A 226,127-nucleotide genomic window follows, 5' to 3' on the forward strand; every position below is an offset into this window, starting at 1 on the left:
CTTCTTCTACCCCGCTCGCCTCAAGGGCGCGGCGCTGGGCCTCAACGCGGCGGGCGGCAACCTGGGTGTCGCGATCATCCAGCTCTTCTTGCCGGTCCTCGTCGGCGGCGCCGGCATCTTCGGCCTGGTCAAGGCCGCCGAGGGCGGTATCCACCTCGAGCGTGCCGCCTGGGTGTACGCCGCACTGGCCGTCGTCGCGGTGCTCGCCGCCTTCTTCTTCATGGACAACCTGTCCAACGCCCGCACCGACACCAAGCAGCAGCTGAGCGTCCTGCGGCACAAGCACACGTGGGTGCTGTCGTTCCTCTACATCGGTACCTTCGGTTCCTTCATCGGCTACTCCGCCGCGATGCCGCTGCTGATCAAGCTCAACTTCTGGCACCAGGCGAGCCCGCAGGTGCCGGGGATCGGCATCAACTTCGCCTACTACGCGTTCCTCGGCGCCCTCGTCGGCTCGGTCACCCGTCCGCTCGGCGGTCACCTGGCCGACCGGTTCGGCGGCGCCCGGGTCACGCTGGTCGCGTTCACCGGGCTCGTGCTCGGCACCCTCGGCATCCTCGGCACGCTCTCGATGCTCACCCCGATCCCGGCAGCGGCCGGCGCGCCGCAGACCGCGGCGGTCGACGCCAACGCCGACGTGTTCCCGCTGTTCCTGGGGGTCTTCCTGGTGATCTTCGCCTGCACCGGCATCGGCAACGGGTCGACGTACAAGATGATCCCGGCGATCCACCGCACCGACGCCGTCCTCGCCACGGCCGCGGACACGCCCGAGCGGGAGCTCGCGCTGCTCGACGGCACGAAGAAGTCCTCGGCCGCGGTCGGCATCATCGGCGCCGTCGGCGCGATCGGCGGCTTCCTCATCCCGATCACGTTCAACAGTCCGTGGGTCAGCGAGCCGCTCGCCGCGACGAGGAGCGCGTTCACCGTGTTCGCCGTGTTCTACGTCGGGTGCCTCGCGGTCACCTGGACCGTCTACTGCCGACGTGGCCGCACCTACGCCGACGCGGGCATCTGATGGTGGAATGGGGCGATGCGCACCCTCGCACTCGTCCTGACGCTCCTCCTGCTGCCCACGTCCGCGGCCACCGCGACCGCTGACCGCGCCGCTGGGCCGCTGCCCTCAGCGGCCCAGTGGCAGGCCGACGTCCGGGCCGTCTACGCGAAGAAGCGCCCGGGCGCCTACCTCACGGAGCGGGCGGCGAGCGGCCAGAAGCGCCTGGCCGTCGTACTCGACATCGACAACACGTCGCTGGCCACCCACTACGCCTGGCCGCAGGCCATCAAGCGGACTCTCAAGCTCACCAGGAAGGCCGAGAGCCGCGGCATGGCGGTCGTCTTCGTCACCGGCCGCTTCGAGGACAGCCTCGCGAACGTGACGAAGGCCCTCGACGCCGCCGGCTACCACCACGACGGGATCTGCGGGCGCCGGCACGGGGAGGCGCTCGCCGACGGCAAGCAGCGCTGCCGCGCCCAGTACGCCGACCAGGGCTGGACTTTCGTGCTCAACGTCGGCAACCGCTCGACCGACTTCGTCGGCGGCGACTACGAGCGCAGGCTCAAGCTGCCCAGCTACGGCGGCGCCCTCAGCTGACCCTGCGCTCGGTTCAACTACCGGATTCGTCGTCAGATCGGCCCGATCGCGACAAATCCGGTAGTTGAACCGTCGACCGCTCAGATGACGCCGAGCGCCAGCATCGCGTCGGCCACCTGGATGAACCCCGCGATGTTGGCACCGGCGACGTAGTTGCCGGGAGCGCCGTAGGTGTCGGCGGTCTCGAGGCAGCGGGCGTGGATGCCGACCATGATCTCCTCGAGGCGCGCCTCGGTGTGCGCGAAGGACCAGGAGTCGCGCGAGGCGTTCTGCTGCATCTCCAGGGCGCTGGTCGCCACACCGCCGGCGTTGGCGGCCTTGCCGGGAGCGAACGCGACACCGGCCTCGGCGAACACCTTCACGGCCTCGGGGGTGCAGGGCATGTTGGCGCCCTCGGCGACCACCGTGCAGCCGCCCCGGACCAGCGTGAGCGCGTGGCCGCCGTCCAGCTCGTTCTGGGTGGCGCACGGCAGTGCGATGTCGCACGGCACGTCCCACACCGCGCCGCCCGACGTCGTGGCGACGAAGCGGGCCGACTCCCGGGCCTCGGCGTACGACGACAGCCGCTCGCGGCGCACCTCCTTGACCTCCTTCAGCAGGTCGAGGTCGAGCCCCTTCTCGTCGACGACGTACCCGCTCGAGTCGGAGCACGCGACCACGGTCGCGCCGAGCGCGGCGGCCTTCTCGGCGGCGTAGATCGCGACGTTGCCGGAGCCGGAGACGATGACCGTCTTGCCCTCGAAGGAGCTCCCGCGGGCCTTGAGGATCTCGCCAGCGAAGAAGACCGTGCCGTAGCCGGTGGCCTCGGTACGGACCAGCGAGCCGCCCCAGCCGATGCCCTTGCCGGTCAGCACGCCCGACTCGTAGCGGTTGGTGATCCGCTTGTACTGCCCGAACAGGTAGCCGATCTCGCGGCCGCCGACACCGATGTCACCGGCGGGGACGTCGGTGTACTCGCCGATGTGGCGGTACAGCTCGGTCATGAACGACTGGCAGAAGCGCATGATCTCGGCGTCGCTGCGGCCCTTCGGGTCGAAGTCCGAGCCGCCCTTGCCGCCGCCGATCGGCATGCCGGTGAGGGCGTTCTTGAAGATCTGCTCGAAGCCGAGGAACTTGACGATGCCGAGGTAGACCGACGGGTGGAAGCGCAGGCCGCCCTTGTAGGGCCCGAGCGCGGAGTTGAACTCGACCCGGAACCCGCGGTTGAGCTGGACCTGGCCGGCGTCGTCGACCCACGGCACCCGGAAGATGATCTGCCGCTCCGGCTCGCAGACGCGACGGATGATCGCGGCGTCGGTGTACTCGGGGTGACGGGCGACGACCGGACCCAGGCTGTCCAGCAGCTCGCGCGTCGCCTGGTGGAACTCGGCCTCGCCGGGGTTCCGGGCCAGGATCTCGTCGAAGACCGGCTGCAGGGTCGGGTTCAGGTCGTTCACAGGGGTCACTCCTCCAGACGTTCACAGGAGAGGCCCCCGCAAGTGGTGGAGCCTCTCCGACAAGCTCCCACGGTCTCATCACCCCCGCGGTACGGCGGACGCGGGCCCGGTCCGTGAGACCGTGAGGACTCGTTGACCCCGGCGTGCCCCGCCCGGTCCCGACGTGCAACGCAGGTCCTCTGGAATGGGGTCATGACGCAGACCCACTGCCCGTACTGCAGCCTGCAGTGCGGCATGCAGATCTCCCGGGTCCCGACAGGCTCGGCCGGCAGAGGCCGCGGCATCGAGATCGCTGCCTGGGAGGAGTTCCCGGTCAACGAGGGCGCGTTGTGCCGCAAGGGCTGGACCGCGGGCGGGCTGCGCGGCAGCCGGGAGCGGCTCACCTCGCCGCTGGTGCGCGACCGTGCGAGCGGTGAGCTGCGCGCCGCCGGGTGGGACGAGGCGCTCGACCTGGTCGCGTCCCGGCTGCGCGCTCTCCAGGACGCCCACGGCAAGGACGCGGTCGCCGTCTTCGGCGGTGGCGGTCTGACCAACGAGAAGGCCTACCAGCTGGGCAAGTTCGCCCGGGTCGCCCTCGGCACCAGCCAGATCGACTACAACGGCCGCTGGTGCATGAGCTCGGCGGCCAGCGCCGGCAACCAGGCCTTCGGCGTGGACCGCGGCCTGCCCTTCCCGCTCGCCGACATCGAGCAGGCCGACCTGGTCGTCCTCGTCGGCTCGAACCTCGCCGAGACGATGCCGCCGGCCGCGCGCCACCTCGACCGGCTGCGCGAGAACGGGGGGCGGGTCGTCGTCATCGACCCGCGCCTCACCCCGACCGGCGAGCGCGCCGACCTCTTCCTCCAACCGGTGCCCGGCACCGACCTCGCCCTCGCCCTCGGTGTGCTGCACCTGCTCGACGCGCAGGGTGCCGTGGACGAGGCCTACGTGGCGGAGCGGACCACCGGCTTCGACGACGTACGACGCGCCGCCGCCGCGTGGTGGCCCGAGCGCGTCGAGCGGACCACCGGCATCGCCACCGACGAGCTGCGCGCCCTCGTCACGCTGCTCGCCGGTGCCGACCGGGTGATGGTGCTGACCGCCCGCGGTGCCGAGCAGCACGCCCAGGGGACCGCCACCGTGCTCGGCTGGATCGACGTCGCCCTCGCGCTGGGCATGCCCGGGAAGCCGTACTCCGGCTACGGCTGCCTCACCGGCCAGGGCAACGGCCAGGGCGGGCGCGAGCACGGGCAGAAGGCCGACCAGCTGCCCGGGTACCGGATGATCGACGACCCCGCTGCCCGGGCCCACGTCGCGCAGGTGTGGGGCGTCCCCCCGGAGTCCCTGCCCGGCAAGGGACGCTCGGCGTACGAGCTCCTCTCGGCGCTGGGCACCGACGACGGTCCGAAGGCGCTGCTCGTGCACGCCTCCAACATCGTGGTCAGCGCACCCAACGCCACCTCGATCACCCGCCGGCTGGAGGCGCTCGACCTCCTCGTGGTCTGCGACATCGTCATGTCGGAGACCGCCGCGCTCGCCGACGTCGTCCTCCCCGTCACGCAGTGGGCCGAGGAGACCGGCACGATGACCAACCTCGAGGGACGGGTGATCCTGCGCCAGCAGGCGATCGCCCCGCCCAAGGGGGCGCGCAGCGACCTGGACGTGATCGCCGCCCTCGCGTCCCGACTGGGCTCTCCGGTCGAGTTCGAGACCGAGCCCGAGGCGATCTTCGAGGAGCTCGGGCGTGCGTCCGCCGGTGGGAAGGCCGACTACGCGGGCATCTCGTACGAGCGCATCGTCCGTGAGAAGGGGGTGTTCTGGCCGTGCCCGGCACCCGAGCACCCCGGGACCCCGCGGATGTTCGCCGACGGGTTCCCCACCCCCGACGGCCGGGCCCGCTTCGTCGTGCCGGAGTACGTCGGCCCCGCGGAGGCGCCTGATCCGTCGTACCCGTTGCACCTGACGACCGGGCGCGTGCTCGCGCAGTACCAGTCCGGCGCGCAGACCCGGCGGATCCGCGAGCTCACCGACGACGGCGCGTTCGTCGAGCTGCACCCGATGCTGGCAGACCGGATCGGCGCGGTCGAGGGGCAGCCGGTTCTCGTCCGCACCCGCCGCGGCGAGATGAAGGCGCCCGCCCGGATCGTCACCACCATCCGGCCGGACACGGTCTTCGTGCCGTTCCACTGGGTCGGTGCCAACCGGCTCACCAACGACGCGCTGGACCCGTCGAGCCGGATGCCTGAGTTCAAGGTGTGTGCGGCGGAGGTACTGGTCTGAGCGCGGGGTGGGCGGCCTGCAGCTCTGCCCATCGCCAGCGAGCGACCAGCACCGCCGCCTCGCGCGCCACGTCGACGGTCATCTTCGACGCGCCGGCGACCCGCTCGGTGAACGTGATGGGGTGCTCGACGACGCGTAGGCCGCGACGCTCGGCGCGCCAGGTGTTCTCGACCTGGAAGCCGTAGCCGTTGGACTCCGTGCGCAGCACGTCGCAGCGCAGCAGAGCGCCCACCCGCCAGGCCCGGAAGCCCGAGGTCGCGTCGCGGGTGCGCAGCCGCAGGGTGCGCCGGGCATAGGTGTTGGCGCCCAGGGACAGCAGCCGTCGGCGTGCCGGCCAGCCCTCGGCGCCGCCGCCGGGGACGTAGCGCGACCCGACGACGAGGTCGTGGTCGGCGAGCAGGGCCAGCATCGCGGGGATCTCCTCGACGGGGTGCGAGCCGTCGGCGTCGAGCTGGATCACGGCGTGGTAGCCGTCGTCGACGGCGTAGGAGAAACCCGCGCGGTACGCCGCCCCGAGGCCGTCCTTGGCGAGCCGGGTGACCAGGTGCACCCAGTCGCCGTGCCCGGGGTGGGCGCGCACCAGGTCGCCGGTGCCGTCGGGGCTGCTGTCGTCGACGACGAGGACGTCGAGGTGCGGCGCGCCCGGGCCGGAGCGCACGGCCGACAGCCGGTCGAGCAGCGGGAGGATCGTCGCCGCCTCGTCGTACGTCGGCACGACGGCGACGCAGCGCAAGGACGCGGGCGCGGGCAGGAAGGTGCTCATCGTCGGCTCCAGACGTGCAGGTCGCCGAACGACGCCTGCTCGGTGTAGTGGTGTTCGAACCAGGTCTGCAGCTCTGCAGGGGCGGTGATCCCCCATCCGGAGATGCTGCGGCCGGACACGACGACCCAGCGCGGTGCGTCGGCACCGGCCAGCACGGCCTGCAGGTCGCGCAGCTGAGGGTCGCGGACCCGGGCGGGCAGACTCCACAGGTACTGGTAGGGGCTGTCGAGGCCGGCGGCGGCGACGATGTCGGGGCGCCCGAAGGCCACCACGACGCCGTCGCCGGGATCGCTGTGGGTGCGCAGGTAGTCGGCCACCTCGGCGTCGCGGCCGATCGCGTCGTCGACGGGTACGGCGAGCTCGTGGCTCCACGCGCCGAGGGTGCCGAGCACGGTGAGGCCGAGGCACGTGGCGAGCGCCCAGCGTCGCCAGCCGGTCGGCCGGACCAGGCTGGCGAGCAGCACCACGCCGGGGATCAGGCCGGTCAGGTAGTGCAGCCAGTAGCTGCCGCCGGCGGCCACGCCGACCAGCTCCCAGGCCACCATGGCGAGCGCGGCGACGCGCAGGGGTGCGGACCGGGGGCCGCGCCGCCAGGCGGTGCGGGCGGCGAGGAAGCCGGTCACGGCCAGGGTCAGCGCGGCCCCGCTGGCGAGGAAGGCCAGCAGGACGGCGAAGAAGCGTTGCGAGGTGGCCGGCGACGCGGAGGACCGGATCACCGCCGAGGCCTCGACCCGGAAGGTCACCACGGCGTCCCAGAGCTCGGCCGGGGAGGTCCCGAGCCCGGCCGAGCTCGTGACGACGACCGCGAGCACCGCGGCGGCCCCACCGGCGAAGGCCGCCGCCCGCCGCCGCAGGTGCGGGACCCGCCCCCTCGAGAGTGGCAGCAGCACGACGGCGAGCACGAAGACGTCGACCATGTTCTGCTTGACCAGCGCGGCGGACGCGGCCGCCGCTCCGGCCCCTGTCGCCAGCAGCAGCGCCCGCCGGTCCGCCTCGCCGGTCAGCGACGTGACGAGGGCGAGGACACCCAGCAGCACGAAGGGGACCGCCAGCACCTCGCCATCGGTCTCCGGCATCCCCAGCAGCGGGCTGGCGAGGAGCGCCGCCGCGAGCACCGGCGCCAGGTGAGCGGTCCAGTGCGAGTTCCGGGGCGCCACCCGCGCCGCCAGCATGCCCGCCAACAGCACCGTGGCCGCGCTGGCCACCGCCCCCAGCAGCTTCACCCCCGGCGCGATCAGCCCGTCGGGGTGCAGGGTCTCGGGACCGAGGTCGGCGAGCTGGAACAGCCACATCAGGAGCGGTGGCCGGTCGACCCAGTAGTCGCCGTACAGCGAGCCGCCCGGCGACCACTGCCGCGCCAGCATGAGGAAACCGGCCTCGTCCGAGGCCAGCGGTACCCACAGGAACGGAAGCCATGCGAGGAACGCGACCGCACCGGCGACGTACGTCGTCGGGGTGGGCCGAGTGCGGCGCGGGGTGGGCTTCAGCACGTCATCGACGCTAGGTCGGGGTCCATGAAGGGACAATGAAGCCGTGATGCCGTGCGGTCGGTGAGGCCGTGAGGACTCGTTGACATCGGCGTGCAACACGAGCACATGACCGCGAAACCTCGGTGTCCTTCGATGGTCACATGACCAGCCGACCGCACCCCGACCCGCCGCGACCGCGGCTCGTCGTGGTCGGTTCCGGCATGGCCGCGACCCGGCTCGTCGAGGAGCTGGTCGCCCGCGGCGCGCCCGCGCGGATGGAGATCACGGTCCTCGGCGACGAGGACACCGCGCCCTACAACCGGATCCTGCTCTCCGCCGTCCTCGAGGGCAGCCACCGGCCGGAGGCGCTGACCCTGCGCGACCCCGCCTGGTACGCCGACAACGGCGTCGACCTGCGTCTGGGTGCCCGCGTCCTCGGCGTCGACCGGGAGCGCAAGGACGTCATGCTCGTCGACGGCACCCTGGTGGAGTACGACGTCCTGGTGCTCGCCACCGGCAGCATCCCGTCGCTGCCGCCGATCCGCGGCCTGGTCCGGATGGACGGCTCGCTGCACGAGGCGGTGCACGCGTTCCGCTCGCTGGCCGACTGCCGGCGCCTGCTCTCCGCGCTGCCCTACAGCCGCCGCGCCGTCGTCGTCGGTGGCGGCCTGCTCGGCCTCCAGGTCGCCCGCGCACTCGGCGTGCGCGGCATCGAGACCGAGGTGGTCGAGGGCGCCGACCACCTGCTCCACCAGCAGCTGAGCGCCCCGGCCGCCAGGATCCTGGCCCGCGACCTGAAGAAGCTCGGCGTCGCCGTCTACACCGGCGCCCGCGCGGTCCGCCTCGTCGAGGGCGCCACCGGACCTGCGCTGCGCCTCGACAACGGCTTCACCCTCGACACCGACCTCGTCGTGCTCACCGCCGGCGGCCGGCCCTCGACGGCCCTGGCGCGAGGTGCGGGGCTCGAGGTCCGTCGCGGCATCGTCGTCGACGACCGGCTCGCCAGCGTCACCGATCCCTCGGTCCACGCGCTCGGCGACTGCGTCGAGCACGACGGCCGCACGACCGGGTTCGTCCCGCCCGCCTGGGAGCAGGCCGGCATCCTCGCCGGGCTGCTGTGCGACGAGCAGGTGTTGTACGACGGCGCCCGGATCGTCGCGCGGCTGCGGGCCACCGACCTGGACGTCGCCGTGCTCGGCGACGCCGAGGCCGAGCTCGCCGCCGGCGGCGAGGTGGTCGAGGTCGCCAACCCCGTCTCGGGGTCGCACCGCCGTCTGGTCGTCCGCGACGGCCGGATCGTGGCCGCCACCCTCGTCGGCGACCTGTCCCGGGTCGGCCTGATCACCCAGCACTTCGACCGGCAGACCGTCCTCGGGCCCCACGAGCCCGGCGACCTCCTCCTGCCCGAGCGCACGCCCGGGAGCACGAGGACCGTCGTCCTGCCCGACGACGCCGAGGTGTGCGCCTGTGCCGGCGTCACCGCCGGCCGGATCCGCGCCTGCTCCTCGCTCGAGCAGGTCCGCGGCACCACCCGCGCGACCACCGGATGCGGTGGCTGCGCCAGCACCGTCCGACAGCTGCTCAGCAGCCGCCCCGACAACGCCGTCCTCGTCACGAAAGGCTCATGAGACATGAACCAGCGCAAGCAACTGGTGGTCGTCGGCCACGGCATGGTCGGCCACCGTTTCGTGCAGGCGGCGATCGAGCGCGGACTCACCGAGACCCACGACATCACCATCCTCGGCGAGGAGCCGCGCCCGGCGTACGACCGCGTCGCCCTCACCTCCTTCTTCGAGCGCGGCGCGGAGGCGCTGTCCTTCCTCCCCGGCGGTGCGTACGACGACCCGCGGGTCTCCCTGCGCCTGGGCGCCGAGGTCGTGGCGATCTCCCCGCGGCAGCGGGTGATCACGCTCGCGGACGGCAAGGACCTGCACTACGACGAGCTGGTGCTCGCGACCGGTGCGTTCCCGTTCGTGCCGCCGGTGCCGGGCAAGGACCTCAAGAACGTCTTCGTCTACCGCACCATCGAGGACCTCGAGGCGATCCGCGCGGCATCGAGGAAGGCGAAGGTCGGCGCGGTCATCGGCGGTGGCCTGCTCGGCCTGGAGGCTGCCAACGCGCTGCACCAGCTGGGCCTGGAGACCCACGTCGTCGAGCTCGCGCCGCGGCTGATGGCCGTGCAGATCGACGACGCCGCAGGCTCCACGCTCAACCGCCACATCGAGACCCTCGGCCTGACCGTGCACACCGGTGCGATGACCGAGGCCGTGCTCGGGAAGGACAAGGTCACCGGCCTCGCGCTCAAGGACCGCAACCCGCTCGACGTCGACCTCGTCGTCTTCTCGGCCGGCATCCGGCCCCGCGACGCGCTGGCCCGGGCCGCCGACCTCGAAATCGCCGAGCGCGGCGGTGTCCTGGTCGACGAGCACTGCCGCACCAGCGACGAGCACATCTGGGCGATCGGCGAGTGCGCCGCCCCCGGCGGCCGCATGTACGGCCTGGTCGCGCCGGGCTACACGATGGCCGAGGTCGTCGTCGACGCGCTGCTCGGTGGCGAGGCCGGCGCCTTCACCGGCGCCGACATGTCGACCAAGCTCAAGCTGCTCGGCGTCGACGTCGCGTCCTTCGGAGACGCGTTCGCGACCGACGAGGACGCCCTCGAGGTCGTGTACGCCGACGCGGTGGCCGGCATCTACAAGAAGCTCGTCGTCAAGGAGCTCGCGAGCGGCGGCTACGAGCTGCTGGGCGGCATCCTGGTCGGCGACGCGTCGTCGTACGGCGTGCTGCGGCCGCTCGTCGGCTCCGGCATCGAGCTGCCCGACAACCCCGAGGACCTGATCCTCCCGGCGGCCCGCGGAGGTGGGGTTTCGACAGGCTCAACCACCGACATGCTGCCCGACGACGCGCAGGTCTGCTCGTGCAACAACGTCACCAAGGCCGAGATCGTGGCGGCGGTGTCCGAGGGCGGCACCTGCGACAGCCCGTCCTGCGTGACCGCCTGCACCAAGGCCGGCTCCACCTGCGGCTCGTGCAAGACCGTCGTGAAGAAGATCGTCGAGGACCACTTCGCCTCCGTCGGCAAGGTCGTCGACAAGTCGCTGTGCGAGCACTTCGCGATGACCCGCCAGGAGCTGTTCGAGGTCGTCGCGGTGCACGGCTACAACCGGTTCGACGACATCATCGAGGGCCACGGCCGCGGCCGCGGCTGTGACATCTGCAAGCCGGCCGTCGCCTCCATCCTCGCCAGCCTGCTCAACCACCACGTCCTCGACGGCGCCAACGCGACCCTGCAGGACACGAACGACGCGTACCTCGCCAACCTGCAGAAGAACGGCACCTACTCGGTCGTCCCCCGCATCCCCGGCGGCGAGATCACCCCCGACAAGCTGATCGTGATCGGCGAGGTGGCCCGCGACTACGGCCTCTACACGAAGATCACCGGCGGCCAGCGCATCGACCTGTTCGGTGCCCGGATGGAGGACCTGCCGGCGATCTGGCAGCGGCTGGTCGACGCGGGCATGGAGTCCGGCCACGCCTACGGGAAGTCGCTGCGGACCGTGAAGTCGTGCGTCGGCTCGACCTGGTGCCGCTACGGCGTGCAGGACTCCGTCGGTCTCGCGATCGAGCTCGAGCTGCGCTACCGCGGCCTGCGCTCGCCCCACAAGCTCAAGGGCGGCGTGTCCGGCTGCGCCCGTGAGTGCGCCGAGGCCCGCGGCAAGGACTTCGGCGTGATCGCCACCGAGAAGGGCTGGAACCTCTACGTCGGCGGCAACGGCGGCGCCGTCCCCGCGCACGCGCAGCTGCTCGCCGGAGACCTGTCCCGCGAGGAGCTGATCCGCTACCTCGACCGGTTCCTCATGTACTACATCCGCACCGCCGACCGGCTCCAGCGCACGGCCACCTGGGTCGACGAGATCGGCGGCCTGGAGCGGGTCCGCGAGGTCGTGGTCGACGACGCGCTCGGGCTCGCCGCCGAGCTGGAGAGCAGCATGGAGCGCCACGTCGACTCCTACTTCGACGAGTGGCGGGCCACCATCGAGGACCCTGAGAAGCTCAGCCGCTTCGTGTCCTTCGTCAACGCTCCCGGGATGCCCGAGCCCGCGGTCGCCTTCCAGGAGGAGGCGCGCACCGCGACGCCCACGCTCACCCTCGGCACCGCCGTGTGCCGCCTCGACCAGGTGCAGCGCGAGTCCGGCGTGGTCGCGCTCGTCGGCGGCGAGGAGGTCGCCGTCTTCCGGACGTACGACGACGAGGTGTTCGCCCTCGCCAACCTCGACCCGTTCGGGCAGGCGTCCGTGCTCTCGCGCGGCATCGTCGGCACCACGACCCGCGGCGACGACGAGGTGCCGTTCGTCGCGAGCCCGCTGCTCAAGCAGCGCTTCGACCTGCGGACCGGGGTCTGCCTCGACGACCCGGCGGTCGTCGTACCGCGCTGGGACGTCCGTGTCGTCGACGGCATGGTGGTCGTCGGCGCGCGGCACGAGACAATCGATTCGTGAGCGACCAGCCCCTGTCCGGTTTCAGGATCGGCGTGACCGCGGCGCGACGTGCGGAGGAGCAGGTCGCGCTGCTCGAGCGGCGCGGCGCGAGCGTGGTGCACGCGCCCGCCCTGTCCGTCGATCCCAACCGGATCGACGAGACCGCGCTGCTCGCCGCGACCAAGCAGGTGCTCGACCAGCCCGTCGACATCTTCGTCGCCACGACCGGCATCGGCCTGAAATCCTGGTTCGGGGCGGCGGAGCGGTGGGGCCTGCTGGCCGACCTGACCGAGCACCTGGGCGGTGCCGAGATCCTGGCCCGCGGCCCCAAGAGCGTCGGTGCGCTGCGCAGGTTCGGTCTGCGCGAGCTGTGGTCGCCGGAGTCGGAGGAGTTCGAGGACGTCCTCGCCCACCTGCGCGGCCGCGACCTGTCCGGCCTGCGGATCGTCGTCCAGGAGCACGGTCAGTCGCTGTCCATGGCCGCCCACGCACTGCGGCGCCTCGGCGCCGAGGTCACCACGGTCGCCGTCTACCGGGTCGAGGGTGCCGCCGATCCCGAGCCGATGTTCGGGCTGATCGAGGACATCGCCGAGCGCCGGGTCGACGCGGTCACCTTCACCGCGGCCCCCGCGATCGCCGCGATGATGGAGGCCGCGGTCTCGACCGGGCACCGCGACGAGGTCGTCAGCGCGTTCCAGGCCGACGTGATCGCCGCCTGCGTGGGGCCGGTCACGGCCGCCGCCTTCGAGATGTGGGGCGTGCCGTCGATCTACCCCGAGCGCTCCCGTCTCGCCGCGATGGTCAAGCAGCTCGAGGTCGAGCTGCCTTCGCGCGCCGGCGGCACCAGCCTCGACGTCGCCGGCCACACGCTGCTCCTGCACGGCGACACCGTGCTCCTCGACGGGGTCGAGGTGAAGCTCTCGCCCGCGCCGTACGCCGTCCTCCAGGCGCTGCTCGTCAACCCCGGGACCGTCGTCTCCCGCCGTGACCTGCTGGCCGCGCTGCCCTCGGGCACCGCCGGCTCCGAGCACGCCGTCGAGATGGCGGTCGCCCGGCTGCGCGCCGCGCTCGGCACCCGCTGCGTCCAGACCGTCGTGAAGCGCGGCTACCGCCTGGCGGTCGCCCCGTGACGCCGCACCTGGTCACCGTCGCCCACGGCACCCGCACCGCCGCCGGCAACGAGGTCGCCCGCGCCCTGACCTCTGCCGCCGCGGAGCGCCTCGGATGGGCCGCGACGACGTCGTACGTCGAGCTGTGCGCACCGCTGCTCGCCGACGTCGTCGCCGTCGTCGACACACCGGCCGTGGCGGTGCCGCTGCTGCTGTCGACCGGCTACCACCTGCGCCAGGACCTGCCGGCCGTGCTCGCCGACGTCGACCGGGAGGTCCGCCTCGGCCGCTCTCTCGGCCCCGACCGGCTGCTCGCCGCCGCCCAGGTCGACCGCCTCCGCGCCGCCGGAGCCACCCCCGGCCAGCCCGTCGTCCTGGTCGCCGCGGGCTCCACCGACCCCGCCGCGTCCGCCGACCTCGACGCCGCCACTCACCTGCTCGCCCACGCCTGGGGCGCGCCGGTCCGCCTCGCCACGCTCTCCGGACGCGGCCCCCGGCCCGACGAGGTCGTGCGCCCGGGGGACGCCGTGTCGCCGTACCTCCTCGCCACGGGGCACTTCCACCGCAAGGCCCGCCATGACGCCCTCGCCGCCGGTGCGGGTGTCGTCGCCGACGTGATCGGGCCGCACCCGCTGGTCGTCGACCTGCTCGTCGAGCGGGCGCTCGCACTGGCGCCGCTGGACGCCCGGGTCTCCGCCTGAGTCAGGTCAGTCGTCGAACGTGAGCCGGACCACCGTGCGCTGACGCTCGCCCGCGGCACTCACCGTGATGCCGGCTGCATCGAGCGGCGCCAGGTCGGCACGGGACAGCTGGCCCGCGGCGAGCTGCTCGACCCAGTCACCGCGGTCGAAGTCGATGTAGGTGATGGTCAGCGCATCCCCGGCGTCAGGCACGACCTTCGCGAACCGGTCGCTGCCGCTCAGCGCCCCCTTCGCCTTCGCGACCTCCTCGACGAAGGCCCGGTCGGCGCCGATGACCACGGCGTCGCCGGACCGCGCGGACGGGAGCGGGTCCTTGCCGCCCACGGCGGTGCGGACCTTCGACAGCGCGGCCTCGACCTTCGCCGCGTCGCCGGTGATCCGGACCGCGACGGGGAAGTCGTCGCTGGTGCCCTCGAAGTCGAAGGCGTCCTCGAAGCCGGGCCCGGCGATCACGGCGAGGCCGTCGCCGCCGAGGTCCTCCAGCTCCTTCGCGGTCAGGCCGGTGGACTTCTCGAAGTCGGCCAGCAGCTGCTTCGGCTCCGCGCCGAAGGACAGGGGCCCGTGGGTGATCGCCCGCTCCGCCCAGCCGTCGCTGAAGCCACCGCCGAAGGCGAGGGCGGCGGTGTCCGGCAGGGCCGAGATCCCAGCCAGGGCATCGGTGCCGTCGTACCGCTCCGGATCGCCGGAGACGATCGGGTCGGCCACGACCTCCAGCTCCAGGGCGCCGTCGTCGAAGCGCGCGACACCGCCGAGGCCGGTGAAGTCCTCCAACCGGCGCCGTACGTCGTCCGGGATCGGGACGGAGAAGTCGCCCATCATCTCGTCCTCGTCGATCTCGGGCAGCCCGTCCTCGGACACCACACTGCCTGTGCCCGACTGGTCGGCGTACAGCTCGTCCATCTCCTTCATGAGCTGGTCCTGCTCGGCGGGGGAGAGCTCGTCGAACCGGTCAATCCGCTTCCACAGCCGCCGTTCCTCGGGCGACATCTCCGCCATGAAGTCATCCTCGGCCCCAGCCCCGTAGCTGTGGATGGTCGAGAGGCTGAGCAACGTGTCCACCGGGTCCCCCGAGAGGCCGGACGGCGAGCTGATGACGACGGAGAGGTACGGGTGGTCCTCGACCGCGTCGAGCAGTGCCTGTCCTGCCTCGGGGGCGGCGTAGAGCGTGACGACGCCGGCATCGCCGGCAGCCGAGGTCAGCTCCTGGAAGTCGGCGTCCTCGCCGAGCTGGGTGCGACGGCCGTCCGCGACCACCTTCCGGGCGACCTCGTCGGTGCGCGCGAGCACCGCCCAGCCGTCGCCGAGCGCGTACCCGACCTCGTCCCCACAGCTCGCCAGCAGGTCGTCGAGTCCGGCCCGCGCCGCGTCCGGGTCACTGACCTGGACCACCGCGACCACCTCCGGCTCCGGGCCGGCCGACGGCACCACCGCCAGCCCGGCGCGGTCGCCCACCCAGGCCGCCAGGTCGTCGTACCCGATGTGGCAGCCGCTCTCGGCGGCCACCTGGTCCAGCAGCGAGCGCCGCAGGTCGTCCTGGTCGGTGATGCCGAGGTGCTCGGCCAGACGGGGGAACCTCTTCAGCGCCTGGTAGGCCTCGATCTTCTGGCCACCCGGCGGGTCGAGGTCGATGCCGACGTACGCGAGCGTGTCGCCCGGCAGCGCCTGCGCGGCCTGCGGTCCCTGGGCCATCCAGCCCTGCCAGGCCCACCCGCCCGCTCCGATCGCCGCTACTGCCCCAACGACGCCGGCGATCGCGGCCGCGCGGCGCTTCCGGCCGTTGCTGGTCGGGCTCGACGGGCTGGGTGGCCTGGATGGGGAGAGCTCGGTCATGGGAGGACCGTAAGCGGCCGCGCGGAGTTCCGAGGAGGGTTCTACGGAAGTCGGGACCCGGTCGGCTACGGTCGAGGCATGTCAGAGACCTGGGAAGGTGTTGTGGTCAAGAAGTCCCGCGGCCTGTACGACGGCGCGAACATGTACCGCCGCCTGAAGGTCCGCACCACCGGTGGATCGATCGTGAAGGCCCGGGTCGACCGCCGGCTCTGGGAGGCCGTCGCCGTCGGTGACGCCGTACGCCGGGCCGAGGACGGGTCGATCAGCCGACGGGACTGACCGTCCCGACGAAGCGGACCAGGCCGGCGAGCTCGGGGACCTCGCCCGCCTCGTCCAGCGTGGTGCGCAGGACCTCGTCGTGCACGGGGCGCGCCTTCTTCAGCAGCGCCCGGCCGGCGGGCGTGAGCTCGGTGTAGATCCCGCGCCGGTCGTCGGCGCAGAGGATCCGCGTGAGCAGGCCGCGGTTCTCGAGGCGCGTCACCAGCCGGGTCGTGGCGGACGCGGACAACGCGGCCGCGCGGGCCAGCTGCTGCATCCGCATGTGCCAGCCGTCCTGGCGGCTCAGCGCGTCGAGCACGGTGAACTCGACGACCGAGAGGTCGTGGTCGCGCTGCAGCGCCTTCTCCAGGGCGGCCTCGATCAGCCCGTGCAGCGCGGCGAGCGTGCGCCAGCCCTGGGTGCGGATCTCGACGGCGTCGTCGGCGATGCCCATGGTGTTCCTCCTGTCGACACCACCAGCATACCTGAGTTGCGCGGATAGTGCGCGTGTGCAACTATCAATACGACGCGTGTGCAACTAATGCACGCGCCGACTATCGTCACACGCACCCAGGAAGACACATGCCTGTCGCACTTCTCGCCCTCGCCATCGGCGGGTTCGGTATCGGCCTCACCGAGTTCGTGATCATGGGCCTGCTGCCCGAGGTCGCGGACGACTTCGCCGTCTCCGAGACCACCGCCGGCTACCTCATCTCCGGCTACGCCCTCAGCGTCGCCGTCGGCGCCATCGCGCTGACCCTCGCCCTCACCCGGGTGCCGCGCAAGACCGCCCTGCTCGGCCTGATGGTCCTGTTCATCCTCGGCAACCTGATCTCCGCCGTCGCTCCGTCGTACGGCGTGATGATGACCGGCCGCGTCGTCGCGGCCCTGTGCCACGGCGCCTTCTTCGGCATCGGCTCGGTCGTGGCCGCCGGGCTCGTCGCCGCCGGCCGCAGGGCGAGCGCGATCGCGTTCATGTTCGGCGGGCTCACCCTCGCCAACGTCCTCGGCGTCCCGCTCGGCACCTTCCTCGGCCAGGCCGCCGGCTGGCGCTCCACCTTCTGGGCGATCACCGTCATCGGCGTCCTCGCGTTCATCGGCATCGCCGCCCTGGTCCCCGCCGCCCGCGGGACCGACGCCGCCCGGATGTCCGGTACGACGAGCGCCCGCACCGAGCTGGCCGCCTTCCGCAGCCCCCAGGTGTGGTTGTCGATCGCGGTCACCGTCCTCGGGTACGGCGGCATGTTCGGCGGCTTCACCTACATCGCGTTCACCCTCACCGAGGTGACCGGCTTCGCCGCCGGCGCGGTGCCGTGGCTGCTCGTCCTGTTCGGCGTCGGCCTGTTCGTCGGCAACGTGGCGGGCGGCCGTGCCGCCGACCGCAACCTGGTCCGCACCCTGCTGGTCGTGCTCGCCGCGCTCACCGTCGTGCTCGCCGCCTTCGCGCTCACCGCCGGCAGCAAGCCGCTGACGATCGTCGCGCTGCTGCTCATGGGCGGCGTCGGGTTCGCCACCGTCCCCGGCCTGCAGATGCGCGTGATGCACTACGCCAGCAGCGCGCCCACCCTCGCCTCCGGCGCCAACATCGCCGCCTTCAACGTCGGCAACGCCCTCGGTGCCTGGCTCGGTGGGGTCACCCTCGCCGCCGGCCTCGGCTACACCTCGCCGCTGTGGGCCGGCGCCGCCATCACCGTGGTCGGCCTGGTCGTGCTCGCGGTCGCCGCGAAGGCGCCCGGCGGCGAGCTCCACCCGGCTGTCGCCGTACCGACCCCGGCTGCTGTCGCGGCTTGAGATCCCCACACCCGAGGAGAGACCATGTCCATCCCCACCATCACCCTCAACAACGGCGTCGTCATGCCCCAGGTCGGCTTCGGTTTCTTCCAGGTGCCGAACGACGAGACCGAGGCCGCCGTGAGCAGCGCCCTCGAGGCCGGGTACCGCAGCATCGACACCGCCTCGATCTACGGCAACGCGGACCCGCTCAAACCGTTCGATCGAACGGTTTGAGCGGGACCGGGCGCCGAAATGTCCCCCAATCCGTTCGATCGAACGGATTGGGGGACTAGCGACCGAGCGACTCCGGTGTGTGCAGCCGGACGAGGAACCGGCGGGCGTGCGCCGGCTCCCGGTCGGCGGTCGCCAGCGAGACGCTCACCATCACGAGCACCGCGACCGGCACACTCCACGCGGCGGGCTGGGCCAGCAGGGCGCCGGTCCAGCCGCCGGGGGCGTAGCCGGCGAGGGTAGCGATCGCCGCGCCGCCGGCGCCGAGGCCGCCCGCCGCGAGTCCCGCGAGCGCCCCGGCGTCGGTCAGCCGCCGCCACCAGATGCCCAGCACCAGCAGCGGGCAGAAGGTCGATGCGGCCACCGCGAACGCCAGGCCCACCGACTGGGCGACGCCGACGTTGCGGACCAGGAGTGCCGCCAGCACGGGCACCACGACGGCCACCATCGCCGCGAGCCGGAACGCCGCGACGCCCCGCTGCTCGTTGACCATGCCACTGGTGACGTCCTGGGTGAGCACGCCGGACACGGCGATCGCCAGGCCCGAGGACGTCGACAGGAAGGCCGCGAACGCGCCCGCCGTGACCAGCCCGGTCAGCACGTCGCCGCCGACGCCGTCGAGCATCGCCCGCGGCAGCTCCAGCACGAGCACGTCCGAGCGGCCCTCGGCGACCAGCCCCTCGCCGTACACATGGCCCAGCCCGGCGTACACCGGGGGCAGGAGGTAGAACAGCCCCAGCAGCGCGAGCACGGCGACCGTCGTACGACGCGCGGCCCGGCCGTCGGGGTTCGTGTAGAACCGCACGACCACGTGGGGCAGGCCCATGGTGCCGAGGAACAGCCCGGCGATGAGGGAGTACGTCGTGTAGAGGCCGACCCCACCGTCGCCCGCGACCGGGTTCGACCAGTCGCCGCCACCGCCACCGACCCCGGCGGGACGGCCGTCGCCCCACCAGACCGCGACCAGCACGGCGGCGGGGACGAGGAGCGCGGTGAGCTTGAGCCAGTACTGGAAGGCCTGGACGAAGGTCACCGACCGCATCCCGCCCGACGTCACGTTGGCCAGCACGATCCCGGCCACGACGAGGGACCCGGCCCACTCGGGGGCGCCGATCGCCGAGCGCAGCGTGATGCCCGCACCCTCGAACTGGGGGATCATGTAGAGCCAGCCGATGCCGACGACGAGCAGCGAGCAGGCCGCCCGCACGGTGCGCGATCCCAGCCGGGCCTCGGCGAAGTCGGGCAGCGTGTAGGCGCCGGATCGCCGCAGCGGCGCGGCGACCAGGACGAGCAGCACGAGGTAGCCGGCGGTCCAGCCGACGGGGTACCAGAGCATGTCGGCGCCGCCCACGAGCAGCAGCCCGGCGATGCCGAGGAAGGACGCGGCGGAGAGGTACTCGCCGCCGATCGCGCTCGCGTTCAGGCCGGGCCGCACGGTGCGGGAGGCGACGAAGAAGTCGCTGGTGGTGCGGGAGAAGCGCAGGCCCCAGGTGCCGATCGCCAGGGTCGCCAGGGTGACGAGCACGACCGCGACCAGCCCGGGTACGTCGGCGCGCTCCATCAGGCGCCGTCCTCGTCCGGGTCCGGGTCGCTCACCAGGTCGGCGAAGACCCGCTCGTTGCGCTCCGCGCTGCGCACGTAGCGCCAGGCGAGCAGCAGCAGGAACGGGTGCACGAGCACGCCCAGCAGCAGCCAGGGCAGCGGGATCCCGAGCAGCTCGATGCCGGAGAGGGACGGCCACAGGTGGAACGCCAGCGGCAGTACGCCGAGGCTCACCCCGAGCAGCAGGAGCAGCCGCACGGCCAGGCCGACCTGGGCGCGCAGCAGGGAGCGGAGGTAGACGTCACCGAGCGCGGTCTGCTCGTGCACGTCCCCGAGCCGGCTCGCCGCCCGCCCGGACGGTGTGTGCCGCGGTGGGCCGGTGACCCGCACCCGCTCATTCACGGTGGCCGCTCATCTCAGCCTCCCGCGCGGGCCCGGCGGACCAGGACGTCGCGCAGTGCCCGGGTGTGGCGCCGGCTGACGGGGAGCTCGGTGCCGCCGTCCGCGCTGCCGACCACGACGGACGTGCGGCCGGCTTCGCTGCGCACCTCGGTCACGTGCGCGAGCGCGACCAGCAGGGAGCGGTGGATCCGGTGGAACCCGGCCTCGGCCCAGTCCTCCTCGAGCGTCGTGAGCGGCACCCGGACCAGGTAGTTGTCGCCCGCTGCGGTGTGCAGCCGGGCGTAGTCGCCCTGCGCCTCCACGTGGGTGATGTCGCCGCGGTCCACGAACCGGGTGACGCCGCCCCGCTCGACCGCGATCTGGGCGTCCGTCGCCGCCGGGGCCGGGGAGGTGCCGCCGAGGACGCGTCGTACGGCTTCGGCCAGGCGCTCGGGCCGCACCGGCTTGAGGACGTAGTCGACGGCGTGCAGGTCGAAGGCGTCGACCGCGTGCTGCTCGTGGGCGGTCACGAACACCACCGGCGGCGGCTGCTTGAACCGGCCGAGCACCTCCGCCAGCTCGAGCCCGGTCAGGCCGGGCATCTGGATGTCGAGGAAGACGCAGTCGACCTCGCGCTCGCGCAGGATCCGCAGCCCGTCGGTCGCGGACTGGCAGGCGATCACCTCGCCGACCCGGTCGTCGGCGTCGAGGAGGTAGGTCAGCTCGTCGAGCGCCGGGCGCTCGTCGTCGACGACGAGGACGCGCAGTCGCCTGAGCTGGTCGAGCTTGTCGAGACCCGTCACGCCGTGACCCCCGGCGCGAACTTCGGCACCCGCACGATCACCTTGGTCCCGGCCCCCGGAGCGGTCTCCACGACCAGACCGTAGTCGTCGCCGAAGCTCGCGCGCAGCCTCGCGTCCACGTTGCCCAGGCCGACCGAGTCGAGCTCGGTGTCGCCGGCGAGAGCCCGGCGTACCTTCTCCGGGTCCTCGCCGACCCCGTTGTCCTCGACCTCCAGCACCGCCTCGTGCCCGCGGTCGTGGGCCACGATCGACAGGTGCCCGGTCTGGTCGACGCTCTCGAGGCCGTGGCGCACGGCGTTCTCGACGAGGGGCTGGATGCAGAGGAACGGTACGACGACCGGCAGCACCTCGGGCGCGATGTTGAGCGTCACCTGCAGCCGGTCGCCGAAGCGCGCCTGCTCGAGGAGGAGGTAGCGCTCGATGGAGCGCAGCTCCTCGGCCAGGGTCGTGTACTCGCCGTGGCGACGGAACGAGTAGCGCGTGAAGTCGGCGAACTCCAGCAACAGCTCGCGGGCCCGGTCGGGGTCGGTGCGCACGAAGCTCGCGATCGCGTTGAGCGAGTTGTAGACGAAGTGCGGGCTGATCTGGGCCCGCAGCGCGCGCACCTCGGCCTCGATCAGCCGGTTGCGGTGGGCGTCGAGCTCGGCCAGTTCGAGCTGGCCCGACACCCACTCGGCGACCTCCTCGGTCGCACGGACCAGGCCGGCCGTCGGAGTCGGCGCGAACGCCTGCACGGTCCCGAGCACCCGGCCCTCCACCACCAGCGGGCTCACCACGCCGGTGCGGACCGGGCAGCCGCCGACCGAGCAGCCGAGCTGGTCGCGATCGACCGTGCGGGTGCTTCCCTTCTCGATCGCCAGCAGGCCCACGACCGCCGCCTGGTCGAGGTGGTGGTCGCCCACCCCGTCCCACGCGAGGACGGCCTCCGTGTCGGAGATCGCCAGGGCCGGCGTACCGAGCAGCGCCCGCAGGTGCCGGATCGCCCGCTCCGCACTGGCCGTCGTCAGGCCCTCGCGCAGCGCGGGCGAGGCCAGGGAGGCCTGGTGCAGCGCCCGGAACGCCGCCCGGTCGGCATCGCTGCCGAGATGGTCGCGCCGCCAGAATCGTCCGCCCCTCACGCGACCATCGTGCCGCACGGGCGCGTTGGTCAGCGGAAGTCGATGAGCAGCATGCCCGAGTCGTCGTCGGCCGGCGGCTCGACGGCCGGGGCCAGGGCGACCGGGACGGTGTCCTCGCCGACGAGCTCCTCCGGTGCAGCCTCGACGGCAGGCTCCGCGGCCGGCGTACCGCTGGCAGGGGTGGGCTCCTGCCGGATCGTCTTGGGCTGGATCCCGACCACCGCGCGGAAGCACTCGGTGACCCAGGGCAGCTGCATGCCGTCCATGCCACGGCCGAAGTCGTCGTAGAACGCCAGCACCTCGCCGACCTTCGCGTCCTGGCCGGCGCGGTCGAGGGCGGCGATGTCCGGCAGCGAGCGCGCGAGGTCCTGCACCGACGAGCGGTCGATGACCTGCCAGTGCTTGACGGCCGTCTCGTCGGCCGGCCCGAAGTACGGCGACGAGTCGATCGCCTCGCCCACCCCCGCGCCGGTCGCGTGGTGCCCGATCAGGTTGCCGAGCCGCTTGACCCACGGGATCCGCTCGTCGCGGACATTGCGCACGACCGCGAACGTGCCGCCGCGCTTGAGCACGCGCGCGATCTCCGGCAGCGCCTTGTCGGTGTCGAACCAGGCGTCGGCGTCCGCCGCGATCACCAGGTCGTACGTCGCGTCCGCCGCCGGGATGTCCTCGGCCGAGGTCTGCGAGACCCGCAGCTCGGGCAGCCGGGTCCCGAGCCGGTCGAGCATCCGCGGGTCCGGGTCGGTCGCGTGCACGTCGTGGCCGAGCGCGACGAGGTGCTCGGTGAGCTTCCCCGTCCCGGCACCCAGCTCCAGCACCGACAGCGGCTGCTCGCCGGCCAGCCACGCCACCGCCGCGCGCGGGTAGCCGGGGCGGCCGCGGTCGTAGGCCTCGGCCACACTGCCGAAGCAGAGGCCCGGTGCGTCGGGGGTGGAGTCGGTAGCCATCGGGGCGAGCCTACGGCCGTCGGGGCTCCGCATGGCGGAGGCACGCTGCTGCTCGCCCTGGTGGCGGACAGCGCGTGGCGAAGCAGTCGCCGAGGTCGAGCTCGGCCCTGGGAAGACGTCGATGAGCCGGTCGAGGTCATTCGTCGCTCGGCGGCAGCCGCTCTTAGGCTGCCCCGGTGACCACCGACCCCCACGCCTGGCTGATCTCCCTCGAAGGCGTCCCGTCCGGCTTCGCCGGCGCCCGCGACGGCATCGACGTCGTGCTGCGTGACCGCGGCCTGCGCCGGACCAGCCCCGAGCTGACCGCAGAGTCGCTGCTGCGCGGCGCGCACGCCAGTGCCGTCCTCGAGGGCTCGGGCTCGACGCTGGCCGAGGTGCGCGCCGGTGCGGGCGACGAGATCGCCGCGGACGCCGTACGCCTGGCCACCGAGCTGCTCTCCCTCGTCCCCGTCCTGCGTCGCCAGCCGCTGCAGGCGCTGGCCCGGATGCACACCGTCGCGGCCCGCGGCACGCTGCCCGACGAGCTGCTCGGGCGCCCGCGCGACGGGGAGTCCGCCTCGCGGCTGCGTGGCATCGCCGAGCTGATCACCGCCCCGACCGAGGCGCCGGCACTCGCCGTCGCGGCGGTCGTCCACGCCGAGCTGGTCACCGCCGCGCCGTTCGGCTCCCACAACGGGATCGTGGCGCGCGCGACCGAGCGGCTCGTCGCGGCCGCTCGCGGGGTCGACGAGAAGTCGCTCGTCGTCCCCGAGGCCGCGCACCTCGCCCTGCGTCCCGAGTACGAGTCCAACCTGCGCGGCTGGGCCAGCGGCGGCCAGGCCGGCATGCACTCCTGGCTGCTGTACGCCGTCGAGGCCTGGTCGGCCGCCGCCGAGGCCAGTCCGCTGGTGCGCGACGCGGAGTAGCCCAAAAGCAGGTGGCACCCGAGCCATCGAGTGTCTCGGGTGCCACCGCTGACACGTGAACCTTGGTTACCAGGCGTGCACCATCAACAACTGCCCCGGAAGTCTTCCGGATGCAAGCGCCCAATTCAGAAGGGTAGATCGCCGCGTGGGTACCTGGATCACGTGTTGCTCTTGAGTTCTTGGTGTCCTTTGTACGCCGCTGCCGGGACACCTTCAAGGGTTGTCTTTTGGCCGGGGACGGGGAACGCTGGCCGGTTGGGGGCAGGCCCCGGTCCAGCGGCGGTCAGGCGCTGAGCGTGCGGCGCCGGGCGCCGATCCACACCGCCGCACCGACCGCGACGACACCGCCGACCGCGAGCGCCGCAAGCGTCGGCTTCGGTGGCGGCAGGTGCAGCCGCGACTGCAGCGCGACCGGGCGCGTGAAGACGAGGACCGGCCAGCCGCGGGACGCCGCGATCTTGCGCAGCTCCTTGTCCGGGTTGACGGCGTGCGGGTGCCCGACCGCCTCCAGCATGGGTACGTCGGTCACCGAGTCGGAGTAGCCGTAGCTGTTCTCCAGGTCGTACCCGACGCTCTGCGCCAGGTCCCGGATCGCGTTCGCCTTCTCCTCCGCGTACGCGTAGTACTCGATCTCGCCCGTGTAGCGCCCGTCCTCGACCTTGAGCCGGGTCGCGACGACGCGGTCCGCGTTGAGGAGCGCGCCGATCGGCTCGACGACCTCGCTGCCGGACGTCGAGACGATGACCACGTCCCGGCCCGCGGCGTGGTGCTCGTCGATGAGCCGGACCGCTTCGTCGTACACGAGGGGGTCGACGATGTTGTGCAGCGTGTCCGCCACGATCTCTCGGACCGTCGCCACGTCCCAGCCGGCCGTCAGCTGCGACATGAACTGCCGCATCTTCTCTACCTGGTCGTGGTCGGCTCCGCCGACCATGAAGACGAACTGGGCGTACGCCGAGCGCAGCACGGCCCGGCGTGAGATGAGCCCGCCGGCCTGGAACGGCTTGCTGAAGGCCAGCACGCTCGACTTGGCGATGATCGTCTTGTCGAGGTCGAAGAACGCGGCGGTGGGCGGCGTACCCGCGGAGGCCATGGCTCCATCGTAGGGAAACGCTGGTCCCGCCTGTTGCAGATGCGGCCGCTCGGTGTCCACAACCGCCGTCGGCGAGGGCGTCCTCCACAGCCGGGTGCGGCGCCCGCATGGTCGTGTCGGACGGCGGCGACAACCTCCTCATGACACGCAACCGACCCTTCCCGTCCCCGCACGCCCGCCCCGCGGACGTGCCTCCCCTGGTGGTGACCGCCGATGACGACCTGCTGGCCGAGCTGCTGCCGCTCGCCGCCGCGGCCGACGTGGCCCCGACGATCGCGCGCGACCCGCTGACCGCCCTGGTCACGTGGAGCCGGGCGCCGGTCGTCCTCGTCGGCGCCGACCTCGCGACCGCGATGGTCCGGGCCGCCCCCGAGCCCCGTGCGCGCAGCTATGTCGTCAGCGGACCGCGCCCGCCCGACGAGCTGTTCCGCACGACCCTGGACCTCGGCGCCGAGAACGTCCTCGAGCTGCCCGCGTGCACGGGCTGGCTGGTGGAGCTGCTCGCCGACCTCACCGAGCACCAGCCCGACCGCGCCCGGGTGATCGGGGTGATCGGTGGCACCGGCGGCGCCGGGACGACCACCTTCGCCTGCGCCCTCGGCCAGTGGGCCGCGCGCTCCGGCGACGCGGTCGTCATCGACTGCGACCCGCAGGGCCCTGGGTTGGACCGGATGCTCGGCCTGGAGCGCAGCGACGGCTTCCGCTGGGACGCGCTGTGCCAGACCACCGGACGGCTCTCCGCCCGCTCGTTGCGGGAGGCGCTGCCGCGGCGGGGGAGCCTGGGCGTGCTGTCCTGGTACGTCGACGGGCGCGCCCAGAGCCTGCAGGCGTTCGCCGTGCGGGAGGCCCTGTCCGCCGCGCGCCGCGGGCACCGGGTGGTCGTCGTCGACCTGCCGCGCTCGCCCGACCCGTTGGTCGACGAGGTCGCCGCGCGTTGCGACGAGCTGCTCGTGGTCACGCACGGCAGCGTCGTCGGGGTGGCGGGTGCCGCCCGGATGCGGGCCCGGTTCGCCGGGCACTCCGCACCCGGGGTGGTGCTGCGCGGCGACGCCTTCACGGCCGACGAGGTGGCGCGGGCGGTGGGCCTGCCGGTCCGCACGCAGATGCGGGACCAGCGCGGGCTCGCGGAGGCGGTCGACCTGGGCTTCGGGCCGTTGCGCTCGCTGCGGGGACCCCTCGCCCGAGCGGCTGCCAGGATCCTCGACGACCAGGTCGCCGAGGCGGCGGCATGACCCCGGATGCCGGAGTCCCCGCGCTCGTCGAGGAGGTCCGGGCGCACCTGGCCCGCACGCCCGGCGACCTCAGCCCGCACCGGGTGGCCGAGGCTCTGCGCACGGCGGGGCGGCCGGTCGGCGACGCGACGGTGCTCGCGGTGTACGAGGCCCTGCGCCGCGACGTCATCGGCGCCGGTCCGCTCGAGCCCCTGCTCGCGTTGCCCGGCGTCACCGACGTCCTCGTCAACGGACCCGGTCCGGTCCGGATCGACCGCGGCGACGGGGTGGAGGAGACCGACGTCGTGCTGCCGAGCGAGGAGTCCTGTCGCCGACTGGCCCAGCGGCTGGTCGCGAGCGGGGGCCGGCGGCTGGACGACGCCGCGCCGTGGGCCGACGTACGGCTGCCCGACGGCACGCGCTGCCACGCCCTGCTCGCGCCCCTCGCCCAGCCGGGGACGGCGATCTCGCTGCGGGTCCCGCGCCGCGGCGGGTTCAGCCTGGCCGCGCTGAGGGAGGCCGGAGCGCTGACCGACGCCGGCCTGGAGCTGGTCCGGCGGGTGGTCGAGGCGCGGCTGGCCTTCCTGGTGACGGGCGGGACGGGCGGCGGCAAGACGACCCTGCTGTCGGCCCTGCTCGCCGCGGTCGACCCCGCCGAGCGGATCGTGGTCGTCGAGGACGCCGCCGAGCTCCGCCCCGAGCATCCCCAGGTGGTCGGGCTCGAGGCGCGCCCGGCCAACCTGGAGGGCGCCGGCGCCGTCGTGCTGCGCGACCTGGTGCGCCAGGCGCTGCGGATGCGGCCGGACCGGCTCGTCGTCGGGGAGGTCCGCGACGCGGCGGTCGTCGACCTCCTCGCCGCCATGAACACCGGCCACGAGGGCGGCTGCGGGACGCTGCACGCCAACTCCGCGGCCGACGTACCGGCCCGCATCGAGGCGCTCGCCCTCGGCGCCGGCCTGGCCCGCGAGGCCGCCCACAGCCAGCTCGTCGCGGGCCTCGACGCCGTCCTCCACGTCCGTCGCGACCGGCACTCTGGCCGCCGACGCCTCAGCGAGGTCGCCGTGGTCGTCGGCGGACCCGACGGACTGGCCCGCACCGAGGTCGCGGTCGCCTTCGACGGCGCCGGGACGCCGACCGCGGGCCCCGGCTCGCAGCGGCTCCTCGCCCTCCTCGACGGGAGGGCGTGATGGGCCTGCTCGTGCTCGCCGCGGCCGTCACGGCGGCGCTGCTGCTCGTCGTACCCGCGCCGCTCCGGCTCCTCGGCGCCGAGCCCGCTCCCGGCCGCGGGTCCAGGTCGCCGGCACTGCTGGTCGGCGCGGCCGCCGGGCTGGTGGCCCTGCTGGCCCACGGATCGGTTCCGGGCCTGGTGCTCCCGTTGCTGGGGCTCGCGCTCGCCACCGCGGTCGTGCGGGCGTTCGCGGCCCGGCGCCGGGACCGGGCCGCGAACGACGTACGCCGCCGCGTCGTCGACCTCTGCGACGGGCTGGGCGCCGAGCTCGCTGCGGGGCAGACGCCCGTCGCCGCGCTCGACCGCGCGGCCGTCGAGTGGCCGCTGGTCGCCCCCATTGCCCGGGCGGCGCGGACCGGCGGGGACGTCGTGGCGGCCTTCCGCTCGCTGGCGACGACGCCGGGTGGCGAGGCGCTGCGGGTGGTCGGCGGCGCGTGGCACGTGTCCCACCGCACCGGCCACGGCCTCGCCGACACCCTCGGACGAGTGGCTGCAGACCTGCGGGCGGGGGAGCGTACCCGCCGGGTCGTGAGCGGCGAGCTCGCGTCGGCGCGGGCGACCGCTCGGCTGCTCGCCGCCCTGCCCGTGCTCGCCCTGCTGATGGGGTCCGGAGCCGGTGCCGACCCGCTGCGGTTCCTGCTCGGCCAACCCGTCGGCCTCGCCTGCCTCGCCGGCGGACTGGCCGCCGGGTACGCCGGACTCGTCTGGATCGAGGCCCTCGCCCGGGACGTCGAGCGCCATGGCTGAGGCCGTCCTGGTCGGCCTGCTCGTCGGGCTGGGCGTGCTCCTCGGCCCGGGCAGGTCCCGGCCGGCCGGAGCCTCGGCTGGAGCCCCGGACGCGTCTGTCGCGGGCCGGGACGGTGGCGAGGGGCTGCTGCGTCGCGGCCGGATCCTCTGGGCGCTCCTGGCGGGCGGCGGTGCGGCGGTCGTCCTCGGCGGCCCGCTGGCCCTGCCGGCCGGCATCGTCGCCGGTGTCGTCGTCGCGATGACCGCGGGCCGGCTCGAGCCGCGTACGGTCCGCCGGCGCCGCGAGGAGGTGCGCCGCGACCTCCCGCACGTCGTCACCCTCCTCGCGGCGGCGCTGCGCTCGGGCCAGGCTCCCGTCGAGGCGATCGAGCTGGTCTGCCGTGCGCTGCCCGGCGCGGCGTCCGAGCGTCTCGCTCCTGTCGCGGCGCGGTTGCGGCTCGGCGGTGACGCCGAGGCGATCTGGGGCCGTCTGGCCGACGACCCCGATCTCGCCCCGCTGGGCCGGGCGCTCGGCCGCGCCCACCGGACCGGGTCCCCGGTGGTCGCCGCGGTCGAGGGACTTGCCGCAGAGCTCGGTGTCCGGGCCCGGGCCGAGGTGGAGGACCGGGCCCGGGCGGTCGGCGTGCGTGCCGCCGTACCCCTCGGCGTGTGCCTGCTGCCGTCGTTCCTGCTCCTGGGCATCGTCCCGCTGGCCGTGTCGCTGGCGGCGGGCATCGTGCGATGAGCCTTGCTCAACCGCCTCATCCGTGCTGTCGGGAGCCATCGGCCGTCCCCAGGCCGGTCACCGGCCGGGCCCTGTCCACAGGCCGGAGCGGGACGGACCGCCAGGGCCGGCCGGGGCGCGCAGTCTCGGATCCGACAGTCGCACCGGGCGGCTGCTGACGAACGGAGAGAACCTTGGCACCACGCACCTCGCGCCGCGCCCCGAGCTCGACCTCGCGTCCCTCGGAGCGCGGGGTCACCACCGCGGAGTACGCCGTCGCGACCGCCGCCGGCGCCGGCTTCGCCGGCCTGCTCTACAAGCTGCTCAGCGGCGGCTTCGGCGACAAGCTCATCAAGACGCTGTTCGACCATGTCCTCAACCTGCTCGGGCTCGGCTGACCGCCGCACCCGGGCGGGCGAGCGGGGTGTGGTGACCGCCGAGCTCGCCCTCGCCCTGCCGGTCCTGCTCGCCGTGACCGCGGGCCTGGTGTGGCTGCTCGCGGTTGCCGTCGCCCAGGTCCGCACGGTCGACGCCGCCCGGGAGGTGGCCCGCGCCCTGGCCCGCGGCGACGACGCCGGCGAGGCCGTGGCACTGGGCGAGCAGGTGGCACCCGACGGGGTCCGGCTGTCGGTCTCCCGGTCCGGCGACCGGGTCGTGGTCCGGGCCCGGGGCCGGATCTCGGGTCCGGGCGGGCTGTTCGGCGCGATCCCGGGCGCGAGGGTCCACGCGGAGGCGGTCGCGATCACCGAGGGCGGCCAGGAAGGAGGAGGTCCGTGAGCCACCGCGGTGCCGCGACGGTCCTGGCCGCGGCGATGGCGGGCGTGCTCCTGCTCGTCGGGGCGGCGACGGGCGTCGTCGGCGCGATCGTGGTCGCCCACCGGCGGGCACAGGCCGCGGCCGACCTGGCCGCCCTCGCCGGCGCCACCGCGCTGGGGCACTCGGGACGCGATCCGTGCTCGGCCGCGGCGGAGGTCGCCGAGGCCAACGGCGCCCTGATGGAGACGTGCCAGGTCGACGGCGCCGACGTCCTCGTCGAGGTGCGGGTCGATGGTCCCCGATGGCTCGGCCAGGACCGTGACCTGCGCGCGGTCGCGCGGGCCGGGCCCGACGGAGAGGAGCCGCCGCCGGGGTGAATCGAGGCTGAAGGGCGCGGTCAGCCCTCGTCGTCGGCGAGCTCGTTGCGCCGACGCTCTAGCTCGACCTGGTCGAGCTTGTCGGACAGCTCGGTGAGCCGCTTCTGCTCCTTGCGACGCCTCCAGCCCTGCTTGGCGCCTGCCTTCATCATCCACAGGCCGGCCACGACGAGGAGGGTGGAGACGGCGCCCCACAGCACGAGGGTCCCGGGTGCGACGTCCCAGTTCATGATCTCGGCGGACCGGTGCTTGTAGTCGATGCTGGCGCCGAAGAAGCTGAGCACCAGCCCGATGACACCGACGACCAGGATGACCAGTCCGAGAAGCAGCATGGCGGCAGGATAGTCCGGAGGAGTCGAGGGCGGACGTCGGCGCGCTGCCGGGCGGTCGCCCGAAGGCGGCCGCCCGGCAGGTGTCGGTCGGCGTCAGCTCACTCGCTCACGCCGGCGGTGAAGGCGCCGGACCCGGCGTACGCCTTGACGACGAGCCGGTAGGTGCCGGCGCTGTTGTCGTAGCTCAGGGACTCGTCGGGGCCGGAGCCGGTCGAGGAGGCCACGGTGATCCAGTACCCGGAGTAGGACCGCTGGAGGTAGAGGTCGAAGTCCGTTCCGGTCGGGCCGTCGAGGCAGGCCTTCAGCTGGCCGGCGTCGGAGTCGGTGAACGAGGCGAGGTTCTTCGACTGACCGGCGCTGAGGGTGCCGGAGTAGGCCAGTGCTCCGGTGCAGGTGCTGCCCCCGCCCCCGCTGGGGTTGACCGTCCAGGTGAAGGAGGCCGTGCCGGTCTTGCCGGCGGCGTCGGTCACCTTCGCGGTCACCGAGGACGAGCCCGCCGTGGTCGGGGTGCCGCTGATGACGCCGGCCGAGGTCGCGCTGAGCCCTGCAGGGAGACCGGTCACGGTCCAGGTGTACGGCGCCGTGCCACCCGTGGCGCGCAGGGTGAGCTGGGTGATCGCGGTGCCCTGCGTGGCGGTCTGGTTGCCCGGGCTGCTGACGGTGGGGCTGCCCGCGGGCGGCGTCGCCGAACAGGCCTCCGTGCCGGCCGCCACCGCGATCGCCGAGAACGCGTTCGCGATGCCCTCGCAGATCGACGGGTCGTTCGGGTAGAGGTCCTTGGCCGACTTGATGGCGCCGTTGCGGGCGTCGGCGTACCTGCTGTTGGAGGTCAGGTAGACGCTCAGCGTGCGGTACCAGATCTTCTCGGCCGCGTCCCGGCCCACGCCGGTGACGGTCGAGTTGTTGCAGGTCGGGCTGTTGTAGGACACCCCGTTGATGGTCTTGGCTCCCGATCCCTCCGAGGCCAGGTAGAACCAGTGGTTGAGCGGACCCGAGGAGTAGTGCGGGTCGAGGTTGCCCAGGGTGGAGGACCAGCAGTCGCGCGACTGGCCGTCCTTGGACGGCTTGTCCATGTACCGCAGCGGGGTGCCGTTGCCGCGCAGGTCGAGCTCCTCGCCGATCAGGTAGTCGGCGACGTCGTTGCTGTTGTTGGTGTGCCACTCGACGGCGGTTCCGAAGATGTCGGAGGTGGCCTCGTTCAGGCCACCGGCGTCGCCGGAGTAGACCAGTCCGGCGGTGTTCTCGGTGACGCCGTGGGACATCTCGTGGCCGGCGACGTCGAGCTCGACCAGCGGCGCCGCGTTGCCGGCACCGTCGCCGTACGACATCTGCTCGCCGTCCCAGAAGGCGTTCTGCATCGCGTTCGCGAAGTGCACCCGCGAGCGGGCGCCGCGGCCGTCGCCCCAGATGCCCGCCCGGCCCTGCACGTCGTTGTAGTAGTCGAAGGTCATCTCGGCGCCGTACTGCGCGTCGACCGCCGCCGAGGCCCGGTCGCTGGAGCTGCCGTTACCCCAGATGTCGTCCGCGTCGACGAACACGTCGCCGGCTGGTCCCTGCCCGGTGTTGGGGTCGCCCTGGTTGTGTACGTCGGTGGCGTAGTTGCCGTGCTCGTCGCGGATCTCGTAGCCGCCGCCGGTGTGGGCCTGCGTGCCGATGTCGACCGTCCCGACGTAGATGCCGTGGCCCTCCCCGGTCTGGATCTCGTCGTATGACGTCAGCACCTTGCCCGAGTCGCCGTCGACGATCGTGTGCAGGCGAGAGGGCACGCCGTCGCCGCGCACGCCCTCGGTCAGCACGTCGTAGGCCAGCGTCCGCTCGCCGCGCACGGCGTAGACCACGACATCGCTGCTCTGGTCGTCCTTGGTCGCGTTCTGCGCCGCGAAGGCCTTGTTGGCCTTGGTGGTGGCCTTCTTGCGCGCGATGCCCGTTGTGATCGAGGGGACGGTGACCTTCTTGGCGTTCCAGGTCACCCCGACCTGCTTGCCGGAAGCGTTGAAGTGGACCACGAGGTCGCCGCCGAGGACCGGCAGTCCGCGGAAGGTGCGCTCGTACCTGACGTGCTTCGCGCCGGAGGGATCGCGGACGACGTCCTTGACGATCAGCTTCTGCTGACCGCCCAGGCCGATGGCCGACCGGACCGCACCGGCCTGCTTGCGCGCCTGCTTCAGGTCGCGGTCGCGGTTGCCTGCGGCCGCCGACGGTGTGGCCGACGGTGTGGCCGCCGACGGCGAGGCTGCCGTGGTGTGGGCAGTGGCGGCCGATGCGTCGGAGATCGCCGCGGCGAGTCCTGACGTGGCCAGCACCGCGGCGGCGAGACCGCCGATGACGTGTCGATTCATGCTGTGTGCTCCCGAGTTCGACAGACCCTGACCGGGTCCCGATCCCCTCCCGGACGAGAGGGACGGTGAGCAGATTCACAGCGTCCGAGAACGACGGTCAATCACTTCGCGGTGGCCGGAAACGGGCGCTGTCCGGAACTGGACAGGCGACCGGGCCGATCGCAGCCGGGCCGATCAGAGCCAGCCGTTGCGTGCGGCCTGCACCCCGAGCTGGAACCGGCTGGCCGCGCCGAGCACCTCCTGCAGGTGGGCCAGGCGCCGGCGTACGGTGCGGTCGCTGACGCCGAGCTCACGAGCGATCGCATCGTCGGTCAGGCCCGCGGCCAGCAGGGTCAGCAGGGAGCGGTAGGCCTCGACCGGTTCCTCGGTGTCGAGGCCGTGGGGGTGGACGGTCAGCGGCGACGACTGGCGCCAGTAGGACCAGAAGATCGACGACAGCACCTCCAGCAGGCTGGACGGGTGGACGACGAGCATGTCGCGCCGCCGGTCGCCCAGCCGTGGCAGGGTGACCAGCCCCAGGTGGTCGTCGGCGATCGTCAGGTTGACCGGGACCTCCGGGAACAGCCGCGCCTCCTCACCGGCATCGATGCACGAGCGGACCACGCTGATCGCGACCGGGTGCTGCACGATCGCCGCCCCGTAGACGATCTTGTAGCTGACGCCGCGCGCGATCGACTCGTAGAACCCGGCCATGGCGGTCGGCTCCGGCCGCACGCGCTCGTCGCCCACCGGCCCGATCGAGAGGGCACGAACCTCCCGGGTGGCGCCGGCGATCAACGCGTCCTGGGCGGCGTCGCAGGCCGCGTCCGACTGGAGGACCTGGAGATAGCTGGCGTCGTCGTGGTGTTGCCGCCACAGCTCGGACAGCGTCTGCGCCATCTGGTGGGCGCGGGCCGCCTCGGCGGCGCGCTCGGTCGCCAGCAGGTCGAGCACGGGGTACGGCGGGCGTGCCACCGCGTGGTCCCGGTCCCGCTCGGCGAGGCCGATCAGCTCGAGCTCGTCCAGGGTGACCTCGACCTCGAAGGCCGGGAGTCCGACGCGGGCGCTGAGCGTCTCGACGGTGGTCGGCCCCCCGGCGACCAGGTTGCGGTAGAGGTCTTCTGCCTGCATCGACATGCGGCGAGCGGCAGGCGCGGGCCTGGGCAGGTCAGCGGTCGTCACGAATCGCCCCCGATGGCAGTCGCAGCGATGATCTGGTCAGCGAGCCACACTACTGATCATCCGGCGTCAGGTCACCGGGTGTCGGCGTCAGGTGCCTCGCGGAGCAGCACGTCGAGCAGGGCGACGGCGCCGGCCTTGTCGAGCGGGTCGTTGCCGTTGCCGCACTTCGGCGACTGGATGCACGACGGGCAGCCGGTGGCGCACTCGCAGGCCGCGATCGTCGCCCGGGTGGCCCGCAGCCAGGCCGCGGCGGTGCGGTACCCGCGCTCGGCGAAGCCCGCCCCACCCGGGTGGCCGTCGTGGACGAACACGGTGAGCACGCCGGTGTCAGGGTGCCGGGCGGTGGACACGCCGCCGATGTCCCAGCGGTCGCAGGTCGCGAACAGGGGAAGCAGGCCGATCGAGCAGTGCTCGGCGGCGTGGGCCGCGCCGGGCAGGTCCGCGGGCACCAGCCCGGCGCCGGTCAGGAGGTCGCGGACGACGTCGTCCGGCACCGTCCACCAGACCGCTGCGGTCGACAGGGTCCGCGCCGGCAGGTCGAGCGGCTTCTCGTCGATCACCTCTCCGGTGCGGGTGCGCCGACGGAGGTACGACGTGACCCGGCTGGTCACCTCGACCGTCCCGAACGAGACCCGGCACGGTCCCCAGTCGGCGTGCTCGCGCTCCGCGACGATCTCGATGTCGGTGACGTCGCGGGCGGTCGTGGTGTGGTCGACGTCGGCACGGCGCAGGGTGGCGACGTGCTCCTCGAGGTCGAGCGACTCGACGAGCCAGGTCTCGCCGCGGTGCAGGTAGACCGCGCCCTCGTGGGCGGTGCTGTGGGCGCGGGCGCCGTCGACGGTGCCGACCACGCGGCCGGTCACCGCCTCGACGAGCTGCACCTGGGCGCCGCCGGTGGATCGGATGTCGGCGAGGTCGGCGGCGCGGGCGCGGTCGGTCCAGTACCAGCCGGCCGCCCGGCGGCGCAGCAGCCCGCGCTCGACGAGCGAGCCGAGCACCTCCCGCATCCGGGGCCCGAACAGCGCCGCGTCCGCGACGGTGACCGGGCTCTCCTGGGCGGCGGCGCACAGGTGCGGCCCCAGGATGTAGGGGTTGTCGGTGTCGAAGACGGTGCCCTCGACCGGCCGGCCGAGCAGCGCCTCGGGATGGTGGACGAGGTAGGTGTCGAGCGGGTCGTCGCGCGCCACGAACAGCCCGAGCGCCCCGCCGCCGTCTCGTCCCGCGCGGCCGACCTGTTGCCAGAACGCGGCCCGGGTGCCGGGGTACCCGGTCACCACGACCGCGTCGAGGCCGCTGATGTCGATGCCGAGCTCGAGCGCGTTGGTGGCAGCCATGCCGAGCAGCCGCCCGCTGCGCAGGTCCTGCTCGAGGGCGCGGCGCTCCTCGGGCAGGTAGCCGCCGCGGTAGGAGTCGACACGCCCGGCCAGGGACGGATCCACCTCCTCGACCAGCTCGGCCGCCCGGCGGGCCACGGTCTCGACGCCGTGCCGGGAGCGCACGAACGCCAGGGTGCGGACGTCCTCGACCACGAGGTCGGCGAGCAGGTCGGCGGTCTCGGCGGTGGCCGGTCGGCGTACGGGCGCGCCGTTCTCGCCCTGGTACGACGTCAACGGCGGCTCCCACAGCCCGAGGGCCAGGGCACCGCGGGGCGAGCCGTCCTCGGTCACCGCGGTCACGTCGAGCCCGGTCATCCGGCGCGCCGTCACGTCGGGGTCGGCGACCGTGGCGGACGCCAGCACGAACACCGGCGACGCGCCGTGGAGCTCGCAGATCCGCCGGAGCCGGCGCACGACCTGGGCGACGTGGGCGCCGAACACGCCGCGGTAGTGGTGGCACTCGTCGATCACGACGTAGCGCAACGACCGGAAGAACGAGGTCCACCGCTCATGGCCGGGTAGCAGGGAGCGGTGCAGCATGTCGGGGTTCGAGAGGACGTACTCCGCGTGGTCGCGGGTCCACTCCCGCTCCTCGGCGGTGCTGTCGCCGTCGTGGGTCGCCACCCTCACGTCGAGCCCGAGGTCGCGGATCGCCGTCCACTGGTCGTGGGCCAGCGCCTTGGTGGGGGCGAGGTAGAGCACCGACGCGCCGCGCTGCCCGCGGGGGCCGCGGGCGGCGCGGATGTCGGAGAGCGCGGGCAGGAGGTACGCCAGCGACTTCCCGGACGCCGTACCGGTCGCCAGGACGACGTGCTCGCCCCGGTGGGCCGCCTCGGCCGCCGCCACCTGGTGCTGCCAGGGACGCCCGACCCCGCGAGCGGCGTACGCCGTGACCACCGCAGGATCGGCCCACGCCGGCCAGTCCGTGAGGGCCGCGGGCCGCGCCGCAACTCGTTGGCGGTGGGTCAGCCGGTCCGCCCGCGAGGGCAGCGCGACCAGCCGGTCGAGCAGGGCCTCGGGGTCGCGTCGCCGGGCCGGGGCGACGTCGAGATCGGGCTGGGCACTCACCCTCCGATTGTCCCCCGGACCCCCGACACGAGCCGAAGGCATACCGACAGGATGTCCGCTCCTTGCGCGTGCGCGCGCTCGGCATGGTTTGATAAGTGCCACCAGACGGAGAACTGCTATCCCGGGGTGAGGGTCGTGAATCTGACACTGTCGACGCGCGAGGTCGGTGGGCGCACCGTCGTTGCCGTGGGTGGCGAGATCGACGTCTACACCGCCCCCAAGCTCCGCGACACCATCACCGAGCTCGTCGCCGGCGGCACGTACGACATCGTCGTCGACATGCAGGCGGTCGAGTTCCTCGACTCCACGGGCCTCGGCGTCCTGGTCGGCGGCCTGAAGAAGGTCCGCGCCCACGACGGCTCCCTCGAGCTGGTCTGCAACGCCGACCGGCTGCTCAAGATCTTCAAGATCACCGGCCTGGCCAAGGTCTTCGTCATCCACGACTCGGCAGACGCCGCCCTCGCCTGAGTCGGGTTTCGGCGCTGGGCTGATGCGCTGCGTGAGCGACTCACGGTGTTTGTTTGGCGCTCGCTTCGCTCGCGCATGTCGCGCCGCCTTCTGACGCCGTTTCTTCCTCCCCCGCGCGCTTCCTCGTTCCTCGGTCGCGCGCTCCTCCGTGCAGAAACGGCGGGCGGCGCGACGGAACCCCCGTCAGCGGCCCGTCGCTCGTAGTCCATCGCTGTGACGCGCGTCACAACCTCCATGTGTTCTGCGCCACACTCTGCGTAGACTCCGGGCACGATCTCAGACCTGGCCCCCGTGGCCGACCCTGAACCCCCCGCAGGAGGCAGTCGTATGCCCCATCCGTTCGTCGTCCCGCAGGTAGCAGATGTCGACGTCACCGGGGGCGATCTCGCCCTCGTGGCGATCGTCGCCGCGATCGCTCTCGGCTCGCTGGGCATGGCCGTGCTGTTCAGATCGGAGGTCCTCCGCGCCGGCGAGGGCACCCCGAACATGCAGCGGATCGCCCAGGCCGTCCAGGAGGGGGCGAACGCCTACCTCACCCGCCAGTTCCGGACCCTGACGATCTTCGCGGCCATCGCGTTCGTCGTCCTGCTCGCGCTCCCGGCCCATACGGCCGACGGCGCGACCGGGCTCCAGTCGGAGTGGGCGGTCCGGATCTCCCGGTCGATCTTCTTCCTGGTCGGAGCCGGGTTCTCGGGGGCGGTGGGCTACCTCGGCATGTCGCTGGCGGTGCGCGCCAACCTCCGGGTCGCGGCGGCGGCCAACGAGCAGGGACGCGACCCGGCGATGAACATCGGGTTCCGCACGGGTGCCTTCGTCGGCATGTTCACGGTGGGCCTGGGCCTGCTCGGCGCGAGCGTCGTGGTGATTGTCTTCCAGGAGACGGCGCCCAACGTGCTCGAGGGCTTCGGGTTCGGCGCCGCGCTGCTCGCGATGTTCATGCGCGTCGGCGGCGGCATCTTCACGAAGGCGGCCGACGTCGGCGCCGACCTGGTCGGCAAGGTCGAGCAGAACATCCCCGAGGACGACCCGCGCAACGCGGCGACGATCGCCGACAACGTGGGCGACAACGTCGGTGACTGCGCCGGCATGGCGGCCGACCTGTTCGAGTCGTACGCCGTCACCCTGGTCGCGGCACTCATCCTCGGTTCGCAGGCGTTCGGCGACAAGGGCCTGGTGTTCCCGCTGATCGTCCCGGCGATCGGCGCCCTGTCCGCGATCGCGGGCGTCTACCTCACCAAGCCGCGCGCCGGCGAGAGCGGGCTGAAGACCATCAACCGGGCCTTCTACATGTCGGCCGCGTTCGGGGCGGTCGCGAGCGCGATCGCTGCGTTCGTCTACCTGCCGGGTGAGTGGAGCGAGCTGGGGTCCGGAGCCTCGGCCGACCTGTCGCCTCCGGTGTTCGCGGCCGGCGCTGTCGCGATCGGCATCGTGCTGGCGGCCGCGATCCTCGCGCTCACGGGCTACTTCACCGGAACGGAGCACCGGCCGGTCAAGGACGTCGCCCGGACCTCGCTGACCGGCCATGCCACGGTCATCCTGTCCGGCCTCTCGGTCGGCTTCGAGTCCGCGGTCTACACGGCGATGGTCATCGGCGCCGCGGTCTTCGGGGCCGCGCTGCTGGCGGGCGGCTCGACGGGTCTCGCCCTGTTCGCGGTCGCCCTGGCCGGCTGCGGCCTGCTGACGACGGTCGGCGTCATCGTCGCGATGGACACCTTCGGGCCGGTCTCCGACAACGCGCAGGGCATCGCGGAGATGTCGGGGGACGTCAGCGAGAACGGCGCGCAGATCCTCACCGAGCTGGACGCGGTCGGCAACACCACCAAGGCGATCACCAAGGGCATCGCGATCGCCACCGCCGTGCTCGCCGCGAGCGCACTGTTCGCGTCGTACACGCAGAGCGCCTACGACGAGGTGGGCCCAGCGCTCGACAAGGAGTTCCTCGTCTACGACGCGAAGCTGATCGTCGGCGCGCTCCTCGGCGCCTGTGCCGTGTTCCTCTTCTCCGGCCTGGCGATCAACGCCGTCGGCCGGGCGGCGGGCGCCGTGGTGATGGAGGTGCGACGCCAGTTCCGCGACATCGCCGGGATCATGGAGGGCACCGCCCGCCCGGAGTACGGCCGGGTCGTCGACATCGTCACCCGAGACTCGCTGCGCGAGCTGGCCACGCCGGGGATCCTGGCGATCCTCGCCCCGGTGGCGGTGGGCTTCGGTCTGGGGGTCGGTCCGCTGGCCGGCTTCCTGGTCGGTGCGATCGCGACCGGCACCCTGATGGCGGTGTTCCTCGCCAACGCAGGTGGCGCCTGGGACAACGCGAAGAAGCTGGTCGAGGACGGGCACCACGGCGGCAAGGGGTCCGAGGCACACGCCGCGACCGTCACCGGCGACACCGTGGGCGACCCGTTCAAGGACACCGCGGGCCCGTCGATCAACCCGCTGCTCAAGGTGATGAACCTGGTGTCGCTGCTGATCGTCGGCGCGGTCGTCAGCCTGTCCTACGGCGAGAACGAGAACGACGTCGTGCGGATCCTCATCGCGGTGGCTGCCGCTGCCGGGATCTTCGCCGCGGTGTTCGTGTCCAAGCAGCGGGTCTCGACGATCGGGGACGACGCACCGGAGCCGGCGAACGCCGAGTCCGCCTGATCGTGGGCCGTCTGCTGGCCGCGCTGGCGGCGACCCTCGTGGTCGTCGCCGGCGCGGCCGTCGTCGTCCCGGCCCACGCGGCGACCACCCGAGTGACCGCATCGGCGTACGTCGAGACCTCCGTCGTCATCGGTACGTCGGCCCGCGGCCGCCCGATCCGCGCGTACTACCGCGGCGAGGAGGGCGCGCCGTACGTCCTGCTCGTGCTCGGCCAGATGCACGGTGACGAGAAGGACGGCATCGCCACCGCCCGCTGGATCCGCGACCACGCCCACCCGCGCCCCGGCACCGGCGTCTGGGTGGTGCCGACGCTGAACCCGGACGGCAACGCCCGCGGCACCCGCACCAACGGCCGCGGCGTCGACCTCAACCGCAACTGGCCCACCAGCGGCTGGTCGGGTGCGGGGCGCGGATCCCGCTACTGGGGCGGTCCGCGGCCCGGAAGCGAGCCCGAGACCAAGGCGATGATCGCCTTCCTGACCCAGGTCCGGCCCGACCGGATCGCCTCGATCCACCAGCCCCTGCGGGCGATCGGCCGCGGCGGGCACGGGAAGTGGGAGAAGCGGCTGGCCCGGTTCCTCCACCTGCCGCGCCGCCACCTCGGCGTCGGCAACCCGTCCGGGACCGACTCCCCGACGCTCACCGCCTGGTACGACACCGCCCTCGGCGAGCACGGCGCCGCCACCACGATCGAGTACGGCGCCCGCACCAGCCACCGCTACCGCACCAAGGTCGCCGGCCGCGGCATCCTGCGCGCCGCCCGCATCCACTGACACGCTCACTGTCGCCCGATTTTTGGTGAGGGGTGGTTTGGTGAGGGTTGGGTCGGGTAGGAGCCGCGCCCGATTGTCTTCCCGGGCGCTGGCAGGGCCTGCGCCCTCCCCCTGAGGAGCGCGATGACGAAGAGACGTGCGCGGTTGCGCCGGGCGATGGCAGTACTCGCAGGGGCGTTGGTCCTTCCCGCCCTCGCGATCAGCGGAACAGGTCTCCCCACTGCCGCGGCTGACGACTCGGAGGCGCGCCCGGCCAAGGCCGGCGGCTTCCAGGTCTTCCCGGTGCCGACCCCCGCGGCCGGGCTCGGCCGAATCGTCACTGCACCTAACGGTGACATGTGGTTCGTGGAGAAGGAGACCACCAAGTTGGGCCGGATCACGCCGTCCGGAGCCTTCACCGAGATCGGCGTCGACGCCGGTCTCGGCGCGCTCAACGACCTCGACATCGATGCCGCGGGCAACATCTGGCTGGCGTACGCCGGCGGCGTCGCCCGCGTGCACCCGAGCGACGTGAGCGCGGGCGTGTCCTACCCGACCCCGTTGCGGTTCGTGCGCGAGGTTCGAGTGGGCCCTACCGCGACCTGGGGTTCGGGCTCGATCGCCAACCCGGGGGTGGTACGGATCGCCGGCGGTGGCTGGACCTCGGACGCCGTGCCCGAGTGCTCCGGGGCGCTGGGCCGCGGACGCGATGGCCTGATGTGGTGTGCGGAGTGGGACCGACTGATCCAGCTCAACGACGCCGGGACCAGTGGTGTGACCTACCCGCTGCCGGCCAATGCGACCTACCCCTACTCGGTGGCCACAGGTCCGAACGGCAAGATCTGGTTCGGTCGTGACGACGGCGGATCGATGTTCACCTCGCCGGCCAACGGCAACATCGGTTGGGTCGCCGACAACGGCCAGGTCGGCACGATCCGCACCGGCGACCGCACCGCCCCGCGCAGCCTGGTCACCGGTCCCGACGGCAACGTCTGGTTCACCAGCGTCGGTGCCGCGAAGGGGATCGGCCACGTCGATGCGGCTGGCGTGGGTGCCGTCGTACAGGTCGGCAACTACGAGCCCACCGCGCTGACCTACGGCGCCGACGGCGCGATCTGGTTCACCGACAAGGCCAACAACTCGATCGTGCGGGTCGCGCGCGAGAGCCTGTGGGTCACCAACGTGAACGTCGGGCCCAACTCGCAGCTCATCCCGCACGCGCAGCCGGCCACGTCCGCGAAGAAGAAGGTGAAGGCGGACAAGAAGCGGAAGAAGGCCACGCTCACCATCAGCTGCGCCAGTGGCGTGACGGCCTGCTCCGGCGCGATCGTGGTCAAGGCGGGCAAGTTGAAGGTCGCGGCCGGCGCGTACGCCGTCCCCGCGAGCAGCACCGCCAAGGTCAAGATCAAGCTGACCAAGGCCGGCCGCAAGCTCCTGCAGCGCAGCAAGGCCGTCAAGGTGAAGGTCGTGCTCACCGCCGCGACCGGTGCCCAGACGACCAGGAAGGCCAAGCTGACCCGCTGACCTCGGACGGGTCGGACCAAGGGCAGAGCGGTCCGACCCGTCCGGGATCAGGCGAGTCCGTCGAACGGCCGGACCTCGACCGTGCCCCGGCACACCCGCGACGCCTCAGCGGCCAACCTGAGCGCCACGTCGAGGTCGGGCACCTCGATCACCCAGAACCCGGCGATCGCCTCCTTGGTCTCCAGGTACGGCCCGTCGGTCATCACCGGCGTCTCGCCCTGCCCGTCGACCACGGTGGCGGTCGTCGCGGGGGCCAGGCCGCCGGCGAAGACCCAGTAGCCGTCGGCCTTCAGCTGCTCGTTGAACGCGCCCGTCTCGGCGAAGGACTGCTCCATCTCCTCCTTCGACCCGTAGCCGTAGAACTCGTCGGTCATCTCGGTGGGTCCGTGCACGGACATCAGGTACGTCGTCATCTCGTCGCTCCTCGTTCGGGCGGTCCCGATGACCGCCTCCTGTCCTCACCACGAACGCCACCACACGGATCCGACAGCCGCCACCCCGGAGATCGCCGGATCTTTTTCTGCGGCCTGTGTCGAACCGCGTCCTCGGCGTTCGTAGTACCGGTACAGGCAGGCCACCGGGCCCGCCGCTCACACCCCAGGAGCAGAGATGTCCACCACCGCCGCCCAGGTCACCGCCACCCCCGTCACCGCCACCCCGGTCCGCCGTACCGTCTGGAAGCACGGCGTCGCCGCCGCGGCCGCCGCCTCGGTCGTCACCACCGCCCTCGCCGCGATCGCCTCCGCGGCGGGCGTCTCCTTCGCCGACGAGTCCGGTGCCTCGATCCCGATCCTCGGGTTCACCCAGCTGACCTTCGTCTTCTCGCTGATCGGCGTCGGCCTCGCCGCCGTCCTCGCCCGCAAGGCCCGGCGTCCGCGTTCGACCTTCGTGCGCACGACCCTCGCCCTCACCGCGCTCTCCGTCGTGCCGGACGCGACCTTCGGCTTCGACGTCGCCTCGGCGCTCACCCTGATGACGCTGCACGTCGTCGCCGCCGCGGTCGTGATCCCGATCCTCGCCGGGCGCCTCGCCCGCGGGTGAGGCACGGTGGACTGACGCATCTGACGAATGGGCTGTGGAAGCGGCAGAATCACAGCCCATTCGTCAGATGCGCGGCGAGCACCGGGCCCAGCGCCGACTAGCGTTGTCCCGTGCTGCCGATCCCCCTCGCCGCCCCGCTGCGCGACGCCCTGCTCGCCGCCGACTTCACCTACGACGCGGTCAGCGAGCTGCTCGGCCCGCAGGCCCACCAGGCGCTGTCGCGCAACGAGACGACACCCGGACGCCGGCGTACGACGGACGGCGGCCCGCTCTCGACCCTGGTGCGGCTCTTCCTGCTGCAGACCTCGGTGCGCGTCGAGGAGGCCGAGCGGGCGCTGCCGGGGCTGGTCGACAGGCTCGCCAACGCGGGGGCGCTGGTGCAGAGCGTCGGGGAGGTGGCGGCCCGGCTGGACGTGCGGCCCTACGCCAGCGAGGAGGGCGACTTGTGGGTCGTCAGCGACCTGACGCCCGGGCTCGACGGCGTGGCGACGAAGGTGACCGGCGACTACGTCCTCGGCATCAGCCCCGCCTCCTCGAGCCTGGCCCAGCTGACCCTGCGCCACGACGTCGGCAGCGCCCTGGACCTCGGCACCGGCTGCGGCGTGCAGGCGCTGCACCTGGCCACCCACAGCGACCGGGTGGTCGCGACCGACGTCAACCAGCGGGCGCTCGCGATCGCGCGGTTCAACGCGGCCCTCAACGATGTCGACGACAAGGTCGACGTACGCGACGGGTCGTTCTTCGCGCCGGTGGCGGGGGAGCGGTTCGACCTGATCGCCACCAACCCGCCGTTCGTGATCTCGCCGGCGACCGGTGAGCGGCTGGTCTATCGCGACTCGGGCCTGCCGGGCGACCAGGTCGTCGAGCACATCGTGCGTACGGCGCCCGACCACCTCGCCGACGGCGGCTGGTGCCAGGTGCTCGCCAACTGGGTGATCGACCGCGACCGGCCGTGGGACGAGCGGCTCGCGACCTGGCTGCCCGACGAGTGCGACGCGCTGGTCGTCCAGCGCGAGGTGCTCGACCCGGCGTCGTACGTCGAGCTCTGGCTCAAGGACGCCGGCCACCACCCGGCCACGGGCGGCGACCCGGCGTCGTACTCCCACCGCTACGACACCTGGCTGTCCTGGCTCGAGGAGCAGGGCGTCGGCGGGATCGGCTTCGGCTGGATCAACCTGCGCCGCCGCGAGGGTGCGGCCACCCCGACCCTGCACCGCGACCTCCTCGAGTGGCCCTACGACGTCGAGCAGCCGATCGCGCCGGCCATCGCCGCGTGGGCGGAGTCCGCACAGGCGGCGAGCGCGCTCGACGCCGACACCAGGCTCGTGATCCGCGAGGACGTGGTCCAGGAGACCAGTGGCCCGGTCGGCGCCGAGGACCCGGCCACCATCGTGCTGCGCCAGCAGCGCGGCTTCCGGCGCGCGCGTCAGGTCGACACGGTCGCGGCCGCCGTCGCCGGCGCCTGTGACGGCGAGCTGCCGCTCGGCCAGCTCATCGACGCCGTGGGCCACCTGCTGGAGCGCGATCCCGCCAGCCTGCGGGAGGTCTACCTGCCCGAGCTGGCCGAGCTGGTCGCCGAGGGGTTCCTCGCTCCGGCCGACTCGTAGGCTGGTCCCCGTGACGAACGCAGGCTGGTACCCCGACCCCGCGGGAGCGCCCGACACCTACCGCTACTGGGACGGTCAGGCGTGGAGCCAGATGACCACCACCCAGCCCTCCGGCGGCGCCCGCCCGGCCGACACCCCGGCGACGCCGCCGCCGGCCGCGCCCACGCAGTACGGCGCCGTGCCGACCCCGCCGCCCGCGCCCGGCCCGGCCGGACCGCCGGCCCCTCCGGCCCCGCCCCCCGGGTACGGCGGCGGCTACTCGCAGCAGTGGAGCCCCGCGCCGGCCCCCGGTGGTGGTGGCGGCAACAAGACGGTCGTGATCGTGATCGCCGCGGTGGTGGCGCTCGTGCTGCTCGGTGTGGGCGGCTTCTTCGGCATCCGCGCCCTGACCGGCGACGACGACAACGGCGACCGCAAGGCCGACGACGACAGCTCGCAGAGCGAGAAGTCCGAGGGCTCCGAGCCGACCGACGGGTCCTCCAGCACCGTGAAGCCCACCGGCATCCAGTGCACCGGCGGCTCGCCGGAGCCGGCGACCGACCCCGACCCGGCCGCCCCGGAGCTGACCGGCGGCGGTCTGAGCATCCCGCGCAACCCGGCGTACGAGCTCGCCACCGGCGACCAGGTCTCGTTCGGGTTCGCGAACGCGTTCGTGCTGCAGTACACGAACGTCGAGGAGAAGTGGATCAGCCTGACCGGTGTCGGCGCCCTGCCGCGCGACAACGGCTTCGACGACCTCGCCACCGCGGCCGAGGTGATCATGCAGTGCCTGACGGGCAGCGAGAACGTCTACAGCGGCTTCACCGGGCGCACCGACAAGGTCAACGAGGAGACCACGGTCGACGGCAAGCCGGCGTACCGGATCACCGCCGAGGTGCGCGTCGACACCCCCGAGGTCCAGGCCGAGGGCGACCTCACCGACGTGATCGTCGTCGACACCGGCGACCCGGCCACCTACGGCATCTACATCGGCATGGCGGCGCTCGGTCACGACGACCTGATCAGCACCAACGAGGGCGTCATCGACCAGATCAAGGTCGGCTGACGCCCTCGGACGTCGAGGAGGTTGCGCAGCAACCGTCACGAGACGCCTGGCCGTGCTGCCGGGACTGTTTGCGGGTGGGTCCCGGCATCGGTGCGCGGGGGGTCTCGTGACGGCCGCGGGCGGCCTCCTCGACCTCCGGAGGACGACCACTCTGGACGCCACTGGCGACGGCGCTCGACACCACGCGCTACCGTGAACCGCCGAATCAGGCAGCGCACGAGTAGTAGAGAAGGTCCCTGTGTCCCACAAGTTGGTGATCGTCGAGTCGCCGGCCAAGGCCCGCACCATCGGCGGGTACCTCGGCGACGGCTATGTCGTCGAGTCCTCCATCGGCCACATCCGTGACCTCCCCAACAACGCGGCCGACACCCCGGCGAAGATCAAGGACAAGCCGTGGGGGCGGCTCGCGATCGACGTCGACAACGGGTTCGAGCCCTACTACGTCGTGCCCCGCGACAAGAAGAGCCACATCTCCAAGCTCAAGAGCCTGCTCAAGGACGCCGACGAGCTCTTCCTCGCCACCGATGAGGACCGCGAGGGAGAGGCGATCGCCTGGCACCTCCTCGACGAGCTGAAGCCGAAGAACATCCCCGTCAAGCGGATGGTCTTCCACGAGATCACCAAGGCCGCCATCCAGGAGGCCGCCGCCAACCCGCGCGAGCTCGACATGGACCTCGTCGAGGCCCAGGAGACCCGCCGGCTGCTCGACCGCCTCTACGGCTACGAGGTCTCGCCGGTGCTGTGGCGCAAGGTCATGTCCGGCCTGTCCGCCGGCCGTGTGCAGTCGGTCGCGACCCGGCTCGTGGTCGACCGCGAGAAGGAGCGGATGGCCTTCAAGGTCGCCTCCTACTGGGACCTCGAGGGCACCTTCGACGCCGGCAGCAAGCACGACCAGCGGATGTTCCCCGCCAAGGTCCACAGCGTCGACGGCACCCGCGTCGCGTCCGGCTCCAACTTCGGCCAGGACGGCCAGCTCAAGGCCAAGGCCGACGTGGTCCACCTCGACCAGCGCCGCGCCGAGGCACTCGTCGAGGCGCTCGCCGACACGACGTACGACGTCCGCTCGGTCGAGGCCAAGCCGTACCGTCGCTCGCCGTACCCGCCGTTCCGCACCACCACCCTCCAGCAGGAGGCCAGCCGCAAGCTCGGCATGAGCGCGTCGGTCACGATGAGCGTGGCCCAGCGGCTCTACGAGAACGGCTTCATCACCTACATGCGTACCGACAGCACCACGCTGTCGGGCAGTGCGATCGGCGCGGCCCGCTCGCAGGTGCAGGAGCTGTACGGCGCGGAGTACGTCCCCGACGCCCCGCGCACCTACACCAGCAAGGTCAAGAACGCCCAGGAGGCGCACGAGGCGATCCGTCCCGCGGGCGACTCGTTCCGCACCCCGGCGCAGACCGGGCTGACCGGCGACCAGTTCCGGCTCTACGAGCTGATCTGGATGCGCACCGTCGCCTCGCAGATGAAGGACGCCGTCGGCCAGTCGGTGACCATCCGCCTGGGCGGCGCCGCCACGACCGGCGAGGACGTCGTGTTCTCCGCGTCCGGCCGCGTGATCACCTTCCACGGATTCCTCAAGGCGTACGTCGAGGGCACCGACGACAACGCCGCCAAGGACGACCAGGAGACCCGGCTGCCCAACCTGGTCGAGGGCGACGCGGTCTCCGCCGCCTCGCTGTCCGCCAACGGGCACGAGACCAAGCCGCCGGCCCGCTACACCGAGGCCACGCTGATCAAGGAGCTCGAGGACCGCCAGATCGGCCGGCCCTCGACGTACGCCTCGATCATCGGCACCATCCTCAACCGCGGCTACGTCTACAAGAAGGGCACCGCGCTGGTGCCGGCGTGGATCGCGTTCTCCGTGGTCCGGCTGCTGACCGAGCACTTCACCCGGCTGATCGACTACCAGTTCACCGCCGGCATGGAGGACGTCCTCGACGACATCGCCCGGGGTGACAAGTCCCGGGTCGCCGAGCTCACCGAGTTCTACTACGGCTCGGACACCCTCGCCGGCCTCAAGCGGCTGGTGGACGACCTCGGCGACATCGACGCCAAGGAGCTCGCGACCTTCCCCGTCGGCACCGAGGAGGACGGGATCCACCTGCGGGTCGGCAAGTACGGCCCCTACCTCGAGGGGCCCGGCGACGACGGCGCCCCGTTCGCGAAGCGCGCCAACGTCCCCGACGACCTGCCGCCCGACGAGCTCACCGTCGCCAAGGCGATCGAGCTGCTCGCCAACCCGGCCGGCGAGGAGATCGACCTCGGCGTCCACCCGGAGACCGGCCTGCAGGTCGTGGCGAAGAACGGCCGGTTCGGCCCCTACGTCACCGAGGTGCTGCCCGAGGACGCGCCGAAGTCGGCGAAGCCCAGGACGGGCTCGCTGTTCAAGTCGATGTCGCTGGACACGGTCACCCTCGAGGACGCCACCAAGCTGCTCGCGCTGCCGCGCGTCGTCGGCGTCGGCGAGGACGGCGAGGAGATCACCGCCCAGAACGGCCGCTACGGCCCGTACCTCAAGAAGGGCACCGACTCCCGCTCGCTCACCAGCGAGGACCAGATCTTCGGGATCACCCTCGACGAGGCCCTGAAGATCTACAGCCAGCCCAAGCAGCGCGGCCGCGCCGCCGCGGCCCCGCCGCTCAAGGAGCTGGGCAACGACCCGGTGTCCGGGCAGCCGGTCGTGGTGAAGGCCGGCCGGTTCGGCGAGTACGTCACCGACGGTGAGTACAACGCCACCCTGCGCAAGGACGACTCGGTCGAGGCGATCACCATCGAGCGGGCCGCCGAGCTGCTGGCCGAGCGCCGGGCGAAGGGCCCGGCCAAGAAGGCCGCGAAGCGGGGCGCGAAGAAGACGGCCGCGAAGAAGACGCCGGCCAAGAAGGCGGCTGCCAAGAAGGCTCCGGCGAAGAAGACTGCGGCGAAGAAGGCGACCAAGAAGGCGTGACCGCCGCCCCCATATCGTTCGATCGAACGGTTTGGGGGAATTCTGCGCCCGAAAATCCCTCTATCCGTTCGATCGAACGGATAGAGGGATCGGGCGCTCGCCCCCGACCATGGCCCGTGTCGCCCCCGTCTCGTAAGTTGCTCCCGTGACGACCCCGAACCAGCGCTGGCCCGGCCAGTACGCCGACACCGGCGTCTTCGTCTGCTTCGAGGGCGGCGAGGGCGGCGGCAAGTCGACCCAGTCGCGGTTGCTGCACGACCGGCTCAACGGGGCGGGCTTCGCCGTACGTCTCACCCACGAGCCGGGTGACACCCCGGTCGGCAAGGAGATGCGCCGGATCGTGCTGTCGCCCGAGACCGGCGAGCTGGCCCACAAGACCGAGTTCCTGCTCTACCTCGCCGACAAGTCCGAGCACGTCGAGACCCTCGTGCGCCCGGCGCTCGGGCGCGGCGAGGTCGTCATCACCGATCGGTACGTCGACTCGACCCTCGCCTACCAGGGCGCCGGGCGGGCGCTGGACCGCGACGAGCTCGAGGACGTCTCGCGCTGGGCGACCGGCGACCTGCGTCCCCACCTGACCGTGGTCCTCGACCTCGAGCCGGCGGCGGGGCTGGCGCGGTTCGAGGGGCGCGACCGGATCGAGGGGGAGGGCCTGGAGTTCCACCAGCGGGTGCGCCGGTCCTTCCTCGACCTCGCCGCCCGCAACCCCGAGCACTACGCGGTGATCGACGCGCGCTCGCCGATCGAGGAGATCGCCGCGCAGGTCTGGGCACGCATCGAGCCGTTGCTCGGGCAGGCCGTCAGGAGCGCGTCGTGACCGTCTGGGACACCCTGGTCGGGCAGCGCCACGTCATCGCGGCGCTGGAGAAGGCCGTCTCCGGGCAGGGGATGACCCACGCCTGGTTGTTCACCGGACCGCCCGGGTCGGGCAGGTCCAACGCCGCGATCGCGTTCGCGGCGGCCCTGCAGTGCCGGCAGGGCGGGGTCGGTCCCGACTGCCCGGACGGGTGCCACGACTGCCATACCGTGCTCGCCGGCTCGCACGCCGACGTGTCCGTCGTCCGCACCGAGAAGCTCTCCATCGGCGTCGATGAGGTCCGCGACCTGGTACGACGCGCCTCGCTGAGCCCGATGGGCGACCGCTGGCAGATCCTCATCGTCGAGGACGCCGACCGCCTCACCGAGCAGGCCTGCAACGCGTTGCTCAAGGCGATCGAGGAGCCCAACGGGCGCACCATCTGGATGCTCTGCGCGCCCACCGTCGAGGACGTGCTGCCGACGATACGGTCGCGCTGCCGGCTGGTGACCCTCTCGACGCCGACGGCCGAGGAGGTCGCCGGCTTCCTGGTCGCCCGGGGCGTGGCGGAGCCGCTGGCGTCGTACGCCGCCCGGGCCAGCCAGGGACACATCGGCCGGGCCCGCGCGCTCGCCTTCGACGAGGCGGTGCGCACCCGGCGCCAGGAGGTCGTGTCGATGCCGGCGCGGCTGACCGGTCTCGGGCGCTGCATGGACGCCGCGACCCGGCTCGCCTCGAGTGCCAAGGAGGAGGCCGACGCGATCACCGCCGAGCTCGACGCCCGGGAGAAGACCGACCTCGACGCGGCGTACGGCGTGGTGGAGCGGGGACGCCGCCCGCGGGAGTACGGCCCCGCCCTGGCCGCGCTCGAGAAGGGCCAGCGCACCCGCGCCAAGCGGCGCCACCTCGACGTCGTCGACCGCGGGCTGACCGATCTGATGTCGGTCTACCGCGACGCGATCGCGGTCGCCAGCGGGGCACCCGGTGCGCTGGTCAACGAGGAGATCCGCGACCAGGTCGAGGCGATCGTCGCGAGCTCCTCGCCCGAGCTCAACCTGCGCCGGATCGGGTGGATCTTCGCCGCGCGGGAGCAGATGCTGGAGTTCAACGTGCCCGTGGCCTTGGCCCTGGAGTCGATGATGGTGGCATTGCAGGCGCCGCAGCGGTGACCTGACCCGAGACCGAGGAGCTGAGTTGTGAGCAAGCGGACCCTGATCGTCGCGGTCGTCACCGTGTGGGCGCTGGTGCTCGCCGGCGCGGTCGGCGTCGGCATCGTCCTGCTCAGGGGCGACTCCGACGAGCCTGCCGCGAAGGGCGACGAGAAGGGCTCCGACGCCACCAGCCCCGAGGGCCCGGACGGGCGCAGCCTCGAGGACTACTACGGCCAGAAGATCACCTGGACCCGCTGCGACCAGGACGAGTGCGGAACGCTCGACGTCCCGATCGACTACCAGAAGCCCGGCGACGGCTCGATTAAGCTCGCCGTCGAACGCACCCGCGCCACCGGCGACCGGATCGGCTCGCTCGTCGTCAACCCGGGCGGCCCCGGCGCTCCCGGCACCGACACCGCCAAGGACGCCGACTTCTACTTCGCCGACCAGCTGCGCTCGTCGTACGACATCGTGGGGTTCGACCCCCGCGGCACCGGCGACTCCGCGCCGGTCGACTGCCTGAGCGACGACGCCCTCGACGCGTACGTCGCCGCCGACCCCGACCCGGACACCCCCGACGAGGTGGAGACCGCGAAGGAGAACTCCCAGGAGTTCTGGTCCGGCTGCCAGGCCCGCTCCGGCGCCGTCGGCGGCCACGTCAGCACGGTCGAGGCGGCCCGCGACATGGACGTGCTGCGCGCGGCGCTCGGCGAGGACCAGCTCGACTACTTCGGCTTCTCCTACGGCACCCGCCTCGGTGCGACCTACGCCGAGCTGTTCCCCGACAAGGTCGGCCGGATGGTCCTCGACGGCGCCGTCGACCCGTCCCTGTCGCCGCGCGACGGCGCGCTGAGCCAGGCCAAGGGCTTCGAGACCGCGCTGCGCTCCTACATCCAGAACTGCGTCGACGACGGCGACTGCTTCCTCGGCGACTCCGTCGACGCGGGCCTGAAGACGATCAAGGACCTGCTCGACGGGATCGACAAGACGCCGCTGAAGACCAGCGACGCGGAGGGCCGCGACCTCACCGTCGGGCTGGCGTTCTACGGGCTGATCCTGCCGCTCTACAGCCAGGACAACTGGCCCTACCTCGACGACGGACTCAAGGAGGCGCTCGGCGGCGACGGCTCCACCCTGCTGCAGCTCGCCGACTTCTACGGCTCCCGCGAGAACGGCACCTACAAGGACAACAGCCTCGAGGCGATCTCGGTGATCAACTGCCTCGACGACCCGTGGTCGATCACCACCGACGAGGTGCCCGCCAACTTCCCCGACTTCGAGAAGGCCTCGCCGACGTTCGGCGACGTCTTCGCCTGGGGCCTGACCGCCTGCAACGGCATCCCGTTCACCTCCACCGACGAGCCGGACCTCAAGATCGACGGCTCCGGCGCCGCGCCGATCGTGGTGCTCGGGACGACGCGCGACCCCGCGACGCCGTACGCCGAGGCGGTGGCGATGGCCGACCAGCTCGAGTCCGGCGTCCTGGTCAGCCGCGACGGCGACGGGCACACCGCCTACAACAAGGGCAACAGCTGCGTCGACGACGCCGTCCATTCCTACCTGCTCGACGGCACCGTGCCGAAGGACGGGTTGAGCTGCTGAGGCTGCGCCCGGTGGTCAGACGGGCTCGATGATGCTCTGGATCCGCTGGGTCGCGAGCTCGATCATCAGTCGGGCGGCCGGCGACAGCGTCGCGCCCGCCCGGTGCACGATCGCCATCGTGTCGTAGACGCGCGGGCGCAGCGGCACCCACCCGGCGTTCGGCGCGAGCCGCGGCAGCAGCTGCACCGCGGCGCCCTTGTTGGTCACCGTGTCGGCCAGCCCGCGTCCGACGAGCTCGATCGCGGTCTCGACGTCCTCCACCTCGATCCGGGTGCTCGGGTTGTAGCCGGCCTCGTGCAGCATCCGGCGCAGCACGATCCGGCCCGAGTCGTAGTCGCGCAGGCTGCTCTCCGGCATCACCAGGTCCGCCTCGGCGAGCCGCTTCGCGGTCACCGGCGAGGTCAGCCGGCTCGGGTCGGCGGAGACGTAGACGAGCTCGTCGCGGGCGATCGGCGTGATCGACATGCCCTCGCTCGACAGCGCCGCGACCGCGATCATCGCGGCCTCCAGCCGTCCGCGGCGCAGGTTCTCCTGCACGTCCATCGAGTGCCGCCCCACCAGCTCCACCCGCACGCCCGGGTAGCGCTCCAGCACGTCGGCGACCAGGTCCGCCCCGCCGTACAGCCGCGCGACGCCGAACATCCCGAACCGGATCGTGCCCGTCTCCAGCGACCGGATGCTCGCCACCGCCCGCTGCGCGTCGTCGGCCGCCGCGAGCACCTTCTCCGCGTGGGGCCGGAAGGTGTCGGCGGCCGTGGTCGGTACGACGCCCCGCCCCACCCGCCGGAACAGCTGCACCCCGAGCGACTTCTCCAGCCCGCGCACCTGCTCCGACACCGACGGCTGCGCGTACCCGAGCTCCTCCGCCGCCCGGGTCAGCGAGCGGTGCTCGTAGGTCGCGAGGAAGCAGGTCAGCTGGTGCAGCGACAGCATGGCGCTCCGATCTGCCATAGGGGATCCCTAGAGATTGCTCAGGAAAGCGAGGCTACCCCTTGGTTCCCGTGCGGCCCACCATGGAGGAAGAAGACCGAAGGAGGACCGCCATGTTCGCCCACACCTGCACCGCCTGCCACCGCCGCGAGCTCATCTTCCCCAGCCAGATCACCGGCATGGAGAGCACCGAGCACGGCATCGTCGTCAGCTTCACCTGCTGGTGTGACGCCGAGCAGACGATGGTCACCGGCGTACGGGCCACCGAGGCTCCGGCCACCGCTCCCGCTGCCGCCGCCTGACCCCTCCGGGCCGATTCGCTCCCGGCTGACCCCGGTCGGTATGCTTCCGCGGTCACCGGTCACGACCGGTGGCGGCGCCGCCTTAGCTCAGTCGGTAGAGCGAATCACTCGTAATGATTAGGTCGTCGGTTCGATTCCGACAGGCGGCTCAGCGCAGATCAGGCCCGGATTCCCACAGGACATCCGGGCCTGATCGTTTGCCCAGGGCGTCGGCGGGCTCGGCAGCCGGTCAGCCGGTCGCCGGGACCGAGGAGATGGTGGCGAAGTGCGGCCCCTCCCCACCCGGTGCGCCGCGCAGGCCGCGGCCGGGGGTGCGGAGCGTGATCCGGACCCGGTCCGAGCGGAACAGGTCGTGGGAGAACTCGAACGGCGTGCCCGCCGTGTCGTAGGTGGTCCGCGTGATCAGGACCAACGGGTCGCCGACGGCGACGGTGAGCAGGGCGGCCTCCTCGTCGGTGGCGTGGACGACCTCGACCACTTCCTCGGCGTCGGCGATGGTGACGCCGTAGTCGTGCTCGATGAGCTCGTAGATCGAGCCGCCCAGCGGCTGCTCGAGCAGGCCGGGGAAGCGGTCGGCGGGCAGTCGGGCGTGGTCGAGCGAGAAGGGTGTGCCGTCGGCGAGCCGGAGGCGGCGTACGTCGACGACGAGGTCGCCCTCGGAGAGCTGGAGGGCGCGGCGGGTGGGGGCGTCGGCGACGCCCATCCGGGTCGCGACGACGCGGGTGCCGGCGGAGTAGCCCTGCCGGGCGAGGTACGCCGGGACGCCGACGACCTTGGTCAGGTCGTGCTCGACCTTGGCGTGGTTGATGAACGTTCCGCCACCGCGTCCGGCGACACGGCGGACCAGCCCCGCCTCCTCGAGCGCGGCGAGCACCTGGCGCAGCGTGGCCCGGCTGACGCCGTAGTGCTCGGAGAGCTCGCGCTCGCTGCCCAACCGCGCGCCCGGTGGCAGGGTGCCGGCGCCGATGTCGGTCAGCATCCGGCGGCGGAGGGTCTCCGCGACGGCGTGCTCCGTGGCCATGGTGCCGCTCCTTCCTTCCGGTCGCCTTCGGTCGGCCCGATCCGCCGAATGGTCTGACCAGATGCTTGCAACGCTACCTCAGCGCCGCGGCGGCGGCCCTCAGATCTCCTCGAGTGCCTGCAGCGACTCGGGGAGCACCTGGCCGCCGTCGACGATCAGCGTCTGCCCGGTGATGTACGACGCCTCCTCGGTCGCGAAGAACAGGGCGGCGTTGCCGATGTCCGCGACCCCGCCGAGCCGCTTCTGCGGCACGCTGGCGGCCATCGCGGCCAGGTAGTCCTCGCCGAGCCCGTCGAGACCCTCGGTGGCGATGTTGCCCGGGAGCACGGCGTTGATCGTGATGGCCCGGGGCGCGAGCTCGAGCGCGGCGGTCCGCACGAAGCCGAGCTGGGCAGCCTTGCTCGCTCCGTAGTGCGACCACCCGGGGTAGCCGGTGTGGGGACCGGTGATCGACGAGGTCACCACGACCCGCCCGCGACCGCTCGCCGTCAGGGCGTCCAGGCACGCCTGGACCGCGAACACGGTGCCGTTGAGGTTGGTCGCCATCACGCCGTTGAGGTCGTCGGCGGTCATCGCGTCGAGGCGTGCGGCCGGGAAGACGCCGGCGTTGGCGCACAGGACGTCGATGCCGCCGTGGCGCTCGGTCGCGGTCGCTGCCATCCGGTCGCAGTCCTCGCGCCGGCTCACGTCGGCGATGACGTAGGACGCCCCGTCGCCGAGCTCGGCGCACGCGGCTGCGAGCGAGGCCTCGTCACGCCCGGTGACCAGGACGCGGGCGCCGGCCCGGGCGAAGACGGTGGCGATGCCGCGGCCGATGCCCTTGCTGCCACCGGTGACGACGACGGAGCGTCCGGCGAGTGAGGTGAACATAGGTTCTCCGATCCAGGTTTCGCTACGAGAGGGAGGCGCCGTCCGACGCGACGTAGCGCCGCGCCAGCTCGACGGTGCCGGCGGTGTAGGCGGGGCCGAGGTCCTGGCACTCGCGGGAGTGCGCATGGGAGCCCATCCAGGCGACGAGCAGCAGCCGGCGCAGCATCACGAAGGTCGCCAGCATGGCCTCGTGCTCGGCGGACAGCTCGGTGACCGAGCGGTACCCGCGCAGCCAGGCGGCCTGCCAGTCCGGCAGCCGTGGGTCGTGCTCGATGAACGAGACCGCGGTACCGAAGTCGTACATGAACCACGAGTAGCCGCAGTCGTCGAAGTCGATCACGGTGACGAGGTCGCCCTCGACGAGGAGGTTCGCGAGCCGGAGGTCGGCGTGGACGAGGCCGAACCGGTCGGCACCCGTGCCGTACGACGACAGCCGCTCCCGCACCACCTCGACGGCCGCGCCGAGCGCGGCCTCCTCGACCGGTCCGACGCCGATGCCGTCCTGCCAGCGCCCCCAGCGCGGCTCGTCGCCCAGCGAGTGCTCCCAGTCCCAGCTGAACCTTTGGAAGCCGTGCGGTGGTCTCCAGCCCCGGGCGTGCAGGTGCATGCGGGCCGTGATCGCGCCGAGCGTCTCGAAGTCCGTGGTGCCGAGCGCGACGTCGTCCGGCTCGATGCCGGGCACGACGTGGAAGAGCACGGCGTGCCGCTCCTCGCCGTCGACGGAGACCGTGGTGACCCACTCGCCGTCGCTGGCGGGCACGACCTGGGACGTCGCGACGGCCGACTCGGCCCGCAGCGCGGCCAGCCAGGACAGCTCGCTCTCGATCTCCGAGCGCGAGTGGTAGCCGACGCGGTGCACCCGCAGGATCGCGCTGCGCTCGCCGTCCTCGACCAGGAAGGTCGCGTTCTCGGAGAGGTTGATCATCCGCAGCCTGCACTCCGGCCCGAAGCCGTACTGTGGCAGCACCAGCTCGGCGACCCGCGTGTCCGCGGCCGCGGTGGTGGCGCTCATCAGTGCTCCCGTCCCTCGATCGACTCCAGGACCTTCGTGATCCGGTCCCTGGCCACCTCGACGTCCTCGGTGCTGCCGCTGAGGTAGAGCCTGCCGGCCGCCCCGATGAACTGCACGTCGACCATGGTGATGCCGGGCGCCGCGCGCTCGGCCTCGTTGGCGGCGACGGCCGCGAAGAGGGCAGGAGCCATCTCGTAGACGAGGAGCGACTGTCCCGGCATGATCATCGACCCCGAACGGTTGCGGTTGAGGATCACCGCGTGCTGGTCGGTGATGCTCTCGATGATGTCGTGGTACAGCACGCGCGGACGCAGCTGGTCACTGGCCGAGCTGCCGATTCCGTCGAGGACCGCCTGGCCGGCGGCGACCACGTCCTCCAGCGACGAGGCGTGCAGCTCGAGCACCCCGAACTGCCGCTCGACGAAGAGGATGCCGGGCTCGACCGACGGGGCGGCCCGCAGGGCGAGGTCGATCACGCGCTCGATCGCGAGAGCGGGGGCGACCTCGATGATGAGGGCGTGGTCGCCGGCGTACGGCGGGTAGCCCCGGGCACGGGTCGGCGTGCCCAGGTAGGCGGCGAACTGCGGCTGCAGGTCCTCGACCATCAGGTAGACCCGCAGCTCCGCGCGGGCATCGGTGGCGGCCATCGGACCTCCTCTTCTTGAGCTGGCTGGTGGGGCGTCGGGACGTAGGGACTACTTCGCGCTGACGTCGAAGTGGTTGCCGAGCTCGGCGTGCGGGCGCGGGATGACGTGGACGCTGACGAGCTCGCCGACCTGCGAGGCCGTCTCCGCGCCGGCCTCGGTGGCCGCCTTGACCGCGCCGACCTCGCCGGCGATGACCACGGCGACGAGCCCGTCGCCCACCTCCTGGCGGTCGGTGATGGTGACGTTGGCGGCCTTGACCATGGCGTCCGCGGCGGCGAGCGCGGCAACGAAGCCCTTGGTCTCGATCATGCCGATGGCGGTGCTGGACATGTGGTGCTCCTTGGTTGTGCGGTGGGTGGTGCGAGGTGGTTGGCGGGGCCGAGCGGCGCCCGACATCAGGGGTCAGCCGGTGGGCTGGTTGTCGATCGAGCCGATCACGAGCGCGTCGACGGGCGGCGGCGTGCCGGGGAACCAGGCCGCGGCGACCGAGCCCTGGGCGACCAGGACGGTCTCGCCGACGCCGCTGCCCAGGACGTCGAAGGCGACCAGGCGGCTGCCGCCACCCTCGACCTCGACCTCCAGGAACGCGCCGTTGGGCAGGCCGTCGATCCTCTTGGTGGACCAGACATTGCCGGTCACGACTGCTCTCAGCATCAGCGCTCCTTCTCGATGGGAACCCCCAGCGCGCGAGCCCTCTCGCGCGCCAGGGGAGTCAGCACGGCACGACGGCCGAGGACCAGCCGGCGGCCCGCCTCGGCGGCCGCCTTGACCTGCCGCTCGGTCACCGCGCCGGTGTCGACCCGCTGGACCGGCCGGTCCGCCGCAACGGCGGCCGTAGAGCCGCCCTCGAGCCGGAAGCGCAGCCGTCCGGCGCGCAGGTCCTGGCGGTTCTTCGGGTTCTCGAACAGCGCGAGCAGGCGCCGGGCGAACCCGTCGAGGTCGGCGTCGTCCGCGATCCGTACGGCCTCCACGCGCTCGCGCAGCGGCGGCGGAGTGACGTGCTCGGACCCCGGCACGCCGACGGGCGCCGCGGCGACGGCGGGAGGGGCCGGCGCCGCGGGGGCCGGGGGTGCAGGCGCCGCCGAGCCGACCAGCTCGGCGACGACCTCGCGGACGACCTCGCGGACCTGGTCCGCGATCACCGCCCGCAGGTCGAGGGAGGTGCTCACGTCAGGCCCCGGAGCGCTTCCTCGGCGGCCTCCGCGGCCTGCCGCACGTCGGCCTCCTTGCCGGACAGGTAGACGCGGCCGGTGGCTCCGATCATGCGGTAGTCGACGACCTTGATGTCGGCCGCCTTCTCCGCCTCGTTGGTCGCCACGATCGCGTACGACGCGGGCTGCACCTCGAGCACGTACATCGACTCGCCCGGCAGCACCATCGACCCGATCTTGTTGCGGTTGATGAGGAACGCGTGCTGGTGGTCGATCGAGCTGATGATCTTGCTGGCCAGGATCTGCGGGCGCACGGCGCTCGAGGCCTCGGCGCCGAGCGCGTCGAGCACCCCCTCGGCGGCCGCCTTCACGGACCCGGTCTCGCCGTGGAACTCCAGGTAGCCGAACTGCCGCTCGACGACGAGCACGCCCGCGGCGACCTCGGCGTGCTTGAGGGCGACGTCGGTGATCGGTTCGATGTCGATGCCGGGTGCGACCTCGATGATCTGCGCGGCCATGTGGGCGCGGGGCAGGGTGCCCTTGATCCAGGTGCCGAGGTAGCACAGCGTCTGCGGCTGCAGCCGGTCGATGAAGATGAAGGAACGCAGTTCAGCCATGGGTCAGCCCTTGATGAGGTGGGAGAGTTCTTCGACGACGAGGCGCCGTACCTGCTCGCGGAAGGCCGCGTCGTCGCCCGACGTGGCACCGCCGGTGCGGGCGCCGATCCGGTCGACCAGCGCGTCGACGTGGGCGCCCCGCTGGTTGAGCCCGTCGAGACCCCGGTCGTCGTTCGACGCCAGCGGGTACGCCGGCACCGGATCGTGGTGGTCACGCCAGGGGCTCAGGCCGCCGTACGCCGGCATCGCCTCGGCGGGGTCGCTGTTGTAGGCGATCCGGGTCCAGTTCACGAGGTGCTTCGGCTGGAGGTTCTCGCCGAGGGCGCTGCGACCGACGAAGCCGGTGCCGATCGTCATGGTCGGCGCGAGGTTCGTGTCGAGCCCACTGCTGCCCGTGCTGTTGCCGACGTTGACCGACACGCGCAGCACGGGCACCTCGGCGGCGTACCGCATCACCGTGGCGGGGTCGGAGGAGTGGATCGCCGCACTGTGGCCGGCGCCGGCGATCCGCACGATCGCGCGGGCGGTGGCGATGCCGGTGACCGCGTCGGGCACCCGGATCATCCCGAGCACCGGCGACAGCTTCTCGTGGGTGAGCGGCTCCTCCGGCACGGCCACCTCGAACGGCGCGACGAGGACCTTCGTGCGCGGCCCGACCCGGATCCCGGCCTGCTGCGCGATCCACGACGCGTCCTTGCCGACGACGTCCACGTTGAGCCGGCCGTAGGGGAACATGTAGTCGCGCAGCCGCTGGGCGTCGTCGGGGCCGAGCACTGCCGCCCCGGCCCGCTCCATCTCGCGGACCAGTCTGTCCGCGACGGCCTGCTCGACCACGAGCACCGACTCGTTGGTGCAGAGCACCGAGTTGTCGAAGGCCTTGCTCTCGACCAGGCGCTGGGCGGCGGCGCGGACGTCGGCCGAGGCGTCCACCAGGACGGGGACGTTGCCCGGACCGACCCCGATGGCGGGGTTGCCGGAGCCGTAGGCGGCGCGGACCACGCCGGTCCCGCCGGTCGCGAGGATGACGTTGGTGCGCTGGTCGCCCATGAGCGACTCGACGAGAGGGATCGTCGGCTCCGCGACGCTCTGGACGATCCCGTCCGGCGCACCGGCCTCGACCGCTGCCCGCGCGAGGAGCTGTGCCGCGTCGTGGCAGCACTCCTTCGCCATCGGGTGCGGGCTGACCACGACAGCGTTGCGCGTCATCAGCGCGAGGATCACCTTGAAGAACACTGTCGCGACGGGGTTCGTCGACGGCGTGAGCGCCAGCACGACGCCGGCCGGCCGCGGCACCTCGACGATCTTGTCGTCGACGCGGACCCGGGGAGTGACGAAGTCCTGGCCGGCATAGGTGTCGAGCAGGCCGCGCGAGCAGGCCTGGTTCTTGCGGACCTTGTGCTCGACGACGCCGAAGCCGGTCTCCTTGACGGCCCACTCGGCGTACTTCTGGGCGCTCGCGTACGCCACGTCCGACACGGCGCGCACGATCCGGTCGACGTCGCCCTGCGAGTACGACGCGAACGCGCGCGCGGCCCAGCGGGCGCGTTCGAGCATGTGCCCGGCCTGCGCGGGTGCGCTCACGGGTCCGGTCGGCTGGTCGGCCATCAGCTTGCCCTCCGGCGGGAGACTGCGGGGTCGGCGGCCGCGCGGCCGATCGCCAGCGCGGTGCGGTCGAGGAGCTCCTCGACGAGGTCGGGCGTCATCAGGATCCCGGGCTTGTACTGCAGGACCCGCGGGTCGAGGGTGGAGAAGATCGCCCACACGCCCAGCGCGTAGAGCTCGCGCATGACGTACTTCGCGCCCTCGGGGTGCGCGAACTCGAGCCCGAGCACGACGCCGTTCTGACGGATCCCGACGAACCAGTCGGGATACTGGGCCTGCACCTGGCGCAGGCCGGTGCCGACGAGGTCCGCGATGTAGTGGACCATCGAGCGGACCTCGGGTCGGCGGCTGATCTCCAGCGTCTTCAGCGCGGCGACACAGCCGAGCTCGGCGCCTCCGAAGGTGGAGATGTGGCCGAATCCGTCCTCGCGCAGCCACGCGCCGGCCCGCTCGCTGAGGAGCACGGCGGCGATGGGGTAGATGCCGCCGGACAGGCCCTTGCCGCTGACCAGGATGTCGGGCTCGATGCCGTGCTTGGTGATGCCCCAGAGCTCACCGGTGCGCATCAGGCCGGTCTGCACCTCGTCGGCGATGTAGAGCGCGTCGTACTTCTCGCAGAGCTTCTTGACCGCTTCGAGGTAGCCGGGCTGGGGGAGCGGGAAGCCGTACGTCGCCGGGATCGTCTCCATGATCACCGCGGCGACGTCGTGGCCCTTGAGCGCCTGCTCCATGGCCTCGAGGTCGTTGAACGGGACCTGGGGGAACTCCTCGGGCCGGTCGGCGAGGAAGAGCTTGGAGAAGCGGTCGTCGCCCGTGGCGACCGCCAGACCGGTGTGGCCGTGGTAGGCCTTCACGATCGAGACGATCTTGCGCTTCTGCATGGCGTGACGGGCGCTCTTGAGGGCGATGTCGATCGCCTCGCCGCCGCCCGACGCGTAGGCGACCTTGGTCAGGTTCGCGGGGGCCGACTCGACCAGTGCCTCGGCGAGCGCGGTCCGTCCCAGCGACGGGAAGTGGTGGTTGCCGATGTCGAACCGGTCCATCGCGCGCTTCACCGCGGCGACCACCTCGGGGTTGCGGTGGCCGAGGTTGTAGGTGCCGCCGTTGAGGTGGACGTCGATCAGTCGCCGGCCGTCCATGTCCCAGAGCAGGTAGCCCTCGCGGCGGTCGATCACCAGGTCGATCCCGCTGTCGGACCAGAACCTCGTCTTGTCCGGGTTCCAGTAGTGCGCCGACTTCTCGAGCATCTCTGCCTTCGAGTCGAAGCTGAACGCGTCGTAGTCGTGCATCGCCATCCCTTGGTGTCGGCGGCCACGTCCGTGGCCACCGGAAGCCTTGTGTCGAGAAGCCTGTTTGGTCAGACCGAAAAAGTCAATGGTCTGGACCCAAGCAAAATTGTCTGACCTAAAACCTTGATTTGGTCTGTTCGGTAGTGCCAGCATGCCGAGGTCTGGTGTGAGCCAGGACACAACGGGACGTGCTGCGAGGCACGGGAGAGAGAGTCCGCATGTCTGCAGAGGAGACGCGTACCGCGTCCGAGGCCGAGACGGGGGTCCAGCGGCTGAAGCCGAACGCCGTCGGCCTGTTCGGGGTCATGTTCATGGCGGTGGCCACCGCTGCGCCGATCACCGCGATGGTCGGCAACGTCCCGATCGCGATCGGCTTCGGCAGCGGCGCGAACGCGCCCGCCGGCTACCTCGTCGCCACGATCGTCCTGGGGCTCTTCGCCCTCGGCTACTCCGCGATGGCCAAGCACATCGTGTCGACCGGAGCCTTCTACGGCTTCATCTCGCACGGCCTGGGCCGGGTGGTGGGCATGGGCGCCGGGGCGTTGACCACGCTGGCCTATGTCGTCTTCGAGGCCTCGCTCGTCGGCATCTTCTCGTTCTTCGCCGCGAGCTTCTTCTCGACACACACCTCGCTCGACATCTCGTGGGTCTGCTACGCGCTGCTGATGCTCGGCGTGAACGCGGTGCTGACCTACTACGACATCAACCTCACGGCCGTCGTGCTCGGCGGCTTCCTCGTGACCGAGATCGTCATGCTCGCCGCAATGACGATCTCGATCGTCGTCTCCGGCGGTGGCCCCCAGGGGTGGTCCCTGGGCTCGCTCAACCCGGTCAACGCCTTCTCCGGCCTCGACGGCTCCGTCCTCCACCCGGACACCGGCGCCACGCTCGCGGTCGCCGGGACCGCGGGCATCGGCCTGTTCTTCGCGTTCTGGTCGTGGGTCGGCTTCGAGTCCACCGCCATGTACGGCGAGGAGTCGCGCAACCCGAAGAGGATCATCCCGCTCGCGACCATGCTCTCGGTGCTCGGCATCGGCATCTTCTACGTCATCGTGTCGTGGTCCGCGATCGTCGGCACCGGCCCGGACAACGCCGTCGCCCTCGCCCAGGACAGCGCGACCGCCGGCCAGATCTTCTTCGGTCCCGTCGAGCAGCACCTCGGCCACTGGGCGGTCGTCGTCTTCGAGTTCCTGCTGATGAGCGGCTCGTTCGCCTGCGGCATGGCGTTCCACAACTGCGCGTCGCGCTACATCTACGCGATCGGCCGCGAGGACCTCGTCCCCGGCTTCGGCAGGACGCTCGGCGCTGCCCACCCGGTCCACGGCTCGCCGTACATCGCCGGCTTCGCGCAGACCACTGTCGCCACGCTGATCGTCGTGGGGTTCTACGTGACCGACCGCGACCCCTACGGCCAGCTCTACGCGCTCATGGCCATCCTCGGGACCACGGCGATCCTCATCGTCCAGGCACTGGCCGCCTTCTCCTGCATCGCCTACTTCCACGTGCAGGGCAAGCACCCCGAGACGGCCAACCTGTTCCGGACCTTCCTCGCTCCGCTCATCGGCGGCATCGGCATGGTCTACGTCATCTGGCTGTTGATGGAGAACGCCGGCTTCGCGGCAGGTGCCGCGGCCAGCGACGTCATCTTCAAGCTCTCGCCCTGGCTCGTCGGTCTGGTCGGACTCTCCGGCCTCGGCTTCGCCCTGTGGGCCAAGAAGTTCGCGCCCGAGCGGTACGACACGATCGGCCGCGTCGTCCTCGAAGACACCCAGGAACGTGCGGACTGAGACGTCCGCCTGCGTCGTGCCGGGGGAGCGGCGGAGGGCGTACGCTTCAGGGAACGCCAGCTGGGGGTCCCGATGAGCAGTCGTCCTTCGCCGCTCGACCTGGTGGCCGACGTGGCTGCCATCTGCGTCGAGCCCACGCCCGCCGCCGACCGGGCGGCCGCCGTCCTCCAGCGGATCGGGGAGGCCATCCCGCTCGAAGCTGCGGCCCTGTCCACCTTCGACCCGGTCGAAGGCCGGCACTTCACGGTCGCCGAGGTCGGTTACAGCGACCCGGTGCTCAGCTACCTCAACGACGGCTTCGTCAACGAGGACCCGGCCTTCCTCACGATGCGGTTCCGCAACCCGCGACCGCTGCGGTGGTGCGACATCCCCAACTACCGCAACATGTTCAGCGCCCACGAGGTGTTCATCCCCGGTGGCTTCGCCGAGGGGTCGACGACCTGTCTCTTCACGCGCGACGGGCGCTACACCGGGGCACTTCACCTGAGCTCCGACTCGCCACTGCCGATCAGCGACTCGGCCGTCGAGACGCTGATCGCGCTGCAGCGGGTGATCGCGCCGGTCATGGACGCCATGCGCCCGCCGGTGGGACACACCTGGACCGACCTGCTCGAGGAGGCCGGCGAGGCGGCGCTGATGACCGCCGACCGGCGCCTGGTCACCCTGCCCGGCCTGCGCCGGGACAAGTGGCTGGCCGACGACTCGCCCCTGGCGGCCGAGCTGCTGGCCAGCGCCGAGGGGGCCGTGCACGGATTCGCGTGGGTCTCCCCGACCGGTCGTTGCCACGAGGTGCGGAGGACCCGGTTGGCCGCGGGCGTCCTGGTGACGCTGCGCGAGGCCGCGGCGCCGTACCGGCTCTCGCCGAGGGAGGTGCAGGTCCTCACCCTCGTCGCGACGGGCCTCGGCAACCCCGACATCGGGCTCGCGCTGTCGCTCAGCCCGCGCACCGTCGCGACCCACGTGGAGCACATCCTCGCCAAGCTCGGCTGCGCGACGCGGGTCGCCGCGGCGAGCAAGGCGGTGGCGGAGGAGATCGTGCCGCTGCCGCCCACCACCCCCTTGCTCGTGCGCACCTGAGGCTCCTGTCGCCCGGTTCGTGAGGTCAGGCGCCGAGCTCGACCGGCGTGCCGATCGTCCAGCCGCCGTCGACCAGCAGGTTGTCGCCGACCACGTGGTCCGCGAGCGGGCTCGCCAGGAACAGCACGGCGTTGGCGACGTCCTGCGGGCTCGCCCAGCGTCCGCGCGGCGTCTGCGCGGCGAGCGCATCGTGCGTCGCCTGGTCGTAGAGCGCCGTCATGTGGGTGGTGACGAAGCCGGGCGCGACGGCGTTGACGTTGATGCCGTGCGCGGCATAGTCGAGCGCGACCTGGCGGGTGAAGTTGACGATCGCGCCCTTGGTGGCGCAGTACGCGGCGAAGCCGGGATTGCCCCGGAAGCCGCTGATCGAGCTGATGTTGACGATCTTGCCGGGGCTCTTGCGCGCCAGCAGCCCACGAACCATCTCGCGGGTGCAGTGGAAGGTGCCGTCGACGTTGACGAGGAACTGGGTCCGCCAGGTCTCGTCGTCGGTCTCGTGCACGCTGCCCTCGCGCAGGACCCCGGCGTTGTTGACGAGGATGTCGAGGCCGCCGAGGCGCTGGTCGAGATCGGCGAAGACCGAGGCGACATGCGCGCTGGCGGTGACGTCGAGCTTGACGAACTCGGCGGAGCCGCCGGCCGCGACGATGACGGCGGCCGTGGGATCGCCGCCCTCGCGGGCGTCCTCGGTCAGGTCGGCGACGACGACGTGCGCGCCGACCTTGGCGAGGGTGGTGGCGATGGCGCGGCCGATGCCGGAGGAGGCTCCGGTGACGACGGCCACCTTGTCGGTGAGGTCGATCATGATCGGGTCCTTTCGGTGGAGAGGGTGGTCACTCGGCGCCGCACCAGTCGAGGGCGAGCGAGGCGTAGGTCCGGGCCGCGAGGTGGACCTCGTCGATGAGGCAGTACTCGTCGTCGGCATGCGCGACGCGCAGGTCGCCCGGGCCGTAGCTGATCGCCGGGATCCCGGCGGCCGTGAGGAACGAGCAGTCCTCGACCGCACAGAACCCGGCGACCGGCGGCGGTCCCTGGTAGGCCGTCATGCCGGAGACGCGCTCGTGCGCGGCCGCCACGGCACCGGTGATCGCGGTCGCCGCCTCGCCGGGATCGTTGGCCGGCCAGTTCAGCTTCCAGTCCACGACCGGCGGGTGCTCGCGCAGCCAGCCGTCGGTCTGCGCGATCGCGCGGATCTGGGCCTCGACCTCTGCCTTCACGGTCTCCGGGTCGTCCTGGGGCGGGTACCAGATGCAGTACTCGATGGTCATGTACTCGGACAGGATGAACGGCACCAGGACGCCGTGCGGACCGCCCTGGACGACGCCCGGGTGGATGGTGAAGTGACCGGGAGCGAAGAGCGGGTGGGTCTTCGTGAAAGCCCACTCCTCCTCGAGGCGCTGCATCGCCTGGAAGACGAGCATCCCCTTGTCGATCGCGTTGACCCCGACGGCGCTGCCACCGCCGCCGGCGCGGATCGTCTGGCCGCGCATCGAGGAGTGCGTCGCCTTGCCCTGCACCGTCACCGAGAACCAGAGCAGGCCGGGCGTCACCGGGATGACGCCGAGGTTGGTCGGGCCGCTCGGCTCCGCGACGACGGCAGCGTCGGCGCGGTAGCCACGCTCGATCGTCGACGTCACGCCGCACTCGTGGTCCATCACCTCCTCGCCGACGACCGCCTCGACGATCAGGTCGCCGCCGAGGGTGACGCCGGCCCGCTGCAGAGCCTTGACGGCGAACGCCTGCGCCACCAGGCCGGCCTTCATGTCGCTGGCGCCGCGGCCCCAGACCCGGTCGCCGTCGACCTTGCCGGAGAAGGGGTCGCCGGACGTCCAGCGGTCCGGGTTGCCGGGCGGTACGACGTCCACGTGGCCGTTGAAGATCAGGGACCGTCCGCCGCCGGTTCCCTTCAGGGTGCCGACCGCGTTGTCGCGGCCCTTCTCCACCGCCCAGTACTCGACGTCGGCACCGGCGTCCTCGTAGATCTCGCCGACCAGGCGGGACACGCGGCCCTCCAGGCCGACCACCTCGTCGTACACCTGGCCGGGGTACTTGGGGTTCACGCTCGGGATCGAGATGACCTCGGACAGGGTGGAGACGAGGTCGTCCTTGAGGGCGTCCACCGCCGCCAGCACGCGGTCGTGGGTCTCCTGGGATGTCATGGCACAGCTCCGTTCGGGTGGGTCGGGATCAGTGGGTGGCGGACAGGGACGGCTCGGGCCGCGACTTCCCGGCCTCGAAGAGCTCGTCGATCCGGCGACGCTCCTGCTCGGCGTGCGGGAGCAGGTAGGCGAGCACGACGTACACGACGAGGTTGATCGCGAGGGCGAGGACGCCGCTGGTGAGGCTGCCGAGCCCGGGCATGTCGTCGGGGAACTTCCAGGTGAGCACGGCTGCGACCACGAAGCCGGTGCACATCGAGGCGAGCGCTGCGACCTTGGTGCCGCGCTTCCAGAACATGCCGAGGAACATCGGCACCGCGAGCTGCACGATGCCCTGGTAGGACATCTGGGCCAACAGCTGGAGCCGTGGGTAGTCGAACGCGATGTAGGCGACGATCGCCGAAGCGAGCATGTAGACGACCATCGAGCCCTTCGCGACGACCTTCAGCTGGAAGTCGGTGCGTGGGGAGATGACGTGCACGATGTCGTTGGCGATCTGCGCGCCGCAGACCTGGACGCAGCCGTCGATCCAGCCCATGCTCGCGGCCAGGACGACGACGAGCGCCATGCCGAGGAGCCACTGGCCACCACGGTCGTAGAGCAGCGTGAACCAACCGTCCTGCGGGGCGGCGGCGATGTCGGTCATCGACGCGGCGGCGAGCGCGACCAGGGTGAGCATCAGGTAGAAGCCGCCGGCGACGACCATCGTCTGCAGCGTGCCCTTCTTGACGCTGCGCACGCCCTTGGCGGTGTAGATGCGCTGGTAGCTGGTCGGCCAGCACAGCGAGCCGATCACGCCGGTGACGATGAGCGAGAAGAGGTACCAGGGGCCGTAGGTCCCGCCGTCGCCCGGGACGTGCAGCAGCGCCTTCGGGAGGTCGCCGATGGCGCTGAAGCCGGCCGAGTCCGCAGGACCGAACAGGATGCCGAGACAGACCAGGGCGGCGAGACCGTAGGCCACGATGCCCTGCACCAGGTCGGTGATGACCAGGCCGCGCATGCCCATCTGGACGGTCCAGATCTGCCGGACCGCGATCACCCCGACACCGACGACCAGGCAGGTGGTCACCGACCACTGACCGAAGCTGGCGAAGCGGAAGATCAGGCCCATCGCCTGCATGCCGAGGACGATCCACGGGAACAGGCACACGACGCCGATCGCGCTGGCGATCACGCGCACCGCCTGCGACTGGAAGCGCAGGCCGAGCATGTCGGGTTGGGTCTTCAGGTCGTAGCGCTTGCCCCACAGCCAAGCCCGCTCGGCCATCAGGTACATCGCCGTGACGCCGAGGAGTGAGTAGGCGAGGGCATAGAACCCGAGGACGCCGGCGCCGACGCTGAGGCCGAAGAAGGCGGTGTACGTCGCGCCCGGCCACCAGGAGTTGGTGTAGGACATCGCGATGTACCAGCTGCTGAAGGAGCGCCCGCCCACGGCGTAGTCGGAGAACGACTTGGCGCTGCGGTTGGTCGCGTAGAGCACGAAGACGATGAGGGCGAAGAACGCCGTCAGCATGCCGAGCGTCACGGCCATCGAACCGGTCATCGTGGACATCAGGCAGCCACCTCCTCGGGCTCCTCGCCCACCTCGCCGCGGATGTTCTCGAAGATCCAGAGCAGCCACACCGCGCCCGTGGCGAGGAGGGCGTCGAAGATCCAGTAGGCGACGCTGAACGGCACGCCGAGGATGGGGGTGTCGACGCCACTGCCCGCCAGGTACAGCGGCGGGAACACGGCGAGCAGGATGCTGCTGCCGAAGAGCAGCCAGAAGATCGTCATCTTGGTCCGTGACGACATCGCACGGATGGCGCTTGTCATGGGTCCTCCAGGGTTCGGTCTGACCGAGATGACCCGAAACTATGTGCGCCCGGTCACAGCCGGTATCGGGTCAGGTGCCCGATCTGGGGGACCCTGTGGGCTCGGGCATCCGTCAGTTGACGGATGCCCGAGCGCGGGAAACCCGGCCGACGGACCGACGTCCGTGGTCGGACCAAAAGCGGCATCAGTGTCCGCAAGATGAGGAGCAGCCGGACGGAGTTCCCGTCCGGCTGCGCTCTCGGTGCCCTGCTCGGTCTACTCGGCGGACCCCGCGGCGGCCAGGTCCCGGACCGCGAGGTGGCTGAACAGCATGCTCGCGCCGATCGGGTTGCCGCCACCGGGATAGACCGTGCCGCTCGGGGCCGCCATCGTGTTGCCGGCGGCGTACAGGCCAGGGATCGGTCGGTCGTCGGCGTCGAGGACCCGGGCGGCGGTGTCGGTCCGCAGGCCGCCCTTGGTGCCGAGGTCGGAGATGCCGAACGCCGCGGCATGGAAGGGGCCCTGCTCGACGGGCACCAGCGGGGAGCCGCCGCCGAAGAAGAAGCGGTCGTAGGCCTCGCCGCCGCGGTCGAAGTCCTCGTCGACGCCCGACGCTGCGAGCTCGTTGAAGCGCGCGACGGTCGCGACCAGCGCATCGGCCGGAACGCCGATCTTCTCGGCGAGCTCCTCGAGGGTGTCCGCCGTGTGCCACAGCCCCGCCTCGACGTACTTCTCGGGGTCGGTGATGGAGACGTTGGACGCCTTCACCGGCGGTACGACGCCGTCGCGGTCGTCGTAGACCATCCAGAACGGGAGCGTCATCTCGCCGGCGTCGAGGCGGGCGATCACGTCGCGGCCGAGGCGGTCGTAGGGGGCGGACTCGTTGACGAACCGCCGGCCTGACTGGTCCACGAAGATGCCGCCGGTGAACCACAGCGCGAACGCGGAGCGGCCGTCGGGGTGGGTCAGGCCGGGGGACCACCACGCCTCGCCCATCAGGTCGGTGTCCGCGCCCACGGCGATGCCCGCCTGGTGCGCGAGGCCGGTGTTGGTGGGTGGGCCCATGGTGTCGCGGGCGACGCCGGGAACCCCGTACTTCTGGCGCAGCTCGTCGTTGGACTCGAAGCCGCCGGCCGCCATGACGACGCCGCGGCGCGCGCGGATCGCGCGGCGCTCGCCGTCGTGCTCGACGATCGCGCCGACCACGGCGCCGTCCTCGACGACGAGATCGACCAGCGCGGTCTCCCGCACGGTGGCGGCGTGGTCGTACCTCGCGAGCGCCGTCAGGGCGCGGGCCACCAGGGCGCGGCCGCCGATGAACAGGTCCTCGGGCTGCGGCGTGCCGTAGCGGTCGTTGTCGAGCGGGCCGCGGACCAGGGTGCGCAGCTCGGGAGCCGCGCTGACCGGCAGCGGGGTCGGGATGATGTGGCGCTGGCCGTCGTTGCGGGCCTTGGGCGCCTTGCCGAAGTAGTCCGGCCACGGGAACGGCTCGAACGAGAAGTGATCGTCCTGCTCGAGGTACTCGATCAGTCCGGCCCCGCCGCGGATGTAGGTCTCCTGCAGCTCCGAGGGCGTCCGGTCGCCGACGACCGCGCGGTAGTAGGTGAGCGCGTCCTCGACCGTGTCGTCGGTGCCCGCCCGTTGCAGCACCGGGTTCACGGGGAACCAGGCCCCGCCCCCACCGGAATAGGCGGTGGTGCCGCCGAACTTGTCACTGGCCTCGACCAGCAGGACGCTCAGTCCCTCGCGAGCGGCGGTGTAGGCGCCGATCACCCCGCCGGCGCCTGATCCGGCTACCAGTACGTCGTACTCCTCGGCCCAGTCCATTTCCGTTTCCTCTCCTCGCGGACGCCCTTGCGGCTCCGGCGACGCTAGGAGCGCGGACCGGATCCGTCAGGGGACCTCCCGGCCAGCGGGAACGCCGAGGCCACCCGCAGCGCGTCGATCGAGTCGAGGTCGTTCTCGACGGCCGAGCGGGCCAGGGCGGTGCGGTTGGCGCAGCCGAGCTTGCCCATCGCGGACTCGACGTGGCTGCGCACCGTGCGCACCGCGATGCCCAGCGCTCGGGAGACCTGCTCGTTCGACCAGCCCCGCGCGACCAGGCCGACGACGTCGAGCTCGCGGCTGGTCAGGTCGCCGAACACGGAGGCGCGGCCCAACCGGACGACAGCGACCCGCGGACGGCGTACGCCGTGGACCCACCACCACGTGCCGTCGACGGCGCGGTGCGCGAAGCGCAGACCCTGGGGGCGCGTCGCGCTCAGGCGCGCGGTGAGGCGGAGGTCGCCGGGGCTCAGCGGCGATTCGTCGAGACTGCCGGCGCGGACCTCCACCTGGTCGCGCGCCACCGCCAGCACCAGGTCCGCGCGTCGGTCGTCGGCGCCGGGGTCGGCCAGCGCGGCGAGGTCGTACGCCAGCATCGCCAGCGCCATCAGGGAACGCTCGTCCAGCGGCCGGGCGTGCGTCGAGCTCAGGGCGACGAAGCCGCCGTCCGGCAGGGGCAGAGTCACGCCCTCGCGGAAGCGGTTGGGCGCGATGACGTCCTGGTAGGTGCGCGTCTCGTGCAGGTCGAACGGCACGTCGACGAAGCGCATCGGCACACCACGCCGGACGATGTGCTGGTGGACCGGGCAGGTCCGGCTGTAGGTCGACGCGAGGTAGTCGAAGGCCTCGCTGGGATAGCTGAGGTTGACCACCGGCCGGTGGTGGGCGACGAGCGCCGCGCAGTCGAAGCCGAGTCGGTCGCGCATCTCGAGGAGTGGTTCCTGGACGGCGAGATCGCCGCGACCGGCCGCGCGGACGTCGGCGGCGAGCCGGGGCCACCACTGCAGGTCAGCGGTCATGGACAACCTCTCGTTCGGGTACGAAGTTTTCGGCGCCGGCCCGGTCGGTGTCAAGGGAGGCCCCCCGCCGCGGGCGTATCGGCTTTTGCGCCGATGTGCGCCACGTCACGAGTTCCTAGGGTCGGGAGAAGGGTCGCCTCGACGTGCCGACCACCTCCCGTGACCGAAGGAATGCCCGATGAGAATCGATGAGTACGCCGACCTCGACGCCACCGCCCTGGCCGCTGTCATCGCTGCCGGCGACGTCACCGCGGAGGAGGTGGCGACGCTGGCCGCCGAGGCCATCAACGCCGTCTCCGAGCTGAACGCCGTCTGCGTCGGCCCGTTCGAGAAGCCCCTCGACCACGCCGCCGACGGCGTGCTCGGCGGTGTCCCGTTCGCGATCAAGGACCTCGTCATCCACGCCCGGGGAGTGCCGACCCGGATGGGCACCCGGCTTCTCGGCGATGGCATCGCGCCGCCGGCGGACACCTTCTTGATGGAGCGCTTCCGCGCCGCCGGCCTCGCGACGCTGGCGGTCACCACCACGCCGGAGCTGGGCTTCAACGGCAGCTCCGAGGCGCTCGCCTACGGCCCCACCCGGAACCCTTGGAACACGGCGCACAGTGCCGGCGGGTCCAGCGGCGGCTCGGCGGCACTGGTCGCCGCCGGTGCGGTGCCGGTGGCGCACGCGAACGACGGCGGTGGCTCGATCCGGATCCCCGCCGCCTGCAACGGCCTGGTCGGCCTCAAGCCCGGACGCGGCAGGGTCTCCGTCGGACCGGACTCGGGCGACGCGCTGTTCGGGATGGGCTGCGAGCTGGCCGTGACCCGCACCGTGCGTGACACCGCCGCACTTCTCGACGCCGTGGCCGGGGCCTGCCCGGGCGACCCGTTCGTGGTCGCGCCGCCGGAGCGGCCGTGGGCCGAGGAGGTCGGCGCGAACCCGGGCCGGCTGCGGATCGCCGTCCACACGGAGTCGTGGGCCGGCAGCTGGGTCGACCCCGAGGTCGCGCAGGTGGTCGAGGAGGTCGCGGCGACCCTCGAGGCAGCGGGGCACCACGTCGACCGGGCGACCCCGGTGATCGACTGGGACGTGCTGCTCGAGACCAACCTCGTGCTCTGGACCGCCTTCCTCGCACACGCTGTCGCCGGGATCGAGGCCATGACCGGGCGCACGGCGGGTCCGGACAACCTCGAGCGCACGTCCTGGGCGTGCGTCCGGCACGGTCGGACGCTCACCGGGCTCGACGTCTGCACGGCCCTCGACCGGGCCAACGCGCTGTCCCGCAGCATCGGCCGGTTCTTCGGCGACCACGACCTGCTGCTGACGCCCACGATGAACACCCCTGCGCTTCCCCTCGGGCAGCTCGACGCGAACGCCGACCTCACGGCCGCGGAGTGGACCACGCGAATCTTCGACGCCTGCTCGTTCACCTCGCCCTTCAACCAGAACGGCGCACCTGCGATCAGCCTGCCGCTCGGCCAGTCCTCGCAGGGCCTGCCGATCGGCGTCCAGCTGGCCGGGGACTCGAACTCGGAGGCGCTGCTCATCCGGGTCGCCGCGCAGCTCGAGGAGGCCATGCCGTGGAGTGGCCGCCGTCCCGGCCTCCACGTGGGCACGTTAGCCGCCGCTCGCTGACGGTGGAGTGCGCCTTGGCATGATCGCGCCATGAGCACGACGATCGCGTTCCTCGGCTGCGGCTCGATGAGCGAGGCCATCATGGCCGGGCTCCTGAGGAGCGGCTTCCCGGCGGGCCAGGTCCGCGCGACCGTCCGTACGACGGCCCGCGCGGCCTGGCTCGCCGACACCTACGGGGTCACCGCGACCGCCACCGAGGACACCGACGCCAACGTCCGTGCGGCGACCGGGGCCGGGATCGTCGTGCTCGGGGTGAAGCCGGGCCTGGTCCGGGAGGTGGCGGCCGAGATCGCGCCGGTGCTGGCGCCGGACACGGTGGTGGTGAGCGTGGCGGGCGCCGTACCGCTGGCGAACATCGAGGCGGTCCTGCCCGCCGGACAGCCGGTGGTCCGGTCGATGCCGAACACCCCCGCCCGGGTGGGGTACGGCGTCACGGCGCTCGTCGCCGGCGCCCACGCCACACCGCCCCACCTGCAGGCGGCCAAGGACGTCTTCGCCACCGTCGGGCTCGTGGTCGAGGTCGACGAGGACCAGATCGACGCCGTGGGTGCGGTGAGCGGGTCGGGGCCGGCGTACGTGTTCTACCTGGCCGAGGCGATGGCCGGGGCGGGGGAGCGGCTCGGCCTGCCCGCCGACCTGGCCCGCACCCTCGCTGCCCACACCGTCGCCGGGGCGGGCCGGCTGCTCGACGACCCGGACGCCGATCCGGCCGCGCTGCGGCGCGCGGTCAGCAGCCCGAACGGCAGCACAGAGCGGGCGATCGCGGCGTTCGAGGAGCGCGGGATGCGCGACGTCGTGGCCGCGGGCACGGCGGCCGCGGAGGCGCGGGCGAAGGAGATCACCCACGAGCTGGGGTAGCGGCGGGGGGCGCGGCTCCGCCGAGGAGCAGGTCGACCAGGTCGACCAGACGCTCCCGCAGCTCGAACGGTGGCCGCCCTGGACCGATCCAGGACCGCAGGATCGCGAAGTACCCGGTGGCCATGGTCATGCCGACGAGTGCCGGCTCGACGCCCGGGCGCAGCTCGGCGCGGCGTCGCTCGAGGACGTCGGTGAACTCGTGGGTCAGCGGGTGGTCGTCGAGGAGGTCGAGCGCGACCACGGCCGCCCCGATGAGCGCGGTGGTCTCGCGTCGGGACCCGCCGCTGATGGCGGCGAGCTCCTGCATGATCGCGACCAGCTCCTCGCGCAGGGAGCCTGAGGTCGCGTTCGTGGGAAGGGCGTGGAAGGCGCGCGCCCGGCGCCGCGCCGACCACTCGTCGAGGAATGCGGACTTGCGCTCGAAGTAGTTGAACACCGACGTGCGCGCGACGTCCGCGCGGGCCGCGATCGCGTCCATCGTGGTCGCCTCGTAGCCCTCCTCGACGAAGAGCTCGACGGCGGCGTCGAAGACCCGGTCGCGCCGCTGGCCGCGCCGGCGGGCGCGAGCGGTCTCGGCGGGAGCGGCCGCCGTCGAGGAGCGGGTGTGCGCGGCCATCGCTCTCGCTTCCTGGATGACAGACGAGGTGGTCGCAGCGTACGCTGCCAGAACTTGGACTCGGGTACAAACTTGGATGTGAATGCACCTTAGGGAGTCGTGCCGTGACCCTGGAAGCAATGTCGCCGCCGGTCGTGTCCGCCGAGCCCTACCTGCGCAGGCTGCTGGCCGCCAAGGACGTCACCCAGGCACTGCAGATCGCGACGGACCATGTGGCGCGGTCGATCGCGTGCCCCGTCTCTTGGGCGGGGCTCGTCGAGGGCGACTACCTCGTCATGGGTGCCCACCACGGGGTGGAGTCCACCGAGATGGCGGCGGCCTGGCGGCTCAAGGTCGGGGAGGGCATCGGCGGCCGGGTCGCGCTCGATCGCCGGCCGCAGATGAGTCGCGACTACCGCCACGACTCGCGGCGAGTGCCGTTGATGAAGCGGCTGATCGACAACGAGGGGATCCAGGCGACCCTCATCGTGCCGATCCTGCTCGCGGAGAACACGCTCGGCGTCCTGTACGCCGCGCACCGGAATCCGTATCCGTGGACGGAGGCCGAGCAGGAGATGCTCGAGCAGATCGCCCACGACCTCGGCGTCCGGCTGCGACAGCTGGACGTGGACGGTCGCCGGCAGCGGCTGGCCGACCGCGCGGAACACCGTTCGGAGCTCGCCCGGGACAACATGGAGACGGCTGCGCGCCTCGCCGGCAGTCTCACCCACCAGGCGGACCCGGGCCCCGCGCTGGACCTGCTGGCCCGGGAGGTGGGGGGACGGGTCGAGCTGCGGCAGGCCGACGGGACGCTGGTGCGTGCCTCGGGAGAGCTCGGCGACGGCAATGCGCGCGTCGTCGGCCGCACCGTGCTGCCCGACTGCGACGACCTCACGGTCGTGGTCGTCCACACCAGGGAGCCCGACGAGCACGCGCGGGCGTTCATCGACCTGTGCCTCGGGCTGTTCCGGCTCCAGTTCCTGCGCGTGAGCGAGCGTGAGCGGACCACGCAGCGGCTGCAGGGCGGCCTGTTCGACGACCTGCTCGGTGGACGGGTGAGCGACCCGGACGCCTTCCGCGAACGGATGGCCCTGATGGGGGTCGGTGCGCATCCCGGTGCGCAGGTCGTCGTGGCCGGCCTGCGCGACCACCCCGACGACCTGGTCCGTCCCGAGCGCCTCGAGCGGCACCTGCGCAGCGCCTTCCCCGCCGTCGTGACCGTGCGCCGGGCGAACCGGCTGGTCGCGATCATCGGTCCGTCCGGTCGGACGAGTCGTGAGGTGCGCGAGCAGCTGCGATCCGTCGTGGCCCGCGCCGAGGGCTCCTGGATCGCCGGCCTCGGGCGCGGGTGCGCCGAGCTGATCGACTACTCGACGTCGTACGACGAGGGCCGGGCCGCCTGCGAGCTGATGATCCGCGGCGACGTCGAGGGCCCCGTCGTCACCGCCCACGAGCTCGGGATCCTCGGGATGGCGAGCCTGCCGCCGGCGCACCTGCGGACCACCGTGCGCGACGTCCTCGGCCCGCTGCTCGACCTGGACGCGCAGCGCGGCACCGACTTCCTGCCCACCCTGCGCGCCTACCTCTCCTACGACCGGCACCTGCCCGACACGGCGGCGGCGCTGCACATCCACTACAACACCGTGCGGAACCGGATCGCCCGGATCGAGGCGACCCTCGGCGTCGACATGCGCGACGTCGACGACCGCTTCCGGCTGGAGACCGCGCTGCGGATGCACGCGCTCAGCGAGGCGCTGGGCCACACCGGTTGACGGCGCCGGGGCGGCCGCAACCGGCTCCACGGGGAGCTCAGCGAGCCTCGCTCGGCGCTGTCACGCCGTGACATCCGGCGGTCCGGTTTCTGTCGGGCGGCGCTCTAGGTGACGGCCGTCACGCGCCGTGAAGGTGGTCACACCGCGCCGGGAGCGACCAGGAAGGAGGCCGGATCACCATGAGGCTCGCCAGCTTCTCCGTGAAGGGCACGACGCACGTGGGCGTCGTCGACGGGACCGTCGTCGTGAGCCTCGGCCGGGCCTCCGCCGGTGATCCGCGGTTCCGCACCATGCTGGACCTGGTGCTCGCCGGGCCGGCCGCACTGGCCGACGTCCGCGACCTCGCCGAGTCGCACCCGACCGATGCGGCCCACGACGTCGAGGACGTCACGCTCCTCGCGCCGCTGGCCGTCCCGCCGCGGGTCCACGGCCGCCCCGCGACCGTCGTCGCCGCCGGCCCCGGTGCACCCGTCGCTCCGGCGGCCGACGGTGACCTCAGGGTCGGCATCGGCGGCGTCGTGGGCGTCGGCCCCGGCGCGCGCCTCTTCGGCGCCACCATCGTCGGAGGGGCGCAGGGCCCGGTGCTCGTGACCGCCGACGAGCTCGGCCCGGCGCTCGAGCCCGCGGTCCGGCTCGCGGTCCGGGTCAACGGCGTCACCCGCTGCCGGACCGCCGTCCCCGGCGTCCTCGACGAGCTCGAACGCCGTCTCGACGTCACGCGTCCCCACCAGCCCGGCGCTCTCGTCGTACTCGACCTGCCGACCCCCGCGGAGCCCGACGCCCGGCCGCTCCGCGACGGCGACGAGGTCGAGATCGAGGTGGCCGGCCTCGGCCTCCTCCGCAACCGCATCCGGCTGTAGTCCGTCCGCCCACCACCGAAAGGCAGCACCATGACCAGGCTCATCGACCTCTCCCGCACGCTCGACCCGGCCAACCGCGAGCTGGTGCCCGAGGCCTACAAGGCGCTCGAGACCGTCCTCGCGCCGAAGATCGAGTACCTCCACCCCAGCGACCGCGGCCGGGACCGGATGACCGACATCTTCGGCTGCGAGGGCCACGAGCTCCCCAACGGCGAGGGCTGGGGGGAGGACTGGCTCACCGAGATGAACACCCACTGCGGGACCCACGTCGACGCGCCGCTGCACAGCGGCAGCCTGATCGAGGGCAAGAAGGCCCGCACCATCAGCGACATCGACCTGTCCGAGCTCTACCGCCCCGGCATGGTCCTCGACGTGCGCGAGTGGGCACGGCCGGGCGAGGCGCTCCCGGTCGAGGCGCTGGAGAAGGCGATCGCCGCGACCGGCCGCGAGGTGCAGCAGGGCGACGCGCTGCTGCTGCGCACCGGTCAGGAGCGCTACACGCCCGCAGACCCGGAGTTCTTCAACTACCCGGGCATGAGCGGTGACGGCACCCGGTACCTGACGGGCCTCGGCGCCACGATCCTCGGCACCGACGCGATGGCCTGGGACCGGCCGTTCCCGGTGATGAAGGCGGCCTACGAGGCGAGCGGCGACCCCAAGGAGCTGTGGGACGGCCACTTCGCCATCGCCGACAAGGAGGCCTTCATCATCCAGCAGCTCGACAACCTCACGGCGCTGCCTGCGACCGGGTTCACCGTCGGGTTCTTCCCCATCAAGCTCCCCAAGACCAGCGCGTCGCCCTGCCGGGTCGTCGCCTTCCTCGACAGCTGAGCACCAGCGGAACCAGGAGACATCGATGTTCACCCTCTCGAAGAAGCCCGCGATGCGGGGCGTTGCGGTCGGCGCCTGCGCCGCTCTGCTGCTCTCCGCCTGCGGCGGCGTGGTCAAGGACGAGGACAAGAAGAGCGACCCGGTCGCCGACCTCCCCGACGCCGAGATCGTCTCGCCGATCGCCGGCATGGAGTGCACGCCCGACACCGAGCCGAGTGGCGACCCGATCGTCGTGGGTGGCTCGCTGAGCCTCACCGGTCCGCTCGCGCCGACCGCGACCCTGCACAACGCCGTCGCCGACCTCGTCGTCGACTGGGTCAACGAGTGCGGCGGCATCGACGGGCGGCCGCTGGAGTGGAAGGTCCTCGACGACCAGTCGACGCCCGGCACCGTCACCTCCAACTACGAGCGGCTGATCGGCGACAAGGTCGACTTCGTGATGGGTCCGTACGGCGGCGCCGCGGCGCTCGCCGGCGCAGGACCGGTCACCCGGGCCGGATACGCGTACCCCACCGCCACCAACGGCGCCCCGGACAAGCTCATCGGCGAGAACCACTTCCCGTCGTGGCAGATCGGTGGCGGTGTCGACGACCCGACGAAGATGTTCGACGCCGGTGCCGAGACCTTCGTCGACGCCCTGAAGTCCAGCGGGAACCCGCCGAAGTCCGTCTTCTACGCCACGGCGAAGTTCCCCACGACGCTCAGCTACACCGCTGCCGCCGAGCCCGCCCTCGAGGCGGCGGGCGCGAAGACGTCGGGCGACGTCGAGTACGACCTGGGCACGACCGACTTCAGCTCGATCGCGATCCGCATCCAGAACGCCGATCCCGACCTCGTGTACGTCGGCGGCCTCGGTGCCGACATCACCAACCTGTACCAGGCGTTCGACGCCATCGGGTACACCCCGAAGGGCATCTACGTCGCCCTGCCGGCGCCGGCAGCGGTGCAGGGCCTGGGGGACAAGGCGGACGGGCTCATGCTCTCGTCGATCTACGAGAACCACCCGCCGCTGGGCGACACCGACGTGGCGAGGTACTTCGCCAAGGAGTTCAGCAAGATCGCCGACGAGGAGAAGGTCTTCCCGCTCGTGGAGACGCAGGCCGCGGCCGGCTTCGCGGCCTGGCAGATCCTGCTCACCGGTATCAACGAGGCCGGCGTCGACAACAAGGCCGTGATCGAGTGGCTGAACGCGCACGACGTCGACACGATCGTCGGCACGGTGAACTTCGACGGCTTCAACAACTACGGCACCGACTTCACCCGGGTCGCGCAGATCCAGGACGGCAAGCGGGTGCTCGTGTGGCCCAAGGACGTCGCCGGCGCCGAGATCGCCTACTAGCCCTGACCATCGGCGCCGCGGTGGTGGTCCCGAGCCCCGGCTCGGGGCCACCCCTGGCCTGACCTGGAGACCGTCATGTCCGTTTCGTCGCTCGCGTTGGCCCAGACGCTGCTGAACGGCGCCCTGCTGGGGTGCCTGTTCGGGAGCATCGCCCTGGGCCTCAGCGTGAAGTGGGGCCACCTGGGGGTGGCCGACTTCTTCCACCTCTCCCTCACCCTGCTGGGTGCCTATGTCACCTACAGCCTGGTCTCGGAGCAGCTCTGGGACCCGTTCCTCACCCTCGTCGTGACGGTCCCGGTCTTCTTCGTCATCGGCGTCGTCCTCCAGTGGATCTTCCTGGTCCTCAGGGCCGAGGCGTTCACGTCACTGCTCATCACCTTCGCGCTGTTCATCGTGACGGAGAGCGCGGTCTCGATGATCTGGAGTCCGGACCTGCTCAACCTGCGCCCGATGCTCGCCGACAGCTTCACCACCAGCATCCGGCTGCCCGAGCCGCTTCCCCAGCTGGCGATCCAGCCGGTCGACCTGCTCGCCCTTGTGTGTGCCGTACTGATGGTCGGCGTCTCCGCCTTCGCCCTGGGCCGCACCCGCTCGGGTCGCGCGGTCCAGGCCATGCGCCAGGACGGCGAGATCGCCCAGACCCTGGGTGTCCGGGTCGTGCCGCTGACGCTCGCGGTCTCGGGTCTGGCCGCCGCGACCGCCGCGGTGGCCGGGATGGTCGTCGCCCTGCGGATGCCGCTGAGTCCCTCGCTCCCGTTGCAGTGGATCGGCGTCGTCGTGGTCGCCACCATGCTCGGTGGCCTCGGACGCCCCGTCGGCGCGCTGCTCGCCGCCGTCGCGGTGATGATGATCCAGAACGCCTGGTCCCTGTGGTTCCCGCCGCAGTGGTCGCCGGCCGTCGCCTTCGGCGTCCTCTTCCTCTTCCTCGCCGCACAGCCGGCACTGCGCCTCGTTCGCGAGTCGATGACCGCCAGGAGGCTCGCATGAACGCGCGTGTGGACCGCGCCCTCGCCGGCAACGTCGGCGCGATCGTGGCATGCACCCTGCTCGCCGTCGCGCTGGTCCCGACCCTCGGGTCCGACTACGTGATCGCCTTCGGGTTCCAGTTCGTCACCTGGATCGCGCTCGCGCTGAGCTGGAGCCTGTTCTCCGGCAACTCCGGCTACGCCAGCTTCGGGCACGGCGTGTTCTTCGGCATCGGCACCTACGCGACGGCGGCCGTGCTCCGGCACAGCGACGCCCCGTTCGTGGTGGCGCTCGTGGCCGCCGGCCTGTCGGCCGCGGTGCTCGCCGTCGTGGTCGGCCTCGCGGTCTTCTCCTCACCTCGGTTCGCCGGCGACCTGTTCGGCCTGATCACGCTGGCCATGGCGTTCATCGTGATCACCGTCGTGTCCAACCTCGCCTTCCTCGACGGCGGCACCGGCGTCTTCGTCCGGGAGCAGGCCGTCGGCTCCTGGATCGGGTCGTCGACCGGCCACCTGTTCATCGTCGGGACGCTCATCGCCGCGGGGACGGCGCTCGTCGGCCTCGTCGCCGCGAGCTCGCGATGGGGTGCCGCGCTCCGCTCGATCCGCGACGACGAGGCGGTGGCGGAGTCCCTCGGCGTACCGACCTACCGCTACAAGGTCTGGACCTTCGCCGCCAGCGCCGGTCTCGCCGGTCTCGCCGGTGCTCCCCAGGCGATCTTCCTGGGGTACGTCGAGGTGGGCGCGGTGTTCACCCTGAACATCCCGCTGCTGGTCATCATGATGACGATCCTGGGCGGCATCACCCGCTGGTGGGGGCCGCTCGTCGGCGCCGCCTCGGTGGTCGTGGTCCGTGAGCTGCTCCTCGACATCGGCTCGCCCGAGCTGTCGCAGATCATCCTGGGCGCCGTCTTCGTCCTGGTGATCGCGCTGCTGCCCCACGGCATCTCCGGATCGATCCCCAACCTGCTGCGCCGCAAGGCGCCCGCCACTGGAGGTGTGCACCGATGAGCCTGCTGCGCTGCACGGGCGTCACGAAGAGGTTCGGTGGCGTCACCGCCCTCGCCGAGGTCGACCTCGAGGTCCGGCAGGGCGAGATCGTGGGACTGGTCGGCCCCAACGGGTCGGGCAAGACCACCCTGCTGAGCACGATCGCCGGCTCGCTGCCGGTCACCGCCGGCACGATCGAGTTCACCGGACGCGACATCACCCGGTCAACGCCGCACCGACGTGCCCACGCCGGGATCTCGCGCACCTTCCAGGTGCCCCGCCCCCTGGCCTCGTTCACCGTCGAGGAGAACGTCGCGACCGGCTGCATGTTCGGGCGTGACTCGATGGGCCGCACCGCGGCCCTGGCCCGGGCGCGCGAGGTGCTGAGCATGGTCGGCCTGGCGGACCACGCCGGCAGCCAGGTCGGGAAGCTGACCCTGCACGAGCGGAAGTTCCTCGAGATCGCCCGCGCGATCGCGCTGGACCCTCAGCTGATCCTGCTCGACGAGGTCCTCGGCGGGCTCAACCCGAGCGAGGCCGCCCTCGGCATGGACCTGATCGCGTCCCTGCGCGAGCGGGGGATGTCCGTGATCTACATCGAGCACAACGTGCGAGCCGTCTCGACCCTCGCCGACCGGATGTACGTCCTCAACCAGGGCCGGAACCTGGCCGACGGACTACCGGCCGACGTGCTCGACGACGCGCGCGTGGTCGAGGCCTACCTGGGAGGTCCGGTCGATGCTTGAGGTCAAGGACCTGGTGGTCAACTACGGCGAGGCGGCCGCGCTGCGGGGAGTCGACCTCTCCGTCAGCGCCGGCGCCACGGTCTCCCTGATCGGCGCCAACGGCGCCGGCAAGAGCACGCTCGTCAAGGCGCTCATGGGCATGCAGCCGGTGACGTCGGGGACGATCACGCTCGACGGCGAGGACATCACGCGCCGCTCGGCCGCGGACCGGCCCCGGCTCGGGATGGCGATCGTCCCCGAGGGGCGCCGGCTCTTCAAGGAGATGTCCGTCAAGGACAACCTCCGTCTCGGGCTGCACGACGCCGCCGCCCGCAAGCGCAGCGTCGGTGGGCTGGACCTCGCGTACGACCTGTTCCCCATCCTGCGCAAGCGTTCGCGGCAGCTGTGCGGCACCATGTCCGGCGGCGAGCAGCAGATGGTCGCCCTGGGCCGGGCACTGGTGTCGCGGCCGCGACTGCTCATCCTCGACGAGCCCTCGCTCGGGCTGGCACCGATCGTCGTCGCCCAGGTCTTCGAGGTGATCGAGACCGTCGTCCAGCAGGACGTCACGGTGCTCCTGGCCGAGCAGAACATGCACCGTGCGCTCGGCCTCTCCGACCATGGCTACGTGCTGGCGGACGGATCGGTGGTCCTCGAGGGCGCGGGCAGCGAGCTGCTCCGGTCCGACCGCGTCCGTACGGCGTACCTGGGGGAGTCGTGAGCGCCCCGCACGTGCTCCTCGGCAGGGTGCCGTGGACCAGCGCCGGCCCGGTCACCGACGAGCAGCGCGCCTTCGTCGACACCGTCGCCGAGCGGTGGGGGGACGCCGGGCTGGGCGTCTCTCCGGTCGACGCCCAGGGGCGGCTCTCCGGCCCCTTCGACCTGATGGCCGCGTCGCCGGTGGTGGGGGCCGCGGTGCTGGCCCTCGCGAGCAGCTTCCGCGACGGGCAGCTGAGCCCGGCCGAGCGCGAGGTGGCGATCCTCGCCGTCGCCGACCTCGACGACAGCCCCTACATGCGCGCCGGACACGAGCCACTCCTCCGCGCGGCCGGGGTGGAGCGCATCCCGGCGGAGGGACCGTGCGCCGTCGTCCACGACGTCGCGGTCGAGCTGTGTCGTACCGGCGACCTCTGCGACGCCACCTTCGAGCGGGCCGTCGCCGAGCTCGGCTGGCCACGGCTGCAGGAGGTCGTCTGGCTGGTCGGTCATTACCGCTCGCTGGCCACCGCGCAGCGCGTCGCGAGGATCCCCGACCCGACGGCGCAGGGCGGGTGATCGCGATGTCCACGGACCTCGTGCTGCGCGACCTGCTCGGTCCCGCACTGGCGCGCCACGCCGCCCGGCCCGCGATCGTCACGGATGCACGCACCTGGACGTACGCCGACCTCGACGTCGCCGCCCGCTCCCTGGCGGCCGCGCTGCAGGCGAACGGCGTGACGCCGGGGACCGCGGTGGCGCTGATCCTCCCGAACGGCGCCGAGTACGTCGTCGCCGACCTGGCCGTCGCCCTGCTGGGAGCGGCCAAGGTGCCGCTCAACCTGATGCTGTCCGACGACGAGCAGGCGTACATGTTGACCGACTCCCGGGCCGTGGTGTGCGTGGTGACGCACGACCGGCTCGCGTCGGTGGAGCTCGCCCGCGATCGCGGAGCGGACCCGTTCGCGATCGTCGTGGGCGGCCCGGACGACGGGTGGCACGCGGCGCTCGCCACCGCACCGCTTCCGGAGCTGCCGCCCGTGCCGTCCGACGCGGCGGCGCTGATCATGTACACCGGCGGCACCACCGGCCTCCCCAAGGGCGTCGTCCACCAGCAGCGCGGCCTGGCGATGAACCTGGTCTCGCACCTCGTCGAGATGGAGCTGACCGCCGAGGACGTCCTGCTGCTCACCTCGCCTCTGCCGCACAGCGCCGGATTCCTGCTGCAGGCCGCTCTCGCCAAGGGCGCCCGCACCATGCTCGAGGACCGCTTCGACGTCGAGCAGGTCCTGGACCGGGTCGAGCGCGACGGGGTCAGCTACCTGTTCCTGGTGCCGACCATGATCTACCGGCTCCTCGACGCCGTCGTGGCCCGCGACTCCTTCGACGCCAGCGCGCTGCGCACCATCCTGTACGGCGCCGCGCCGATCACGCCCGACCGGCTCGAGCAGGGGCTCGCCCTGTTCGGCCCGGTGTTCGTGCAGCTCTACGCCCAGTCGGAGGCGCCGAACTTCCTCACCCGGCTGCGGCGCGACGACCACCGTGCCGACGGTGCGGGCGCGGGACGCCTCACCAGCTGTGGCCAGTCGGTGCTGATGGCCGAGGTGCGCGTGGTCCGGGAGGACGGGACCCCCTGCGACCCGGACGAGGTCGGGGAGGTGACCGCGCGGTCGCCGTACACGATGCAGGGCTATCTCGACCGGCCGGTCGAGACGGCGGAAGCGCTGCGGGACGGCTGGCTGCACACCGGCGACCTCGGCTTCCTGACCGCGGACGGCTACCTGCACCTCGTCGACCGCAAGAAGGACATGATCATCACCGGCGGGCTCAACGTCTACTCCAGCGAGGTCGAGCAGGTGCTCGCCCGACTGGCCGGGGTCAAGAGCGTCGCCGTCGCCGGGATCCCGCACCCCGATTGGGGCGAGGCCGTCGTCGCCTTCGTCGTCCCGGCCGACGCCGACGTCACCCGGGAGTCGATCCTCGCCGCCGCGCGGGCCGAGCTCACGACGTACAAGCGACCCAAGGACGTGGTCCTGGTCGACACGCTGCCGACGACCGCCGTCGGCAAGGTGGACAAGAAGGCCCTCCGGGCCCGGATGAGAAACGGAGACGACTCATGAAGTTCGCGACCTACACGGACGGCTCGGGTGCGGCACACGCCGCGGTGCTGCAGGACGGCCTGCTTTACACCGTGCCCGGCGCGGAGAGCGTCGGCGACCTGATCGGCGACGGGCTCGACGGCCTGCTCGCGCACGGCCGGGCCGCGCTGGAGGGCTCGACCCCGGTGCCGGTCGACTCGGTGCGCCTCGAGGCGCCGCTGCGCCCGCCGTCGATGCGGGACTCCATGTGCTTCCACGAGCACATCACCAACTGCATGGGCACGGTGGACCCGCTGCACCACAGGTTCCCGGCGTTCTACCTCTCCAACCACGCGGCGGTGCTGGGCCCCAGCGACGACGCGCCGATCTCGCCGGGATGCGAGGAGTTCGACTACGAGCTCGAGGTGGCCGCCGTCATCGGCCGTCCCGGCTCCAACATCCGGCCCGAGGACGCCCGCGACCACATCGTCGGCTACACGACCTACATCGACTGGAGCGCCCGGGACCTGCAGTTCGAGGAGATGACGTTGCGGCTCGGTCCCGCCAAGGGCAAGGACGGCGCCACCACCCTGGGCCCGGTGCTCGTCTCCGCCGACGAGCTCGAGCCGCTGCGCTCGGGCAAGGGATTCGACGTCGCCATGTCCGTCGCGATCGACGGGAAGCCCATCAGTGCCGGGAACTGGTCGACGATCGACTGGTCCTTCGACGACGTCGTGGCCTACACGTCGCGGGGCACGCACCTGGTCACCGGCGACGTGCTCGGGTCCGGCACGGTCGGCAAGGGCTGCCTGTTCGAGCAGCGCGCCCTCGACCCCGACGGCTTCCGCGGCTGGCTCCGCGAGGGCGAGGTGGTCACCTTCGAGGTCGACCTGATCGGGCGGATGGACATCCGGGTCGCGGCGCCCCTTCCGCGCCACCCGCTGAGCTCGGGCCACTGAGACCGACGAGAGAGGCGACACCCATGGCGACCGACGTCCCCTACACCCGCGGCCGGCACCAGCTCAGTGAGCATTGCCACGCCTGGCTCGTCCCTGACGGGACCTGGGGCTGGAGCAATGCCGGCCTCGTGGTCGGCGACGGAGCATCGCTCCTCGTCGACACGCTCTTCGACCTGGCGATGACCCGGGAGATGCTCGACGGACTGGCTCCGTTGACCGACCGGAGCCCGATCCGCCACGTAGTCAACACCCACTCCAACGGCGACCACTGGTTCGGCAACGAGCTCGTCGCCGGCGCGGAGATCATCGCGTCCGAGGAGACCGTCGCCGAGATGGCGAGTGCGGGTCCCGACCTGATCCTGGGCGCTCTCGGCCTTCCCGGACCGACCGGCGAGTTCGTCCGGCACATCTTCGCCCCCTTCGAGTTCGGCGACATCACCGCAACGCCCGCGACGCGGACCTTCTCCGACACGCTCGACCTGGACGTCGGCGGCCTGGACGTGCAGGTGATCAAGCTCGGGCCTGCCCACACCGAGGGGGACAGCGTCGTCTTCGTCCCGTCGGAGCGCGTGCTCTACGCCGGTGACCTGCTCTTCATCGGCGGTACGCCGATCACCTGGGCGGGCCCGATCGGGAACTGGGTCGCCGCCTGCGACCGGATGCTCGCGCTCGAGCCGGTCGCCGTCGTCCCCGGCCACGGGCCGGTGATCGCGCCGGAGCGGATCCACGAGGTGCGCGACTACCTGCTGTTCGTGCAGGAGGAGGCCAGGGTCCGCTTCGACAAGGGCATGTCGGCCGAGGACGCGATGCGGGACATCGCGCTCGGCCGGTTCGACGCCCTCGACGAGAAGGGCCGGCTCGCCCAGAACGTGCTGGCCGTCTACTACGACCTCGACCCCACCCTGGAGCGCGTCGGCACGATCGAGGTCTTCCACCGGATCGCGGAGCTCGAGGGGTGGCGCTGATGGCCTCGCCGCTCGTCCTCGGCTGGAGCCACACCGCCTTCGGCAAGCACCCCGACGCCACCCTCGAGTCGCTCGTCGTCGACGCGGGACGCGCCGCGCTCGACGACGCCGATGTGGCTCCGGACCAGGTCGACCTCGTGGTGGTCGGTCACTTCAACGCCGGCATGCATCCGCTCGGCTTCCCGTCGTCGCTCCCGCTCCAGATCGACGACGGCCTGTTCGGCGTCCCAGCGCTGCGCACCGAGAACGCCTGCGCCTCCGGCTCGGCCGCGGTCCACACGGGCCTCGCCCACCTGCTCGCCGGGCGGGCGCGCACGGTGCTGGTCGTCGGCGTGGAGAAGATGACCGGCATCCCCGCCGAGACGGTCGGCTCCGCCCTGCTGGGCGCCGACTACGACCTGGCCGGCGGCGAGTCCAGCACCGGCTTCGCGGGGATCTTCGCTGAGGTCGCGCTGGAGTACGAGCGCCGGTACGGGCCCGTCGGGGACACCCTTGGCGCGATCGCCGCGAAGAGCCACCGGCTCGGCGCGGCCAACCCCTTCGCCCACCTGCGCAAGGAGCTCGACGAGGAGTTCTGCTCGACCACCTCGGACCGCAACCCGATGGTCGCGCCGCCCCTTCGTCGTACCGACTGCTCGCCGGTCTCCGACGGCGCCGCCGCGCTGGTTCTCGGCCTCGAGCCCACCTCGTCGCGCCATGACGCGGTGCGGGTGGCCGGCTGGGGCTTCGCGAACGACCACCTGCCGGGGGCCCGCCGGGACCCGCTGGCCTTCGCCGCCACGGAGCTCGCCTGGCAGCGCGCGATGACGGACGCCGGCGTGACGACCGGCGACCTCGATGTCGTCGAGCTGCATGACTGCTTCACCATCGCCGAGCTCCAGATGTACGAGGTGCTCGGCCTGGCGCCGCGTGGCCAGGGGCGGCGTGCCCTCGCCGACGGCGTCGTCCTGCCGGACGGCACGCTGCCCGTCAACCCGTCCGGAGGCCTGAAGTCGAAGGGCCACCCGGTGGGCGCGACCGGCGTCTCGCAGCACGTCTCGATCGCCATGCAGCTCACCGGGACCTTCCCGGGTGTGCAGATCGCCGGCGCCCGGCTCGGTGCGGTGCACAACATGGGCGGCCTCGCGGTCGCCAACCACGTCACGGTCCTCGCGGCCCGATGAGCCCCGAGCGGCCGACGACGGACCTCGGGTGCAGCGACGTCGAGCGCCGATCTGCGTCGAGCGCGTCGGCGCCGATCAGCTCGCGGACCGGTCGAGGCGGCGGAGATCCCGTTCTCTCCGCGTGAAGTGACCCAGCAGGTCATCGCCCGTGGTGGTGGGCCCGGCCGAGGCCCCGGGCCCCCACCACGTGGCCGCCGAGGTAGCCGGCGACGGCCGCGCCGAGCGCAGCGGTGACGTGCAGTGCGACCGGCAGGACCACGCCCCTGCGCCGGCGCTCCTCCTCGCGGACCGAGTCCATGGCCGTCGTCCAGTACGCCACGGCCGGGTCGACGGCGGCTGCCTTCTGGGTGAGCGTGGCCAGCGCCGTGGGAGCGAGCGAGGAGTTCATGGCCGGGCGGTACCCGGAACCGGTCGCGCGAGACGTCAGGCGATCGCCAGCACGCCGACCAGCGACACCGTCGCGACCACCAGCGTCGACACCATGCCCAGCGCGAGCGGGCGGCCACCGCTGTGCAGCAGCTTGCCGAGGTGGACGCCGGTGCCGAGCGCGAACAGCGCGGCAGCCAGCGTGATCGTCTGCAGCGTGCTGATCACGTCGAGGAACCCCGCCGGCACGAGGCCGCTGGTGCGCAGCAGCACGCAGGCCAGGAAGCCGAGCACGAACAGCGGCACGATCGGCGGTCGGCCGGCACTGGCGCCGTCGCACGCCGGCTGGGTACGACGCCGGGTCGCGCTCACCACCGCGACGACGGGCGCGAGCAGCAGGACCCGGGTCAGCTTGACGACGACGGCCAGCGCGACGGCCGTGGCGCCGGCGGGTCCGGCCGCGGCGACCACCTGGCCGACCTCGTGCACGCTGGCGCCGGCCCAGATGCCGAGCTGGCGGTCCGAGAGGCCGAGAGGCGCCTGCAGCAGGGGGATCGCGATCATCGCGAGGGTGCCGCAGATCGTCACCATGGTGATCGCGGTCGCGACGTCGTCCTCGTCGCCGTCGGCGGTGCGCTCCATGCCGGCGATCGCCGAGGCGCCGCAGATCGAGAAGCCGGTGGCGATGAGCAGGCTGCGGGCGGGCCCGACCTTCATCCTCAGGCCGAGCCACCAGGTGAGGACCAGCGTGCTGACCAGCGTCGTCACGACCAGTGCGATCACCGGGGTGCCGAGGGCGCCGATCGCGGTCAGCGACAGCGAGAACCCGAGCAGCACGACGCCGGCACGGAGCAGCTTCCTGACCGCGATCCGCAGACCCGGCTGGGTCGCGATCGGGATCAGGTCGAGGTTCGCGACCACCGCGCCGATGAGCACAGCCCAGGTCAGCACGCCCACCGACGGCAGGAGGTGGTGGCCGGCGTACGCCACGACCACCCCACCGCCCGTCAGGACGAGGCCCGGCAGCAGCACGGATCGCTGCGTACGCCGGGCGCTCGTCGTCGTAGGGACCGGAACCGTTCTCGTGGCCATGTGCCCAACCCTCGTGGCGTGGGGCAGGCTTCGGTAGTGAGCAGCTGGGCATCACGTCATACGGAGAACGCATGAGCACCACCCGACGACCGGACCTCGACGACCTCGAGGTGCTCGCCCTCGTGGCGCGGACCGGGAGCATCGGCCAGGCCGCGCAGGAGCTGCGGCTCTCGCAGCCGAGCGTGTCGCGGCGGATGCTCGCGCTCGAACGCCGGCTCGGCGTGACCTTGCTGCGCCGCACCAAGCAGGGCACGACGCTGACCCCGCACGGCAGGCTGGTCGTCGACTGGGCCGGTGAGCTGCTCGATGCCGCCGAGCGGTTCACCCGGTCCGTCGCCACGCTGCGCGCCGAGGGCGAGCTGGTCGTCCGCGCGGCCGTGTCGATGACCATCGCCGAGCACTACGCACCGGCCTGGCTGGCGCGGTTGCACGCCGGAGCGCCCGACCTGCAGGTCTCGCTGAGCGTCGCCAACTCCACCGAGGTCGAGCGACTGGTCCGCACCGGCGCGGCCGAGCTGGGGTTCGTCGAGGTGCCGACGGTGCCCGACGGGCTGCGCCACCAGCAGGTCGGCGCCGACCGGCTCGTGGTCGCCGTCGCACCCGGTCACCCGTGGGCCGACCGGACCGAGCCGGTCGGTGCGGCCGAGCTCGCCGTCGGGGGCGTCCTGGTGCGCGAGGAGGGCTCCGGCACCCGGGTCACCCTGGAGGAGGCACTGGAGCGTGAGGGCCACACCCTGGTCCCGGGTCTCGTGATGGCGTCCAACAACGGCCTCACCCACGCGGCCATCGCCGGGATGGGCCCGGTCGCGCTGTCGGAGCGGGCGCTCGAGGCCGACCTCGAGCTCGGCGAGCTGCGCGCCGTACCGCTCGACGGGGTCTTCCTGCTGCGCCCGCTCACCGCGATCTGGTCGGCCGAGGCGAGACTGTCGGCCGCCGCCGTACGCTTGCTCGAGAGCGCCGATCAGGCTTTCGCCCGGCCGCACCACCCCTGACCCGAGGAGTCGTCATGCCCGAAGCCGTCATCGTCTCGACCGCCCGCTCGCCGATCGGCCGTGCCGGCAAGGGCTCGCTGAAGGACATGCGTCCCGACGAGCTGGCCGTGCAGATGGTGCAGGCCGCGCTGGCGAAGGTGCCCGGCCTGGACCCGGCCGAGATCACCGACCTGATCCTCGGTGTGGGCCAGCCGGCCGGTGAGGCGGGCAACAACCTGGGCCGCGCGGTCGCCGTGCTGTCCGGGATGGACCGCCTGCCCGGCGTGACGGTCAACCGCTACTGCTCGTCGTCGCTGCAGACCACCCGGATGGCGTTCCACGCGATCAAGGCCGGCGAGGGCGACGCGTTCATCTCCGCCGGCGTGGAGACCGTGAGCCGGTTCTTCAACGGCTGGTCGGACAACCCCGAGGGCCAGAACCCCGCGTTCGCCGACGCGCAGGCGGTGACCGACAAGCGGGCCCAGGGCGGCGCGGAGACGTGGGTCGACCCGCGCACCTCCGGTGAGCTGCCGGACCTCTACATCGCGATGGGCCAGACCGCCGAGAACGTCGCGCAGGTCCTCGGCATGTCGCGCGAGGAGCAGGACGTGTTCGCGGTCCGCAGCCAGAACCTCACCGAGCAGCGGATCGGTGAGGGCTTCTGGGCCCGCGAGATCACCCCGGTCACCTGCCCGACGGCACGACCGTCACCGCGGACGACGGCCCCCGTGCCGGTACGACGCTGGAGGCGGTCTCCGGTCTCAAGCCGGTGTTCCGCCCCGACGGGACGGTGACGGCGGGCAACGCATGCCCGCTCAACGACGGCGCCGCGGCGCTGGTGATCATGTCCGACACCCGTGCCAAGGAGCTGGGCCTGACCCCGCTCGCGCGGATCGTGTCGACCGCGGTGACCGGACTCTCGCCCGAGATCATGGGCCTCGGCCCGGTCGAGGCGATCCCCGCCGCGCTGAAGAACGCCGGCATGTCGTTGGGTGACATCGACCTGTTCGAGATCAACGAGGCGTTCGCGGTGCAGTCGCTGGGATCGGCGCAGCAGCTCGGGATCGACGTCGACAAGCTCAACGTCAACGGTGGTGCGATCGCGGTCGGTCACCCGTTCGGCATGACGGGAGCGCGGATCACCGCGACGCTGATCAACTCGCTGCAGTGGCACGACAAGCAGTTCGGTGTCGAGTCGATGTGCGTGGGTGGTGGCCAGGGCATGGCCATGGTCCTCGAGCGGCTCAGCTGAGTCACTCCCCGGTCAGGCGCGGGCGAGCTCCTCGTCGAGGATCGTGGTGATCCGGTCGCGCTCGTGGCGCAGCCCGAGGGGCTCGAGCCAGTCGAGCAGGGTGGCGCGGAAGAGCTGCCCGGACTCGATGACCCGCGGGTCGCAGTGGCCGGTCGACTCGAGCGTGACGACGCCGTACAGCGCCGACCACGCCCGCATGTAGATCCACAGCAGGCCACGTTCCTCGGGCGGGATGTGGTCGGCCTTGGCCGGGATCAGCGGGTCGAGCACGGCGTCGCGGATGACCGGGTCGAGGTCGTCGAGGGCCGGGTACGGGAACTGGTAGAGCTCCCAGATCTGCCACAGCAGGTCGGTGAAGTAGTGGCCCGACGTCGACAGGGTGAGCAGGTCGCGGCGATCGGTGTCGGCCTCGGCGACCGGGTTGGCGAACACGAGGGCGAACTCCCGCGGCTTCGCCAGCGCCCACTGCCGGAAGCGCGCACAGGCCACGGCCAGGCGTGCGGCCGGGTCGTCCTCCGGGAACCGGGCGGCGGCCTCGGCCCATTCGGCAGTCGCCGCCTTGTCGAGCTCGAAGGCGACGAGGTCGACGAGCTGCTGATAGCTCGCGACGTACCTGTACAGCGCTGGTGCGGTCATCCCCATCCCCGCGGCGACCGCCCGCAACGACAGGTCCGCTCCCTCGTCGAGCAGGCGGGCGGCGACCTCGACGATCTCGTCGTAGGTCGCCTCACGCTGACGTTCCCGGCGGCTGGGTGCGCGGAGGTGCGGCACAGGACTCCTCGAGATGGCCCGGATCACCGGGGTGAACACTTGACGACGAAAGTTTACACCGTTTACGGTTAACAGTGTTCACGAGACTGATAGAGGTTCACGCTGGCCTCCGGGAGGAGTCGACATGATCGAGCGATGGGGCGCCCTGGTCGTGCGCCGTGCGGTCGCGGTGCTGCTGGTCGGGCTCGGTGTGACCGCGCTCGCTGCGGTCGCGGGTGTCGGGCTGGAGGACAAGCTGTCCGCCGGTGGCTTCGACGACCCCGGCACGGAGTCGGCCCGCGAGCTCGCGCTCGAGCGCTCCACCTTCGGGAACCGCTCGATCGACGCCATCGTGATCTTCTCCAGCGACGAGGAGGAGGCCGCGGACCCGTCGTTCCAGGCCGAGGTGCAGCGCACGGTCGCGGCCATCCCGCAGGACAGCGTGGTCTCGGTGCTCACCTGGTACGACGTCCAGGACCCGGCCATGGTCAGCAAGGACGGTCACGCGACCGCGGTCTACGTCTCCCTCGCCGGGGACAGCCAGAACGACTTCATCGACTCCTTCGACGAGATGCGCCCGGCCGTCGAGAAGAGCTCGCTGCACACCGAGCTCGCCGGCCCGTACGCCGTCTACACCGACGTCAACGAGGAGACGAAGTCCGACCTGCTCCGCGCCGAGCTGGTGTCGATGCCGATCGTGCTGATCCTGTCGCTCATCATCTTCCGCAGCGTCGTCGCGGCCCTGATGCCGCTCCTGGTCGGCCTGGTCGCGGTCCTCGGTGCCCGGGCGACGATCGCCGGTCTCAACCACCTGGTCGACGTGTCGATCTTCGCGCCCAACATCATCACCCTGCTCGGGCTCGGCCTGGCGATCGACTACGCCCTCTTCGTGGTCTCCCGGTTCCGCGAGGAGATCGCCCGCGACCCCGACGACACCCGCGGAGCCGTGGTGCGCACCATGGCCACCGCCGGTCGCACCGTCGCGTTCTCGGCCCTGACCGTCGCCGCGGCGATGAGCTCGCTGCTGGTGTTCCCGCAGACGTTCCTCAAGTCGATCGGGTACGGCGGGATCGCGGCCGTGCTGATCGCGATGGTGGCCGCGCTCACCGTGCTGCCCGCGGTGCTGGCGCTGCTCGGCACCCGGATCGACGCGATCCGGATCCCGTTCCTGCAGCGGGCGACGCCGGTCGAGACCGGCCACGGCGCCTGGGCCCGGCTGGCCCGCGCCGTGATGCGGCGTCCGGTCGTCGTCGCCACCGCCGTCGTGGTGGTCCTGCTCGCCGTGGCCTCGCCCTTCCTCGGCGTGAAGTGGGGCAGCGTCGACTACCGCGTGCTGCCCTCGGACGCCCCGTCCCACCTGGCCTCCGAACGCCTCAACAGCGACTTCGGCCCGGAGCGCTCGACCGCCAACATCTTGGTGAGCGGTGCCGACGAGGCAGGCGTGGCGTCGTACACCCAGGCCCTGGAGCGGGTCGACGGGGTCGTCGACGTCCGGCCGGTGGCGAGCGAGGGCGAGACCACGCTGCTGCGCGCCGCGTGGGAGGGCAACAGCCAGACCGACCACTCCCAGCAGGTGGTCCGCGACCTGCGCGCCGTGGCCGCGCCGGACGGGTCCGAGGCCCTCGTCGGCGGCCTGACCGCCGACACCGTCGACCTCGCGGGCTCGGTCGGCGACCACCTGCCGCTGATGGGACTGATCGTCGTCGGCGTCATGCTGGTGCTGCTGTTCCTGGCGTTCGGCTCGGTGGTGCTGCCGCTGAAGGCGGTGCTGATGAACGGCTTCTCGATCACCGCCTCGTTCGGCGTGGTGACGTGGATCTTCAGCGACGGCCACCTCGCCGAGCTGCTCGGCTTCACGCCGCAGGGCTTCCTCGACCTCACCAACCCGATCGTGATGCTCGCGGTGCTGTTCGGCCTGTCGATGGACTACGAGGTGTTCCTCCTCTCCCGGGTCCGCGAGCAGTGGGACGCGACCGGCGACAACGACCTCGCCGTCCAGACCGGCGTGCAGAAGACCGGCAGGATCATCACCAGTGCCGCACTCCTGCTCGCCGTCGTGATCGGTGCGTTCAGCCTCAGCGGCGTGGTGTTCATGAAGATGCTCGGCCTCGGCATGCTGGTCGCGATCCTGGTCGACGCGACCGTCGTGCGCGCGCTGCTGGTCCCGGCCACCATGAAGCTCCTCGGCCGCTGGAACTGGTGGGCGCCGGCCCCGCTCGCCCGCTGGTGGGAGCGGCACGGGTTCCGCGAGGGCGGCGACGTACCGCCCACCTCGACGGACCGGGTGCTGGTCCAGGGAGGGCATCGGCATACGTAAAGTACGTCGCATTCCGGACCCGTCGTGCCGGACCCCTGCGGATAATCGCCACCGTGAGACGGGGGATCATCCGGGTAGGTGCCATCGACAACCACCCCGTGGTGCTGCTGGGGCTCGGCGCCGCGTTCGCCGAGACCGCCCCCGACATGGGCCTCGTGGCGATCGCGGGCTCGGCCGAGGAGCTGCTGGCGCGGGCGCCCGACGGGCTCGACGTCGTCCTGCTCGACATGCGGATCCCCGGGCAGCCACCGGCTGACGAGACGGTGGCGACCCTGGTCGCGCACGGGCTGGTCGTGGTGCTGTTCACCGCCGAGGAGCGACCGGTGCCCGTACGCCGCGCGATCGACGCCGGCGCCGCGGGCCTGATCCTCAAGGTCGACCCGGTCGAGTCGATCGCCCAGTCGATCCGCGACGCCGTCGCGGGCGAGCTGGCCTGCTCGAGCCAGCTCGCGACGATGCTGCTGTCCGACGAGGACGTCGGTGCCCGGCTCTCGCCGCGCCAGATCGAGATCCTCCGCGCGGTCAGCGCCGGCCTGCCCTACCGCCTCGTCGCCCGCCAGCTCGGGATCGGCGAGGTCACCGTCCGCGAGCACCTCGCCCGCGCCGCCCGGGCCTACCGCGAGGGCGGCGTCGAGACGGGCAACGTGCACGGCCTGATCAGCCGGGCAAGGGCTGACGGTCACCTCGAGGGCTGAGCCTGCCCCTCGACCTCGACCTCGACCTCGAGCTCGCCGGGCGGCCCGGTGAGCAGCGTCGCGTCGGGGTCGAAGGTCGCGACCCAGGTCCGCGGAAGTGCGGCGGTGACGGCATCGGCGGCGGCCGCCGCAACCGCGGGGACGACGACCAGGCTGGTCTGCAGGGCGGTCCCGGACAGCGTCACCCGGCCGGCGGCGACGGCCCGTAGCACCGCGACCGCGCTGGCCAGGGTCGCGCTCGCGGCCAGGTCCTGGTGGAGGGTGACGACGACCTGCGCACCGGTACGGCGCAGCTGGTGCAGCTCCTCGCGCAGGGCCAGGTGACCGGGGCCGGGCAGGTAGAGGCAGTCGCGCACGGAGTGGGCCAGCACGGCGGCGCCGGCGGCGGTCTCGGTGCAGGCCGGCTTCGCGAGCGTGCGCTCGACCTCGGGCAGCAGTGGGCCGAGGAGCCCGCGGGCGGCGCTGCCGCGATCCCCGGCGGGTGCGGCGCTGATGCCCGCGAGGACGAGCCCGGCCCGGCGACACACGCCGATGATCACGGCGACGAAGAAGGTGTTGAGCGGCTGGACGAAGAGCAGGTGCGGGAGTTCGGCGACCGGCAGGCCAGCCTGCAGGGCGACAACGGTGATCGCGACGCCGTTCGGCACGAGGAGCAGGGCCACCACCCGCAGCGAGGCGGTCCACGCGAGGACCATGGCGGGCAGCGCGGTGAACTCGACGATCCACGACTCCAGCCCGCCGAGACCGCCGACCGACACCGTGGGCAGGACCAGGGCGAGTACGGCGGCGGGCGCCAGGCCGCCCACGACGAGGGTCCCGGCCGAGACCGGTCCGCGGTCGATGCGCTGGGCGAGTCCGGCGACCAGGACCGCGACGACGGCGGCGCCGGCCCAGGTGGCGGGCTGACGAACGCCGTCGACGGCGAGCAGCAGCCCGGACACGGCGTACCCCGCCACGAGGATCCCGCACACCCGCAGCGCCGTCCTCCCGGGCCGGCCGACGGCGGCGCGGGCGAACGTGTCGGTATCGGGGGAGAGGCCGAGGAGGCGGGCGACCCGGTGGGCCCGCCAGCCGAGGGTGACGACCGTGCCCGCTCCCGGCGTGCTCGTGACCAGGGCGGTGCCGCCAGCGGCCTCGACCCGCCCGGTGACCGCCACCCGCAGTCCGACGCCCGGCGTCACCACGAAGCCGACGCCGTCGTCCTCCACCGTGAGCCGGACCCGGCCCGGGCGCTGGGTGAGTGTGATCGTCGCCCGGTGCTCGCCGCTGTGCCGGGCCACGTTGCGCAGGGCCTCCCGGACGGCGCCGACGAGCGCGTCGCGCACATCGTCCGGTACGGCGGTCCGCCGGCCCCGCACCACCAGGAGCACGTCGAGCCCGCTGCTGTCCGCGACCGTCCGCACCTGCGCGACCAGCTGCGCCCGGGACCAGGTCGGCGCCTGCGTCGTGAGCCCGTCCAGTGCGGCGGCCGCCGCAGCCAGGGTCGGCTCGGCGCGGGGCAGGCTCGCGACCGACAGCAGCGCCGGCACCAGGTCGTCGTGCACGAACGCCGTCGCCTCGACCTCGGCGCGGTCGTCCTCGGCCGCCAGCCGAGCACCCTCCGCGCGCAGCGCCTCCTCGGCCCGCGCCGAGGTACGCCGCATCAGGCCGACCAGCACGAACACCGCGAGCACGGTGCCGGTGATGAACGCGGCCTCCTGGACGCCGTAGTGCAGTGCCGTGGCGGTGCCGCCGGTCTCCCAGCGCAGCAGGACGTACAGGCCCGCCACAGCGAGGATCGTCGCGGCCGGCAGCCGCGCCGCCAGCACGAGCAGCATCGGCTCGACGAGGTGGATGATCGGCGAGTCCGCCGCGCCCGCCGGCGGCGTCGTCCCTTGGTGCAGCAGCGCTCCGGCGACCATCGCGAGCGTGCACAGCAGCACGTCGACGCGCCCGGGGCGTCCCAGCACGCAACGCACGCCGGCGGTGCCGACGCAGCCGACCACCGCCAGGGAGAGCAGCAGGTCGCGGGCGTCGTACGACGTGCGCTCGGTCAGCGCCGCGCCGAAGACCGTGGTCTTGGCGAGGATCACCACGCCGATGGCGATGTGGAGTCCGCGTTCGACGGACGCTGCGAAGTCGCGCGCCGGCCGCGTGATCCCCTCCACCCGTCGATGCTAGGGCGGCCGACGGGGTTCCGCTGGCGGATCGGACGTCCTCGGATCCGCTGGTTCCCCCCGGGTGCCAGGTGAAATCTCGACCGTTCGCGCCACCGTGGGGCCGGAGCAGCCCTACGGTGGCCTCGCTCAGAGCGGGAAGACACGATGGGGGACGTCTCGTGGGTCGACGGACCGCTGCACGCCGGACCCGGTGGGTCACCGGCGCTGCAGGGCTACTGGTCGTCGGCCTCCTGTGGGCGGCGCTGAGCCTGTCGCCGGTCCACCGCGTCCTCCGTGACGCGTCGATCACGCCCGTGCCGGGCTTCGTTCCGGGCGCGGTCGACGCGCTGGTGGCGGTCGTCAATGCCGTTCGTGACGTGTCGCCGTACGTCACCGTCGCCGCACTGGCCCTGTCGATCCTGTACGCCGTCGAGGGACGCACCTCGGAGCGCGGCCGGACGATCAACCGGCTCTCGCGGATCGAGTACGCCGGCATCGACCACCTGGACCGAACGCGGGGCGATCGGCGGGCAAGGGGCGAGGGTGTGCGCGCGTTCTTCAGCGGCACCGGCCTCGCGATCCTGGCCGTGGTCCTGGTCGGCGCCACGTCGGGCATCGAGCACGAGGTGACGAACGGGCCGCTCCGGCCGGTCGAGTCGCTGCAGGACTTCCTCGGCGTGGGGGACTCGGTGACCTACGTCCTCCAAGCACCGGATCTCACCTTCATGGACGACAGCTCGGTCCCGGAGGACCAGGTACGCCGGCTGGTCGCCGGCTCCTCGGCGGTCGTGGTCCCGTTCGGGAAGCACCTCTTCAACATCGATGAGACCTCGGCGCTCGAGGTCTCGGTGCCGGACGCGCTCTACGAGCGGGCGACGGGAGCGACCGGGGCGAGCAGCTGCGCCGACCGCACCGTGATCGTGGACGACACCGTCGGTGCGTCGGTGGGTGACAGCGTCCGGATCAACGGCGTCGCACTCACCGTCGCCGGCGTGCGGGAGGGCATCGCGCAGATGAACCGCAGCATCGCGATCCTCTCGGACTCGACCGTGCGTGAGTGCGTCCTGAAAGGCACGAGCACCGCCTACTTCGGGGCACTGGTCGCCACCGACGACGTCGACCGGGTCTCAGCTGACCTGGCCGGCGCGGGAGTCGATGCCGTGGCCGTGCCGGAGTCGACGTTCCGGGAGAACAACAGGGACTTCTGGCGCGCGAATGCGACGCCCCTGCTGCTGCAGCTGATCCTCTACATCGCGCTCTTCTCGGGCTTCGCTGCCGCGGGCGAGCGCCAGTCGTCCCTGCAACGGAACTCGCGCGAGATCGGCATGCTCAACGCCACCGGTGTCGACTTCGCGGCTCTTGCCGCGATCGAACGACGGCGAGCCCTGCGGGTGACGCTGACGGCCACGCTCGTGGCCGCACCGGTCATGGTGCCCGTCGCGGCAGCCTTCAACGCGAGCGAGCTCGGCGTCCACATCGGGATCGGGGCGACCGAGGTCGCGGTCGGCTTCAGCATCACGCTCCTGGCGATGCTCGTCGCGTCGCAACGCGCCCTGCGCCGGTTCCGGCGCACCCTCGACCTCCCGCTGGCGGTGAAGGGATGACGCCGGCTGTGCGAACTCGAGGTGTGACGAAGTCCTATCTCGGGACTCCCGTGCTCGTGGAGGTCGACGTCGAGGTGGCGGCCGGGTCCCTGACCGTGATCTCCGGCCCGTCAGGCTCGGGGAAGACGACCCTGCTCAACCTCGTGGCCGGCCTCGATCTGCCGGACGACGGCGAGATCGTCGTCGGTGGCACCGACGTCGTCGCGCTGCCTGCTCAGCAGCGTGAACGGTTCCGGGCACGTCACGGCCACGTGTTCCAGCGCTCCGGCCTTCTGGGCGGGCTCACGCTGAGGGAGAACATCGAGTCGCCCCACCTGCTGACGGGCCACCCGACCGACCCGGGTTGGGTCCGCCACCTCGTCGGATCGCTCGGGATCGCCGACGTGCTGGACAGCCGGGCCGGTCGGGTCTCCGGAGGCCAGGCACAGCGTGCCGCCCTGGTCCGTTGCCTGGCGCACCGCCCGGATGTCGTGTTCGCCGACGAGCCCACCGCATCCCTGGACACGGCCTCGAAGCACCTCATCCACGCCCTGTTGCGTGACATCAGCGAGCAGGAGGGCACGACCGTCCTCATGGTGTCCCATGACGAGATCTCGACGGGCTATGCCACCGCGCAGGTGCACCTGCTCGACGGCCGCATCCAGGACGGGGGGACCCCGTGACCGGAACCGACCGGGGCGCCGATGCCGGGCTGACCTCCCGCATGATCCGGTTCGCACACGCCGACCCGCACGCCGACCAGGACGCTGGACGGGTCCTGGCCGAGGTGCGCGAGCTCGAGGCGGTCGCCGCCGACTTCTACGGTGCCGATGCCGGCCACCGCCGCAAGCGCCTGAGCCGGATCGACCTCGAGAACCCTGCGACCGCCCGCCTTGTCGCCACGCATCCCTCCTTCTCCCACTGGATCTCGCAGGTCCCCACGGCGGCCGCCCTGCATCCGCTCTACGAGCCCGACGCGACGCACTATCCCTCGGGGGTCGCCGTGGACGACGAGATCAGGCAATGGTTCCGGAACCTGGCCGACGCCCGCGGCATCCGCTCGCGAGCGGCCGTGATGCAGCGCCTGCTCGTCGAGGCCACCGACGCGGCGCCCGGTGAGGTGCGGTGGCTGTCGCTCGCCTGCGGCGCGGCCCAACCCGTCTTCCGGGCGATGGAGCACCTCGTCGCGCTCGGGCGGCTCCCTCCACGCCCGACGCTCGCCGACCTCGACCGGGACGCGCTCCGCCTGGCGCAGAGGTACGCCGCCGACCGCGGCCTCCGGGCCGACACGGTCCGGGTGAACGTCCTCGACCGTCGGGGCTTCGACCGCCTGCCCACCTCCGTACCGGGCTGGCGTCGACGTACCGGCTGGCATGAGGCGTTCGACACCGTCGACGCGGTCGGGATCCTCGAGTACCTCAAGCCGGACGACTGGACCTACCGGTACGACGGGGTGGTCAGCACCCGGCGCAAGCAGGCCGGCGCCATCACCTTCCTACGCAATGCCTACGCCTGCGTCAGGCCGGGCGGTCTGCTCGTCACCGGCAACATGCTCGACACCCATCCCGAACTGGGCTTCACCATGGACGTCGTGCAGTGGCCGCACGTCCAGCCGCGGTCGGTCGAGGAGGTACTAGACATCGTCCGGGCGGCGGGGATCCTCGGCCACGTCGACGTCCACCTGCCAACGGACGGGGTCTACGCCGTCTACGCGATCCGGAAGCCCTGAGGCCCGCCGGCGGCCGCTGTCCTCCATTCCGCTGGTTCCGCCACGCCCGGAGGAGCCGGGAGAATCGTCTCCGGGTCGCACCGTGGGGGAGCGGCCCGGTCACGAGGAGCCGCGGCGCTCCGTCCCGCTCCGGTCCGTGTCTCTCGGGCAGCTGGGGGGTTGGTCGGTCCGGTGGGCAGCGCCGCGCTCCTCGTCGTCGCCCCTGTCCGGTAGAACAGAGGGTGTGTCCACGTACTCCGGCCCCGGTGACCCGGGCGCGCCCGCGGCCGTCGGGGCCCGGATCGGGCGGTTCCGGATCCTCGAGCAGCTCGGCCAGGGCGGCATGGGTGTCGTCTACCGGGCGATGGAGGAGAACCTCGGCCGCGAGGTGGCGCTGAAGGTCATCGCGCCGCTCTTCGCTCACGACCCCGAGTTCCGCGAGCGGTTCACCCGCGAGGCACGGGCGCAGGCGTCGCTCGAGTCGGCCCACGTGGTGGCGGTCTACGCCCACGGGGAGGAGGACGGGTACCTCTACATCGCCAGCCAGCTGATCCCCGGCGGCGACCTCGGACAGATGATCCGCAGCCAGGGCGTGCCGTCGCTGGTGGAGGCGCTCGAGATCATCGAGCAGGTCACCAGCGGGCTCGCCGACGCCCATGACGCGGGGCTGGTGCACCGCGACATCAAGCCCGGCAACGTGCTGGTACGCCGCCGGCCCGGCTCGGTGCGCGCCTACCTCGCCGACTTCGGCATCGCGCGCCGGATGAACGCCGACGCGACCCGCTTCAGCTCGTCGACGGCAGGTACGCCGTCCTACATGGCACCCGAGCTGCACGGAGGCGCGCGGGCCAGCGCGGTCAGCGACCTCTACGCCCTGGGCTGCCTGCTGTGGGTGACCCTGACCGGGCGGCCGCCGTACCGCGGGGACTCGGAGTACCAGCTGATCGCCGCGCACGTGCGCGACCCGGTCCCGCAGCTGGCCGGCACCAGCCCGATGGTGAACGCCACCAACCGGATCTTGCGCACCGCAATGGCCAAGGACCCCGCCGAGCGCTACCAGCGGGCCGGCGAGATGAGCGCCGACCTCCAGGCCGCGTTGCGGCTGCCGGTGACGCCCGGCGCCGCGCAGCCCGAGGAGAGGGGCGCCACCGCGCTGCGGCCGGCGCCCCGGCCTGTCGCCCCGACCTCGCCGACCCCGCCCACGCCGGCTCCGACGCCCGCTCCGGCGACCACGATGCCGCCGCCTCCGCCGCCCGCTCCCACGCCACTGCCGTTCGCGGCTGCTGCGTCACCACCCCGGCGTACCGGCCCCGGCGTGCGGACCTGGATCCTGCTCACCGTGCTCGCCGTCCTCGTCGCGGCCGGGATCGGCGTCGCCGTGGCCCTGCTGACCCGCGACGGCGGCACCGGCGGCAGCGACGACGGCTTCCTCGACCAGCCTGCCAAGGACATCGTCCGCGCGTCGGAGAAGGACATGGCGGTCGTCGAGACCGCCCGGATTCGCGGCGAGTTCGCCGACGGCGAGGACACGGTCGAGGTCGACGTCGTCTCCACCACCCGGGGCGACTGCAAGGGCAAGCTGACCTCGACCACGTCCGGTGGCAGCGCCGACGTCCTGCACGTCGGCGACACCACCTGGCTGCGCGCGGACGCCAAGTTCTGGGACGGCGTGGTCGGCGCGGGCACGGCGGCCTTCGTGCTGCCGCTCATCGGCGACAAGTGGGTCGTCGACGACTCCATGGCCGACAGCACCGAGGCCTTCTGCGATCTCGACGAGCTGCTCGAGCGCGACGGCCGGGAGGACGCGGTCGCCAAGAACCTCGGCACCACCACGGTCGGCGGTGAGAAGGGCGTCAGGATCGAGCAGACCGAGGGCACCGAGCGGGAGGTGCTCACCATCCGGGTCGCCGAGCCGCACTACGTGCTGCGCATCGACGAGTCCGAGGTCGACCACTTCGAGTTCTCCGAGATCGACAAGGACGCGACCATCGAGGCGCCCGACCCCGACCTGATCCTCGACCTCGACAAGCTGCTGGCCAGCCTGCCGGGCGGCACGGGCTGATCCGGGCCCGCGCCCCCGGCGTACGTCAGGCGTTCTCCTTCTTGAACACCGAGGTGCCCCACCACACGGCGAGACCGAACAGCACGACCGTCCAGCCGACACCCCACAGCATCGAGGCGTCGAAGTCCCCGAAGAATGCGGCCCGGACGGCGTCGACGACGTGACGGATCGGCATGAAGTCGCTGAGCCGCTCCAGCCAGCCGGCGCCGAAGCTCATCGGGAGCAGGATGCCGCTGAGCAGCAGCACCGGCATCATCACGACGTTGATGACCGGCGCCATCACGTCCTCGCTCTTGGTGGTCAGTGCGAGGGCGTTGGACGCGGCGGCGCACGCGCCGCCGAGCATCAGGGTGAGGACGACGCCGACGACGATGCCGCCGAACGACGCGTCCATGCCCATGATCAGACCCAGCCCGACCAGGATCACGGCCTGCACGAACAGCTGGAGCAGGTCGCGGTAGAGGCGGCCGAACAGCAGCGCCGAGCGGTGGGCGGGGGTGACCCGCTCCGCCTCGATGACGCCCTCGCGCCACTCGCCGATCAGCGAGAAGCCGGCGAAGAACGCCCCGAAGATGCCGAGCTGGACGAGCATGCCGGGCACGAACCAGGTGTACTTGTTGCCGCCGAGCTGGGCGATGACCGGCTCGAGCAGTGGCCCGAACAGCAGCAGGTAGAGGACGGGCTGCAGCATGCCGATGATGACCCACGCCGGGTTGCGCAGGTTCATCCGCAGCTGGCGGTTGAAGACGATCCAGGACTCGCGGAAGAAGGTGTTCACGCCCGGGCTCCTTCGGTGGTTGCGTCGGCAGCGGTCGCGTCCTTCGCCTCGGCCGCGGCCTCGGCGTCGCGCAGCGAGCGGCCGGTGAGGGTGAGGAAGACGTCGTCGAGGGTGGGGCGCACGACCTCGATCGACTCGAGTCCGACGCCGGAGTTCTCGAGGTCGCGCAGCAGTCCGGGCACGGCCTTGCCGGCCCGGGCCACCCGGCCCCGGACGTGGTGGCCCTCGACCTCGACCTCCGCGCTGATCGAGCCGAGCTTGTCGCGCGCGACGGCGACCTGCTCGTCGGTGCTGACCTCGAGGTCGACCAGGTCGCCGGCGACGGCGGCCTTCAGGTTGTCGGCGGTGTCGCTGGCGACGATCTCGCCCTTGTCGATGATCACGATCCGGTCGGCGAGCGCGTCGGCCTCGTCGAGGTAGTGGGTCGTGAGGAACACCGTCGCGCCCTGCTGGGTCCTCAGGTCGGCGATGTGGTGCCACAGGTTGATCCGCGCCTGCGGGTCCAGGCCGGTGGTGGGCTCGTCGAGGAACACCAGCGACGGCGAGTGGATCAGGGCCATCGCGATGTCGAGGCGCCGCTTCTGCCCGCCCGACATGTTCTTCGGCATCCGCCGCCACAGCCCTTCGAGCTGCAGCTTGTCGAAGAGCTCCTGGCCCTTGGCCACGGCCGCCTTCTTCGACATCCCGTAGAGCATCCCGTGGTCGACCACCTCGTCACCGGCGTAGGCGCCGGAGAAGGTGGAGCCCACCTGGGAGCAGTAGCCGATGCTGCGTCGTACGTCGACGGCTTGGGTCGCGACGTCGAAGCCGGCCACGCTCGCCGTACCGGCCGTCGGCTTGAGCAGCGTGGTCAGCATCCGCAGCGTGGTGGTCTTGCCGGCACCGTTGGGCCCGAGGAAGCCGACGACCTCGCCCTCCGCGACGTCGAGGTCGACGCCACGCACGGCGTGGACCTCCTTCTTCTGCTTGCCCTGTCCGCTGTGGAAGGTCTGCACGAGTCCTCGTGCTTCGATCATGCCCGTCCCCTCGTAGTCAACGTTGAATAGGTGGCAAGTGTTCAAGATTGAACAAGTGGTGTCAATCGCACCGGCGCCGCTCGTGCCTCGCCACTCCCTCTCAGACCATGCCACCCACGGCGATTCATCGGCGACGGGGTTTCCGCGCGATCGCGAGGTCGGGTGCCGCTGTCCCGCACCCGCTCCAGTCGGCTCCCAGTCGATCCCCAGCGGCGCACCCCACGCTGGCCGGGACGGGTGCCACGTGTGTGTCCGTCGACGACACCAAGGAGAGACATGTCCCCCATGACTGCGCCCGCCCGGGCGCGACGTCAGCCCTCCTCGCGACGCGCGAGCGTGGCGACCACGTGCACCCGGTGGCTCGCGACGCTAGCCCTCGCCGCCGGGGCCACCCTCGCCTCCGCGCCGCAGGCCCACGCGGTGCACGCCAACTCGGCGAGCGCACTGCAGGCCTGGGGCAACAACGACTACGGCCAGACCCAGCTGCCCGCCGACCTGCGCAGCGGGCTCAAGGTCGTCGACTCGATCTCGCTCGGCGAGCACCAGGGCGTCGCGGCGACGACCGACAAGAAGCTCTACGCCTGGGGCGACAACACCCATGGCGAGGGCTCGGTGCCGGACTACCTGCAGAACCTGGGCACGATCGACGTGGCCGCCGGCGACGGCTTCAACGTCGTCCTCGGCGACGACTACAACATCCGGGTGTGGGGCAACACGCCCTACAGCCTCGACAGCGTGCCGCAGGTCATCGTCGACGGCGACGTGTCCAAGGTCGCCGCCGGCCACGACCACGCGCTCGCGCTGATGTCGACCGGCAAGGTCGCGGGCTGGGGGCGCACCGCGACTGGTGCCACCTTGCCGCCGACCTCGGTCATCCTGGGCACGATGAAGGACATCGCGGCCGGCAACGGCTTCTCGGTGGCCCTCTCGACGTCGGGGAAGGTCTATGCCTGGGGCGACAACACCTACGGCGCAGCAAAGGTGCCGTCGTCCCTCGACAACCGCAAGGTGGTCCAGATCGCCGCCGGCGAGCACCACGCCCTCGCGCTGACCGAGGACGGCGAGATCGTCGGCTGGGGCAGCAACGCCGAGGGTGCGCTCAACATCCCCGCCCTTGCGCCGGGCGACAAGTGGCTCCAGATCACCGCGGGCGACGGCTTCTCCGCCGGCACGTCGCTGCAGTCGCCGGTCGCGGGCGTGTGGGGCTCCGGGGCCACCGGGGTCCGCCAGCCGCCGGCACCGTCCGGCTCCAACGCGGTCTCGGTCGTCGCGGGCGGCGACTTCCTGGTGCAGGGCTTCCGGCGTCTCGGCGTCGCCTCCGCGCCCACGGTCACCACCCAGCCCGGCGGCGTCTTCCGGGCCGGCACCCCGATCTACGCGACGCACGCGACGTTCGGACCCGTCACCGTCACCAAGACGGGGCAGTGGCTCAAGGTGACCAACGAGGTCGTCAGCACCGTCGGCGCCGGCCTGACCTACACGCCCACCAACGCCGACATCGGCTCCACGCTGGTGTTCCGCACCAACGCGGACAGCGGCAGCTACGGCACGGCGTTCAGCGACACCCCGCAGATCCAGGTCAAGGGCCGGCTCTTCACGTCGATCTCCAAGCCTCGCATCGCCGGCAACGCGTACGTCGGCTCGACCCTCACCGCGGTCGACGTGACGACCGTGCCGGCCACCACGACGTACCGCTACGACTGGTACGCCGACGGCATCTACCGCAAGACCAGCGACGCGCGCGGCGAGTACGTCGTGCAGGGCGCCGACCGCGGCAAGCGGATCACCGTCCTGGTCTACGCCGACAAGGAGGGCTACGAGCGCATCCAGGCGGAGACCTCCGACGCCACGCCGGCGGTCTCGGACCCCCCGGAGACCCCGGGCTTCCAGGTGCAGTCGCCGCCGCGGATCACCGGCACGCCCATGGTGGGCACGACACTGACGGTCACCGCGCCGGTCGTGCTGCCGAGCCCCGGCCGCACGACGTACCAGTGGTACCGCGACGGCGTCGCGATCAGTGGGGCGACCGGAGACCGCTACGCGGCGGGGCCTGCCGATGCCGGCCGGACCCTCGACGTCGTCGCGACCCTGAGCGGCGCCGGGCGCAAGGACGCCACGAGCCGCTCGGGCTCGGTCACGGTCGCCAACGCCTCGCCCGCGATCACCTGGAAGGCCAAGCAGGTCAGCCGCTCGGGCGCCAAGGGCAAGGTGCGGGTGAGCATCTCGATCAGCGCCCCCGGCGTCCCGGCGCTCGGCGGCCAGGTCACGATCCGTGACGGCGGCAAGGTCGTCAAGACGCTCACTCTCGTGAACGGCCAGGTCTCCGGCACCGTCAAGCTCAAGCGGGGCAAGCGGAAGGTCACGGTGACCTACGACGGGACCACGGGCGTCAGCCCGGCCTCGGCGGCCACGAAGGTCCGGGTGAAGTAGGCGGTTCAGGAGGTCACGGCACCGGGGGTGCTGCCGGTCAACGCCCGAGCAGGGCCCGGTAGCGCTCCCGGTCGGCGTTCATCTGCCAGCCGGGGTCGTCGGCGGGCGGGGCCCAGGTGGACGCGTCGAGAGCGAGGCTGCCGGCCTTCAGCTGGTCGATAGTCTCGCGCAGCCACGCCAGCTCGGCCACGGCGAGGTCGAGCCACATGACGACGGTGCGCAGCGCGTGGGGCGGCGCGGCGCCGGGCTCGGGCGGGGACGCGAGCCGGGCGACGACCTCCTCGAGCGCGACCCGGCGGCGTACCAGCGAGCGCAGCGCCCGGTCCGGCGGGACCAGGGGCAGCAGGCCGAACGCCGCGCTGAACGCCTTGCGGTCGACGACGCTGACCTCCTCGAGGCCCGCGGTCACCAGCCGCTCCAGCTCGGCCCGCCCGGACGGCGTCGACTCGTAGACCGCCACCTCGCGACCGCCGTCCGCGAGGTCGTGGCGCACCAGGAAGCCCTGCTTGGTCAGCGTCGCCAGCCCGTTGTAGATCGAGCCCGGGTTGAGGTGGGCCCAGTCGTCGACGCTCCACGAGAGCAGCTCGCGGCGGATCTGGTAGCCGTTGACCGGCTCGAACAGCGCGACGGCACCCAGCAGCAGCATCCGGGTGTCGTGGGCGGCCATGCCCGGATTCTATGAGCTGGTCTCGGCCGCCTCCTGATCGTTGCCAGCGACCAATGCTCAGGCGGGTTTTGTTGTGCTCGGGGACAACGACCGCCGATGTGACCCGCGAGTAGAGTCGCGGCCATGAAGCGTGAGATCTACGACGAGGACCACGAGGCCTTCCGCGCATCCGTCAAGGAGTTCGTGGACCGCTCGGTGCTGCCCCACACGGAGGAGCACATCAAGGCCAAGGCGCTGCCGCGCGAGTTCTGGCTCGAGGCCGGCAAGCAGGGCCTCCTCGGGCTGTGCATCCCCGAGGAGTACGGCGGCTCCGACGCCGGCGACTTCCGGTTCAACGCCGTGCTCCAGGAGGAGCTGGCCAAGGTCGGCGCGGCGTACCCCACCTGTCACGGCATCCACGCCGACATCACGGCGCCGTACATCGTCGAGCTCGGCACCGAGGAGCAGAAGCAGCGCTGGCTCCCGGGCGTCGCGTCCGGCGAGATCCTGCTCGGCATCGGCATGACCGAGCCGGGCGGCGGGTCCGACCTCGCCGCGCTGAAGACCACCGCCGTACGTGACGGCGACTCGTGGATCATCAACGGCTCGAAGACCTTCATCACCAACGGCTACTCCGGCGACCTGTTCGTCACCGCGGTGCGCACCGACCCGGAGAAGGGCCCCAAGGGCATCACACTGTTCGGCATCGAGGCCACCATGGAGGGCTTCTCGCGCGGGCGCAAGCTCGACAAGGTCGGCATGGAGGAGTCCGACACCGCCGAGCTGTTCTTCGAGAACCTCCGCGTCACCGACGCCGAGATCATCGGCGAGCTCAACATGGGCTTCATCCACATGATGCAGAAGCTCCCGCAGGAGCGCCTGGGCTGCGCGGTCGCCAACATCGCGCACGCCAAGCAGATCCTGCTCGAGACCATCGACTACGCCAAGGAGCGCCAGGCCTTCGGCGCCCCGATCGGCACCTTCCAGCACAACAAGTTCCTGCTGGCCGACCTCGTCACCCGGATCGAGGCCGCCGAGGCCTACATCGACAAGTGCGTGCTCAACCACTCGCAGAAGACGCTCACCGCGATCGACGCCGCCAAGGCCAAGTGGTTCTCCTCGCAGGTCCAGTCCGAGGTGCTCGACCACTGCGTCCAGCTGCACGGCGGCTACGGCTTCATGAACGAGTACCGCGTCGCCCGTGCCTGGCGCGACGCCCGGGTCACGAAGATCTGGGCCGGCTCGAACGAGATCATGAAGGAGCTCATCGGCCGCGACCTGGGCCTCTGAGCTCCCGAGCACGGAACCCCCGGCGCGCCAGGCGCGCCGGGGGTTCCGTGCGCATCGGCCCCGGGAACCGGGTCGCGGCCCGTCCGCTCCACAGGGGATCATGGATCCATGACTGGAGCTGACACCGAGTCCGACCTCCCTGCAGAGGCGCTCGGACCCCACGACGACGAGCCTCACCAGGAGGGCATCAACAACCGGCTCAACTGGCTGCGGGCCGGCGTCCTCGGCGCCAACGACGGCATCGTCTCGACCGCCGGCATCGTGCTCGGCGTCGCCGGCGCGACGTCGGACCGGACGGCCATCCTGATCGCCGGTGTCGCGGGCCTCGCGGCGGGCGCGATGAGCATGGCGGCGGGCGAGTACGTCTCGGTCAGCACCCAGCGCGACTCCGAGGAGGCCCTGCTCGCGAAGGAGCGGCGCGAGCTTCGCGAAGACCCCGAGGAGGAACTCGCCGAGCTCGCCGGACTGTACGTCGACAAGGGCCTCGAGCCTGACCTCGCCCTCGAGGTCGCCAAGCAGCTCACCGAGAAGGACGCCTTCGCCGCGCACGCCGAGGTCGAGCTCGGCATCGACCCGAACGACCTCACGAACCCGTGGAAGGCCGCGTTCGCGTCGATGCTGTCCTTCACACTGGGCGCGCTGCTGCCGCTGCTGACGATCCTGCTGTTCGACGTCGACCTGCGGGTGCCGGTGACGGTCGCCGCAGTCGTCGTCGCGCTCGCCCTCACCGGCTGGGCGAGCGCTCGGTTCGGCTACGGCTCGCCCGCCCGTGCGGTCGTCCGCAACGTCCTCGGCGGTCTGCTCGCCATGGGAGTCACCTACGGCATCGGCCAGCTGGTCGGCACCCAGGTCTGATGCGCCTGTTCACGGCGGTGGTCCCGCCGCCCGAGGCGGTCGAGCACCTCGACGCCTTCCTCGACCCGCGCCGCGCTGCCGCGTCCTTCCGCTGGACCCGGCCCGAGCAGCTCCACGTCACCCTCGCGTTCATGGCCGAGGCCGAGGAGCGCCGCGTCGATGCGTACGTCGACCGCCTGGCCGAGTCCCTCGACGGGCTCTCGCCCGTCGAGCTGACCCTCGCCGGTGCGGTCGTGTTCCCGAACGTCGCCGAGGGCCGGGTGCTCGCGACGGGCGTGACCGGCGGCGACGAGACGCTCGCGACGGCCTCGGTCCGCGCCCGCAACGCGGCCGTGGCCTGTGGGATCGAGGTCGACGGGCAGCGCTTCCGGCCCCACCTGACCGTCGCTCGCACGGGCGGTCACCCGACCGAGATGACCAGCTGGGTGCGACTCCTGGACACCTACGAGGGTCCGGCATGGCCATGCGCGTCGGTGCACGTGATCGCCTCGCACCTCGGGGAGGGGCCGCGCCGGTCGCCGCGCTACGAGCCGCTCGCCGAGATCGTGCTGTAGGGGCGAGCGCCACCACCGAATCGTTCGATCGCACGGTTTGGGGGGTTTCGGGGGCTCCTACACCCCTCGAACCGTTCGATCGAACGGTTTGAGGGGTGTACGTCGAAGGGCCGGCCCCGCAGTGCGGAACCGGCCCTTCGACGTACGCCTGGTGTCAGCCGAGCGCCTTGACGATGTCCTCGACGCGGTCCTTCGCGTCGCCGAACAGCATCTGGCTGTTGTCGCGGAAGAACAGCGGGTTCTGCACGCCCGCGTAGCCGGCGGCCATGGAGCGCTTGAAGACGATGACGTCCTTGGCGTTCCAGACCTCGAGGACCGGCATGCCCGCGATCGGGGAGGACGGGTCCTCGGACGCGGCCGGGTTGACCGTGTCGTTGGCGCCGATGACCAGGACGACGTCCGTGTCGGGGAAGTCGTCGTTGATCTCGTCCATCTCGAGCACGATGTCGTAGGGCAGCTTGGCCTCGGCGAGCAGCACGTTCATGTGGCCCGGGAGGCGGCCCGCGACGGGGTGGATGCCGAAGCGGACGTCGACGCCCTTGGCCCGCAGCTTCGCGGTCAGGTCGGCGACGGGGTACTGCGCCTGCGCCACGGCCATGCCGTAGCCCGGGGTGATGACCACCGAGGACGCGCCGGAGAGGAGCTCGGCGACGGCGTCGGCCTGGATCTCGCGGTGCTCGCCGTAGTCCACGTCGTCGCCCGCGGGAGCGGCGATGCCGAAGCCGCCCGCGATGACGGAGATGAACGAGCGGTTCATCGCCTTGCACATGATGTAGGACAGGTACGCACCGGAGGAGCCGACGAGGGCACCGGTGACGATGAGCAGGTCGTTGCCGAGCAGGAAGCCCGACGCGGCCGCGGCCCAGCCGGAGTACGAGTTGAGCATCGACACCACGACCGGCATGTCACCGCCGCCGATCGAGGCGACCAGGTGCCAGCCCAGCGCGAGCGCCAGCAGGGTCAGCACGCCCAGCAGGATGTCGGCCGAGGTGTTGTCGTGCGTGTCGAGCGAGACGTAGATCGCGGTCAGGATCGCGAACAGCACCAGCGAGCCGACGTTGATGAGGTTCTTGCCCGGCAGCATGAGCGGGGCGGACTTCATCTTCGCCGACAGCTTCAGGTTGGCGACGATCGAGCCGGTGAAGGTGACCGCACCGATGAAGATGCCGATCGCGACCTCGGCCTCGTGGATGTTGACCAGGCTGTCGAGCGACTCGTGGGAGCCGAGGACGTGGCCGTTCCAGCCGATCGCGACGGCCGCGAGGCCGACGAACGAGTGCAGCATGGCGATGAGCTCGGGCATGCCGGTCATCTCGACGATCCTCGCGCGCCACAGGCCGACCGCACCGCCGACGGCGATCGCGGCCAGCATGGCGATGATGACCACCGCGCGGTTGTCGACGAACTCGCTGCCGTCGATCACTGCGATGACGGTCGCGATGAGGGCGACCGCCATGCCGACGATGCCGAACGTCAGGCCGTTCTTGGCCGACTCGTGCTTCGAGAGACCTGCCAGGGACAGGATGAACAGCAGCGCGGCGACGATGTACGCCGCACCGGTGATGGAGATGATGTCCATGGATCAGGCTCCCTTGCTGAACATCGAGAGCATGCGGCGCGTGACCGCGAACCCACCGAACACGTTGATCGAGGCCAGCAGGATCGCGACCAGCGACAGTCCGAGGACGAGGTTGTCGTTGCTCGGAACCTGCAGCAGTGCTCCGACGACCACGACGCCGGAGATGGCGTTGGTGACCGACATCAGCGGCGTGTGCAGCGCGTGCGCGACCTTGCCGATGACGTAGTAGCCGATCACGATCGAGAGCATCAGCACGGTGAAGTGCGTGCGCAGCTCCTGGGTCGGGGCCAGTGCGTTGATGAGCCAGAACAGGGCGATCGCGCCCAGCACCAGGCCGACCTTCGTGCCCGCCGACATCGGCGGCTTCACCGGCTTCGGCTCGGCCACAGCAGCCGGTGCGGCGGCCGGGGCGGCCGAGACCTGCACGGCCGGCGGCGGCCACGTCGACTCACCGTCGCGCACGACGGTGATGCCGCGCTGCACGACGTCGTCGAAGTCCAGGCCCAGGTTGCCGTCCTTCTCGGGGGTCAGCAGCTTGAGCAGGTTGACGATGTTGGTGCCGTACAGCTGGGACGTCTGCGCGGCCAGGCGGCCGGCGAGGTCGGTGTAGCCGAGGATCGTCACGCCGTTGTCGGTGACGACCTTCTGGTCGGCCACGGTGCCGGCGGCGTTGCCGCCGTTGGCGGCCGCCATGTCGACGATCACGGAGCCGTTGCGCATGCCCGCGACGGTCTCGGCGGTGATCAGCGACGGAGCGGGACGTCCGGGGATCAGCGCGGTCGTGATGACGATGTCGGCGGCACGCGCCTCCTCGTCGTACATCGCGGCGGTCGCGGCGACCTGGGCCTCGGACATCTCCTTGGCGTAGCCGTCGGAGGAGACCTCCTGCTCCATGTCGACGTGGACGAACTCGGCACCCATCGACTCGACCTGCTCGGCGACCTCGGGACGCACGTCGAACGCGCGCACGATCGCGCCCATCGCGGAGGCCGCACCGATCGCGGCGAGGCCGGCGACACCGGCACCCACGACGAAGACGCGGGCCGGCGGGATCTTGCCCGCGGCGGTGACCTGGCCGGTGAACATCCGGCCGAACTCGTGGGCCGACTCGACGACGGCGCGGTAGCCCGCGACGTTCGCCATCGAGGACAGCACGTCCATCGACTGCGCACGCGAGATCCGCGGCACCGCGTCCATGGCCAGCGCGGTCACGCCCTGCGCCTGCAGCTTCTCGAGCAGTTCGGGGCTGCGGCCCGGCGCCATCATCGAGATGATCGTGGCGCCCCGGCGGAGCCGGCCGATCTCCTCATCCGTGGGGGCGTTGACCTTGACGACGACGTCGGCGGCCCACACCTCCGCACGTGAGCCGACCCGCACCTTGGCGTCCTCGAGCCCCGTGAAAGCACTGTCGGGCTGGTCGGCGAGGTCGCCGGCGCCCGACTCGACGATCACGTCGTAGCCGAGGTTGGTCAGTTGGGTTACGGTCTTTGCGGTCGCCGCGACCAGGGTTTCGCCCTGTTTCGACTCGCGCGGGATGCCGATGAGCATCGAGCCTCCAGCCATTCTGTGGATACAGCGCGAGCCAAACTACACAGACCTCACCCCCTCACGGGGGCCGTCTTACGTGTGACGTACATCTAGGGGATACGGGTTGCGCTGAGCGGGACGGCGCTGGACGCGCGGCGCTCAGCCCGCGGCGATCCCGTACATCCGGTCGCCGGCGTCGCCGAGACCCGGGACGATGTAGCCCTTCTCGTTGAGCCGCTCGTCCATCGCCGCGGTCACGATCGTCACCGGGATCTCCAGGTCGCCCAGCTCCTCCTCGAGGCGCGCGCAGCCCTCGGGAGCCGCCAGCAGGCACACGGCGGTGATGTGGTCGGCGCCCCGGTCGACGAGGAAGCGGATCGCCGCGGCGAGGGTGCCGCCGGTCGCGAGCATCGGGTCGACGACGTAGCACTGCCGCCCGGACAGGTCCTCGGGCAGGCGCTCGGCGTACGTCGTGGCCTCGAGGGTCTCCTCGTTGCGGACCATGCCCAGGAAGCCCACCTCGGCGGTCGGCAGCAGCCGGACCATGCCGTCGAGCATGCCGAGGCCGGCCCGCAGGATCGGTACGACGAGCGGGCGCGGCGTCGCGAGCCGGGTGCCCGTGGTGGGCGTGACAGGAGTCTCGATCTCGGTCGGCTCGACCCGGACGTCGCGGGTGGCCTCGTAGGCCAACAGGGTGACCAGCTCGTCGGCCAGCGACCGGAAGGTCGGGGAGTCGGTGTCCTTGTTGCGGAGCACGGTCAGCTTGTGGGCGACGAGGGGGTGATCCACGACCAGGGTGCGCATGGAGGAGACCCTAGTGGCTCAAGCGCGAAACCCTCTGGCCCTGCGCCCCGTCCCGTGCCACGCTTGACGCATGACCGCTAGCGGCACGGCCATCGAATCGGTCGACTTCGCCCTCGCCGCCTACCGCGAGGAGGGTGTGTGGCAGGTGGCCGAGCTGTCGCCCGACCACGCGACCGACGTCGAGACCCTCGCCGCCGCGCTGCGCCGGTTCCCCGGTGACGGTGGCGCCGTCGGCCTGGTCGCCGTCGAGGAGGACTTCTTCGTGGTGGTCCGCGTCGCCGGCCCGCGCACCCGCGTGATGCTCTCCGACATCACCGCCGCGACGGAGTGGGAGGTCGCCGCGGTGGTGCTCGAGCACCTCGGCCTGCCGCCCGTCGAGGACGAGGACGACCCCGAGCCCGCCGGCGACCTCGAGCTGCTCAGCGACCTCGGCGTCGACGCGATGGACCTCGCCGCGATCCTCGACGACGACGAGCTGTACCCCGACGAGATGCTCTCCGAGATCGCCCGCGGCCTCGGCTTCGGCGACCTCTTCGACGACACCGTCGGCCTCACCTCGGCGTGACCACGCCTCCGAGTTCTTCTCCCCCGGCCCGCTCCGCCGAACAACTCGCCGGGGACCCCGGATGAGCGCACCGCTCGCCCGCTGGGAGGAGCCGATGCGGTCCGCCCTCGCGGAGGCGTCCGCCGCGCTCGCCACCGGCGACGTGCCGATCGGTGCGGTGGTCGTCTCACCCGAGGGCGCCGTGATCGGCACCGGCCGCAACGTCCGCGAGCGCGACGCCGACCCGACCGGCCACGCCGAGGTGGTCGCCCTGCGCGAGGCGGCCGCCGCGCGCGGCGAGTGGCGCCTCACCGGATGCACCCTGGTCGTCACCCTCGAGCCGTGCACCATGTGCGCCGGCGCCGCCGTCCTGTCCCGGGTCGACCGCGTCGTCTTCGGTGCGTACGACGACAAGGCGGGCGCGGTCGGCTCGCTGTGGGACGTCGTACGCGACCGCCGGCTCAACCACCGCCCCGAGGTGCTCGCCGGGGTGCTGGCCGAGGAGTCGGCCGCCCTGCTCGACGGCTTCTTCTCCTCCCAGCGCCGATGATTCCGGCCGTGCTCCCTGGTCGGTACCGGTCATGACCCTCGATCTCGGACCGGCCACGACCACGCTCAGCGACCTGGTGGCGTCGGTGACCGACGACCAGCTCGCCCTCCCGACCCCGTGCACGGCGTACTCCGTCGGTGACCTCGTCGAGCACGTCGGCGGCCTCGCCCTCGCCTTCGCCGAGGCAGCCCGCAAGGCGCCGTCGCCGGGGTCGGGGCAGGGCGGCAGCGGCGACGCGTCCCGGCTGGAGGACGGCTGGCGCGAGCGGATCGCGTCGGACCTCGGGCAGCTGGCGCAGGCCTGGCGCGACCCGGCGGCGTACGACGGCATGACCGCCGCCGGCGGCGTCGACCTGCCCGGCGAGGTCGCGGCCGCGGTCGCGCTCAACGAGGTCGTCGTCCACGGCTGGGACCTGGCCACCGCGCTGGGCCGGCCGTTCGCGGTCACCGAGGCAGACGTCGCGGCCTGCCTGTCCTTCGCCCGCCCGTTCTCGAGCCCGGAGACCGCGGCCGACAGGGGCACGGCGTTCGGTGCGGTGCTGCCCGTCCCGGACGGCGCGACGCCGCTCGTCGAGCTGCTCGCGCTCCTCGGCCGCCGGGGTTGACGCGCGACCGGACCGTTCGATCGAACGATTCGATCGCGGAATGGGCCGGCGAGCCTGCTCAAACCGTTCGATCGAACGGTTTGGTCAACCCAGCGCGGCTGCCTCCGCGGCGAGCTTGCTGATCCGCTCCCAGTCCCCGGCGGCGACGGCGTCGGCGGGGGTGAGCCACGAGCCACCGACGCAGCCGACGTTCGGCAGGGCGAGGTAGCCGGGCGCGGAGGCGGGGGTGATGCCGCCGGTGGGGCAGAACCGGGCCTGGGGGAGGGGGCCGCCGACCGCGCGGAGGTACGCCGCTCCGCCGGCCGCCTCGGCGGGGAAGAACTTCATCTCGCTCACGCCGGCGTCGAGCACCGCCATCACCTCGGAGACGGTCGCCGTACCGGGCAGGAAGGGCACGCCGGTGTCCTGCATCGCGGCCAGCAGCGAAGGCGTGCAGCCCGGGGAGACGAGGAAGCCCGCCCCGGCGGCCACCGCGGCCGACGCCTGGCCGGGCGTGGCGATCGTCCCTGCGCCGAGGGCGATCTCGGGCACCTCGGCGGCGATCAGGCGGATCGCCTCGAGGGCCAGCGGGGTGCGCAGGGTGAGCTCGATGGCGGGCAGGCCGCCGTCGACGAGCGCCCGGGCGATGGGTACGGCGGTCGCGAGGTCGTCGATCACGACCACCGGCAGCACGGGGACCAGGTCAAGCGCGGACAAGGGGCACCTCCGGGGAAGCAGCAGCGGGGACGGGGAAGATCGAGGCGCCCTGGTCGGCCGGGCCGACGGTGGCGCGGAAGGCGGCGAACAGCTCTCGACCGGTCCCGGCCCAGGCGTCGCCGGCCGGAGCGGCCCCGACAGCAGGACGCCCGGCCAGGTCGGCGGCGACGGTCAGCACCCCGGCGTCGGCGTCGAGGGTGACCAGGTCGCCGTCGCGGATCCGGGAGAGCGGACCGCCCAGTGCGGCCTCGGGGGTGACGTGGATGGCGGCGGGGACCTTGCCCGAGGCACCGGACATCCGGCCGTCGGTGACGATCGCGACCCGCTGTCCCCGGTCCTGCAGCACCCCGAGCGCCGGGGTCAGCTTGTGCAGCTCGGGCATGCCGTTGGCGGCCGGCCCCTGGTAGCGGATCACCGCGACCAGGTCGATCCCGTCCAGCTCGCCGTTCGCGAACGCGAGGAGGAAGTCGTGCTGGTCGTCGAAGACCCGCGCCGGCGCGGACACCGTCCGGTGCTCGACCGCGACCGCGGAGGTCTTCACCACGCCCGTCCCGAGCGGCCCCCGCACGACCTTCACGCCGCCGTCGGCCGAGAAGGGCGCCGTGGCGGGCCGCAGCACCTCCAGGTCCAGGCTCTCTGCCGGACCGGGTCGCCACGACAGCTCGCCGTCGACCAGGACGGGCTCGGTGCTGTAGCGCCGCAGTCCGCGCCCCACGATCGTCTCGACGTCCTCGTGCAGCAGTCCGGCGTCCAGCAGGGTCCGCACCAGGAACCCGACCCCGCCGGCTGCGTGGAAGTGGTTCACGTCGGCCGCACCGTTGGGGTACACCCGTGCCAGCAGCGGTACGACGGCCGACAGGTCGGCGAGGTCGTCCCAGGTGAGCAGGATCCCGGCCGCGCGGGCGATCGCGACCAGGTGCAGCGTGTGGTTGGTCGACCCGCCGCTGGCGAGCAGCGCGACGCAGGCGTTGAGGATGACCTTCTCGTCGACCAGCTCACCGATCCCGGGCGCGGTACCCGCGGCCCGCCGCACGCCCACCGCGGCGGCCTCCCGGGTCAGCGCCTCGCGCAGCGGGGAGTCCGGGTTGACGAAGGACGAGCCCGGAAGGTGCAGGCCCATCACCTCCATCAGCAGCTGGTTGGAGTTGGCGGTGCCGTAGAACGTGCACGTCCCCCGGGAGTGGTACGACGCCGCCTCGGCCTCGAGCAGCTCCTCGCGCCCGACCTTCCCCTCGGCGTACGCCTGCCGGACGCGGGCCTTCTCGCCGTTGGGCAGCCCGGAGGCCATCGGCCCGGCGGGCACGAACACGGTCGGCAGGTGCCCGAAGGACAGCGCTCCGATCAGCAGGCCGGGCACGATCTTGTCGCACACGCCGAGCAGCAGTGCCGCGTCGAACATGTCGTGCGACAGCGCGATCGCGGTCGACATCGCGATGACGTCGCGGCTGTAGAGCGAGAGCTGCATGCCGTCGCGGCCCTGGGTGATCCCGTCACACATGGCGGGGACGCCGCCCGCGACCTGCGCGAGCCCGCCGGCGCGGATCACCGCGTCCTTGAGGACGGGTGGGTAGGCGCCGTACGGCTGGTGGGCGGAGAGCATGTCGTTGTAGCTGGTCACGATCGCCAGGTTGGGCTTGTGCCCGTGGGCGAGCTCGGCCTTGGCCGGACCCTCGGCGGCGGCGAAGCCGTGCGCGAGGTTGGCGCAGGCGAGCCGGCCGCGCGCGGGGCCGCGGACCGCGGCGGCCCGCACCCGGTCGAGGTAAGCCGACCGGGTGGCCGCGCTCCGCTCGACGAGGCGCCGGGTGACCTCGGCCAGGACGGGGTGGAGCTCCTCGGTCATCGCGAACCCTCCTGCCAGGTGCGACCGTCTCGAGCAAGCAACCGCTCGGCGGCTGCGGGTCCGTCGGTGCCGGGGTGGTAGCGGACCGGCTCGACGCCGCTCGCCCGCCACTGCTCGAGGATGGGTTCGACCCAGCCCCACGCGGCCTCCACCTCGTCGCGGCGCATGAACAGGGTGGGGACGCCGCGCATCACGTCGCGGAGCAAGCGCTCGTACGGCTCCGGGCTGCGCTCGTCGAAGGTGTCGGCCCAGGTCAGGTCGAGGGACGCCGGGTGCAGCCGGATCCCACCGGGGCCCGGGTGCTTGGCCGTCAGGTGCAGCTGCATGCCCTCGTCGGGCTGCATCCGGATGGTCAGCCGGTTGGGCGTCGTGACGCCCTCGCTGTCGGGGAACATCGCGTGCGGCGGCTCCTTGAAGACCACCTCGATCGTCGACTCCTGCCGGGCCAGGCGCTTGCCGGTGCGCAGGTAGAACGGCACGCCCGACCAGCGCCAGTTCTGTACCTCCGCGCGCAGCGCGACGAAGGTCTCGGTGGTGCTGGGGTGCCCGAGGTCGGCGCCGTACGACGTGTACTGGCCGCGGACCGTTGCCCGGTCGACCTCGGTGCCGGTGAGCGGCGCGAGGGCGCGCAGCACCTTGAGCTTCTCGTCGCGGACGGCGTCGTGCGCATCGCCGCCGACGTACGACGGCGGCTCCATCGCGACCAGGCAGAGCAGCTGCAGCAGGTGGTTCTGCACCATGTCGCGCAGCGCGCCGGCCCGGTCGTAGTAGTCGCCGCGCTCGCCGACGCCGAGGGTCTCGGCGACGGTGATCTGGACGTGATCGACCCAGCGGGAGTTCCAGATGGGCTCGAGGAAGACGTTGGCGAAGCGGGTGACGAGGAGGTTCTGCACGCTCTCCTTGCCGAGGTAGTGGTCGATCCGGAAGATCTGCCGCTCCTCGAAGACCCGGCCGACGGCGTCGTTGACCTGGCGCGAGGAGGCGAGGTCGGCGCCGATCGGCTTCTCGAGCACGACCCGGCACCGCGGGGTGACCAGGCCGAGGTCGTCGAGCCGGTCGCAGATCGTGCCGAACAGGTCGGAGCCGACCGCGAGGTAGTGGATCCGGGTGACCTCGGCCGTCTCGGTGGTTGAGGTGCGAGCGCCGGCGAGCCTCGAAACCGGCCGGTCCTTGAGCAGGCCATGGAGCCGGTCCCAGTCCTCGGCGGAGTCGATGTCGAGCGTGAGGTGGTGCAGGCGGGCGGTCAACCGGTGCAGGGCGCCGGCCTCGAGGTGGTCCTCGGCCACGTGGTCGAAGAGGGCGTGGGTGACGAGGTCGCGGTAGCCGGCGTCGTCGAGGGGCGTGCGGGAGACGCCGATGATCCGGGTGCCGGCGGGGAGCTGGCGACGGCGCTCCTGCTCGTAGAGCCCGGGCAGCAGCTTGCGCAGCGCCAGGTCGCCGGTGCCGCCGAACACGGTGAAGTCACAGGGGGGAAGCACGAGGTCGGGTGCGGTCACCTGCGCAACGGTAGTGCGCAAGAGTGTCTTGGGGAAGTCATACTTATGACTTTTTCAGGACAAAGTGACAGGGGTTTAGAGTTCGGAGGCATGACGGAGGTGCGGCAGCCGGTCGGCCGCGACACGGCGACGGCGGGCGAGCTGTTCGCGCTCGTCCGAGCGGGCCGGGCCGCCACCCGGGCCGACCTGGTCCGGCTCACCGGCCTGTCCCGCACCGCGGTGGTCGCCCGGGTGAGCGCGCTCGGCGAGGCCGGGCTGCTGCGGGTCGGCGCCGGGCTCGCCTCCACCGGCGGCCGCCCACCCGGCAGCCTCGAGCTCGCGGTCGACGCCGGTAGCGTCCTCGCGGTCGCGATCGGCCGCTCCCGCTCCCAGGTCGCCGTCTTCGACCTCGGCGGCACGGAGCTGGCCGCGTCCGCGGTCGACCACGAGATCGGCGCCGGACCCGGCGTGGTGATGCCGGGCGTGGCTGATCAACTGGCGCAACTGATCGGTCCGGTCACGCCACCCGTGCTCGGCATCGGGCTGTCGCTGCCGGGTGCGGTCGACGCCGGGCGCGGGGTCAGCGTCGACACGCCGGTCATGGCCGGCTGGGACGGCATCCCGCTGGCGCCGTACCTCACCGCGGTGGCGGACGCCCCGCTCTTCCTCGCCAACGACGCCGACATGCTGGCCCGCTCGGAGTACCTCGGCCACGTCGCCCAGGCGCGCGACCTGCTGGTGCTGAAGGCCTCCACCGGCCTCGGTCTCGGCGTCGTCGCCGACGGCCGGATCATCAGCGGAGCGCTCGGGGCCGCCGGGGAGCTCGGCCACACCAAGGTGTCCGAGGCTGCCGGCCGGCCCTGCCGCTGCGGTGACGTCGGCTGCCTCGAGACGATCGCCGCCGGCTGGGCTCTGGTCGCGCGGCTGCGGGAGGAGGGGCGCGAGGTCGAGCACGTCCGCGACCTGGTCGCCCACGCCCTGGCCGGCGACCCCGAGGCCAAGCAGCTGCTGCGCGAGAGCGGACGGATGGTCGGCGAGCTGCTGGCCGTCGCCATCAACCTGCTCAACCCGCGCGCCGTCGTCCTCGGCGGCGACATGGCCGCGGCGTACGACGTCTACGCGGCCGGCGTGCGCGAGGCGGTCTATGCCCGGTCGTCCGCGCTGGCGACCCGTGAGCTGCAGTTCCTCCCCGCGACGTACGGCGACCGGGCCGGCCTCGTCGGGTGCGCCGCCCTGGCGCTGGACGAGGTGCTCAGCCCGGCCGCCGTCGACGCCCGGTTGCGGAACGCGGTCCGCGTCGGTTGATCGTCAGTAGTTGATGTTGTCCTCGGTGATCTTGCGGGCCTGCGCCGCGTAGCTCTCGTTGACGTGCTCGTCGGACAGACCGATGTCGGCGGCCGCCGCCTGCAGGCTCTCCGCGGATCCGGTCAGCTCGGTCGCGGTGTCCTTGACCAGGTCGGCGACCCCGGTCTGCAGCTTCGAGTACGACGACCAGGGCCCGGTCGCCGACAGGCCGATGCCGGCCGGACGGGTCCAGCCCGACGCGCCAATGGTGAGCTCGGCGGTGCACGCGTTGAGGTCGCCGACGATCGACGGGATCCACAGCTCGGTGATCTTGGCGATCGTCTCCTTGTCGACCAGCACCTGGTGCGACTCGAGGACGGAGCTGCCGGTCTTGCCGATCAGCTCGGGCTTGGCGATGTTGAACGGGCCGGCCGCGGTCGCCGGGGCGGCGTCGGTGTAGGTGGCGTCGAGGAGGTCGACGAGCAGCTGCTCCTCGGTGCGGATCCGGGTGTTGATGTCCTTGAGGCCGTTGACCAGGTTGGTCAGCACCTTCGAGGGATGGTCCGCGCCCAGCGGGATCGGCTCGGGCTCGGGCGGCGGCTTGACGAGCGCGCCGAGCAGGCCGCCGCTGGCGCTGGCGCCGGCGCCGGTGAGTGAAGCGGCGACCTTCAGCGCCACGGGAACGGCGACGCCGCCCGCGGCGACGGCGCCGACCCCCGCACACACCGCGCCGACGACGATCAGGAAGATCTTCAGGCCGGTGATGTCGCCACCCTTGGGCCCCGATGCCTGCATCGCCTTGAGCGAGTCGTTGGCGACCTGGGCGATCTGCTCACGGGTACGCCGGAACAGCTCCTCCTCGCCGGCCAGCGAGTAGGCCAGCACCATGGTCAGTGCCTGCAGGTTGTCGAGCACGGGACGCAGCTTGGTGACATACTTCTCGTTGAACGCCTCGGCGTACTCCCCGTTGAGCTGGCCGGTGCGGGTCATCAGGTTGGAGATGTCGGAGTCGAGCCGCACGTTCGCGCCGGACGCCTCGCCGGTGTTGTCGTCGCTGTGTGCGTTGACCCTGATCTCGGCTGCGCCCTTGAGCACGGCGCCCTTGTCCCAGCCGAGCGGGTTCGCCGACGGGAAGTCCTCCCAGTCCACGAAGGCGTCGTCGATGGCCTTGTGCCAGTAGTCGAACACGTCAGCCTGGAGGTGGGAGTAGTCCTCGACCTTCGGCACGCTCGAGTCGGACTCGGAGCCGTAGATCATCTCGCGCTGCACCTTGCCGTCCGACACGGTGATCCGCCACACGACGGGGTTGGAGTCGTTGGCGTTGCTGCCGACCTCGACGAAGTTCCCGCCGCCGTAGTTGAGGAACCCGCGGTGCTCCATGTCGGCCGCGATGGCGGCCTCGGCGATCAGGGCCTTCATCCCGCTCCCGATCAGCGGTCCTTCCGGTGGCATGGGTCCTCCGTGCGTCGTGGTGTCTGGGCCAGTGCCCGCGTACCCGGTCGTCGAGGACGGCAAACGGCGACCTCGGCCCGTCGCGACGGCATCGCCGGGCGGGTGCCGGGATTCGGACCGTCGTCGCCGCTCCGGTAATGTCTCCCGCGGTGACGTGTCCGAGCGGCCTAAGGAGAACGCCTCGAAAGCGTTTGTGGGCGCAAGTCCACCGAGGGTTCAAATCCCTCCGTCACCGCCAGCCAGCGAAGAGCCCCCGTCGGATCGCGACGGGGGCTCTTCGGTTCCTGGCCGCCCGGCGACTTCACGGTTCCTTCATCTCCTCCGGCCTACCGTCGCGACATGACCGCGCTCGTCGAGCACCTCCTCGCTGTCCCGGCCTGGCTGGCCGTCGTGGTGGTGTTCCTGCTGCCTGCACTGGAGTCCTCGGTGTTCCTCGGCTTCGTCTTCCCCGGTGAGCTGGCGCTGCTGCTCGGCGGCGTGGTCGCTGGGCAGGGGCACGTGCCGGTCGCCGTCGTGGCGGCCGCGGGCATCGCCGGCGCGGCCGCGGGCGACACCGTCGGCTATCTCGTCGGCAAGCGGTGGGGGCGGCGGATCCTCGACTCCACGGTGGGCCGGTTCGTCCGCGCCGAGCGGCTCGACCGGGCCGAGCACGCGCTGTCGCGGCGCGGAGGTTGGGCGGTCCTGGTCGGCCGCTTCACCGTCGCGCTCCGGGTGCTGGTGCCGGGCCTGGCCGGGATGGGGCGGATGCCGTACCGCCGCTTCCTGCTCGCCAACCTCACCGGCGCCGTGCTGTGGGGCGGCATGATGGTGGCGGCCGGCTACCTCGCGGGCAGCAGCTGGCAACACGTCGCCCACCAGCTCTCGAACGCCGGCCTGGTGCTCACTGGAGTGGTCCTCGCGTTCCTCGTCGGTCGCCACGTGCTCGCTCGCCACCGCCGCGGCCGGATGAGCACTACCGTGGAGCCGTGATGCGGGTACTGGTCGCCGAGGACGATGTCCGCCTGGCCGACCTGCTCGACGAGTCGCTGAGCGAGGCCGGCTGGGACGTCGAGGTCGTCCACGACGGGCGTACGGCGTACGAGCGGCTCCTTGCCGGCACGGAGTACGACGTCGCGCTGCTCGACTGGATGCTGCCCGGCAAGGACGGGCTCAGCGTGGCGCGCCAGCTGCGTGGCCTCGGACTGGTGACGCCGATCCTGATGCTGACCGCGCGCGGCGAGGTGAGAGACCGGATCGAGGGCCTCGACGCCGGTGCCGACGACTACCTGCCCAAGCCGTTCGACCTCGACGAGCTCCTGGCCCGGCTGCGCGCGCTGTACCGCCGCAACAGCCTCACCGGCCTCGCGCCGGTCCAGGTCGGCGACCTCGTCGTCGACCCGGGGGCACGGAGGGTGACCCGGGCCGGCGAGGAGGTCACGCTGTCGGCGCGCGAGTTCGACATCCTCTTCCTGCTCGCGACGCACGCCGGCCAGGTCGTCAGCCGGCTGAGCATCCTCGACGAGGTGTGGGACGGCGAGACCGACCTGCGCAGCAACGTGATCGACGTCCACCTGGCCGCGATCCGGGCCAAGATCGACCGGCCCTTCGGGACCCGCACCATCACGACCCTGCGCGGAGTCGGCTACCGGCTCGACCCGCCCGACCCTCACCCGTGAACCGCGCGAACCTGGTGCGACCGCGCCGCTGGCCGCTGCGGGCACGCCTGGTCGCGGGCTTCTCGGTCGCGACGCTCGTCGTGCTGGTCGCGGCGGGCGCGTTCGTCTACTGGCGCGTCGACTTCGCGCTCGACCGGGCCCTGGACACCGAGCTCGCCCACGGCGTCAGCACCCTGGGGCCGATCGTCGGCGACGACGGGGTCGCCCGGGATCGCGACGCGGCCGAGGCGATCGGCCTGGCCTGGCAGGTGGTGGACGACGACGGGACGGTCGTCGACCACGGCGGACCGGCCGGTACGACGCCGATGCTGGTCACCAGCGGCTACGGCAAGCACGACGTCGAGGCGCGGCTCTCGACCGGGCGGGCGTCGTACCGGATCCGGGCGGTGGGACTCGCGCACCAACGCCGGCTGCTGGTCGGTGTCCGGCGGGACCGCGAGGACGAGGCGCTGCGTGAGCTGCTGCTGCAGCTGGTCGTCGCCGGCCTCGGCACCTTGCTGGTGACGGCGTTCGTCGGCGACCGACTGGCCCGCGCGGCGCTGCGTCCGGTGGAGCGGTACCGGCAGCAGGCCGCGGCGATCGCGACGGGGGCGGCCGACCTGCGCCTCGAGGTGCCGGCCGGGCGCGACGACGAGGTGACCCGGCTCGGCCACACCTTCAACGACATGCTCGCCGGCCTGGAGCGGGCACTGGAGCGCGAACGGCAGTTCGTCGCCGAGGCCAGCCACGAGCTGCGCACCCCGCTCACCCTGCTGACCGGCCGGATCCAGCTGGCCCGCCGGCGACGTCGTACGTCGGACGAGCACGAGCGGATCCTCGACGAGCTCGCCATCGACCTCGACCGGCTCGCACGCCTGGCCGACCAGCTCCTCCAGGTGGGCGCCGGGCCAGTGGGTGGCGGCGAGAGCGACCTCGCGCAGGTCGTCGCGCGGGTCGTCGAGGAGCGCCGGGTCGCCGATCCCGCCGGCGCCGCCGGCTGGGAGGTCGAGCTGCTCGCCACCACCACCCCCGTCGGCATCGCCGACCACGAGGCGGAGCGGGTTCTCGCCAACCTGCTCGACAACGCCGTCCGGCACGGCGCCCCGCCGGTTCGTCTGGTCGTCGACCGGCCGGGCCCCGGCTGGGTGCGGTTGACGGTCAGCGACGCGGGCGCCGGGATGCCGCCCGCCCTGCTTGCAACCGCCACCCAACGGTTCACGCGCGCCGAGGAGGCACGGTCCCGCACCGGCGCCGGCCTCGGCCTGGCGCTCGTCGCCGGGATCGCCGAGCGCGCCGGCGGTCAGCTGCGGCTGTGCCAGGACGGGCAGCACGTCGCTCGCCCGGACGGTGTCGTCGACCTCGACTGTGACCACGGCGCGGGCCTGACGGTGACCGTGCTGTTGCCCACGGCGGCTGAGGTCACGGATTGATCACACTTGGCCCCGCCCGCGCCCCTCGCCGGGGCTCGACCCGTCTCCCGCGCCCCGATCGGGCCTATTGTCCGCCCCATGTCGGAGAGTGTTGAACCGGAGGTCCGTCACGGCCGCCGCCGGATGATCGGCCGCGACCCCCACGACAGTCACCGGGTCTCCAGCCCGTTGGAGCTGCTGTTCGACCTCACCTTCGCCGTCGCCTTCGGTACGGCGGCCAACGAGCTCGCGCACGCCCTGGCCCACGAGCACGTGGTCCCCGGCGTCGTCGCCTTCTGCTTCGCTACCTTCGGCATCTCGTGGGCGTGGATCAACTTCAGCTGGTTCGCCTCGGCGTACGACACCGACGACTGGATCTACCGGCTGACCACCATGTTGCAGATGGTCGGCGTGCTGGTCTTCGCGCTCGGCATCAAGCCGATGTTCGACTCCGTCACGGAGCGCAAGGACACCCTCGACCTCGACGTCATGGTGTGGGGCTACGTCATGATGCGGGTTGCCATGGTCCTGCAGTGGTGGCGTGCCGGCTCCCACGACGCGGTCCGGCGCGACGTCGTGCGCACCTATCTCGTCTCGATCCTGCTCGCCCAGGTGCTCTGGATCGGGCTGGCGCTGGTGGACCTACCGGTCGGCGCCTCGTTCGCGCTGCTCGCGATCCCGTTCCTCGTCGAGGTCAGTGGCCCGGTGTACGCCGAGACCCGCCTCGCCGGAACTCCCTGGCACGCCCACCACATCGCCGAGCGCTACGGCCTGATGGTCATCATCGCCCTCGGCGAGGGGCTGATCGGCACCATGGCGTCGCTCAACGCGCTCGCGGCGGGGGGCCTGACATGGGAGATCGTCCTGCTCGCGATGGCCGGGACCGCGCTGACCTTCGGCATCTGGTGGAGCTACTTCGTCGTGCCGGCCGGGCAGATCCTGCACGCGCACCCGGAGCGCTCCTTCGGCTTCGGCTACGGCCACCTGCTGGTGTTCGGCAGCGTCGTCGCCGTCGGCGCCGGGCTGCACGGCGGCGCCACCTTTCTCGAGCACGAGACCCATCTGAGCCTGGTCGCCATCGTGCTCACCGTCGCGATCCCGGTGGCTGTCTACCTCGTGGTCTTCTACGCCGGCTACTCGTCGCTGACCCGCAGCTTCGACCGGCTGCACGTGCTGCTGTTGGTCGGCACCGCCGTCGTGATCGCCGCGGCGCTGCTGATGGCCGCCGCCGATGTAGGGCTGGTGTGGTGTCTGCTGGTGCTGTCCCTCGCGCCCTGGGTGACGGTGGTGGGCTATGAGACAACCGGGTTCCGCCATAACGCCGCTGTGCTGGAGAACCTGCCGCAGTGACCCCCGTTCGGGGGACAAATTCCGCCCAGTTGGGCACCTTCGCTCCGGTCGCCGGAACGTCCGGCCTACCGTGAAGTGGGACAGGTGCATCACCGCTGACGAGTGGCTCCCCGCGGGCAGTGGTGATGGAGCTGGTCAGTTCATCGAGTCATCCGGCCACGGGGCCGATCAGGTGGGGCGGTGAACCCTGCCGCTATGGAGCGGCCGGGTCACTGGTTTTTGGGGGAGTCATGGAGCTTCATTCCGAGGAAGAGCTGCTGGAGCAGGTCCGGCGGGGAGACGAGGCCGCGTTCGGCGTCCTGTTCGTCCGGCATCGCGCCTACGCGTTCGCCGTGGCCCGGCGTACCGTCGGCCAGCGTGACGCGGAGGACGTGGTTGCCGAGGCGTTCGAGAGGATCTTCGCGATCCTCAAGGGTGGGCGCGGACCGACGACCACCTTCCGGCCGTACCTCAGCGTCACGGTACACAACGTCGCCGTCAACAAGCTGCGCGGCCGCAGCCGTGAGGTGACCACTGAGCCGGGCGACCTGATCCCGCTGCTCGTCACCGACGACACGTCGGGCAATCACCTCACCACGGGGGTGGTGCGCGAGGCGTTCGCGACGCTGCCCGCCCGGTGGCAGCAGGTGCTATGGCTCTGCGAAGTCGACCGGGTGCCCCACGAAGAGGTCGGTGAGCTGCTCGGCATCAAGGCCAACGCGGTCGCGGCGCTGGCGCTGCGGGCCCGACGTGGCCTCGCCGACGCCTACCTGGCGCAGTACACCCAGGCCGCCGACTCGACCGAGTGCAAGAAGGTCGTCGGCTACCTGCCCGGGTACGTCAACGGCCACCTCACCCGGGCCCGCCAGGAGACGGTCGAGCGACACCTGCGCACCTGCAACAGCTGCCCGATCGCGATCCTCGAGCTCGGTGAAGCCCGCCGTGACGTGGGTGCGCTGCTCGCGCCCCTCGTGCTTTCGCTGGCTGCGACCGGAGCCGTCGGCGCGACGGCGGCCGGTGGGATCGGTGCGATCATCAGCGGCTCCTTCGGCAAGGCCCTCACCGGGGTGCTCGCTGCGACAGCGGTCGCCGGCGTGGTCGCCGGCGTCGCGCTGGTCGCGATCCGCTCGCCTGAGCCGAACGAGGCGGCGGCGTCGGTGACGCCAGCGCCGACCCGCTCCAGCGAGGCCGCGGACCCCGTCACGCCGGCCGCCCCGCGCGCCGCCAAGCACCGGGCGCCGCACACGAAGACCCCCGTCGTCGAGGAGACGCCGACGCCCGTCGAGGTCACCTCGGCCGCGCGCAAGCGCCCCGCCGACCAGCTGATATTCACCGAGGTCAAGGCGCCGCCCGTCGCGTCCACGCCCCCGCGGGCCGAGACCGCGCCGCAGCAGCGGGGCTCGGACCCTTCCCCGACCGACCCCACCACGTCGACCGATCCGACGACCCAGCCGGAGCGCGACCCGCGCCTCGGCACGCCGGTCCTGGCCGGCTCCCCGTCGGGCCCGGCCTGGCGCCGTGTCACCCTCCAGGTGGACGGTGACGGCCAGGCCGTCCAGGTCGCGCTCGGCGGCGTCGGCGCCACCAACTACTGCGTGAGCGCGGGCGGCGCGACCGACTGCGCCTCGCGGGCCCAGCACGGTCCGTGGTCCGACCTCGTCACGGTCGGCTCGGGGATCACCCAGGTGATCCTCGACGTGAAGGTCGCCCACACGACGTACCTGACCTTCGCGATCTCCGGCCTCGATGGGCGCGACGCCGACCTCGGCAACAACACGCGGGCGATCGCCGTACCGGCGCCGGGGCGGCAGGGCGACGGCTACTGAGGCCAGCGGGCCGAGTCGTCCAGCCACGCGCGGGCGGCCTCGGCCCGGATCCGGCTGGTCACGGCCTCGACGAGCCGCGCTTCGGCGCCTGCGCGGGGCAGCTGCGCGACGAGCTCGGCGTGCACGCGCAGCAGGGCATGCCGACGCTGGTGCCGCAGGCTCGGGCTCAGCAGCGCTGTCGTCGTCCGGGCGTGGGTCACGTCCAGGGCGTGGGCCAGCACGATGTCGTCGAGCAGCTCGGGCGCCTCGCTGAGCCGACGCAGCTGGAGCGCCGCCGGGTGGACGGCAAGCCGCTCCGCGGTCGCCACGGCCCGGTGCACCCAGCGCGGGTGGAGGACATCGACGGAGGTCTCGGCCTGCTGCATCACGCCTCGTAGACAGCGTCGCGGCCCGGATCTGACGCAAAAGTCTTCGGTCCGATCGCGTCATGGCAAGGATCCGAGCGTGTCTCCCTGGCATGGGAGCCGTCACAACGAACCGTGGGTCGGACGACTCGTCACCCGATCGGGTGACGAGTCGTCCGGTCAGAGAGACGCTGCAGCTGCTGGTCGACCACGTCATCGCCGAGAGCGTCGCCGACCTCGACCGTCCACATGTCCTGGCCATCACCGAGGGAGGCCTGACCTACGTGTCCGGGCCATACCTCGACGCCCAGGCCGCCCTGTGCGCCCTCGAGGACGACCGCAAGGTCAACGCCGAGGTGGCCGCCGACCGCAGTTACCGGGTCACACCGCTGCTGCCGCCGTTCTGCCCACACCTCGTGCCGCGGCCCGGTGGCGCGGATGGGTGACCTCGACATGTCCCCCAAAGGGGGGTCATTCGGCCCTGAGGCCGGCGCATTCGCTGTCCTGGGGCGTTTCAGTGCTTGCAAGATGCCCACAGCTGGGGTGGGGCCCCAGACCGGGCCGCGAGACGTGCAGATCCATGTTGACCGACCAGCCGGCGCAACGGTGCGTCGATGAGAACGAAGGGGACAGATCAGTGAGTAAGTCGACGTGGAGCCACCGCGGGTGGCGAGCCTGGGTGATGGGCTTGGCTCTCGCCCTTGGTGCAGTCGTGATGCCGTCGTTGGCGCCGTCGGCGTCGGCGACGACCCAGCCAGGAGCCGGCGACACCGTCTGGATCGGCACGCTGGTGCAGGGACACCCGGGCACGCGGTTGCACAGCGTGTACTCGCCCGTGCCGGCGGACACCAGCAACCCGGGAACCCCCGACTACTGGGCGTACTGCATCGAGCACAACGTGTCGGCGAAGACCGGTACGACCGGCGTCGCCGGCAACGTATCGGCCTTCCTGGGCACCAACTACTACGACACTGACCCCACCATCCCCGGCAAGGTGATGTGGATCGTCGCCAACAGCTACCCGGCGATCAGCCTGTCGGACTTCGCCACGGCCGCCGGCGTGCCCGGTCTCACGCCGAACGACGCGATCGAGGCGATCCAGTACGCCATCTGGCGCTACACGGACCTGACCTTCGACGCGAACTGGAACTGGGCGGGCTCCGACTCGACGGCGAACGCCGAGGCGGCGTACTGGTACCTGATCGGCAAGATCAACCAGGGCAACACCCTGACGCCCGGCTCGGCCTCGGTCACCGCGACCGTCACCGCTCCGGCCGGCGCGCAGCAGGCCGGCACGCTGGTCGGCCCGTTCACGGTCCACACCAACCAGCCGACCGTCAGCGTCACCGTCGCCCCGGGCGTCGCCGTGACCGATGCCGCGGGAACCCTGATCAACACCTCGGCCGTCACCGACGGCCAGCAGATCTACCTCGACCTGCGCGGCTCGACCACCGCCGGCTCCGCCACCGTCACCGTCACTGCGCAGGGCGCGGGTGGCACCGGCATGACCATCTCCGTGCCGACCACCAGCGGCGGCACCCCCACGACCGGCAACCACGCGCAGTCGCTGGTCCTGGTCGCGGCCAGCACCGCTACCACCACCGGCTCGGCCGCCGTCAGCTGGACCGCCGCTCCGGCTCCGTCGATCGGCACCACGTTGGTCGACAAGGCCGACGACGACCACACGATCCCCGCCGGTGGTGGGGTCGTGGTGGACACGATCGCCTACTCGAACCTGACTCCGGGTACGTCGTACACGGTGACCGGTGAGCTGCGGAAGAAGTCGGATGGTTCGGCGACTGGGATCACCGGCACCAAGACCTTCACCCCGGTCAGCGCCAACGGCACGGTCGAGGTCGAGTTCACGGTTCCGGCCGGCTACGCGGGTCAGTCGCTGGTTGCGTTCGAGGAGCTGACCGTGACCGGTCAGCCGGCCGTCGTCGCGGAGCACAAGGACATCAACGACACCGCGCAGACCGTGTCAGTCCAGAAGGGCGCCCCGACCGTCAACACCCAGGCCTCCGCGGCCACGGTGACGGTCGGCGCGAGCCTGCACGACGTCGTGACCATCACCGGGTTCGTCCCGGGTGGCAACGCCACCGGCACCGCGGTCCTCTACGGCCCGCTCTCCGCGGTCAACGACACCGTCTGCACCGAGGGCAACGTGGCCGGAACGGTCACGTTCACCCCGGCCAACGGCACCATCACGACCCCGACCGTCACGGTGACCCAGCCCGGGCTCTACACCTGGCAGGTCACGGTGAGCGCGGACGACCGCAACGACAAGGCCACCCACGCCTGCGGGCTCGCGGCCGAGACCACCACGGTGCAGCAGTCGGGCACCGGCTCGGGCGGCGAGTCCAAGGTGTCGCTGACGACGGAGACCTCGCACGACCAGGTCAAGCCCGGTGCCCAGGTGTTCGACAAGGTCACCATCACCGGCTTCGTCCCCGGGTACGGCGCCACCGGCTCGGCCACGCTGTACGGTCCGTTCGCCTCCCGCGACAAGATCGCCTGCACGCCGGCCAACGCCGTCGGCACGGTGAACTTCACGCCGGGCAACGGTGTCGTCCACACGCCGACCGTCCAGGTCAACCAGACCGGCTACTACACCTGGGTCGCGTCGACCACGGCCGACAGCCACAACACCGCCGCGTCGCACGCCTGCGGCCTGGTGTCGGAGACCACCCTGGTGCACAAGCCGGCCTACGCGACGCCGACCGTCAGCACGGGCTTCGCCAACGACGGATGGAAGCCGGCCGGACGTCGTACGGTCGACCGGATCCGGATCCCGTCGCTGGGCGTCAACGCCCGGACCTCGCTGGTCGGCATCAAGAGGGGCACCATGCAGGTGCCCGGCAATGTCGCCCGCACGGGCCAGCTCAGCCAGTCCGCCGCGGCGGACGATCTGATCGGTACCACGGTCATCGCGGGTCACGTGTCGGACCGGCACGACCGGCCGGGTGCGTTCTGGAAGTTGACCAAGATCCGCAAGGGCAAGGTCGTGACGCTCTGGCAGGGCGGCAAGAAGCTGCGTTACCGGGTCACCTCGATCCAGCGGTTCTCGCGGACCTCGAAGCTGCCCGACCGGTTCTTCTCGACCACCGGTGAGCACCAGCTGGTGCTGATCAGCTGCGCGGGCAAGGTGACGACGTCGAGCGGCGGGTTCCACTACCGCCAGAACGTCGTGGTCACCGCGGTTCCGCTGGGCTGACAGCGACATGACTCCGGCGGCGGTGGTGGTTCTTGTCCACCGCCGCCGTCGGGCGCATCTGCTCCATTTCACCTCCAGGAAGGAGCAGGCCATGCCACCACGTCCAGAGTCGGGGTATCTGGCCACCGTCTCGGGTGTCATGACGTTGGGAGTGTTGGCCGTGGGCTCCCAGGGTCAGGCCCAGGCCGAACCGGCTGCCGTGGCACAGGACGGTGTGACCTGCCTGCTGCCAAGCGCCGAGAACCGCTTCCTCACCGTCGAGCTGCTGACCGCGGACGGCCTCGACCGCCACCTCCTGGCGTCCGGCATTGCGATCACCGAGGTCGACGCTCGGCCGCGACCTGCGGTCCGCCAGGTGACCCGCTGCGGCGCCGGCACGACGAGGGGCGCGGGGCACCGCCTTACACCGACCTGCTGCAGACCACCGAGGAGCCGTGGTGGGGCGAGCCCGACGAGTCCAAGCGCAGCCCCGACGTGGTCGTCGACCGCTGGGTCCAGGATCTCCTCACCCGGATGGACCAGCCGTACGCGGTGATGGTCCGCAGCGTGTCGCTGACCGAGTACCTCGGCCCGTTCCCGCACGCCGTGGCCGCAGCCTGGGCGGCCGAGGACGAGCTGGCGGGGAACCACCTTCTGTCCGAGGACGAGCAGGTGAGCGTGCGGTTGCTCCCGCTGGTGCGGCCTGTCGAAGACGAGCTCTGAGGGGTGCGGGACTCAGGCCGGCACGTCGAGTAGGAGCTCCGCGACGTCCTGACCGCCCACCGACAGCACCTGGGCGCTCACTGCGATCGGCCCGCTCGCCGAGCGTATGCCGGCTGTGACGTGGGGGTGCGCGCCGACCAGGGTCATCCGGACGCCCTCGGGGGCCGGGAACAGGGTGACGGTGAGGTCCGTGCCGCGCGGGGTCTCGGCCACCGCCGCCAGCACGACATCGCCTACGCCGGCCGCCATCTCGGCGGGCAGGTCGGTGCCGCCGGCCCGCACCACCAGCCGGACGCCGCGTTCGTGGGCGTCGCTGAGCGCCCGGGCGAACCACTGGCCGACATGGACCAGGTCGGGATGGAGCAGGGTCAGCTGGCGCAGGTAGGCCTCCTCGCTGGCGCAGCGCTCGCGCAGCGCCGGGGCGCCGGGGTCGGTGGCGCCGTACACCGCCTCGAGGAGCTCCAGGGAGCGGTTCAGTCCGGCGACGCGCCAACGCGCTCGGGACCGGTCGGCTGCCTCCCGCTCCGCCAGCCGGGTGTCCGCGGCCCAGCCGGCCCGTTGGTCGGCCGCAGCCTGCGTGCCGATCGCGCCGATCGTGTGCTGGAACCGGGCCCAGCCAGCTACCAGTCCGAGCCCGGCCGCGCCCGCTATCAGGGTGATCGTCTCGGCCTGCTGGGAGGACTGTCCGACGGCCACCGCGACTGCGACGACCACGGCGCCGTACGACAACGCGGCCCACACCGCCATGGACCGGCGGGGACCGAGCTCGGTGATCACGATGAGCGGGCCCGTCGCGCCGATGGCCTGCCAGAGCACCGGATCCTCGCGTCCGTAGTCGACTGCCGCGGCGGAGAGCACGAACCCGACCGCCGCCGCGGCGGTGAGCAGGACCACCACCCACGTCGGCAGGCTCTCGCGACGCCGGGTGGTCCGCCAGGCCACCCCCGCGCCGAGAGCGGAGAGGCCTGCCATCAGGTACTCCGGCGTCGCCTCGCCCGGGTGGTTGGTGACGGCGAGGTAGAAGCCGATGATGGACACCCCGGCGGCGTACAGCAGGCAGGCGTCGCGGCGCAGCACCTGCACAATGCTGGCGATGTTCCGCTCCGTGCCGGACTTGGCGGGCGGTGCGCCGGTGGTCGGCACGGTCAGGGTGACCCGTGTCCCGGCGCCCGGCGCGGTGTCGAGATCGACCTCGATCCCGGCTTCCCGGGCGCGGTCCAGGACCGAGACGGCCAGGCCGCCGGAGGTGCCGACCTGCCCGTCGAAGCCGACGCCGTCGTCGGCGACGGTCACCACCAGGCGCCCGTCCCTCTCCTCAGCGCGTATGTCGACCTCGCCGACACCGGCGTGCTTGGCGGCGTTCTGGACCAGCTCGGTGGCGGCCCGGCGCAGCGCCCGGAGTCGGGCCGGGAGCAGGTCGTCCTCGAGCCGGGCCAACTCGTCGTCGTCGAGTCCGCGGTGGCGAACTCGTATCCGGGGGTCGAATGACGCCGCCCGTAGCCCACCGTTGTCGGTGGCCGGCTCGGCGCCATCGCGGAGCGCGCTGACGGTCGCGATGTCGCGCGCACAGCGCTCGCGCACCGCGTCGGCGTCGCGCACCGCGGCGCCGCCGCTGGCGAGGGCTGCGAGGGTGTTGATCACGGTGTCGTGCAGGACCCGGGCGTCCTCGGCGGAGGCCCGGCTGGCCGCCTCCTGGGTGGCGGCCGCGGCCCGCCGGCGTTGCGCGGCGATCGTGGTCGCGTCGGCACGTCCCGCGAAGTCGTAGAGATAGGTCTGGCAGATCCGGGTCGCCAGCACGATCGCGCAGCGGGTGACGAACACCGAGATCGGCAGAGTGGTGGGCAGCTCGGGTCGGGTCACCAGCATGGCTACCGGGACCAGCACCACGGTCGCGGCGGGCATCGCGAGGGCGAGGCGGCCGCGGAGCACGAACGCGGGCATGGCGCTGCTGAGGTTGAACATCCAGCAGGCCGCGAACAGCAGCGGGTCGTTCATCGACGCGGCGGCCCACCAGTCGGCCACGAACAGCAGGTCGACCCCCACGATCGGCAGCCACAGCGGCAGTCGGCCAGCTCGGACAACCAGCGTCGTGAACAGCACCGCGACGTGAGCCACAAGGAGGGGCAGCAGTGAGCCGATCGGCCGGTCGGAGGCGAAGATCGCGCCCAGCATCACCAGCTGACAGCCGACGGTGGCCAGCAGGAGCACCCGTCGTATCGAGTCGGCGAGGGTGTGCGTCGCCCAGCCGTCCTCGGCGGGGGTGAAGGGTGCCGCGCGACGGACCAGGTCGCGGACCAGGGGACCGAACCGGACCTGTGCTCGGAGTCTGGTCACGCGGGCATTCTCTCGCCTGCGACAGGGTGAGTTCGGGTAACCCGCCGACATCTCGACGCCGGACTGCGAGACTTGTCCTCGTGGGAGATGGAGGGTCGGAGGTCTGGCAGGTCGCCCTCGTTGAGGACCACCTGCTGCAACGTCGCCGTACCGAGGAGATCCTCGGACGCGAGTCGGGCCTGGTCGTGGTGGCGAGCTGCAGCACGCTGCCCGAGTTCCTCGCCTGGGTGCAGCGTGCACCGGTGAGCTCGCGCCCCCAGCTGCTCGTGCTCGACCTCAGCGTCGATCGTGGGCCCAGCGTCGACCCGGACGTCGTGGCTCGCCTCGTCGACGCCGGTCTGCGGATCCTGGTGCTGTCCGCGCTCGCCTCACCCGCCCTGGTCCGCGCCGTCATCAAGGCCGGAGTCGCCGGGATCGTCGGCAAGCGCGACTCCGAGCAGGACGTGGTCGACGCGGTGTGGACCGTGCTGCGCCGCGGCGAGTGGATGACCCCTGACCTCGCCGCCGTGATCGCCTCCGACGCCGACCGTCCGCAGCTCAGCGACCAGGAGGAGCGGGCTCTGGTGCTCTATGCCTCCGGGCTCACCCTCGGCGCGGTCGCCGAGGCCTTGGGGGTCAAGCCCGAGTCGGCGAAGACCTACATCGGCCGGGTGAAGGCCAAGTACGCCGCGGCGGGTCGGCCGGTGCGCTCGAAGGTCGAGCTCAGCCGGATCGCCGTGGACGACGGGTACGTCGGGCACGTGTGACGACGCCCCGCGCCGAGGGGCAACGCGCCCTCCGGTGTGTGGTCCACCTATTGGCGGAACCTCTAAGACGGAGGGGCCGCACCCGAACGGGTGCGGCCCCTCCGCCTTTCGACATCCAGCCTGGGGTGGTGCCTGGTCTGGCTCAGCGTCCGGAGAGGCTCCGGGCGCCAGTGGCAGGCGTACCCGCGACCTTCTTGGGCTGCTTGGGCGTCTTGACCTTGGCCTTCGACGGCAGCGACTGGACCGGGTTGCCGGCGGGGGTGGTGCCGGCGGCCGTTGCGACGTTGACCACCTTGCCGGCCACCAGGTCACGCTTGTGGACCTTGTAGGTGGCCGTGCAGGTGATCGAGGCCCCGGGGGCGAGGCCGGTGGCCGGGAGCGCCGGGCACTTCGGCGTCAGGCTGCCCTTGCCGCTGAACTGCTGCTCCGCGATCGTGACCGTCTTCAGCGCGATGTTGCCGGTGTTGGTCACCTTGAAGGTGTACTTGATCTTCTCGCCGAGCTTGGCGACCTTCTTGGGCGTCGCCTTCTTGACCAGCGCGACACCGGGAACGGCCGGCTGCACGGTGGCGGCCGCGGTGTTGTTCGCCGGGTTGCCGCGGTCGGTGACGCCCACGTTGTTCAGCACGGGTGCGTTGCCGGTGAGGACCTTGCTGTAGACCAGGGTCAGCTTCTCGCCGTTGTCGAGACCGCGGACGTCGCCGCCCACGGGCCGCGAGCAGTCGAGCTCGCCGTCGGCGGGGATCGCCGAGCCGACCGCGGTGTCACAGGAGAACGGCGTGCCGCTGCCGCTGGCCTGGACCGACACCAGGGTGCCGCCGCCGGCCTTGTCGTCGGTGACCGTGACCGTGTCGTCGATGCCCATCAGGTCGGGACCGTTGTTGGTGATCACCAGGGTGTAGGTGACCGGCGTGCCGGACTCGAACACCTCGGCCGCGGCCGTCTTGGTGACCGACAGGTCGTAGTTGCACGGCACCCACTCGATCTCGCCGGTGCCGTCGCGGCTCGGCTCGTCGTCGGCCAGCTTCTCGCCCTCTGCCTGGGGGATGAGAGCCGCACCGTGGGCGGTGTCGAAGTAGCTGGAGCCGCCGCCACCGCCGCCGCCGATGATCGCGCCGTTCGGGCCGGTCACGTCGCCGATGGTGGTGGCACCGCCGCCGCCGCCGAAGTAGCCGGCGCCGCCGCCGCCGCCCTGGTCGGCGCCGTTGGGACCGCCGCCCTCACCGCCGTTGCGGGCGTCGCCGGGGTGACCGTTGTTGTCGGTGTCGCTCGCGTGGACGCCGCCGGCGCCGGGTGCGCTGGTGTCGCCGCCCTGGCCGCCGCCGGGCGCGCCGGGCGTGTCAGCGGTGGCATCGTTGCCGGCCGCGCCTTCCTGGCCGGCCCACGTGCCTGCGCCGTCGACGACGCCGGCGTGACCGCCGCCGCCTGCGTCGCCGTTGTGGCCGCCGCCAGAGCCGCCGCCGCCGCCGACCAGCGCGACGAGGTCGCCGTTGACTGAGAAGCTGGTGTAGCCGCCGCCGCCACCACCAGTGTGGCCGCCGGGACCGCCGTTGCCGCCCTTGTCGTCGCCGGAGGCGCCACCGATGCCGCCGCCGGAACCGCCGTCGCCGACCACGCCGGTGAGCACGTCGCCCGGCGCTACCGGGATGCGGAACTGGATGCGGGCGCCCTGGCCGCCGCCGACCTGGATCGGGTCGTCCGGGTCCTCGGTCTCCGGGTCGTCGTCGCCGGTGGAGACGGCGGTGCCGCCGTTGGCGCCCTCGAGGGTGACCACTGCGGCGCAGGAGCCGGGAGCGGGGGTCTCCTCGAACGCGCCGACGCCGAGCACGGTCGGCTCCTCGGGCTCGGGGGCGGGATCGGCGTGCGAGCTGGGCACGCTTCCGAAGATGGTGATCGTGGCGGTCGCGGTGGCCAGCGCGGCGATGCCGGCGAGCCTCACGCGACGTCGGGGGGAGGTAGTCAATGCGGACATGCCCGGCTTTCTATCGGCCTCCCGGTGCGCGAATCCCCCTAAGTGGGGCAACTCGGCTCAAATGCCCCCCGAACAGGTGACAGGACGGCCGGCGCGATCGACGCCAGACGACGCGAGGGACCGCGTGCTGTCCAACGGCCTGGCGCGCCCGCCCGCAGTCCCCCCAGTCTTCCACCTGGTCGAGTCCGGGGCAGCGGAGATTCAGGAAGGCTCATATCCAGTGACACACGTGCAGGAGGGCGGGCCTGCGTACTGGCGCGTCGCGATCGTCGAGGACCATCGGTTGCAGCGGCTGCGCACCGAGGAGCTGGTCGGCCGGCAGCCCGGCCTGCGGGTGGTGTGCTCCTGCGAGACGCTCGACGAGCTGATGACCTGGATGGCGGGCCGGTCGTCGCACGAGCGGCCGCATGTCGTCGTCCTCGACCTCGTCGTCGACCGTGGCCGCGACGCGGACCCGGCCGTCGTCGAGCGGCTGGTGCGTTCCGGGCTGCGTGTCCTGGTGCTCTCCGCGATGGCGTCGGTCCCGCTCGTGCGCGCCATGATCCGCGCCGGAGTCACCGGTTTCGTGGGCAAGAGGGACACCGAGGAGGACATCGTCGCTGCGCTCTGGGCGGTGCTCCGGCGCCGTCAGTGGATCACCCCGGAGCTGGCGAGCGTGATGGCGGGGGACGCTCAGCGTCCCCGGCTCAGCGATCAGGAGGAGCGCGCCCTGGTTCTCTACGCGTCCGGCCTGACCCTCGACGCGGTCGCCGAGGCCTTGGGGGTGAAGCGCGACACCGTCAAGAAGTACATCGAGCGCGTGAAGGCCAAGTACGCCGACGTCGGGCGTCCGGTGCGGACGAAGATCGACCTCAACCGGGAGGCGATCCGAGACGGCCTGATGACCCCGTCGTCATGAGCGACGGATCGCTCGGGCTCCCATGACCCGGCTCTGCCCCCTCAACGGGGGACAATCCTCAACCAGCTCTGCCGAAGCGCGGAGTGGGCCTCGATCGCGCCGCTAGCGTCCAGGCAGGTGGAGGGGATCGACGGTTCGCGTCCTGCCTCCGTCGGAGACGCGAGGAACTCGGCGTGACGTAGCACCGTCGGTGCGCGCCCGTTCCGCGTCCGCGGACATCAGCTTCTTGGAGGTAGGGATGGCCCTCGAACGATCCGGGCCGCAGCGGGTCGTGCACACGCGTGGCCCGCTGCGCGCCGTCGCGCACGCAGGTGTCGCTGCGGCACTGACGGTCAGCCTCGCCGTGGTGCTGGGCGGGGCCGTCGTCCCCGGCGCGGACGCGACACCCGTGGAGCGGGTCCGCGCGACCGCGGCCTGCTCCACACCGGCAGGACCGTTCACCCCGGCGACGACCAGCATCCCCGCGATCGGCCGGTCGGTCAGCGTCGTGCGCGTGCGCCGTACCCCCTCGGGTGCGGTCGGCACGCCGCCGGTCACCAAGCGTGGCAAGTGGCTGATGGGCCTCGATCCGCAGGTCCGGCCGGGCGGCGGCAAGGGCAGCGTGATCATGGTGGCGCACACCTGGCCCGACGACTCGGCGCTCGGCAACGCGCTGCTCCGCTCGCTCGCCGTGGGTGACCGGCTCCAGCTCGCCAACGGCTCCGCGAATGCCTGCTACCAGGTCACCGGGCGCAAGAAGTACGGCGCCACCAAGGTCCCCCGCAAGAAGGCCTTCCGCTGGTGGGGGCCGGAGCAGCTGGTGATCGTGGTGTGCTCGGGCAAGCGGCTCGGCCCGGGGCGCTGGACTCACCGCACGATCTGGTACGCGACCCCCGTCGTCGATCCAGGCTGACCAGGACGGTCCACAGATCCCACGTCGGTGCGCAGAGTCGTCCCCTTGCCGCCCGGCGTGTGCAGCTGCAGGAGCAGCGGCCCCACGTGTGCACCCCACTGCGCACTGACCCCGAGACCCGGGTGGGCCGTCTCGTGCAGCCGCCGCAACCCTGTCGGGCGTCCGGCCCGGCAGGGTTGCGGATGGGACGAGCTCGGCACTGCACCATCGGGCATGCCGAGTCCGGCCAGCACCCCTGACGGGGTCAGCCGGCGTCGGCCGGGCCGAGGCAGACGGCGACCAGCTCGCCCGCGGCCTCGCCCAGGAACACGGCCCAGCCGCGGTCGAAGGACACCAGCTCGGTGGCGCCGTCCGGGGTGCGGATGATCGCCTTGCTCGGGATGACGTCGCGGTCGAAGCCGGTCGGCGAGCACCGGTTCTCCTGCATCAGCGAGTCGAGGGGACCCGACGACATGTCGATGCGGCGAGCCGGGTCGGTGGGCGGTCGCGTCGCGACCGAGCCGATCCCGCCGAAGGCGACCAGCAGGGTGAGGGCGGCCACGGTGGTCGACGTACGCGTGGCGTGGACGGCGACCCGAAGCCAGGTCGGGGCCGTGACGACAACGCTCATGAGCCCCCCTTGTCCAGTGTCCCGGTCAGCCCGTCGCCGGGTCTCTTCCCACTGCCCATCACAACGACGGGAGGGCGGCCGGGTCACGACCGCGTGACGTGACAGACACCGGCGCACGGCAGGATGGGGCCATGACCTGGTTCGACGCCCCGGCCGACGCGGCCACCCGGCTCGCGGCGGCGGGCTACCTCGCGGACGCCGCCACGGCGACCACCACCTATCTCGCCGGCGCGTTGGAGAAGCCGCTGCTGCTCGAGGGGCCGGCCGGCGTCGGGAAGACCGAGCTGGCGAAGGCGGTGTCCCGGGCGACGGGCGCCGAGCTGGTCCGGCTGCAGTGCTACGAGGGGCTCGACGAGGCGCGCGCGCTCTACGAGTGGAACTACAAGAAGCAGCTCCTGCGGATCCAGGCCGCCAACGCCGGCGACTCCGGTGTCGACTGGGATGCCACCCACGACGACATCTTCTCCGAGGAGTTCCTGCTCACCCGGCCCCTGCTCACCGCGATCCGGCGCGAGGAGCCGACGGTGCTGCTCATCGACGAGGTGGACAAGACCGACATCGAGGTCGAGGGCCTGTTGCTGGAGGTGCTCAGCGACTTCCAGGTGACCATCCCCGAGCTCGGCACCGTCGCCGCGACCCGCCGCCCGTTCGTCGTCCTGACCTCGAACGCCAGCCGCGAGCTGTCCGAGGCGGTCAAGCGCCGCTGCCTCTACCTCCACATCGACTATCCGGACGCCGCCCGCGAGCGGCAGATCCTGCAGCAGCAGGTCCCCGGCCTCGACGACCGGATCGCCGAGCAGCTGGTCACCACCGTCGGGCGGTTGCGCGAGCTGGAGCTGAAGAAGGCACCCTCGATCGCCGAGTCGGTCGACTGGGCCCGAACCCTGATCGCGCTCGAGATCCGCGACCTCGACGCCAAGGCGATCGCCGACACCCTCGGCGCCGTGCTCAAGCACCAGTCCGACCACGAGCGCGCCGTCAAGGAGCTCAAGCTCGCCCGGGCTTGAGGCCGTGATGACCGAGTACGCCGAGCAGTCTGGGCTCCTCGAGCGCCATCTCGCGTTCGTCGAGGCGCTGCGCGGCGCCGGGCTGTCGGTCTCGCTCGCCGAGGACATCGACTCCCTCGCCGCGCTCGGCGCGGTGCGCTGGGGCGAGCGGGCGACGGTGCGCGACGCGTTCGCCGCCACGATGGTCAAGAAGCAGGCTCAGCGCACCACCTTCGACGCGCTCTTCGACGTCTACTTCCCCGCGATGGTCGGCAACGGCGCGGTCGAACAGGGTGGGGAAGAGGCCGGTGACGGGCAGGTGCGCGACAACGCTGCCGCCCTGGTCGACTTCCGTGACCGCCTGGCCGAGGCACTCGAGGCGTTCGAGGTCGGGGAGCTCGACGAGGCCGAGCTGCGCCGGATGGCCGCCGAGATGGTCGGCGTCTTCGGCGCGATGCCCGGCCGTGGGCCCGGGCTGTCGTCCTGGTCGGCCTACACCGCGCTGCAGAGGGTGGCTCCCCAGGAGCTCGTCGACAAGCTGGTCGCCGGGCTGATGCGGGAGGGCGCCGACGAGGAGGACGCCCGCCGCCGGGCCAACCGCCGGATCGGCTCGTTCACCGCCATGGTCGAGGACGACGCCCGCCGCCGCATCGCCGAGGAGAAGGGGCCCGACCACGTCGCCGAGGTCGCCGTGCGCCCCAGCATCGACAAGCTCGCCTTCATGGCCGCGCGTCGTACCGACCTCGACGAGATGCGCAAGGAGATCTTCCCGCTGGCCCGCCGGCTCGCCACCCGGCTCGCCAAGGAGCAGCACTCCCGGCACGCGCGTACCGCGCCGCTCGACTTCCGGCGCACCGTCCGCGCCTCGATCGCCACCGGCGGCGTACCGATCACGACGCACCACCGGCCCAAGCGGCCGCACCGCACCGACCTCGTCGTGCTCTGCGACGTCAGCGGCTCGGTGGCCAACTTCGCCCAGTTCACGTTGCTCTTCGTGTTCGCGCTGCGCGAGGTCTTCCAGAGCATGCGGGCCTTCACGTTCATCGACCACGTCCACGAGGTCACCGGCCACTTCCGGCCCGGTGCCGACCCGGTCGACGTCCTCAGCGACCTCGCCGCCGCCACCTCGCACGCCGCGCTGTGGGGCCGGACCAACTACGGCCGGGCGTTCACCAAGTTCGAGGAGAACCACCTCGACGCGCTCACGCCGAAGACGACCCTGCTCATCCTCGGCGACGCCCGTTCCAACTACAGCGACCTCCACGAGGACGCGCTGCGCCGGCTGACCGGCTCGGTGAAGCGGACCTTCTGGCTCAACCCCGAGCACGAGCGCAACTGGGGGACGGGCGACTCGGCCGCGCCGGCGTACGGCGAGATCGTGCGGATGATCGAGTGCCGCAACCTGACCCAGCTCAGCGAGTTCGTGCACGACCTCGCGTGGTGAGTGGCTGCGGGAGTTTCACCGGCCGACCGGTGAAACTCCCGGTTGGACGAGGAAGCATCCTCGTCCAAGCGCCAGTTTCGTCGTCCAACCCCGCCAGTTTCACCGGCCGACCGGTGAAACTGGCGCGAGCTCAGGCCGAGAACTCCAGCGCCTCGTCCTCGACGGCCTTGCGGAAGACGAGGATGTCCTTGAAGTAGTTCATCTTCAGCCGCCACGGGAACGTCGCGCCCTGCTTGGGCAGCGAGTCGATCGAGCGCATGACGTAGCCCGCCTCGAAGTCCAGGAACGGCTCCTCGGCGACCGACGGGTCACGACGCGGGACGACCATCCGGGTGCCGGTCTCGTCCATGCGGCGCAGCACCTTGACGACGTACTCGCAGACCAGGTCGGCCTTCAGCGTCCACGACGCGTTGGTGTAGCCGATGATGAACGCGAAGTTGGGGATCTCGCTGAGCATCAGGCCCTTGTAGGCCATCGTCTCCGAGGGCGCGATCTTCGTGCCGTCGACGCCCAGCGTCGCGCCGCCGAAGATCTGCAGGTTGAGGCCGGTGGCGGTGATGATGATGTCCGCCTCGAGCTCCTTGCCGGACTTGAGCAGGATGCCCTTCGGCGTGAACCGGTCGATGTGGTCGGTCACGATGTCGACGGTGTGGTGGCGCAGTGCCTTGAACAGGTCGCCGCCGGGGACGGCGCACAGCCGCTGGTCCCACGGGTCGTACGGCGGCTTGAAGTGCTCGTCGAAGCTGACGTCGTCGGGCAGCTGGCGCTCGAGCAGCTTGCGCAGCAGTGCGCGCGACTCCTTGGGCCGGGCCTGGCAGAACTCGTAGAACGCGATCCGGCTGGTGAGGTAGCGGGTGCGGACCAGCTTCTGCGCGAGCTTGTCGGGCAACCGGCGGTACATCTCGGCCGAGATCTTGTCGTACGCCGGCTGGCTGATGATGTACGTCGGCGTGCGCTGCAACATCGTGACGTGACCGGCGCCCGAGTCGGCCAGCGCGGGGATCAGGGTGACCGCGGTGGCCCCGGAGCCGATCACGACGACCCGCTTGCCGGCGTAGTCGAGGTCCTCGGGCCAGTGCTGCGGGTGCACGATCTGCCCGGCGAACTCGTCGGCGCCGGCGAAGCTCGGGGTGAAGCCCTCGTCGTAGCGGTAGTAGCCGGACGTCGACCACAGGAAGCTCGCGGTCAGCTCGATCGTCTCGCCGGTGTCGGTGCGCTCGACGGTGACCGTCCAGCGGGCGTCCTCGGTGGAGAACTCCGCGTGCACCAGCTTGTGGTGGTAGCGGATGTGCTGGTCGATGCCGTTCTCGGCCGCCGCCTCCTTGAGGTAGGCGAGGATGTCGGGACCGTCGACGATCGCCTTGGTGCCCTTCCACGGCTTCCAGCCGAAGCCGAGGGTGTGCATGTCGGAGTCGGAGCGGATGCCGGGGTAGCGGAACAGGTCCCACGTGCCGCCGAGTGAGTCGCGCATCTCCAGGACGGCATAGCTCTTGTCCGGGAACGCCTTGGTGACGTGGTACGCCGCGTCGATGCCGGACAGGCCGGCGCCGATGATCAGCACGTCGAGGTGCGTGGTGTCGCTCATTCAGGCTTCCTTGAAGTTGAGGAGCTGCTCGACCGGGAGGTCGGGCACCTCGATCCTGCGGGACGCTGCGAGACCTTCGATCTGCAGCCAGGTCACGTCGGCGAGCAGCCGCGTGAAGGCGGGGGCCGGGGGGACGAGCTCGTCGCGCGAGCTCCAGCTGCGGACGGCGGCGATGACGCCGCCGACGAGCAGGAAGACGTACGGCGTGAGCGCGTTGCGGTCGTCGTCGTCGACCTCGGCGTCGAGGATGGCGAGGAAGCCACCGATGACGAGCTCGATCTGCTCGGCGATCTGGCCGATCGCGTCGTCGAGCGGCTTGGACGCGGCGCCGGCGATGTCGCGCTCCGCGAAGCGCATCAGGGCGACGTTGTCGGCGCCCCAGCCGACGTACGCCGCGATGATCCGCTCGACGATCTGGCGCGGCGTGCCCTCGAGGGTGACCGCGGCGAGCAGCAGCTCGCCGGCCCGGCTGCAGATCTCCTGCTGGATGGCGACGTCGAGGTCGGTGCGGTCCTCGAAGTAGCGGTAGAGGACGGTGCGGTGGACCGAGGCCTCGTCGGCGATCTGCTGGACGCTGAGCTCGGCGCCGGGCTCGAGGTCGCGCGCCAGCACCGTCAGCGCCGCCTCGATCACCGCCTGCCGGCGGTCGGCGTTGTGCTGCTGCCAGCGACGCTTGCGCCCGTCGGTCTGCTCCCGCTTCGGCGTCCCCATGCCGACACCTCCTGCGATCCTCACGATGTCAGCGACACGGTACGCCGCAGCAGTCCCCGACGACGTACGGCGGCGGGCGGCGCGGCGACCGAGCGCTGCTCCGCGACGTCGGTGATCTTGGCGCGGGGCCGGCCGGCCCGCGCACCGCGCTCGCGCTCGGCGGCGTCGAGGCGCTGCCAGGCGGCGAGGTCGGCCGCGTCGGTGTGCCGCTCGGCGACCAGCGACGCGATCGCGGCGGCCGTGCCACTCGGTGCGGGGAGGCCGGCGTCGAGGTCGTCGAGAATGGTCTCGACCGTCTCCTGGGCGTCGGTCTTGTTGGTGCCGATGAAGCCGACCGGACCGCGCTTGATCCAGCCGACGACGTAGACGCCCGGCTCGACGCGACCCTCGTGGTTGGGGACCGTGGCGGTCCGCTCGTCGAACGGCAGCCCGGCGACCGGGGTGCCCCGGTGGCCGACGGAGCGGACGACCAGGCCGGCGTCGAGGACGAACGTGTCGTAGGTGGCCTCGGCGCGAACGCTCCCGTCGGTCTCCTCGACCAGGCGGTTGCGGGCGACCCGGACACCGGTGACCCGGCCGTCGGTGCCGATGACCTCGACGGGGGAGACCGCGAAGCTGAGCACGATCCGCCGCTTGTCGCTGCCATCGGCGACCGGGCGCTCGGCCAGGTCGCGGAGAAGAGCGCTGCGCTGGTCGTCGCCGGTGAGCAGCGCGGGATCGACGTCGACGACCACGTCGATGTCGTCGAGCGCGGCGAGGCCGATCAGCTCGGGAACGGTGAACGCCGCCTGCGCGGGACCACGACGGCCGAGGACGACCACCTCGCGCACGTTGCTCGCGCGCAGCTGGTCGAGCGGGCCGGGCGCCAGGTCGGTGCGCTCGAGGACCTCGACCGGCCGGGCCAGGATGCGCGCCACGTCGAGCGCGACGTTGCCGTTGCCGACGACGACCGCGCGACCGGACGGGTTGGAGACCGGGCCGAGCGGGACGTCGAGGTCCTGCTGCTCGGGGTGGCCGTTGTACCAGCCGACCAGGGCCGTCGCCGGGACCGAGCCGGCCAGGTCCTCGCCGGGGATGCCCAGGCTGCGGTCGGCGGAGGCGCCGACGGCGTACACGACCGCGTCGTAGTGGGACCGCAGGTCGGCGAGGGTGATGCTGGTGCTGTCGGGGGCGCCGACCTCGACGTCGAGGAAGTAGCGGAACCGCGGCTGCCGCTCGATCGCCTCGAACAGCCGGGTCACCAGCTTGGTCGACGCGTGGTCCGGGGCGACACCGTGCCGGACCAGGCCGTACGGCGTGCGCAGCCGGTCGTAGACGTCGACTCCGCCGACCTCGGGGTGCTTGAGCAGCTCGTCGGCCGTGTAGAGCCCGGCCGGGCCGGCGCCGATCACCGCGACCCGGAACGGGCCGGTGCGGGTGAGGCGGCGCTGCTGCGGAACCAGCGCGACCGGAGTGCGGTCGGCGTGGGGGAACGCGTCGTAGTAGGCGGCGTTGAGCTCGAGGAACGGCAGCTGCTTGGTCGTCAGCGCGGCGTCGGGCACCATCGCCCCGACCGGGCACGCGGTCGCGCAGGCGCCGCAGCCGACGCAGGCGGTCGCGTCGACGTACACCATCTCGGTGGTGCCGAAGCCGGGCTCACCCGGGGCGGGGTGGATGCAGTTGACCGGGCAGGCGACGACGCACGAGGCGTCGGCGCAGCACGACTGCGTGACGACGTACGCCATGGCTCAGACCGCGGCGGACTTGGGCTCGCTGCGGAAGCGCGAGGGGCTGCCGTGGATGCCGAGCGCGCGCCACACGAGGCGGGAGACGCGGTTCATCAGGCCGAGCTCCTCGGCGAGCATCCGCACGTCGCCGAAGGTGTCGCGCAGCAGCTTCTGGGACTTCTCGGACTTCCAGTAGACCTCGCGCATGACGTCCTTGGGGATGCCGAGGTCCTTCTGCATCTGCTTGGTCGGCTTCATGATCACGTCGCACAGCACGCGCATGATGAGCGGGTAGGCCAGCGAGAGACCGAAACGCTGGATGCGGCCGTAGTCCTTGGAGCGCTCGACCAGGTAGGTGTGCGCGAAGCCGATGTGGCGGGCCTCCTCGGCCACGTGGATCTGCATCACGCGGGTGACGATCGGGTGCAGCTCGTGGCCCGAGCGCAGCACCGACTTCTGCAGGTAGTCGATCGGCTCCTCGCCGGCGAGGATGCCGAAGAAGAAGATGTTGGGCAGCGGGCCGCCGGCCAGGCACAGGAACGGCGCGACCTTGATGAACCAGCCCGGGCCGCCCTTCACGTCGACGCCGATCCGGTTCACACCCTCCTGGAACATCTGGGTGTGGTGGCACTCCTCGGTCACCTCGTGCGTGGAGTAGCGGAACTCCGCACGGTTGTTGCCCATCGGGATGAGGTGGCTCATGATGCCGCCGATCAGCACCTGCTCGAACTGCAGGCCGACCTTCATGATGTTGGCGAGGCGGTACTGGCCGATCTCGATCTGCCGCTCCAGGGGCAGCGACTTGTACCAGTCGGTGCCGCCGAGCGAGTCGATCTCCGGGAGTACCCAGCGCGGGTCGTTCGGGACGACCTCGAACTCCGGGCTGTCCCAGGCGATGTCGAGGAACGCGTCGAAGTGCTGGTGGACCGACGCCTCGGACAGAACGCGCAGCGTGTCCTGGTAGCTGAGGCCCGCCAGGTCGTGCGCGGCAGGGGTGTCGATCGGGGCGTCGGCAGTCGCAGTCATCGTTCCTCGGTCCGTTCTCGTCATCGAAATCGGGAGCATGCACGCTGTTAGCGCAACAACATGTTGCATACATTGACCCGGGTTTTGTCAAGGAAATCGACGAGAAACGGGACCGGCGCGCGCGAGTGCTCGCCTCGGGGTGTGATCGGGATCGCTCCGCCCCTGGACCGCACCCCATGCGAACTGGTCGCGAGAAGGGCCGATCGACGACCGAACCGCATGGGGTGCGGTCGGCAGGAGGGATGAGGTCAGGCGGGGCGCAGGAAGCCCAGGGCGCGCCAGCGGTCGAGCGCCGCGACGAGGTCGGGGTGGTCGGCCCGGTCGGCGGCCCGGCCACCGGTGACCAGGGCGGGGGTGTCGGGGTCGGTGCCGGCGTCGTAGACGACCGTGAGGCGGTTGGTGGCGCCGGCGTTGATCAGCGAGCCGAGGAGGGCGACCGGGTTGCTGCGGTCCTCGAGGGAGAGCACCTGGATGTCGGCCGGGAGCAGGCGTAGCTGGGTCGCGGGGGCGTCGGCGGTGACCACCTGGTCGACCACGAAGCCGGGCAGGTCGGTGCGGGTGGCGACCTCGAGTGCGGCCGCCCCGCCGCTGCCGCGGCCGACCAGCATCACCCGGGCCGGCTCGTCGGCGGGCTCGGCCGCCGGATCGATCGCGGCGGCGAGGGCACGCACGACGGCGGAGGCCTCGCTGGACGCGTCGCCCGAGACGAGCCGGAGCCGACCGGGGGCGGGCGCCGGGGCGGCGTCGGGCAGGAAGGCGACCAGGCGCCCGGGGGCCGGGCGCAGGACCCGGATCGGGCCGTCCTGCTGCTCGGCGAGGATCGTCATCAGGTCGGCGAGCCCGGCGGGAGCGCCATCGACGGTGGCCGCGGCGCCGGCGACCGGATCCGCGACCTCGGCGAGGCCGACGGCGACGTCGCGCAGGGCGGAGCCCCAGTCGTCGGGCAGCGGGGCGATGCCGGTGGCGCGCAGGCCGCCGATGCGCGCGGAGCGTCCGGCGTCACCGGCGAGCACACCGGCGGTGAGCAGTCCGCGCATCTGCAGGCTGTCGAGTACGCCGCCACCGGTGGTGACGTGCTCCATGAGCTCGGGGTTGGCCTCCGCCAGCTCGCCGAGGTAGGCCGCCACGCCGTCGCGGTCGAGCGCGTCGGTCTCGATCAGGCCGGCCGCCACGATCGCGCCGCCGAGGTTGACCTCGGGGGCGAGGTAGCCGATCGCCTTGCCGGCGATGGAGCCGAGGGTCTCGTACGCCGCTGCCTGGAGCTCGTCGATCCAGCGGTAGGTCATCACCGTCGCGCGCAGCACCAGCGCGTCGGCGTCGAGCTCGATGGACCGGCTGAGCAGGCTGCCCTTCCCGGTCGTCGCGGCCCGCACCTCCTCCTCGGCGGTGCTCCACGTCGTGGGGGACAGTGGCGCGGAGTCGGCGACCTCGGGGTCGGCGAGCGCGTCGGCGCCGAGCTGCGACCACTCCCGCATCTGCGCGCCGGCGTCGTCGAACAGGTCCGCGAGCCGCAGCATCTGGTCGTACTTGTCGGCGAGGTCCGCGACCTCGACCGCGGTCAGCGGCTGCTCCTCGGTGCTCATCGCGTCGCCTCCCCGAGGACCGGTGCGACGACCGCCGCCAGCTCGTCGGGTGCGACGGAGCGCAGCTCCAGCCGCAGCCCGCCGTCGGCGTGGTGCGGGCGCAGGGCGCGCCAGCCGTCGGCCATGAGCGTCCAGGACACGACGCCGACGGTGTCGACCGCGTCGCCGGACACGTCGGCGACCAGGGCCCGCAACCGGCCGCGGGCCTCGCCCGCCAGCGCAGCGAGCACACCGGCGACGCTCGCGTCGTCCAGGGCGCCGTGGGCACCGCGGACCGCACCGCTGTGGCGGGACACGAGCACGGGGAGCAGGTCGCCCCGGCCCGAGCCGCTGGCCTCGGCGGCGGCGTCGGCGAGCTCGAACGGCAGGTCGACGTACGACGGCACGTCGGAGGCCCCGGGCACGACCTCCTCGGAGATCGCGGCGACCCGGGCGAGCTCGGCGGCCCAGGCGTCGGTGCCGAACCAGCCCAGCTCGAACACGATCCCGTCGACCGTGGCCAGCGAGGCGACGGCGCTGCCGCCCTGGCGGTGCCAGACCTTGGCCTGCACCCCGCCCATGGCGACGTCGACGTCGAGGGCGAAGCGCGGCGAGGCGAGCAGGCCGATCGCACCGGCCAGCCCGGCGTCGAGGGCGCCGTCGACGATCAAGCCGCGCCGCTCGAGGGCGTCGGCGGGGTCGTGCAGCGCGGCGACGGCCGCGCGGAAGGCTTCGTCGTCGAGGGTCGCGGGGCTCTGTCCCAGCCGGGCCTGCATGGCATCGGCGGTGGGTGGCGCGGCGACCTCGAACGGCAGCGGGGCGTCGCCGGCGAGGTGTGCCGCGTGGTGGAGCTCGGCCAGGGTCAGCCCGATCCGGCGGGGTGCGGCGGCGAGTGCTCCGCCGTCACCGGCGGCAGGTGCTGCCGGTGCGGCCGGTGCGGCCGGTGTGGCCGGCGGGACGGAGGTGAGGTCGATGGTCGGCATCGGGCGCTCAGCGCTCCAGGCCGGGGACGTCGACGGTGAGCCAGTCGCGGTGTCCCGCGGGCGGTGGGGTGAACGCGACGAGCGCCTCGTCGAGCGGGTCGGGCGTGACCTGCAACCCGTCGCCGGCCTCGTTGCGGGCGGCGATGGCCGCGATCCGGGCCCGCGCATCGGCGACCAGCGCCTCGACCCGCGCCTGGGTCGCGGCGATCTCCTCACGCACCGCGTCGACGCTCTCGGCGTGGTCGGCCAGCGCGTCCGCGGCACCGGTGTGGCGCTCCGCGGCCACCCGCAGGTGGCTGGCGCGATCGGTCACCCGCTCGCGCATCGCCTCGGCCGCCCGGCCGGTCCAGCCCAGACCCTCGACCCGCGCGACCAGCTCGTCGGCGAGGGCGCGCACGTCGGCCCCCTGGTCCCGCAGCTGGGCGGCACGACGCCGAATGATCTCGCTGTCGCCGTACATGAGACGCGCCCCTTCCCTGATCCGTCGCTGGGCAAACCCAATCACAGGGCGCCGTCGAGCCGGTCGAGCGCGGTGGTGATGTCGTCCGCGGTGCCGGCGAAGCTGAACCGCAGGAACCGGCCGCCGTCGACGGTGTCGAAGTCGATGCCGGTGGCGACGGCGACGCCGGTGCGGGCCAGCAGGTCGCGGCAGTAGGCCATCGAGTCGGTCGTCAGGTGCCCGACGTCGGCGTACGCGTAGAACGCGCCGTCGGCCGGCGCCAGCCGGGTGATGCCGAGCCGCTGCAGCCCGTCGAGCAGCAGGCCGCGGTTGTGGGCGTAGCGCTGCACGTGCCCGTCGAGCTCGGCGTACGCCGTGTCCTCGAACGCCGCGAGCGCCGCGTGCTGGGCGAGCACGGGCGGGCAGATCGAGAAGTTGCCGGTCAGTACGTCGACCGGCCGCCGCAGCCGTTCGGGCGCGAGCATCCAGCCGAGGCGCCAGCCGGTCATCGAGAAGTACTTCGAGAACGAGCCGAACACGACCGCCTCGCGCGAGGTCTCCCAGGCGCAGCCGGCGCGCGATCCGGCGTACTGGATGCCGTGGTAGATCTCGTCGGAGACCAGCTGGACGCCGCTCTCCTCGCACCAGCGGGCGATCGCGGCGAGCTCCTCGGGCAGCAGCATGGTGCCGGTCGGGTTCGCGGGGCTGGCGACGACGAGGCCGTCGATCGGCTCCCGGGCGTGTGCCTCCGCGAGCTGCTCAACGGTCGGCTGGAACCGGGTGTCCGGCCCGGTCGGGATCTCGAGGACCGCGCAGCCCAGCGCCGCCAGCACGTTGCGGTAGCAGGGGTAGCCGGGGCGCGCGATCGCCACCCGGGCGCCCGCGTCGAAGGCCGCGAGGAAGGCCAGCAGGAAGCCGCCGCTCGAGCCGGTGGTGACGACCACGTCGTCCGGGTCGACGGCGACGTCGTAGGTGTGTCGGTAGTGGCCGGCGATCGCCGCCCGGAGCTCGACGATGCCGGTCGCGGTGGTGTAGCCGAGGGGGTCGCCGCTGCTGAGCAGCCGGATCGCGGCCGCGTTGACCGTCGCCGGCGCCCCCGTGCTGGGCTGCCCCGCGACCAGGTTGACCAGGTCGCCGTGGGTGCGCTGCCGCTCCGCCGCCGCGGCGAGGAGGTCCATCACGTGGAACGGTGGGACGTCCGCCCGGGCGGCGGTGGTGAAGCGGTCGGTCACCCGCTGATCCTGTCACGCGCGACCCGGCGGAAAGTGGCCCGGGTTTTGCGCCGACCCGGCAGAGAGTGGCCCGGGTTGTGCGCCGACCCGGCAGAAACGACGTGCGACAGCGCCGGTGGTCTTCCGTGCTCGCCGGACGGCGCGGGCGGTCCGGGTCACGACCACCCGGGAGGGCTACGCTCCGGTCCCAGGTCACGACCGTCACCACAACCCAGGGGGAGCCATGCGGCTCGGCATGATCATCGACTACTCCGGCGGCTTCGCCGAGACCGTGGAGCTGCTCCAGGAGTACGAGCGCAACGGCCTCGACCTGGTCGCGATGCCGGAGGCGTACTCCTTCGACGCGGTCAGCCAGCTCGGCTACATCGCCGCGAAGACCGAGCGCCTCGAGCTGATGTCGGCGATCTTCCAGATCTACACGCGCACCCCGTCGCTGACCGCGATGACGGCCGCGGGCCTGGACTTCGTCTCCGACGGCCGGTTCACGCTCGGCCTGGGCGCCAGCGGCCCGCAGGTCATCGAGGGCTTCCACGGCGTGAAGTACGACGCCCCGCTGGGTCGCACCCGCGAGGTGATCGAGATCTGCCGGCAGGTGTGGAAGCGCGAGCCGGTCGAGTTCGAGGGCAAGTACTACGACGTCCCGCTGACCAAGGACAAGGGCGGCTCGGGCCTGGGCAAGCCGCTCAAGATCATCAACCACCCGGTGCGCAGCGAGATCCCGATCTCGGTCGCGGCGCTCGGCCCCAAGAACGTCGCGCTCGTCGCCGAGCTCGCCAACGGCTGGCAGCCGCTGTTCTTCCACCCCGGCAAGCGTGGCCTGGCGTGGGGCGAGCCGCTCGCGGAGGGATTCGCGAAGCGCGATCCTGCGCTCGGCGAGCTCGACATCCAGCTCCAGATCGCCTTCCACCTCGGCGAGCCCTCGCCCGAGGCGGTGCAGGCGATCCGCAACCAGCTGGCGCTGTACGTCGGCGGCATGGGTGCGCGCGACAAGAACTTCTACAACCAGCTGGCCTGCCGGTACGGATACGAGGCCGAGGCCAAGGAGATCCAGGACCTGTACCTGTCGGGGGCGAAGGCCGAGGCCGCCGCCGCCGTACCCGACGAGCTGGTGGACGCGGTCACCCTGCTCGGCGACGAGGACGCGATCCGCCGGCAGGTGGCCGAGTTCCACGCGGCCGGCGTGCGCACCTTCCTGCTCAACCCGCTCGCCGCGACCGACGAGGAGAAGGTCGCCCAGGTGCGTCGGCTCTCCGAGATCGTCAAGGAGGTCACGCCGTGACCTCGACCGAGGGGCGGCGATTCACCGTCACGCGCGAGGGCGCGGTCGCCACCGTCGGCCTGGCCGGACCCGGCGGCAAGGCGGTCATGGACGAGGCGTTCTTCGCCGAGCTGGCCGCGACCTTCACCGAGCTCGAGGCCGACGACACCGCCCGTGCGGTGGTGCTCGCAGGAGCGGGCGACCACTTCTCCTACGGCCTCGACCTGGCCGCGGCGGCCGGTACCTTCGCGCCGCTCCGGCAGGCCACCCATGCCGGTGCCCGGCAGGAGCTGATGGCCCTGATCCGGCGCTGGCAGGCGGCTCTCGACACCGTCGCCAACCTCAGCAAGCCGACCGTCGCGGCCGTCACCGGCTGGTGCATCGGTGGCGGCGTGGACCTCGCCGTCGCCTGCGACGTCCGGGTCGCCTCGGCCGACGCGGTGTTCAGCGTGCGCGAGGCCAAGGTCGGGATCGTCGCCGACCTCGGCAGCCTGCAGCGCCTGGTCGGCGTCATCGGCGACGGCCACCTGCGCGAGCTCGCCCTCACCGGCGACGACGTCGACGCCGCCCGGGCCGCCGAGATCGGCCTGGTCAACCACGTCCACGCCACCCCCGACGAGACGCGTACGGCGGCCGCCGGGCTCGCCGCGCGGATGGCGGCCAACTCCCCGCTGGTCCTGCGCGGCATCAAGGACGTCCTCGACGCCGAGCGCGGCCCCCGCGTCGAGGCGGGCCTGCGCTACACCGCCGTGTGGAACTCGGCCTTCCTGCTCAGCGACGACCTCGACGAGGCGATGCTGGCGTTCCTCGAGCGGCGCCCGCCGGAGTTCACAGGTCGCTGACGGCTCACGGCACCAGCCGGTCGCGGCCCGGACCGCCGTACAGGCGGTCCTTGCCGCCGCCGCCACGAAGCACGTCGCGACCGGCACCGCCGCACAGGACGTCGCGGCCACCACGGCCGCGGATCCGGTCCCGGCCCCCGAGACCGACGATCACGTCGCGGCCCGGCGTACCGATGAGCACATCGTCACCGGGGGTGCCGACGATCGTGGCTGCCTTGCCGTGGCACCGAGCCGTGGCCGGCTGGCCGCAGCCGCCCTCCGGCGTGATCACGACCTGGCCGCTCGTCGCGTCCGCCGCCACGCCGGCCTGTGCGGGCGGCACGCTGCTGTAGCTGCCGCCTCCGCCGCCGCCGCCGGCCGTGCCGTCGAGCAGCCCACCGCCACCGCCGCCGCCGTACCCGCCACCGCCCCCGCCGGCGGTCGCCCCGCCTCCGCCGCCACCGAAGCCGCCACTCCCGCCGGTGCCGCCGGTCACGACCTGGCCGGTGCCGCCGGCGCCTCCGCTGCCCATGGCCCAGCCGCCCGCTCCCCCCTGGCCGCCGCCGTCGAGGACCACGCCACCGCCTCCGCCACCGCCCTCCGGGACGTCACCGGCAGTGCGCGCCACCAGGCTGGAGCCGCCGACCGTCCCGCTGCCCGACGGGGTGTCGATCCCGGCGCCGGTGCCGCCGGCCCCTGCCGGCGCGCCGTCCCGGCCCGAACCGGTGAGGCTGGCGTCGAGCCCACCGGTCGTGGCCCCGGATCCGCCGCCCCCTCCGGCGACGACGAGCACGCCCGCGGCCGTCGGGCTGGTCGCCACGAACGACCCGCCCCCGCCGCCTCCGGCCGTCTGGCCGGGGACGCCGTTGCCGCCGGCCCCGCCGACCACGACCTGCAGGGTGCTGCCCGGCGTGACCGGGACGCCGTTGGCGAAGAGGAAGCCGCCGTGGCCGCCGGCGCCGGTCGAGGCTCCGCCGGGCGCGCCCACGACGTACAGGCTCACCCGGTGCACGCCGGCGGGCACGACCCAGGACTGCACGGCGCCGGTCGGGCCGAAGACGTAGGGAGCGGGCGCGGCACAGGCGCCGACCCCGGCGGCGGGCGGCGGGCCGGCCGCCGGGAGGACGAGGGCACCGGCGGCGAGGGTCGCGCCGGCGAGCGCGCGAACCAGGGGACGGGGGAGTGAGAGGGACACGGGACGGCCTTCCGGGAGCAGTGGAGGCCCAGCCGATCCGCCCCCCCTCGACCGGGCACCAGCACGCTACTCCCGCGGTCCTGGCCGGGTAAAGGCTCGCTACCCGGCGGACCGCTTCGCCCGCGTGATCGCGGCGACCGCTCGCCCATAGGTGATCGGTACGGCGCCCAGCGCCAGGGCCCGCTGCCGGGTCGGCTCGGTGACGTCGAAGTGCTCCTTAGCGGTCCCCGGGTTCTGGATCCAGCGCGCCTCGATCCCGAGCCGGCCGGCGAAGTCCAGCAGCTCGCGGTGTCCGGCCTCGCCCGGCAGGTCGGACAGCAGGTGGGACCACACGCCGTCGACGGGACCGACCACGGCCTCCAGCTGCATGTCGTCGACGTACACGGTCACGACCCCACCCTCCCATGCGCCCTCCTGCACCCCGGTTTGCCCCGGAAGCAGCCGTGACGCAGGATCGGGGCCATGGGCGGCTCGGAGCCCCGTGCTGGGGACTGGTTGGGCAGGTACCAGCTCGTCGAGGTGCTCGGCCGCGGCGGGATGGGCACGGTGTGGCGCGCCCACGACCCGCAGCTCGAGCGCGATGTCGCGCTCAAGGTGATCAACCCCGCGCTCGGGCAGGACGCCGAGTTCCGCGAGCGGTTCCGCCGCGAGGCGGTCGTGCTGTCGAGGATGGACAGCGCCCACGTGGTCGCCGTCTTCGACCATGGCGAGCAGGACGGCGCGCCGTACCTCGTCACCCAGCTGGTCCGCGGCGGTGACCTCAGCGCGGTGCTGCGCACGCGGGGCGCCGTCGAGCCGTCGTACGCCGTCGACCTGGCCTGCCAGGTCCTGGAGGGCCTGGCCGACGCGCACGCGATCGGCGTGGTGCACCGCGACGTCAAGCCGTCCAACGTGCTGCTGCGCGACGACGGGTCGACCGCCTACCTGTGCGACTTCGGCATCGCCACCTCACCCGGCGGCGAGCTCACCCGCACCGGCGTCCTGGTCGGCTCGGCCGCCTACATGGCGCCCGAGCGGCACTCCGGCGACACGGGCGCCGCCGGTGTCGCCGGCGACGTCTACTCCGCGGGCTGCCTGCTGTGGACCATGCTGACCGGCACCCCGCCGTACGTCGGCACCGACGCCGAGGTGGCGATGGGCCACCTGCGCGGCCCGGTGCCCCAGGTTCCCGGCCGCGACCCGTTCCTGGACGGCCTCAACGCCGTGCTGCGCCGCGCGCTCGCCAAGACCCGCGCCGCCGCTACCCGTCCGCGCGGGCGATGCTCGCCGACCTCTCCGCCCTGCGGACCAGTGCCGCCGAGGGCCTGGTGCTGCCCGAGGTCACCTCGGTCCGACAGCCGCTCGACACGTCGACGGCGCCGGGCTCGCTGCGCCGACGCCTCGTCGCGACCGCGCTGGTACTCGCCCTCGTCGGCGTCGCCGTGTACGTCGGCTCGCTGCTCGGCGGTGTCGACATGACCCCGTCCGTGCTGACCGCCGAGGACCCGTCGACCAGCGCGTCCACCCCCACCACGGCCACTCCGGCCACGACCCCCACCCCGAACGCGCCGAGCAGCACCCCTCGCCCGAGGAAGGAGAGGTCGGCCACTCCCGAGCTGGTCGACCCCGGTCCCGTGGCCGAGGAGCCGACGAGCCCGGCGAAGCCGACGGAGAAGGCGAAGCCGAAGCCCACCCCGAGCCCCACCCCGACCCCGACCCCGACGCAGCCGGTCCCCACCTTCCGCTGCTGGACCGGCGCCCAGGTCGTCGCCAGCTCCGGCTGCGCCCTGCCGACGGGCTGGAAGGGCGCCCAGTGGGTGTTCCCGGGTGTCGAGAGCGCGCCCGCCTGCAAGCCCTGGACGCTCAAGGCGAGCGGGTACGTCGAGGGCTGGCACTGCGGCGCCAGGACCCCCGACGGCACCTACCGCCACCTCACGGTGACTCGCTGGAGCGGCGCCTCCGCCGCGACCAGCTACTACTACGGTGCCTACAACCCGGACCGGAACCGGGTCAATCAGCCCTGGGCCGGGCGCGACATCGTCTACGGCAAGAGGCTGGGCGGGTTCATCGGCAGGTCCGTCTACCACTCCGACCGGGTCTACACGCACTCCGGCACCAACGCCTGGGTGTTCTCCGCGTGGGCCAACACCAGCGCCAAGGTGCAGTCGATGTTCGACTACGTGAAGTTCCGCAACCCCACGCAGTTCCGGGGCGTCCCCCTGAGATGAACGACCGCCGGTCTCCCCTCATACGGGAGACCGGCGGTCGGTGGTCCGATCAGGTCAGCGCACGTGGCCGTAGAAGACCGAGCCGGTCCAGATCCGGTCGCGACGGACCGGTACGCCGGGCCGCGAGGCGTGCCACAGCGTGTGGTTCCCGGCGTAGATGCCCACGTGGTAGACCCGGCCGCCGCTGGTGAAGAACACCAGGTCGCCGACCTGCGGGTTGCGCACCCGCTGGGTGGCGCCGGCCTGGGCGCCGGACGTACGGGGCAGGCTCTTGCCGACGTGGCGGTACACCCACTGCACCAGGCCCGAGCAGTCGAAGGCGTTCGGGCCGGCGGCGCCGTACACGTAGGGCTTGCCGGCGCGCGAGCGGACGGTGTTCATCACCTTGGCGACGCGCTTCGCGGCCTTCTCCTCGGCCTTGTCGTGGCCCGAGGCGTGGTGGGGGTGCTCTGCAGCCTCGTCCTTGGCGATCTCGGCCGCCGGGACGAGCGAGGAGCCGGTGGGGTCGTCGGCGTGGGCGGCCGGGGCCGACGAGAACAGGCTCGCCGAGGCGAGCAGGGGTACGACGAGCAGGCGCGCGGCAGCGCGCGTCGCGATGGTGGACATCAGATGGAACTCCGCAGCGGCGCCTGCGAGAGATGACCTGTCGGGCTTGGGCTGCTGGTGCCCAGGGACTCCTCGTCCCTTCGCCCCGAGCCGGATCACTCCGGCGTACTACCTGGGTCTCCCGTGCCCGCGCTTACCTCATCGTGGTCGATGTCTCCCCACCGTCGAGCGCGGGCCTCGGCGCGACAGGGGCGGCCTCCCCAGGTCAGGGAGGTCTCGTCCTCCAGTGCACCTTGCTTGCAAGAATTAGCGCAGTGGTCGCCGTCACGTTCGGGGCGTGGGGATCCTCACCCGAAACGATGTAACGCCGGCAGCCCCGCTCAGCCGGGGAGGTGCGGGTCGGCCAGCAGGTACTGCGCGATCCGGCCCTCACGGCCGCGGTGCGGGCGCACCGGCTCGGGCACCATCCGGCCCTCGGCGGTGTCCCAGAACCGGTCCACCTGCAGGGCGACCCGGCGGGCCACCCGGCCGCTGAGGCCGCGGTGGGGCAGGTACGGGTGCGGACGGGTCGGCACCCGCCGCTCGGTGCGGTAGAGCTGCTCGGCGAGCTCGCCGCGGCGCTCGGCGTCGGTGGCGGCGACCAGCTCGTCGACCAGCTGGAGCTCGAGGGAGCGGGTGGCGGCCAGCTCGCGCTCGACCTCCTCCCAGATGCTCGCCCACGGCCGTCGTACGACGAACGTCGAACCGTAGAGCTTGGCCTTGAGCTGGCCGAGCGCGATCTCGAGCCGCTTGCTCTGCAGGGCGAGCTCGTGGGCGCGCCGGTGCCCCTGGTCGAGGTGGCGGCGCGCTGCGGGGGCGAGCACGGCGTTCGCGGCAGCGACGTGGCGGCTGGTGCTCGCGAGGAACGGGTCGGCGGCGCTGAGCGCGGCCCGTGGTCGGTCGCGGGTGGGCCGGGAGGCCTCGGCGCTGCGCAGCCGGGCGTGCAGCACGGCGTGGGTCTGGGTGACGGTGTCGGCGAGGACGTCGGCGCCGGCGTTCGGGCTCTCGTTCATGGTCCCACCTCTCGCGTGTGAACCCCCCTCAATTGCAGTGTGCGCCGGTCCCGTGCCCCTCGCAAGGGGCCGGGACCGGCGCACACGCCGGCGTCAGGTGGTCAGACGCGCGGCAGCGTCGTGTACTCCACGCCACAGATGTACTGCACCGTGCGCAGCACCTGGCAGGAGTAGCCGAACTCGTTGTCGTACCAGACGTAGAGGATCACCGAGTCGCCGTCGACGATCGAGGCGCCGCCGTCGACGATCGAGGCCGCGCGGGCGCCGATGAAGTCGGTGGACACGGCGTCGGACGCGGTCGTGTAGTCGAGGTTGCGGGCCAGCGGGCCGACCAGGGAGGCCTTGCGCAGGTGGCCGTTGACCTCGTCACGGGTCGTCTCGCGCTTGAGCTGCAGGCTCAGGATCGCGATCGAGACGTCCGGGGTGGGCACCCGGATCGAGTTGCCGGTGATCCGGGCCCGGAGGTCCGGCAGCACCTTGGCGACGGCCGAGGCCGCACCCGTCTCGGTGATGACGAGGTTGAGCGGCGCGGAGCGCCCGCGGCGGTCGGCCTTGTGGAAGTTGTCCAGCAGGTTCTGGTCGTTGGTGAACGAGTGCACCGTCTCGACGTGACCGCGGACGATGCCGAACTCGTCCTCCATCGCCTTGAGCGGCGGGACGATCGCGTTGGTCGTGCAGGAGGCGCAGGAGAGCACCTTCTCGTCGAGGTCGACGTCGAGGTGGTTGACGCCGTGGACGATGTTGGGCACGTCGCCCTTGCCCGGCGCGGTCAGCAGCACCTTGGCGATGCCGGGACGCAGGTGTGACGACAGGCCCTCGCGGTCGCGCCAGATGCCGGTGTTGTCGATGAGGATGGCGTCGTTGATGCCGTACTCGGTGTAGTCGATCTCGTCGGGCGAGTTCGAGTAGATCACCTGGATCACGTTGCCGTTGGCGATGATCTGGTTCTTCTCCTCGTCGACCGTGATCGACCCGTTGAAGGCACCATGGATCGAGTCGCGGCGCAGCAGCGAGGCGCGCTTCTTGAGGTCGTCGCCCTTGGCCTTGCGGACGACGACGGCGCGCAGGCGCAGGCCGTTGCCGGAGCCGGACTTCTCGACGAGCAGGCGCGCGACGAGACGGCCGATGCGGCCGAAGCCGTAGAGGACGACGTCCTGCGGAGACGGCGCGGGGAGCTTGTTGTCACCGGTGGCCTCGGCGAGCGCGGCGGCGGTGAAGTCGGCGATCGACTGCTCGTCGCCGGCGGCGCGGTAGGCCCGGATCAGCAGCGCGAGGTCGACCTTCGCGGCGCCCAGGTCGAGCGCGGCGATCGCCTCGAGGAAGGGGAAGGTGTCGCGGACCGACAGCTCGACGCCGTCGATCTGGCGCGCGTAGCGGTGCGTCTTGAGGATGTCGATGACCGACTTGTTCACCAGCGAGCGGCTGTGGAGCAGGATCGTGACGTCCTTCTCGCGGTGCAGCTTGCCGACGATCGGGATCATCGCCTCAGCGAGCTCCTCGTGGTGCTTCCAGCGAGTGAACTTATCTTCGGTGGTGCTCAACGCTTCCCCTCTTAGCAGGTCGACAAAGCCGCTTGATGGTAGGCCCCGCCCAGGGGGCCACGGCTAATCGGGCCGCTCGGTGGGACGAGTGCGGTCGATCACAACACCTTGGTGCCGTACATCTCGCCGAGCGGGTCGGCCAGCAGCTCGAGGCGCTCGCCGTCGGGCCCAGGGAAGTAGAGCGAGACCTTCGACTCCAAGTGGTACTCCACGCCCGCGTCGTCGAGCTTGGCGCGCAGGTAGTCCCACTTCTCCCGGGTCACCGAGATGGCGAGGTGGTGGTGCCCGCCGAGCACCTCGGCGTACGGCCCGAGGTCGAGGCCGGGCAGCGTGAAGAAGGCCAGCAGGTTGCCCGCGCCCACGTCGAAGAAGAAGTGGTCGGAGCCGGCGTAGTCGCGGTTCTCGAAGATCTCCGTCAGCGGGAACTCCAGCAGCCCCTGGTAGAAGTCGATCGTGCGCCGGACGTCCGAGGACAGGAGGGCGGCGTGGTGGATGCCGCGGGCGCTGCTCTCGGGTCGCTCGCCTTCGGGGGCGAGGTACTCCCTCTTGATCCGCTCGCGGTCCTTCGTGATCGCATCGAGGTCAATGGTTGCCATGTCAACTACTCTCCTCCGAGGTCGTGGATATGTCAACATTCCCCGGTAGGATGGCACCGATGAGTACGACGACGCGATGGCTCGACGCCGAGGAGACCCAGGCCTGGCGAGCCTGGCTCGACCTCAACAACCGGCTGTTCGCGCGCCTCAACCGCGAGCTGCAGGCCGCCAGCGGCCTGTCCATCTCCGACTACGAGATCCTCGTCGCCCTCACCGACGACGACGTGCCCGAGCACTCGCTGCGGATGTTCGAGCTCGGCGAGCGCCTCCAGTGGGAGAAGAGCCGGGTCTCCAAGCAGGTCTCCCGGATGGAGGCGCGCGGCCTGGTCGCGCGCCGCCACTGCGCCGACGACCGGCGCGGCGCCTTCGTCGACCTGACCGACGCCGGCCAGGCCGCCATCGACGCCGCCGCGCCCGGCCACGTCGCGCTGGTGCGCGAGCTGTTCTTCGACGGGCTCAACGGCGACCAGGTGCGCAGCCTCGGCCGGTTCGCCACGACCGTGCTCGACCGGCTCGCAGACGACTGACCTCGCGCGCCGCTTGTAACTAAGTGTTACAGCATGGTTTTGGGTGCAACAGCGCCGAGGTACTGGCAACAGCGCCGAGGTGGATGTTCGCGACCCGCCACGTGAGCGGGCGCCGCGAGCCTGAGGCCGCCGGGGCTATCTACCCGGGCGTTGTTGCCACTGCCCGGGTGCTGTTGCGCCGCTTTTCGTGACGTAACACTTAGTTACAAGGGCCGGCGGCCCGCATGTCCGCCACCGCGAGCGAGGCGAACGTCATCGCCGCGCCGAGCGGCGCACCCGGCCCGGGGTAGGCCGAGCCGAACACCGACGCGGTCGAGTTGCTGGCGGCGTACAGGCCGGGGATCGGCACGCCGCCGGTGTCGAGCACCCGGGCGCTCGCGTCGGTGACCAGGCCGCCCTTGGTCCCGAGGTCGGAGAGCACGAAGCGCGCCGCGGTGAACGGCGCCCTGTCGACGGGGACGAGCGCGGCCGACGGGCCGCCGCCGCCGGCGAAGAAGGTGTCGTACTCGTCCTCGCCGCGGCCGAAGTCCTCGTCGCGCCCGGCGGCTGCGAACCCGTTGTAGCGCTCGACGGTGGCGACGAGGGTGTCGGGATCCAGGCCGATGGCGGTGGCCAGGTCTGCGACGGTGTCCGCCTCGACCCAGGTGCCGGCGTCGAGGTGCTCGGCGCGGTCGCCCTCCGGCATCGCGATCGCGGGCAGCCGGCCGTCCTCGCGGGAGTCGAACACGAACCAGGACGGCGTGCGGTCGGCCGATGCGGCCATCACCCGGCCGAAGCGGTCGTAGGGCAGGCACTCGTTGCCGTAGCGCCGTGCCGTCGCGTCGACCATCACGCCGCCGCGGAAGCCGAGGGTGAACGCGCCGCTGCCGTCGGGCTGCTGCAGGCCGGGGCAGAACCAGCCCTCGCCCGACCAGTCCGTGGCCGCGCCGATCGCGGCCGCCGCGTCGATCGCCTCGCCCGTGTTGGTCCCGCGCGGCGCCATCGTCCAGGCCGCGTCGCCCGGCGTGCCGTGTGCGATCCGACGCTCCGGGCTGCCCTCGAAGCCGCCCGCCGCGAGCAGGATCCCGCGCCGGGCACGGACCTCGCCGGGCCCGTCCTCGCCGACGTAGCGGACGGTCACGGCGCGCCCGTCGGCGTCGCGGTCGAAGCCGACGACCTGGCGGCCGGTCGCGATCGTGCCGCCGTCGCGCACGGTCATCGCGGCGAGCCGGGCGATCAGCGCCTGGCCGCCGGACAGGGTCGACCGGCCCGGCAGGCCGGCCCGGTCGCGCTCGACCGGCGGCCGCACCAACGCCGCGACGGCCGGGTCGAGCTCGTCGCGGCGGATGCTCCTCGGCTGGATCGAGCGGCCCATCGGGACCCGGCCGGGTGCGTCGTAGTACTCCGAGAAGGGGATCCACTCGAACTCCATGAGTGGGTCCGCCTCGAGTTGCTCGACCAGCCGAGGCGCCTGCTCGAGCAGCGCCTCGACCCGCTCCTGGTCGGGGTCGTCGAGGACGGCGGCGAGGTAGGCCCGGGCGCCGTCGGTCGAGTCCGGCAGCCCGGCGCGCTGCTGGACGTCGGTGCCGGGCAGCCAGCACGCGCCCCCTGAGTACGCCGACGTGCCGCCCACCAGCGGCGTCCGCTCGAGCACCAGGGTGCTGAGCCCGGCCGCGGCCGCGAGGGCGGCCCCGGTCAGGGCGCCGCCGCCCGACCCGACCACCACGACGTCGTACTCCTCCTGCAGGGTGTCCGCCCCGACCAAGCCGCTCATGGCAAAACGATAACGTGTTCTAGTTCGTCCGCGGGGTGAGGCGCGGTCGGACGCTGAGCGGCCAGGCCAGCACCGCACCCGCGAGACCGCCCAGTCCGTTGTGCCACACGTCGGCCAGCGTGGGCACCCGGCTCGGGAGGAACTGCTGCTGGGCCAGCTCGATGCACGCCGAGGCGAGCACCGTCAGGGCTGCCGCGAGCAGCGGCCGGCCGAGCAGGATCGCGAGCAGGAAGCCCGCGGGCACGAAGAGGGCGATGTTCGCCAGCGCCTCGGTCTCGCTCCAGTCCAGGCGCCCGTCGCTGGCTCGCCACGCCGCCGAGCCGGCGAGGTCGAACGCCCAGCGCCCCGCGGACGGGTCGGCGAGGGTGAGCCGGGCGATCACGACGGAGTAGCAGGCGAGCAGGACGGCGGCGACGGGACGGCGGATCATGCCCTCGACGCTAGGTCGGCCCGAGCGTCCGGAGATCGGTCTCGGGTGCCGGTGGCCGGTACCTGGGGACCGGGTTCAGGCCGCGTCCCGGATCGGGCCGAGCCACGGCTCGAAGCCGTCCTCGCCGTCGGGCGAGGCGACCGCCTCGCCGGGGGTCAGCAGCAGGTGGTCGAACGCCGGGCGAAGGTCCGTGGGCGCCGTACCGACCCCGATCAGGACGATCCGGGTGAAGGCCCGCCGCGCTCCCCATGAGGCGTGGTCGCCGATGCTCAGCTGGCCGCCCGCACCGTCCCAGGCGAGTGCCCGGCCCGGTCGGCTCGGCAGCCAGAAGCAGCCTCGCGAGCGGTGCGCTCCGGTGCCGATGCGGCCCAGCGACGTCCGGAGCCGGCCGGGGTGGAAGGGCTGGAGCGACTGCAGGTCGACTCGCCACACGCCCTCGGCGCGGACGTCGGTGAGCGCGCCGGTGCGGACCGGGCTCGACCAGGACAGGGTCCGGTCGTGCTGGTGCAGCCGGCCGAGGAGCACCTCGCCGCCGACGGCGTGCACCCCGTCGAGCACGGCGGCGTCGGGTCGCGCGAGCGTGCGGACCAGGCCGCGGGCGACCGGGTCTGCCGGCCCGTCGAAGGCCACCACGTCCGCGTGCTCGATCATCGCGGCGAGCACCTCGCCCACGCCGCGCCGGTCGTCGGAGGCGCAGTGGTGCCCGCGCTCGGCGAGCAGGTCGTCGCCGAGCAGGTCGCGCACCGGCTCCCGGGAGCCGATGGCGGTCACCACCGTCGAGACCCGCAGGTGGCGGGCCACCCGGGTGTCGTGGGCGAGGGCCGAGCACACGTGGGCCGCCTCGGCGCCGACCGGGAGGTGGGCCACGATGCTCCGCCAGCGGCCGTCGCGGGCCAGCCGCTCGAGCGTCGGGAGGATGTCCGCGCGGATCGCGCAGCTCACGCAGGCGTGGTCGAGCAGCGTTTCGTGGGTCTCGACGACCCCGGTCAGGTCGCTGACCGTGCGGGTCAGCACCCCGCGCTCCACGTCGATGGTGTGCCGGCAGGCGACCGCCGAGGGCAGGTCGAACTGCAGTCCGACCATGGCGGCGGCCATCGCCTCGGGGTCGACGCCGGACAGCAGGACGACGGGAATGCGCATGGTGCTCCTCAAGTTAAGAGTGATAATCGTTCTCAATCTAGCAAGGAGGAGACGCCATGGCCACCAGGGCATCGGAGGTCCGGCCCGTCGTGAAGCTGCGCTCGACCGCCGGGAGCCGGTACGTCTACGTCACCCGGAAGAACCGCCGCAACGACCCGGACCGGCTGGTCCTGCACAAGTACGACCCGGTCCTGCGCCGGCACGTCGAGTTCCGCGAGGAGCGGTGATCGCGGGCTGAGCCGAGCCGGGTTCGCCGTCAGCGGCTGAGCCGGCGCAGCCGGTCCAGCCGCAGCAGGCCGTCCCGGTCGGGCTGGGGGGCAGGGGCGAGGGCTGCCTCCAGCCGGGCCTGCGCGGACCCGGCGTCGAGGCCGACTCCGATCGCGACCAGCTCGCTGTGGTCCGGTGCCGGGCGCAGCGCGTCGAGGTGGACCTGCCTGCCGACCACGTGGACGACGTACCCACGACGGCCGCGGGCGGTCTCGACGGCGACCGTGCCCTTGATCCGGTACGCCGCCTCGGGCGGGTCGAGGAGGAGGTCGGCGAGCGCGCCGGGCGCGACAGGACCGTCGACGCGGGCCGCGGCGGAGGCGGCGTGCGGCCCGTGGTCGTGCCCGTCCGCCGCCGCGCGCTCGGCGCGGAGCAGCGAGGCGAGGGGGAGCTGGTCGGGCGGGTCGTCGGCCATCGCGACGTCGTGGACCAAGGCGGGATCGATCCGGCCGCGGGAGGTGCGCACGACGTACGCCGCCGGGTTCACCTCGCGCACCCGTGCCTCGATCGCGGCCAGGGTCTGCTCCCGCTCGTCGGGCGGCAGCAGGTCGACCTTGTTGAGCACGACCAGCGTCGCGACGGAGAACCGAGCGGGCGGCATCCCGCCGTCGTCGACCGTGCGGAAGTACTCCACGCTGTCGACCACGTCGACCACCCCGCCGGGACGCACCCGCGGCGCACCGCTGTGCCGGATCATCTGGGCCAGCGCCCCCGGCTCGGCCAGTCCGCTCGCCTCGACGACCACCGCGTCGAGTGCCAGTCGCGGGTGGGTCAGCTTCTCGAGGGCCGCGTCCAGGCCGGAGACGTCCTCGAGGCAGCACAGGCAGCCGCCCGCGATCGAGACGGGCTCGTCGACCTGTCCCGTCACCAGTCCGGCGTCGACGTTGATGGCGCCGAAGTCGTTGACGATCACGCCGATCCGCGCGCCCGGTTGTTGCAGCAGCCGGTTCAGCAGGGTGGTCTTGCCGGCTCCGAGGTGCCCGGTCAGGGCGGTCACGGGTACGGCGCTCATCCACCGGATCCTAGTTGACAACGATTCTCATCTCGAGGTCGGCCGTGGCAAGGTGTGCGCCGTGAGCAGCCACCGCCGGGAGAAGCCCGCGCGCAGCCAGGGACACGGACACGGACATGGTCATGGACTCGGCGCCGGTGGCGACCTCGCCCCCGTCCGGATCGGTACGACGGCCCGCACCGCGCTGCTCGCCGTGCTCGCCCTCGCCCTGATCGCCACCCTGGTCGGCCTGATCGCCTGGTGGCCGCCCGGCGACGCCGCCGCGCGCAGCGCGAAGGAGGGCGGCCCGGCCGCCCAGTTCGCCGCGCCCGGCGTCACCTTCCCGTCCGCCGAGGTGGTCGACGTCGCTCCGCGGTGCGCCGGCACCGGGTTGCCGGACGGCTCGGGCTGCAGCTCGCTGACGGTGAAGGTCGCGAAGGGGGAGAAGGGCGCCGGGGAGACGGTGCGGGTCGACGTGCCGCCGGAGGTGATCGACTCCGGCATCGGCAAGGGCGACCACGTCGAGCTGCTGCGCACGCCGACGCCCGACGCGGAGCAGGACGCGTCGTACTCCTACTTCGCCACCGAGCGCTACGGCACCCTGGTCTGGCTCAGTGTCCTCTTCGTCGTCGTGGTGCTCGCCGTGGCCCGGCTGCGCGGCCTCCTCGGGCTGGTCGGCCTCGCCTTCGGCGGCGCGGTCGTGTGGTGGTGGATGCTGCCCGCGCTCCTCGACGGCTCGCCCGGCGTCGGCGTCGCGCTCACCGGCGCGGCCGCGATCATGTTCGTCGTCCTGTACACGACCCACGGGTTCTCGCTTCGCACCAGCACGGCCCTCGCCGGCACCCTGCTCGGCATCGTGCTCACCGCCGGCATCGGCGTGCTCGCGATCGGCGATGCCCGGCTGACCGGCATCAGCGACGAGGGCGGCGCCATCCTCGCCAGCTTCGGCGCCCTCGACTTCCAGGCCCTGCTCGGCTGTGCCCTGGTCATCGCCGGCCTCGGCGTCCTCAACGACGTCACCATCACCCAGGCCTCGGCCGTCTGGGAGCTGCGCGCCGCCACTCCCGGCGCCTCGCGCACCGAGGTCTTCACCAGTGCCATGAGGATCGGCCGCGACCACATCGCCTCGACGATCTACACGATCGTCTTCGCGTACGTCGGCACCGCGCTCATCCTGCTCATGCTGCTGCGTGTCTACGACCGCCCGCTGCTCGAGCTGATCTCGACCGAACAGCTGGCCGAGGAGGTCGTGCGCACCCTGGTCACCTCGATCGGCCTGGTCCTCGCCGTCCCGGTCACCACCGCGGTCGCGGCACTCATCGCCGCGCCGCGACCGGTCGGCGCGGACTGAGTCCGCCCTGCATGGATCCCCGGACATCCGGCTCTCCTGACGTATCCGTGGGTGGTTGCTGCGTGGCCTGAACGAGCACACGCCGCTCCCTGTCTAGGTTTCGAGTTGTCGAGAAACGAAACCGGAGCGTCAGGAGAACGGCGTGGCACTCGTCAGCCTATTCCGTGGCCTGTTGGGGCTGGAACACACCGCGATCGAGAACGCTCGCCTTGACGGTGGCGTGCTGGTCATCGACGTACGGCCGATGGCCCGCCAACGCGGCCGATGTGGCCACTGTCGGCGGCCCTGCCCCGGCTACGACGCCGGGGCAGGACGACGCCGCTGGCGCACCCTGGACCACGGCGCCACGATGACCTTCCTAGAAGCTGACGCACCCCGGGTCCAGTGCCGCGAGCACGGCGTGAATGTGGCTCATGTGCCCTGGGCGGTCCATGGCGCGGGACACACCCACACCTTCGACGCCCAGGCAGCGTGGCTGGCGGTGCGGACCTCGAAGTCCGCGGTCAGCGAACTGATGCGCATCGCGTGGCGCAGCGTGGGATCGATCCTGGACCGAGTTTGGCAACAGATCGACACCACCACCGGCGGGCCGACAGGCGCCCGGCTCGATGGGTTGCGGCGGATCGGGATCGACGAGGTCTCCTACCGCCGCGGACAGCTCTATCTGACCGTCGTCGTCGACCACGACACCGGACACCTGGTGTGGGCCGAACCCGGCCGTGACCGTGCCACGCTGCGCCGCTTCTTCGACGACCTCGGTCCCGAACGCAGCGTCCAGATCACTCATGTCTCGGCCGACTCGGCCTCGTGGATCGGCGAGGTCGTCACCGAACGCTGCCCCCAAGCCGTGCAGTGTGCCGACCCGTTCCATGTCGTGAAATGGGCCAACGACGCCCTGGGCACCGTTCGTGCCGCCGCGTGGCGCGAAGCCCGCGCCGCCGGCGCGACCCGCAAGAACGGTCGCGAACAGGGCCGACAGCGCCGCGACTCCACCGGCGCGGCCCGCCAGCTGCGTGAGGCCCGCTACGCCCTGTGGAGAAACCCAGAGGACCTCACCGACCGCCAACAGCAACGGCTGGCCTGGATCGCGGCCACCCACCCCCGACTGTGGGAGGCCTACCGGCTCAAGGAGGGCCTACGCGCCCTGTTCCGCATGCACGGCCCCGACGCCATCGACGCCTTCCGAGAGTGGCTGGCCTGGGCACGCGCCAGCGGGATCGAGGAGTTCGCCCACCTCGCCACACGGATCGAAGCCATTGCTGCCCGCGTCGAAGCGACTCTCACTCACCGTCTGACCAACGCTCTGGTCGAGTCGGTGAACACCAAGATCCGACTCCTGACCCGCATCGCGTTCGGGTTCCACACGCCCCGACCACTCATCGCGCTCGCGATGCTCAGCCTAGGCACACACCGCCCACAACTCCCCGGCCGCACCACCCACACATGAGTCAGGAGAGCCGGACATCCGGGGATCCATGCGGCCCCTAGGTCACAGCGTCGGGTCGGTCCAGGCCAGCTGGACGACCTCCGCACCGCGGTCGCGGGTGAGCATCTTGCCGCGACCCGGCTGGGCCGGTCCCGGTCGCAGGTTGCCGATCAGGGCGCCCTCGTCGCGGCTGCCGGCCAGCAGGATGCCCGGCATCGCGAGGTCCCGCATGGACTGGATGACCGGCTCGTAGAGCGCACGCGACGCACCACCCGAGCGACGCGCGACCGCGATGTGCAGGCCGACGTCGCGGGCCTGGGCCATCAGCGGCTGCAGCAGCGCGACAGGCGAGCTCTGCTGGGTGGCGACGAGGTCGTAGTCGTCGACCACGACGAACACCTCGGCGCCGCTCCACCAGGACCGGTTGCGCAGCTGCTCGGGCGTGACGTCCGGTCCGGGGATCCGGTTCTGGAGGTACGTCGCCAGGTCGTTCAGCGCCGGCTGTGCCTGGGTGGCGGAGGTGAGGTAGTTGAGCAGGTACTCCTCGGGCACCTCGCCCAGCAGTGAACGGCGGTAGTCGACCAGCAGGATCTGGGCCTCGGCGGGGGTCCGGGTCCGCATGATCTCCTGGCAGTAGCTGCGCAGCAGGTTGGTCTTGCCGGACTTGCCGTCGCCGAAGAGCAGCAGGTGCGGCTCGGTGTCGACGTCGAGCGGGACCGGGGCCAGCTCCTTCTCGTTGATGGCGAGCAGCAGCTGCCGCTGCGGCGGGGTGCCGGCCTGGGCGCGCACCTCGTCGAGGGTGATCCGGTCGGGCAGCAGGCGCAGCTTCGGGCCGGCCGGCCCGCGCCACGCGGACGTGACGGCGTTGATCATCGCGTCGACGCCGTCGCCGAGGCTCTCGACGGTGTCGACACCGTCGATGCGCGGCAGGGCGCCGAGGAAGTGCAGCTTGCCCGGCACGAGGCCGCGCCCCGGCCGGTTGCCGGGCACGAGGGCGGCGACCTTGCGGTCGATCTCGGAGTCGATCGGGTCGCCGAGGCGCAGCTCGAGCCGGGTGCCGATCAGGTCGCGCATCGCGGCCCGGAAGTCGGGCCAGCGGGTCGCGCCGGTGACGATGTGGAGGCCGAAGGTGAGACCGCGACCGGCGAGCTGCTGGATCTCCAGCTCGAGGTCGTCGAAGTCCGCACGCAGCGTGCCCCAGCCGTCGATGACCAGGAAGACGTCGCCGTACCCGTCGTCGGCACGGCCCTGGGCGCGCCGGCTGCGGTAGGTCTCGATGGAGTCGATGCCCTGGCTGCGGAAGTAGCGCTCGCGGCGGTCGACGATGCCCTTGACCTCGGCGACGATGCGGCGCACCACCTCCGGCTCGGAGCGGGTGCCGACGCCGGCGACGTGGGGTAGCGCGGTCATCGGCGCGAACGTGCCGCCACCGAAGTCGAGCACATAGAACTGCGACTCCAGCGGCGTCGTGGTCAGGGACATGCTGGTCACGATCGTGCGCAGCACCGTGCTCTTGCCGCTGCGTGGGCCGCCCACGACGGCCACGTGGCCCGCGGAGCCGCTGAGGCTGATCGTGAGCGTGTCGCGGCGCTGCTCGCGCGGCCGGTCGACCGTGCCGAGCGGGACGGTCAGGTTGCCGACGCCGCGCCAGTGCATCGACACCATGCCGAGCTCGGGGTGCGGAGCGAGGTCGGGCATCAGCTGGTCGAGCGTGTCGGGCCGGTCCAGCGGCGGCAGCCACACCTGGTGGGCCGCCGGGCCGCGCCCGTCCATCCGTGCGACGGCCACGTCGAGCAGGGACGCGCTGCCTTCGGGCACGACGGCGGGCGTGGCGGCCTCGTCGCGCTCCGGCTCGTCGAAGGTCTGCACCTCGGAGATCGTGAACGGCAGGATGCCGCGCACCTTGCCGCCGCTGTCGCGCACGACGCGGCGCCGGCCGGCCTCCGGAGGACCCGACACGTAGGCAGCCTTGAACCGCGTCATCGTGGTCGGGTCCGGCTTGAGGTAGCCCAGGCCCGGCACGGCCGGGAGCTCGTAGGCGTCGGGCACGCCGAGCACCGCGCGGGACTCCTGGGCGCTGAAGGTGCGCAGGCCGATCCGGTACGACAGGTGCGACTCGAGGCCACGCAGGCGACCCTCCTCCAGGCGCTGCGAGGCGAGCAGCAGGTGGAGGCCCAGCGAGCGACCGAGCCGGCCGATCGCGACGAACAGGTCGATGAACTCCGGCTTGGCGGACAGCATCTCGGAGAACTCGTCGACGACGAGGAACAGTGACGGCAGCGGCGCGAGGTGCTCGGTGGCCGGATCGCCCGACGTACGGGCCTTCTCGTAGTCGCGGATGGATGCGAAGTTGCCGGCCTCGCGCAGCAGCTCCTGGCGACGCACCATCTCGCCGGACAGCGCGTCCTGCATGCGGTCGACGAGGGTGAGCTCCTGGGCGAGGTTGGTGATGACGGCCGAGACGTGCGGCATCTCGGCCATGCCTGCGAAGGTCGCACCACCCTTGAAGTCGACGAGCACCATGTTGAGCTGCTCGGGCGAGTGCGTCATCGCCAGGCCGAGCACCAGGGTGCGCAGGAACTCCGACTTTCCGGAGCCGGTCGCGCCGATCACCAGGCCGTGGGGGCCCATGCCCTGCTGGGCGGACTCCTTGATGTCGAGGTGCACGGGGCCGGCGCTGTCTCCGACACCGATCGGAACCCGCAGCCGGTCGCGGGCCGGCCGCGGCCGCCAGGCCGTGCCCGGGTCGAAACCGTGCACGTCGCCGAGGCCGAGCAGGTCCATGAAGTCGGTCGGCGCCGACAGGTCGGCCGACTCCTCGCCGACGGCGGAGCCGGCGCTCGGGGTGAACAGCGGCGTCAGCCGCCGGGCGACGGCCTCCGCGGTGGCTGCGCCGCACTGGTCGCCCTTGGCGCGCACCGGCTCGGTCCGCAGGCGTACGGCGACGATCGGCACCGACTCTGGCGCTGACCCCGGCACCGCATCCCCGGCGTGCGGCTCGATCTCGAGGCGCAGCGCCGTCGGGCTGTCGAGCTCGCCCCAGCGGGCGGGCAGGTCGACCACCGTGACGCCGTGCAGGCCGTCGGAGGGGATCAGGTGGTTGCCCGGCGGCAGCTCGGCACCGTCGGTCACCAGGATGATGTGGGGGATCGCGGGCCGCTCGTCGGCACCGAACCGCGGCCGCTCGGTCAGGTCGGGCGGCAGCATCGTGGCGAGGTCGCTGAGCGACGTCGTCACCATCCGGGCCGGCCCGACAGCGTCGTTCTGGTGCTGGCTGTGGGCGTGCGGCAGCCACTTCACCCAGTCCCAGTGGGCCAGGGTGGCGTCCGTGGCGAGGACCGCGACCTGCAGGTTCTCCGGGGACTGGAAGCTCGCCGACGAGCAGAGCAGGGCGCGGGCCAGGGCGCGGGCCTCCTCCTCGTCGCCGCAGACCTCGATCCGGTCGAAGGCCCGCAGGTCGATCGACGCGGGCAGGTCGGGCTGGAGGCGGTGGACGACGAGCAGCCGGTGCAGAGCGGACGCCGACGCGGGGTCGACCTCGTCGATCGGCGCGGCCTCCGGGGGCAGCAGCTCCAGGGCCAGCGGCTGGGCGCACACGCCGTAGCGGACCTGCAGGAAGGCGGGATCGGACGACGACCGCTCCCACACCCGGGTGCGGTCCTCGGCCAGCGAGGGCAGCGCCCACGGCGCGGGGTGCAGCCAGGTCAGCGCCCGGCGCTGCTGGTCCGCGGCGTCGCGGGCGACCTTGCGGACGGTGGCGAGGTAGCGGAGGTACTCGGTGCGCGAGCCGGTGACCTGCTGCTGGCGCTGCTTCCGCTGCCGGTCGATCTGGACCACGATGAAGCCGAGGGTCGCGAACAGGAACATGCCGGCCGCGATGAAGCGCAGCGACGAGTTGCCGCCGCCCTGGCCGCCGAGGCCCGCGACGAGGACGATCGATCCGAGGCTGCCGAGCATCGGGATGGCGTTCATCGCCACGCCCGCCGCACCCTCGCTGGCTTGGAGCTGCGGCGGCGGCTGGAGCTGCAGCTGCCCGCCGGGGAGCTCGGGCCGCTCGCCGCGGCTGCCGCGCTGGGTCAGGCTGCCGGGCGCGGCGACCGGCGGAGCCATGCGCCGGCCCGGAGGACCACCGGGACCACCGGGACCACCCGGAATCCCGGGTCCCGGGCCGCCCGGGGCACGATGCGTGCCCGGCCCGCTGCCTGGAGTGATGCCCACCGTCACGCTGCCGTCCCCTGTCGTCGATGCCCGGTCATGCGACGCGCACGATGATAGGACCCGGGTCCGTCAGGGTAAGCAGCCTCGGAAGACACAGGGTGAAGGACTACCCTGCGAGCCGGGCCGTGAACCTCGGTCCGGCACCACGACTCATCTCGGGAGGAGAGCACTGGTGAACGGGACGTCCCGCACCCCGGCTCCGGGCACGGTCACCGCGGTGACGGTGCACGGACCTCGTGGCGTGCTCGACCTGACGGTGCCGGTGGACGCCACGCTCGAGGACGTGTCGCGGGCCTACTCCACCGAGGCCGGCCTGCCGGTCGTGCTGCCGCTGGTCACCCGCTCCGGCGAGCCGCTCCAGCTCGCCGACGTCGTCGGCGACGTCGGTCTGGTCGCGGGCTCGGTGGTCGTCGCGGTCGACCCGTCGTCCCGCCCGGCCCCGCCGCGCAGCAGGTTCCGCTCCGGTGACGGCGCCGAGTCCGCCCTCGTCGCCGGCCGGGCCTCGGCGACCTGGTGCGCGCTCGCCGTGGGTTTCGCCGCCCTCGCCGGCTGGTGCGCCGCGCAGCTGTCGCCCGACGAGCGCTGGCCGGTCGTGGGCGTGCTCCTCGCCGCCGCGCTCCTCGGATCCCTGCCGATCGGCGTACTGCAAGTCCAGCGGGTGCTGGCCGCCCCGGCGTTCGCCGCCGCTGCCGGCTTCGCACTTGCCTGGGACCCCGTGCCCGAGCGGCTCCCGACCGTCTGCGGCATCGCGGCCCTCTGTGCTGCCGTCACCGCCGGTGTGGGTCGCGCGCTCGCCGAGCCCGACAGCACCGCGGTCGACGGGCTGCGGGTCTGGGTCGCGGTCGGTGCGGGCTGGTTCGTCGTCGCCGGGCTGGGCGCCCTGACCGGCGTCTCCCCGCAGGTCGTGTGGGCGGTGCTCTTCCTCGCCGCCGTTCTCGCCGCACGCTTCGTGCCCGAGCTGGTGGTCGACGTCCCCGACCAGTACCTCCTCGACCTCGAGCGCCTCGCTGTCACCGCATGGTCGGCCCGCGAGCGACCGACGGGACGGCGCGGCCGGATCGTGGTGCCCGAGCAGGCCGTGCGCGCCGTCGCCGACCGGGGTGCTCGTGCCGTCACCGCCTCCGCGACCGCCGTCCTGGTGGTCGTCGTGATCACCGCACCCCTCCTCCTCGCCACCGCCGACCTGCCGCTCGACCGGACCGGTGCGCGCTGCCTGGTGGGCTTCGGCGGCGCCACGCTGCTGTTCGCCGCGCGCAGCTACCGCCACGCGGCCGCCAGCCGGCTGCTGCGGCTGGCCGGCGTCCTGGCGCTGGCCGTGCTCGCCGTCGTCCTCCTCGGGATCGCACCCGGTGGCCGGGACCCGGTCACCGCGCCCGGCGCGGTCGCCGCGGTGGCGGTCGCGATCGCCGGTGCCCTCGTGCTGTCGGCGGTGTTCGTGGGCCGGGGCTGGCGCTCGGCGTGGTGGTCGCGCCGGGCCGAGATCGCCGAGGCGATGTGCGGCGCGTTCGCCGTCGGATCGCTCGTCGTGGCGGTCGGCTTCTTCCGTCATCTGTGGGAAGTCACGGGCTGATGTTTAGCCCCTCGCGGAGCGGGGGTAACCCCTGACGCGTCGGCTCTTTGGCAGTGCTCGGGGAGCCAGATCGATGGAACCGCAATGCAGGGGCGGGTTGATGCCGCCCGCCAACCAGCAACCAAGGAGCAGACATGGCAGGCACTGAGTTCGGACACGCAGAAGGCGCTCTCAAGAAGGTCGCCGAGCTCGTGGCCGAGACCAAGAAGGACCTCGCGACGAAGGCGGGGAAGATGGAGATCGACCTCGAGCGGATGCACAAGGCGTGGGTCGGCGGCGGTGGCCTCTCGTTCCAGAATGTCAAGAACGCCTGGCTCGAGAAGCACAAGGTCGTCACCGCGGCGCTCGACCAGTTCGAGAACTCCCTCATCGAGACCGAGTCGGACAACGTCAACACCGACAGCACGGCTGGCGGCAACCTCGCCGGCTTCCTCAGCAAGCTCGACGCGCAGTAGTCCCGCCTCCCAACCACCCCAAGACTTCAAGGAGAGAACCATGACCGATCCCAACTTCGGCGGCCTCGACGGCCTGCGCGTCAACCACCCCGAGCTCGAGGCGGCCGCCCAGGCGATGTACCAGACCGCCAAGGACATGAACGCCCGCCTCGACCAGCTCGAGAGCGACGCCCGCCAGTACGTCCTGACCTGGGCCGAGACCAGCGCCCAGCGGCAGTCCTGGGACCAGGCCAAGCTGGCCTGGGACTGGGCGATGAAGGAGCTGCTCGACCTGCTCGACGGCGTCTCGCAGACGACCTACCAGTCCAACGCCGACTACATCCAGGCGGACAAGCGCGGAGCCGGGCGTTTCTGATCCGGTCCCATGCACGTACGGAGGGGCCGACCCACGTGGTCGGTCCCTCCGTTGCTGTCTCCGGTAGGGCAGGCTTCTAGGATCAAGCCCCAGTTTCGGGAAGGGTTGAGCAGATGACACAGGCGCCGCGCACGAGCGCAGCCGTCGCGTCCGGTCTGGTCCGGGTGACCGTCACGTCGGGCACCCGGCGCGTCGACCTGGTGCTCCCGGGGGCCATCCCGGTGGCCGAGCTGCTGCCCGAGCTGGCCCGCAGCGTCGGGCTCCTCGACCCGGCGACCGTCCACGGCGGCTACCGGGTCGGCACCTCCGAGGGCCGACGCCTCGCGCTCGACACCGGCCTCACCCTGCAGGGGATCGAGGACGGCGGCCTGCTCACCGTCACCGCGGGTGTCGACGACCCGGCCCCGCGCGTCTACGACGACGTCGTCGAGGCGATGACCGACGTCGTCGAGCACGACCTCGAGCCGTGGCACCCGGCCGCGGGGCGTCGTACGGCCCTCGTCGCGGCGGGTCTGTTCCTCGCCCTCGGTGCCGGCGCGCTGCTGGTGCAGCGCGGCTCCGACATCGCGGCCGCCGCGACCGCCCTGGTCGCCGCCGCGCTCTGCGCCGGCGCGATCGTGCTGTCGCGGGCCCAGGGCGAGCACGAGGCCGGGGTCGGCGTGGCCTGGCTGGGCGCGGGCTACGCCGCGGTCGCCGGCGTGATGCTCGTGCCCGACGGCGAGGTCTGGTTCGCCGACCCGCTCGCCGCGGCCGGTGCCGGCGCGCTGCTCGCCGGTGTGGTGTGCCTGATCGGGCTCGGGGCCGGCCGGACCCTGGCCATCCCGCCGCTCGTCGTCGGCGCGCTCGCGGTCGGCGTCGGCGTCTACGTCCGCTCCTCGCCCGACGGCTTCGCGCCGGCTCCGCTGCTGACCACGGTGCTCGCGTTCGTCGTCCTGGCCGGCAGCGTCTTCCCGTGGCTCGCCCTCGGTGCGACGACCACCCGTGTCGACCAGCTCTACTCGGCCGCCGACATCACGGCCGACCCCGACGACATCGAGCGCGACCGGGTCGCCGCCGACGCCCGGGTCGCCCACGAGATCCTGCTGGCGATCAGCGGCACCGTCGGCCTGCTCCTCGTCCTGGTCGCGCCGCTCGCCGTCAGCCTCGGCGTCACCGGAACCCTGCTCGCGGTCGACGCGTGCCTGATCGTGGTGCTGCGCACCCGCCAGTACCGCACCGGCAGCGAGGTCCTGCTCGGCCTCGCGTCCGGTGTCGCCGGCATCGCCGCGACCGCGATCGCCGTCCTCGCCCTCCACCCCGACTGGCGCCCGACCCTGGCCGTCGTGCTCGCGGTCGTCGGTGCTGTGCTCCTCGTCGCCACGCTCAGCCCGTCCGCCCCGTCGGTGCGCCGCGGCCGGTTCGGCGACGTGCTCGAGTCCGTCGCGCTGCTCACCCTGCTTCCGCTCCTCGTCGTCGCGACCGGCCTGTTCGACCAGGTCCGCGACTGGATCGGCTGACTCCCCGATGGCCACCAAGAAGGACCTCGTCGAGGCCTACTCGTTCAGCCGCCGTCGCCTGGTGACGGCGTTCGTCTCCGGCGCGCCGGGCGGCCGCGAGGTCGAGCCCGCCCGCCCGGGCCGGATGATCGTGGGCGGCATCGCGCTCGCCGTACTCCTCGTCGCGGGCGCCGCCATCGCCGGTGCGCTGTCCGACCGGGCCGAGGTCGACTGGAAGAAGCCGGGCCTGGTCGCCGACGACCGCGGCGCGCTCTACGTCATCCTCGACGAGGACGCGGTGCCGGGTCAGCCGCGGGTGCGTCCGGTCATCAACGTGACCTCGGCCCAGCTGATCCTCGGCGCGAGCGTCGAGGCCCGCAAGGTGCCCGACGACGAGATCGCCGGGGTGCGCAAGGGGCAGCCGATCGGCATCCTCGACGCGCCCGCGACGGTGCCGGCGGTCAAGAATCTCGACGAGAGCGGCTGGACCTCGTGCACCGGGACGGGCCTCGGCATGCAGACCGCGGTCTCGGCGTTGCCCGGGGTGCGGCAGGTGCCGACCGACGGCTTCGTCGTGAAGTCCGCCGAGGACGGCAAGGTCTTCCTCATCGCCGAGGCCGACGTCCCGGGCGTCCCCCGGCGCGCCTACCGCTACCTGCTCCCCGACAACCAACCCCTCTTCGTCGAGCTCGGCATCTCGCCCAACGACGAGATCACCGTTCCCGACGCGTGGTTGGAGCTGTTCCCGCCGGGCGACCCGCTCGACGCCACCGGCCTCGGCATCGACGGTGTCGGACAGCCCGCCGTGGCGCCGGGCTACGACGGCGCGCGGGTCGGCGACTGGGTGCAGGCCAACAACAAGACCTACGCCTTCACCGCCGAGGGCTTCCTCGAGCTGACGCCGTTCGCGGCCGCGGTGCTGCGCACGACCTCCTTCGGCAAGAAGCAGCCGACCGAGATCCCCTACGTGGCGGGTGCGGCGTTCGACTTCGCCCCGGCGAGCACGGACGCCCGTGAGTTCTGGCCCGAGAAGGTCCTCAGCAGGTCGCTGCCCGCCACAGAGCAGGCGTGCGCCCAGCTGGTGACCGCGAAGGGCGAGCCCGCAGCTGCCCGCCTGGCGACCGCCCCCCAGGGCGACGCCAGCGCCGAGGGTGTCTCGCCCGGTGACCGCGAGGTCACGGTCGCGTCCGGCCAGGGAGCCGTGATCCGCTCGGCCGACTGGATCAGCAGCGACGAAGGCACGATCCACCTCATCGACGACCGCGGCTACAGCTACCCGGTCGCGAGCACCTTCGACCTCGAGCAGCTGGGCTACGCCAAGGTGCCGGTCATCGTGGTGCCCGACGTGTGGAACAAGCTGTTCGAGGACGGCCCCGAGCTCTCCCAGGACGCGGCGCTGTGCCCGCCGTCCAAGGACCAGTCGTGCGGCTAGGACACGGCCCAGGGCACGTCCCGGGACCTGTGCGCGCCGCCGCAGCGGCGCTGGCCGGCACCCTCGTCGGGCTGTCGGTCACACCCGCGATGGCGGCGGTGACCGCGACCTCGGCCGAGGCACCGGTCGGCGCGTCGTGCCTCGACGTCGACATGGCGACCACCGACCAGCGCACCGTCAAGGGCGACAACACGGCCAACCTCTCGCTCCACGTCGCCGAGGCTCAGGCCCTGGCGAGGAAGGCCGGTCGGCGGCCGGGCCAGGACGTGAAGGTCGTCGTCGTCGACAGCGGTGCAGGTGGCTTCAACAACCCCGGGCCGACCGACCTCCCGAGCGGCCACGGCATCGCCGTCGCGGGCATCATCGCCGGAGCCGACCAGAGCGAGCCCAAGATCGACGTCGGCATCGCGCCGGGGGCCGGGATCGTCGACAAGAGGTTCTACGACAGCCCGGAGCGCTCCCAGGAGGGAGAGAAGGTCCCGATGGCGGCGGACCTCGCCGCGGCGCTGGCCGACGTGGCGAACCGCCGGGCCCCGGGCGGCGACCTCGGCGGCCGGGTGGTCGTCGTCGTACCCACCCAGGTGCCGCACTCCCCGGAGCTCGAGGCCCAGGTCGACCGCCTCGTCGACACCGGTGTCCTCCTCGTCGCCGCGTCGGGTGATCGCCCCACCGGCGACAGCGGCTTCCCCGACGGCTACCAGGACGAGCCGAAGAAGGGCGAGGACGTCGCCGACCTGGTCTGGCCGGCCGCGGACCCGGGCGTCGTCGCGGTCGGCGTCTCGACGCCCGGCAGCTCCGGCACCGTGCTCCGCAGCTCCGCCATCGACCTGTCCGCGCCCGGCGCCGACGCGGTGTCGCGGGCCCGCAACGGCGGCTGGTGCGTCGTCGCACCCGCGTCGACCGCGTGGGCGGCCGCCCAGGTGGCCGGGGTCGCGGCGCTGGTGTGGTCGATGCATCCCGACGAGGACGCCGCGCACCTGCGGACCCGGCTCGAGCAGACCGCCAGCGGCAACGGCGGACCGTCCAGCCCGATCACCGGGTACGGCGTGGTCCAGCCGGTCGAGGCGATCCAGCGCGACGTCGCCGAGATGGGTGCCGAGAAGAAGGTCCAGAACCAGCCGGCGCGGCCGCCACGCGCTGAGGCCGACGTGCTGGCGGGCGCCCGCCACGACGCCGTCTGGTGGGGACTCGGCGGGGGTGCGGCGCTCGTCGTGCTCCTCATCGTGCGCCCGCTCCTGTCCCGGCGGCGTTGATGCGGGCCGCCCTCGCGCTGGTCGCCCTGCTCGCCGGACTGCTCGGCGTGCCGCCGGCGCCGGCCGAGGCGGCGCAGCAGGGGGTGGTGCTCCGGGCACCCGACCACGCCCGCAGCGGTACGACGGTCCGCGTCGTCGTCCGTGTCCCGGCGTCGGGTCCGCGCCGGCGCACGGTCCGGCTGCGGGTGGCGACGTCGAGCGGCGTGCGGGTGCTGCGGGGACGGTCGGGGCGGGCCCGGGTCGCGCGCTTCGACGTACGTCTCAGGCAGCCGGGCGTGGTGCGGTTGCGGGCGCGGGTCGCCAAGCACGGCCGTCGTCCCGCGCTCCGCTCGCGGGCGCGCACGCTGCGGGTGTGGCCGGCGGTGACGCCCCAGGTGCTCGCGCACCGCGGTCGCAGTGCCGTGGCGCCCGAGAACACGGTGCCCGCGTTCACCGCGGCCACCGGCCACGCGTCCGGCGTCGAGACCGACGTGAGGGCGACGTCCGACGGCCACCTGGTGCTCGTGCACGACCCGACGCTGCGGCGTACGACCGACGTCGCGAACGTCTTCCCGGACCGGGCCGACCAGCCGGTCGAGTCCTTCTCCTTCGCCGAGATCCGGCAGCTCGACGCCGGCGGCTGGTTCGGTGCCGGCTGGGCCGGCACCCGGGTCCCGGAGCTCGACGACCTGCTGCGCCAGGTCGCCGCCAGCGGGCTGGGCGCCCAGCTCGAGCTCAAGCAGTCGAGCCCCGACTTCGTGCACCGCGTCGCGGACGCCCTGCAGCCGTACCTGCCCTTGGTCGACTCCGGCCGGATCCGGTTCAGCAGCGCCGACCTGACCGGGCTCGAACGTCTCTCCCAGGCCCTCCCGACGGCTCGGGTCGCGCTCATCCGGTCCGTCGCGCCCGCCGACCTCGGACCGCTGGCCGGCAGGATCGACGCGATCCACGTCGACGCCCCGACGATCGACCATGCCCTGGTCGCCCGCGCCCGGGCGGCCGGGATCAGCGTCGTCGCTCGCAGGACCGACGACCCCGCGACCCTGGCCGCGCTCGCCGCCGCCGGCTGCTGGGCCGTGATGACCGACGACCTCGACCTCGCCGGTGAGGTGCTCGGCCCACCGCCGGCGGCCGGCTGACCCGGACGATCCGGCTGAGAACGTCGAACGGCGCCGCGCTGCGCGCGACGCCGTCCGGTGCTGCTGGCGGAGCTGGGGGGATTCGAACCCCCGAGGGCTGTTAACCCAACCCGCTTTCCAAGCGAGCGCCATAGGCCACTAGGCGACAGCTCCGTGGGAGAGATTACCGGCAGATGGACGGCGAGGTGGAATCGGGACTCCCCTCGGGGCCACGCTGCCGACGTACCATCGCTGCATGACCGCGCGGGGCGACGACCCGGAGCCGTGGGCTCCCGTCGAGCACCTGCCTGCCGACGCGCAGCGGATGGGCCTCAACCGGCTGGTGCCGGACGGTGCGCTGCTCGAGCTCGCCGGGTCGCTCGACAGCTCGAAGCGCTCCCACCGGGTGGTCGCGTGGGTGCTGCTGGTCGTGATGGTCGCGCCGGTCCTGTTGACGGTGGTCGACATCCTGCGCTGACCACGGCGATGTGAGGCCCGCTCGGCTCATCCCCTAAAGTGGTCCGCAACCCCCCACGTGGCGGTATCTCACCCAACTCCCCCAGGGCCGGAAGGCAGCAAGGGTAAGTGAGCTCTATCGGGTGCGTGGGGGGCCTCTGCATTTCCTAGTGCGGCCGGCGGGCGACGTAGAAGTAGTTGAACGGGTCGGTCCGGACCTCGCGCACGTCGACGTCGACCAGGCCGGCCTCCTCGAGCATCCGCACCGCGGTCTGCCTGCCCCACACGGTGCCGAGGCCGGCGCCGCCGTGAGCCAGGGAGACGGTCATGCAGTGCATCAGGCTCAGCGTGTAGAGGTAGGTCAGCCACGGCAGGCCGAGGTTGTTCTCGACGCCCGACTGGGCCTTGATGTCGACCATCAGGAACGTGCCGCCGGGCCGCAGCGCGGCGGCGATGCCGGCGAGCACCCGGTCGGGGAAGGCTTGGTCGTGGATCGCGTCGAAGGCGGTCACGACGTCGTACGCCGCCTCCTCCCCGAGCTCCGCGACGTCGCGGAGCTCGAAGCTCGCGTTGGTCAGGCCCCAGGCCGCGGCTTCGGCGCGGGCGGCCGCGATCGCCTCGTCGCCGAGGTCGTAGCCGACGAAGGTGCTGGCCGGGTAGGCGCGGGCGAGCAGGTTGACCGCGTGCCCGGAACCGCAGCCGACGTCGGCCAGGGCGGCGCCGGCGCTCAGCTGCTCGTGCAGGCCGGGGACGGTCGGGACGACGACGTCGAGCAGGCCGGCGTCGTGGACGGCCGCGGCGTCGGCGGCCATCAGCTCGTGGAACCGGGGGAACCGGTCGTAGCCCAGCCCGCCGCCGTGGCGGAAGCTCTCCCGCAGCTCGGGCTCCACGCCGGCGAGCATGGTGAGCATCTTGAGGCTGCGCGCGAGGTTGACCGGGCCGTCGGCCGGGGTGAGGCAGGCGGCGCGCTCGCGGGGGAGGGCGTAGTGGCCGGTGGTGGCGTCGTACGTCGCCACGTCGCCCGCGACGATGCCGTCCAGCCACTCGCGCAGGTAGCGCTCGTCGACCCCCGCTGCGGCCGCCAGCGCGGCCGGGTCGGCGGGTCCGGTGCGGGCCAGTACGTCGAGCAGGCCGAGCTCGTCGCCGATGCCCAGGAGCAGGCCCAGGGCGGCGTCCTCGCGCACCCGGACCATGCGCTTCTGGAAGGCCCGCGCCTCGTCCCGGTCGATCGTCGTCATGCCTGCTCGTCCTCTCCTTCGGGGGCGCCCGGAGGTGTCGGGCCCTGCGACTAGGGTGGCACCCGTGGACTCCCCGCTCGCGCTCTACCGCCGCTACCGGCCCGAGACCTTCGCCGAGGTCATCGGGCAGGAGCACGTCACCGAGCCGTTGCGGGCCGCGTTGGCCGCCAACCGGGTCAACCACGCCTACCTCTTCTCCGGCCCCCGTGGCTGCGGCAAGACGACGAGCGCGCGGATCCTGGCCCGGGCGCTCAACTGCGAGAAGGCGCCCGTCTCCGACCCGTGCGGCGAGTGCGACAGCTGCCGCGACCTGGCCCGCAACGGCCCCGGGTCGATCGACGTGATCGAGATCGACGCCGCCTCCCACGGTGGTGTCGACGACGCTCGAGACCTGCGCGAGAAGGCGTTCTTCGCGCCGGTCAAGAGCCGCTACAAGGTCTACATCATCGACGAGGCCCACATGGTCACCACGCAGGGCTTCAACGCCCTGCTCAAGCTCGTCGAGGAGCCGCCGCCGCACCTGCGGTTCATCTTCGCCACGACCGAGCCCGAGAAGGTCATCCCGACCATCCGCTCGCGCACCCACCACTACCCGTTCCGGCTGATCCCGCCGCGCCTGCTGACGTCGTACCTCACCGAGCTGTGCGACCGCGAGGGCGTCTCCATCGAGCCCGCCGCGCTGCCGCTGGTGGTCCGGGCCGGCGCGGGCTCCGCGCGCGACACCCTGTCCGTGCTCGACCAGCTGCTCGGCGGCGCCGGGCCGCAGGGCGTGACCTACGACCTGGCCAGCGGGCTGCTCGGCTACACCCCAGACACCCTCCTGGACGACGTGGTGTCGGCCTTCGCGGCCGGCGACGGCTCTGCCGTCTTCGGTGTGGTCGACAAGGTGATCGAGACCGGTCAGGACCCGCGCCGCTTCACCGAGGACCTGCTGCGCCGGCTGCGCGACCTCGTCATCATCTCCGCGGTCCCCGACGCCGCCGCGTCCGGCCTGCTCGACCTCTCCGGCGACCAGGCCGACCGACTCGTCGCCCAGGCCGCCGCGTTCGGCCGCGCCGAGCTGACCCGCGCCGCCGACCTGGTCGCCGCCGGGCTCACCGACATGCGCGGCGCCACCGCCCCACGGCTGCTGCTGGAGCTGATCTGCGCCAGGATCCTGCTCCCCGCTGCCGACCACACCACCGAGGGGGTGCTCGCCCGTCTCGACCGGCTCGAGCGTCGCGCCTCGATCAGCGGTACGACCTCCGCCGAGTCCGCGCCGGCCCCGGCGCCCGCCGCCGTCCCCGCCCAGGACCGTCCGGCGCCCTCCCGCCACGACCGGGCCGCGCCCGAGCGGGTGGAGGCTCCTGCCCCGGCCGCTCCCGCTGCCCCTGCTGCTCCCGCGCCGGTGCCCGAGATGGCGCCGAAGATGGCGCCCGAGCCGGTGCCGGTCGCGGCCGCCCCGCCGCCGTCCGCTCCCGAGCCTGTCGCCGCTCCTGCCGCTCCTGCCGCTCCTGCCGAGGAGCCGGCGGGCGGCAGCGGCCTGACCCTGATCGACGTACGCCGGCTGTGGCCCTCGGTCATCGACCGGGTCAAGAGCGTCAAGCGGGTCACCTGGATCCACCTCACCCAGAACTCCCAGGTCGTCGGGTTCAACGGCAAGGTGCTCAGCCTGGGCTTCCAGTCCGACGGTCCGCGCCGCTCGTTCGAGTCCGGCGGCCACGCCGAGATCGTCCAGCAGGCCGTCATCGACGAGATCGGCGCCGACGTCCGGATCGAGGCGATCGTCGACCCGGCCGCCGACCCCAACGCGCGCACCCCCGAGCCACCCGCACCCGCAGCCCCGGCCGCGCCCGCCCCGGCCGCACCCGAGGCCGACGCCGGCGGCTGGCCCGCGGTCACCGCGCCCCCGCAGGCGGCTGCACCGGCCGCCCCCGCCGCAGCGCCCGCTCCAGCGCCCGCGGCCCCGACCGACGACCCGCCGCCATGGGCGACCGAGCCGCCGCCGGCCGACGGCCCGCCCGAGCCGGAGCCCGACCCCGAGCCGGGCGCACGCCGCCAGATGATCGCCGACTTCCAGGCCCGGGCCGGCGCCGCCGTCGACGCGCCGCCCGAGGACCCCGACGCCGCCGTCGACTTCAACGACCGCGAGGTCGATGCCGAGTCCAGTGCCGAGCTCCTGGCCCGCGAGCTGGGCGCCCAGCTGATCGAGGAGACGCCGCGCGGCGACTGACCCGCCCGGCGCCCGACGTACCAGACCTTCCTCACCGACACCGAGAAGAGACCCACATGAGCCAGAACCCCTTCGACGCCCTCGCCGGTGGCGGCGGCCTCGACCTGGGCGCCCTGCTCCAGCAGGCCCAGCAGATGCAGGACCAGCTCCAGGACGCCCAGCAGCGCCTGGCCGAGACCACGGTCGAGGGCACGGTCGCGGGCGGTGCGGTGACCGTGACGGTCACCGGCGCCGGCGAGCTGACCGCCGTGCAGATCAAGCCCGAGGCGCTCGAGGGCACCGACGCCGAGGCGCTCGCCGACCTCGGTGACCTGGTCGTGGCCGCGTTCCGCGACGCCCGCACCAAGATCGACGAGCTCGCCGAGCAGACCCTCGGCCCGCTGGCCGGCGGGATGCCCGACCTGGGCGGCGGCCTGCCGTCGCCCGGCCAGCTCGGCTTCTGAGCAGGGGCCGCACCCTTGTACGAAGGCGTCGTCCAGGACCTCATCGACGAGCTCGGGCGGTTGCCCGGGGTCGGTCCGAAGAGTGCTCAGCGGATCGCGTTCCACCTGCTGCAGGCCGACCCGGCCGACGTACGCCGCCTCGCCGAGGTCCTGATCGAGGTCAAGGACAAGGTGAAGTTCTGCTCGGTCTGCTTCAACGTCGCCGAGGACGACCAGTGCCGGATCTGCCGTGACCCGCGCCGGGACCCGACGGTGCTGTGCGTGGTCGAGGAGTACAAGGACGTCGTCGCGATCGAGCGGACCCGCGAGTTCCGCGGCCGCTACCACGTCCTGGGCGGCGCGATCTCGCCCATCGACGGCATCGGTCCCGAGCAGCTCCACATCCGCGAGCTGCTGACGCGGCTCGGCGACGGCACCGTCGTCGAGGTGATCCTCGCCACCGACCCCAACCTCGAGGGCGAGGCCACCGCGACGTACCTCACGCGCATGCTCGGCCCCCTGGGGTTGCGCGTGACGCGTTTGGCCAGTGGACTTCCGGTGGGAGGAGACCTCGAGTACGCCGACGAGGTCACCTTGGGTCGGGCATTCGTGGGAAGGCAGACAGCGACATGAACGGGAACATGAGCGACAACAGCACCACCACCGAGCAGCTCCCAGGCCTCGCGGCACTGGAGGCGCTGATCGCGGTGGAGACCGAGACCGTGCGCTTCGCCGACGACATCGCGGCGTCCGTGCGGTCCTTCCTCGACGGCGTCAGGGTCGTCGCAGCCCAGGCGAGCGGCGGCCAGGCCGTGTCCCTGCTGCTGATCCAGATCAGCCAGATCGCGCTCACCGGCGCCCGGCTGGGCGTGCACCGCGACTTCGCGCCGCGCGACGAGTACCAGCCCGACGACGGTCCGGACCCCGACGACATCGACGAGCTGCGCCTCCAGCTGGCGACCCTGCTCGGGCAGCTCGACACCTACAGCTACGTCTTCGACCCCTACGCCCCCGAGATGGTCGAGGGCCTGCTCTCCGACGACCTGACCAGCATCGCGGCCGACCTCGCCGTCGGCGTGCGCCACTACGACGCGGGCGACGTCGAGGAGGCGCTGTGGTGGTGGCAGTTCTCCTACGTCTCCTCGTGGGGTGCGCTGGCCGGGTCGGCGATGAAGGCGCTGCTGTCGGTCGTGGCCCACGACCGGCTCGACGTGGACCTCGACACCACCCAGGAGCTCGCGCTGGTCGAGGCGGCGGCCGCCGTGCTGGACAGCGGCGAAAACGCCTAGCGCCCTCTCGTAGAATCGGGGGTGGCCCCGTCGTCGTGGCCTTTGCCCTTCCCCCGAGACCACCGCCAGGAGTGAGCCCCCGTGGGCATTGTCGTGCAGAAGTACGGCGGCTCGTCGGTCGCCGATGCCGCCGGGATCAAGCGCGTCGCGCAGCGCATCGTCAACACGAAGAAGGCCGGCCACCAGGTCGTGGTCGTCGTGTCCGCGATGGGGGACACGACGGACGAGCTGATCGACCTGGCCAACGAGGTCTCCCCGCTGCCGCCCGCGCGCGAGCTCGACATGCTGCTCACCGCGGGTGAGCGGATGTCGATGGCCGTGCTGGCCATGGCGATCCACGACCTCGGGCACGAGGCGCGCTCCTTCACCGGGTCGCAGGCCGGCGTGATCACCGACGCCGAGCACGGCCGGGCGAAGATCATCGACGTGACGCCGGGCCGCATCGAGGCCGCCATCGGCGAGGGCGCGATCGCCATCGTCGCCGGCTTCCAGGGCGTCTCGCAGACGACCAAGGACATCACCACCCTCGGCCGCGGCGGCTCCGACACCACCGCGGTGGCGCTCGCCGTCGCACTGAAGGCCGACGTGTGCGAGATCTACTCCGACGTCGACGGCATCTTCACCGCCGACCCGCGCATCGAGCCCCGCGCCCGCAAGGTGCCGCGGATCTCCTACGAGGAGACACTCGAGATGGCCGCGCAGGGCGCCAAGATCCTGCACCTGCGGTGCGTCGAGTACGCCCGCCGCTACGACATGCCCATCCACGTCCGCTCGTCCTTCTCCGAGAAGGAGGGCACCTGGGTCGTCAAGGCCGAGGATGTTGTTCAGGAGGGAAGCTCCATGGAAGCCGCGATCATCACCGGTGTCGCCCACGACCGCAGCCAGGCCAAGATCACGGTGGTCGGCGTACCGGACAAGCCGGGCGAGGCGGCCGCGATCTTCCGCGCCGTCGCCGACGCGCAGATCAACATCGACATGATCGTGCAGAACGTGTCGGCAGCCGCGACCAACCTCACCGACATCTCCTTCACGCTCCCCGCCGGCGAGGGGCAGACCGCGATGACGGCGCTGGACCGCCTCAAGGACTCGGTCGGCTTCGAGTCGCTGCTCTACGACGACAGCGTCGGCAAGGTGTCCATCGTCGGTGCCGGCATGAGCTCCTCGCCGGGCATCTCCGCGCGCTTCTTCGAGGCGCTCTCGGAGGCGGGCGTCAACATCGAGATGATCTCCACCTCGGAGATCCGCGTCTCGGTCGTCGTGGCCGAGACCCAGGTCGAGGCGGCCGTCAACGCCGCCCACGCAGCGTTCGACCTCGGGTCGGACGAGATCGAGGCCGTTGTCTACGGCGGAACGGGGCGCTGAGCGTCATGGGCATCAACATCGGAGTCGTCGGCGCGACCGGCCAGGTCGGCGTCGCCATGCGCCAGATCCTGCTCGAGCGGAGCTTCCCGGTCGACCAGGTCCGGTTCTTCTCCTCGCCCCGCTCGGCCGGCAAGGTGCTCCGGTTCGGAGACCGCGAGGTCGTCGTCGAGGACGCCGAGACCGCCGACCCGACCGGACTCGACGTCGCCCTGTTCTCCGCCGGCGCCACCGCCTCGCGTGCGCTGGTGCCCCGGTTCGTCGACGCCGGCGTGATCGTCGTCGACAACTCCTCGGCCTTCCGCAAGGACCCGTCCATCCCGCTGGTCGTCTCCGAGGTCAACCCGGAGGCGGCGGCCGAGGTGATCGCGGCCGGTCGCGGCATCATCGCGAACCCCAACTGCACCACCATGGCCGCCATGCCGGTGCTCAAGCCGCTGCACGAGGAGGCCGGGCTGGTCCGGCTGATCGCGTCGACGTACCAGGCCGTCTCCGGCTCCGGCATCGCCGGCGTCGAGGAGCTCGCCACCGGTGTCGCCGCGGCCGGCGACAAGGCCCGGGAGCTGGCCTACGACGGCGAGGCCGTCGCGTTCCCCGAGCCGGGCGTCTACAAGGAGACGATCGCCTACAACGTGCTGCCGTTCGCCGGCAACCTCGTCGACGACGGCCTGAACGAGACCGACGAGGAGCAGAAGCTCCGCAACGAGTCCCGCAAGATCCTCGGCATCCCGGACCTGCGGGTCTCCGGCCTGTGCGTCCGCGTCCCGGTCTTCACGGGCCACTCGCTGGCGATCAACGCCGAGTTCGAGCGGGCGCTGACCCCGGAGCGCGCGCGGGAGCTGCTCGCCACGGCTCCCGGCGTCGAGCTCGCCGACATCCCGAACCCGCTCGCCGCAGCCGGCAAGGACCCGTCGTACGTCGGCCGGATCCGCCAGGACCCCGGCGTCGACGGCGACCGCGGCCTCGCGCTGTTCGTCTCCAACGACAACCTGCGCAAGGGGGCCGCGCTCAACACCGTGCAGATCGCGGAGCTGATCGCCGCCTCCCGCTGACCCGGCACAAACGGGCGCCAGAATTGCGCCGACCCGGCAGAAGATGTCCTGAGCGAGGACACTTTCTGCCGGGTCGGCGGCTTTTTCGGGCCAGTTCGAGCCGGGTCGCGCTACTCGTTGGCCGGGTCGACGAACGTCTTCGTCACCCAGACCGAGGCGAGGTAGGCGCCGATGCTGAGGATCGGCACGATGATCAGCGTCGACCAGTGGTCGAGCAGGTTGATGAGGAACAGCAGGGCCACCACGGCGACCAGGCCGACCGCCAGGAAGCTGCTGCTGCCCGGGTCGGGGATCGCGAACGCCTTGAGCAGCTGGGCGCCGAGCAGGACGCAGAGTGCGAACGTGGCGACGAGCAGCAGGAAGCCGGGGCCGCCGCCGCACGAGGACGTCCCGCGGACCGCCTCGCAGCCGCGCAGGGACAGCCAGGTCAGCACGACCATCGCCGCGCCCACCACGAGCCCGGTGAGGGCGGCGGCGCGGTAGACGGTCAGCAGCGGCCCGCCGTCGCCCAGGGCGGCGATCTCCGCGTCCTCGAGGGCCGCGGAGCTCACCGGCTCGGGCTCGACGTCCACGACGGCGGGCTCGGGAGCCGGCTTCGGCTTTGGGGCGGGCTTGGGGGCGGGCTTGGGTGCGGGCTTGGGGGTGGCCGTGGCCACCGGTGCGGGGGCCGCGACGACCGGCTCCGGCTCGGGCTCGACGACGGGCTCCGGCTCCGGCTCGGCGACCACGACGGGCTCCGGCTCCGGCTCGGCGACCACGACGGGCTCCGGCTCCGGCTCGGCGACCACGACGGGCTCCGGCTCCGGCTCCGGCTCGACGACCTCGGGCAGCACTACGGTGGGCTCGGGCTCGACGACCGGTTCGGCAACCGGCTCCGGCTCGGCGGCAGGACCAGCAGTCCGCGCCTCGGCGGCCGGGGCGGGCGCCTCGGCCGGTTGGGCGGACTTCTTCTTCCGCCCGAACAGCTTGGGCGGCTCCAAGCTGAGCTTCAGCTTGTCCTGCTCGTCTGACATGGCATGCAGTGTGTCACGAACGCACAGGTGATCGGCGCGTGGTCGGCGGACGACACGGCGGCGCGCGGAAGGTGAAGAAACGAGGCTGAGAACGTCGAAGGGCGGATCCGGCTCCACCGGATCCGCCCTTCGGCCTGTCGGGCTGACAGGATTTGAACCTGCGGCCTCCTCGTCCCGAACGAGGCGCGCTACCAAACTGCGCCACAGCCCGCCGATCACCGGCCTCGAAGAAGCCGACTCACAAGCACCGGAGCATAGCGGAGCCAGGGCCCGGACCTGCAATCGGGATACGCCTCAGGCCGATCGCCGGACGGGTCAGCGCGGCTGCAGCGTGAGCAGCGTGGCCTCGGGGCGGCAGGCGATCCGGACCCGGGTGTAGGGGTTGGTGCCGAGCCCGGCCGACACGTGCAGCCAGGCCGAGCCCGGGTCGCCGGGGCGCGAGTCGGCGGGGTGGCGGTGCAGGCCGCGGGCGCGCGCGGGCTCGAGGTCGCAGTTGGTGGCGTACGCGCGCGAGCCGCCCGGCCACGGCAGCCGCACCTGGCCGCCGTGGGTGTGTCCGGCGACGACGGCGTCGTAGCCGTCGGCGGCGAACTGGTCCAGCACCCGCAGGTACGGCGCATGGGCGACCGCGAGCCGCAGGTCGGCCGTGGGGTCGGCGGGTCCGGCGACGGCACCGAGGTCGTCGTACTCGAGGTGCGGGTCGTCGACCCCGGCGAAGGCCAGCACCGCGTCGCCGACCTTGACCTGCTCGCGACGGTTGGTGAGGTCGAGCCAGCCGGCGCCGGTGAGGCCCGCGGTGAGGTCGCGCCACGGCAGCTGGGGGACGTGGGTGTGGCGGGAGCCGTCGTCCGGGAGGAGGTACCCGATCGGGTTGCGGAAGCCGGGCTCGAAGTAGTCGTTGGAGCCGTGCACGAAGACGCCGGGACACTCGAGCAGGCCGCCGAGGCTGTCGAGTACGACGGGCACGGAGTCGCGGTGGGCGAGATTGTCGCCGGTGTCGATGACCAGGTCCGGCTCCAGCCGGGCCAGACCGCGCAGCCACTCCTGCTTGCGGGTCTGCCCGGGCGTCATGTGCAGGTCGCTGAGGTGCAGCACCCGCAGCGGCCGCATCCCGGCGGGCAGCACCCGCAGGTCGACCCGGCGCAGGGTGTACTGGCGCGCCTCCCACAGCGCGTACGACGTCACCGCGGCCCCGAGGGCGCCCCCGGCGCCGACCGTCCGCAGCACTGCCCTCCCGAATCCCATTCGTCCAGTCTCGCCCACGGCAGGCAGAATCGGGGCATGAGCACCCTCAAGGAGCAGCTGCGCACCGACCTCACGACCGCCATGAAGGCCCGCGACGAGGTCCGGTCGTCGACGCTGCGGATGATCCTCACCGCGGTCACCAACGCGGAGGTCGCCGGCAAGGTCGCCAAGGAGCTCACCGACGACGAGGTCCTCACCGTCCTCGCCGCCGAGGCAAAGAAGCGCCGCGAGGCCGCGGTGGCCTTCGAGGAGGGCGACCGACCCGAGAGCGCCGCGAAGGAGCGGGCCGAGGCCGCGGTGATCCAGGACTACCTGCCCGAGCAGCTCGGTCCCGAGGAGATCGCCGCGATCGTGACCGCCGCGGTCGAGCAGGCCGGGGCCGCGGGTGCCGGGCCGAAGGCGATGGGTCAGGTGATGGGCATCGTGCAGCCGCAGGTCAAGGGCCGTGCCGACGGTGCCGCCGTGGCCGCTGAGGTACGCCGCCAGCTCGGCTGACCTGTCCGCCGCACCCCATGCGGAATGGTCGCGATCTGGGCCGATCTGCGACCAGAACGCATGGGGTGCGGTCCAGAGTCAGCCCTGGCCGTTCCCGTTGTTGCCGTGGCCCTTGTTCTTCTTCCCCTTGCCCTTCTTGACCTTCGGCGTGCCGTCGGAGACGTAGAGCGTGACCGTGTCGCCGGAGGCCAGGCGGGCGCCGGTGCCCGGCGCCGACCAGGCGACCAGGCCCTGGCCGACCGCGGAGTCGACGGTGCCGCCGTTGACGACGGTGAAGCCGAGCCCTTCGAGGGTCGCCTTCGCGTCGTCGTACGACTTGCCGGAGACGGGCGGCACCGTGATCAGCAGGCCACGGACGTCGGTCGAGGACGGGCGGGTGAAGTCGACGTCGTCGAGCAGCGGGGCCACGGCCTTGAACGCGTCGCCCCAGATCGGGCCGGCGGTCGTGGAACCGGAGGTCGAGCGGACCGCGCCGCCGATCGAGACGCCGTCGAGGGACTGCGGCTGGCCGGCCCGGTTGACGCCCGCGACCATCGCCGCGCCGGCGAGGTTGGGGGTGTAGCCGACGAACCACACGGCCTTGTTGTCGCTGGTCGTACCGGTCTTGCCGGCGGCCGGCTGGCCCGGGTACTGGGCCGCGGCGAACCCGCCTGAGGAGACCACGCCGCGCAGCACGTCGTTGACCGCGTTGGCGACCGGGCTGGCGAGCACCTGGGTGCACTGCTTCTCGTACTTCTTGAGCACATTGCCCTGGGCGTCGGCGATCTCGGTGACCGGGCGGGCGTCGCAGTGCAGTCCCTGGGCGGCGAAGGTGGCGTACGCCTCGGCCATCTCCAGCGGGCTGACGTCGGCGATGCCGAGGGTGAACGACGGGACCTGCGCGGCCTTGGTGAGCTCGGTGATGCCCATTTCGCGGGCCAGCTTCCACGGCTCGCAGATGCCGGTCGCCTTCTCGAGGTTCACGAAGAAGGTGTTGACCGACTTCTGGGTGCCCTCGTAGAGGTTGGGGGCGGCCGAGGCGCTGGTCGAGTTCTTCGGGCTCCAGGTCTCGCCGCTCTGGTAGGGCCCGTCGCAGGTCGTGAAGTCGCCCAGGTTGACGGTCAGGGTCTGCGGCGCCGGGAACCGCTGGGTCAGCGGGATGTCCTGGTTGATCGCCGAGGCCAGCACGAACGCCTTGAACGTCGAGCCGGGCTGGAAGCCGGCCGCGTCGCCGTACCTCGTCGGCACGGCGTAGTTGAGGAAGGTCTCGCCCTTCTTCTTGCCCATCGGCCGCGACTGGGCCAGGCCCTTGACGTTGCCGGTCCCGGGCTCGATGAGCGCCAGGCCGCCGATGGCCGAGTCGTCCTTGTAGACGTGCGAGGCCACGGACTCGTTGGCGGCCTTCTGGTAGCGCAGGTCGACGGTCGTCTTGATGGTGAGTCCGCCGTTGAAGATCAGCCGCTTGCGCTCCTGCTCGGTGGCGCCGAGGGCGGGATCGGTCATCAGCCAGCGCACGACGTAGTCGCAGAAGAACTGGGCCTCGGAGTTGACGCAGCCGTTGGGCTGCTCCTGCACGTGCAGGCCGAGCTTGCGGTCCTTGGCCTTGTCGGCGTCGGCCTGGGGGATCACGTTGAGCTGGGCCATCCGCTCGAGCACGATGTCGCGGCGGACCTTGGCCTGGGCGGCGTTCCGCGTCGGGTTGTAGGCCTCGGGGCTCTGCACGAGGCCCGCCAGGAGCGCGGCCTGGCGCAGCTTGAGGTCCTTGGCGTTGACGCCGAAGAAGTGCTGAGCGGCCGCCTGGATGCCGTAGGCGCCGTCGCCGAAGTACGCCGTGTTGAGGTACCGCTCGAGGATCCAGTCCTTGCTGTGCCGCTTCTCGAGGGCGATCGCGTAGCGCAGCTCGCGCAGCTTGCGCCCGTAGCTGTCCTCCTTGGCGGCCGCGATCGCCTCCTTGTCGCCCTCGGCCTGGGTGATCAGGGTCAGCTTCACGAGCTGCTGGGTGATCGACGAGCCACCCTGGGAGACACCGCCGGCTGCCTGGTTGGTGAGCAGGGCGCGCAGGGTGCCCTTCACGTCGAGGGCGCCGTGCTGGTAGAAGCGGTAGTCCTCGATCGCGACGATGGCCTCGACCATCGTGCGCGAGATCTGGCGCAGCGGGACGTTGACCCGGTTCTGGTCGTAGAGCGTGGCGATCGTCTTGCCCTCGGCGTCCTGCACCTCGGTGCGCTGGGGCAGCTGCTCTGTCTCGAGCTCCTGCGGCAGGTCGTCGACCGACTCGGAGACGTTGCGCGCGGAGAAGCCGAGCACGCCGGCGAACGGGATCGCCAGGCCGGAGACGACGACACCGAGCACGACCGCGACGAGCAGCATCACGCCGAGGTGGGAAGCGACCTTCCCGGGGGGAAGTCCGTCGAACCGGGTGCGCGCCATGCGGTCAGGGTACGGGACCCTGCCTCACCGGCCCGACTCGTCGCGCGCCCCCGCCTTCGACCTGTCTAGTCCGATGTGACTAGACAGGTTGGGCCCAATGAGCGATATCAGTCTTGGCGATCCTCCTTTACTTTGGTCCGGTCGAGGAGACCGAGCGCTGTGGGGGCGACGGCTCTTCGGATGTGGGAAGTACAGGGGACACATATGTGGGTTGAGGATTGGGCGCCGCGCGCCGCCTGCCGGGACCAGCAGCCGGACCAGCTGTTCGTCCGTGGTGCCGAGCAGAACAAGGCGAAGCAGGTCTGCACCAGCTGCGCCGTACGCACCGAGTGCCTCGCCGAGGCGCTCGACAACCAGATCGAGTGGGGCGTCTGGGGCGGGATGACAGAGCGGGAGCGTCGTGCTCTCCTCCGTCGCCGGCCCGCTGCCTCGTGGCGCAAGGTCCTCGAGGACGCGCGCGACGAGCAGGCCATCCCCGCCGTCTGACGACAGGGAACCGCCTTCTCCGACGCTGCTGACTCCGGTCAGTGGCGCCGGGCGAGGAGGTTGCCGACCCGGCGCAGGCCGTCGAGGTCGTGCACGTCACCGGCGAGCGCCGGTACGACGGCCGTCGCCACCTGGGGGTGCGCGGTCGCGAACCGGTCGCGCAGGGTGCGCTCACGCTCGACCATGCGCACCCGGTCGGCGTGCAGCCGCAGCAGCCCGGCGGTCAGCGGTGCCGTCGGGGACTCGTCGTCGGTACGACGCAGCCGCTCGGCCGCGGTCGTCGCTTCCTCGGCCGACAGCTCGCCGCCCGGGGCCGGACTGGCGCGGTTGACGACCAGGCCGGCCAGCGGCATGTCGTCCTCGCTGAGCCGCTCGACGAAGTACTCCGCCTCGCGCAGCGCGTCCGCCTCGGGCGCGGCGACCACGAGGAACGCCGTACCGTCGGCCTTCAGCAGCGAGTAGGTCTGCTGCGCCCGCTGCCGGAACCCGCCGAAGACCGTGTCGAGCGCGGTCACGAAGGTCTGCAGGTCCTTGAGGAACTGGGCGCCCAGGATCTTCGTCAGCGCGTTGGTGATCAGGCCGATCCCGGCGGTCATCAGCTTCGCCGGCCCCTTCGCGGGCATCAGCAGCAACCGCACGAACCGGCCGTCGAGGAAGCTGGAGAGCCGCTCGGGGGCGTCGAGGAAGTCCAGCGCCGAGCGCGACGGCGGGGTGTCGACCACGATCAGGTCGTAGGTTCCGCTCGCCTGCGCATCACGATGAATCTGGCCGAGCTTCTCCATCGCCATGTACTCCTGCGTGCCCGCGAACGAGCTCGACAGCGCGATGTAGAAGGGATTGGCCAGGATCTGCTTCGCCTTCTCCGGGCTGGCCTGGGAGAGCACCACCTCGTCGAAGGTGCGCTTCATGTCGAGCATCATCGCGTCGAGGTGGCCGCTGCCCTGCACGCCGGTGACCGGGCGCGGGGTGTTGTCGAGCTCCTCGATGCCCATCGACTGCGCGAGCCGGCGCGCCGGGTCGATCGTCAGTACGACGACCTTCCGGCCGCGCTCGGCGGCTCGCAGCGCGAGCGCGGCGCTGGTCGTGGTCTTCCCGACGCCGCCCGAGCCGCAGCACACGATGATCCCGGTGCCGGGGTCGTCGAGGAGGGCGTCGACGTCGAGGGGGTCGGCCTGGCGGCCGGTCGCGGGGCCGACCCTGGACGGCCGGTGGGCGCTGCTGCGGGCCATGGTCGCTATGCCATCCCTTGGACTCGGAGGAGGCCGGCGAGCTCGTAGAGCCCGCCGAGGTCGATGCCGCCGGCCATCCGCGGCAGCTCGTAGGACGGCACGTCCAGCGCGGCGACCAGGGCCCGCTGCCTGTCCTCCAGCGCCCGGCGCTCCGCGTGGTCGGCGGCCTCGGCGAGCAGCCCGTCGACGAGCGCCGGGCCGGCGGCGATGCCGCCCTCGGCGAGGTCGGCCTCGATGCGGCCGCGGTCCAGGGTGCCGGCGCGGGCCGCGGCGAGGTCCTCGGCGTCGAGGTCACGGGGCCGGACCTGGTTGACGACCACGCCGCCGACGGGCAGCCGGGCGGCCCGCAGCTCGGCGATGCCGTCGGCGGTCTCCTGGACCGGCATCTCCTCGAGCACGGTGACCAGGTGCACCGCTGTCCGCGGCGACCGGAACAGCGTCATCATCGTGTCGGACTGGGCCTTGATCGGCCCGACCTTCGCCAGCCCGGCGAGCTCGTTGCTCACGTTGAGGAACTGGGTGATCCGGCCGGTCGGCGGCGCGTCGAGCACGACGGCGTCGTACTCGATCGCGTTCTTGTTGCGGCTGTTGCGCTGCACCGCCTCGTAGACCTTGCCGGTCAGCAGCACGTCGCGGACGCCGGGGGCGATGGTGGTCGCGAACTCGATGACGCCGAACCGGTCGAGGGCCTTGCCGGCGCGGCCGAGGCGGTAGTACATCGAGAGGTACTCCAGCAGCGCGGACTCGGCGTCGATGTGCAGCGCGTGGACGACCCCACGGCCACCGTCGGCGTCGGGCAGACCGGTGGTGAGGCGCCGCTCCTGGTAGGGCAGCGGGTCGACGTCGAACATCCGGGCGATGCCCTGGCGGCCCTCGACCTCGCACAGCAGGACGTTCTTGCCGCGGGTCGCGAGGGCGAGCGCGAGGGCCGACGCGACCGTCGACTTCCCCGTGCCGCCCTTGCCGGTGACGACGTGGAGACGCACCTTCGGCCAATCGCTCACCCGACGGAGCCTAGTGGTGCGTCACGGAAATGGCTCACCCCTTCGCGCACCCACAGCATGCACCTCGCTGCGTTGGCGATCGCTCGGAATACGCCCGGTATGCCGTCGCGATGCCGCCTTGCGATGCACACACTGTGGGCACGCGAAGGGACAAGCCATTTCCGAGCCACACCACTGACGAGGCTCCGTCGGGTGAGGGGGTCAGTCCAGCGAGAGTCCCGCGGCCGGGGTGATCCGGGACGCCTTGCGCGACGGGAGCACCGCCGCGACCAGGCCGGCGAGCGCGGAGATCGACACGACCGCGGCGAGCTGGCCCCACGGCAGGACCAGGCTCGCGCCGTCGACCGCAGGCTGCACCAGCGCGCGGACGCCGGTCCACGCGAACAGCACGCCCAACGCGGTGCCGAGCACGGTCGCCACGACCGACAGCAGGACGGCCTCGGCAGCGAGCATCCTGCGTACCTGTCGCCGGGTCAGGCCGAGCGCCCGCAGCAGCGCGTGCTCGCGGCCGCGCTCGAGCACGGACAGGCCGAGCGTGTTGCCGATGCCGACCAGGGCGATGAGGACCGCGATCGCGAGGAGGCCGACGACCCCGCCGGTGAGCACGTCGAGCTGGGTGTCGACGTAGGCCCGCTTGGCCAGGCCGTTCTCCACGCCGGCGTCGAGCGGCGACGCGACGGCCTCGACCGAGCCGGCCAGGTCCTCGGGATCGGCGTCCTTCGCGGCGCGCAGCCAGACCGCTCGGGGCCGGGCGTCGGGAGCGAGCCGGGCGAGCGTCGTACGGCGGACCAGGGCGGCCTCGCCCCAGCCCTCACCACCGGCGACCCGAAGGTCGCGGCTCCGGTCGCCGACCGTGACCCGCACGACGTCGCCGACCTCGAGGCCGTCGCCGATCAGGTCCCAGGGCACCAGCACCTGGCGGGGACCGGGGGTCGGGAGGTCGCCGTGCAGCACCTTCGCGTCGCCGCCGGCCGTGGCGGTCAGGAGCGGGAGCGGGTCGAGGTCGCCGATCCGGGCGACCGCTCCGGGGACGGGTACGGCGGCCACGACCCCGTCGATCGCCCGCAGCCGGGGCAGCGCGTCGGCGGGCAGGGGAGCAGTGCCGGTGACGGCGAGGTCGATCGGGTGCTGCTCGTCCATGTCGGCCGCGAGGGCGCTGCGGGAGCTGGCCATGCCGGTCAGCACGGCTGTCGTGAGCGTGACGCCGACGAGCAGCGAGGCCGCGGTGGCCGCCGTACGCCGCGGGTTGCGGACCGCGTTGCCGGCGGCGAGCCGCCCGGCCGGCCCGAGCAGTCGCTGCGTGAGCGGCTCGGCCGAGCGGATCAGGGCGGGCACCAGGACCGGACCGAGGAGCAGCACTCCGACGAACACCAGGGCGCCGCCGATGGTGAGGGCACCGACGTTGGCCGTCGCGATCGCGGCGCCGAGGCCGAGGGCTCCGGCCACCAGGCCGAGCAAGCCGAGCGCGAGCCGGATCCGGCCGGTGCGGCTGCGGACCTGGGTGCTGTCGTCGGGGCGCAGCGCGGCCAGCGGGCTGACCCGGACCGCACGGCGGGTGGGCAGCCAGGCCGCCACCAGGGTGACGAGGACCGCCACCGCCGCGGATCCGGCGAGCCAGGGCAGGGGCACGTTCGCGTCGCCGAGGCGGGTCCCCGGCCACTGCGCGCGGACCAGCGCCACCAGGCCGTGCCCCGCGCCGAGACCGGCCCCGACCCCGATGACGGCGGCCAGCACGCCCAGCGCGAGCGACTCGAGCCGCACCGAGCGCAGCACCTGGCGCCGCGTCGCGCCGACGCAGCGCAGCAGCGCGAAGTCGCGGGTCCGCTGCGCGAACAGGATCGTGAAGGTGTTGTTGATGACCAGCACCCCCACCACGAGGGCGATCGCGCCGAACAGCAACACCACGATCTGCACGATGTCGACGCCGTTGTTGACCTCCTGCTGGAGGTCCTGGACGTAGCCGTCGACGTCCTGGACGTCGGCGTCGGGCACGACGGCGCGGATCGTCGTGGTCGCGTCGGCGCCCGCCCAGGCGAGGCTGGTCACGAACAGCTGGTCCTGCCAGCGGGCGAGGTCCGACCACAGCACGTAGACCGAGGCGTACGCGTAGGTCGACGGCGAGTCGACCAGCCCGACGACGGTGACGTCGAGCGCGCTGGCACCGGTGCCGATCCGCAGCCGGTCGCCCACCCCGAGCTTCTCGACCTTCGCGGTGTTCGTGTCGACGACGGCCTCGCCGGAGCCGCCGGGGAACCGGCCCTGGACGAGCTCCTGCCAGCGCCGGTCGGGCCGGTCGGGGAGCTGCCCGATGTCGGTGTCGGTGTCGACGACGGTGCCGCCGTCCGTGCCGCCGTCCGTGCCGCCGACCGCGACCTGCTGCATGGTCCAGCCGATCAGCCACGCGTCGGCGCCCGCGGCGGGAGCGGCGTCGAGGAGCTCTGCCGCGTCCGCCGCCGACGGGCTGTCGACGACGGCGGTGGCGCCGGCGTACGGCTCGCCGAGGCCGGCGGTCAGGCCCTCGCGCATCGCGGAGGACAGCGCGGCGGTCACCACGATGAACGCGGAGCCGATGACGACGGCGAGCAGCGCGGCGCCGTACCTGCGGGTATGGGTGCGCAAGGACGCCCAGATCACGGTGCGCATCAGGCCGCGACCTCGCGGCGCTCGACGATCCGGCCGTCGGCGAGGACGACGATCTCGTCGGCGTACTGCGCCGCCTCGATCTCGTGGGTGACCATGACGACCGTCTGGCCGAGCTCACGCACCGACTGGCGCAGCAGGGAGAGGACCTCGGCGGAGCTGGTGCTGTCGAGGTTGCCGGTCGGCTCGTCCGCGAACACGATCGCCGGTCCGGCCAGCAGCGCCCGCGCGATGGCGACCCGCTGCTGCTGGCCGCCGGACAGCTCGGCCGGGCGGTGGCCGAGACGCTCGGTGAGGCCGAGGGTCTCGACGATGGCGGCGAAGCGCTGCTGGGTGTCGGGGTTGCGCGGGCGAGCTGCGAGCTCGGTCGGCAGCCAGATGTTCTGCTCGGCGGTGAGCATCGGCAGCAGGTTGAACGCCTGGAACACGAAGCCCACGTGGTCGCGCCGGAACCGGGTCAGCGCGTCGTCCCCGAGGCTCTCCAGGGGCTGTCCGGCGACCGAGACGGTGCCGGCGCTGGGCTGGTCCAGGCCCGCCAGGCAGTGCATGAGCGTGGACTTGCCGGAGCCCGAGGGCCCCATGATCGCGGTGAACCGGCCGGCAGGAAGGTCGAGGTCGACGCCGCGCAGGGCGTGGACCGTGGTGTCGCCGCGGCCGAAGGACTTGGTGAGGCCGCGAGCGCTGGCGGCGAGCAGGGAGGTCATGGCACCGAGCCTCGCCGGGATCGCCCGGCGGATCGTCAGGCCACGGGTTGATCCGTGGGTACGACGACGGGTGGACCGGGCGCGACGGTCAGGAGCCGACGAGCCCGGACTCGTACGCCAGCACGACCAGCTGCACCCGGTCCCGCGACGCTGTCTTGGCGAGCAGGCGTCCGATGTGCGTCTTGACCGTGGCCTCGGAGACCACGAAGTCGGCGGCGATCTCGGCGTTGGTGAGACCGCGGCCGACGAGGACCAGGGTCTCGCGCTCGCGGTCGGTGAGGGTGGCCAGGCGGTCGTCCGCGCCGGCGGGCGCGAGGTCGGGCAGGGCGCCGGCGAAGTGCTCGAGCAGGCGACGGGTGGTGCTCGGGGCGACCACCGAGTCGCCGGCGTGGACGGTGCGGATCGCGTCGAGCAGCGTCTCGGGGGTGGCGTCCTTGAGCAGGAAGGCGGCGGCGCCGGCGCGGATAGCGGCGAACGCGTACTCGTCGAGGTCGAAGGTCGTCAGCACGATCACCTGCGGCGGGTCGGGGCGCTCGAGCAGGATGCGGGTGGCCTCGACGCCGTCGAGGCGCGGCATCCGCACGTCCATGAGCACGACGTCGCAGCGCGTCACCGCGAGCCGTTCCAGGGCCTGGCCGCCGTCGCCGGCCTCGCCGACCACGCTCAGGTCGGGCTGGCTGTCGATGAGCATCCGGAACCCCGCCCGGACCAGGTCCTGGTCGTCCACGAGGAACACCCGGATCGGCTCGCTCCCCGGATCGTTCACAGGGGGATCCTCGCGCACACCCGGAAACCGCCGCCCACCGCCGGCCCGGTCGTCAGCGTGCCGCCGTGGGCGTCGACCCGCTCCCGCATCCCCGCCAGCCCGAGTCCGCGCCCGTCGTCGGGAGCCGCGGCGCCGCGCCCGTCGTCGGCCACCTCCACCGCGACCGCACCGCCGTCCAGCCACACCCCGACCCGGGCGGTGGCGCCGGGCCCCGCGTGCTTGCGCACGTTGCTGAGCGCCTCCTGGACGATCCGGTACGTCGTGAGCGCCACCCCGTCCGACACGGCAGGCATCGGGGCGAGCCGTGCGTCGACCACGGTCCCGGCGGTCCGCGCCCCGTCCAGCAGGTCCGACAGGTCGGCGAGCCGGGGCTGCGGCGCGGTCAGCCCCTCCTCGGCCCGCAGCAGGCCCAGCATCCGGCGCAGCTCGGCGATCGCCTCCCGGCCGGTGGTCGCGATGGTGGCCAGCGCGGGTCCGGTCACCGACGGGTCGTGCGCCGCCGCGGCCCGAGCGCCGTCGGCCTGCACGACGATCGTGGTCAGTCCGTGTGCCACCACGTCGTGCATCTCGCGCGCGATCCGGTGCCGTTCCTCCATGGCGGCCAGTGCGGCCTGCTGGGCCGCCTCCCGCTCGAGTCGTTCGCCGCGCTCGACCAGCGCGTCGACGTACGCCTGACGGGTGCGGGCGAGCGTGCCGAGCGTCCAGGCGACGACGACGAAGAGGCCGATCGTGACGGAGTACGCGAGCACGTTCTCGGGGGTGAGCATGCTCGCGCCGAAGCCGCGCAGCCAGTCGACCGAGGCGATCGCGGCGCCGACCAGGCCGGTGCCGAGTGCCGCGCCGGCCCACCGCGGCCCGGCGTACCGCGCGACGGAGTAGAGCGCGACGGGGAAGGCGAACTGGCTCCACAGCGGGTGATCGGTCACCAGCGCCTGGACCGCGCTGCCCGCGGCCACCGCCGCGAACACCTGCACCGGCCAGCGCCGGCGGACCACGAGCGGCGTGATCTGGAACAGCATCAGCACGCCGTCGAGGGCGTCGACGAAGAGCAGGTACGGCACCACCGGCAGCAGCAGGAACCCGGTCAGGACGAGGTCGAACCACCGCTCGCCGCGCGGCCCGAGGCGCCAGGGTTGCCGATGCACCGGGCCACCGTAGACGGGCCCGGACGCCCAGGCGTCAGACCACGGGTGGATCCGCCGCGTCCGACGTACCATCGAAGACGTCGGAAGGAGTCCCCATGGCCGAGCAGTCCCGGCTGGAGCGCTACAAGCACCTGCCCCCGCCGATCGATCCCGACGAGCTGCGCGCCTCGCAGGACATCGACCCGCCGCCGCCCGAGGAGGACGACAGGTACCGCGAGATGCTGTGGGTCGTGAACCGCTACGGCTGAGCGCCTCAGCCCGCGATCCTGTCGGCCAGCACCACCCAGGTGAAGAAGCCGATCCCGAGCAGCATCCCGACGTGCCCGAGGATCGAGAGCGAGGGTCCTTCGGCCCAGCTGTCGCCCGTGGTGTCGGCGGCGTGCTTGCCGGGCCGGGCGAACCACCGCGCGAGGATGAGGATCCCGAGCAGCACCTCGAGCCACCAGACGACCAGCGCGACGGCACCGACGCCGCCGCTGGGCGAAGTCAGGTAGTAGATCCACACCGCGAGCGCGACCACGCCGATCAGGGTGTGGGCGTTGACCACGGCGAGCGGGACGACCGCGTGGCCGGACTGGCCGTGCTCCGAGGAGAGCCGCATCCTGGTCAGGAGCACGACGACCGCGGCGAGCGCGGTCAGCATCCAGACGGCGTTGTCGAGGCTCACCGCGGCATCGTTGCACATCGTGTGACCGACGCCACACCACCTCGCCCCTGAGTAGGGTGCGAGGCATGACCAAGTGGGAGTACCAGGTGGCGCCCGTCCTCAACCACGTCGCGGCGCAGATCCTCAACAACTTCGGCCAGGACGGCTGGGAGCTCGTCACCCTCGTCCCGGGCCAGGGCGGCAACGACATCGCGTACTTCAAGCGCCCGGTCGAGGGCTGAGCGGTGACCGACGCGACCACCCCCGAGGAGCGCCTGGCCGAGCTCGGCCTGAGCGTCCCGGACGTCGTGCCGCCGGTGGCGGCGTACGTCCCCGCGACCCGCAGCGGCGACCACGTCTACACCGCCGGCCAGCTGCCGATGCGTGACGGCGCCCTGATGGCCACCGGCAAGGTGGGCGACACCGTGAGTGCCGAGGACGCCTACGCCTGCGCCCGCCAGTGTGCGCTCAACGCGATCGCCGCGATCCGCTCGGTCGCCGGCGACCTGGCCAACGTGCGGATCGTCAAGGTCGTCGTCTTCGTGGCGTCGACGCCGGACTTCACCGGCCAGCCCGGCGTCGCGAACGGTGCGTCCGAGCTGTTCGGCGACGTCTTCGGCGACGCGGGGATCCACGCCCGGTCCGCGGTCGGCGTACCCGTGCTGCCGCTGGACGCGCCGGTCGAGGTCGAGGTGGTCGCCGAGATCATGGCGGCCCTGTGACACTCGGGCCGAGGCATCCGCGGATCCCTCTGCCGCCGATCCCACTGCCGGCGCACGTCGCGGACCTCGCGGCGGAGTACGGCGACGGGCGGCGCCAGGCCGCCGAGCCGCGGGACGCCGCGACGGTGGTCCTACAGCGCTCGGACGCGCAGGGGCGCCCGGAGATCTACCTGCTGCGCCGGCACACCACGATGGACTTCGCCGGGGGCATGTGCGTGTTCCCCGGCGGCGGCGTCGACCCGCGCGACTACGACCACACGGTCGCCTGGGCCGGCCCGCAGCCGGACGAGTGGGCGGCCCGGCTCGGCACGACCGTGGACGTCGCACGTGCGCTGGTCTGCGCCGCGGTCCGCGAGACGTTCGAGGAGTCGGGTGTGCTGCTCGCCGGCACCGCCGCCGACTCAGTGATCGCCGACACCACCGGCGACGACTGGGAGGCCGACCGGGTCGCGCTGGAGTCGCGCGAGCTGTCTATGACCGACTTCCTCGACCGCCGCGGGCTGGTGCTGCGCACCGACCTGCTCGGCATCTGGAGCGGCTGGCTGACGCCGGTCTTCGAGCCGAAGCGCTACCGCACGTGGTTCTTCGTCGCCCACCTGCCCGCCGGCCAGGTCACCCGCGACGTCTCGTCCGAGTCCTCCGAGGTCGTCTGGCTCGCCGCCGACGACGCGGTCGCGCAGGCCGAGGCCGGCGAGATGGCGATGCTGCCGCCGACGTACCTCACCTGCATGGAGATCGGCGCCATGGGCAGTGTCGAGGCCGTGATCGCGGCCGGCGCGGACCGCAGCGTGGAGATGTTCATGCCCGAGGTGGTGCCGCTCGGCGACGGCTTCACGATGTCGGTCCCCGAGCTGCTGCGCCCGCTGCTGGCAGCGCGGAGATCCTGACGTGGAGCCCTGGACCGGAGGCGGGTACGGCGAGCGTGGCCGCTGCGTGCTCGCCCCCAACCCCGGCATCATGACGCTCGACGGCACCAACACGTGGGTGCTGCGCGAGCCCGGGTCCGGCCGCTCGATCGTGGTCGACCCGGGCCCGCTGCACGACGATCACCTCGACGCCGTGGCGGCCGTCGCCGGCGAGGTCGAGGCGGTCGTGGTCACCCACCACCACCTCGACCACACCGAGGCGGCGCGCTCCTTCGCCGAGCGGATGGGCTGCGGGGTGCGCGGGCTCGATCCCGCGCAGTGCTGGCGATCCGACCCGCTCACCGACGGCGAGGTGCTCTCGGTCGGCGGCCTCGATGTCGAGGTGCTGACGACGCCGGGCCACACCACCGACTCGATCTCCCTGCTCGTGGAGGCCGACGGCGCCCTGCTGACCGGAGACATGGTGCTCGGCCGCGGTACGACGGTGATCGTCCACCCTGACGGCGACCTCGGCTCGTACTTCGACTCGATCGCCCGGATGCGCTCCCTCGTCACCGACGGCCGGGTGCGGTCGCTCTGGCCGGCCCACGGGCCGGTGCTCCCCGACGCCGCCGGGGTCCTCGACCACTACGTCGTGCACCGCCGCGAGCGCCTCGCCCAGGTCGAGGTCGCGCTCCAGCGCCTCGGTCTCACAACGGGCGAGCTCCCGCCCGACGTCGCCGAGGACCCGGCCCTGCCGCAGCAGGTCGTGGAGGTCGTGTACGCCGACGTCGACGAGTCGCTCTGGGGTGCGGCGGAGTGGTCGGTGCGGGCCCAGCTTGCGTACTTGGCACACCGCTGACCAGGCCGACTGACGTCCCTCTAACCGTTCGATCGAACGGTTAGAGGGACGTCTGGAATTCGAACTCCCCCAGATCGTTCGATCGAACGGTTAGAGGGGGTGGCATTCCGCCTTCGCTCATCGGAGGCTGTGGAGGAGGCGAGCAGGATCGGGCGACACCGACAACTCTTCGGTCATGGACATCGATCTGAGCCGTCCGTTCCTCACGAGACAGTTCGAGCGCGCGGGGCACACGCGATGGGAGCTGCAGAACAAGGCGTACCACCAGTTGGTCAGGGGCGTGTGGGTGCTTGAGGAGCATGTCGACCTTGACTGCATGTATCGCGCAGCGTTGCTGCTTCATCCGCCGTGGGCGTTCGTGAGTCGGCTGAGCGCCGCGGCGCTGCTTGGACTTCCTGTTCCGGACCACCCGTTCGTCCACATCACCGTGCGGCAAGAGAAAGAACGTCGATTCAGGCCGCAGATCAAGATCCACGTGACGAGCCGACGTCGCCGCATCATCGTCGTGAGAGGTATGCGGGTGAGCGATCCCTTCGAGACGTTCATCGACTGCGCGGGAAGTCTGGGGTTCGTCGATCTGGTGATCTTGGGCGATGCGCTCTGCCGCAAGTTCAAGCTCACGGCATCCGACCTGCGCAAGGCGTGCGCGGAGACTGAGGCGTACTACGCGGGCCTCGCACGTGCGGCGGCGTCTTTCGTGCGCGACGGAGTCGATTCTCCGATGGAGACTCGGCTGCGACTGCTGATCGTCCTGGCTGGCCTCCCAGAACCAGAGGTTAACGTCGTGCGCCGTTGGGAGGATGGCTCCTGGCGCAGGCGCTACGACCTCTGCTACGAGCGGATCAAGCTGATCGTCGAGTACGACGGCCGGCAGCATGCGACGGACAGGTCACAGTGGAGGGCGGACATCGCCCGACGCGAGGAGTTCGACGACGAGGGCTATCGCGTCATCGTGGTGACGGCGGAGGGCATCTTCGAGAACCCGCTCAACACCCTTCGGCGTGTTCGACGCCAGCTGGTGCTTCGTGGCTGGGGCGCCGTTCCCATGATCAGCGACGATTGGCGTGCGCACTTCGCAGCCTGAGCGTGGCGTCGGGTGGACCTACCTCCAATCCGTTCGATCGAACGGATTGGGGGAGTTCTGGCGTGAAGATGTCCCTCTAAGCGTTCGATCGAACGCTTAGAGGGACTGGGAAGAGACCCGGGTCTGCCGTACGAAGTGGCTCAACGCGCTCGGCGCGACATCCGCTCCATGTCGAGGATGACCACCGAGCGGGGCTCCAGGCGCAGCCAGCCGCGCGACGCGAAGTCGGCGAGCGCCTTGTTGACCGTCTCGCGGGAGGCGCCGACCAGCTGGGCCAGCTCCTCCTGGGTGAGGTCGTGGTGGACGTGCACGCCGTCGTCGGCGGTGCGGCCGAAGCGGTCGGCGAGATCGAGCAGCGCCTTGGCGACGCGACCGGGGACGTCGGAGAACACCAGGTCGGCGACGACGTCGTTGGCCTTGCGCAGCCGGGCCGCCAGCTGGGCGAGCAGCCCGCGGGCGACGGTCGGGCGGCCCTCGAGCCAGCGCAGCAGGTCCTCGTGGGACAGCGACGCGAACTCGGCGTCGGTCACGCAGGTGACAGTCGCCGAGCGCGGGCCGGGGTCGAAGAGCGACAGCTCGCCGAACATCTGGCCGGGGCCCATGATCGCGAGCAGGTTCTCGCGCCCGTCGGAGGAGGTGCGGCCGAGCTTCACCTTGCCCTCGAGGACGACGTACAGCTTGTCGCCGCTGTCGCCCTCGTGGAACAGGACCTCGCCGCGGCGCAGCCGGGTCGTGGCCAGCGACGTGCGCAGCCCTGCCATCGCCTCGTCGTCGAGGGCACTGAACAGTGGCGCCTGACGGAGTACGTCGTTGTCCACGCTTCCTCCAAAGAACGTAAAACCCGGTCTGCGGCATCCTAGCCAGTGCGGCATGTCACACCTAACAGGACGCGCAGGATCAGACTGTCGTACCCACACCGTAGGGTGGCGTCCGTGCGGCCGATCGACACCACCGAGGAGACGTCGACCCAGCTCGTGAGGCGGGCGCGGAAGATCGACCGGGTGCTGGGGGAGACCTACCCCGACGCGAAGGCCGAGCTCGACTTCGACGACCCGTTCCAGTGCCTCGTGGTCACCGTGCTCTCCGCGCAGACCACCGACAAGCGGGTCAACGCGGTGCGCCCGACCCTGTTCGCGGCCTATCCCGACCCTGCGTCGATGGCCGCCGCCGACCGCGCCCACCTCGAGCAGATCGTCGGCCCGCTGGGCTTCTTCCGGGCCAAGACCGAGTCGCTGCTCAAGCTGAGCGCCGCCCTGGTGGAGAAGTACGACGGCCAGGTGCCCGCGCGGCTCGACGACCTCGTGACCCTGCCCGGAGTGGGCCGCAAGACCGCCAACGTGGTCCTCGGCAACGCCTTCGACGTCCCCGGCATCACCGTCGACACCCATTTCGGCCGGCTGGCCCGGCGGCTCGGGTGGACCGAGGAGACCGACCCGGTGAAGGTCGAGCACGCCGTCGGTGCGCTGTTCCCCAAGCGGGACTGGACGATGCTGTCGCACCACCTGATCTGGCACGGCCGGCGCCGCTGCCACGCCAAGAAGCCCGCGTGCGGTGCCTGCCCCGTCGCCCGGTGGTGCCCGTCGTACGGCACCGGTCCGACGGACCCGGTCGAGGCCGAGAAGCTGGTCCGCACGGAGGGCCCCAACTGATGCATCGCCTGCCCGCCGCGCTCGTCGCATTGGTGGCGGCCGCCGTGCTGCTGACCGGCTGCGACAGCGTTGCTCCCGCGGCGTTCGCGTGCAAGGTCGACGTCACGACGCCCGACCTGGTCAAGGACCGCGAGGCCGCCGGGATCGCCGACTGCACGGCACTGCCGACCGAGTCAGGTGCCGCCGACCTGCCCGACCTGGCGATCGACTGCCTCGGCAGCACCGCCCCGGTCTCGCTGGCCGACGTGAAGGGCCCGGCGATCATCAACTTCTGGTCGACGACCTGTGCGCCGTGCCGCGAGGAGATGCCGGTCCTGCAGCAGTTCCACGAGACCTACGGCAGCCGGGTGCCCCTGCTCGGCGTCAACTACCTCGACACCTACCCCGCCGCGGCCATCGACTTCGCCCGGATGAAGGGCGTCACCTACCCGTCGGCGGCCGATGCCTGCGGCGACCTCCAGAAGAGCGACCTGGTGATCAAGGGCCTGCCGCAGTTCCTGTTCGTGCGCGCCGACGGCTCGGTCGAGCAGGCCGCCGGCGGCCTCGACTCGCTCGACGAGGTGGTCGCGCTGGTGAAGCAGCACCTCGGCATCGACCTCACCGAGAAGGCGGCGCCGTGAGCGACCTGCCCACCGACGTCCCCGACGACCTGCCCGACTGGCTGCGGCCGGTCGCGGCAGGCGCGCGTGCCATCCAGGGCAGCGAGCTGACGGCGTTCTTGCCCCCGCAGGACAGGCCCGTACGCCGCGGTGCGGTCCTGATGCTGTTCGGCGACCACGACGTGCTGCTCACCGAGCGGGCCCATGACATGCGCTCCCACCCGGGCCAGGTCTCCTTCCCCGGCGGCAGCATCGACCCCGGAGAGACCGTCGTCGAGGCCGCGCTGCGCGAGGCCGACGAGGAGATCGGGGTCGACCCGGCCGGCGTCGAGGTCTTCGGGACACTGCCCGAGCTGTGGCTGCCGCCGTCCAACTTCGCGGTCACGCCGGTCCTCGGCTGGTGGCGCGACCCGGCTCCGATCCGGGTCGCCTCGCCGGAGGAGGTGCACGCGATCCACCGGGTCACGCTCGAGGAGCTGTTCGCCCCCGAGCACCGGATCCAGGTCCGTCATCCCGGCGGCTGGATGGGCCCCGGCTTCCTGATCGGCCCCGACAAGGACGTGATCCTGTGGGGCTTCACCGGCGGGATCCTGACCCGGTTCTTCGACTTCCTCGGGTGGCTCCCACCGGTGAGCGACCCGCCGGTGCATGATCTCCCGGACTACATGCTCGCCGAGCACGTCCGCCGGACGGCCGCCGCGGCAGCTGCCGACGAGGAGCCGGGGGACGGCATGGACATCCTGGAGCCCAACGAGTGAGCCGCCGAATGAGCCCCGCGTGAACGTCCTCGACTGGCTGCTCGTCGTCCTCGTCGCGGCGTACGCGCTGTCCGGCTACTGGCAGGGCTTCATCACCGGCGCGTTCGCGACGATCGGCCTGCTCTCGGGCGGCCTCGGCGGGATCCTGCTCGCCCCCGTGGTGCTCAGCAACTTCGAGCCGTCGCTCGCGGTCTCGCTGGGAGCGCTGTTCATCGTCATCCTGTGCGCGTCGCTGGGCCAGGCCGTGCTGCAGTACGCCGGCGCCCGGGTCCGCGAGCGGATCACCTGGCAGCCCGCCCGGGCGCTCGACGCCATCGGCGGTGCGCTGCTGAGCGGGCTCGCCGTGCTGCTCGTCGCGTGGGCCCTCGGCGTCGCGATCTCCGGCACCCGGATCGGCTCGGTCACCTCGATGGTGCGCAGCTCGGTGGTGCTCTCGAAGGTCAACACGGTGCTGCCGGACTCGGCCCCCAACGCGCTGCAGGCCTTCAACAACGTCGTCGGCACCGGCTTCTTCCCGCGCTACCTCGAGCCGTTCGCGCCCGAGCGCATCGTCGAGGTCGCGCCCGGCCCGGCCGACCTGCCCGGCACGGAGCCGGTCAAGGAGACGCGGTCGAGCGTGGTCAAGATCCGCGGCGCCAACGACTGCGGTCGCGGCGTCGAGGGCACCGGCTTCGTCTTCGCGCCCGACCGTGTGATGACCAACGCCCACGTCGTAGCGGGCGTCGACGACCCCGAGGTCAGCATCGGCGGCGGCACCGAGCTCGCCCGGGTCGTGCTCTACGACCGTGAGCTCGACATCGCCGTCCTCGCCCTCGAGACCGACGACGCCCCGGTGCTCGACTTCGACACCACCATCGGCGCGGAGGACGCGGTCGCGATCGTCGGCTACCCGCAGGACGGGCCGTTCGACGTGCAGACCGGGCGGGTCCGCGCGATGCAGAACCTCCGCTCGCCCGACATCTACGGCAACGGCACGGTGGTCCGCGAGGTCTACTCCCTGCGTGGCCTGGTCCGCCCCGGCAACTCCGGCGGCCCGATCGTCACGCCGCAGGGCCGGGTCGCCGGCGTCGTGTTCGCCGCCTCGGTCACCGACCCGGAGACCGGCTACGCCCTCACCGCCCAGCAGGTGCAGGCCAGCGCCCGGGCCGGCACCGCCCCCGGCACCGACGATGCCGAGGTCGACACCGGCGACTGTGCCTCCTAGAGGCTCCGCCATAGTGGACGCATGACCGAGACCTTCGTGCGCTACGAGTACGCCGCCGGCGTCGCCCGGATCACCCTCGCAGACGGCGAGCGCGGCAACCCGATCCACCACGCCTCGGTCGCCCAGCTGCACGACGCCGTCCGCTCCGCTCACCGCGACGGCGCGCGCGTCGTCGTACTCGCCGCCGAGGGCCGGTTCTTCTCGGTCGGCGGCGACCTCGGCGCCTTCGCCGGAGCCGACGACGTGGCCGCCTTCATCGACGACCTGGCCGAGGCGCTGCACCGCGTGGTCAGCGAGCTGGTCCGCTCCGAGGCGATCGTCGTCAGCGCCGTCCAGGGCACTGCCGCCGGCGCCGGCTTCCCGCTCGCCGCCGCGGCCGACGTGGTGATCGCCGCCGAGAGCGCGAAGTTCAGCCTCGCCTACACCAAGGTCGGCCTCTCGCCCGACGGCGGCAGCTCGCTGCTCGTCAACACCCTCGGCCTGCACCGGACCCTGCGCCTGGCCCTGCTCGGTGACCTGCTCACCGCCCAGGACGCGTACGCCGCCGGCCTGGTCGCGCGGGTCGTGCCCGCCGACGAGCTGGCCACCACCGTCGACAAGGTGGTCGACGGCCTCGCCGCCGGCTCCGCCACCGCGAACGCCGCCGCCAAGCGGCTGCTGCGCGAGGTCGCCGCGCCGACGCCGGAGACCGCGCTGCGCCAGGAGTCCTTGTCGATCCGCACCCTCTCGGTGAGCCCCGACGGGCGCGAGGGTGTCGCCGCGTTCGTGGAGAAGCGGGCGCCCCGGTTCAACGGCTAGTGGGTCGCCGAGCTCAGTCGGCGGCCGCGGTGGCGTCGTGCCGCACCGGGCAGCCGCCGGCGCCGGGCACCGGGAAGGTGCCGAGGTCGGCGAGCGCGAACCCGCCGGGGTAGCTCTTGATCCGCGGCAGGTCGGCGGTGTACGTCGGCACCCGGTTCGACGGCGTGAAGCGCAGCAGCCGGGCCCGCACCTTCATCGCGCCGACGCTGAGCCGGCGCACGAGCGGACCGGGGTCGGTGTAGGCGAACGCGTCGAGCAGCGGCTGGTCCATCAGGCCGCGGCTGAACAGCTCGACCGGCCTGCGCAGCGGGCGCGGGTAGAAGGTCGTCAGCAGGCGCAGCGTGGAGTCGGCGACCCGGCGTCCGCCCGCGTCGAAGTCGAAGTGGGCGCGCTCGTAGTCGTCCATCAGGTGCATGAACGCGTCGTACGTCTCGGGGATGTCCTTGATCCCCATGTGCCTGCCGAGCGCGCGGTAGTAGTTCACGCTCGCGTGCAGCTCGGTGGCGGTCAGCGCGCGCCAGCCGTAGTCATCGAGCCAGCGCTTGGGGACCACGACGAAGGTCGACAGGACGTAGAGGAAGTCGTCGTTGGAGATGTCGTACATGCGGTGCATCTGGTTGATCCGCCGCAGCGCGGTCCTGCCGGCCTCCGAGTCGAAGCCGTGCACGAACGGTGCCTCGAGGAGCAGCGCCGTGTCGTCGTACCGCTTCTGGACGGCGCCGGTGAACGCGCCGGTCTCGTCGAGGAGGCGGCCGATGCTCGGGACGGCGTAGGTCCGGAACAGTGCGAAGCTCAGCGCCTGGGTGAGGTCCCAGGTGAACTCGTAGAGCGCCAGGTTCTGGTAGATCTCGACGTAGTCGGTCTCCGGGTCGAGCGATTCGTTGCGGTCCCGCCACAGCGTCTTGGCCATGCTCCGGAGCCTAGGACGGTCCCCGGGATCCGCAATAGATGACGAGTTCTCACTTTCCTTTCGCTTTTCGGACCGCGACCTTCTAGAACGTGTTCCAGTTCGCGGCTAGAGTGCGCCCGGTGAGCATCCCCGACGTCTTCGCCCCGGTGGACCTGGGTCCGGTCCGGCTGCGCAACCGCACGGTCAAGGCTGCGACCTTCGAGGGGCGTACGCCGGACGGCGTGGTCACCGACGAGCTCATCGCCTATCACCGGGCTCCCGCTGCCGGCGGCGTCGGCCTCACGACGGTCGCCTACCTGGCCGTCGCGCCGGACGGACGCACCCATAGCGAGCAGATCGTCGTGGGGGAGCGCACCCTGCCCGGCCTGGCCAGGCTCGCCGACGAGATCCACGCGACGGGCGCCGCGATCGCCGGCCAGGTCGGGCACGCCGGCCCGGTCGCCAACGGCCGCTCCAACAGCGTGCACGCCATCGCGGCCAGCCCGATGCCGAGCCCGCTGTCGATGCAGATGATCCGCTCCGCGTCAGAGAAGGACCTGACCCGCGTCACCCGGGCGTACGTCGACACCGCCCGGACCCTGGTGCGCGCGGGCTTCGACGTGCTCGAGCTGCACATGGCGCACTCGTACCTGATCTCGTCCTTCCTCGCCCCCGGCCTCAACCGCCGCCGCGACCGATGGGGCGGCCCGCTCGAGCGCCGGGCCCGTCTCGCGCGACAGGTGGCGCGCGTCGTACGCGAGGAGGTCGGGGACGCCGTCGCGGTGACCGCCAAGGTCTCCGTCTCCGACGGCTTCGCCGGCGGGGTCACCACCGCGATGAGCGTCGAGCTCGCGCAGCTGCTCGAGGCGGACGGTCACCTCGACGCCCTGCAGCTCTCGGGCGGCTCGTCGCTGATGAACCCGATGTACCTGTTCCGCGGCGACGCCCCGGTCGCCGAGTTCGCCGCGACCATGCCACCGCTCGTGCGGTGGGGGATGAGGACGCCGGCAGGGCGCGGGTTCATGAAGCGCTACGCCTTCGAGGAGGCGTACTTCCGCCCGAAGGCGCTGGAGCTCCGCTCCGCCGTCGCGATGCCGCTCATGCTGCTCGGCGGCATCAACCGGCTCGAGACCATGCGGCAGGCGATGGCCGACGGCTTCGACTTCGTCGTGATGGGCCGGGCGCTGCTGCGCGAGCCGGACCTGGTGGACAGGCTGCGGTCGGGTACGGCGGCCGGGGGCATCTGCATCCACTGCAACCGCTGCATGCCGACGATCTACTCGGGGACCCGCTGCCCCGAGTGGGCGCCGGGAGAGGTGATCCCGGCGCCCGATCGAGGCTAAGGGGTCAGCCCCGCGTCACTTGGCGATGCAGTCGGCGCTGGCCTTGCCGATCACCTCGGAGGCGTCGGAGACCTCGTCGCTGGAGCCCTTGTCGTTGTCGACCATCTTGTTGAGGGTCTCGTCGGAGAGGTCGGAGTCGACGACGGCCTTGGCGATGCAGTCGATGACGTCGTCGGTCAGCGCCGAGGAACCACCGGGGATCTGGTCCTTGATCGCGTCGGCGACCTCGTCCTGCGAGGGCCGGCCGCCGCCACCGCACGCCGAGAGCGTGACGGCGAGAAGGACGGCCGAGCTGACGAGCTTGATCTTCATGGATGGGTCTCCTGGGTCGGTCGGTGTGGGCGCGCGGACGTGCGCGCCCTCCGGTCGACGGGCTGCATGCCCGGTTCGCGGGCGCGGGACACCTCTTCCCAGAAACTAGAACTCGTTCTACATTGGCCCGCATGTCACAGGTCATCCCCGAGAAGCCGCTACGGGTCGTCGTCTGGTCCACGGGCACCATCGGGCGGCACGCGATCGTCGGCGTCGACGCCCATCCCGACCTCGAGCTGGTCGGCGTGTGGACCTCGACGCCCGAGAAGCACGGCCAGGACGCCGGCCTGCTCGCCGGTCTCGACCGCGAGCTCGGCGTCAGGGCCACGACCGACCGCGACGAGCTGGTCGCGCTGCGGCCGGACTGCGTCGTGCACGGCGCGATGACCGACGACCGGGTGTTCGAGTCGATCGCCGACCTCACCGAGCTGGTCCGCGACGGCGTCAACGTCGTCTCCTCGGGGCCGGTCATCCTGCTCCACCGTGAGGGCACGCTGCCCGACGAGATGATCGAGGCCATCGACGAGGCGGGTCGGCAGGGCAACGCCAGCCTGCACGTCAACGGCATCGACCCCGGCTTCGCCAACGACGTGCTGCCGCTGGTGCTGACCTCGCTCTCCCAGCGCATCGACCACGTCGTGGTCAGCGAGATCGCGGACTACTCGACGTACTACCAGCCGGTGGTCATGCGCGACCTGTTCGGCTTCGGACAGCCGATCGACGGTGGGGACGCCAAGCCGCTGCTGTGGGAGCCGGGCATCCTCACCACGGCCTGGGGGCCGGTGGTGCGGTTGATCGCGGCCGGGCTCGGCGTGACGCTCGACGAGCCGCTGGTCGAGGAGGTCGACCGGCGGCCCGCGCCGCGGGACACGAGGACCGTGTCACTGGACGTGGCGGAAGGCACCATGGGGGCCGTCCGCTTCCGCGTCATCGGCACGGTCGACGGGGTCCCGCGGGTCACCCTCGAGCACGTCACGCGTACGGCGCCCGACCAGGTCCCCGAGTGGCCCACTCCCGCCGAGGGCGACGGCTGCTACCGGATCGAGATCACCGGCGAGCCCTGCATGAAGCTCGAGTTCACCCACCACGGCGAGCACGGCGACCACAACGTGTCCGGGATGATCGTCACCGCGCAGCGGCTGATCAATGCGATCCCCGCCGTCGTCGCGGCCAGGCCGGGGCTGGTGACCGCCCTCGACCTGCCGCTGGTCACCGGCCGCGGCCTCGTCACCGGTACCGTCGCGGGCACCAAGGAGAAGCGATGAGCATCCTGGACCGGTTCCGGCTCACCGACCACGTCGCCGTCGTCACCGGCGCCGGCCGCGGCATCGGTGCCGCCACCGCCGTCGCGCTCGCCGAGGCCGGCGCGGACGTCGTCATCTCCTCGCGCACCGAGGCCCAGTTGGTGGAGGTCGCGCAGCGGATCGAGGAGGCCGGGCGCCGGGCGCTCGTCGTACCTGCCAACCTGGCGCACACCGACGAGGTCGCCGCCCTCGCCGGTGCGGCCTTCGACGAGTTCGGGCGCCTCGACGTCGTCGTCAACAACGTCGGCGGCACCATCCCGAACGCCTTCCTCGACACCGACGTGGCCTACCTCGAGGAGGCCTTCCACTTCAACGTCGCCACCGCGCACGCGCTCAGCCGGGCCGCCGTACCGCTGATGCTGAGGTCCGCGGGCGAGGGCCGGCAGAAGTCGATCACCTCCATCTCCTCGGCGATGGGCCGGCTGGCCGGGCGCGGGTACCTCGCCTACGGCACCGCCAAGGCCGCGCTCGCGCACTGGTCGCGGCTCGCGGCGACCGACCTCAACCCGGAGATCCGCGTCAACGGCGTCTTCGTGGGCTCGGTGATGACCAGCGCGCTGGAGTTCGTGGCCGGCGTGCCGGAGATGAGGACCCAGCTGGAGGAGGCCACGCCGCTCGGCCGGATCGGCGAGGCCGAGGACATCGCCGCCGCGGTCGTCTACCTCGCCTCGCCGGCCGGGAAGTACGTCACCGGCAAGCTGCTCGAGGTCGACGGCGGCATCCAGGAGCCGAACCTCGACCTCCACCTACCCGATCTGCGACCGGATGTGAACGACGCCTAGAGTGCGTTCATGAGCACTGGAGGGGTCGCCACCGGACACGCCATCTCGCCCGACTCGGGCCGGCACTGGGCCGACGAAGGCGCCTGGGAGGTCGCAGAGGGCGTCCACCGGATCCCGCTGCCGCTGCCGATGGACGCGCTCAAGGCGATCAACGTGTACGTCGTCCAGGGCGACGACGGGCTCACCCTGATCGACGGCGGCTGGTCGATCCCGGTCGCCCGGGAGCTGCTCGACACGTCCCTGCGCTCGATCGGCTCGGGCTTCGGCGACATCAAGCGGTTCCTGGTGACCCACGTGCACCGCGACCACTTCACGCTCGCCACCGTCCTCGGCCACGAGTACGGCGCCGACGTGGCCCTCGGTCGCGAGGAGCAGCCCGCGCTCGAGCTGCTGCACCGCGCCAGCCGCGAGGGCCTCGACGAGAGCCCGTTCCTCGCCGTGCTGCGTACCGCCGGCGCCGAGGAGATCGCGGAGCTGTGGGCCGCGGGTCCGCGCGACCTTCCGCAGGCCGTCGACTGGGCGTTCCCGAGCACCTGGCTCGAGGGCGACCAGGCCGTCGATATCGGCCGGCGCCGGCTCGACGCCGTGCACACCCCCGGCCACACCCCCGGCCACTACGTCTTCGCCGACCAGGCGGAGGGCGTCCTCTTCTCCGGCGACCACGTGCTCCCGACCATCACGCCCTCCATCGGCTTCACCGTCCCGCCCGCCGACCAGCCCCTCGGCCAGTTCATGGCCTCCCTCGCCCGGGTCCGCGAGCTCCCCGACCTGCGCATCCTCCCCGCCCACGGCCCGGTCGCGCCGTCGTCGTACCAGCGCGTCGACGAGCTGCTCGCCCACCACGAGGACCGGCTCTCGCTGTGCCTCGACTCCCTCCGCGCGCGGGGCGCGGCCACCTCGCTCGTCGTCGCCAAGGACCTCGGCTGGACCCGGCACGAGCGGGCGTTCGGGGAGCTCGACGTGTTCAGCCAGGGCATGGCCGCGATGGAGACCAAGGCGCACCTCGACCTGCTCGTCGCCCGGGGTCAGGCCACTGCGGTCGACCTGCCGGACGGCGTGGTCTACACCGCGTCCTAGAATCGGAGGCGTCAGACAGGGGAGCACCATCCGGGTGCTGAGAGTGCGGCGCGGGCCGCAGACCCTCCGAACCTGATCCGGTTAGCACCGGCGAAGGGAGTCATCCGATGCGTACGCGCACGCTCACCGGCCGCCTCACCCTGGTGGGCCTCTCGACCACCGTCCTGCTCGCCAGCGGCTGCTCGCTCCTCAGCAGCGAGAGCGACGGCGACAAGGCGGACGACAAGACGGTCACGCTGGTGACCCACGAGTCGTTCGCCGTCCCCGAGGAGCTGGTGAAGGCCTTCGAGAAGGACACCGGCTACCGGCTCACCATCAGCAAGCTCGAGGACGCCGGCGCGCTGACCAACGAGCTGGTCCTGACCAAGGACAAGCCGGTCGGCGACGTCGTCTTCGGCGTCGACAACACCTTCGCGACGCGAGCTGTCGACGAGGGCGTGTTCGCGCCGTACGCGCCGACGCTGCCGCAGGGCGCCGACGCCTACGAGCTCGACGGCGACGACCAGGACGCGCTCACGCCGGTCGACACCGGCAACGTCTGCGTCAACGTCGACGACGCCTGGTTCCAGGCCAAGGGGATCCCGGCCCCGACGAGCCTCGACGACCTCACGAAGCCCGCCTACAAGGACGTCTTCGTGATCCCCGGCGCCAGCACCAGCTCCCCCGGCCTGGCCTTCCTGCTCGCGACGATCGCGAAGTACGGCGACGACTGGTCGTCGTACTGGACCGGGCTCGTCGACAACGGCGCGAAGGTCGTCAAGGGCTGGTCCGACGCGTACTTCACCGACTTCACCTTCTCCGGCGGCGACCGGCCGATCGTGGTGTCCTACGACTCCTCGCCGGCGTTCACTCTCGACAAGGCGGGCGACAAGACCACGACCAGCGCGCTGCTCGACGGCTGCTTCGAGCAGGTCGAGTACGCCGGTGTGCTGAGTGGCGACACGACCAACACCGCGGGCGCGCACGCCGTGATCGACTGGCTGCTCTCGCCCGAGGTGCAGGCGGCGCTGCCCGAGTCGATGTACGTGTTCCCGGTCGACTCGTCCGTCGAGCTGCCCGCGGACTGGGCGAGGTTCGCCGAGCGGCCCGAGAAGACCGAGCAGGTCGCGCCGGCCGAGATCACCGAGAAGCGCAAGGCCTGGCTGGAGCAGTGGACGGAGATCGTGTCGCGCTAGGCAGTTCGAGAATGGCCCGACGACTGGCACTGGGACTGCTCGCCGCGGTCCCGGTCGCCGTCGTCGCCGTCTTCTTCGTGCTGCCGGTCGGCGCGATGCTCCACCGCGGCGTGTGGCCGGACGGCTCGTTCGACCCGGGTGCCGTGCTCGACGTGCTGCGGCGCCCGCGCACCGGCCGCGTGCTCTGGTTCACGGTGTGGACCAGCAGTGTCGCGACCACGCTCGCGGTGCTGCTCGGCCTGCCGGCCGCCTATGTCCTGCACCGGCTGCGCTTCCCCGGCCGCGCCCTGATCCGTACGGCGCTGCTCGTGCCGTTCGTGCTGCCCACGGTCGTCGTCGGGCTGGCCGTGCGCGAGCTGATCTCGTCGTCCGGCCTGCTCGGGTTCCTCGACCTCGACGGCACGGCGGCCGCGATCCTGATCGGTCTGGTCTTCTTCAACGTGGCGGTCGTGATCCGCACCGTCGGCGTCGCCTGGGAGGGCCTCGACCGCCGCCCAGCCGAGGCCGCGGCCGCGCTCGGCGCCACGCCGCTGCAGGTGTTCCGGACCGTCACCCTGCCCGCACTGCGCCCGGCGATCGTGTCGGCGGCGAGCGTGGTCTTCCTGTTCTGCGCGACCGCGTTCGGTGTGGTGCTGGTCCTCGGCGGCGTCCGGTACTCCTCGGTCGAGACCGAGATCTACCTGCTCACCGCCGACCTGCTGGACCTGCCGGCCGCGGCGGCGCTCTCGCTGGTGCAGATGCTGGCGGTCGTGGCCCTGCTCGTCGTGGTGGGCCGGTTGCGCGCCGTACCCGACCCGACCGTGCGACGCATCGCTGCCGCCCCCGCCCGCCCCCGCCCGCGCGACCTGCCGGCCCTCGCGGTCACCGCGCTCACCCTCGCCCTCGTCGCCCTGCCGGTCCTGGCGCTCCTCGTCGGTTCGGTGCGACGCGACGGCGGCTGGAGCCTCGACTTCTACCGCGCGCTGGGCGGATCGGCCGACGGCCTGCTCCAGGTCTCGGTCATCCACGCGCTCGCCGCGAGCCTGCGGATCGCGGTCGACGCGACCTGGATGTCGCTGTCCCTCGGGCTCGTCGTGGCATTCGTGGTGACCCGGAAGGTCCGCAGCAGAGCGGGAAAGCGGGCGCGGGCCGTGCTCGACGGCTTCTTCATGCTGCCGCTCGGCGTCTCCGCGGTCACCCTCGGCTTCGGGTTCCTGATCGCCCTCGACCAGCCGCCGCTCGACCTGCGGGCGAGTCCGCTGCTGGTGCCGATCGCCCAAGCGCTTGTTGCCCTCCCTCTCGTCGTCCGCACGCTCGTGCCGGTTCTCGCCGGCATCGACGACCGCCAGCGCCAGGCCGCCGCCTCGCTCGGAGCCGGTCCGCTGCGGACCCTCCTGACCGTCGATCTCGCCGTCGTGTGGCGGCCGCTCCTCGCCGCGGCCGGCTTCGCGTTCGCGGTGTCGCTGGGAGAGTTCGGCGCCACGTCGTTCATCGTGCGGCCGGCCGAGCCGACACTCCCGGTGGTGATCTACCGCTTGCTCGGGCATCCGGGTGCCCTCAACTATGGCACCGCCATGGCCGCGTCAGTGGTGCTGGCCGCCGTGACCGCGGGTGTCATCCTCGTCGTCGAGCGGCTGCGTGTGCCGGGAGTGGGATCGTGGTGAGTTCGTGGTGAGCCTGGAGCTTCGGGGAGTGAGCGTCGCCTTCGACGGGACGGTGGCGGTCGACGGCGTCGACCTCAGCGTCGAGGACGGCCACGTGCTCGGCGTGCTGGGGCCCTCGGGCTGCGGGAAGTCCACGCTGCTGCGCGCCGTCGCCGGCCTCGAGCCGCTGACCTCCGGGCGGATCGCGTGGGACGGCGCCGACCTCGCCGGCGTACCGACGCACCGGCGCGGGTTCGCGCTGATGTTCCAGGACGGCCAGCTCTTCGACCACCTGACCGTCGCCCGCAACGTGGGCTACGCCCGCCGCCTGCAGGGCGCCTCCCGCGCCGCCGTCCGCGCCGAGGTCGACGACCTGCTCGAGCTGGTCGGCCTGGGCGGGTACGCCGACCGCCTGCCCCGCACGCTGTCCGGCGGCGAGCGACAGCGCGTCGCCCTGGCCCGCTCCCTGGCCGCGCGACCCCGGCTGCTGCTGCTCGACGAGCCGTTGAGTGCCCTCGACGCCGGGCTGCGCGGACGGCTCGCCGCCGACCTCCGACAGATCCTCGCCGACGCCGGTACGACGGCCCTGCTGGTGACCCACGACCAGGACGAGGCCTTCGCGATCGCCGACCGGCTCGCCGTGATGCGGGACGGACGCATCGTCCAGGAGGGTGCCACCGGCGACGTCTGGGCGCACCCCGCCGACGCCGGCACCGCCCTGTTCCTCGGCTACGCCCGTGTCCTCGCCCCCGACCTCGCCGCCGCCCTCCTCGGCCGCCCCTCGGGCGAGATCGCGCTCCGGCCGTCCGCCCTGCTGGCCGGTCCCGACCTCGCCGGTGGCCTTCCCGCCTCGGTCGTCGACTTCCGCCCGACCCCCGACGCCGGCCGGCTGGTGGTGGCCGTCGACGGAGTCGGCGAGCTGGACGCCGTCGGGGTGCCGGGCTGGGTGGCGGAGCCGGGCCAGCGGGTCGTCGTACGTGTCGGAGAGCACGGAATCGCCGCTCTGCCCGACACTGCGGCCGAACCCGCTGGGACTGCACCGTAGGATCCCTCGGGTGTATCGCCGCGCCTACACCCTTCTCATCGGCACGGCCGCGCTCATGCTGGGTCTCGCCGTCCTCACCGCGTGGAAGCTCGATCGCCGGCTCCTCGACCCCGAGGGGAGCTTCCTCGGACCGTCGTACATCCGGCTGCCGCTCCTCCTGCTCGGTGCGCTCCTGCTCGACCTGCTGCCGCTGGCGCTGTGGAAGGCCCACGGCCGGCCCAGCCGTGTGGTGCCGGTCGTCCGGGAGCGGCTGCGCACGCACTGGACCAAGGAGCGCGCGATCCTGGTCGCGATCGGCGTCATCAGCTTCTACCTGACCTACGTCAGCTACCGGAACCTCAAGTCGTTCCTGCCGTTCGTGCGCTCCGACCCGAACGCCGCGCCGGGCGAGGTCCGCGCGCTGTCCTTCGACCGCGAGCTGCACATCCTCGACCGGGTCATCTTCTTCGGCCACGACCCGAGCGACGTGCTGCACGCCGTCTTCGGCACGTCCCTCACCGCGCACGTGCTCTCGCCGATCTACCTCGGCTTCCTGCCGCTGGTGCCGCTGGCCGTCACCGCCTGGCTGGTCTGGTCGCGCAACCACTCCTTCGGCTACTGGTTCGTGACCTCGCAGTGCCTCGCCTGGTCGCTCGGGACGCTGTCGTACTACCTGCTGCCCACGCTCGGCCCCGGCATCGCCTACTGGCCCGAGTACACCGCGCTGTCCCACACCGGCACCACCGACCTGATGAACTCGATCGTCAGGGCCCGCGGCAACGTGCTGTACGGCGGCGCCACCGAGTCCGTGAACTCCATCGCCGGCTTCGCCAGCCTGCACTGCGCGATCACCCTGCTCTTCGCCCTGATGGTGCAGTACACGCTGCGCTCGAAGATCCTCAAGATCGTGTTCTGGGTGAACTTCGGCCTCACCGTGATCGCCACGCTCTACTTCGGCTGGCACTACGTGGCCGACGACCTCGCTGGCATCGCGATCGCGATCGTCTCGTTCTACGTCGGTGGCATCGCGAGCGGCCAGAAGTTCGACAGACGCGGGCACTCGCATCCGACGACCACCACCTCGAAGGTCCCGGTCAACGTCGACTGATCCGGATGTGGTCGCCGCGGGAGTTTCACCGGTCGACCGGTGAAACTCCCGCTTGGACGAGGAAGCATCCTCGTCCAAGCGCGAGTTTTGTCGTCCCAGTCCGCCAGTTTCACCGGCCGACCGGTGAAACTGGCGGGGCGATCGAGAATGACATCGATGTAATTCGCAAGCCGACACGCCGACGACCTGTGAGATTTCTGAGGTTTTTGTTTCGTATGTGACAAAAGCGCACTACGGTGACGCGAGTGCGTTCTTCCACCTTCGGTACCGGCCTGGCCGCCCTCGTCCTGACGGCGGTGGTCTGCATCCCCGGAGCGCAGGCGGACCCGACCCCGCCCACCCCGGCCAACCCCGGTGCGCCGAGCGCCGCCGACGTCCAGGCCGCGCAGGACCGGGCCGGCGCCGCCCAGAGTGACGTTGCCGCGATCCAGCAGCGGCTGGCCGACGCGGCCGCCGAGCTCGACACCGCGACCATCCGCGCTGCCCGTGCGACCGAGGCCTGGAACGGCGCGCGTTGGGCCGCCCGCACCGCGCGCGCAGCCGAGCGGCGGGCGACGGCGGACTCCGCGGTCGCCGCCCAGGCGCTGGCCGAGCACGAGGACACCTTCCGTGACGCGGTCATCACCGCTCAGGGCATGGGCCTGGAGCTGTCCATGGTCGAGGCGATCGTCGATGCCGACGGGATCGACGCGCTGCTCGAGCAGACCTCGGCCAACGAGCACGTGCAGGCACTGTTCGACCAGCGGCGCGACGAGTACATCGCCGCGTCGACGGCTGCCACCGAGGCCGCCGACGCGGCCACCGCGGCCGCGGCCGAGGCGGACCGGGCGCTCGCCGACGCGCGGACCGCGCGCGACCGGGCCCGGGCGACCGCCCAGGACGCGGAGATGGTCACTGCGCGGATCGAGGCCCGCCGTACCCGGCTCGTGAAGCGGCTCGCCCGCCTCCAGGGTGTGAGTGTCGCCGTCGCCCGCGCCCACCAGGCCGCCGTCGACGCCGAGGCGGCCGCCAAGGCCGCCGCCGACGCCAAGGCGGCGAAGGAGGCCGAGGAGGCCAAGGCCGCGAAGGGCGACAAGGGCGACAAGGGCGACAAGGACGACAAGGGCGATGCGCCCACCCCGGCCGCCGACCCCGCGCCCGCCGACGGCGCCCAGGCTGCCATCGCCTTCGCCCGCGCCCAGCTCGGCGAGCCCTACCGCTGGGGCGCCGCCGGCCCGGACTCGTGGGACTGCTCCGGCCTGGTCGAGAAGGCTTGGGCGGCCGGCGGGAGGACGCTGCCGCACTACTCGGTCGCGCAGTACGAGCAGTCCACGCCGATCACCCGCGACCAGCTGCGCCCCGGCGACCTCGTGTTCTGGTCCGACGGCGGCCCGGGCGCGATCTTCCACGTCGCCCTCTATGCCGGCGACGGGCAGATCATCCACGCCCCGCGCACCGGCCGCCCCGTCAGCGTGGAGTCGATCGACTACTGGCGTACGCCGGACTTCTTCGCGCGGCCCTGACCGGGCTCCCGCGCATCCACTAGGTTCGCACCATGGCCGAGGAGTCCACTGCGACCGCGCCCCCCGAGCTGACGGTCGACGTCGCCGCGCTCACCGTCCTGCTGGACGGGGGGTACGCCGACGTCCGCCGCACGGTGCGCGAGCTGCTGCCGTCGTACGCCGCCGTGCTGGAGGACGCCGAGGCGATGCCGCGCGCGGAGTTCCGCGAGCGGGTCAGGGACGTCGTGCTCGAGATCGCCGGCACCGGCGCCGCGGGGATGGGCTTCCCGAAGGAGTACGGCGGGGGCGGCGACATCGGGGCGTCGATCGCCGCCTTCGAGTCCCTGGCGTACGGCGACCTGTCGGTGCTCGTCAAGGTCGGCGTGCAGTTCGGCCTGTTCGGTGGCGCGATCCTGCAGCTCGGCACGAAGCGCCACCACGACGCCTACCTCGCCGACGTCGTCAGTGGCCGGCTGCTCGGCTGCTTCGCGATGACCGAGACCGGGCACGGCAGCAACGTGCAGGCGCTGGGCACCGTCGCGACCTACGACCCCGCGACGTCCGAGTTCGTGGTCACCACGACGACCCCCAGCGCCGGCAAGGACTACATCGGAAACGCCGCCGAGCACGCACGGGTGGCGGTGGTGTTCGCCCAGCTGGAGGTGGCCGGCGAGGGGCACGGCGTGCACGCGCTCGTCGTACCGCTGCGCGACGAGGACGGCGCGACGCTGCCCGGCGTACGGATCGAGGACGACGGCCCCAAGATGGGCCTCAACGGCGTCGACAACGGCCGGATCTGGTTCGACGAGGTGCGGGTGCCGCGTGAGGCGCTGCTCAACAGGTTCGCCGACGTGACCGAGGACGGCACCTACGTCAGCGAGATCGAGAGCGCCGGCCGGCGGTTCTTCACGATGCTCGGCACCCTGGTCCAGGGCCGTGTCTCGGTCGGCGCGGCCGGCGTGAGCGCATCGAAGACGGCACTGACCATCGCGGTCCGCTACGCCCTGCAGCGTCGGCAGTTCGAGACCGGCGCCGAGGACGAGGGCGCGGTCGAGAAGGAGCAGCTGCTGCTCGACTACGGCCTGCACCAGCACCGGCTGTTCCCGCGGCTGGCGCGCACCTACGCGCTGCACTTCGCGCAGGAGGTGCTGGCCGGCGAGCTGCACGACGTGTTCTCCGGCGTTCGCGACGACGAGGAGACCCGCCGGCTGCTGGAGTCCCGGGCCGCCGGCACCAAGGCGCTGGCGACCTGGCACGCGACCGACACGATCCAGGAGTGCCGCGAGGCGTGCGGCGGCGCGGGCTACCTCGCCGTCAACCGGTTCGCCGCGCTCAAGGCCGACACCGACGTCTTCACGACCTTCGAGGGCGACAACCACGTCCTGCTGCAGCTGGTCGGCAAGGGGCTGCTGACCGACTACGCGAGCGACTTCTCCGACCTCGACCAGCTCGGGATGGTGCGCTTCGTCGCCGGTCTCGCCGTCGAGACCGTGCTCGAACGTACTCGCGTGCACCGGCTGTTCGAGCAGATCCGCGACGCCCTGCCGGGCGGCAACGACGACTGGCACACCGACAGCGGGCTGCGCGACCCCAACTACCACCTCGCGATGTACCGATTCCGCGAGGAGCACCTGATCGGCGGCGTCGCCCGGCGGCTCAAGCGCGGCGTCGACTCCGGTATGAACCCGGGCGAGGTCTTCTCGCGGGTGCAGGACCATGTCATCGCCGCGGCCCGCGCCCACGTCGAGCGGCTGGTGCTGGAGGCCTTCGTCGCCAAGGTCGCCTCCGTGCCCGAGGAGTACGGCGACCTCAGGCTGACCCTCAACCTGCTCTGCGACCTGCACGCGCTGTCCGGCATCGAGGCCGACCGGGGCTGGTTCATCGAGCACGGGCGGCTCACCACCCAGCGCTCGAAGGCGATCACCCGGGAGGTCGCGGAGCTGTGCCGCCGGGTGCGGCCGGTCGCGCGCGAGCTGGTCGACGCGTTCGCCGTACCGGAGGCGTTGCTGCGCGCCGAAGCACTCATCGGAGGAGAGGCATGATCCGGTCCACCCTGTCCCACATCCCCGGACTGGGCGGCTGGTCCGACGACCCGCTGTGGGCGTCGTTCTACGACTGGAGTGTCGAGCACCCCACCGCCGGCGGCGCCGTGTGGAGGGTCGGCATCAACAGCGACCTGCGCCGGCTCTACCGGGCCGCCGACGAGATCGGCCGGCAGCCCGGGGGCAGCCGGATCCTCGACATCCCCTGCGGCGGCGGGGTCGCGCTGCGCGGCCTGCGGCCCGGCCAGGGCGTGGAGTACGTCGCCGGCGACATCGCGCAGACCATGTTGGACCGCACGATGCGCGTCGCCGAGCGTCGGGGCCTCGCCGACCAGGTCGTGCCGCGCATCGCCGACGTCGGTGACCTGCCGTTCGACGACGGCTCCTTCGACCTGGTCGTCACCTTCACCGGCCTGCACTGCTTCCCCGACCCCGAGCGCGCCGTGGTCGAGATGGCCCGGGTGCTGCGCCCCGGCGGCGTCCTCACCGGCAGTGCCCTGCTCAACGACACCGGCCTCCGCTTCGAGCCGCTGCGCCGGGTCGGCCGGGTCGCCGGCCTCCTCGGCCCCGGCTGCACCAGCGCCGACCTCGAGGACTGGTTCGCCCGCGAGGGGATCGCCGACCTCGTCCTCGAGCGCAGCGGCGCGATCGCGTATTTCCGTGGGGTCAAGCGCGGGGGCGCCGGAACGTGAGCGCGGTCGCGGAGCGCCGTACCGCCATCTTCGCGGCCCTGCGCGCCCTCCTCCTCGAACGGCCCTGGGGCGAGGTCACGCTCGAGGCGGTCGCCCGGGACGCCGGGGTGAGCCGGCAGACGCTCTACAACGCCTTCGGCTCGCGCTACGGGCTCGCGCAGGCCTACACGGTCCACCTCGCCGACGCCCTGTGCGCGCTGATCGGCTCGACCCTCGCCGCCCACGCGGACTCGCCGCGCGAGGGTCTCGAGGAGGGCCTGCGCCTCTTCCTCGAGACCGCCGCCGAGGACCCGCTGATCGACCGGGTCCGCGCCGGCGACGCCCACCACGACCTGGTCCGGATCGTCACCACCGACGCCGGCCCGCTCCTCGTCCGGGTCGCCGAGCAGCTGGAGGAAGCGGCCGGCGCAGCCTGGCCGGGCACCGACCCCGCCGTCGTACGCGAGCTCGCCCGGGCGCTGGCCCGGCTGG

Annotated in this window: 206 protein-coding genes, 4 tRNA genes, 1 other RNA gene, 2 pseudogenes and 1 riboswitch (2 of these 214 cut by a window edge); of the genes and pseudogenes, 126 read left to right on the forward strand and 87 right to left on the reverse strand. The window is 72.2% G+C overall.

The features are described from left to right. Both QI633_RS01070 and QI633_RS01075 read left to right on the forward strand, forming a co-directional pair. Nucleotides 1-1,015: the 3' portion of a nitrate/nitrite transporter gene (locus QI633_RS01070; RefSeq protein ID WP_282427828.1), read on the forward strand. 479 nt of this gene lie to the left of the window's left edge; 1,015 of the gene's 1,494 nt are visible here — the last part of the coding sequence; the start codon falls outside the window, past its left edge; its stop codon occupies nt 1,013-1,015. A 15-nt stretch (nt 1,016-1,030) separates the two neighbouring features. Next, on the forward strand, nt 1,031-1,591 hold the full coding sequence (locus tag QI633_RS01075) for an HAD family acid phosphatase (RefSeq protein WP_282427829.1): 561 nt from the start codon (nt 1,031-1,033) through the stop codon (nt 1,589-1,591). 80 nt (nt 1,592-1,671) lie between these two features. On the opposite strand, the gene gdhA is transcribed toward QI633_RS01075, so the two are convergent. Continuing rightward, on the reverse strand, nt 1,672-3,018 hold the full coding sequence (gene gdhA / locus QI633_RS01080) for an NADP-specific glutamate dehydrogenase (protein WP_222117939.1): 1,347 nt from the start codon (nt 3,016-3,018) through the stop codon (nt 1,672-1,674). Nucleotides 3,019-3,219: 201 nt separating this feature from the next. Here gdhA and QI633_RS01085 point away from each other — a divergent pair, with 201 nt between their 5' ends. Then, nucleotides 3,220-5,286: a molybdopterin oxidoreductase family protein gene (locus QI633_RS01085; RefSeq protein ID WP_282427830.1), complete on the forward strand. Its 2,067-nt coding sequence runs from the start codon at nt 3,220-3,222 to the stop codon at nt 5,284-5,286. Here the strand turns inward: QI633_RS01085 and QI633_RS01090 are convergent. Together QI633_RS01090 and QI633_RS01095 are read right to left on the reverse strand one after the other, a co-directional pair. After that, entirely contained in the window at nt 5,255-6,049 is a 795-nt protein-coding gene (locus QI633_RS01090; RefSeq protein WP_141796328.1) for a polyprenol monophosphomannose synthase, read from the reverse strand. The genes QI633_RS01085 and QI633_RS01090 overlap by 32 nt on opposite strands. After that, complete coding sequence (locus tag QI633_RS01095; RefSeq protein ID WP_282427831.1) at nt 6,046-7,539, reverse strand: hypothetical protein; 1,494 nt, start codon at nt 7,537-7,539, stop codon at nt 6,046-6,048. Before QI633_RS01095 ends, QI633_RS01090 begins: the two co-directional genes overlap by 4 nt. Before the next feature lie 140 nt (nt 7,540-7,679). Between QI633_RS01095 and QI633_RS01100 the strand changes: the two genes are divergently transcribed. Genes QI633_RS01100 through QI633_RS01120 form a run of 4 tightly spaced genes read left to right on the forward strand, consistent with a single transcriptional unit; the run spans nt 7,680 to nt 13,806 of the window. Beyond that, nucleotides 7,680-9,146, forward strand: a complete 1,467-nt coding sequence (locus QI633_RS01100) for an FAD-dependent oxidoreductase (RefSeq protein ID WP_141796327.1) — start codon at nt 7,680-7,682, stop codon at nt 9,144-9,146. Nucleotides 9,147-9,149: 3 nt separating this feature from the next. Next, nucleotides 9,150-12,017, forward strand: coding sequence for a nitrite reductase large subunit NirB (gene nirB, locus QI633_RS01105; protein WP_349016711.1), 2,868 nt, complete (start codon nt 9,150-9,152; stop codon nt 12,015-12,017). Beyond that, nucleotides 12,014-13,126: a uroporphyrinogen-III synthase gene (locus QI633_RS01115; RefSeq protein WP_141796325.1), complete on the forward strand. Its 1,113-nt coding sequence runs from the start codon at nt 12,014-12,016 to the stop codon at nt 13,124-13,126. Before nirB ends, QI633_RS01115 begins: the two co-directional genes overlap by 4 nt. Beyond that, the gene (locus QI633_RS01120) at nt 13,123-13,806 is read left to right on the forward strand and encodes a CbiX/SirB N-terminal domain-containing protein (RefSeq protein WP_282427832.1); all 684 of its coding nucleotides are present in this window, start codon (nt 13,123-13,125) and stop codon (nt 13,804-13,806) included. Before QI633_RS01115 ends, QI633_RS01120 begins: the two co-directional genes overlap by 4 nt. 6 nt (nt 13,807-13,812) lie before the next feature. Here QI633_RS01120 and QI633_RS01125 read toward each other — a convergent pair whose 3' ends face one another. Next, on the reverse strand, nt 13,813-15,636 hold the full coding sequence (locus tag QI633_RS01125) for a hypothetical protein (RefSeq protein ID WP_282427833.1): 1,824 nt from the start codon (nt 15,634-15,636) through the stop codon (nt 13,813-13,815). Nucleotides 15,637-15,714: 78 nt separating this feature from the next. Between QI633_RS01125 and QI633_RS01130 the strand changes: the two genes are divergently transcribed. Beyond that, entirely contained in the window at nt 15,715-15,915 is a 201-nt protein-coding gene (locus QI633_RS01130) for a hypothetical protein (protein WP_141796322.1), read from the forward strand. Here the strand turns inward: QI633_RS01130 and QI633_RS01135 are convergent. Continuing rightward, entirely contained in the window at nt 15,899-16,348 is a 450-nt protein-coding gene (locus QI633_RS01135) for a MarR family transcriptional regulator (RefSeq protein WP_141796321.1), read from the reverse strand. The two genes, QI633_RS01130 and QI633_RS01135, sit on opposite strands and share 17 nt — an antisense overlap. Before the next feature lie 128 nt (nt 16,349-16,476). Here QI633_RS01135 and QI633_RS01140 point away from each other — a divergent pair, with 128 nt between their 5' ends. Both QI633_RS01140 and QI633_RS01145 read left to right on the forward strand, forming a co-directional pair. Continuing rightward, nucleotides 16,477-17,685 carry an MFS transporter gene (locus QI633_RS01140; RefSeq protein WP_282427834.1) on the forward strand — a complete coding sequence of 403 codons (1,209 nt, stop codon included), beginning with the start codon at nt 16,477-16,479 and terminating at the stop codon, nt 17,683-17,685. A gap of 24 nt (nt 17,686-17,709) precedes the next feature. Beyond that, nucleotides 17,710-17,871 (forward strand): annotated as a pseudogene (locus QI633_RS01145) (aldo/keto reductase); the annotation flags it as partial. A gap of 85 nt (nt 17,872-17,956) precedes the next feature. Here QI633_RS01145 and QI633_RS01150 read toward each other — a convergent pair. The 5 genes from QI633_RS01150 to QI633_RS01170 are packed head-to-tail and all read right to left on the reverse strand — an operon-like array spanning nt 17,957 to nt 22,689. Further along, a complete protein-coding gene (locus QI633_RS01150) occupies nt 17,957-19,459 on the reverse strand; it encodes a cation acetate symporter (protein WP_282427835.1) in 1,503 nt (500 codons plus the stop codon). Continuing rightward, on the reverse strand, nt 19,459-19,842 hold the full coding sequence (locus QI633_RS01155) for a hypothetical protein (protein WP_282427836.1): 384 nt from the start codon (nt 19,840-19,842) through the stop codon (nt 19,459-19,461). The genes QI633_RS01150 and QI633_RS01155 overlap by 1 nt, the downstream gene beginning before the upstream one ends. A 14-nt stretch (nt 19,843-19,856) precedes the next feature. Beyond that, complete coding sequence (locus QI633_RS01160; RefSeq protein ID WP_282427837.1) at nt 19,857-20,624, reverse strand: LytTR family DNA-binding domain-containing protein; 768 nt, start codon at nt 20,622-20,624, stop codon at nt 19,857-19,859. Then, on the reverse strand, nt 20,621-21,742 hold the full coding sequence (locus QI633_RS01165; RefSeq protein WP_141796317.1) for a histidine kinase: 1,122 nt from the start codon (nt 21,740-21,742) through the stop codon (nt 20,621-20,623). Before QI633_RS01165 ends, QI633_RS01160 begins: the two co-directional genes overlap by 4 nt. A 29-nt stretch (nt 21,743-21,771) precedes the next feature. Then, nucleotides 21,772-22,689: a class I SAM-dependent methyltransferase gene (locus tag QI633_RS01170; protein ID WP_282427838.1), complete on the reverse strand. Its 918-nt coding sequence runs from the start codon at nt 22,687-22,689 to the stop codon at nt 21,772-21,774. A 176-nt stretch (nt 22,690-22,865) separates the two neighbouring features. On the opposite strand from QI633_RS01170, the gene QI633_RS01175 reads away from it, so the two are divergent. Continuing rightward, nucleotides 22,866-23,594 (forward strand): oxidoreductase, encoded by a 729-nt coding sequence (locus tag QI633_RS01175; protein WP_141796315.1) that lies wholly within the window; start codon nt 22,866-22,868, stop codon nt 23,592-23,594. A 283-nt stretch (nt 23,595-23,877) separates the two neighbouring features. Here the strand turns inward: QI633_RS01175 and QI633_RS01180 are convergent, their stop codons facing one another. Continuing rightward, complete coding sequence (locus QI633_RS01180; protein WP_282427839.1) at nt 23,878-24,687, reverse strand: HAD-IB family hydrolase; 810 nt, start codon at nt 24,685-24,687, stop codon at nt 23,878-23,880. A 140-nt stretch (nt 24,688-24,827) separates the two neighbouring features. Between QI633_RS01180 and ssd the strand changes: the two genes are divergently transcribed. From ssd to QI633_RS01215, 7 genes are all read left to right on the forward strand, one after another. Beyond that, nucleotides 24,828-25,919, forward strand: coding sequence for a septum site-determining protein Ssd (ssd, locus tag QI633_RS01185; protein WP_141796313.1), 1,092 nt, complete (start codon nt 24,828-24,830; stop codon nt 25,917-25,919). Further along, nucleotides 25,916-27,085, forward strand: a complete 1,170-nt coding sequence (locus QI633_RS01190; RefSeq protein WP_282427840.1) for a TadA family conjugal transfer-associated ATPase — start codon at nt 25,916-25,918, stop codon at nt 27,083-27,085. Before ssd ends, QI633_RS01190 begins: the two co-directional genes overlap by 4 nt. Next, nucleotides 27,085-27,873, forward strand: a complete 789-nt coding sequence (locus QI633_RS01195; protein WP_282427841.1) for a type II secretion system F family protein — start codon at nt 27,085-27,087, stop codon at nt 27,871-27,873. Before QI633_RS01190 ends, QI633_RS01195 begins: the two co-directional genes overlap by 1 nt. After that, on the forward strand, nt 27,866-28,597 hold the full coding sequence (locus QI633_RS01200) for a type II secretion system F family protein (protein ID WP_141796310.1): 732 nt from the start codon (nt 27,866-27,868) through the stop codon (nt 28,595-28,597). Before QI633_RS01195 ends, QI633_RS01200 begins: the two co-directional genes overlap by 8 nt. Nucleotides 28,598-28,770: 173 nt before the next feature. Beyond that, nucleotides 28,771-28,974, forward strand: a complete 204-nt coding sequence (locus QI633_RS01205; RefSeq protein ID WP_141796309.1) for a DUF4244 domain-containing protein — start codon at nt 28,771-28,773, stop codon at nt 28,972-28,974. Next, nucleotides 28,946-29,353: a TadE family type IV pilus minor pilin gene (locus tag QI633_RS01210; protein WP_282427842.1), complete on the forward strand. Its 408-nt coding sequence runs from the start codon at nt 28,946-28,948 to the stop codon at nt 29,351-29,353. Before QI633_RS01205 ends, QI633_RS01210 begins: the two co-directional genes overlap by 29 nt. Beyond that, entirely contained in the window at nt 29,350-29,709 is a 360-nt protein-coding gene (locus tag QI633_RS01215; protein WP_282427843.1) for an Rv3654c family TadE-like protein, read from the forward strand. The genes QI633_RS01210 and QI633_RS01215 overlap by 4 nt, the downstream gene beginning before the upstream one ends. Nucleotides 29,710-29,729: 20 nt before the next feature. Here QI633_RS01215 and QI633_RS01220 read toward each other — a convergent pair whose 3' ends face one another. The 4 genes from QI633_RS01220 to QI633_RS01235 all read right to left on the reverse strand — a co-directional run bounded on the left by QI633_RS01220 (nt 29,730) and on the right by QI633_RS01235 (nt 35,985). After that, a complete protein-coding gene (locus tag QI633_RS01220; protein WP_141796307.1) occupies nt 29,730-30,041 on the reverse strand; it encodes a hypothetical protein in 312 nt (103 codons plus the stop codon). Nucleotides 30,042-30,139: 98 nt separating this feature from the next. Continuing rightward, a complete protein-coding gene (locus QI633_RS01225; RefSeq protein WP_282427844.1) occupies nt 30,140-32,380 on the reverse strand; it encodes a M4 family metallopeptidase in 2,241 nt (746 codons plus the stop codon). Between the two features lie 174 nt (nt 32,381-32,554). Then, nucleotides 32,555-33,541 (reverse strand): LuxR C-terminal-related transcriptional regulator, encoded by a 987-nt coding sequence (locus QI633_RS01230; protein ID WP_349016712.1) that lies wholly within the window; start codon nt 33,539-33,541, stop codon nt 32,555-32,557. A 71-nt stretch (nt 33,542-33,612) separates the two neighbouring features. Continuing rightward, complete coding sequence (locus QI633_RS01235) at nt 33,613-35,985, reverse strand: DEAD/DEAH box helicase (protein WP_282427845.1); 2,373 nt, start codon at nt 35,983-35,985, stop codon at nt 33,613-33,615. Nucleotides 35,986-36,120: 135 nt separating this feature from the next. On the opposite strand from QI633_RS01235, the gene QI633_RS01240 reads away from it, so the two are divergent. The 4 genes from QI633_RS01240 (at nt 36,121) to QI633_RS01255 (ending at nt 41,369) form a co-directional block, all read left to right on the forward strand. After that, nucleotides 36,121-36,453, forward strand: coding sequence for an STAS domain-containing protein (locus QI633_RS01240; protein WP_141796303.1), 333 nt, complete (start codon nt 36,121-36,123; stop codon nt 36,451-36,453). A 327-nt stretch (nt 36,454-36,780) separates the two neighbouring features. Further along, nucleotides 36,781-39,093 carry a sodium-translocating pyrophosphatase gene (locus QI633_RS01245; protein ID WP_141796302.1) on the forward strand — a complete coding sequence of 771 codons (2,313 nt, stop codon included), beginning with the start codon at nt 36,781-36,783 and terminating at the stop codon, nt 39,091-39,093. Nucleotides 39,094-39,095: 2 nt separating this feature from the next. Continuing rightward, entirely contained in the window at nt 39,096-39,866 is a 771-nt protein-coding gene (locus QI633_RS01250) for a M14 family zinc carboxypeptidase (RefSeq protein WP_282427846.1), read from the forward strand. Nucleotides 39,867-39,989: 123 nt separating this feature from the next. Next, on the forward strand, nt 39,990-41,369 hold the full coding sequence (locus QI633_RS01255) for a hypothetical protein (protein ID WP_282427847.1): 1,380 nt from the start codon (nt 39,990-39,992) through the stop codon (nt 41,367-41,369). A gap of 47 nt (nt 41,370-41,416) precedes the next feature. Here the strand turns inward: QI633_RS01255 and QI633_RS01260 are convergent, their stop codons facing one another. Further along, nucleotides 41,417-41,782, reverse strand: a complete 366-nt coding sequence (locus QI633_RS01260) for a YciI family protein (protein ID WP_282427848.1) — start codon at nt 41,780-41,782, stop codon at nt 41,417-41,419. Between the two features lie 196 nt (nt 41,783-41,978). Here QI633_RS01260 and QI633_RS01265 point away from each other — a divergent pair, with 196 nt between their 5' ends. The 7 genes from QI633_RS01265 (at nt 41,979) to QI633_RS01295 (ending at nt 51,558) form a co-directional block, all read left to right on the forward strand. Then, nucleotides 41,979-42,410, forward strand: a complete 432-nt coding sequence (locus QI633_RS01265) for a DUF6069 family protein (protein WP_282427849.1) — start codon at nt 41,979-41,981, stop codon at nt 42,408-42,410. Between the two features lie 110 nt (nt 42,411-42,520). Continuing rightward, nucleotides 42,521-44,017: a class I SAM-dependent methyltransferase gene (locus QI633_RS01270; RefSeq protein WP_282427850.1), complete on the forward strand. Its 1,497-nt coding sequence runs from the start codon at nt 42,521-42,523 to the stop codon at nt 44,015-44,017. 10 nt (nt 44,018-44,027) lie between these two features. Then, nucleotides 44,028-45,062 carry a DUF2510 domain-containing protein gene (locus QI633_RS01275; RefSeq protein WP_282427851.1) on the forward strand — a complete coding sequence of 345 codons (1,035 nt, stop codon included), beginning with the start codon at nt 44,028-44,030 and terminating at the stop codon, nt 45,060-45,062. 238 nt (nt 45,063-45,300) lie between these two features. Then, nucleotides 45,301-48,009 carry a type I DNA topoisomerase gene (gene topA / locus QI633_RS01280; protein ID WP_282427852.1) on the forward strand — a complete coding sequence of 903 codons (2,709 nt, stop codon included), beginning with the start codon at nt 45,301-45,303 and terminating at the stop codon, nt 48,007-48,009. A 145-nt stretch (nt 48,010-48,154) separates the two neighbouring features. Beyond that, on the forward strand, nt 48,155-48,826 hold the full coding sequence (gene tmk / locus QI633_RS01285; RefSeq protein WP_282427853.1) for a dTMP kinase: 672 nt from the start codon (nt 48,155-48,157) through the stop codon (nt 48,824-48,826). Further along, nucleotides 48,823-49,974 carry a DNA polymerase III subunit delta' gene (locus QI633_RS01290; RefSeq protein WP_282427854.1) on the forward strand — a complete coding sequence of 384 codons (1,152 nt, stop codon included), beginning with the start codon at nt 48,823-48,825 and terminating at the stop codon, nt 49,972-49,974. Before tmk ends, QI633_RS01290 begins: the two co-directional genes overlap by 4 nt. Nucleotides 49,975-50,001: 27 nt before the next feature. Further along, nucleotides 50,002-51,558, forward strand: a complete 1,557-nt coding sequence (locus tag QI633_RS01295) for an alpha/beta hydrolase (RefSeq protein ID WP_141796292.1) — start codon at nt 50,002-50,004, stop codon at nt 51,556-51,558. A 15-nt stretch (nt 51,559-51,573) separates the two neighbouring features. Here the strand turns inward: QI633_RS01295 and QI633_RS01300 are convergent, their stop codons facing one another. Continuing rightward, complete coding sequence (locus QI633_RS01300) at nt 51,574-52,509, reverse strand: LysR family transcriptional regulator (RefSeq protein ID WP_260805650.1); 936 nt, start codon at nt 52,507-52,509, stop codon at nt 51,574-51,576. 92 nt (nt 52,510-52,601) lie between these two features. Here QI633_RS01300 and QI633_RS01305 point away from each other — a divergent pair, with 92 nt between their 5' ends. Together QI633_RS01305 and QI633_RS01310 are read left to right on the forward strand one after the other, a co-directional pair. Then, the gene (locus tag QI633_RS01305; RefSeq protein ID WP_141796291.1) at nt 52,602-52,790 is read left to right on the forward strand and encodes a hypothetical protein; all 189 of its coding nucleotides are present in this window, start codon (nt 52,602-52,604) and stop codon (nt 52,788-52,790) included. Nucleotides 52,791-52,866: 76 nt separating this feature from the next. Continuing rightward, nucleotides 52,867-52,939 (forward strand) — tRNA-Thr (locus tag QI633_RS01310). 80 nt (nt 52,940-53,019) lie between these two features. Here the strand turns inward: QI633_RS01310 and QI633_RS01315 are convergent. The 10 genes from QI633_RS01315 to QI633_RS01360 form a co-directional block, all read right to left on the reverse strand. Beyond that, a complete protein-coding gene (locus tag QI633_RS01315; protein WP_141800727.1) occupies nt 53,020-53,811 on the reverse strand; it encodes a GntR family transcriptional regulator in 792 nt (263 codons plus the stop codon). Nucleotides 53,812-53,910: 99 nt separating this feature from the next. Further along, nucleotides 53,911-54,681 (reverse strand): 3-oxoacyl-ACP reductase FabG, encoded by a 771-nt coding sequence (gene fabG / locus QI633_RS01320; protein WP_141800726.1) that lies wholly within the window; start codon nt 54,679-54,681, stop codon nt 53,911-53,913. A 22-nt stretch (nt 54,682-54,703) separates the two neighbouring features. Further along, complete coding sequence (locus tag QI633_RS01325) at nt 54,704-55,693, reverse strand: phosphotransferase (protein ID WP_141800725.1); 990 nt, start codon at nt 55,691-55,693, stop codon at nt 54,704-54,706. Further along, nucleotides 55,693-56,340 (reverse strand): microcompartment protein, encoded by a 648-nt coding sequence (locus QI633_RS01330; protein ID WP_141800724.1) that lies wholly within the window; start codon nt 56,338-56,340, stop codon nt 55,693-55,695. The genes QI633_RS01325 and QI633_RS01330 overlap by 1 nt, the downstream gene beginning before the upstream one ends. 48 nt (nt 56,341-56,388) lie before the next feature. After that, complete coding sequence (locus tag QI633_RS01335) at nt 56,389-56,670, reverse strand: BMC domain-containing protein (RefSeq protein ID WP_141800723.1); 282 nt, start codon at nt 56,668-56,670, stop codon at nt 56,389-56,391. Between the two features lie 72 nt (nt 56,671-56,742). Further along, nucleotides 56,743-56,994 (reverse strand): EutN/CcmL family microcompartment protein, encoded by a 252-nt coding sequence (locus tag QI633_RS01340; RefSeq protein WP_141800722.1) that lies wholly within the window; start codon nt 56,992-56,994, stop codon nt 56,743-56,745. Then, nucleotides 56,994-57,509 carry a hypothetical protein gene (locus QI633_RS01345; protein WP_282427855.1) on the reverse strand — a complete coding sequence of 172 codons (516 nt, stop codon included), beginning with the start codon at nt 57,507-57,509 and terminating at the stop codon, nt 56,994-56,996. The genes QI633_RS01340 and QI633_RS01345 overlap by 1 nt, the downstream gene beginning before the upstream one ends. Then, nucleotides 57,506-58,108, reverse strand: a complete 603-nt coding sequence (locus tag QI633_RS01350; protein ID WP_141800720.1) for a BMC domain-containing protein — start codon at nt 58,106-58,108, stop codon at nt 57,506-57,508. Before QI633_RS01350 ends, QI633_RS01345 begins: the two co-directional genes overlap by 4 nt. A 3-nt stretch (nt 58,109-58,111) precedes the next feature. Beyond that, complete coding sequence (locus QI633_RS01355) at nt 58,112-59,713, reverse strand: aldehyde dehydrogenase family protein (RefSeq protein ID WP_282427856.1); 1,602 nt, start codon at nt 59,711-59,713, stop codon at nt 58,112-58,114. Continuing rightward, nucleotides 59,713-60,999 (reverse strand): aminotransferase class III-fold pyridoxal phosphate-dependent enzyme, encoded by a 1,287-nt coding sequence (locus tag QI633_RS01360; protein ID WP_282427857.1) that lies wholly within the window; start codon nt 60,997-60,999, stop codon nt 59,713-59,715. The genes QI633_RS01355 and QI633_RS01360 overlap by 1 nt, the downstream gene beginning before the upstream one ends. Nucleotides 61,000-61,217: 218 nt before the next feature. Here QI633_RS01360 and QI633_RS01365 point away from each other — a divergent pair, with 218 nt between their 5' ends. Both QI633_RS01365 and QI633_RS01370 read left to right on the forward strand, forming a co-directional pair. Beyond that, complete coding sequence (locus QI633_RS01365) at nt 61,218-62,786, forward strand: APC family permease (protein WP_141800717.1); 1,569 nt, start codon at nt 61,218-61,220, stop codon at nt 62,784-62,786. 72 nt (nt 62,787-62,858) lie between these two features. After that, complete coding sequence (locus tag QI633_RS01370) at nt 62,859-63,863, forward strand: LuxR C-terminal-related transcriptional regulator (RefSeq protein WP_141800716.1); 1,005 nt, start codon at nt 62,859-62,861, stop codon at nt 63,861-63,863. Between the two features lie 25 nt (nt 63,864-63,888). On the opposite strand, the gene QI633_RS01375 is transcribed toward QI633_RS01370, so the two are convergent. From QI633_RS01375 to QI633_RS01400, 6 genes are all read right to left on the reverse strand, one after another. Then, a complete protein-coding gene (locus tag QI633_RS01375) occupies nt 63,889-64,668 on the reverse strand; it encodes an SDR family NAD(P)-dependent oxidoreductase (protein WP_282427858.1) in 780 nt (259 codons plus the stop codon). A gap of 28 nt (nt 64,669-64,696) precedes the next feature. Then, nucleotides 64,697-66,022: an ArgE/DapE family deacylase gene (locus tag QI633_RS01380; RefSeq protein WP_141800714.1), complete on the reverse strand. Its 1,326-nt coding sequence runs from the start codon at nt 66,020-66,022 to the stop codon at nt 64,697-64,699. 28 nt (nt 66,023-66,050) lie between these two features. Then, entirely contained in the window at nt 66,051-67,574 is a 1,524-nt protein-coding gene (locus QI633_RS01385) for a sodium:solute symporter family protein (protein ID WP_282427859.1), read from the reverse strand. Next, complete coding sequence (locus QI633_RS01390; protein WP_141800713.1) at nt 67,574-67,837, reverse strand: hypothetical protein; 264 nt, start codon at nt 67,835-67,837, stop codon at nt 67,574-67,576. The genes QI633_RS01385 and QI633_RS01390 overlap by 1 nt, the downstream gene beginning before the upstream one ends. 255 nt (nt 67,838-68,092) lie before the next feature. Then, nucleotides 68,093-69,643: an FAD-binding protein gene (locus tag QI633_RS01395; protein WP_282427860.1), complete on the reverse strand. Its 1,551-nt coding sequence runs from the start codon at nt 69,641-69,643 to the stop codon at nt 68,093-68,095. A 44-nt stretch (nt 69,644-69,687) separates the two neighbouring features. Next, nucleotides 69,688-70,659 carry a LuxR family transcriptional regulator gene (locus QI633_RS01400; protein ID WP_160158377.1) on the reverse strand — a complete coding sequence of 324 codons (972 nt, stop codon included), beginning with the start codon at nt 70,657-70,659 and terminating at the stop codon, nt 69,688-69,690. A gap of 178 nt (nt 70,660-70,837) precedes the next feature. On the opposite strand from QI633_RS01400, the gene QI633_RS01405 reads away from it, so the two are divergent. Both QI633_RS01405 and proC read left to right on the forward strand, forming a co-directional pair. Continuing rightward, nucleotides 70,838-72,280 (forward strand): amidase family protein, encoded by a 1,443-nt coding sequence (locus QI633_RS01405; protein ID WP_282427861.1) that lies wholly within the window; start codon nt 70,838-70,840, stop codon nt 72,278-72,280. A gap of 30 nt (nt 72,281-72,310) precedes the next feature. Next, nucleotides 72,311-73,138 carry a pyrroline-5-carboxylate reductase gene (gene proC, locus QI633_RS01410; protein WP_282427862.1) on the forward strand — a complete coding sequence of 276 codons (828 nt, stop codon included), beginning with the start codon at nt 72,311-72,313 and terminating at the stop codon, nt 73,136-73,138. On the opposite strand, the gene QI633_RS01415 is transcribed toward proC, so the two are convergent. Further along, nucleotides 73,119-73,754, reverse strand: a complete 636-nt coding sequence (locus QI633_RS01415; RefSeq protein WP_282427863.1) for a TetR/AcrR family transcriptional regulator — start codon at nt 73,752-73,754, stop codon at nt 73,119-73,121. The two genes, proC and QI633_RS01415, sit on opposite strands and share 20 nt — an antisense overlap. A gap of 104 nt (nt 73,755-73,858) precedes the next feature. On the opposite strand from QI633_RS01415, the gene QI633_RS01420 reads away from it, so the two are divergent. The 13 genes from QI633_RS01420 (at nt 73,859) to QI633_RS01480 (ending at nt 87,076) form a co-directional block, all read left to right on the forward strand. Then, on the forward strand, nt 73,859-75,505 hold the full coding sequence (locus QI633_RS01420; RefSeq protein WP_282427864.1) for a helix-turn-helix domain-containing protein: 1,647 nt from the start codon (nt 73,859-73,861) through the stop codon (nt 75,503-75,505). A gap of 179 nt (nt 75,506-75,684) precedes the next feature. Continuing rightward, the gene (locus QI633_RS01425) at nt 75,685-76,365 is read left to right on the forward strand and encodes a fumarylacetoacetate hydrolase family protein (protein WP_282427865.1); all 681 of its coding nucleotides are present in this window, start codon (nt 75,685-75,687) and stop codon (nt 76,363-76,365) included. A gap of 30 nt (nt 76,366-76,395) precedes the next feature. Next, nucleotides 76,396-77,196 carry a cyclase family protein gene (locus QI633_RS01430; protein WP_282427866.1) on the forward strand — a complete coding sequence of 267 codons (801 nt, stop codon included), beginning with the start codon at nt 76,396-76,398 and terminating at the stop codon, nt 77,194-77,196. Nucleotides 77,197-77,221: 25 nt separating this feature from the next. Next, nucleotides 77,222-78,535 (forward strand): ABC transporter substrate-binding protein, encoded by a 1,314-nt coding sequence (locus QI633_RS01435; RefSeq protein WP_282427867.1) that lies wholly within the window; start codon nt 77,222-77,224, stop codon nt 78,533-78,535. 75 nt (nt 78,536-78,610) lie between these two features. Then, entirely contained in the window at nt 78,611-79,522 is a 912-nt protein-coding gene (locus QI633_RS01440) for a branched-chain amino acid ABC transporter permease (RefSeq protein ID WP_282427868.1), read from the forward strand. Continuing rightward, nucleotides 79,519-80,511: a branched-chain amino acid ABC transporter permease gene (locus QI633_RS01445; RefSeq protein WP_282427869.1), complete on the forward strand. Its 993-nt coding sequence runs from the start codon at nt 79,519-79,521 to the stop codon at nt 80,509-80,511. The genes QI633_RS01440 and QI633_RS01445 overlap by 4 nt, the downstream gene beginning before the upstream one ends. Further along, nucleotides 80,508-81,236 carry an ABC transporter ATP-binding protein gene (locus QI633_RS01450; protein WP_282427870.1) on the forward strand — a complete coding sequence of 243 codons (729 nt, stop codon included), beginning with the start codon at nt 80,508-80,510 and terminating at the stop codon, nt 81,234-81,236. Before QI633_RS01445 ends, QI633_RS01450 begins: the two co-directional genes overlap by 4 nt. After that, nucleotides 81,229-81,936, forward strand: a complete 708-nt coding sequence (locus QI633_RS01455) for an ABC transporter ATP-binding protein (RefSeq protein ID WP_282427871.1) — start codon at nt 81,229-81,231, stop codon at nt 81,934-81,936. Before QI633_RS01450 ends, QI633_RS01455 begins: the two co-directional genes overlap by 8 nt. Beyond that, nucleotides 81,933-82,490 (forward strand): hypothetical protein, encoded by a 558-nt coding sequence (locus QI633_RS01460; RefSeq protein WP_282427872.1) that lies wholly within the window; start codon nt 81,933-81,935, stop codon nt 82,488-82,490. Before QI633_RS01455 ends, QI633_RS01460 begins: the two co-directional genes overlap by 4 nt. Before the next feature lie 5 nt (nt 82,491-82,495). Then, nucleotides 82,496-84,031: an AMP-binding protein gene (locus QI633_RS01465; protein WP_282427873.1), complete on the forward strand. Its 1,536-nt coding sequence runs from the start codon at nt 82,496-82,498 to the stop codon at nt 84,029-84,031. Next, entirely contained in the window at nt 84,028-84,948 is a 921-nt protein-coding gene (locus QI633_RS01470; RefSeq protein ID WP_282427874.1) for a fumarylacetoacetate hydrolase family protein, read from the forward strand. The genes QI633_RS01465 and QI633_RS01470 overlap by 4 nt, the downstream gene beginning before the upstream one ends. Nucleotides 84,949-84,971: 23 nt before the next feature. After that, a complete protein-coding gene (locus QI633_RS01475; RefSeq protein ID WP_282427875.1) occupies nt 84,972-85,913 on the forward strand; it encodes an MBL fold metallo-hydrolase in 942 nt (313 codons plus the stop codon). Beyond that, complete coding sequence (locus QI633_RS01480) at nt 85,913-87,076, forward strand: thiolase domain-containing protein (RefSeq protein WP_282427876.1); 1,164 nt, start codon at nt 85,913-85,915, stop codon at nt 87,074-87,076. Before QI633_RS01475 ends, QI633_RS01480 begins: the two co-directional genes overlap by 1 nt. A 139-nt stretch (nt 87,077-87,215) precedes the next feature. On the opposite strand, the gene QI633_RS01485 is transcribed toward QI633_RS01480, so the two are convergent. Together QI633_RS01485 and QI633_RS01490 are read right to left on the reverse strand one after the other, a co-directional pair. Next, nucleotides 87,216-87,464, reverse strand: coding sequence for a hypothetical protein (locus tag QI633_RS01485; protein WP_282427877.1), 249 nt, complete (start codon nt 87,462-87,464; stop codon nt 87,216-87,218). 35 nt (nt 87,465-87,499) lie between these two features. Next, the gene (locus tag QI633_RS01490; protein ID WP_282427878.1) at nt 87,500-88,534 is read right to left on the reverse strand and encodes a putative sulfate exporter family transporter; all 1,035 of its coding nucleotides are present in this window, start codon (nt 88,532-88,534) and stop codon (nt 87,500-87,502) included. 71 nt (nt 88,535-88,605) lie between these two features. Here QI633_RS01490 and QI633_RS01495 point away from each other — a divergent pair, with 71 nt between their 5' ends. Both QI633_RS01495 and QI633_RS01500 read left to right on the forward strand, forming a co-directional pair. Further along, nucleotides 88,606-89,526 carry a LysR family transcriptional regulator gene (locus QI633_RS01495; protein WP_141800704.1) on the forward strand — a complete coding sequence of 307 codons (921 nt, stop codon included), beginning with the start codon at nt 88,606-88,608 and terminating at the stop codon, nt 89,524-89,526. A gap of 14 nt (nt 89,527-89,540) precedes the next feature. Further along, nucleotides 89,541-90,757, forward strand: a pseudogene (locus tag QI633_RS01500) (acetyl-CoA C-acetyltransferase). A gap of 12 nt (nt 90,758-90,769) precedes the next feature. On the opposite strand, the gene QI633_RS01505 reads toward QI633_RS01500, so the two are convergent. Further along, nucleotides 90,770-91,528, reverse strand: coding sequence for a WHG domain-containing protein (locus tag QI633_RS01505; RefSeq protein ID WP_141800702.1), 759 nt, complete (start codon nt 91,526-91,528; stop codon nt 90,770-90,772). Between the two features lie 124 nt (nt 91,529-91,652). Between QI633_RS01505 and QI633_RS01510 the strand changes: the two genes are divergently transcribed. Together QI633_RS01510 and QI633_RS01515 are read left to right on the forward strand one after the other, a co-directional pair. After that, nucleotides 91,653-93,824: an MMPL family transporter gene (locus tag QI633_RS01510; RefSeq protein WP_282427879.1), complete on the forward strand. Its 2,172-nt coding sequence runs from the start codon at nt 91,653-91,655 to the stop codon at nt 93,822-93,824. A gap of 53 nt (nt 93,825-93,877) precedes the next feature. Further along, nucleotides 93,878-94,519, forward strand: coding sequence for a response regulator transcription factor (locus tag QI633_RS01515; protein WP_282427880.1), 642 nt, complete (start codon nt 93,878-93,880; stop codon nt 94,517-94,519). Here QI633_RS01515 and QI633_RS01520 read toward each other — a convergent pair. Next, nucleotides 94,504-96,666, reverse strand: a complete 2,163-nt coding sequence (locus QI633_RS01520; protein WP_282427881.1) for an ATP-binding protein — start codon at nt 96,664-96,666, stop codon at nt 94,504-94,506. The genes QI633_RS01515 and QI633_RS01520 overlap by 16 nt on opposite strands. A 170-nt stretch (nt 96,667-96,836) precedes the next feature. Between QI633_RS01520 and QI633_RS01525 the strand changes: the two genes are divergently transcribed. The 4 genes from QI633_RS01525 to QI633_RS01540 all read left to right on the forward strand — a co-directional run bounded on the left by QI633_RS01525 (nt 96,837) and on the right by QI633_RS01540 (nt 102,010). Continuing rightward, nucleotides 96,837-98,261: a hypothetical protein gene (locus QI633_RS01525; RefSeq protein WP_282427882.1), complete on the forward strand. Its 1,425-nt coding sequence runs from the start codon at nt 96,837-96,839 to the stop codon at nt 98,259-98,261. A 23-nt stretch (nt 98,262-98,284) separates the two neighbouring features. Continuing rightward, a complete protein-coding gene (locus QI633_RS01530) occupies nt 98,285-98,923 on the forward strand; it encodes an ATP-binding cassette domain-containing protein (RefSeq protein ID WP_282427883.1) in 639 nt (212 codons plus the stop codon). After that, nucleotides 98,920-99,969, forward strand: coding sequence for a hypothetical protein (locus QI633_RS01535; RefSeq protein WP_282427884.1), 1,050 nt, complete (start codon nt 98,920-98,922; stop codon nt 99,967-99,969). The genes QI633_RS01530 and QI633_RS01535 overlap by 4 nt, the downstream gene beginning before the upstream one ends. Nucleotides 99,970-100,192: 223 nt before the next feature. Further along, nucleotides 100,193-102,010, forward strand: coding sequence for a serine/threonine-protein kinase (locus QI633_RS01540; RefSeq protein WP_282427885.1), 1,818 nt, complete (start codon nt 100,193-100,195; stop codon nt 102,008-102,010). Between the two features lie 25 nt (nt 102,011-102,035). Here the strand turns inward: QI633_RS01540 and QI633_RS01545 are convergent, their stop codons facing one another. Together QI633_RS01545 and QI633_RS01550 are read right to left on the reverse strand one after the other, a co-directional pair. Further along, nucleotides 102,036-102,788 (reverse strand): ABC transporter permease, encoded by a 753-nt coding sequence (locus tag QI633_RS01545; protein ID WP_141800697.1) that lies wholly within the window; start codon nt 102,786-102,788, stop codon nt 102,036-102,038. Then, a complete protein-coding gene (locus QI633_RS01550; protein WP_141800696.1) occupies nt 102,785-103,804 on the reverse strand; it encodes an ATP-binding cassette domain-containing protein in 1,020 nt (339 codons plus the stop codon). Before QI633_RS01550 ends, QI633_RS01545 begins: the two co-directional genes overlap by 4 nt. A 276-nt stretch (nt 103,805-104,080) precedes the next feature. On the opposite strand from QI633_RS01550, the gene QI633_RS01555 reads away from it, so the two are divergent. Next, nucleotides 104,081-106,234, forward strand: coding sequence for an Ig-like domain repeat protein (locus QI633_RS01555; protein ID WP_141800695.1), 2,154 nt, complete (start codon nt 104,081-104,083; stop codon nt 106,232-106,234). Between the two features lie 37 nt (nt 106,235-106,271). Here the strand turns inward: QI633_RS01555 and QI633_RS01560 are convergent, their stop codons facing one another. Then, nucleotides 106,272-106,901, reverse strand: coding sequence for a PadR family transcriptional regulator (locus tag QI633_RS01560; protein ID WP_260806556.1), 630 nt, complete (start codon nt 106,899-106,901; stop codon nt 106,272-106,274). A 123-nt stretch (nt 106,902-107,024) separates the two neighbouring features. Between QI633_RS01560 and QI633_RS01565 the strand changes: the two genes are divergently transcribed. The 3 genes from QI633_RS01565 (at nt 107,025) to thpR (ending at nt 109,579) form a co-directional block, all read left to right on the forward strand. After that, nucleotides 107,025-108,170 (forward strand): acyl-CoA dehydrogenase family protein, encoded by a 1,146-nt coding sequence (locus QI633_RS01565; RefSeq protein ID WP_141800694.1) that lies wholly within the window; start codon nt 107,025-107,027, stop codon nt 108,168-108,170. A gap of 108 nt (nt 108,171-108,278) precedes the next feature. After that, complete coding sequence (locus QI633_RS01570) at nt 108,279-109,025, forward strand: VIT family protein (RefSeq protein WP_141800693.1); 747 nt, start codon at nt 108,279-108,281, stop codon at nt 109,023-109,025. Continuing rightward, entirely contained in the window at nt 109,025-109,579 is a 555-nt protein-coding gene (gene thpR / locus QI633_RS01575; protein WP_141800692.1) for an RNA 2',3'-cyclic phosphodiesterase, read from the forward strand. Before QI633_RS01570 ends, thpR begins: the two co-directional genes overlap by 1 nt. 154 nt (nt 109,580-109,733) lie before the next feature. On the opposite strand, the gene pntB is transcribed toward thpR, so the two are convergent. The 3 genes from pntB to upp all read right to left on the reverse strand — a co-directional run bounded on the left by pntB (nt 109,734) and on the right by upp (nt 113,489). After that, on the reverse strand, nt 109,734-111,158 hold the full coding sequence (gene pntB, locus QI633_RS01580; protein ID WP_141800691.1) for a Re/Si-specific NAD(P)(+) transhydrogenase subunit beta: 1,425 nt from the start codon (nt 111,156-111,158) through the stop codon (nt 109,734-109,736). Between the two features lie 3 nt (nt 111,159-111,161). Further along, a complete protein-coding gene (locus tag QI633_RS01585) occupies nt 111,162-112,706 on the reverse strand; it encodes a Re/Si-specific NAD(P)(+) transhydrogenase subunit alpha (protein ID WP_282427886.1) in 1,545 nt (514 codons plus the stop codon). Nucleotides 112,707-112,844: 138 nt separating this feature from the next. Further along, the gene (upp, locus tag QI633_RS01590; RefSeq protein WP_282427887.1) at nt 112,845-113,489 is read right to left on the reverse strand and encodes a uracil phosphoribosyltransferase; all 645 of its coding nucleotides are present in this window, start codon (nt 113,487-113,489) and stop codon (nt 112,845-112,847) included. A 70-nt stretch (nt 113,490-113,559) separates the two neighbouring features. On the opposite strand from upp, the gene QI633_RS01595 reads away from it, so the two are divergent. From QI633_RS01595 to QI633_RS01605, 3 genes are all read left to right on the forward strand, one after another. Then, entirely contained in the window at nt 113,560-114,054 is a 495-nt protein-coding gene (locus tag QI633_RS01595) for a tRNA adenosine deaminase-associated protein (RefSeq protein WP_141800689.1), read from the forward strand. 61 nt (nt 114,055-114,115) lie between these two features. Further along, entirely contained in the window at nt 114,116-114,583 is a 468-nt protein-coding gene (gene tadA / locus QI633_RS01600; protein ID WP_222117934.1) for a tRNA adenosine(34) deaminase TadA, read from the forward strand. Between the two features lie 31 nt (nt 114,584-114,614). Then, the gene (locus QI633_RS01605) at nt 114,615-115,187 is read left to right on the forward strand and encodes a TIGR03086 family metal-binding protein (protein WP_282427888.1); all 573 of its coding nucleotides are present in this window, start codon (nt 114,615-114,617) and stop codon (nt 115,185-115,187) included. A gap of 84 nt (nt 115,188-115,271) precedes the next feature. Here QI633_RS01605 and eda read toward each other — a convergent pair whose 3' ends face one another. From eda to zwf, 3 genes are read right to left on the reverse strand one after another with little or no spacing between them, the layout of a single operon-like run. Further along, nucleotides 115,272-115,883 (reverse strand): bifunctional 4-hydroxy-2-oxoglutarate aldolase/2-dehydro-3-deoxy-phosphogluconate aldolase, encoded by a 612-nt coding sequence (gene eda / locus QI633_RS01610; RefSeq protein WP_282427889.1) that lies wholly within the window; start codon nt 115,881-115,883, stop codon nt 115,272-115,274. After that, on the reverse strand, nt 115,870-117,723 hold the full coding sequence (edd, locus tag QI633_RS01615) for a phosphogluconate dehydratase (protein ID WP_282427890.1): 1,854 nt from the start codon (nt 117,721-117,723) through the stop codon (nt 115,870-115,872). The genes eda and edd overlap by 14 nt, the downstream gene beginning before the upstream one ends. Beyond that, nucleotides 117,720-119,219: a glucose-6-phosphate dehydrogenase gene (zwf, locus tag QI633_RS01620; RefSeq protein ID WP_282427891.1), complete on the reverse strand. Its 1,500-nt coding sequence runs from the start codon at nt 119,217-119,219 to the stop codon at nt 117,720-117,722. The genes edd and zwf overlap by 4 nt, the downstream gene beginning before the upstream one ends. A 90-nt stretch (nt 119,220-119,309) precedes the next feature. Between zwf and QI633_RS01625 the strand changes: the two genes are divergently transcribed. Further along, entirely contained in the window at nt 119,310-120,503 is a 1,194-nt protein-coding gene (locus QI633_RS01625) for an ROK family protein (RefSeq protein ID WP_282427892.1), read from the forward strand. A gap of 3 nt (nt 120,504-120,506) precedes the next feature. Here the strand turns inward: QI633_RS01625 and QI633_RS01630 are convergent, their stop codons facing one another. Beyond that, complete coding sequence (locus QI633_RS01630; protein WP_282427893.1) at nt 120,507-121,934, reverse strand: hypothetical protein; 1,428 nt, start codon at nt 121,932-121,934, stop codon at nt 120,507-120,509. Nucleotides 121,935-122,082: 148 nt separating this feature from the next. Between QI633_RS01630 and QI633_RS01635 the strand changes: the two genes are divergently transcribed. From QI633_RS01635 to QI633_RS01660, 6 genes are all read left to right on the forward strand, one after another. Then, a tRNA-Ser gene (locus QI633_RS01635) sits at nt 122,083-122,172 on the forward strand. A gap of 101 nt (nt 122,173-122,273) precedes the next feature. After that, nucleotides 122,274-122,903 (forward strand): DedA family protein, encoded by a 630-nt coding sequence (locus QI633_RS01640; protein WP_282427894.1) that lies wholly within the window; start codon nt 122,274-122,276, stop codon nt 122,901-122,903. After that, nucleotides 122,903-123,589 (forward strand): response regulator transcription factor, encoded by a 687-nt coding sequence (locus QI633_RS01645; protein WP_141801273.1) that lies wholly within the window; start codon nt 122,903-122,905, stop codon nt 123,587-123,589. Before QI633_RS01640 ends, QI633_RS01645 begins: the two co-directional genes overlap by 1 nt. Then, nucleotides 123,586-124,998, forward strand: a complete 1,413-nt coding sequence (locus QI633_RS01650) for a HAMP domain-containing sensor histidine kinase (RefSeq protein ID WP_282427895.1) — start codon at nt 123,586-123,588, stop codon at nt 124,996-124,998. Before QI633_RS01645 ends, QI633_RS01650 begins: the two co-directional genes overlap by 4 nt. A 78-nt stretch (nt 124,999-125,076) precedes the next feature. Next, complete coding sequence (locus tag QI633_RS01655) at nt 125,077-126,327, forward strand: low temperature requirement protein A (RefSeq protein WP_282427896.1); 1,251 nt, start codon at nt 125,077-125,079, stop codon at nt 126,325-126,327. 230 nt (nt 126,328-126,557) lie between these two features. Continuing rightward, nucleotides 126,558-128,132: a sigma-70 family RNA polymerase sigma factor gene (locus QI633_RS01660; RefSeq protein ID WP_282427897.1), complete on the forward strand. Its 1,575-nt coding sequence runs from the start codon at nt 126,558-126,560 to the stop codon at nt 128,130-128,132. Here QI633_RS01660 and QI633_RS01665 read toward each other — a convergent pair. After that, the gene (locus QI633_RS01665) at nt 128,126-128,497 is read right to left on the reverse strand and encodes a hypothetical protein (RefSeq protein WP_282427898.1); all 372 of its coding nucleotides are present in this window, start codon (nt 128,495-128,497) and stop codon (nt 128,126-128,128) included. The two genes, QI633_RS01660 and QI633_RS01665, sit on opposite strands and share 7 nt — an antisense overlap. 143 nt (nt 128,498-128,640) lie before the next feature. On the opposite strand from QI633_RS01665, the gene QI633_RS01670 reads away from it, so the two are divergent. The 3 genes from QI633_RS01670 to QI633_RS01680 all read left to right on the forward strand — a co-directional run bounded on the left by QI633_RS01670 (nt 128,641) and on the right by QI633_RS01680 (nt 132,392). Further along, the gene (locus QI633_RS01670) at nt 128,641-128,922 is read left to right on the forward strand and encodes a hypothetical protein (RefSeq protein WP_282427899.1); all 282 of its coding nucleotides are present in this window, start codon (nt 128,641-128,643) and stop codon (nt 128,920-128,922) included. 242 nt (nt 128,923-129,164) lie between these two features. Then, nucleotides 129,165-131,690 (forward strand): VaFE repeat-containing surface-anchored protein, encoded by a 2,526-nt coding sequence (locus QI633_RS01675; protein ID WP_282427900.1) that lies wholly within the window; start codon nt 129,165-129,167, stop codon nt 131,688-131,690. 474 nt (nt 131,691-132,164) lie between these two features. Further along, nucleotides 132,165-132,392, forward strand: a complete 228-nt coding sequence (locus tag QI633_RS01680) for a hypothetical protein (protein WP_141800678.1) — start codon at nt 132,165-132,167, stop codon at nt 132,390-132,392. 12 nt (nt 132,393-132,404) lie between these two features. Here the strand turns inward: QI633_RS01680 and QI633_RS01685 are convergent, their stop codons facing one another. Beyond that, the gene (locus tag QI633_RS01685; protein ID WP_160158373.1) at nt 132,405-134,726 is read right to left on the reverse strand and encodes an ATP-binding protein; all 2,322 of its coding nucleotides are present in this window, start codon (nt 134,724-134,726) and stop codon (nt 132,405-132,407) included. Nucleotides 134,727-134,806: 80 nt separating this feature from the next. Between QI633_RS01685 and QI633_RS01690 the strand changes: the two genes are divergently transcribed. After that, entirely contained in the window at nt 134,807-135,472 is a 666-nt protein-coding gene (locus tag QI633_RS01690; protein ID WP_160158372.1) for a response regulator transcription factor, read from the forward strand. Between the two features lie 142 nt (nt 135,473-135,614). On the opposite strand, the gene QI633_RS01695 is transcribed toward QI633_RS01690, so the two are convergent. Continuing rightward, nucleotides 135,615-137,444, reverse strand: a complete 1,830-nt coding sequence (locus QI633_RS01695) for a hypothetical protein (RefSeq protein WP_282427901.1) — start codon at nt 137,442-137,444, stop codon at nt 135,615-135,617. A 220-nt stretch (nt 137,445-137,664) separates the two neighbouring features. Between QI633_RS01695 and QI633_RS01700 the strand changes: the two genes are divergently transcribed. Both QI633_RS01700 and QI633_RS01705 read left to right on the forward strand, forming a co-directional pair. Continuing rightward, a complete protein-coding gene (locus QI633_RS01700; RefSeq protein WP_160158370.1) occupies nt 137,665-138,342 on the forward strand; it encodes a response regulator in 678 nt (225 codons plus the stop codon). A gap of 238 nt (nt 138,343-138,580) precedes the next feature. Further along, nucleotides 138,581-139,234 carry a class F sortase gene (locus QI633_RS01705; protein WP_141800673.1) on the forward strand — a complete coding sequence of 218 codons (654 nt, stop codon included), beginning with the start codon at nt 138,581-138,583 and terminating at the stop codon, nt 139,232-139,234. A 244-nt stretch (nt 139,235-139,478) separates the two neighbouring features. Here the strand turns inward: QI633_RS01705 and QI633_RS01710 are convergent, their stop codons facing one another. Then, nucleotides 139,479-139,844: a hypothetical protein gene (locus QI633_RS01710; protein WP_141800672.1), complete on the reverse strand. Its 366-nt coding sequence runs from the start codon at nt 139,842-139,844 to the stop codon at nt 139,479-139,481. 131 nt (nt 139,845-139,975) lie between these two features. On the opposite strand from QI633_RS01710, the gene QI633_RS01715 reads away from it, so the two are divergent. Both QI633_RS01715 and QI633_RS01720 read left to right on the forward strand, forming a co-directional pair. Next, nucleotides 139,976-140,851 carry a MoxR family ATPase gene (locus tag QI633_RS01715; protein ID WP_141800671.1) on the forward strand — a complete coding sequence of 292 codons (876 nt, stop codon included), beginning with the start codon at nt 139,976-139,978 and terminating at the stop codon, nt 140,849-140,851. A gap of 7 nt (nt 140,852-140,858) precedes the next feature. Next, nucleotides 140,859-142,274, forward strand: coding sequence for a VWA domain-containing protein (locus QI633_RS01720; RefSeq protein WP_282427902.1), 1,416 nt, complete (start codon nt 140,859-140,861; stop codon nt 142,272-142,274). A gap of 130 nt (nt 142,275-142,404) precedes the next feature. On the opposite strand, the gene QI633_RS01725 is transcribed toward QI633_RS01720, so the two are convergent. The 8 genes from QI633_RS01725 to QI633_RS01760 all read right to left on the reverse strand — a co-directional run bounded on the left by QI633_RS01725 (nt 142,405) and on the right by QI633_RS01760 (nt 151,518). Next, complete coding sequence (locus tag QI633_RS01725) at nt 142,405-143,859, reverse strand: NAD(P)/FAD-dependent oxidoreductase (protein ID WP_282427903.1); 1,455 nt, start codon at nt 143,857-143,859, stop codon at nt 142,405-142,407. Further along, nucleotides 143,860-144,570, reverse strand: coding sequence for a TetR/AcrR family transcriptional regulator (locus QI633_RS01730; RefSeq protein ID WP_141800668.1), 711 nt, complete (start codon nt 144,568-144,570; stop codon nt 143,860-143,862). It lies immediately after the preceding gene. A gap of 20 nt (nt 144,571-144,590) precedes the next feature. Beyond that, on the reverse strand, nt 144,591-146,294 hold the full coding sequence (locus QI633_RS01735; RefSeq protein WP_282427904.1) for an FAD-dependent oxidoreductase: 1,704 nt from the start codon (nt 146,292-146,294) through the stop codon (nt 144,591-144,593). 3 nt (nt 146,295-146,297) lie between these two features. Continuing rightward, nucleotides 146,298-147,302, reverse strand: coding sequence for a diiron oxygenase (locus tag QI633_RS01740; RefSeq protein WP_141800666.1), 1,005 nt, complete (start codon nt 147,300-147,302; stop codon nt 146,298-146,300). 248 nt (nt 147,303-147,550) lie between these two features. After that, complete coding sequence (locus tag QI633_RS01745) at nt 147,551-148,885, reverse strand: hypothetical protein (RefSeq protein ID WP_141800665.1); 1,335 nt, start codon at nt 148,883-148,885, stop codon at nt 147,551-147,553. Continuing rightward, entirely contained in the window at nt 148,882-149,847 is a 966-nt protein-coding gene (locus QI633_RS01750) for a hypothetical protein (protein ID WP_282427905.1), read from the reverse strand. Before QI633_RS01750 ends, QI633_RS01745 begins: the two co-directional genes overlap by 4 nt. Nucleotides 149,848-149,854: 7 nt before the next feature. After that, nucleotides 149,855-150,307, reverse strand: a complete 453-nt coding sequence (locus tag QI633_RS01755; protein ID WP_282427906.1) for a hypothetical protein — start codon at nt 150,305-150,307, stop codon at nt 149,855-149,857. Nucleotides 150,308-150,348: 41 nt separating this feature from the next. After that, nucleotides 150,349-151,518 (reverse strand): aminotransferase class I/II-fold pyridoxal phosphate-dependent enzyme, encoded by a 1,170-nt coding sequence (locus tag QI633_RS01760; RefSeq protein ID WP_260806553.1) that lies wholly within the window; start codon nt 151,516-151,518, stop codon nt 150,349-150,351. Nucleotides 151,519-151,741: 223 nt separating this feature from the next. Between QI633_RS01760 and QI633_RS01765 the strand changes: the two genes are divergently transcribed. Further along, entirely contained in the window at nt 151,742-152,797 is a 1,056-nt protein-coding gene (locus QI633_RS01765) for an LLM class F420-dependent oxidoreductase (protein WP_282427907.1), read from the forward strand. Next, nucleotides 152,794-153,618 carry a crotonase/enoyl-CoA hydratase family protein gene (locus QI633_RS01770; protein WP_282427908.1) on the forward strand — a complete coding sequence of 275 codons (825 nt, stop codon included), beginning with the start codon at nt 152,794-152,796 and terminating at the stop codon, nt 153,616-153,618. Before QI633_RS01765 ends, QI633_RS01770 begins: the two co-directional genes overlap by 4 nt. A gap of 4 nt (nt 153,619-153,622) precedes the next feature. Here the strand turns inward: QI633_RS01770 and QI633_RS01775 are convergent, their stop codons facing one another. Beyond that, the gene (locus tag QI633_RS01775; RefSeq protein ID WP_282427909.1) at nt 153,623-154,792 is read right to left on the reverse strand and encodes a hypothetical protein; all 1,170 of its coding nucleotides are present in this window, start codon (nt 154,790-154,792) and stop codon (nt 153,623-153,625) included. A gap of 99 nt (nt 154,793-154,891) precedes the next feature. Beyond that, entirely contained in the window at nt 154,892-155,182 is a 291-nt protein-coding gene (locus tag QI633_RS01780) for a DUF4031 domain-containing protein (RefSeq protein WP_141800658.1), read from the reverse strand. A gap of 72 nt (nt 155,183-155,254) precedes the next feature. On the opposite strand from QI633_RS01780, the gene QI633_RS01785 reads away from it, so the two are divergent. Together QI633_RS01785 and QI633_RS01790 are read left to right on the forward strand one after the other, a co-directional pair. Continuing rightward, nucleotides 155,255-156,250, forward strand: coding sequence for a serine/threonine-protein kinase (locus QI633_RS01785; RefSeq protein WP_282427910.1), 996 nt, complete (start codon nt 155,255-155,257; stop codon nt 156,248-156,250). Further along, nucleotides 156,214-156,999, forward strand: a complete 786-nt coding sequence (locus QI633_RS01790; protein WP_282427911.1) for a hypothetical protein — start codon at nt 156,214-156,216, stop codon at nt 156,997-156,999. The genes QI633_RS01785 and QI633_RS01790 overlap by 37 nt, the downstream gene beginning before the upstream one ends. 54 nt (nt 157,000-157,053) lie before the next feature. Here the strand turns inward: QI633_RS01790 and QI633_RS01795 are convergent, their stop codons facing one another. The 4 genes from QI633_RS01795 to QI633_RS01810 form a co-directional block, all read right to left on the reverse strand. Next, entirely contained in the window at nt 157,054-157,605 is a 552-nt protein-coding gene (locus tag QI633_RS01795; RefSeq protein ID WP_282427912.1) for a C40 family peptidase, read from the reverse strand. Between the two features lie 320 nt (nt 157,606-157,925). Next, nucleotides 157,926-158,597: a hypothetical protein gene (locus QI633_RS01800; protein WP_282427913.1), complete on the reverse strand. Its 672-nt coding sequence runs from the start codon at nt 158,595-158,597 to the stop codon at nt 157,926-157,928. A gap of 101 nt (nt 158,598-158,698) precedes the next feature. Then, the gene (locus QI633_RS01805; protein ID WP_282427914.1) at nt 158,699-160,138 is read right to left on the reverse strand and encodes a glyceraldehyde-3-phosphate dehydrogenase; all 1,440 of its coding nucleotides are present in this window, start codon (nt 160,136-160,138) and stop codon (nt 158,699-158,701) included. A 98-nt stretch (nt 160,139-160,236) separates the two neighbouring features. Then, the gene (locus QI633_RS01810) at nt 160,237-160,734 is read right to left on the reverse strand and encodes a VOC family protein (RefSeq protein ID WP_141800654.1); all 498 of its coding nucleotides are present in this window, start codon (nt 160,732-160,734) and stop codon (nt 160,237-160,239) included. 59 nt (nt 160,735-160,793) lie between these two features. Between QI633_RS01810 and QI633_RS01815 the strand changes: the two genes are divergently transcribed. Further along, a complete protein-coding gene (locus tag QI633_RS01815; RefSeq protein WP_141800653.1) occupies nt 160,794-161,261 on the forward strand; it encodes a MarR family winged helix-turn-helix transcriptional regulator in 468 nt (155 codons plus the stop codon). Nucleotides 161,262-161,460: 199 nt separating this feature from the next. On the opposite strand, the gene QI633_RS01820 is transcribed toward QI633_RS01815, so the two are convergent. The 3 genes from QI633_RS01820 to QI633_RS01830 all read right to left on the reverse strand — a co-directional run bounded on the left by QI633_RS01820 (nt 161,461) and on the right by QI633_RS01830 (nt 164,584). Next, entirely contained in the window at nt 161,461-163,014 is a 1,554-nt protein-coding gene (locus QI633_RS01820) for an FAD-dependent oxidoreductase (protein WP_282427915.1), read from the reverse strand. A gap of 19 nt (nt 163,015-163,033) precedes the next feature. After that, nucleotides 163,034-163,444 carry a VanZ family protein gene (locus QI633_RS01825; RefSeq protein WP_141800651.1) on the reverse strand — a complete coding sequence of 137 codons (411 nt, stop codon included), beginning with the start codon at nt 163,442-163,444 and terminating at the stop codon, nt 163,034-163,036. 75 nt (nt 163,445-163,519) lie between these two features. Beyond that, nucleotides 163,520-164,584 (reverse strand): GTP-binding protein, encoded by a 1,065-nt coding sequence (locus QI633_RS01830; RefSeq protein WP_282427916.1) that lies wholly within the window; start codon nt 164,582-164,584, stop codon nt 163,520-163,522. 56 nt (nt 164,585-164,640) lie between these two features. Between QI633_RS01830 and rpmG the strand changes: the two genes are divergently transcribed. Further along, entirely contained in the window at nt 164,641-164,811 is a 171-nt protein-coding gene (gene rpmG, locus QI633_RS01835) for a 50S ribosomal protein L33 (protein ID WP_282427917.1), read from the forward strand. A 29-nt stretch (nt 164,812-164,840) separates the two neighbouring features. Here rpmG and QI633_RS01840 read toward each other — a convergent pair whose 3' ends face one another. After that, nucleotides 164,841-165,863 carry a GTP-binding protein gene (locus QI633_RS01840; RefSeq protein ID WP_282427918.1) on the reverse strand — a complete coding sequence of 341 codons (1,023 nt, stop codon included), beginning with the start codon at nt 165,861-165,863 and terminating at the stop codon, nt 164,841-164,843. Nucleotides 165,864-165,924: 61 nt separating this feature from the next. Here QI633_RS01840 and QI633_RS01845 point away from each other — a divergent pair, with 61 nt between their 5' ends. Both QI633_RS01845 and QI633_RS01850 read left to right on the forward strand, forming a co-directional pair. Then, nucleotides 165,925-167,193 carry a YibE/F family protein gene (locus QI633_RS01845; protein ID WP_260806552.1) on the forward strand — a complete coding sequence of 423 codons (1,269 nt, stop codon included), beginning with the start codon at nt 165,925-165,927 and terminating at the stop codon, nt 167,191-167,193. Nucleotides 167,194-167,335: 142 nt separating this feature from the next. Continuing rightward, on the forward strand, nt 167,336-168,640 hold the full coding sequence (locus QI633_RS01850) for an ISL3 family transposase (protein ID WP_282426486.1): 1,305 nt from the start codon (nt 167,336-167,338) through the stop codon (nt 168,638-168,640). Nucleotides 168,641-168,682: 42 nt separating this feature from the next. On the opposite strand, the gene eccCa is transcribed toward QI633_RS01850, so the two are convergent. Beyond that, nucleotides 168,683-172,729, reverse strand: a complete 4,047-nt coding sequence (gene eccCa, locus QI633_RS01855) for a type VII secretion protein EccCa (RefSeq protein WP_282427919.1) — start codon at nt 172,727-172,729, stop codon at nt 168,683-168,685. A gap of 280 nt (nt 172,730-173,009) precedes the next feature. Between eccCa and QI633_RS01860 the strand changes: the two genes are divergently transcribed. The 7 genes from QI633_RS01860 to QI633_RS01890 all read left to right on the forward strand — a co-directional run bounded on the left by QI633_RS01860 (nt 173,010) and on the right by QI633_RS01890 (nt 180,495). Continuing rightward, nucleotides 173,010-174,407: a hypothetical protein gene (locus QI633_RS01860; protein ID WP_160158369.1), complete on the forward strand. Its 1,398-nt coding sequence runs from the start codon at nt 173,010-173,012 to the stop codon at nt 174,405-174,407. Nucleotides 174,408-174,541: 134 nt separating this feature from the next. Then, nucleotides 174,542-174,862 carry a hypothetical protein gene (locus QI633_RS01865; RefSeq protein ID WP_160158368.1) on the forward strand — a complete coding sequence of 107 codons (321 nt, stop codon included), beginning with the start codon at nt 174,542-174,544 and terminating at the stop codon, nt 174,860-174,862. Nucleotides 174,863-174,902: 40 nt separating this feature from the next. Next, a complete protein-coding gene (locus QI633_RS01870) occupies nt 174,903-175,217 on the forward strand; it encodes a WXG100 family type VII secretion target (protein WP_160158367.1) in 315 nt (104 codons plus the stop codon). A 113-nt stretch (nt 175,218-175,330) separates the two neighbouring features. Further along, a complete protein-coding gene (gene eccD, locus QI633_RS01875; protein WP_141800644.1) occupies nt 175,331-176,713 on the forward strand; it encodes a type VII secretion integral membrane protein EccD in 1,383 nt (460 codons plus the stop codon). Nucleotides 176,714-176,720: 7 nt separating this feature from the next. Next, a complete protein-coding gene (eccB, locus tag QI633_RS01880; protein WP_141800643.1) occupies nt 176,721-178,124 on the forward strand; it encodes a type VII secretion protein EccB in 1,404 nt (467 codons plus the stop codon). Nucleotides 178,125-178,153: 29 nt separating this feature from the next. Next, nucleotides 178,154-179,377, forward strand: coding sequence for a S8 family serine peptidase (locus QI633_RS01885; protein ID WP_282427920.1), 1,224 nt, complete (start codon nt 178,154-178,156; stop codon nt 179,375-179,377). Then, nucleotides 179,377-180,495: a glycerophosphodiester phosphodiesterase family protein gene (locus tag QI633_RS01890; protein ID WP_282427921.1), complete on the forward strand. Its 1,119-nt coding sequence runs from the start codon at nt 179,377-179,379 to the stop codon at nt 180,493-180,495. The genes QI633_RS01885 and QI633_RS01890 overlap by 1 nt, the downstream gene beginning before the upstream one ends. A gap of 64 nt (nt 180,496-180,559) precedes the next feature. Here QI633_RS01890 and QI633_RS01895 read toward each other — a convergent pair. Further along, nucleotides 180,560-180,648, reverse strand: a tRNA-Ser gene (locus QI633_RS01895). A gap of 82 nt (nt 180,649-180,730) precedes the next feature. Between QI633_RS01895 and QI633_RS01900 the strand changes: the two genes are divergently transcribed. Together QI633_RS01900 and ffs are read left to right on the forward strand one after the other, a co-directional pair. Then, on the forward strand, nt 180,731-180,952 hold the full coding sequence (locus tag QI633_RS01900) for a hypothetical protein (protein ID WP_282427922.1): 222 nt from the start codon (nt 180,731-180,733) through the stop codon (nt 180,950-180,952). A 47-nt stretch (nt 180,953-180,999) separates the two neighbouring features. Continuing rightward, nucleotides 181,000-181,090: signal recognition particle sRNA small type (gene ffs / locus QI633_RS01905), an RNA gene on the forward strand. A gap of 7 nt (nt 181,091-181,097) precedes the next feature. Here the strand turns inward: ffs and QI633_RS01910 are convergent. Continuing rightward, a complete protein-coding gene (locus tag QI633_RS01910; RefSeq protein ID WP_282427923.1) occupies nt 181,098-182,168 on the reverse strand; it encodes a methyltransferase domain-containing protein in 1,071 nt (356 codons plus the stop codon). Between the two features lie 64 nt (nt 182,169-182,232). Here QI633_RS01910 and QI633_RS01915 point away from each other — a divergent pair, with 64 nt between their 5' ends. The 6 genes from QI633_RS01915 (at nt 182,233) to QI633_RS01940 (ending at nt 188,502) form a co-directional block, all read left to right on the forward strand. Then, entirely contained in the window at nt 182,233-184,380 is a 2,148-nt protein-coding gene (locus QI633_RS01915; protein ID WP_282427924.1) for a DNA polymerase III subunit gamma and tau, read from the forward strand. A 56-nt stretch (nt 184,381-184,436) separates the two neighbouring features. Beyond that, entirely contained in the window at nt 184,437-184,823 is a 387-nt protein-coding gene (locus QI633_RS01920) for a YbaB/EbfC family nucleoid-associated protein (protein ID WP_141800637.1), read from the forward strand. A 15-nt stretch (nt 184,824-184,838) separates the two neighbouring features. Further along, nucleotides 184,839-185,435, forward strand: coding sequence for a recombination mediator RecR (recR, locus tag QI633_RS01925; RefSeq protein ID WP_141800636.1), 597 nt, complete (start codon nt 184,839-184,841; stop codon nt 185,433-185,435). 8 nt (nt 185,436-185,443) lie between these two features. Beyond that, nucleotides 185,444-186,091, forward strand: coding sequence for a DUF5063 domain-containing protein (locus QI633_RS01930; protein WP_141800635.1), 648 nt, complete (start codon nt 185,444-185,446; stop codon nt 186,089-186,091). Nucleotides 186,092-186,172: 81 nt separating this feature from the next. Beyond that, entirely contained in the window at nt 186,173-187,453 is a 1,281-nt protein-coding gene (locus tag QI633_RS01935) for an aspartate kinase (RefSeq protein WP_141800634.1), read from the forward strand. Nucleotides 187,454-187,458: 5 nt separating this feature from the next. Continuing rightward, complete coding sequence (locus QI633_RS01940; RefSeq protein ID WP_141800633.1) at nt 187,459-188,502, forward strand: aspartate-semialdehyde dehydrogenase; 1,044 nt, start codon at nt 187,459-187,461, stop codon at nt 188,500-188,502. Nucleotides 188,503-188,612: 110 nt separating this feature from the next. Here the strand turns inward: QI633_RS01940 and QI633_RS01945 are convergent, their stop codons facing one another. The 3 genes from QI633_RS01945 to QI633_RS01955 form a co-directional block, all read right to left on the reverse strand. After that, on the reverse strand, nt 188,613-189,515 hold the full coding sequence (locus QI633_RS01945; RefSeq protein WP_282427925.1) for a hypothetical protein: 903 nt from the start codon (nt 189,513-189,515) through the stop codon (nt 188,613-188,615). A gap of 137 nt (nt 189,516-189,652) precedes the next feature. Continuing rightward, nucleotides 189,653-189,726: transfer RNA gene (locus tag QI633_RS01950), tRNA-Pro, on the reverse strand. A gap of 104 nt (nt 189,727-189,830) precedes the next feature. Then, nucleotides 189,831-190,760, reverse strand: a complete 930-nt coding sequence (locus QI633_RS01955; protein ID WP_282427926.1) for a metallophosphoesterase — start codon at nt 190,758-190,760, stop codon at nt 189,831-189,833. Between the two features lie 36 nt (nt 190,761-190,796). Here QI633_RS01955 and QI633_RS01960 point away from each other — a divergent pair, with 36 nt between their 5' ends. Continuing rightward, nucleotides 190,797-191,255: a GatB/YqeY domain-containing protein gene (locus QI633_RS01960; RefSeq protein WP_141800630.1), complete on the forward strand. Its 459-nt coding sequence runs from the start codon at nt 190,797-190,799 to the stop codon at nt 191,253-191,255. Nucleotides 191,256-191,333: 78 nt separating this feature from the next. Here the strand turns inward: QI633_RS01960 and QI633_RS01965 are convergent, their stop codons facing one another. Further along, nucleotides 191,334-193,664: a transglycosylase domain-containing protein gene (locus QI633_RS01965; protein WP_282427927.1), complete on the reverse strand. Its 2,331-nt coding sequence runs from the start codon at nt 193,662-193,664 to the stop codon at nt 191,334-191,336. Nucleotides 193,665-193,868: 204 nt separating this feature from the next. Between QI633_RS01965 and QI633_RS01970 the strand changes: the two genes are divergently transcribed. After that, a complete protein-coding gene (locus QI633_RS01970) occupies nt 193,869-194,150 on the forward strand; it encodes a WhiB family transcriptional regulator (protein ID WP_141800628.1) in 282 nt (93 codons plus the stop codon). Nucleotides 194,151-194,188: 38 nt separating this feature from the next. Here QI633_RS01970 and QI633_RS01975 read toward each other — a convergent pair whose 3' ends face one another. The 6 genes from QI633_RS01975 to QI633_RS02000 all read right to left on the reverse strand — a co-directional run bounded on the left by QI633_RS01975 (nt 194,189) and on the right by QI633_RS02000 (nt 201,638). Next, nucleotides 194,189-195,379, reverse strand: a complete 1,191-nt coding sequence (locus QI633_RS01975) for an ArsA family ATPase (RefSeq protein ID WP_141800627.1) — start codon at nt 195,377-195,379, stop codon at nt 194,189-194,191. Nucleotides 195,380-195,384: 5 nt separating this feature from the next. Further along, nucleotides 195,385-196,383 (reverse strand): ArsA-related P-loop ATPase, encoded by a 999-nt coding sequence (locus QI633_RS01980; RefSeq protein ID WP_282427928.1) that lies wholly within the window; start codon nt 196,381-196,383, stop codon nt 195,385-195,387. A gap of 201 nt (nt 196,384-196,584) precedes the next feature. Further along, nucleotides 196,585-199,026, reverse strand: a complete 2,442-nt coding sequence (locus tag QI633_RS01985) for an FtsX-like permease family protein (RefSeq protein WP_282427929.1) — start codon at nt 199,024-199,026, stop codon at nt 196,585-196,587. Next, nucleotides 199,026-199,727 (reverse strand): ABC transporter ATP-binding protein, encoded by a 702-nt coding sequence (locus QI633_RS01990; protein ID WP_141800624.1) that lies wholly within the window; start codon nt 199,725-199,727, stop codon nt 199,026-199,028. Before QI633_RS01990 ends, QI633_RS01985 begins: the two co-directional genes overlap by 1 nt. Nucleotides 199,728-199,815: 88 nt before the next feature. After that, the gene (locus QI633_RS01995) at nt 199,816-200,493 is read right to left on the reverse strand and encodes a response regulator transcription factor (RefSeq protein WP_260806550.1); all 678 of its coding nucleotides are present in this window, start codon (nt 200,491-200,493) and stop codon (nt 199,816-199,818) included. Beyond that, complete coding sequence (locus tag QI633_RS02000) at nt 200,490-201,638, reverse strand: sensor histidine kinase (RefSeq protein WP_141800623.1); 1,149 nt, start codon at nt 201,636-201,638, stop codon at nt 200,490-200,492. Before QI633_RS02000 ends, QI633_RS01995 begins: the two co-directional genes overlap by 4 nt. 95 nt (nt 201,639-201,733) lie before the next feature. Between QI633_RS02000 and QI633_RS02005 the strand changes: the two genes are divergently transcribed. Then, nucleotides 201,734-201,886, forward strand: a complete 153-nt coding sequence (locus QI633_RS02005) for a hypothetical protein (RefSeq protein ID WP_160158366.1) — start codon at nt 201,734-201,736, stop codon at nt 201,884-201,886. 5 nt (nt 201,887-201,891) lie between these two features. Here QI633_RS02005 and QI633_RS02010 read toward each other — a convergent pair whose 3' ends face one another. Continuing rightward, nucleotides 201,892-202,305 (reverse strand): hypothetical protein, encoded by a 414-nt coding sequence (locus QI633_RS02010; RefSeq protein WP_141800622.1) that lies wholly within the window; start codon nt 202,303-202,305, stop codon nt 201,892-201,894. 65 nt (nt 202,306-202,370) lie between these two features. On the opposite strand from QI633_RS02010, the gene QI633_RS02015 reads away from it, so the two are divergent. From QI633_RS02015 to QI633_RS02035, 5 genes are all read left to right on the forward strand, one after another. Next, complete coding sequence (locus QI633_RS02015; RefSeq protein ID WP_174245243.1) at nt 202,371-202,526, forward strand: hypothetical protein; 156 nt, start codon at nt 202,371-202,373, stop codon at nt 202,524-202,526. Between the two features lie 3 nt (nt 202,527-202,529). After that, entirely contained in the window at nt 202,530-203,006 is a 477-nt protein-coding gene (locus QI633_RS02020; protein ID WP_141800621.1) for a RidA family protein, read from the forward strand. Further along, nucleotides 203,003-203,893 carry an NUDIX domain-containing protein gene (locus QI633_RS02025; protein WP_282427930.1) on the forward strand — a complete coding sequence of 297 codons (891 nt, stop codon included), beginning with the start codon at nt 203,003-203,005 and terminating at the stop codon, nt 203,891-203,893. The genes QI633_RS02020 and QI633_RS02025 overlap by 4 nt, the downstream gene beginning before the upstream one ends. Nucleotide 203,894: 1 nt before the next feature. After that, complete coding sequence (locus tag QI633_RS02030; protein ID WP_282427931.1) at nt 203,895-204,713, forward strand: MBL fold metallo-hydrolase; 819 nt, start codon at nt 203,895-203,897, stop codon at nt 204,711-204,713. Nucleotides 204,714-204,888: 175 nt separating this feature from the next. Continuing rightward, nucleotides 204,889-205,797: a DUF559 domain-containing protein gene (locus QI633_RS02035; RefSeq protein ID WP_282427932.1), complete on the forward strand. Its 909-nt coding sequence runs from the start codon at nt 204,889-204,891 to the stop codon at nt 205,795-205,797. A gap of 140 nt (nt 205,798-205,937) precedes the next feature. Here the strand turns inward: QI633_RS02035 and QI633_RS02040 are convergent, their stop codons facing one another. Beyond that, nucleotides 205,938-206,558 carry a Crp/Fnr family transcriptional regulator gene (locus QI633_RS02040; protein WP_205126405.1) on the reverse strand — a complete coding sequence of 207 codons (621 nt, stop codon included), beginning with the start codon at nt 206,556-206,558 and terminating at the stop codon, nt 205,938-205,940. Between the two features lie 171 nt (nt 206,559-206,729). Here QI633_RS02040 and nth point away from each other — a divergent pair, with 171 nt between their 5' ends. The 5 genes from nth to QI633_RS02065 are packed head-to-tail and all read left to right on the forward strand — an operon-like array spanning nt 206,730 to nt 210,805. After that, on the forward strand, nt 206,730-207,446 hold the full coding sequence (gene nth, locus QI633_RS02045) for an endonuclease III (protein ID WP_141800617.1): 717 nt from the start codon (nt 206,730-206,732) through the stop codon (nt 207,444-207,446). Further along, nucleotides 207,446-208,066, forward strand: a complete 621-nt coding sequence (locus QI633_RS02050; protein ID WP_141800616.1) for a TlpA disulfide reductase family protein — start codon at nt 207,446-207,448, stop codon at nt 208,064-208,066. Before nth ends, QI633_RS02050 begins: the two co-directional genes overlap by 1 nt. Continuing rightward, a complete protein-coding gene (locus tag QI633_RS02055) occupies nt 208,063-208,803 on the forward strand; it encodes a CoA pyrophosphatase (RefSeq protein ID WP_260806548.1) in 741 nt (246 codons plus the stop codon). The genes QI633_RS02050 and QI633_RS02055 overlap by 4 nt, the downstream gene beginning before the upstream one ends. Nucleotides 208,804-208,822: 19 nt before the next feature. After that, nucleotides 208,823-210,007, forward strand: a complete 1,185-nt coding sequence (locus QI633_RS02060) for a MarP family serine protease (protein ID WP_141800615.1) — start codon at nt 208,823-208,825, stop codon at nt 210,005-210,007. Between the two features lie 21 nt (nt 210,008-210,028). After that, nucleotides 210,029-210,805 (forward strand): enoyl-CoA hydratase-related protein, encoded by a 777-nt coding sequence (locus QI633_RS02065; RefSeq protein ID WP_282427933.1) that lies wholly within the window; start codon nt 210,029-210,031, stop codon nt 210,803-210,805. A gap of 13 nt (nt 210,806-210,818) precedes the next feature. On the opposite strand, the gene QI633_RS02070 is transcribed toward QI633_RS02065, so the two are convergent. Next, nucleotides 210,819-211,715 carry an oxygenase MpaB family protein gene (locus QI633_RS02070; protein ID WP_282427934.1) on the reverse strand — a complete coding sequence of 299 codons (897 nt, stop codon included), beginning with the start codon at nt 211,713-211,715 and terminating at the stop codon, nt 210,819-210,821. Between the two features lie 119 nt (nt 211,716-211,834). Between QI633_RS02070 and QI633_RS02075 the strand changes: the two genes are divergently transcribed. After that, nucleotides 211,835-213,037, forward strand: a complete 1,203-nt coding sequence (locus QI633_RS02075; protein WP_282427935.1) for an NADH:flavin oxidoreductase — start codon at nt 211,835-211,837, stop codon at nt 213,035-213,037. A 15-nt stretch (nt 213,038-213,052) separates the two neighbouring features. Here QI633_RS02075 and QI633_RS02080 read toward each other — a convergent pair whose 3' ends face one another. Further along, on the reverse strand, nt 213,053-213,349 hold the full coding sequence (locus QI633_RS02080; protein ID WP_141800612.1) for a hypothetical protein: 297 nt from the start codon (nt 213,347-213,349) through the stop codon (nt 213,053-213,055). Nucleotides 213,350-213,480: 131 nt separating this feature from the next. Here QI633_RS02080 and QI633_RS02085 point away from each other — a divergent pair, with 131 nt between their 5' ends. The 11 genes from QI633_RS02085 to QI633_RS02135 all read left to right on the forward strand — a co-directional run. Beyond that, nucleotides 213,481-214,614: a diacylglycerol kinase gene (locus QI633_RS02085; protein ID WP_282427936.1), complete on the forward strand. Its 1,134-nt coding sequence runs from the start codon at nt 213,481-213,483 to the stop codon at nt 214,612-214,614. Further along, on the forward strand, nt 214,611-215,435 hold the full coding sequence (locus QI633_RS02090) for an SDR family oxidoreductase (protein ID WP_282427937.1): 825 nt from the start codon (nt 214,611-214,613) through the stop codon (nt 215,433-215,435). Before QI633_RS02085 ends, QI633_RS02090 begins: the two co-directional genes overlap by 4 nt. Before the next feature lie 9 nt (nt 215,436-215,444). Further along, nucleotides 215,445-216,512: an MBL fold metallo-hydrolase gene (locus QI633_RS02095; protein WP_141800609.1), complete on the forward strand. Its 1,068-nt coding sequence runs from the start codon at nt 215,445-215,447 to the stop codon at nt 216,510-216,512. Between the two features lie 7 nt (nt 216,513-216,519). Then, a riboswitch (TPP riboswitch) is annotated at nt 216,520-216,628 on the forward strand. Further along, nucleotides 216,620-217,687, forward strand: coding sequence for a thiamine ABC transporter substrate-binding protein (locus QI633_RS02100; protein ID WP_282427938.1), 1,068 nt, complete (start codon nt 216,620-216,622; stop codon nt 217,685-217,687). It overlaps the preceding riboswitch by 9 nt. A gap of 11 nt (nt 217,688-217,698) precedes the next feature. After that, on the forward strand, nt 217,699-219,330 hold the full coding sequence (locus QI633_RS02105; RefSeq protein ID WP_282427939.1) for an ABC transporter permease subunit: 1,632 nt from the start codon (nt 217,699-217,701) through the stop codon (nt 219,328-219,330). 28 nt (nt 219,331-219,358) lie between these two features. Beyond that, a complete protein-coding gene (locus tag QI633_RS02110; protein ID WP_282427940.1) occupies nt 219,359-220,354 on the forward strand; it encodes an ABC transporter ATP-binding protein in 996 nt (331 codons plus the stop codon). 10 nt (nt 220,355-220,364) lie between these two features. Continuing rightward, entirely contained in the window at nt 220,365-221,441 is a 1,077-nt protein-coding gene (locus tag QI633_RS02115; RefSeq protein WP_260806545.1) for a phosphatase PAP2 family protein, read from the forward strand. Nucleotides 221,442-221,686: 245 nt separating this feature from the next. Continuing rightward, nucleotides 221,687-222,943, forward strand: a complete 1,257-nt coding sequence (locus tag QI633_RS02120; protein WP_282427941.1) for a C40 family peptidase — start codon at nt 221,687-221,689, stop codon at nt 222,941-222,943. A 32-nt stretch (nt 222,944-222,975) separates the two neighbouring features. Next, nucleotides 222,976-224,964, forward strand: coding sequence for an acyl-CoA dehydrogenase (locus QI633_RS02125; RefSeq protein WP_282427942.1), 1,989 nt, complete (start codon nt 222,976-222,978; stop codon nt 224,962-224,964). Then, the gene (locus QI633_RS02130) at nt 224,961-225,656 is read left to right on the forward strand and encodes a class I SAM-dependent methyltransferase (protein WP_282427943.1); all 696 of its coding nucleotides are present in this window, start codon (nt 224,961-224,963) and stop codon (nt 225,654-225,656) included. The genes QI633_RS02125 and QI633_RS02130 overlap by 4 nt, the downstream gene beginning before the upstream one ends. Continuing rightward, nucleotides 225,653-226,127, forward strand: partial view of a TetR/AcrR family transcriptional regulator gene (locus QI633_RS02135; RefSeq protein ID WP_282427944.1) — the 5' portion only. It continues 89 nt past the right edge of the window; only the first 475 of its 564 coding nucleotides appear in the window; it begins with the start codon at nt 225,653-225,655; the stop codon falls past the right edge of the window. The genes QI633_RS02130 and QI633_RS02135 overlap by 4 nt, the downstream gene beginning before the upstream one ends.

Origin of the sequence: Nocardioides sp. QY071, assembly GCF_029961765.1 — a bacterium.
Taxonomy (GTDB): Bacteria; Actinomycetota; Actinomycetes; order Propionibacteriales; family Nocardioidaceae; genus Nocardioides.

What these genes read in the sequence shown, in the direction of transcription:
- nirB (WP_349016711.1), top strand. Translation starts at nt 9,150, where the DNA reads ATGAACCAGCGCAAGCAACTGGTGGTCGTCGGCCACGGCATGGTCGGC.
- QI633_RS01990 (WP_141800624.1), bottom strand. Translation starts at nt 199,727, where the DNA reads ATGACCTCCCTGCTCGCCGCCAGCGCTCGCGGCCTCACCAAGTCCTTC.
- QI633_RS02105 (WP_282427939.1), top strand. Translation starts at nt 217,699, where the DNA reads ATGGCCCGACGACTGGCACTGGGACTGCTCGCCGCGGTCCCGGTCGCC.
- QI633_RS01765 (WP_282427907.1), top strand. Translation starts at nt 151,742, where the DNA reads ATGCGGCTCGGCATGATCATCGACTACTCCGGCGGCTTCGCCGAGACC.
- QI633_RS01840 (WP_282427918.1), bottom strand. Translation starts at nt 165,863, where the DNA reads ATGAGCGCCGTACCCGTGACCGCCCTGACCGGGCACCTCGGAGCCGGC.
- QI633_RS02130 (WP_282427943.1), top strand. Translation starts at nt 224,961, where the DNA reads ATGATCCGGTCCACCCTGTCCCACATCCCCGGACTGGGCGGCTGGTCC.
- QI633_RS01940 (WP_141800633.1), top strand. Translation starts at nt 187,459, where the DNA reads ATGGGCATCAACATCGGAGTCGTCGGCGCGACCGGCCAGGTCGGCGTC.
- QI633_RS01465 (WP_282427873.1), top strand. Translation starts at nt 82,496, where the DNA reads ATGTCCACGGACCTCGTGCTGCGCGACCTGCTCGGTCCCGCACTGGCG.
- QI633_RS01140 (WP_282427834.1), top strand. Translation starts at nt 16,477, where the DNA reads ATGCCTGTCGCACTTCTCGCCCTCGCCATCGGCGGGTTCGGTATCGGC.
- QI633_RS01330 (WP_141800724.1), bottom strand. Translation starts at nt 56,340, where the DNA reads ATGGCCGCCACCGATGCCCGCGCGGAGCTGCGGGTCTACCTGATGGTC.
- QI633_RS01570 (WP_141800693.1), top strand. Translation starts at nt 108,279, where the DNA reads ATGACTGGAGCTGACACCGAGTCCGACCTCCCTGCAGAGGCGCTCGGA.
- QI633_RS01900 (WP_282427922.1), top strand. Translation starts at nt 180,731, where the DNA reads ATGACCGCGCGGGGCGACGACCCGGAGCCGTGGGCTCCCGTCGAGCAC.
- edd (WP_282427890.1), bottom strand. Translation starts at nt 117,723, where the DNA reads ATGACCGAGGAGCTCCACCCCGTCCTGGCCGAGGTCACCCGGCGCCTC.
- QI633_RS01865 (WP_160158368.1), top strand. Translation starts at nt 174,542, where the DNA reads ATGGCAGGCACTGAGTTCGGACACGCAGAAGGCGCTCTCAAGAAGGTC.
- QI633_RS01755 (WP_282427906.1), bottom strand. Translation starts at nt 150,307, where the DNA reads ATGTACGGCGACAGCGAGATCATTCGGCGTCGTGCCGCCCAGCTGCGG.
- QI633_RS01870 (WP_160158367.1), top strand. Translation starts at nt 174,903, where the DNA reads ATGACCGATCCCAACTTCGGCGGCCTCGACGGCCTGCGCGTCAACCAC.
- QI633_RS01200 (WP_141796310.1), top strand. Translation starts at nt 27,866, where the DNA reads ATGGCTGAGGCCGTCCTGGTCGGCCTGCTCGTCGGGCTGGGCGTGCTC.
- QI633_RS01495 (WP_141800704.1), top strand. Translation starts at nt 88,606, where the DNA reads ATGAGCACCACCCGACGACCGGACCTCGACGACCTCGAGGTGCTCGCC.
- QI633_RS01555 (WP_141800695.1), top strand. Translation starts at nt 104,081, where the DNA reads ATGTCCCCCATGACTGCGCCCGCCCGGGCGCGACGTCAGCCCTCCTCG.
- ssd (WP_141796313.1), top strand. Translation starts at nt 24,828, where the DNA reads ATGACACGCAACCGACCCTTCCCGTCCCCGCACGCCCGCCCCGCGGAC.
- QI633_RS01430 (WP_282427866.1), top strand. Translation starts at nt 76,396, where the DNA reads ATGACCAGGCTCATCGACCTCTCCCGCACGCTCGACCCGGCCAACCGC.
- QI633_RS01195 (WP_282427841.1), top strand. Translation starts at nt 27,085, where the DNA reads ATGGGCCTGCTCGTGCTCGCCGCGGCCGTCACGGCGGCGCTGCTGCTC.
- QI633_RS02035 (WP_282427932.1), top strand. Translation starts at nt 204,889, where the DNA reads ATGGACATCGATCTGAGCCGTCCGTTCCTCACGAGACAGTTCGAGCGC.
- QI633_RS02100 (WP_282427938.1), top strand. Translation starts at nt 216,620, where the DNA reads ATGCGTACGCGCACGCTCACCGGCCGCCTCACCCTGGTGGGCCTCTCG.
- QI633_RS01625 (WP_282427892.1), top strand. Translation starts at nt 119,310, where the DNA reads ATGACGGAGGTGCGGCAGCCGGTCGGCCGCGACACGGCGACGGCGGGC.
- QI633_RS02085 (WP_282427936.1), top strand. Translation starts at nt 213,481, where the DNA reads ATGTCACAGGTCATCCCCGAGAAGCCGCTACGGGTCGTCGTCTGGTCC.
- QI633_RS01370 (WP_141800716.1), top strand. Translation starts at nt 62,859, where the DNA reads ATGAGCAGTCGTCCTTCGCCGCTCGACCTGGTGGCCGACGTGGCTGCC.
- QI633_RS01965 (WP_282427927.1), bottom strand. Translation starts at nt 193,664, where the DNA reads ATGGCGCGCACCCGGTTCGACGGACTTCCCCCCGGGAAGGTCGCTTCC.
- QI633_RS01390 (WP_141800713.1), bottom strand. Translation starts at nt 67,837, where the DNA reads ATGACAAGCGCCATCCGTGCGATGTCGTCACGGACCAAGATGACGATC.
- QI633_RS01810 (WP_141800654.1), bottom strand. Translation starts at nt 160,734, where the DNA reads ATGGCAACCATTGACCTCGATGCGATCACGAAGGACCGCGAGCGGATC.
- QI633_RS02050 (WP_141800616.1), top strand. Translation starts at nt 207,446, where the DNA reads ATGCATCGCCTGCCCGCCGCGCTCGTCGCATTGGTGGCGGCCGCCGTG.
- QI633_RS01920 (WP_141800637.1), top strand. Translation starts at nt 184,437, where the DNA reads ATGAGCCAGAACCCCTTCGACGCCCTCGCCGGTGGCGGCGGCCTCGAC.
- QI633_RS01255 (WP_282427847.1), top strand. Translation starts at nt 39,990, where the DNA reads ATGACGAAGAGACGTGCGCGGTTGCGCCGGGCGATGGCAGTACTCGCA.
- QI633_RS01315 (WP_141800727.1), bottom strand. Translation starts at nt 53,811, where the DNA reads ATGGCCACGGAGCACGCCGTCGCGGAGACCCTCCGCCGCCGGATGCTG.
- QI633_RS01360 (WP_282427857.1), bottom strand. Translation starts at nt 60,999, where the DNA reads ATGCACGACTACGACGCGTTCAGCTTCGACTCGAAGGCAGAGATGCTC.
- QI633_RS01090 (WP_141796328.1), bottom strand. Translation starts at nt 6,049, where the DNA reads ATGAGCACCTTCCTGCCCGCGCCCGCGTCCTTGCGCTGCGTCGCCGTC.
- QI633_RS01260 (WP_282427848.1), bottom strand. Translation starts at nt 41,782, where the DNA reads ATGACGACGTACCTGATGTCCGTGCACGGACCCACCGAGATGACCGAC.
- QI633_RS01100 (WP_141796327.1), top strand. Translation starts at nt 7,680, where the DNA reads ATGACCAGCCGACCGCACCCCGACCCGCCGCGACCGCGGCTCGTCGTG.
- QI633_RS02040 (WP_205126405.1), bottom strand. Translation starts at nt 206,558, where the DNA reads ATGGCAGGGCTGCGCACGTCGCTGGCCACGACCCGGCTGCGCCGCGGC.
- QI633_RS01445 (WP_282427869.1), top strand. Translation starts at nt 79,519, where the DNA reads ATGAACGCGCGTGTGGACCGCGCCCTCGCCGGCAACGTCGGCGCGATC.
- QI633_RS01385 (WP_282427859.1), bottom strand. Translation starts at nt 67,574, where the DNA reads ATGTCCACGATGACCGGTTCGATGGCCGTGACGCTCGGCATGCTGACG.
- QI633_RS01830 (WP_282427916.1), bottom strand. Translation starts at nt 164,584, where the DNA reads ATGCGCATTCCCGTCGTCCTGCTGTCCGGCGTCGACCCCGAGGCGATG.
- eccCa (WP_282427919.1), bottom strand. Translation starts at nt 172,729, where the DNA reads ATGGCTCCGCCGGTCGCCGCGCCCGGCAGCCTGACCCAGCGCGGCAGC.
- QI633_RS01225 (WP_282427844.1), bottom strand. Translation starts at nt 32,380, where the DNA reads ATGAATCGACACGTCATCGGCGGTCTCGCCGCCGCGGTGCTGGCCACG.
- QI633_RS01930 (WP_141800635.1), top strand. Translation starts at nt 185,444, where the DNA reads ATGAGCGACAACAGCACCACCACCGAGCAGCTCCCAGGCCTCGCGGCA.
- QI633_RS01415 (WP_282427863.1), bottom strand. Translation starts at nt 73,754, where the DNA reads ATGGCCGCGCACACCCGCTCCTCGACGGCGGCCGCTCCCGCCGAGACC.
- QI633_RS01135 (WP_141796321.1), bottom strand. Translation starts at nt 16,348, where the DNA reads ATGGGCATCGCCGACGACGCCGTCGAGATCCGCACCCAGGGCTGGCGC.
- QI633_RS01400 (WP_160158377.1), bottom strand. Translation starts at nt 70,659, where the DNA reads ATGACCGCTGACCTGCAGTGGTGGCCCCGGCTCGCCGCCGACGTCCGC.
- QI633_RS01735 (WP_282427904.1), bottom strand. Translation starts at nt 146,294, where the DNA reads ATGGCGTACGTCGTCACGCAGTCGTGCTGCGCCGACGCCTCGTGCGTC.
- QI633_RS01085 (WP_282427830.1), top strand. Translation starts at nt 3,220, where the DNA reads ATGACGCAGACCCACTGCCCGTACTGCAGCCTGCAGTGCGGCATGCAG.
- QI633_RS01785 (WP_282427910.1), top strand. Translation starts at nt 155,255, where the DNA reads ATGGGCGGCTCGGAGCCCCGTGCTGGGGACTGGTTGGGCAGGTACCAG.
- fabG (WP_141800726.1), bottom strand. Translation starts at nt 54,681, where the DNA reads ATGTTCACCTCACTCGCCGGACGCTCCGTCGTCGTCACCGGTGGCAGC.
- QI633_RS01640 (WP_282427894.1), top strand. Translation starts at nt 122,274, where the DNA reads ATGACCGCGCTCGTCGAGCACCTCCTCGCTGTCCCGGCCTGGCTGGCC.
- QI633_RS01955 (WP_282427926.1), bottom strand. Translation starts at nt 190,760, where the DNA reads ATGGGATTCGGGAGGGCAGTGCTGCGGACGGTCGGCGCCGGGGGCGCC.
- QI633_RS01730 (WP_141800668.1), bottom strand. Translation starts at nt 144,570, where the DNA reads ATGGGGACGCCGAAGCGGGAGCAGACCGACGGGCGCAAGCGTCGCTGG.
- QI633_RS01585 (WP_282427886.1), bottom strand. Translation starts at nt 112,706, where the DNA reads ATGCTCATCGGCATCCCGCGCGAGTCGAAACAGGGCGAAACCCTGGTC.
- QI633_RS01245 (WP_141796302.1), top strand. Translation starts at nt 36,781, where the DNA reads ATGCCCCATCCGTTCGTCGTCCCGCAGGTAGCAGATGTCGACGTCACC.
- thpR (WP_141800692.1), top strand. Translation starts at nt 109,025, where the DNA reads ATGCGCCTGTTCACGGCGGTGGTCCCGCCGCCCGAGGCGGTCGAGCAC.
- QI633_RS01435 (WP_282427867.1), top strand. Translation starts at nt 77,222, where the DNA reads ATGTTCACCCTCTCGAAGAAGCCCGCGATGCGGGGCGTTGCGGTCGGC.
- QI633_RS01510 (WP_282427879.1), top strand. Translation starts at nt 91,653, where the DNA reads ATGATCGAGCGATGGGGCGCCCTGGTCGTGCGCCGTGCGGTCGCGGTG.
- QI633_RS02095 (WP_141800609.1), top strand. Translation starts at nt 215,445, where the DNA reads ATGAGCACTGGAGGGGTCGCCACCGGACACGCCATCTCGCCCGACTCG.
- QI633_RS01305 (WP_141796291.1), top strand. Translation starts at nt 52,602, where the DNA reads ATGTTCGCCCACACCTGCACCGCCTGCCACCGCCGCGAGCTCATCTTC.
- QI633_RS01325 (WP_141800725.1), bottom strand. Translation starts at nt 55,693, where the DNA reads ATGAGCGCCACCACCGCGGCCGCGGACACGCGGGTCGCCGAGCTGGTG.
- QI633_RS01975 (WP_141800627.1), bottom strand. Translation starts at nt 195,379, where the DNA reads ATGGCCCGCAGCAGCGCCCACCGGCCGTCCAGGGTCGGCCCCGCGACC.
- QI633_RS01490 (WP_282427878.1), bottom strand. Translation starts at nt 88,534, where the DNA reads ATGGCCACGAGAACGGTTCCGGTCCCTACGACGACGAGCGCCCGGCGT.
- QI633_RS02070 (WP_282427934.1), bottom strand. Translation starts at nt 211,715, where the DNA reads ATGGCCAAGACGCTGTGGCGGGACCGCAACGAATCGCTCGACCCGGAG.
- QI633_RS01470 (WP_282427874.1), top strand. Translation starts at nt 84,028, where the DNA reads ATGAAGTTCGCGACCTACACGGACGGCTCGGGTGCGGCACACGCCGCG.
- QI633_RS01715 (WP_141800671.1), top strand. Translation starts at nt 139,976, where the DNA reads ATGACCTGGTTCGACGCCCCGGCCGACGCGGCCACCCGGCTCGCGGCG.
- QI633_RS01910 (WP_282427923.1), bottom strand. Translation starts at nt 182,168, where the DNA reads ATGACGACGATCGACCGGGACGAGGCGCGGGCCTTCCAGAAGCGCATG.
- QI633_RS01820 (WP_282427915.1), bottom strand. Translation starts at nt 163,014, where the DNA reads ATGAGCGGCTTGGTCGGGGCGGACACCCTGCAGGAGGAGTACGACGTC.
- QI633_RS02125 (WP_282427942.1), top strand. Translation starts at nt 222,976, where the DNA reads ATGGCCGAGGAGTCCACTGCGACCGCGCCCCCCGAGCTGACGGTCGAC.
- QI633_RS01560 (WP_260806556.1), bottom strand. Translation starts at nt 106,901, where the DNA reads ATGGCCGCCCACGACACCCGGATGCTGCTGCTGGGTGCCGTCGCGCTG.
- QI633_RS01190 (WP_282427840.1), top strand. Translation starts at nt 25,916, where the DNA reads ATGACCCCGGATGCCGGAGTCCCCGCGCTCGTCGAGGAGGTCCGGGCG.
- QI633_RS01455 (WP_282427871.1), top strand. Translation starts at nt 81,229, where the DNA reads ATGCTTGAGGTCAAGGACCTGGTGGTCAACTACGGCGAGGCGGCCGCG.
- QI633_RS01795 (WP_282427912.1), bottom strand. Translation starts at nt 157,605, where the DNA reads ATGTCCACCATCGCGACGCGCGCTGCCGCGCGCCTGCTCGTCGTACCC.
- QI633_RS01960 (WP_141800630.1), top strand. Translation starts at nt 190,797, where the DNA reads ATGAGCACCCTCAAGGAGCAGCTGCGCACCGACCTCACGACCGCCATG.
- QI633_RS01475 (WP_282427875.1), top strand. Translation starts at nt 84,972, where the DNA reads ATGGCGACCGACGTCCCCTACACCCGCGGCCGGCACCAGCTCAGTGAG.
- tadA (WP_222117934.1), top strand. Translation starts at nt 114,116, where the DNA reads ATGAGCGCACCGCTCGCCCGCTGGGAGGAGCCGATGCGGTCCGCCCTC.
- QI633_RS01815 (WP_141800653.1), top strand. Translation starts at nt 160,794, where the DNA reads ATGAGTACGACGACGCGATGGCTCGACGCCGAGGAGACCCAGGCCTGG.
- QI633_RS01645 (WP_141801273.1), top strand. Translation starts at nt 122,903, where the DNA reads ATGCGGGTACTGGTCGCCGAGGACGATGTCCGCCTGGCCGACCTGCTC.
- QI633_RS01150 (WP_282427835.1), bottom strand. Translation starts at nt 19,459, where the DNA reads ATGGAGCGCGCCGACGTACCCGGGCTGGTCGCGGTCGTGCTCGTCACC.
- QI633_RS02080 (WP_141800612.1), bottom strand. Translation starts at nt 213,349, where the DNA reads ATGAAGATCAAGCTCGTCAGCTCGGCCGTCCTTCTCGCCGTCACGCTC.
- QI633_RS01340 (WP_141800722.1), bottom strand. Translation starts at nt 56,994, where the DNA reads ATGCTGAGAGCAGTCGTGACCGGCAATGTCTGGTCCACCAAGAGGATC.
- QI633_RS01665 (WP_282427898.1), bottom strand. Translation starts at nt 128,497, where the DNA reads ATGCAGCAGGCCGAGACCTCCGTCGATGTCCTCCACCCGCGCTGGGTG.
- QI633_RS01945 (WP_282427925.1), bottom strand. Translation starts at nt 189,515, where the DNA reads ATGTCAGACGAGCAGGACAAGCTGAAGCTCAGCTTGGAGCCGCCCAAG.
- upp (WP_282427887.1), bottom strand. Translation starts at nt 113,489, where the DNA reads ATGCGCACCCTGGTCGTGGATCACCCCCTCGTCGCCCACAAGCTGACC.
- QI633_RS01655 (WP_282427896.1), top strand. Translation starts at nt 125,077, where the DNA reads ATGTCGGAGAGTGTTGAACCGGAGGTCCGTCACGGCCGCCGCCGGATG.
- QI633_RS01985 (WP_282427929.1), bottom strand. Translation starts at nt 199,026, where the DNA reads ATGCGCACCGTGATCTGGGCGTCCTTGCGCACCCATACCCGCAGGTAC.
- QI633_RS01890 (WP_282427921.1), top strand. Translation starts at nt 179,377, where the DNA reads ATGCGGGCCGCCCTCGCGCTGGTCGCCCTGCTCGCCGGACTGCTCGGC.
- QI633_RS01745 (WP_141800665.1), bottom strand. Translation starts at nt 148,885, where the DNA reads ATGAGCACCGAGGAGCAGCCGCTGACCGCGGTCGAGGTCGCGGACCTC.
- QI633_RS02090 (WP_282427937.1), top strand. Translation starts at nt 214,611, where the DNA reads ATGAGCATCCTGGACCGGTTCCGGCTCACCGACCACGTCGCCGTCGTC.
- QI633_RS01605 (WP_282427888.1), top strand. Translation starts at nt 114,615, where the DNA reads ATGACCCTCGATCTCGGACCGGCCACGACCACGCTCAGCGACCTGGTG.
- QI633_RS01750 (WP_282427905.1), bottom strand. Translation starts at nt 149,847, where the DNA reads ATGCCGACCATCGACCTCACCTCCGTCCCGCCGGCCACACCGGCCGCA.
- eccD (WP_141800644.1), top strand. Translation starts at nt 175,331, where the DNA reads ATGACACAGGCGCCGCGCACGAGCGCAGCCGTCGCGTCCGGTCTGGTC.
- QI633_RS01705 (WP_141800673.1), top strand. Translation starts at nt 138,581, where the DNA reads ATGGCCCTCGAACGATCCGGGCCGCAGCGGGTCGTGCACACGCGTGGC.
- QI633_RS01335 (WP_141800723.1), bottom strand. Translation starts at nt 56,670, where the DNA reads ATGTCCAGCACCGCCATCGGCATGATCGAGACCAAGGGCTTCGTTGCC.
- eccB (WP_141800643.1), top strand. Translation starts at nt 176,721, where the DNA reads ATGGCCACCAAGAAGGACCTCGTCGAGGCCTACTCGTTCAGCCGCCGT.
- QI633_RS01350 (WP_141800720.1), bottom strand. Translation starts at nt 58,108, where the DNA reads ATGGCTGAACTGCGTTCCTTCATCTTCATCGACCGGCTGCAGCCGCAG.
- QI633_RS01265 (WP_282427849.1), top strand. Translation starts at nt 41,979, where the DNA reads ATGTCCACCACCGCCGCCCAGGTCACCGCCACCCCCGTCACCGCCACC.
- QI633_RS01405 (WP_282427861.1), top strand. Translation starts at nt 70,838, where the DNA reads ATGAGAATCGATGAGTACGCCGACCTCGACGCCACCGCCCTGGCCGCT.
- QI633_RS01660 (WP_282427897.1), top strand. Translation starts at nt 126,558, where the DNA reads ATGGAGCTTCATTCCGAGGAAGAGCTGCTGGAGCAGGTCCGGCGGGGA.
- QI633_RS01220 (WP_141796307.1), bottom strand. Translation starts at nt 30,041, where the DNA reads ATGCTGCTTCTCGGACTGGTCATCCTGGTCGTCGGTGTCATCGGGCTG.
- QI633_RS02065 (WP_282427933.1), top strand. Translation starts at nt 210,029, where the DNA reads ATGACCGAGACCTTCGTGCGCTACGAGTACGCCGCCGGCGTCGCCCGG.
- QI633_RS01440 (WP_282427868.1), top strand. Translation starts at nt 78,611, where the DNA reads ATGTCCGTTTCGTCGCTCGCGTTGGCCCAGACGCTGCTGAACGGCGCC.
- QI633_RS01075 (WP_282427829.1), top strand. Translation starts at nt 1,031, where the DNA reads ATGCGCACCCTCGCACTCGTCCTGACGCTCCTCCTGCTGCCCACGTCC.
- QI633_RS01425 (WP_282427865.1), top strand. Translation starts at nt 75,685, where the DNA reads ATGAGGCTCGCCAGCTTCTCCGTGAAGGGCACGACGCACGTGGGCGTC.
- QI633_RS01595 (WP_141800689.1), top strand. Translation starts at nt 113,560, where the DNA reads ATGACCGCTAGCGGCACGGCCATCGAATCGGTCGACTTCGCCCTCGCC.
- QI633_RS01550 (WP_141800696.1), bottom strand. Translation starts at nt 103,804, where the DNA reads ATGATCGAAGCACGAGGACTCGTGCAGACCTTCCACAGCGGACAGGGC.
- QI633_RS01380 (WP_141800714.1), bottom strand. Translation starts at nt 66,022, where the DNA reads ATGACATCCCAGGAGACCCACGACCGCGTGCTGGCGGCGGTGGACGCC.
- QI633_RS01695 (WP_282427901.1), bottom strand. Translation starts at nt 137,444, where the DNA reads ATGTCCGCATTGACTACCTCCCCCCGACGTCGCGTGAGGCTCGCCGGC.
- rpmG (WP_282427917.1), top strand. Translation starts at nt 164,641, where the DNA reads ATGGCCACCAGGGCATCGGAGGTCCGGCCCGTCGTGAAGCTGCGCTCG.
- QI633_RS02005 (WP_160158366.1), top strand. Translation starts at nt 201,734, where the DNA reads ATGGCCGAGCAGTCCCGGCTGGAGCGCTACAAGCACCTGCCCCCGCCG.
- QI633_RS01800 (WP_282427913.1), bottom strand. Translation starts at nt 158,597, where the DNA reads ATGAACGAGAGCCCGAACGCCGGCGCCGACGTCCTCGCCGACACCGTC.
- QI633_RS01565 (WP_141800694.1), top strand. Translation starts at nt 107,025, where the DNA reads ATGAAGCGTGAGATCTACGACGAGGACCACGAGGCCTTCCGCGCATCC.
- QI633_RS01710 (WP_141800672.1), bottom strand. Translation starts at nt 139,844, where the DNA reads ATGAGCGTTGTCGTCACGGCCCCGACCTGGCTTCGGGTCGCCGTCCAC.
- QI633_RS01395 (WP_282427860.1), bottom strand. Translation starts at nt 69,643, where the DNA reads ATGGACTGGGCCGAGGAGTACGACGTACTGGTAGCCGGATCAGGCGCC.
- QI633_RS02015 (WP_174245243.1), top strand. Translation starts at nt 202,371, where the DNA reads ATGACCAAGTGGGAGTACCAGGTGGCGCCCGTCCTCAACCACGTCGCG.
- QI633_RS01300 (WP_260805650.1), bottom strand. Translation starts at nt 52,509, where the DNA reads ATGGCAGATCGGAGCGCCATGCTGTCGCTGCACCAGCTGACCTGCTTC.
- proC (WP_282427862.1), top strand. Translation starts at nt 72,311, where the DNA reads ATGAGCACGACGATCGCGTTCCTCGGCTGCGGCTCGATGAGCGAGGCC.
- QI633_RS01485 (WP_282427877.1), bottom strand. Translation starts at nt 87,464, where the DNA reads ATGAACTCCTCGCTCGCTCCCACGGCGCTGGCCACGCTCACCCAGAAG.
- QI633_RS01170 (WP_282427838.1), bottom strand. Translation starts at nt 22,689, where the DNA reads ATGGCTACCGACTCCACCCCCGACGCACCGGGCCTCTGCTTCGGCAGT.
- QI633_RS01740 (WP_141800666.1), bottom strand. Translation starts at nt 147,302, where the DNA reads ATGACTGCGACTGCCGACGCCCCGATCGACACCCCTGCCGCGCACGAC.
- QI633_RS01480 (WP_282427876.1), top strand. Translation starts at nt 85,913, where the DNA reads ATGGCCTCGCCGCTCGTCCTCGGCTGGAGCCACACCGCCTTCGGCAAG.
- QI633_RS01725 (WP_282427903.1), bottom strand. Translation starts at nt 143,859, where the DNA reads ATGAGCGACACCACGCACCTCGACGTGCTGATCATCGGCGCCGGCCTG.
- QI633_RS01970 (WP_141800628.1), top strand. Translation starts at nt 193,869, where the DNA reads ATGTGGGTTGAGGATTGGGCGCCGCGCGCCGCCTGCCGGGACCAGCAG.
- QI633_RS01365 (WP_141800717.1), top strand. Translation starts at nt 61,218, where the DNA reads ATGTCTGCAGAGGAGACGCGTACCGCGTCCGAGGCCGAGACGGGGGTC.
- QI633_RS01355 (WP_282427856.1), bottom strand. Translation starts at nt 59,713, where the DNA reads ATGGCCGACCAGCCGACCGGACCCGTGAGCGCACCCGCGCAGGCCGGG.
- QI633_RS01630 (WP_282427893.1), bottom strand. Translation starts at nt 121,934, where the DNA reads ATGCCACCGGAAGGACCGCTGATCGGGAGCGGGATGAAGGCCCTGATC.
- QI633_RS01125 (WP_282427833.1), bottom strand. Translation starts at nt 15,636, where the DNA reads ATGACCGAGCTCTCCCCATCCAGGCCACCCAGCCCGTCGAGCCCGACC.
- QI633_RS01375 (WP_282427858.1), bottom strand. Translation starts at nt 64,668, where the DNA reads ATGATCGACCTCACCGACAAGGTGGCCGTCGTCACCGGAGCCTCCTCC.
- QI633_RS01130 (WP_141796322.1), top strand. Translation starts at nt 15,715, where the DNA reads ATGTCAGAGACCTGGGAAGGTGTTGTGGTCAAGAAGTCCCGCGGCCTG.
- QI633_RS01825 (WP_141800651.1), bottom strand. Translation starts at nt 163,444, where the DNA reads ATGATCCGCCGTCCCGTCGCCGCCGTCCTGCTCGCCTGCTACTCCGTC.
- QI633_RS01720 (WP_282427902.1), top strand. Translation starts at nt 140,859, where the DNA reads ATGACCGAGTACGCCGAGCAGTCTGGGCTCCTCGAGCGCCATCTCGCG.
- QI633_RS01450 (WP_282427870.1), top strand. Translation starts at nt 80,508, where the DNA reads ATGAGCCTGCTGCGCTGCACGGGCGTCACGAAGAGGTTCGGTGGCGTC.
- QI633_RS01210 (WP_282427842.1), top strand. Translation starts at nt 28,946, where the DNA reads ATGTCCTCAACCTGCTCGGGCTCGGCTGACCGCCGCACCCGGGCGGGC.
- pntB (WP_141800691.1), bottom strand. Translation starts at nt 111,158, where the DNA reads ATGGACATCATCTCCATCACCGGTGCGGCGTACATCGTCGCCGCGCTG.
- QI633_RS01180 (WP_282427839.1), bottom strand. Translation starts at nt 24,687, where the DNA reads ATGGCCTCCGCGGGTACGCCGCCCACCGCCGCGTTCTTCGACCTCGAC.